Annotated in this window: 219 protein-coding genes and 1 tRNA gene (2 of these 220 cut by a window edge); 102 read left to right on the top strand and 118 right to left on the bottom strand. The window is 70.7% G+C overall.

Annotated elements, in window-relative coordinates:
* Nucleotides 1–1,072, bottom strand: partial view of a helicase-related protein gene (locus V5F49_RS14065; protein ID WP_394117187.1) — the start only. The gene continues 2,195 nt to the left of window position 1, outside the view; the window shows 1,072 of its 3,267 coding nt (coding positions 1–1,072); it begins with the start codon at nt 1,070–1,072; its stop codon lies off the left edge, out of view.
* 369 nt (nt 1,073–1,441) lie between these two features.
* On the opposite strand from V5F49_RS14065, the gene V5F49_RS14060 reads away from it, so the two are divergent.
* Nucleotides 1,442–2,236 (top strand): creatininase family protein, encoded by a 795-nt coding sequence (locus tag V5F49_RS14060; RefSeq protein WP_394117188.1) that lies wholly within the window; start codon nt 1,442–1,444, stop codon nt 2,234–2,236.
* Nucleotides 2,237–2,455: 219 nt separating this feature from the next.
* On the opposite strand, the gene V5F49_RS14055 is transcribed toward V5F49_RS14060, so the two are convergent.
* From V5F49_RS14055 to V5F49_RS14015, 9 genes are all read right to left on the bottom strand, one after another.
* Complete coding sequence (locus tag V5F49_RS14055; RefSeq protein WP_394117189.1) at nt 2,456–3,103, bottom strand: NUDIX domain-containing protein; 648 nt, start codon at nt 3,101–3,103, stop codon at nt 2,456–2,458.
* Nucleotides 3,100–4,731, bottom strand: a complete 1,632-nt coding sequence (locus V5F49_RS14050; RefSeq protein WP_394117190.1) for an ABC transporter ATP-binding protein — start codon at nt 4,729–4,731, stop codon at nt 3,100–3,102. Before V5F49_RS14050 ends, V5F49_RS14055 begins: the two co-directional genes overlap by 4 nt.
* Complete coding sequence (locus V5F49_RS14045; RefSeq protein ID WP_394117191.1) at nt 4,721–5,185, bottom strand: type II toxin-antitoxin system VapC family toxin; 465 nt, start codon at nt 5,183–5,185, stop codon at nt 4,721–4,723. The genes V5F49_RS14050 and V5F49_RS14045 overlap by 11 nt, the downstream gene beginning before the upstream one ends.
* A 7-nt stretch (nt 5,186–5,192) precedes the next feature.
* Nucleotides 5,193–5,417, bottom strand: coding sequence for a hypothetical protein (locus V5F49_RS14040; RefSeq protein ID WP_394117192.1), 225 nt, complete (start codon nt 5,415–5,417; stop codon nt 5,193–5,195).
* Nucleotides 5,418–5,458: 41 nt separating this feature from the next.
* Nucleotides 5,459–6,643 carry an ABC transporter permease gene (locus V5F49_RS14035; RefSeq protein ID WP_394117193.1) on the bottom strand — a complete coding sequence of 395 codons (1,185 nt, stop codon included), beginning with the start codon at nt 6,641–6,643 and terminating at the stop codon, nt 5,459–5,461.
* A gap of 3 nt (nt 6,644–6,646) precedes the next feature.
* Complete coding sequence (locus V5F49_RS14030) at nt 6,647–7,759, bottom strand: microcin C ABC transporter permease YejB (RefSeq protein ID WP_394117194.1); 1,113 nt, start codon at nt 7,757–7,759, stop codon at nt 6,647–6,649.
* 46 nt (nt 7,760–7,805) lie between these two features.
* Nucleotides 7,806–9,716, bottom strand: a complete 1,911-nt coding sequence (locus tag V5F49_RS14025) for an extracellular solute-binding protein (protein ID WP_394117195.1) — start codon at nt 9,714–9,716, stop codon at nt 7,806–7,808.
* On the bottom strand, nt 9,713–11,611 hold the full coding sequence (locus V5F49_RS14020) for an extracellular solute-binding protein (protein WP_394117196.1): 1,899 nt from the start codon (nt 11,609–11,611) through the stop codon (nt 9,713–9,715). Before V5F49_RS14020 ends, V5F49_RS14025 begins: the two co-directional genes overlap by 4 nt.
* A gap of 422 nt (nt 11,612–12,033) precedes the next feature.
* Nucleotides 12,034–12,579, bottom strand: a complete 546-nt coding sequence (locus V5F49_RS14015; protein ID WP_394117197.1) for a c-type cytochrome — start codon at nt 12,577–12,579, stop codon at nt 12,034–12,036.
* 228 nt (nt 12,580–12,807) lie between these two features.
* Here V5F49_RS14015 and V5F49_RS14010 point away from each other — a divergent pair, with 228 nt between their 5' ends.
* Together V5F49_RS14010 and V5F49_RS14005 are read left to right on the top strand one after the other, a co-directional pair.
* A complete protein-coding gene (locus V5F49_RS14010; RefSeq protein ID WP_394117198.1) occupies nt 12,808–13,563 on the top strand; it encodes a 3-deoxy-manno-octulosonate cytidylyltransferase in 756 nt (251 codons plus the stop codon).
* A 42-nt stretch (nt 13,564–13,605) separates the two neighbouring features.
* A complete protein-coding gene (locus V5F49_RS14005) occupies nt 13,606–14,466 on the top strand; it encodes a prephenate dehydratase (protein WP_394117199.1) in 861 nt (286 codons plus the stop codon).
* Nucleotides 14,467–14,511: 45 nt separating this feature from the next.
* On the opposite strand, the gene V5F49_RS14000 is transcribed toward V5F49_RS14005, so the two are convergent.
* The 3 genes from V5F49_RS14000 to V5F49_RS13990 all read right to left on the bottom strand — a co-directional run bounded on the left by V5F49_RS14000 (nt 14,512) and on the right by V5F49_RS13990 (nt 17,976).
* Entirely contained in the window at nt 14,512–16,344 is a 1,833-nt protein-coding gene (locus V5F49_RS14000; RefSeq protein ID WP_394117200.1) for a uracil-xanthine permease family protein, read from the bottom strand.
* A complete protein-coding gene (nudC, locus tag V5F49_RS13995) occupies nt 16,337–17,272 on the bottom strand; it encodes an NAD(+) diphosphatase (RefSeq protein WP_394117201.1) in 936 nt (311 codons plus the stop codon). The genes V5F49_RS14000 and nudC overlap by 8 nt, the downstream gene beginning before the upstream one ends.
* Before the next feature lie 239 nt (nt 17,273–17,511).
* Complete coding sequence (locus V5F49_RS13990; protein WP_394117202.1) at nt 17,512–17,976, bottom strand: HIT domain-containing protein; 465 nt, start codon at nt 17,974–17,976, stop codon at nt 17,512–17,514.
* A gap of 382 nt (nt 17,977–18,358) precedes the next feature.
* Here V5F49_RS13990 and V5F49_RS13985 point away from each other — a divergent pair, with 382 nt between their 5' ends.
* From V5F49_RS13985 to V5F49_RS13965, 5 genes are all read left to right on the top strand, one after another.
* Nucleotides 18,359–19,618, top strand: a complete 1,260-nt coding sequence (locus tag V5F49_RS13985) for an aspartate kinase (RefSeq protein WP_394117203.1) — start codon at nt 18,359–18,361, stop codon at nt 19,616–19,618.
* Between the two features lie 78 nt (nt 19,619–19,696).
* Complete coding sequence (ptsP, locus tag V5F49_RS13980; RefSeq protein ID WP_394117204.1) at nt 19,697–21,964, top strand: phosphoenolpyruvate--protein phosphotransferase; 2,268 nt, start codon at nt 19,697–19,699, stop codon at nt 21,962–21,964.
* Nucleotides 21,965–23,047 carry a peptide chain release factor 1 gene (gene prfA / locus V5F49_RS13975; protein WP_394117205.1) on the top strand — a complete coding sequence of 361 codons (1,083 nt, stop codon included), beginning with the start codon at nt 21,965–21,967 and terminating at the stop codon, nt 23,045–23,047.
* A 35-nt stretch (nt 23,048–23,082) separates the two neighbouring features.
* Nucleotides 23,083–23,943 carry a peptide chain release factor N(5)-glutamine methyltransferase gene (prmC, locus tag V5F49_RS13970; protein WP_394117380.1) on the top strand — a complete coding sequence of 287 codons (861 nt, stop codon included), beginning with the start codon at nt 23,083–23,085 and terminating at the stop codon, nt 23,941–23,943.
* A gap of 525 nt (nt 23,944–24,468) precedes the next feature.
* Nucleotides 24,469–25,449 carry a DUF4167 domain-containing protein gene (locus V5F49_RS13965; protein WP_394117206.1) on the top strand — a complete coding sequence of 327 codons (981 nt, stop codon included), beginning with the start codon at nt 24,469–24,471 and terminating at the stop codon, nt 25,447–25,449.
* Between the two features lie 252 nt (nt 25,450–25,701).
* Here the strand turns inward: V5F49_RS13965 and cynS are convergent, their stop codons facing one another.
* The 9 genes from cynS to V5F49_RS13920 all read right to left on the bottom strand — a co-directional run bounded on the left by cynS (nt 25,702) and on the right by V5F49_RS13920 (nt 34,052).
* Nucleotides 25,702–26,190, bottom strand: a complete 489-nt coding sequence (gene cynS / locus V5F49_RS13960; RefSeq protein WP_138401318.1) for a cyanase — start codon at nt 26,188–26,190, stop codon at nt 25,702–25,704.
* Between the two features lie 103 nt (nt 26,191–26,293).
* A complete protein-coding gene (locus V5F49_RS13955) occupies nt 26,294–27,217 on the bottom strand; it encodes an ABC transporter ATP-binding protein (RefSeq protein WP_394117207.1) in 924 nt (307 codons plus the stop codon).
* Between the two features lie 5 nt (nt 27,218–27,222).
* Entirely contained in the window at nt 27,223–28,062 is an 840-nt protein-coding gene (ntrB, locus tag V5F49_RS13950) for a nitrate ABC transporter permease (RefSeq protein ID WP_394117208.1), read from the bottom strand.
* A 4-nt stretch (nt 28,063–28,066) separates the two neighbouring features.
* Nucleotides 28,067–29,431, bottom strand: a complete 1,365-nt coding sequence (locus V5F49_RS13945; protein WP_394117209.1) for a CmpA/NrtA family ABC transporter substrate-binding protein — start codon at nt 29,429–29,431, stop codon at nt 28,067–28,069.
* A gap of 55 nt (nt 29,432–29,486) precedes the next feature.
* Entirely contained in the window at nt 29,487–30,665 is a 1,179-nt protein-coding gene (locus V5F49_RS13940) for an NAD(P)/FAD-dependent oxidoreductase (protein WP_394117210.1), read from the bottom strand.
* A complete protein-coding gene (locus V5F49_RS13935) occupies nt 30,662–31,273 on the bottom strand; it encodes a 2-hydroxychromene-2-carboxylate isomerase (RefSeq protein WP_394117211.1) in 612 nt (203 codons plus the stop codon). Before V5F49_RS13935 ends, V5F49_RS13940 begins: the two co-directional genes overlap by 4 nt.
* A gap of 21 nt (nt 31,274–31,294) precedes the next feature.
* Nucleotides 31,295–32,158 (bottom strand): sulfurtransferase, encoded by an 864-nt coding sequence (locus V5F49_RS13930; RefSeq protein WP_394117212.1) that lies wholly within the window; start codon nt 32,156–32,158, stop codon nt 31,295–31,297.
* A 103-nt stretch (nt 32,159–32,261) separates the two neighbouring features.
* Nucleotides 32,262–33,380, bottom strand: a complete 1,119-nt coding sequence (locus V5F49_RS13925) for an acyl-CoA dehydrogenase family protein (RefSeq protein WP_394117213.1) — start codon at nt 33,378–33,380, stop codon at nt 32,262–32,264.
* Between the two features lie 105 nt (nt 33,381–33,485).
* Nucleotides 33,486–34,052 carry an OsmC family protein gene (locus tag V5F49_RS13920; RefSeq protein ID WP_394117214.1) on the bottom strand — a complete coding sequence of 189 codons (567 nt, stop codon included), beginning with the start codon at nt 34,050–34,052 and terminating at the stop codon, nt 33,486–33,488.
* A 220-nt stretch (nt 34,053–34,272) separates the two neighbouring features.
* Between V5F49_RS13920 and V5F49_RS13915 the strand changes: the two genes are divergently transcribed.
* The 3 genes from V5F49_RS13915 to V5F49_RS13905 all read left to right on the top strand — a co-directional run bounded on the left by V5F49_RS13915 (nt 34,273) and on the right by V5F49_RS13905 (nt 36,339).
* Nucleotides 34,273–34,932, top strand: coding sequence for a TetR/AcrR family transcriptional regulator (locus V5F49_RS13915; RefSeq protein ID WP_394117215.1), 660 nt, complete (start codon nt 34,273–34,275; stop codon nt 34,930–34,932).
* Nucleotides 34,933–35,014: 82 nt separating this feature from the next.
* A complete protein-coding gene (locus V5F49_RS13910) occupies nt 35,015–36,142 on the top strand; it encodes a zinc-dependent alcohol dehydrogenase family protein (RefSeq protein WP_394117216.1) in 1,128 nt (375 codons plus the stop codon).
* A gap of 71 nt (nt 36,143–36,213) precedes the next feature.
* Complete coding sequence (locus V5F49_RS13905) at nt 36,214–36,339, top strand: hypothetical protein (protein WP_394117217.1); 126 nt, start codon at nt 36,214–36,216, stop codon at nt 36,337–36,339.
* Nucleotides 36,340–36,372: 33 nt separating this feature from the next.
* Here the strand turns inward: V5F49_RS13905 and V5F49_RS13900 are convergent, their stop codons facing one another.
* Complete coding sequence (locus V5F49_RS13900) at nt 36,373–37,437, bottom strand: c-type cytochrome (RefSeq protein WP_394117218.1); 1,065 nt, start codon at nt 37,435–37,437, stop codon at nt 36,373–36,375.
* 174 nt (nt 37,438–37,611) lie between these two features.
* Here V5F49_RS13900 and V5F49_RS13895 point away from each other — a divergent pair, with 174 nt between their 5' ends.
* The 6 genes from V5F49_RS13895 (at nt 37,612) to V5F49_RS13870 (ending at nt 41,639) form a co-directional block, all read left to right on the top strand.
* Nucleotides 37,612–38,220 (top strand): 50S ribosomal protein L25/general stress protein Ctc, encoded by a 609-nt coding sequence (locus V5F49_RS13895; protein ID WP_394117219.1) that lies wholly within the window; start codon nt 37,612–37,614, stop codon nt 38,218–38,220.
* A gap of 57 nt (nt 38,221–38,277) precedes the next feature.
* Entirely contained in the window at nt 38,278–38,886 is a 609-nt protein-coding gene (gene pth, locus V5F49_RS13890; RefSeq protein WP_394117220.1) for an aminoacyl-tRNA hydrolase, read from the top strand.
* Between the two features lie 150 nt (nt 38,887–39,036).
* A complete protein-coding gene (gene ychF, locus V5F49_RS13885; protein ID WP_394117221.1) occupies nt 39,037–40,137 on the top strand; it encodes a redox-regulated ATPase YchF in 1,101 nt (366 codons plus the stop codon).
* Between the two features lie 8 nt (nt 40,138–40,145).
* Nucleotides 40,146–40,649 carry a MaoC/PaaZ C-terminal domain-containing protein gene (locus V5F49_RS13880; protein ID WP_394117222.1) on the top strand — a complete coding sequence of 168 codons (504 nt, stop codon included), beginning with the start codon at nt 40,146–40,148 and terminating at the stop codon, nt 40,647–40,649.
* Nucleotides 40,650–40,701: 52 nt separating this feature from the next.
* A complete protein-coding gene (locus tag V5F49_RS13875) occupies nt 40,702–41,166 on the top strand; it encodes a MaoC family dehydratase (RefSeq protein WP_394117223.1) in 465 nt (154 codons plus the stop codon).
* Nucleotides 41,163–41,639, top strand: a complete 477-nt coding sequence (locus V5F49_RS13870) for a MaoC family dehydratase (RefSeq protein ID WP_394117224.1) — start codon at nt 41,163–41,165, stop codon at nt 41,637–41,639. The genes V5F49_RS13875 and V5F49_RS13870 overlap by 4 nt, the downstream gene beginning before the upstream one ends.
* A 76-nt stretch (nt 41,640–41,715) precedes the next feature.
* Here V5F49_RS13870 and V5F49_RS13865 read toward each other — a convergent pair whose 3' ends face one another.
* The gene (locus V5F49_RS13865; protein ID WP_394117225.1) at nt 41,716–43,551 is read right to left on the bottom strand and encodes an ABC-F family ATP-binding cassette domain-containing protein; all 1,836 of its coding nucleotides are present in this window, start codon (nt 43,549–43,551) and stop codon (nt 41,716–41,718) included.
* A 134-nt stretch (nt 43,552–43,685) separates the two neighbouring features.
* Nucleotides 43,686–43,865 (bottom strand): YdcH family protein, encoded by a 180-nt coding sequence (locus V5F49_RS13860; RefSeq protein ID WP_394117226.1) that lies wholly within the window; start codon nt 43,863–43,865, stop codon nt 43,686–43,688.
* 247 nt (nt 43,866–44,112) lie between these two features.
* Here V5F49_RS13860 and V5F49_RS13855 point away from each other — a divergent pair, with 247 nt between their 5' ends.
* On the top strand, nt 44,113–44,319 hold the full coding sequence (locus V5F49_RS13855; protein ID WP_394117227.1) for a YdcH family protein: 207 nt from the start codon (nt 44,113–44,115) through the stop codon (nt 44,317–44,319).
* A gap of 128 nt (nt 44,320–44,447) precedes the next feature.
* Here V5F49_RS13855 and V5F49_RS13850 read toward each other — a convergent pair whose 3' ends face one another.
* Together V5F49_RS13850 and V5F49_RS13845 are read right to left on the bottom strand one after the other, a co-directional pair.
* The gene (locus V5F49_RS13850) at nt 44,448–44,933 is read right to left on the bottom strand and encodes a peroxiredoxin (RefSeq protein ID WP_394117228.1); all 486 of its coding nucleotides are present in this window, start codon (nt 44,931–44,933) and stop codon (nt 44,448–44,450) included.
* Nucleotides 44,934–45,008: 75 nt separating this feature from the next.
* The gene (locus tag V5F49_RS13845) at nt 45,009–45,851 is read right to left on the bottom strand and encodes a protein-disulfide reductase DsbD domain-containing protein (protein WP_394117229.1); all 843 of its coding nucleotides are present in this window, start codon (nt 45,849–45,851) and stop codon (nt 45,009–45,011) included.
* Between the two features lie 169 nt (nt 45,852–46,020).
* Between V5F49_RS13845 and V5F49_RS13840 the strand changes: the two genes are divergently transcribed.
* A complete protein-coding gene (locus V5F49_RS13840) occupies nt 46,021–46,638 on the top strand; it encodes a YqgE/AlgH family protein (RefSeq protein ID WP_394117230.1) in 618 nt (205 codons plus the stop codon).
* A gap of 248 nt (nt 46,639–46,886) precedes the next feature.
* Here V5F49_RS13840 and V5F49_RS13835 read toward each other — a convergent pair whose 3' ends face one another.
* The 3 genes from V5F49_RS13835 to V5F49_RS13825 form a co-directional block, all read right to left on the bottom strand.
* Entirely contained in the window at nt 46,887–48,287 is a 1,401-nt protein-coding gene (locus V5F49_RS13835; protein ID WP_509210691.1) for a cell wall hydrolase, read from the bottom strand.
* A 115-nt stretch (nt 48,288–48,402) separates the two neighbouring features.
* The gene (gene meaB, locus V5F49_RS13830) at nt 48,403–49,365 is read right to left on the bottom strand and encodes a methylmalonyl Co-A mutase-associated GTPase MeaB (RefSeq protein ID WP_394117232.1); all 963 of its coding nucleotides are present in this window, start codon (nt 49,363–49,365) and stop codon (nt 48,403–48,405) included.
* A gap of 176 nt (nt 49,366–49,541) precedes the next feature.
* Nucleotides 49,542–49,865: a YMGG-like glycine zipper-containing protein gene (locus tag V5F49_RS13825; RefSeq protein ID WP_394117233.1), complete on the bottom strand. Its 324-nt coding sequence runs from the start codon at nt 49,863–49,865 to the stop codon at nt 49,542–49,544.
* A gap of 247 nt (nt 49,866–50,112) precedes the next feature.
* Here V5F49_RS13825 and V5F49_RS13820 point away from each other — a divergent pair, with 247 nt between their 5' ends.
* Entirely contained in the window at nt 50,113–50,454 is a 342-nt protein-coding gene (locus V5F49_RS13820) for a rhodanese-like domain-containing protein (protein WP_394117234.1), read from the top strand.
* Between the two features lie 77 nt (nt 50,455–50,531).
* Here the strand turns inward: V5F49_RS13820 and leuB are convergent, their stop codons facing one another.
* The 7 genes from leuB to V5F49_RS13785 all read right to left on the bottom strand — a co-directional run bounded on the left by leuB (nt 50,532) and on the right by V5F49_RS13785 (nt 56,868).
* On the bottom strand, nt 50,532–51,644 hold the full coding sequence (gene leuB / locus V5F49_RS13815; RefSeq protein ID WP_394117235.1) for a 3-isopropylmalate dehydrogenase: 1,113 nt from the start codon (nt 51,642–51,644) through the stop codon (nt 50,532–50,534).
* Nucleotides 51,645–51,826: 182 nt separating this feature from the next.
* Nucleotides 51,827–52,693, bottom strand: coding sequence for an SDR family NAD(P)-dependent oxidoreductase (locus V5F49_RS13810; RefSeq protein WP_394117236.1), 867 nt, complete (start codon nt 52,691–52,693; stop codon nt 51,827–51,829).
* A 26-nt stretch (nt 52,694–52,719) separates the two neighbouring features.
* The gene (gene yddG / locus V5F49_RS13805; RefSeq protein WP_394117237.1) at nt 52,720–53,574 is read right to left on the bottom strand and encodes an aromatic amino acid exporter YddG; all 855 of its coding nucleotides are present in this window, start codon (nt 53,572–53,574) and stop codon (nt 52,720–52,722) included.
* 16 nt (nt 53,575–53,590) lie between these two features.
* Entirely contained in the window at nt 53,591–54,010 is a 420-nt protein-coding gene (locus V5F49_RS13800; RefSeq protein ID WP_394117238.1) for a (deoxy)nucleoside triphosphate pyrophosphohydrolase, read from the bottom strand.
* Nucleotides 54,007–54,681: an SIMPL domain-containing protein gene (locus V5F49_RS13795; RefSeq protein WP_394117239.1), complete on the bottom strand. Its 675-nt coding sequence runs from the start codon at nt 54,679–54,681 to the stop codon at nt 54,007–54,009. The genes V5F49_RS13800 and V5F49_RS13795 overlap by 4 nt, the downstream gene beginning before the upstream one ends.
* Before the next feature lie 80 nt (nt 54,682–54,761).
* Nucleotides 54,762–56,003, bottom strand: a complete 1,242-nt coding sequence (gene argJ / locus V5F49_RS13790) for a bifunctional glutamate N-acetyltransferase/amino-acid acetyltransferase ArgJ (RefSeq protein WP_394117240.1) — start codon at nt 56,001–56,003, stop codon at nt 54,762–54,764.
* Between the two features lie 280 nt (nt 56,004–56,283).
* The gene (locus V5F49_RS13785; RefSeq protein ID WP_394117241.1) at nt 56,284–56,868 is read right to left on the bottom strand and encodes a TetR/AcrR family transcriptional regulator; all 585 of its coding nucleotides are present in this window, start codon (nt 56,866–56,868) and stop codon (nt 56,284–56,286) included.
* An 87-nt stretch (nt 56,869–56,955) separates the two neighbouring features.
* Here V5F49_RS13785 and V5F49_RS13780 point away from each other — a divergent pair, with 87 nt between their 5' ends.
* On the top strand, nt 56,956–57,825 hold the full coding sequence (locus tag V5F49_RS13780) for a crotonase/enoyl-CoA hydratase family protein (protein ID WP_394117242.1): 870 nt from the start codon (nt 56,956–56,958) through the stop codon (nt 57,823–57,825).
* On the opposite strand, the gene V5F49_RS13775 is transcribed toward V5F49_RS13780, so the two are convergent.
* Nucleotides 57,822–58,250, bottom strand: a complete 429-nt coding sequence (locus V5F49_RS13775) for a GlcG/HbpS family heme-binding protein (RefSeq protein ID WP_394117243.1) — start codon at nt 58,248–58,250, stop codon at nt 57,822–57,824. The genes V5F49_RS13780 and V5F49_RS13775 overlap by 4 nt on opposite strands.
* Nucleotides 58,251–58,268: 18 nt before the next feature.
* Entirely contained in the window at nt 58,269–59,435 is a 1,167-nt protein-coding gene (gene argE / locus V5F49_RS13770; protein WP_394117244.1) for an acetylornithine deacetylase, read from the bottom strand.
* Between the two features lie 43 nt (nt 59,436–59,478).
* Between argE and V5F49_RS13765 the strand changes: the two genes are divergently transcribed.
* Entirely contained in the window at nt 59,479–60,132 is a 654-nt protein-coding gene (locus V5F49_RS13765) for a DUF1028 domain-containing protein (RefSeq protein WP_394117245.1), read from the top strand.
* A gap of 91 nt (nt 60,133–60,223) precedes the next feature.
* On the opposite strand, the gene V5F49_RS13760 is transcribed toward V5F49_RS13765, so the two are convergent.
* The 7 genes from V5F49_RS13760 to V5F49_RS13730 all read right to left on the bottom strand — a co-directional run bounded on the left by V5F49_RS13760 (nt 60,224) and on the right by V5F49_RS13730 (nt 67,009).
* Nucleotides 60,224–61,327, bottom strand: coding sequence for an ABC transporter ATP-binding protein (locus V5F49_RS13760; protein ID WP_394117246.1), 1,104 nt, complete (start codon nt 61,325–61,327; stop codon nt 60,224–60,226).
* Nucleotides 61,328–61,367: 40 nt separating this feature from the next.
* Entirely contained in the window at nt 61,368–62,234 is an 867-nt protein-coding gene (locus V5F49_RS13755; RefSeq protein WP_394117247.1) for an ABC transporter permease, read from the bottom strand.
* Complete coding sequence (locus V5F49_RS13750) at nt 62,234–63,085, bottom strand: ABC transporter permease (RefSeq protein ID WP_394117248.1); 852 nt, start codon at nt 63,083–63,085, stop codon at nt 62,234–62,236. Before V5F49_RS13750 ends, V5F49_RS13755 begins: the two co-directional genes overlap by 1 nt.
* A 261-nt stretch (nt 63,086–63,346) precedes the next feature.
* Nucleotides 63,347–64,378, bottom strand: coding sequence for an ABC transporter substrate-binding protein (locus V5F49_RS13745; protein ID WP_394117249.1), 1,032 nt, complete (start codon nt 64,376–64,378; stop codon nt 63,347–63,349).
* Between the two features lie 249 nt (nt 64,379–64,627).
* Nucleotides 64,628–65,047 carry a RidA family protein gene (locus V5F49_RS13740; RefSeq protein WP_394117250.1) on the bottom strand — a complete coding sequence of 140 codons (420 nt, stop codon included), beginning with the start codon at nt 65,045–65,047 and terminating at the stop codon, nt 64,628–64,630.
* A gap of 10 nt (nt 65,048–65,057) precedes the next feature.
* Nucleotides 65,058–65,558, bottom strand: coding sequence for a flavin reductase family protein (locus V5F49_RS13735; protein ID WP_394117251.1), 501 nt, complete (start codon nt 65,556–65,558; stop codon nt 65,058–65,060).
* Nucleotides 65,555–67,009: a 4-hydroxyphenylacetate 3-hydroxylase family protein gene (locus tag V5F49_RS13730; protein ID WP_394117252.1), complete on the bottom strand. Its 1,455-nt coding sequence runs from the start codon at nt 67,007–67,009 to the stop codon at nt 65,555–65,557. The genes V5F49_RS13735 and V5F49_RS13730 overlap by 4 nt, the downstream gene beginning before the upstream one ends.
* Before the next feature lie 240 nt (nt 67,010–67,249).
* Between V5F49_RS13730 and V5F49_RS13725 the strand changes: the two genes are divergently transcribed.
* Complete coding sequence (locus tag V5F49_RS13725) at nt 67,250–68,188, top strand: LysR family transcriptional regulator (RefSeq protein WP_394117253.1); 939 nt, start codon at nt 67,250–67,252, stop codon at nt 68,186–68,188.
* A gap of 103 nt (nt 68,189–68,291) precedes the next feature.
* Nucleotides 68,292–68,714 (top strand): YciI family protein, encoded by a 423-nt coding sequence (locus tag V5F49_RS13720; protein WP_394117254.1) that lies wholly within the window; start codon nt 68,292–68,294, stop codon nt 68,712–68,714.
* A 317-nt stretch (nt 68,715–69,031) separates the two neighbouring features.
* On the opposite strand, the gene V5F49_RS13715 is transcribed toward V5F49_RS13720, so the two are convergent.
* Both V5F49_RS13715 and V5F49_RS13710 read right to left on the bottom strand, forming a co-directional pair.
* Complete coding sequence (locus tag V5F49_RS13715; protein ID WP_394117381.1) at nt 69,032–70,021, bottom strand: 2-hydroxyacid dehydrogenase; 990 nt, start codon at nt 70,019–70,021, stop codon at nt 69,032–69,034.
* 14 nt (nt 70,022–70,035) lie between these two features.
* Nucleotides 70,036–70,497, bottom strand: a complete 462-nt coding sequence (locus tag V5F49_RS13710; protein ID WP_394117255.1) for a type II 3-dehydroquinate dehydratase — start codon at nt 70,495–70,497, stop codon at nt 70,036–70,038.
* 141 nt (nt 70,498–70,638) lie between these two features.
* Here V5F49_RS13710 and V5F49_RS13705 point away from each other — a divergent pair, with 141 nt between their 5' ends.
* Together V5F49_RS13705 and V5F49_RS13700 are read left to right on the top strand one after the other, a co-directional pair.
* Nucleotides 70,639–71,082 carry a response regulator gene (locus V5F49_RS13705; RefSeq protein WP_394117256.1) on the top strand — a complete coding sequence of 148 codons (444 nt, stop codon included), beginning with the start codon at nt 70,639–70,641 and terminating at the stop codon, nt 71,080–71,082.
* A complete protein-coding gene (locus V5F49_RS13700) occupies nt 71,079–71,486 on the top strand; it encodes a response regulator (protein WP_394117257.1) in 408 nt (135 codons plus the stop codon). The genes V5F49_RS13705 and V5F49_RS13700 overlap by 4 nt, the downstream gene beginning before the upstream one ends.
* 18 nt (nt 71,487–71,504) lie before the next feature.
* Here V5F49_RS13700 and V5F49_RS13695 read toward each other — a convergent pair whose 3' ends face one another.
* Both V5F49_RS13695 and glmM read right to left on the bottom strand, forming a co-directional pair.
* Entirely contained in the window at nt 71,505–72,209 is a 705-nt protein-coding gene (locus tag V5F49_RS13695; protein WP_394117258.1) for an outer membrane protein, read from the bottom strand.
* A gap of 102 nt (nt 72,210–72,311) precedes the next feature.
* Nucleotides 72,312–73,655, bottom strand: a complete 1,344-nt coding sequence (glmM, locus tag V5F49_RS13690; RefSeq protein WP_394117259.1) for a phosphoglucosamine mutase — start codon at nt 73,653–73,655, stop codon at nt 72,312–72,314.
* Nucleotides 73,656–74,022: 367 nt separating this feature from the next.
* Here glmM and V5F49_RS13685 point away from each other — a divergent pair, with 367 nt between their 5' ends.
* Nucleotides 74,023–75,024, top strand: a complete 1,002-nt coding sequence (locus V5F49_RS13685; protein WP_394117260.1) for an adenosine kinase — start codon at nt 74,023–74,025, stop codon at nt 75,022–75,024.
* Nucleotides 75,021–76,322, top strand: a complete 1,302-nt coding sequence (locus V5F49_RS13680; protein ID WP_394117261.1) for an ATP-dependent DNA helicase — start codon at nt 75,021–75,023, stop codon at nt 76,320–76,322. Before V5F49_RS13685 ends, V5F49_RS13680 begins: the two co-directional genes overlap by 4 nt.
* A 38-nt stretch (nt 76,323–76,360) precedes the next feature.
* Here the strand turns inward: V5F49_RS13680 and V5F49_RS13675 are convergent, their stop codons facing one another.
* The gene (locus tag V5F49_RS13675) at nt 76,361–77,131 is read right to left on the bottom strand and encodes a VHL beta domain-containing protein (protein ID WP_394117262.1); all 771 of its coding nucleotides are present in this window, start codon (nt 77,129–77,131) and stop codon (nt 76,361–76,363) included.
* A 170-nt stretch (nt 77,132–77,301) separates the two neighbouring features.
* On the opposite strand from V5F49_RS13675, the gene V5F49_RS13670 reads away from it, so the two are divergent.
* The gene (locus tag V5F49_RS13670; protein ID WP_394117263.1) at nt 77,302–77,658 is read left to right on the top strand and encodes a tRNA-binding protein; all 357 of its coding nucleotides are present in this window, start codon (nt 77,302–77,304) and stop codon (nt 77,656–77,658) included.
* A gap of 8 nt (nt 77,659–77,666) precedes the next feature.
* Here V5F49_RS13670 and V5F49_RS13665 read toward each other — a convergent pair whose 3' ends face one another.
* The 5 genes from V5F49_RS13665 to V5F49_RS13645 form a co-directional block, all read right to left on the bottom strand.
* Nucleotides 77,667–78,524 (bottom strand): tRNA nucleotidyltransferase, encoded by an 858-nt coding sequence (locus V5F49_RS13665; RefSeq protein WP_394117264.1) that lies wholly within the window; start codon nt 78,522–78,524, stop codon nt 77,667–77,669.
* A gap of 55 nt (nt 78,525–78,579) precedes the next feature.
* A complete protein-coding gene (locus tag V5F49_RS13660; RefSeq protein ID WP_394117265.1) occupies nt 78,580–79,323 on the bottom strand; it encodes a trimeric intracellular cation channel family protein in 744 nt (247 codons plus the stop codon).
* Nucleotides 79,324–79,400: 77 nt separating this feature from the next.
* Nucleotides 79,401–80,801 carry an ATP-binding protein gene (locus V5F49_RS13655; RefSeq protein ID WP_394117266.1) on the bottom strand — a complete coding sequence of 467 codons (1,401 nt, stop codon included), beginning with the start codon at nt 80,799–80,801 and terminating at the stop codon, nt 79,401–79,403.
* On the bottom strand, nt 80,798–81,511 hold the full coding sequence (locus tag V5F49_RS13650) for a response regulator (protein ID WP_394117267.1): 714 nt from the start codon (nt 81,509–81,511) through the stop codon (nt 80,798–80,800). The genes V5F49_RS13655 and V5F49_RS13650 overlap by 4 nt, the downstream gene beginning before the upstream one ends.
* 214 nt (nt 81,512–81,725) lie before the next feature.
* The gene (locus V5F49_RS13645; protein WP_394117268.1) at nt 81,726–82,277 is read right to left on the bottom strand and encodes a MarR family winged helix-turn-helix transcriptional regulator; all 552 of its coding nucleotides are present in this window, start codon (nt 82,275–82,277) and stop codon (nt 81,726–81,728) included.
* Nucleotides 82,278–82,487: 210 nt separating this feature from the next.
* Here V5F49_RS13645 and V5F49_RS13640 point away from each other — a divergent pair, with 210 nt between their 5' ends.
* Nucleotides 82,488–83,381: a branched-chain amino acid aminotransferase gene (locus V5F49_RS13640; protein WP_394117269.1), complete on the top strand. Its 894-nt coding sequence runs from the start codon at nt 82,488–82,490 to the stop codon at nt 83,379–83,381.
* A 196-nt stretch (nt 83,382–83,577) separates the two neighbouring features.
* Entirely contained in the window at nt 83,578–84,306 is a 729-nt protein-coding gene (locus V5F49_RS13635) for a phosphatase PAP2 family protein (protein ID WP_394117382.1), read from the top strand.
* Between the two features lie 29 nt (nt 84,307–84,335).
* Here V5F49_RS13635 and V5F49_RS13630 read toward each other — a convergent pair whose 3' ends face one another.
* The 7 genes from V5F49_RS13630 to lgt all read right to left on the bottom strand — a co-directional run bounded on the left by V5F49_RS13630 (nt 84,336) and on the right by lgt (nt 90,383).
* Nucleotides 84,336–85,142, bottom strand: a complete 807-nt coding sequence (locus tag V5F49_RS13630) for a class I SAM-dependent methyltransferase (protein ID WP_394117270.1) — start codon at nt 85,140–85,142, stop codon at nt 84,336–84,338.
* Nucleotides 85,143–85,262: 120 nt separating this feature from the next.
* Entirely contained in the window at nt 85,263–86,216 is a 954-nt protein-coding gene (locus tag V5F49_RS13625) for a ribose-phosphate pyrophosphokinase (protein WP_394117271.1), read from the bottom strand.
* A gap of 113 nt (nt 86,217–86,329) precedes the next feature.
* Entirely contained in the window at nt 86,330–87,001 is a 672-nt protein-coding gene (locus V5F49_RS13620; protein WP_394117272.1) for a hypothetical protein, read from the bottom strand.
* A gap of 112 nt (nt 87,002–87,113) precedes the next feature.
* Nucleotides 87,114–87,665 (bottom strand): RBBP9/YdeN family alpha/beta hydrolase, encoded by a 552-nt coding sequence (locus V5F49_RS13615; protein WP_394117273.1) that lies wholly within the window; start codon nt 87,663–87,665, stop codon nt 87,114–87,116.
* A gap of 15 nt (nt 87,666–87,680) precedes the next feature.
* Nucleotides 87,681–88,448, bottom strand: coding sequence for a peptidoglycan editing factor PgeF (gene pgeF, locus V5F49_RS13610; protein ID WP_394117274.1), 768 nt, complete (start codon nt 88,446–88,448; stop codon nt 87,681–87,683).
* Nucleotides 88,449–88,458: 10 nt separating this feature from the next.
* A complete protein-coding gene (locus V5F49_RS13605) occupies nt 88,459–89,565 on the bottom strand; it encodes a class I SAM-dependent methyltransferase (RefSeq protein ID WP_394117275.1) in 1,107 nt (368 codons plus the stop codon).
* Nucleotides 89,562–90,383 (bottom strand): prolipoprotein diacylglyceryl transferase, encoded by an 822-nt coding sequence (gene lgt / locus V5F49_RS13600; RefSeq protein WP_394117276.1) that lies wholly within the window; start codon nt 90,381–90,383, stop codon nt 89,562–89,564. Before lgt ends, V5F49_RS13605 begins: the two co-directional genes overlap by 4 nt.
* 178 nt (nt 90,384–90,561) lie before the next feature.
* Between lgt and V5F49_RS13595 the strand changes: the two genes are divergently transcribed.
* The 8 genes from V5F49_RS13595 (at nt 90,562) to der (ending at nt 96,641) form a co-directional block, all read left to right on the top strand.
* The gene (locus V5F49_RS13595) at nt 90,562–90,849 is read left to right on the top strand and encodes an accessory factor UbiK family protein (RefSeq protein WP_394117277.1); all 288 of its coding nucleotides are present in this window, start codon (nt 90,562–90,564) and stop codon (nt 90,847–90,849) included.
* A 290-nt stretch (nt 90,850–91,139) separates the two neighbouring features.
* Nucleotides 91,140–91,640 carry a type III secretion system chaperone family protein gene (locus tag V5F49_RS13590; protein WP_394117278.1) on the top strand — a complete coding sequence of 167 codons (501 nt, stop codon included), beginning with the start codon at nt 91,140–91,142 and terminating at the stop codon, nt 91,638–91,640.
* 147 nt (nt 91,641–91,787) lie between these two features.
* The gene (gene proC / locus V5F49_RS13585) at nt 91,788–92,624 is read left to right on the top strand and encodes a pyrroline-5-carboxylate reductase (protein ID WP_394117279.1); all 837 of its coding nucleotides are present in this window, start codon (nt 91,788–91,790) and stop codon (nt 92,622–92,624) included.
* A gap of 39 nt (nt 92,625–92,663) precedes the next feature.
* Entirely contained in the window at nt 92,664–93,329 is a 666-nt protein-coding gene (locus tag V5F49_RS13580; protein WP_394117280.1) for a TetR/AcrR family transcriptional regulator, read from the top strand.
* 235 nt (nt 93,330–93,564) lie between these two features.
* Nucleotides 93,565–94,065: a YaiI/YqxD family protein gene (locus tag V5F49_RS13575; RefSeq protein WP_394117281.1), complete on the top strand. Its 501-nt coding sequence runs from the start codon at nt 93,565–93,567 to the stop codon at nt 94,063–94,065.
* A 121-nt stretch (nt 94,066–94,186) separates the two neighbouring features.
* Complete coding sequence (locus V5F49_RS13570; RefSeq protein ID WP_394117282.1) at nt 94,187–94,888, top strand: tetratricopeptide repeat protein; 702 nt, start codon at nt 94,187–94,189, stop codon at nt 94,886–94,888.
* 10 nt (nt 94,889–94,898) lie between these two features.
* Nucleotides 94,899–95,171: a hypothetical protein gene (locus tag V5F49_RS13565; protein ID WP_394117283.1), complete on the top strand. Its 273-nt coding sequence runs from the start codon at nt 94,899–94,901 to the stop codon at nt 95,169–95,171.
* A gap of 72 nt (nt 95,172–95,243) precedes the next feature.
* On the top strand, nt 95,244–96,641 hold the full coding sequence (gene der / locus V5F49_RS13560; protein WP_394117284.1) for a ribosome biogenesis GTPase Der: 1,398 nt from the start codon (nt 95,244–95,246) through the stop codon (nt 96,639–96,641).
* Nucleotides 96,642–96,695: 54 nt separating this feature from the next.
* On the opposite strand, the gene hemW is transcribed toward der, so the two are convergent.
* Genes hemW through rph form a run of 3 tightly spaced genes read right to left on the bottom strand, consistent with a single transcriptional unit; the run spans nt 96,696 to nt 99,234 of the window.
* Nucleotides 96,696–97,889, bottom strand: a complete 1,194-nt coding sequence (hemW, locus tag V5F49_RS13555) for a radical SAM family heme chaperone HemW (RefSeq protein WP_394117285.1) — start codon at nt 97,887–97,889, stop codon at nt 96,696–96,698.
* On the bottom strand, nt 97,886–98,521 hold the full coding sequence (gene rdgB / locus V5F49_RS13550) for an RdgB/HAM1 family non-canonical purine NTP pyrophosphatase (protein WP_394117286.1): 636 nt from the start codon (nt 98,519–98,521) through the stop codon (nt 97,886–97,888). Before rdgB ends, hemW begins: the two co-directional genes overlap by 4 nt.
* Nucleotides 98,521–99,234, bottom strand: coding sequence for a ribonuclease PH (rph, locus tag V5F49_RS13545; protein WP_394117287.1), 714 nt, complete (start codon nt 99,232–99,234; stop codon nt 98,521–98,523). Before rph ends, rdgB begins: the two co-directional genes overlap by 1 nt.
* 171 nt (nt 99,235–99,405) lie before the next feature.
* On the opposite strand from rph, the gene hrcA reads away from it, so the two are divergent.
* Together hrcA and grpE are read left to right on the top strand one after the other, a co-directional pair.
* Nucleotides 99,406–100,506, top strand: a complete 1,101-nt coding sequence (hrcA, locus tag V5F49_RS13540; RefSeq protein WP_394117288.1) for a heat-inducible transcriptional repressor HrcA — start codon at nt 99,406–99,408, stop codon at nt 100,504–100,506.
* A 114-nt stretch (nt 100,507–100,620) separates the two neighbouring features.
* A complete protein-coding gene (grpE, locus tag V5F49_RS13535; protein ID WP_394117289.1) occupies nt 100,621–101,262 on the top strand; it encodes a nucleotide exchange factor GrpE in 642 nt (213 codons plus the stop codon).
* A 110-nt stretch (nt 101,263–101,372) separates the two neighbouring features.
* Here grpE and V5F49_RS13530 read toward each other — a convergent pair whose 3' ends face one another.
* Complete coding sequence (locus V5F49_RS13530) at nt 101,373–101,780, bottom strand: response regulator (RefSeq protein WP_394117290.1); 408 nt, start codon at nt 101,778–101,780, stop codon at nt 101,373–101,375.
* A gap of 105 nt (nt 101,781–101,885) precedes the next feature.
* A complete protein-coding gene (efp, locus tag V5F49_RS13525; RefSeq protein ID WP_394117291.1) occupies nt 101,886–102,455 on the bottom strand; it encodes an elongation factor P in 570 nt (189 codons plus the stop codon).
* 141 nt (nt 102,456–102,596) lie between these two features.
* On the opposite strand from efp, the gene epmA reads away from it, so the two are divergent.
* On the top strand, nt 102,597–103,676 hold the full coding sequence (epmA, locus tag V5F49_RS13520; protein ID WP_394117292.1) for an EF-P lysine aminoacylase EpmA: 1,080 nt from the start codon (nt 102,597–102,599) through the stop codon (nt 103,674–103,676).
* A gap of 33 nt (nt 103,677–103,709) precedes the next feature.
* Here the strand turns inward: epmA and V5F49_RS13515 are convergent, their stop codons facing one another.
* From V5F49_RS13515 to V5F49_RS13480, 8 genes are all read right to left on the bottom strand, one after another.
* Nucleotides 103,710–104,012: an STAS domain-containing protein gene (locus V5F49_RS13515; protein ID WP_394117293.1), complete on the bottom strand. Its 303-nt coding sequence runs from the start codon at nt 104,010–104,012 to the stop codon at nt 103,710–103,712.
* Nucleotides 103,996–105,645 (bottom strand): Na/Pi symporter, encoded by a 1,650-nt coding sequence (locus V5F49_RS13510; RefSeq protein ID WP_394117294.1) that lies wholly within the window; start codon nt 105,643–105,645, stop codon nt 103,996–103,998. The genes V5F49_RS13515 and V5F49_RS13510 overlap by 17 nt, the downstream gene beginning before the upstream one ends.
* Nucleotides 105,646–105,784: 139 nt before the next feature.
* Nucleotides 105,785–106,228 carry an ATP-binding protein gene (locus V5F49_RS13505; RefSeq protein ID WP_394117295.1) on the bottom strand — a complete coding sequence of 148 codons (444 nt, stop codon included), beginning with the start codon at nt 106,226–106,228 and terminating at the stop codon, nt 105,785–105,787.
* A gap of 13 nt (nt 106,229–106,241) precedes the next feature.
* The gene (locus V5F49_RS13500; protein WP_394117296.1) at nt 106,242–106,592 is read right to left on the bottom strand and encodes an STAS domain-containing protein; all 351 of its coding nucleotides are present in this window, start codon (nt 106,590–106,592) and stop codon (nt 106,242–106,244) included.
* Nucleotides 106,593–106,707: 115 nt separating this feature from the next.
* Nucleotides 106,708–107,382 (bottom strand): GNAT family N-acetyltransferase, encoded by a 675-nt coding sequence (locus V5F49_RS13495; RefSeq protein ID WP_394117297.1) that lies wholly within the window; start codon nt 107,380–107,382, stop codon nt 106,708–106,710.
* Nucleotides 107,382–108,416 carry an ABC transporter substrate-binding protein gene (locus tag V5F49_RS13490; RefSeq protein WP_394117298.1) on the bottom strand — a complete coding sequence of 345 codons (1,035 nt, stop codon included), beginning with the start codon at nt 108,414–108,416 and terminating at the stop codon, nt 107,382–107,384. Before V5F49_RS13490 ends, V5F49_RS13495 begins: the two co-directional genes overlap by 1 nt.
* Nucleotides 108,416–110,398 carry an MFS transporter gene (locus V5F49_RS13485; protein ID WP_394117299.1) on the bottom strand — a complete coding sequence of 661 codons (1,983 nt, stop codon included), beginning with the start codon at nt 110,396–110,398 and terminating at the stop codon, nt 108,416–108,418. Before V5F49_RS13485 ends, V5F49_RS13490 begins: the two co-directional genes overlap by 1 nt.
* Nucleotides 110,395–111,081 (bottom strand): hypothetical protein, encoded by a 687-nt coding sequence (locus tag V5F49_RS13480; RefSeq protein ID WP_394117300.1) that lies wholly within the window; start codon nt 111,079–111,081, stop codon nt 110,395–110,397. The genes V5F49_RS13485 and V5F49_RS13480 overlap by 4 nt, the downstream gene beginning before the upstream one ends.
* 182 nt (nt 111,082–111,263) lie before the next feature.
* Here V5F49_RS13480 and V5F49_RS13475 point away from each other — a divergent pair, with 182 nt between their 5' ends.
* The 4 genes from V5F49_RS13475 (at nt 111,264) to V5F49_RS13460 (ending at nt 116,340) form a co-directional block, all read left to right on the top strand.
* A complete protein-coding gene (locus V5F49_RS13475) occupies nt 111,264–112,016 on the top strand; it encodes a hypothetical protein (RefSeq protein ID WP_394117301.1) in 753 nt (250 codons plus the stop codon).
* Nucleotides 112,006–112,836, top strand: coding sequence for a hypothetical protein (locus tag V5F49_RS13470; protein WP_394117302.1), 831 nt, complete (start codon nt 112,006–112,008; stop codon nt 112,834–112,836). Before V5F49_RS13475 ends, V5F49_RS13470 begins: the two co-directional genes overlap by 11 nt.
* Nucleotides 112,836–114,887 carry a PP2C family protein-serine/threonine phosphatase gene (locus V5F49_RS13465; protein ID WP_394117303.1) on the top strand — a complete coding sequence of 684 codons (2,052 nt, stop codon included), beginning with the start codon at nt 112,836–112,838 and terminating at the stop codon, nt 114,885–114,887. The genes V5F49_RS13470 and V5F49_RS13465 overlap by 1 nt, the downstream gene beginning before the upstream one ends.
* 238 nt (nt 114,888–115,125) lie before the next feature.
* Nucleotides 115,126–116,340, top strand: coding sequence for an MFS transporter (locus tag V5F49_RS13460; protein ID WP_394117304.1), 1,215 nt, complete (start codon nt 115,126–115,128; stop codon nt 116,338–116,340).
* A 4-nt stretch (nt 116,341–116,344) separates the two neighbouring features.
* Here the strand turns inward: V5F49_RS13460 and V5F49_RS13455 are convergent, their stop codons facing one another.
* Entirely contained in the window at nt 116,345–117,796 is a 1,452-nt protein-coding gene (locus V5F49_RS13455) for an FAD-binding oxidoreductase (RefSeq protein WP_394117305.1), read from the bottom strand.
* A 507-nt stretch (nt 117,797–118,303) separates the two neighbouring features.
* On the opposite strand from V5F49_RS13455, the gene rimM reads away from it, so the two are divergent.
* The 3 genes from rimM (at nt 118,304) to rplS (ending at nt 120,335) form a co-directional block, all read left to right on the top strand.
* Nucleotides 118,304–118,894, top strand: a complete 591-nt coding sequence (gene rimM, locus V5F49_RS13450) for a ribosome maturation factor RimM (RefSeq protein WP_394117306.1) — start codon at nt 118,304–118,306, stop codon at nt 118,892–118,894.
* A 169-nt stretch (nt 118,895–119,063) separates the two neighbouring features.
* Nucleotides 119,064–119,825: a tRNA (guanosine(37)-N1)-methyltransferase TrmD gene (trmD, locus tag V5F49_RS13445; RefSeq protein ID WP_394117307.1), complete on the top strand. Its 762-nt coding sequence runs from the start codon at nt 119,064–119,066 to the stop codon at nt 119,823–119,825.
* Between the two features lie 102 nt (nt 119,826–119,927).
* Nucleotides 119,928–120,335 (top strand): 50S ribosomal protein L19, encoded by a 408-nt coding sequence (rplS, locus tag V5F49_RS13440; RefSeq protein WP_394117308.1) that lies wholly within the window; start codon nt 119,928–119,930, stop codon nt 120,333–120,335.
* A gap of 343 nt (nt 120,336–120,678) precedes the next feature.
* Here rplS and V5F49_RS13435 read toward each other — a convergent pair whose 3' ends face one another.
* On the bottom strand, nt 120,679–121,587 hold the full coding sequence (locus tag V5F49_RS13435) for a hypothetical protein (RefSeq protein ID WP_394117309.1): 909 nt from the start codon (nt 121,585–121,587) through the stop codon (nt 120,679–120,681).
* Between the two features lie 5 nt (nt 121,588–121,592).
* Complete coding sequence (locus V5F49_RS13430) at nt 121,593–123,161, bottom strand: hypothetical protein (RefSeq protein ID WP_394117310.1); 1,569 nt, start codon at nt 123,159–123,161, stop codon at nt 121,593–121,595.
* Between the two features lie 181 nt (nt 123,162–123,342).
* Here V5F49_RS13430 and V5F49_RS13425 point away from each other — a divergent pair, with 181 nt between their 5' ends.
* The 10 genes from V5F49_RS13425 (at nt 123,343) to V5F49_RS13380 (ending at nt 136,469) form a co-directional block, all read left to right on the top strand.
* Nucleotides 123,343–123,933 carry an ANTAR domain-containing response regulator gene (locus V5F49_RS13425; RefSeq protein WP_394117311.1) on the top strand — a complete coding sequence of 197 codons (591 nt, stop codon included), beginning with the start codon at nt 123,343–123,345 and terminating at the stop codon, nt 123,931–123,933.
* Nucleotides 123,930–125,063, top strand: a complete 1,134-nt coding sequence (locus V5F49_RS13420; RefSeq protein WP_394117312.1) for a CmpA/NrtA family ABC transporter substrate-binding protein — start codon at nt 123,930–123,932, stop codon at nt 125,061–125,063. The genes V5F49_RS13425 and V5F49_RS13420 overlap by 4 nt, the downstream gene beginning before the upstream one ends.
* A 336-nt stretch (nt 125,064–125,399) precedes the next feature.
* Complete coding sequence (locus tag V5F49_RS13415; protein WP_394117313.1) at nt 125,400–126,758, top strand: CmpA/NrtA family ABC transporter substrate-binding protein; 1,359 nt, start codon at nt 125,400–125,402, stop codon at nt 126,756–126,758.
* A gap of 86 nt (nt 126,759–126,844) precedes the next feature.
* A complete protein-coding gene (gene ntrB / locus V5F49_RS13410; RefSeq protein WP_394117314.1) occupies nt 126,845–127,738 on the top strand; it encodes a nitrate ABC transporter permease in 894 nt (297 codons plus the stop codon).
* A gap of 28 nt (nt 127,739–127,766) precedes the next feature.
* Nucleotides 127,767–128,561: an ABC transporter ATP-binding protein gene (locus tag V5F49_RS13405; protein ID WP_394117315.1), complete on the top strand. Its 795-nt coding sequence runs from the start codon at nt 127,767–127,769 to the stop codon at nt 128,559–128,561.
* A gap of 64 nt (nt 128,562–128,625) precedes the next feature.
* Entirely contained in the window at nt 128,626–129,048 is a 423-nt protein-coding gene (locus V5F49_RS13400; RefSeq protein ID WP_394117316.1) for a globin family protein, read from the top strand.
* 10 nt (nt 129,049–129,058) lie between these two features.
* Nucleotides 129,059–130,273 (top strand): NAD(P)/FAD-dependent oxidoreductase, encoded by a 1,215-nt coding sequence (locus V5F49_RS13395; RefSeq protein ID WP_394117317.1) that lies wholly within the window; start codon nt 129,059–129,061, stop codon nt 130,271–130,273.
* A gap of 10 nt (nt 130,274–130,283) precedes the next feature.
* Nucleotides 130,284–132,041 carry a NirA family protein gene (locus V5F49_RS13390; RefSeq protein ID WP_394117318.1) on the top strand — a complete coding sequence of 586 codons (1,758 nt, stop codon included), beginning with the start codon at nt 130,284–130,286 and terminating at the stop codon, nt 132,039–132,041.
* Between the two features lie 35 nt (nt 132,042–132,076).
* Nucleotides 132,077–133,693, top strand: coding sequence for a sulfite reductase subunit alpha (locus V5F49_RS13385; RefSeq protein WP_394117319.1), 1,617 nt, complete (start codon nt 132,077–132,079; stop codon nt 133,691–133,693).
* Nucleotides 133,694–133,754: 61 nt separating this feature from the next.
* Nucleotides 133,755–136,469 carry a nitrate reductase gene (locus tag V5F49_RS13380; RefSeq protein ID WP_394117320.1) on the top strand — a complete coding sequence of 905 codons (2,715 nt, stop codon included), beginning with the start codon at nt 133,755–133,757 and terminating at the stop codon, nt 136,467–136,469.
* 412 nt (nt 136,470–136,881) lie between these two features.
* Here V5F49_RS13380 and ppa read toward each other — a convergent pair whose 3' ends face one another.
* Nucleotides 136,882–137,424, bottom strand: coding sequence for an inorganic diphosphatase (gene ppa, locus V5F49_RS13375; RefSeq protein ID WP_394117321.1), 543 nt, complete (start codon nt 137,422–137,424; stop codon nt 136,882–136,884).
* Between the two features lie 57 nt (nt 137,425–137,481).
* Entirely contained in the window at nt 137,482–137,991 is a 510-nt protein-coding gene (locus tag V5F49_RS13370) for a GNAT family N-acetyltransferase (protein ID WP_394117322.1), read from the bottom strand.
* A gap of 174 nt (nt 137,992–138,165) precedes the next feature.
* Between V5F49_RS13370 and V5F49_RS13365 the strand changes: the two genes are divergently transcribed.
* The 4 genes from V5F49_RS13365 (at nt 138,166) to folK (ending at nt 140,726) form a co-directional block, all read left to right on the top strand.
* A complete protein-coding gene (locus V5F49_RS13365; protein WP_394117323.1) occupies nt 138,166–138,480 on the top strand; it encodes a hypothetical protein in 315 nt (104 codons plus the stop codon).
* A 140-nt stretch (nt 138,481–138,620) separates the two neighbouring features.
* Complete coding sequence (gene msrA, locus V5F49_RS13360; protein ID WP_394117324.1) at nt 138,621–139,280, top strand: peptide-methionine (S)-S-oxide reductase MsrA; 660 nt, start codon at nt 138,621–138,623, stop codon at nt 139,278–139,280.
* 115 nt (nt 139,281–139,395) lie between these two features.
* Nucleotides 139,396–140,232, top strand: a complete 837-nt coding sequence (folP, locus tag V5F49_RS13355) for a dihydropteroate synthase (RefSeq protein WP_394117325.1) — start codon at nt 139,396–139,398, stop codon at nt 140,230–140,232.
* 71 nt (nt 140,233–140,303) lie between these two features.
* The gene (folK, locus tag V5F49_RS13350) at nt 140,304–140,726 is read left to right on the top strand and encodes a 2-amino-4-hydroxy-6-hydroxymethyldihydropteridine diphosphokinase (protein ID WP_509210787.1); all 423 of its coding nucleotides are present in this window, start codon (nt 140,304–140,306) and stop codon (nt 140,724–140,726) included.
* 63 nt (nt 140,727–140,789) lie between these two features.
* Here folK and V5F49_RS13345 read toward each other — a convergent pair whose 3' ends face one another.
* A complete protein-coding gene (locus tag V5F49_RS13345) occupies nt 140,790–140,996 on the bottom strand; it encodes a CsbD family protein (RefSeq protein ID WP_168457651.1) in 207 nt (68 codons plus the stop codon).
* A 164-nt stretch (nt 140,997–141,160) separates the two neighbouring features.
* Here V5F49_RS13345 and meaB (V5F49_RS13340) point away from each other — a divergent pair, with 164 nt between their 5' ends.
* Entirely contained in the window at nt 141,161–142,147 is a 987-nt protein-coding gene (gene meaB, locus V5F49_RS13340) for a methylmalonyl Co-A mutase-associated GTPase MeaB (RefSeq protein WP_394117327.1), read from the top strand.
* Nucleotides 142,148–142,323: 176 nt separating this feature from the next.
* Nucleotides 142,324–143,064 (top strand): pyroglutamyl-peptidase I family protein, encoded by a 741-nt coding sequence (locus V5F49_RS13335; RefSeq protein WP_394117328.1) that lies wholly within the window; start codon nt 142,324–142,326, stop codon nt 143,062–143,064.
* On the opposite strand, the gene V5F49_RS13330 is transcribed toward V5F49_RS13335, so the two are convergent.
* Nucleotides 143,052–144,413, bottom strand: coding sequence for a sensor domain-containing diguanylate cyclase (locus V5F49_RS13330; RefSeq protein ID WP_394117329.1), 1,362 nt, complete (start codon nt 144,411–144,413; stop codon nt 143,052–143,054). The genes V5F49_RS13335 and V5F49_RS13330 overlap by 13 nt on opposite strands.
* Before the next feature lie 158 nt (nt 144,414–144,571).
* Between V5F49_RS13330 and V5F49_RS13325 the strand changes: the two genes are divergently transcribed.
* From V5F49_RS13325 to V5F49_RS13315, 3 genes are all read left to right on the top strand, one after another.
* Nucleotides 144,572–145,498, top strand: coding sequence for a sulfite exporter TauE/SafE family protein (locus tag V5F49_RS13325; protein WP_394117330.1), 927 nt, complete (start codon nt 144,572–144,574; stop codon nt 145,496–145,498).
* Complete coding sequence (locus V5F49_RS13320; protein WP_394117331.1) at nt 145,495–146,301, top strand: TIGR02186 family protein; 807 nt, start codon at nt 145,495–145,497, stop codon at nt 146,299–146,301. Before V5F49_RS13325 ends, V5F49_RS13320 begins: the two co-directional genes overlap by 4 nt.
* A gap of 501 nt (nt 146,302–146,802) precedes the next feature.
* Entirely contained in the window at nt 146,803–147,585 is a 783-nt protein-coding gene (locus V5F49_RS13315; RefSeq protein WP_394117332.1) for an enoyl-CoA hydratase-related protein, read from the top strand.
* 231 nt (nt 147,586–147,816) lie between these two features.
* On the opposite strand, the gene V5F49_RS13310 is transcribed toward V5F49_RS13315, so the two are convergent.
* Nucleotides 147,817–148,230: a hypothetical protein gene (locus V5F49_RS13310; protein WP_394117333.1), complete on the bottom strand. Its 414-nt coding sequence runs from the start codon at nt 148,228–148,230 to the stop codon at nt 147,817–147,819.
* Between the two features lie 118 nt (nt 148,231–148,348).
* Between V5F49_RS13310 and V5F49_RS13305 the strand changes: the two genes are divergently transcribed.
* Nucleotides 148,349–148,423: transfer RNA gene (locus tag V5F49_RS13305), tRNA-Gln, on the top strand.
* A 352-nt stretch (nt 148,424–148,775) separates the two neighbouring features.
* On the opposite strand, the gene V5F49_RS13300 is transcribed toward V5F49_RS13305, so the two are convergent.
* The 5 genes from V5F49_RS13300 to V5F49_RS13280 all read right to left on the bottom strand — a co-directional run bounded on the left by V5F49_RS13300 (nt 148,776) and on the right by V5F49_RS13280 (nt 155,707).
* Nucleotides 148,776–149,912, bottom strand: coding sequence for an AAA family ATPase (locus tag V5F49_RS13300; protein WP_394117334.1), 1,137 nt, complete (start codon nt 149,910–149,912; stop codon nt 148,776–148,778).
* 224 nt (nt 149,913–150,136) lie between these two features.
* Nucleotides 150,137–150,715, bottom strand: coding sequence for a recombinase family protein (locus V5F49_RS13295; protein ID WP_394117335.1), 579 nt, complete (start codon nt 150,713–150,715; stop codon nt 150,137–150,139).
* A gap of 483 nt (nt 150,716–151,198) precedes the next feature.
* Nucleotides 151,199–153,190 (bottom strand): NACHT domain-containing protein, encoded by a 1,992-nt coding sequence (locus V5F49_RS13290; protein WP_509210690.1) that lies wholly within the window; start codon nt 153,188–153,190, stop codon nt 151,199–151,201.
* Nucleotides 153,191–153,366: 176 nt separating this feature from the next.
* Nucleotides 153,367–153,582, bottom strand: a complete 216-nt coding sequence (locus tag V5F49_RS13285) for a hypothetical protein (protein ID WP_509210689.1) — start codon at nt 153,580–153,582, stop codon at nt 153,367–153,369.
* 682 nt (nt 153,583–154,264) lie between these two features.
* On the bottom strand, nt 154,265–155,707 hold the full coding sequence (locus V5F49_RS13280; protein WP_394117338.1) for a tyrosine-type recombinase/integrase: 1,443 nt from the start codon (nt 155,705–155,707) through the stop codon (nt 154,265–154,267).
* 251 nt (nt 155,708–155,958) lie between these two features.
* Here V5F49_RS13280 and V5F49_RS13275 point away from each other — a divergent pair, with 251 nt between their 5' ends.
* Nucleotides 155,959–156,462: a CYTH domain-containing protein gene (locus tag V5F49_RS13275; RefSeq protein WP_394117339.1), complete on the top strand. Its 504-nt coding sequence runs from the start codon at nt 155,959–155,961 to the stop codon at nt 156,460–156,462.
* A gap of 160 nt (nt 156,463–156,622) precedes the next feature.
* A complete protein-coding gene (locus tag V5F49_RS13270) occupies nt 156,623–157,627 on the top strand; it encodes an MBL fold metallo-hydrolase (RefSeq protein ID WP_394117340.1) in 1,005 nt (334 codons plus the stop codon).
* Nucleotides 157,628–157,643: 16 nt separating this feature from the next.
* Here V5F49_RS13270 and pap read toward each other — a convergent pair whose 3' ends face one another.
* From pap to V5F49_RS13250, 4 genes are all read right to left on the bottom strand, one after another.
* Nucleotides 157,644–159,131, bottom strand: coding sequence for a polyphosphate:AMP phosphotransferase (gene pap, locus V5F49_RS13265; protein WP_394117341.1), 1,488 nt, complete (start codon nt 159,129–159,131; stop codon nt 157,644–157,646).
* 48 nt (nt 159,132–159,179) lie between these two features.
* Complete coding sequence (locus V5F49_RS13260; protein WP_394117342.1) at nt 159,180–159,632, bottom strand: MaoC family dehydratase; 453 nt, start codon at nt 159,630–159,632, stop codon at nt 159,180–159,182.
* 103 nt (nt 159,633–159,735) lie between these two features.
* Nucleotides 159,736–160,698 carry a DnaJ C-terminal domain-containing protein gene (locus tag V5F49_RS13255; protein WP_394117343.1) on the bottom strand — a complete coding sequence of 321 codons (963 nt, stop codon included), beginning with the start codon at nt 160,696–160,698 and terminating at the stop codon, nt 159,736–159,738.
* A 128-nt stretch (nt 160,699–160,826) separates the two neighbouring features.
* Nucleotides 160,827–161,246, bottom strand: a complete 420-nt coding sequence (locus tag V5F49_RS13250) for an RT0821/Lpp0805 family surface protein (RefSeq protein WP_394117344.1) — start codon at nt 161,244–161,246, stop codon at nt 160,827–160,829.
* Nucleotides 161,247–161,346: 100 nt separating this feature from the next.
* On the opposite strand from V5F49_RS13250, the gene pdxH reads away from it, so the two are divergent.
* Both pdxH and V5F49_RS13240 read left to right on the top strand, forming a co-directional pair.
* Nucleotides 161,347–161,988 carry a pyridoxamine 5'-phosphate oxidase gene (gene pdxH, locus V5F49_RS13245; RefSeq protein WP_394117345.1) on the top strand — a complete coding sequence of 214 codons (642 nt, stop codon included), beginning with the start codon at nt 161,347–161,349 and terminating at the stop codon, nt 161,986–161,988.
* A 175-nt stretch (nt 161,989–162,163) separates the two neighbouring features.
* The gene (locus V5F49_RS13240) at nt 162,164–162,880 is read left to right on the top strand and encodes an SDR family NAD(P)-dependent oxidoreductase (RefSeq protein WP_394117383.1); all 717 of its coding nucleotides are present in this window, start codon (nt 162,164–162,166) and stop codon (nt 162,878–162,880) included.
* A gap of 9 nt (nt 162,881–162,889) precedes the next feature.
* On the opposite strand, the gene V5F49_RS13235 is transcribed toward V5F49_RS13240, so the two are convergent.
* The gene (locus tag V5F49_RS13235) at nt 162,890–163,864 is read right to left on the bottom strand and encodes a magnesium transporter CorA family protein (RefSeq protein ID WP_394117346.1); all 975 of its coding nucleotides are present in this window, start codon (nt 163,862–163,864) and stop codon (nt 162,890–162,892) included.
* Nucleotides 163,865–163,972: 108 nt separating this feature from the next.
* Nucleotides 163,973–164,185, bottom strand: coding sequence for a hypothetical protein (locus V5F49_RS13230; protein ID WP_394117347.1), 213 nt, complete (start codon nt 164,183–164,185; stop codon nt 163,973–163,975).
* 318 nt (nt 164,186–164,503) lie between these two features.
* Between V5F49_RS13230 and V5F49_RS13225 the strand changes: the two genes are divergently transcribed.
* Nucleotides 164,504–165,106, top strand: a complete 603-nt coding sequence (locus V5F49_RS13225) for a L,D-transpeptidase (RefSeq protein ID WP_394117348.1) — start codon at nt 164,504–164,506, stop codon at nt 165,104–165,106.
* Between the two features lie 587 nt (nt 165,107–165,693).
* Here V5F49_RS13225 and V5F49_RS13220 read toward each other — a convergent pair.
* Entirely contained in the window at nt 165,694–166,797 is a 1,104-nt protein-coding gene (locus V5F49_RS13220; protein WP_394117349.1) for an extensin-like domain-containing protein, read from the bottom strand.
* Between the two features lie 414 nt (nt 166,798–167,211).
* Here V5F49_RS13220 and V5F49_RS13215 point away from each other — a divergent pair, with 414 nt between their 5' ends.
* Nucleotides 167,212–167,955 carry an HAD family hydrolase gene (locus V5F49_RS13215; protein ID WP_394117350.1) on the top strand — a complete coding sequence of 248 codons (744 nt, stop codon included), beginning with the start codon at nt 167,212–167,214 and terminating at the stop codon, nt 167,953–167,955.
* Between the two features lie 33 nt (nt 167,956–167,988).
* Nucleotides 167,989–168,768, top strand: a complete 780-nt coding sequence (locus V5F49_RS13210; RefSeq protein WP_394117351.1) for a DUF1499 domain-containing protein — start codon at nt 167,989–167,991, stop codon at nt 168,766–168,768.
* A gap of 281 nt (nt 168,769–169,049) precedes the next feature.
* Here the strand turns inward: V5F49_RS13210 and V5F49_RS13205 are convergent, their stop codons facing one another.
* The 3 genes from V5F49_RS13205 to V5F49_RS13195 form a co-directional block, all read right to left on the bottom strand.
* On the bottom strand, nt 169,050–169,787 hold the full coding sequence (locus tag V5F49_RS13205) for an SOS response-associated peptidase (RefSeq protein WP_394117352.1): 738 nt from the start codon (nt 169,785–169,787) through the stop codon (nt 169,050–169,052).
* A gap of 15 nt (nt 169,788–169,802) precedes the next feature.
* Nucleotides 169,803–170,720 carry an MBL fold metallo-hydrolase gene (locus V5F49_RS13200; protein WP_394117353.1) on the bottom strand — a complete coding sequence of 306 codons (918 nt, stop codon included), beginning with the start codon at nt 170,718–170,720 and terminating at the stop codon, nt 169,803–169,805.
* A gap of 354 nt (nt 170,721–171,074) precedes the next feature.
* Complete coding sequence (locus V5F49_RS13195; RefSeq protein WP_394117354.1) at nt 171,075–171,779, bottom strand: outer membrane protein; 705 nt, start codon at nt 171,777–171,779, stop codon at nt 171,075–171,077.
* Between the two features lie 340 nt (nt 171,780–172,119).
* Here V5F49_RS13195 and V5F49_RS13190 point away from each other — a divergent pair, with 340 nt between their 5' ends.
* Both V5F49_RS13190 and V5F49_RS13185 read left to right on the top strand, forming a co-directional pair.
* Nucleotides 172,120–172,449 (top strand): hypothetical protein, encoded by a 330-nt coding sequence (locus V5F49_RS13190; RefSeq protein WP_394117355.1) that lies wholly within the window; start codon nt 172,120–172,122, stop codon nt 172,447–172,449.
* A gap of 36 nt (nt 172,450–172,485) precedes the next feature.
* Nucleotides 172,486–172,788 carry a hypothetical protein gene (locus V5F49_RS13185; RefSeq protein WP_394117356.1) on the top strand — a complete coding sequence of 101 codons (303 nt, stop codon included), beginning with the start codon at nt 172,486–172,488 and terminating at the stop codon, nt 172,786–172,788.
* Nucleotides 172,789–173,022: 234 nt separating this feature from the next.
* On the opposite strand, the gene V5F49_RS13180 is transcribed toward V5F49_RS13185, so the two are convergent.
* Entirely contained in the window at nt 173,023–174,939 is a 1,917-nt protein-coding gene (locus tag V5F49_RS13180; RefSeq protein ID WP_394117357.1) for a propionyl-CoA synthetase, read from the bottom strand.
* A 276-nt stretch (nt 174,940–175,215) separates the two neighbouring features.
* Here V5F49_RS13180 and V5F49_RS13175 point away from each other — a divergent pair, with 276 nt between their 5' ends.
* Nucleotides 175,216–176,844, top strand: coding sequence for an acyl-CoA synthetase (locus V5F49_RS13175; protein ID WP_394117358.1), 1,629 nt, complete (start codon nt 175,216–175,218; stop codon nt 176,842–176,844).
* Nucleotides 176,845–177,057, top strand: coding sequence for an alkylphosphonate utilization protein (locus V5F49_RS13170; protein WP_394117359.1), 213 nt, complete (start codon nt 176,845–176,847; stop codon nt 177,055–177,057).
* 6 nt (nt 177,058–177,063) lie between these two features.
* Here V5F49_RS13170 and V5F49_RS13165 read toward each other — a convergent pair whose 3' ends face one another.
* Nucleotides 177,064–178,062: a GSU2403 family nucleotidyltransferase fold protein gene (locus tag V5F49_RS13165; protein WP_509210688.1), complete on the bottom strand. Its 999-nt coding sequence runs from the start codon at nt 178,060–178,062 to the stop codon at nt 177,064–177,066.
* A 192-nt stretch (nt 178,063–178,254) separates the two neighbouring features.
* Between V5F49_RS13165 and V5F49_RS13160 the strand changes: the two genes are divergently transcribed.
* From V5F49_RS13160 to V5F49_RS13140, 5 genes are all read left to right on the top strand, one after another.
* Nucleotides 178,255–179,997 (top strand): ABC transporter ATP-binding protein/permease, encoded by a 1,743-nt coding sequence (locus V5F49_RS13160; protein ID WP_394117361.1) that lies wholly within the window; start codon nt 178,255–178,257, stop codon nt 179,995–179,997.
* A gap of 349 nt (nt 179,998–180,346) precedes the next feature.
* Nucleotides 180,347–181,729, top strand: a complete 1,383-nt coding sequence (gene clcA, locus V5F49_RS13155; RefSeq protein WP_394117362.1) for a H(+)/Cl(-) exchange transporter ClcA — start codon at nt 180,347–180,349, stop codon at nt 181,727–181,729.
* A gap of 42 nt (nt 181,730–181,771) precedes the next feature.
* The gene (locus V5F49_RS13150; protein WP_394117363.1) at nt 181,772–181,915 is read left to right on the top strand and encodes a hypothetical protein; all 144 of its coding nucleotides are present in this window, start codon (nt 181,772–181,774) and stop codon (nt 181,913–181,915) included.
* Between the two features lie 42 nt (nt 181,916–181,957).
* Nucleotides 181,958–182,101 carry a hypothetical protein gene (locus V5F49_RS13145; RefSeq protein ID WP_394117364.1) on the top strand — a complete coding sequence of 48 codons (144 nt, stop codon included), beginning with the start codon at nt 181,958–181,960 and terminating at the stop codon, nt 182,099–182,101.
* 42 nt (nt 182,102–182,143) lie between these two features.
* Nucleotides 182,144–182,287 (top strand): hypothetical protein, encoded by a 144-nt coding sequence (locus V5F49_RS13140; RefSeq protein ID WP_394117365.1) that lies wholly within the window; start codon nt 182,144–182,146, stop codon nt 182,285–182,287.
* 8 nt (nt 182,288–182,295) lie between these two features.
* Here the strand turns inward: V5F49_RS13140 and V5F49_RS13135 are convergent, their stop codons facing one another.
* The 6 genes from V5F49_RS13135 to V5F49_RS13110 form a co-directional block, all read right to left on the bottom strand.
* Nucleotides 182,296–182,712: an HPP family protein gene (locus V5F49_RS13135; protein WP_394117366.1), complete on the bottom strand. Its 417-nt coding sequence runs from the start codon at nt 182,710–182,712 to the stop codon at nt 182,296–182,298.
* 966 nt (nt 182,713–183,678) lie between these two features.
* On the bottom strand, nt 183,679–185,460 hold the full coding sequence (gene cydC, locus V5F49_RS13130; protein ID WP_394117367.1) for a thiol reductant ABC exporter subunit CydC: 1,782 nt from the start codon (nt 185,458–185,460) through the stop codon (nt 183,679–183,681).
* A 397-nt stretch (nt 185,461–185,857) separates the two neighbouring features.
* Nucleotides 185,858–187,657: a thiol reductant ABC exporter subunit CydD gene (gene cydD / locus V5F49_RS13125; RefSeq protein WP_394117368.1), complete on the bottom strand. Its 1,800-nt coding sequence runs from the start codon at nt 187,655–187,657 to the stop codon at nt 185,858–185,860.
* Between the two features lie 1,477 nt (nt 187,658–189,134).
* Nucleotides 189,135–189,854 carry a 4'-phosphopantetheinyl transferase family protein gene (locus tag V5F49_RS13120; RefSeq protein ID WP_394117369.1) on the bottom strand — a complete coding sequence of 240 codons (720 nt, stop codon included), beginning with the start codon at nt 189,852–189,854 and terminating at the stop codon, nt 189,135–189,137.
* Nucleotides 189,855–189,878: 24 nt separating this feature from the next.
* Nucleotides 189,879–190,589, bottom strand: coding sequence for a thioesterase II family protein (locus tag V5F49_RS13115; RefSeq protein WP_394117370.1), 711 nt, complete (start codon nt 190,587–190,589; stop codon nt 189,879–189,881).
* Nucleotides 190,590–190,810: 221 nt separating this feature from the next.
* Complete coding sequence (locus V5F49_RS13110) at nt 190,811–191,596, bottom strand: bestrophin-like domain (RefSeq protein ID WP_394117371.1); 786 nt, start codon at nt 191,594–191,596, stop codon at nt 190,811–190,813.
* A gap of 216 nt (nt 191,597–191,812) precedes the next feature.
* On the opposite strand from V5F49_RS13110, the gene V5F49_RS13105 reads away from it, so the two are divergent.
* Nucleotides 191,813–192,244: an OsmC family protein gene (locus V5F49_RS13105; protein ID WP_394117372.1), complete on the top strand. Its 432-nt coding sequence runs from the start codon at nt 191,813–191,815 to the stop codon at nt 192,242–192,244.
* A 7-nt stretch (nt 192,245–192,251) separates the two neighbouring features.
* Here V5F49_RS13105 and V5F49_RS13100 read toward each other — a convergent pair whose 3' ends face one another.
* Both V5F49_RS13100 and V5F49_RS13095 read right to left on the bottom strand, forming a co-directional pair.
* Entirely contained in the window at nt 192,252–193,262 is a 1,011-nt protein-coding gene (locus V5F49_RS13100; protein ID WP_394117373.1) for an LLM class flavin-dependent oxidoreductase, read from the bottom strand.
* 552 nt (nt 193,263–193,814) lie between these two features.
* A complete protein-coding gene (locus tag V5F49_RS13095; RefSeq protein ID WP_394117374.1) occupies nt 193,815–194,723 on the bottom strand; it encodes a LysR family transcriptional regulator in 909 nt (302 codons plus the stop codon).
* A gap of 72 nt (nt 194,724–194,795) precedes the next feature.
* Between V5F49_RS13095 and V5F49_RS13090 the strand changes: the two genes are divergently transcribed.
* From V5F49_RS13090 to V5F49_RS13060, 7 genes are all read left to right on the top strand, one after another.
* Nucleotides 194,796–195,584 carry an MBL fold metallo-hydrolase gene (locus V5F49_RS13090; RefSeq protein ID WP_394117375.1) on the top strand — a complete coding sequence of 263 codons (789 nt, stop codon included), beginning with the start codon at nt 194,796–194,798 and terminating at the stop codon, nt 195,582–195,584.
* A gap of 21 nt (nt 195,585–195,605) precedes the next feature.
* The gene (locus V5F49_RS13085) at nt 195,606–196,322 is read left to right on the top strand and encodes a gamma-glutamylcyclotransferase (protein ID WP_509210687.1); all 717 of its coding nucleotides are present in this window, start codon (nt 195,606–195,608) and stop codon (nt 196,320–196,322) included.
* Nucleotides 196,323–196,704: 382 nt separating this feature from the next.
* On the top strand, nt 196,705–197,889 hold the full coding sequence (gene aliB / locus V5F49_RS13080) for a cyclohexanecarboxyl-CoA dehydrogenase (protein WP_394117377.1): 1,185 nt from the start codon (nt 196,705–196,707) through the stop codon (nt 197,887–197,889).
* 53 nt (nt 197,890–197,942) lie between these two features.
* Nucleotides 197,943–199,571 (top strand): AMP-binding protein, encoded by a 1,629-nt coding sequence (locus tag V5F49_RS13075; protein ID WP_394117378.1) that lies wholly within the window; start codon nt 197,943–197,945, stop codon nt 199,569–199,571.
* Nucleotides 199,572–199,609: 38 nt separating this feature from the next.
* Nucleotides 199,610–200,407: a 2-ketocyclohexanecarboxyl-CoA hydrolase gene (gene badI, locus V5F49_RS13070; protein ID WP_394117379.1), complete on the top strand. Its 798-nt coding sequence runs from the start codon at nt 199,610–199,612 to the stop codon at nt 200,405–200,407.
* 132 nt (nt 200,408–200,539) lie between these two features.
* Nucleotides 200,540–201,289 (top strand): electron transfer flavoprotein subunit beta/FixA family protein, encoded by a 750-nt coding sequence (locus tag V5F49_RS13065; protein ID WP_394118571.1) that lies wholly within the window; start codon nt 200,540–200,542, stop codon nt 201,287–201,289.
* The gene (locus V5F49_RS13060; protein ID WP_509210686.1) at nt 201,289–202,233 is read left to right on the top strand and encodes an FAD-binding protein; all 945 of its coding nucleotides are present in this window, start codon (nt 201,289–201,291) and stop codon (nt 202,231–202,233) included. The genes V5F49_RS13065 and V5F49_RS13060 overlap by 1 nt, the downstream gene beginning before the upstream one ends.
* A gap of 41 nt (nt 202,234–202,274) precedes the next feature.
* Here V5F49_RS13060 and V5F49_RS13055 read toward each other — a convergent pair whose 3' ends face one another.
* The gene (locus V5F49_RS13055; protein ID WP_394118549.1) at nt 202,275–202,748 is read right to left on the bottom strand and encodes a MarR family winged helix-turn-helix transcriptional regulator; all 474 of its coding nucleotides are present in this window, start codon (nt 202,746–202,748) and stop codon (nt 202,275–202,277) included.
* A 153-nt stretch (nt 202,749–202,901) separates the two neighbouring features.
* Here V5F49_RS13055 and V5F49_RS13050 point away from each other — a divergent pair, with 153 nt between their 5' ends.
* The 3 genes from V5F49_RS13050 to V5F49_RS13040 all read left to right on the top strand — a co-directional run bounded on the left by V5F49_RS13050 (nt 202,902) and on the right by V5F49_RS13040 (nt 205,577).
* Nucleotides 202,902–203,648 carry an SDR family oxidoreductase gene (locus V5F49_RS13050; protein WP_394118550.1) on the top strand — a complete coding sequence of 249 codons (747 nt, stop codon included), beginning with the start codon at nt 202,902–202,904 and terminating at the stop codon, nt 203,646–203,648.
* A gap of 81 nt (nt 203,649–203,729) precedes the next feature.
* Nucleotides 203,730–204,773 (top strand): zinc-binding dehydrogenase, encoded by a 1,044-nt coding sequence (locus V5F49_RS13045; protein WP_394118551.1) that lies wholly within the window; start codon nt 203,730–203,732, stop codon nt 204,771–204,773.
* Nucleotides 204,774–204,800: 27 nt separating this feature from the next.
* A complete protein-coding gene (locus V5F49_RS13040; protein ID WP_394118552.1) occupies nt 204,801–205,577 on the top strand; it encodes an enoyl-CoA hydratase/isomerase family protein in 777 nt (258 codons plus the stop codon).
* 459 nt (nt 205,578–206,036) lie between these two features.
* Here the strand turns inward: V5F49_RS13040 and V5F49_RS13035 are convergent, their stop codons facing one another.
* Complete coding sequence (locus V5F49_RS13035; protein ID WP_394118553.1) at nt 206,037–207,239, bottom strand: ABC transporter substrate-binding protein; 1,203 nt, start codon at nt 207,237–207,239, stop codon at nt 206,037–206,039.
* Nucleotides 207,240–207,420: 181 nt separating this feature from the next.
* On the opposite strand from V5F49_RS13035, the gene V5F49_RS13030 reads away from it, so the two are divergent.
* Both V5F49_RS13030 and V5F49_RS13025 read left to right on the top strand, forming a co-directional pair.
* Nucleotides 207,421–207,861: a MaoC/PaaZ C-terminal domain-containing protein gene (locus tag V5F49_RS13030; RefSeq protein ID WP_394118554.1), complete on the top strand. Its 441-nt coding sequence runs from the start codon at nt 207,421–207,423 to the stop codon at nt 207,859–207,861.
* A 107-nt stretch (nt 207,862–207,968) separates the two neighbouring features.
* The gene (locus tag V5F49_RS13025) at nt 207,969–208,919 is read left to right on the top strand and encodes a hypothetical protein (protein WP_509210685.1); all 951 of its coding nucleotides are present in this window, start codon (nt 207,969–207,971) and stop codon (nt 208,917–208,919) included.
* A 21-nt stretch (nt 208,920–208,940) separates the two neighbouring features.
* On the opposite strand, the gene V5F49_RS13020 is transcribed toward V5F49_RS13025, so the two are convergent.
* Nucleotides 208,941–210,224, bottom strand: a complete 1,284-nt coding sequence (locus tag V5F49_RS13020) for an NAD(P)/FAD-dependent oxidoreductase (RefSeq protein WP_394118556.1) — start codon at nt 210,222–210,224, stop codon at nt 208,941–208,943.
* Between the two features lie 160 nt (nt 210,225–210,384).
* Here V5F49_RS13020 and V5F49_RS13015 point away from each other — a divergent pair, with 160 nt between their 5' ends.
* On the top strand, nt 210,385–210,963 hold the full coding sequence (locus V5F49_RS13015) for a hypothetical protein (protein WP_394118557.1): 579 nt from the start codon (nt 210,385–210,387) through the stop codon (nt 210,961–210,963).
* A 277-nt stretch (nt 210,964–211,240) separates the two neighbouring features.
* Nucleotides 211,241–214,183: an EAL domain-containing protein gene (locus V5F49_RS13010; RefSeq protein WP_394118558.1), complete on the top strand. Its 2,943-nt coding sequence runs from the start codon at nt 211,241–211,243 to the stop codon at nt 214,181–214,183.
* Nucleotides 214,184–214,372: 189 nt separating this feature from the next.
* On the opposite strand, the gene V5F49_RS13005 is transcribed toward V5F49_RS13010, so the two are convergent.
* From V5F49_RS13005 to V5F49_RS12990, 4 genes are all read right to left on the bottom strand, one after another.
* Nucleotides 214,373–214,840, bottom strand: a complete 468-nt coding sequence (locus V5F49_RS13005) for a YcgN family cysteine cluster protein (RefSeq protein ID WP_394118563.1) — start codon at nt 214,838–214,840, stop codon at nt 214,373–214,375.
* A gap of 175 nt (nt 214,841–215,015) precedes the next feature.
* Entirely contained in the window at nt 215,016–215,639 is a 624-nt protein-coding gene (locus V5F49_RS13000; RefSeq protein ID WP_394118559.1) for a hypothetical protein, read from the bottom strand.
* Nucleotides 215,640–215,680: 41 nt separating this feature from the next.
* Entirely contained in the window at nt 215,681–216,088 is a 408-nt protein-coding gene (locus V5F49_RS12995; RefSeq protein ID WP_509210684.1) for a hypothetical protein, read from the bottom strand.
* A gap of 399 nt (nt 216,089–216,487) precedes the next feature.
* Entirely contained in the window at nt 216,488–216,889 is a 402-nt protein-coding gene (locus V5F49_RS12990) for a hypothetical protein (RefSeq protein WP_394118561.1), read from the bottom strand.
* Between the two features lie 106 nt (nt 216,890–216,995).
* Here V5F49_RS12990 and V5F49_RS12985 point away from each other — a divergent pair, with 106 nt between their 5' ends.
* Entirely contained in the window at nt 216,996–217,910 is a 915-nt protein-coding gene (locus tag V5F49_RS12985) for a diacylglycerol/lipid kinase family protein (protein ID WP_394118562.1), read from the top strand.
* Between the two features lie 85 nt (nt 217,911–217,995).
* Here the strand turns inward: V5F49_RS12985 and V5F49_RS12980 are convergent, their stop codons facing one another.
* The gene (locus V5F49_RS12980; RefSeq protein WP_509210683.1) at nt 217,996–218,418 is read right to left on the bottom strand and encodes a hypothetical protein; all 423 of its coding nucleotides are present in this window, start codon (nt 218,416–218,418) and stop codon (nt 217,996–217,998) included.
* 29 nt (nt 218,419–218,447) lie between these two features.
* A protein-coding gene (locus tag V5F49_RS12975; protein WP_394118573.1) for an IS5 family transposase occupies nt 218,448–219,214 on the bottom strand; the annotation gives its coding sequence in 2 pieces (ribosomal slippage) (nt 218,448–218,905 and nt 218,905–219,214; 768 coding nt in all).
* Between the two features lie 303 nt (nt 219,215–219,517).
* On the opposite strand from V5F49_RS12975, the gene V5F49_RS12970 reads away from it, so the two are divergent.
* A protein-coding gene (locus V5F49_RS12970; RefSeq protein WP_394118546.1) for a replicative DNA helicase crosses the window boundary here: on the top strand, nt 219,518–220,370 show its 5' portion. Its footprint extends 629 nt past the window's final position; the window shows 853 of its 1,482 coding nt (coding positions 1–853); the start codon lies at nt 219,518–219,520; its stop codon lies beyond the right edge, outside the window.

Raw genomic sequence — 220,370 nt, 5'->3', positions numbered from 1 at the left:
TGTCACGGCTCATGATTTCAAGCACCGCAACGTCATCGGCGGTGGGCGCCCGGGTCAGCCCCTCCTCCTTCGGCAGCCGCGAGAGGCTGGCGAGCAGGGCCGCGGGCGACTGGAAATCGGCGACGGCGTTGCGCCACTGCAACACCTTGGCGGTGTCGAACGCATGCTCCTCCAGCCGCGCCACCAGCTCCTCCTCGAACGGGGGACAACGGCCGGTGGTGCCGAAGGTGCCGTCCCGCGTCGCGCGGCCGGCGCGGCCGGCGATCTGCGCCATCTCGGAGGCGTTGAGCTTGCGGTATTGCCAGCCGTCGAACTTGCGGTCCGAGGCGAAGGCCACATGGTCCACGTCGAGGTTGAGGCCCATGCCGATGGCGTCGGTGGCGACGAGATAGTCCACGTCGCCGGACTGGTAGAGCTCCACCTGCGCGTTGCGGGTGCGCGGCGAGAGCGCCCCCATCACCACCGCCGCGCCGCCGCGCTGGCGGCGGATGAACTCGGCGATGGAATAGACCTCCTCCGCCGAGAAGGCGACGATGGCCGAGCGGCGCGGCAGGCGGGAAATCTTGCGCTCGCCGGCAAACGTGAGGGTGGAGAGACGCGGGCGCGCCTGGATGGTGACGCCCGGCAGCAGCTTTTCCACCAGCGGGCGCATGGTGGCCGAGCCGAGCAGCAGCGTTTCGTGCCGGCCGCGCCGGTTGAGCAGGCGGTCGGTGAAGACGTGGCCGCGGTCGAGGTCGGTGGCGAGCTGGATCTCGTCGATGGCCACGAACGCCACGTCGAGATCGCGCGGCATGGCCTCCACGGTGGAGACCCAGTAGCGCGGCGCCTTCGGCTTGATCTTCTCCTCGCCGGTGACGAGGGCGACCTTGTCCGATCCCATCCGTTCGACGATGCGCTGGTAGACCTCGCGCGCCAGCAGCCGCAACGGCAGGCCGATGATCCCGCTCTCGTGGCCGAGCATGCGCTCGATGGCGAGGTGGGTCTTGCCCGTATTGGTGGGGCCGAGGACCGCGCTCACCCCCCGCGCCCTCACGGTGCGCGGCAGCACGGCCCATTGGGTGACGTCGTCCATCAAGCTCTCGGGGCGTCCGCTCTCGTGGGGGATGTGTAGCATATCGGGTCACCCCGGCCATGGCGAAAGGGGCGCACGCGAACATTTTGCGAACGCAAGGGGCCCGAATCGCTGCGGCGCCCGCGCTGCCGCCCGTCCCGTTTCGGCACAGCGCCGGCCGACGCGCGGAACGGCCACGGAACACACCGCGCCCGAATCGCGGCCTGTGGATAACAGCGTTCCGTTCTCCTCCCCGGCCCTGTCGGGCGCGGGTTACCGCCGCAAGCCGCCCGGCGTCACCCCGCCATCCCGGCCAGCCGCTTGACGGCACGGGCTTTTCCAGCCCATGGACAAAGGTCTGGCAGGCAGGCGCGGGTGGAGGAGACGGCGGTGTTTCTCAAGTGGGCAGAACTTTCCTCTCCGGCCCTCGCCGCCCTCGACAAGAACCGCCTCGTCGCCGTGCTGCCGGTGGCGGCGGTGGAGCAGCACGGGCCGCACCTGCCCCTCGGCACCGACCTGTTCATCGCCGAGGGCTATGTGCAGCGCATCGCGCCGCTGGTCCCGCGCGAGGTGGACGCGGTGTTCCTGCCGGCGCAGGCCATCGGCAAGTCGGACGAGCACATCTCGTTCGCCGGCACGCTCACCCTCTCCCCCGCCACCGCCATCGCCGCCTGGGTGGAGATCGGCCACAGCCTGGCGCGGGCCGGCGTGCGGCGGCTCGTCATCCTCAACGCCCACGGCGGCAACGTGCCGGTGATCGATCTCGTGGCCCGCACCCTGCGGGTGGACCACCGGATGCTGGCGGTCACCTGCTCCATGCACCGCTTCGGCTATCCGGTGGGCCTGTTCGACGACCATGAGCGCGCCCACGGCATCCACGGCGGGGAGATCGAGACCTCTCTGATGCTCGCCTTCCGCCCCGAGCTGGTGGACATGACCCATGCCGGCGATTCCACGCCCTACAGCGTGGCCATGGAGAAGGAGTTCGCCCGCCTGCGCGCCAACCATCCGGTGGGCTTCGGCTGGCTCGCCGAGGACCTGAGCGCCGATGGCGCCATGGGCGATGCGCGCGGCGCCACGGCGCTGAAGGGCGAGGCGGCGGCCGAATACGGCGCCCGCGCCTTCGTGGAGCTGCTGAAGGATGTTGCGTCCTTCGACCTGGAGCGCTTCGAGCACCACGTCTGACGCGGGCCGTTGCGGCCTCGGCCGCGCGGGAATGAACGTGCCCCCGTGCGTGGAGGGCGGGGTGGCGCGCGCTCAAGGCCATGCTCGTGCCGGGCACGCTGACCCGAACGATCCGGCTCAGGATCGGCCTCTCATGCCGCCTCGTGACTGGCGCCCGTCCGGAAGCCGGGCCACGCGCGGGTCCGCTCCCGGACGCCGCACCACCCGTCGCGCTTCGGTTCAGACCTCGCCGGCGCTCACCTGCGCCTGCGCCGCCGCGATCAGCTGCGGCAGGTTGGGCCGGTTCAGGGCCAGCCATTGCAGCGCCAGGATCAGGAAGCCGTTGACGCAGCGTCCGGCCGCCACCGCCGCCAGCGCCTCGTCCACCGGCACCGCGAACGGCTCGGTGCGCTCCGCCTCATGCTGCGCACCGGCGCGCTCCGGCAGCGCGGAGGCATCGAGGATGCCGAGATAGATGTGCGCGAACTCGTCGGTCAGCCCCGGCGTCGGCGTGAAGGTGAGCATGGGCAGCACCGCACGGGGCGCGACGCCGGTCTCCTCCACGCATTCGCGCACCGCCGCGGCCACCGGGTCTTCCCCCGGCTCCACCAGCCCGGCGACGATCTCCACCATCAGCCCGCGGTCGCGCACCAGATGGGCGCTGAGGCGGAACTGGCGGATCAGAACCACCGCGTCACGCGCGGGATCATAGCCCAGCACGCCCACCACCCGCCCGCCACGCACGATGTCGCGCACCTGCCGGTCGGTGGTGCCATCCTCATGATGAAGCGCGAGGCGGAAGCGCTCATAGGGACGGAAGCCCTTCGCCAGCAGCTCCGGCCCCTCCACATCCACCCGCGCGGGGCGGTCCTCCATCACATCGCTCATTGCCGCACCACGCCCTGTCCGGCGGTCTCCAGATTGAAGGCGGCGGCGAACAGCGCGCGCGTGTAGGCCTCCTTCGGCTGCTCGAACACGGTGCGCGCCGGCCCCTCCTCCACCATCTTGCCGTCGCGCATGACGAGAATGCGGCTCGCCAGCGCCGAGACCACGCGCAGATCGTGGGAGATGAACATGAAGGTCAGGTCGCGCTTGCGCTGGAGCGCACGCAGCAGGTCGACGATCTGCGCCTGCACGATCATGTCGAGCGCGCTCGTGGGCTCGTCCAGCACCACGAAGGAGGGCTCCAGCGCCATGGCGCGGGCAATGGAGATGCGCTGGCGCTGGCCGCCGGAGAACTCATGCGGGTAGCGGTGCCGGCTCTCCGGGTCGAGCCCCACGTCGCCGAGCGCCGCCACGACCCGTCCGTCCCGCTCCTTCGCCGAGAGGCCGCGCTGGTGCACCAGCAGCCCCTCCCCCACGATCTCCGCCACCGACATGCGCGGGGAGAGGGCGCCATAGGGGTCCTGGAACACGATCTGCATGTCCGAGCGGAGCGGGCGCATGGCCTTGAAGGACAGGCCGTCGATGCGCTGGCCGAGGAAGGTCACCGGCCCCTTCGAGGAGATGAGGCGCAGCAGCGCCAGCCCCAGCGTGGTCTTGCCCGATCCCGATTCGCCCACCACCCCCAGCGTCTCGCCGCGGCGGATGGCGATGGAGACCCCGTCCACCGCCTTCACGTGGCCCACCGTCTTGCGCAGGATGCCGCGCTTGATGGGGAAATGGACCTTGATGTCCTGCGCCTCCACCACCACCGGCGCATCGGGCGCCACCTCGGCCGGGTCGGGCTTCGGCTCGGCCTTCAGCAGCGCCTGGGTGTAGGGGTGGCGCGGATGCCGGAAGGTCTCCTCCGCCCCGCCCTGCTCCACGATCGCGCCCTTCTGCATCACGCACACCCGGTCGGCGATCTTGCGCACGATGTTGAGGTCGTGGGTGATGAACAGCATGGCCATGCCGAGCCGCCCCTGCAGCTCCTTCAGGAGCTTGAGGATCTGCGCCTGCACCGTCACGTCGAGCGCCGTGGTGGGTTCGTCGGCGATCAACAGGTCCGGCTCGTTGGCGAGCGCCATGGCGATCATCACCCGCTGGCGCTGCCCGCCCGAGAGCTGGTGCGGATAGGCGGAAAGCCGCTCCTCCGGCTGGGGAATGCCCACCTCGTGCAGCAGCTCCAGCGTGCGCGCGCGCGCGGCGGCGGCGGAGAGGCCGCGATGCAGGATCAGCATCTCCCCCACCTGCCGCTCGATGGTGTGCAGCGGGTTCAGCGAGCTCATGGGCTCCTGGAACACCATGGTGATCTTGTTGCCGCGCACGGCCCGCAGCTCCCGCTCCGGGAGCGTGAGCAGGTCGCGCCCCTCGAACAGGATCTGGCCGGAGGGGTGGCTCGCCGCAGGATAGGGCAGCAGCTTCAGCACGGAGAGGGCGGTGACCGACTTGCCCGAGCCGCTCTCGCCCACCAGCGCCAGCGTCTCGCCCTTGGCGAGCTCGAACGAGACATTGCGCACCGCCAGCGCCGTCTCGCCCTCGCGGCGGAAGGCGACGGAGAGGTCACGGACGGACAGGAGCGGGTCAGTGGCCATGCGAGGCGACCTTCTGGAGGAGCACGCGGACGTTCTCTTCGGTCGGCTCCAGCCTTTCCAAGCCTTCATGCGACTTGATGCGTTGGTCCGACGATAGAAACACGCTGCATTTCATCCCAAGCGCACTGGCAATATGAATGGCGTCGGGAAGCTTAAGTGTCTTGTCACGGGAGCGGAGGAAGGCAGCATCGTGCAAGACTTGACGGAAGACAGGCACGACCTCGATGTGACGGTTCGAGAGCGTCCAATTATCGTAGATCTGGACGAGATCATCCCGTCGCAGTTCCAGGGGCTTCACCAGCAGCTCACTGTGGGTCAGCTCACTGGTTACGAGCGGTGGCACACCCGATTCCCACCCGGAGAGCAGGAGAGAAACGAGCAGTTCGGACACGGGTCCGCGCCCCTCGAATGCTTTGACAAAAACATTGGTATCCCAATAGATCCGGAAGGCCATTGCAGGCTCAGTCTTCCCACTCGTCCCGCAGCTGCCGAATCCGCTCCACCGGGTCGTCGCCGATCGGCTCGACACTCCTCGCGAGCGCAAGCAGTTCCCGGAGTCTTGCCTCCGAAACCGGTGCCGGCACAGCCTCTACGATAACCCGAAGGCCGTCGCCTTTTTCGCCGACGTCCCGCAAATCCTCAGGCAGCTTTTCCACCGGGTAGTTCTGGCGCACGATCCTGTTCATCTCGGTCAACCTCGCGCAACCACCCTACCACATCCGCAGCCTCATCCGAACGTCTTGCGCGGGTCGAAGGCGTCGCGCACCGCCTCGCCGACGAAGATGAGCAGGCTCAGCATGACGGCCACCGTGAAGAAGCCGGTGAGGCCGAGCCAGGGCGCCTGGATGTTGTTCTTGCCCTGGGAGAGCAGCTCGCCCAGCGAGGGCGATCCGGGGGGCAGGCCGAAGCCGAGGAAGTCCAGCGCCGTCAGCGTCATCACCGAGGAGGAGAGGATGAAGGGCAGCATGGTCAGCGTCGCCACCATGGCGTTCGGCAGCATGTGCCGTGTCATGATGGTGAGGTTGCCCACGCCCAGCGCCCGCGCCGCCTGCACGTACTCGAAATTGCGCGCGCGCAGGAATTCCGCGCGCACCAGCCCCACCAGCGACACCCAGGAGAACAGCAGCAGGATGCCGAGCAGCACCCAGAAGCCGGGCACCAGCACCGAGGAGATGATGAGCAGCAGGTAAAGCGAGGGGATGGCGGTCCAGATCTCGATGAAGCGCTGGAACAGAAGGTCCACCCAACCGCCGAAATAGCCCTGCACCGCGCCGGCGGCGACGCCCACCACCGACGAGACGATGGTGAGCGCGAGGCCGAACAGCACCGAGATGCGGAAGCCGTAGATGAGGCGCGCCACCACGTCGCGGCCCTGGTCGTCGGTGCCGAGCCAGTTCATCTCGAGGCCGGAGCAGCCCGACACGCCCTTCTTCTCCGCCGCCGCCTTGCACTGGGCTTCCGTGAGCATCCAGGTGGGCGGCGATGGCGCGGGGGTCGGCAGATCGAGGTTGTGCGTGGAGTAGGAGAAGCGGATGGGCGGCCAGATCATCCAGCCCCCTTTTTCGGCGATCAGCTTCTGCAGGAAGGGGTCGCGATAGTCCGCGTCGGTCTCGAAGTCGCCGCCGAAGGTGGTTTCCGGATAGGCCTTCACCACCGGGAAGTAATAGCCGCCGTCGTAGGAGACGAGGATCGGCTTGTCGTTGGCGATGAACTCCGCCCCGAGGCTGATGACGAACAGCACCATGAAGACGACGAACGACCAGTAGCCGCGCCGGTTGGCGCGGAAATTGGCGAGCCGCCGCCGGTTGAGCGGCGACAGGCGGCCTTCGGCGGCCACCCGGGCCGGCGGCTTGGGCGTCACGAGGGCGGGGCCGGGCGGCGGAGCGCCGGGCGCGGCGACGGGAGCATCCAAGGTTCAGACCTCCCGCGTCTCGAAGTCGATGCGCGGATCGACCAGCATGTAGGTGAGATCCGAGACGAGGCCGACGATCAGCCCGGCCAGCGAGAAGATGTAGAGGGTGGCGAACACCACCGGATAGTCGCGGTTGAGCACGCTCTCGAAGCCCAGCAGGCCGAGCCCGTCCAGGGAGAAGATGGTCTCGATCAGCAGCGAGCCGGAGAAGAAGGCGGCGATGAAGGCGCTGGGAAAGCCGGCGATGACGATCAGCATGGCATTGCGGAACACATGCCCGTAGAGCACCCGCCGCTCGCTGAGGCCCTTCATGCGGGCGGTGGTCACGTACTGCTTGCGGATCTCCTCCAGGAAGGAATTCTTGGTGAGCAGCGTCATGGTGGCGAAGGCGCCCAGCACCATGGAGGTGAGCGGCAGCACCAGGTGCCAGGCGTAATCGGCGATCCGCTCCGGCCACGTCATCTGCCAGAAATTGTCGGAGGTCAGGCCCCGGAGCGGGAACAGGTCGAGGAACGAGCCGCCCGCGAACAGGATGATGAGCAGGATGGCGAACAGGAACGAGGGAATGGCGTAGCCGACGATGATGACGGCGGAGGTCCACATGTCGAAGCGCGAGCCGTCGCGCATGGCCTTGGCGATGCCGAGCGGGATGGAGATGGCGTAGGTGATGAGCGTCATCCACAGGCCGAGCGAGATGGAGACGGGCATCTTCTCGGCGATCAGCTGCAGCACGGTGATGTCGCGGAAGTAGGAGCGGCCGAAATCGAAGGTCGCATAGTCCGCGATCATCTTCAGGAAGCGCTCGTGGGGCGGCTTGTCGAAGCCGAACTGCTTCTCCAGCTGCTTGATGAAGGCGGGGTCCAGCCCCTGCGCGCCGCGATACTTGGAGGCAGCGTCCGCCGCAGCGCCCGCCTGCGCCGCCGCGCCCGCGCCGGTGAAGTCGCCGCCGCCGCCGGAGACGCGGGAGGTGGCCGACACATCCTCGCCGGTGAGCTGGGCGATGACCCGCTCCACCGGGCCGCCGGGCGCGAACTGGATGACCACGAACGAGACCAGCATGATGCCGAGAATGGTCGGCACCATCAGGGCGATGCGGCGGACGATGTAGGCGAGCATTCTCTCTCCGATCCCGCGAGGACGGTGCCGGCAAGCCGGGGCGGCGTCAACCGCCGCGAGCCGGCTCGCTCCCCGTGCTCCACCACGTGTCCAGCGCGCCCAGCTCGTAGCGCGGCTTCAAGGCGGGGCGGGCGAGCTGGTTCCAGTAGGCGATGCGGTGCTCGCCGGAATACCACTGGGGGATCCAGTAGCGCCCGGCCCGCAGCACCCGGTCGAGCGCGCGGCAGGCGGTGACGAGGGCTGCGGCATCCGGAGCCGCCAGCGCCGCGGTGATGAGCGCGTCCACCGCCGGATCGGCGATGCCCGCCACATTGTAGGAGCCGCGGGTGCGCGCCGCCTCGGTGGAGAAATAGGCGCGCAGCTCGTCGCCGGGATAAGGCGCGAAGGAATAGCGCCGCACCACCATGTCGAAGTCGAAGCTCTGCAGCCGCAGCTGGAACTGCGCCGGATCGACGATGCGGAACGAGGCGTCGATGCCCACCTTCTTCAGATGGCCGATGAAGCGGGCGGTGTGGCGCTCCATGCCGCCGTCGTCGTCGAGGAACTCAATGGTGAAGGCCTCGCCCTTGGGGTCCACCAGCTTGCCCTGCTGCACGGTATAGCCGGCATCCTTCAGGAGATTCAGGGCCTGCCGGCGCAGGTTGCGGTCCTCGCCGGTGCCGTCGGTGGCCGGCGGCACCCAGGGCTCACCGAACACCTCCTCCGGCAGGCGATCGCGGAACGGGTCCAGGAGCTTCAGCTCGGCGGGCGAGGGCAGGCCCTGCGCCATCATGTCGGAATTCTGGAAGAACGAGACCGTGCGCTGGTAGCTGTCGTACATCAGGTTGCGCCGGGTCCAGTCGAAGTCGAACAGGATGGCGATGGCCTCGCGCACGCGGCGGTCGAAGAATTTCTGGCGGCGGGTGTTGAAGAACCAGCCCTGCACGCCGGAGAAGCTCTCGTCCGGGAGTGTCTCGGTCTTCACCCGCCCCTCGCGCACGGCGGGGAAGTCATAGGCGGTGGCCCATTCACGCGCGGTGAACTCCTCGCGGAAGAGATAGGCCTTGGCCTTGAAGCCCTCGAGTCCGGCGATGCGGTCGCGGAAATATTCGTAGCGCACCGTATCGAAGTTGAAGCGGCCCTTCATCACCGGCAGGTCGCGGCCCCAATAGCCGGCCACCCGCTCGTATTCGATGAAGCGCCCCTGCTCCAGCCGCTTGATGCGGTACGGCCCCGAGCCGAGCGGCACCTCCAGCGACGACTGGTTGAACGGGTGCTTCGCCAGGAAGGCGCGGGAGAAGACGGGCAGGCCGGCGGCGGTGAGCGGCACGTCGCGCGCCCGGCCGGGGCGGAAGCGCATGACCACGGTCAGCTCGCCCTCGGCTTCCACGGAGGACAGGTCGCGCAGCGCCATGCGAATGGTCTCGTAGCCGTCCGCCTTCAGCGCCGCGAAGGTCGCCACCACATCCTCGGCGGTGACTTTGGAGCCGTCGTGGAAGCGCGCCTGCGGGCGCAGGGCGAAGCGGTAGGTGAGGCCGTCGTCGGCGATGACGACCGAGCTGGCGAGGCGGCCGTACATGGCGCTCTTCTCGTCGCCGGCGGCGGCCATCAGCGTGTCGTAGATCAGCTCGATGCCCTGCGCGCCGTTGCCCCGCTGGTTGTAGGGGTTCAGCGTGTCGAAGGTGTTGAGCGACTGGTTGTAGAAGGTGGTGCGGCCCATCTGGGAGAAGGGGCCGCCCTTGGGCGCGTCGGGGTTCGCATAGTCGAAGTGGGTGAAGCCGGCGGGATAGCGCAGGTCGCCGAAGAAGGAGATGCCGTGGCGCTCCACCGCCGCGGCGGAGGCGCCGCCCTCGCTCGCCGCCGCCTCGCGGCCGGCATCCGCGGTCTGGGCCCGGCCGGGACCGGCGAGGAGCCCGGGCACGAGGCCCGCGGCAGAGGCCGCCGACAGGCGCAGCAGGGTGCGGCGGGAGAGGCTCATTTGCCCGCCCCCGCCTTGGCCGCGCGGCTTGGATCGAACCACCAGATGTCCGGGAAGGCGAAGGAATAGGCCGGCAGCGTGGGGGGATGGGCGAAGCGGTCCCAGCGCGCGGTGCGGGTGTAGTTCAGCGTCCAGGCCGGGATGACATATTCGTTCCACAGCAGCACCCGGTCGAGCGCATGGGTGGCGGCCAGAAGGTCGGCGCGGTCGGTGGCGTAGATCACCTTGTCGATGAGGGTGTCCACCGCCGGATCATTGATGCCGGCGAGGTTGCGCGAGCCTTCGCGCGCAGCCGCCTCCGAGCCCCAGAACTCGCGCTGCTCGTTGCCCGGCGACAGGGACTGGCCCCAGCCGGAAACGATCACGTCGAAGTCCCGCGCCCGCACGCGGTTGATGTACTGGGAGGAATCCACCAGCCGGATGGTCACCTGGATACCGAGCCGCTCCAGCGCCGGCTTGTAGAACACCGCCACCCGCTCCATAGCCGGGCTGGAGATGAGGAATTCCAGCGTGAACGCCTCGCCCTTCGCGTCCACCAGCTTGCGGTTCTTCACCTCGAAGCCGGCCTCCTTGAACAGGCGGGCGGCCTCGCGCAGGTTGTTGCGCCGCGCCTCCTCGGACCCGCTCTCCGGGTTGGTGTAGGCGGTCGTGAACACCTGCGGCGGCACCTTGTCCTTGACGCCGTTGAGGATCTCCAGCTCGCGGCCCTGCGGCAGGCCGGAAGAGGCGAGCTCCGTGCCGGAGAAATAGGAATTGATGCGCTTGTACTGGCCGAAGAACAGGGTGTGGTTCATGCCCTCGAAGTCGAGCGCGTAATTCAGCGCCCGGCGCACCCGCGGGTCCTTGAACTTGTCGCGGCGCAGGTTCGGCACGAACGCCTGCATGACGCCGGAGGCCCGGTTCTCGAACATCTCCAGCACCACGCGCCCGTCGGCGCGGGCGGGGAAGTCATAGGCGGTTGCCCAGTTCTTGGCGGAGCTTTCCACGCGGAAGTCGTACTGGTCGGCCTTGAAGGCTTCCAGCATCACCGTGTCATCGCGGAAATACTCGTAGCGGATCTCGTCAAAATTATCCTTGCCCACGTTGACGTTGAGATCCTTCGCCCAATAGTCCGGCACCCGCTCGTAGGTGATGGAGCGCCCGGCATTGAAGCTCTTCACGCGATAGGCGCCGGACCCCAGCGGGGTTTCCAGCGAGCCCTGGGTGATGTCGCGGGGCTTGCCGGAGGCATCCTTCCCGGTCCACCAGCGCTTCGGCAGGATGATGAGCTGGCCGACGATCTGCGGCAGCTCGCGGTTGCCGGCCTGGTCGAAGGTGAAGGTCACCTCGCGATCGCCGGTCTTCTGCGCCGATTTCACATGGCTGTAGTAGAAGCGCTGATTGGGGTTGTTCTGGGTCAGCGCCTCGAACGAGAACACCACGTCCTCGGGGGTGATGGGCGTGCCGTCGTGCCAGCGGGCGTCGGCGCGCAGGCGGTAGGTGACGGACGAGAAATCCGCCGGGTGGCTCGCCCCCTCGGCGATCAGGCCATACTCGCTCGCCACCTCGTCGCTGGCCGGGGCCATGAGCGTGTCGTAGATGAGGTTGATGCCCGCCACCGGCGTGCCGCGCGGCACCACGAAGTTGAAGGTGTCGAAGGTGCCGTCCTCGGCGAGCCGCACCAGCCCGCCCTTGGGGGCCTTGGGGTTCACATAGTCGAAATGGGCAAAGCCGGCGGGATATTTCGGCTCGCCCATCAGCGACAGGCCGTGCCGGAACGCGGGCGCCTGCCCCCCGCCTGTCTCCGCACCGCCCGGCGTGCCGGTCCCCTGCGCCAGGGACGGCCCCGCCAGCGCCAGGGCGGACAGGGCCAGCGCCGCGAGGCGGGCCAGGGGGCGAACAACGGACAGGCGCATCTGCGTCTCCAGTCAGAACCGGCGTGCTACCGGCAATAGCCGATTATGGCACTGGCCGCGACGGCAGAAACAAGGCGGCGCCGGCCGCCCGGGCTGAGCCGGCGGGGATTGCCCGCGCAAATCGCCGCGAGCCGGCAGGAGAGTTCTGCGGCGGGCCCACGCAGGCCCCATGACAATGGCGTGAAAGCGCCGGGCAACCTGTCTGCCGGGAGAACAAACGAAAACCCGCCCGGAGGCCGGACGGGTTCGTGTCGTCGTCGATTCGCGGACGAAAGGCTGGCAAGGTCGGCCGGAAGGCTCTTCGCCAAGCCGCTTCACGCACCCTTCGCAGGCGGCCGCACAAGGCGCGCCCGGAAGGCTCAGACGGTGTCAGCCGACGCCGTCACCGCCAGCCTGTCCCACTCCGCTCACTTGGCGGCGATTCACTTGGCGGCGGTGGGCAGGGGCTTGGGGCTGTGCGAGAGCGAGTTGAGGTAGGCGATCAGGTCGGCGCGCTCGGCTTCCTTGGGGATGCCGGCGAAGGCCATGGCGGTGCCGGGCACGGCAGCCTTCGGGCTGGTGAGGAAGGTGTTGAGCGCCTGGGGGGTCCAGTCGCCACCCTTCGCCTTCATGGCGGCGGAGTAGCCGAAGCCCTCGGCCGAGGCCACCGGACGACCGACGATGCCGTAGAGGTCCGGGCCCACCTTGGCGCCGGCGCCTTCCTGGAAATTGTGGCAGGCGGCGCACTTCTTCGCGGCGGCCTGGCCCTTCTCGATGGAGGCGGTGGCGAACAGCTGCTCGATCGGCACCTCGGCGGCCTTGGCCGGCGCGCCGGCCCCGCCGCCGCCCTGCTGGACCACGATGTCGAAGCCCGGCTTGGCGGGCACCTCAGGCGTGAACAGGATGCCCGACACGATGCCGAGGCCGAAGGTCAGCAAAAGGGTGCCGAGAATCGCACCTACGATTTTGTTCAATTCAAAGCTGTCCATCGGCGCTACGCCCCTCGGAAATCTCTATCCCGCCGGCCGCGGCGCGAAAGGCGCGACCTAGCCTGTAAGCATGTCGATGAGTGGCGCGCGAAGGGTTTCGCGCACCGCCGGCGACACTAAGCACTTTGATGTGAGCGAAGCAACCCGTATAAGGCGCGCCCCAATGCCACTCCCCACATCGCCCTTCCTGCCGCCCCGCGGCATCACCCCACGGAACCGAGCCCGGCCATGACCAGCCCCAACGCGCTCGTGCTGATTCCCGCTCGGATGGCGGCCACCCGCCTGCCGGGAAAGCCGCTGGCGGACGTGGGCGGGCGGCCCATGATCGTCGAGGTGGCGCGACGCGCCGCCGCAGCCGGAATTGGGCGGGTGGCGGTCGCCACCGATTCCGGGGAGATCGCCGCAGCGGTGCGCGCGGCGGGCCTCGAGGCGGTGATGACCCGCGCCGACCACCCCTCAGGCTCCGACCGCATCTTCGAGGCGCTGGAGGCGCTCGATCCTGACGGGAAGGTGGAGATCGTGGTGAACGTGCAGGGCGACCTGCCCACCATCGCCCCCGCGACCATCCGCAGCGCGCTGGCCCCCCTGGCCGACCCGACGGTGGACATCGCGACGCTCGCCGCCGAGATCACCCATGCCGAGGAGCGCACCGACCCCAACGTGGTGAAGGTGGTGGGCTCGCCGCTTGCGCCCGGCCGCATGCGCGCGCTCTATTTCACCCGCGCCACCGCGCCTTACGGCGACGGACCGCTTTACCACCACATCGGCCTTTACGCCTATCGCCGCGCCGCCCTCGCCCGCTTCGTGGGCCTTGCCCCCTCCCCGCTGGAGCAGCGGGAGAAGCTGGAGCAGTTGCGGGCGCTGGAGGCGGGCATGCGGATCGATGTCGCGGTGGTGGACGCCGTGCCGCTGGGCGTCGACACGCCGGCGCATCTGGAGCGGGCGCGGGCGCTGCTCGCGCAGGAACCGACTGACCTGAAGTGAAAACCGACGCCGCGTGAAAGACGACGCGAAGTGAGGACGCAGATGAACCGCCGCATCACCTTCCAGGGCGAGCCCGGGGCCAATTCGCACATCGCCTGCCGCGAGGTGTTCCCGGATTTCGAGGCGGTGCCGTGCGCCACGTTCGAGGACGCGTTCGCCGGCGTCGAGAACGGCATGGCCGATTACGCCATGATCCCCATCGAGAATTCGGTGGCCGGCCGGGTGGCGGACATTCACCACCTGATGCCGCAATCCTCGCTCTCCATCGTCGGCGAGCACTTCCTGCCCCTGTCCCACCAGCTGATGGCGGTGAAGGGCGCGACCCTCTCCACCCTGCGCACGGTGCAGAGCCACGTGATGGCGCTGGGCCAATGCCGCAAGGCCATCCGCACGCTCGCCCTCACGGCAGTGATCGGCGCCGACACCGCCGGCTCGGCCCGCGAGATCGCGGAGGCCGGCGACCCCGCCCGCGCCGCCATCGCCTCGCGCCTCGCCGCCGAGATCTACGGCCTCGACATCCTGGCCGAGAACATCGAGGACGAGGCCCACAACACCACGCGCTTCATCATCCTCGCCCGCGGCGGGGAATGGGCGCCGGCTGGCCCCGCCCCGGTGGTCACCACCTTCGTGTTCCGGGTGCGCAACGTGCCGGCGGCGCTCTACAAGGCGCTCGGCGGCTTCGCCACCAACGGGGTGAACATGACCAAGCTGGAATCCTACCAGCTGGACGGCCAGTTCACCGCTACCCAGTTCTATGCCGACGTGGAAGGCCACCCGGACGACCGTCCGGTGCGGCTCGCGCTGGAGGAGCTGGCCTTCTTCTCGCGGGAGATGCGCATCCTCGGCGTCTATCCGGCCCACCCCTACCGGGCGCAGGTGCCGGCCCAGCCGGAAGGCATCTGAGGACAAGGGCCGGCGCCGCCGCAGCCGCGGAACCGGCCGCCGGCCTTAGTGGTCGAACCTCAGAGCGATGCGGGCGCGGCCGCCGCTGCGGCCGAAATGCACGTGGTCGGACAGGCGCTTGAGCATCCACGCGGCGAACGCCGCCTGCTCGCGGGCATCGCCCAGCAGCGCCTCCGGCGAGGGCCGCTCCTTCGGCGCCTCCACCACCTCGCCGTCATAGAGCAGGAACACGTCGAGGTGGGTCTCGTCGAAGCGGGCCCGCAGCTCCACCGGCCCCTCGGCGATGCCGGAATCCATCACCAGCTCCAGCGCCTGCGCCACCGTGGGGATGGCGGCGGCGATCACGTCGCGCCGGGCGCCCCAGTTGTCGCCCTGCTGCTCCAGGAAATCGCGCACGAAGGGGAAGGCGTGCGCGGTGTCGGGCACCTTCTCGGCCGCTTCCTGGGCGATGCCGATGCGGAACAGCAGGTTGAGCGCGATGGCGCAGATGGCGCCGGCCGAGAGCGGCGTCGAGAACAGGGGCTGCAGCGCCGCCGGCAGCTGGCGCGTCAGCGGCAGCAGCGCCACCGAAAGCCCCGCCAGCACCGAGAGCCCCACCACGAACACCCGCCGCTCGCTGAGCCGGCGCGAGGTGACGAGATCCATGCCCGCCACCACCAGATAGGCGGAGGTATAGAGCAGGATGCCGCCGATCACCGGCGAGGGGATGAGGGTCAGCGCCACGATCGCCTTCGGCAGGAACGCGATGGCGAAGATCATCACCCCCGCCAGCACGCCGATGACCCGGGCGGTGGACTGGGTTGCGAAGGCGAGGCCCACCGATGAGGACGAGAGCCCGGCCTGGAAGCCGGTGGTCAGCCCGTTCAGGATGTTGCCGATGCCGCAGCAGGTGACCGCCCGCTGCACCGCCGGCATGTCGGCGCGGCGCCAGTCGGCGTCGTTCATCTTCTCCAGCGAGACGGTGACGGACAGGACGTCCACCAGATTCATCAGCACCAGCAGCGCCATCAGCGGGAACAGCGAGGGCGCGAAGGTGAAGGAGGGCAGGGTCAGCGCCGGCAGGGCCACCAGCGGCGCGGCGGCGATGGCCGCGTCCGCGCCCGGCTGGCCCACGTCGAGGAACAGGGCCAGCGCCCAGCCGAGGCCCGCCCCCGCGAACACCGCGAACAGCTTCAGCCGCCGCGGCGCGAACACGGTGACGGCGACGATGATGCCCACGGTGGCGAGGCTCGCCATGGCGGCGGTCTCCATCACCTGGGGGCCGTGGTCGAGGCCGAGGGCCCGCCGCAGCGCCGGGCTCGCCAGCGACACGCCGAGCATGCTCACCGCCACGCCGCACACCTCGGGCGGCAGCAGCACCCTGAGCGGCCGCACCAGCCGCGCCACGAACAGCTGGCAGATGCCCACCAGCAGGGTGGTCATGGCCATCAGCCCCAGCCCGCCGATGGACAGGGCCTGCACCGCGAGCGGAATGGCGCCCGGCGCCGGGATGTGCACCGCCAGATAGCCGCTGCCGAAGCGCGAGCGCAGGCACTGGATGATGGTGGCGAGCCCGATGCTCATGGCGCAGGCCGAGAGCATGGACGAGACCTGGTCCGCCGGCAGCCGCGCCTCGGTGGCCGCGAGCACGGGGTAGATCAGGAAGGTGACCGCCAGCATGGCGTGCTGCGCCGCGAGCGGCACCAGCGCCGGTGCCGGCACCGCATCGTCGAGGCCGTAGACCAGCGACGGCGGCCGGCGGGAGACGCGGCTGCCGCGGGCATCGGGATCGGGCAGGATGCGGTCGAGCACGGCGCGCAGGCGGCGCAGGCCCCGGCGCCCCCGGTGCCGGGCGTGGGCAGGGGATGCGCCGGCCTCTGGCGATGGCGCCTCAGGCATGGATGCCTTCGACGAAGGCGCGGATGAGATGGTGCGCGATGGCGATGGGCGGCGGCACGAACAGGCCGTCGGGATGGGCGCGCCGGAGCATCAGCGCCGCCTCGTCGCGGTCGAACCAGCGGGCGTCCTCCAGCTCGTTGCGGTCGATGGCGATGTCGAGGCTGGCGGCCTCGGCGAGGCAGCCGATCATCAGCGACATGGGGAAGGGCCAGGGCTGGCAGGCGCGGTAGGTGACGCGGCCGGTGGCGATGCCCGCCTCCTCCAGCGTCTCGCGGCGCACCGCGTCCTCGATGGTCTCCCCCGGCTCCACGAAGCCGGCGAGACAGGACCACATGCCGGGCGCGAAATGCGGCTGGCGGCCCATGAGGCAGCGGTCGCCCGCCGCCGTCAGCATGATGACCACCGGATCGGTGCGCGGGAAGTGCTGCGCCCCGCAGGAGGGGCAATCCCGCCGCCAGCCGCCATCGACGATGCGCGTCGCGCTGCCGCAATTGGCGCAGAAGCCGTGCCGGGCGTGCCAGCCGGCGAGCGCCTTGCCGCAGGCGATGGGCGCGAGGTGCCGCGGCTCCACCAGTCCGGTCACCGCGATGGAGCGCAGATCGGTGACGGCGAAGCCCGCCGCCTCCAGCTCCTCGCGCCGGCCGGGATCGAAGGTGACCGCGAATCGCGGCGCGCCGGCCTCGAGGCCGAGGAACAGCGGCTCGGTGCGGCGGAACGGCTCGACGGCCCCGAGCGGCAGGAGCGGATCGAACACCGGCCCCGTCCCGGCCATGGCCACCAGCTCGCCGCCGAGCGCGTAGAAGCGGGCGGCGGGATCGGCCGCAAGCGCCCCGCCCTGCGCGCGCAGATGGGCGGCGCGGTCAAGCGGGCTGTCCACATAGCCGAGGGCCGGCCAGACGCCGAGTTCGGGACGGGTGATGACAGTCATGGAGGGCGACAATTTCCGGCAGGACCGCCACGGGGCGGGCGCGTCGACCGTGGCATGCGCACGGCCGGGAGGCAAGGCGGCACCGCCTCCCGGTTCTCGGGCGCAGTTGCGGCCTTCCCTTGCGTCGGCCGCAGGCGCACGCCACGCGGCGTGCGACCTCGGCGACCCTCGGGGCACGCGGCAAGACACACCGGCAGGACACACCGTATGCAAAGGACGCGGCCGGGCCGGCCCGCCGCTCACGCCAGGCGCAGATGCCTGCCGAGCGCGGCAAGACGTTCGGCGAGTGGCCCCTCCCCCAGCGGCACGCGGGTGCCGGCGCCGAAGACCGGGCCGGGCCATGCCGCATCCCCGGGGGTGCGTCCCACCACGTGGACATGCAGCTGCGACACCACGTTGCCCAGCGCCGCCACGTTGAGCTTGGCGCAGGCCGAAGCCGCCTTCACGGCGGCGCCGGCGGCGGTGATCTCCTCCATCAGCGCCGACCGGGCGGCGGCATCGAGGTCGAGGATCTCCACCAGCCCGGCCCGGCGCGGCACCAGCACCACCCAGAAGAAGCGCGCATCGTCCACGAGCCGCACATGGCACAGGCCGAGATCGCCGGCCGCCGGTCCATCGGCTTCCAGGCGCGGATCGAGACGGAATGCGGGGTCGGTGGCGACGGTCGCAGGACTGGACACAGGGCGCACGGGTGGGGAGGACATGGATGGGGCGGGCTCCGGCTGGAGCCGGCTAGATGGCGGATGGCGGGCTGCCCGGCAAGCGGCGAGGCGGGCAGGCAAGCGCGGGCTTTACCGTCCCGGCGGGCGACCGGACGGCGATCGCGCGCCGGCGCGGCGACGCGGGCAGTTGCCCCGGCGGCCCGATGCCGCTATGGAGGCGCCCCAATATGCCGCGCGAACTTTTGTGGAACCTGCGCGGAAGGACTTCAGGGATGTTCCGCTCGGTCGCCGCCATTTGCCCCGCCCTGCGCGCGCTGCCGCGCCACGCGATGGCGCGCCGGCGAAAATGACGCAGCTCTGAGCCGGCCCCTCGCGCGGGCCAACAGCGTCTCCCGGTGTTTTCAAGTCAGGAAGGGCACGAGCGATGGCTCGGCTGGTGATGAAGTTCGGCGGCACGTCCGTCGCCAATATCGAACGCATCCGCAACGTGGCGCGCCATGTGAAGCGCGAGGTGGAGGCCGGCTATCAGGTGGCCGTCGTGGTCTCGGCCATGGCCGGCAAGACCAACGAGCTGGTGGCCTGGTGCAAGGACGCCTCGCCGCTCTACGACGCCCGCGAGTATGACGCGGTGGTCGCCTCCGGCGAGCAGGTCACCTCGGGCCTCCTCGCCATCGCCCTGCAGCAGATCGGCATTTCCGCCCGCTCCTGGCAGGGCTGGCAGATCCCCATCGCCACCGACGACGCCCACGGCTCGGCCCGCATCCTCGATATCGACGGCACAAGGCTCGGCGCGGCCATCGACGGCGGCGAGGTGGCGGTGATCGCCGGCTTCCAGGGCATCCACCCGGAAAGCGGGCGGCTGACCACGCTGGGCCGCGGCGGCTCCGACACCTCCGCGGTGGCGGTTGCGGCCGCGCTCAAGGCCGAGCGCTGCGACATCTACACCGACGTGGACGGCGTCTACACCACCGACCCGCGCGTGGTGCCCAAGGCCCGCCGCCTCGACCGCATCGCCTTCGAGGAGATGCTGGAGATGGCGTCGCTGGGCGCCAAGGTGCTGCAGGTGCGCTCGGTGGAGCTCGCCATGGTGCATAATGTGCGCACCTTCGTGCGCTCGAGCCTCACCGACCCCGACGCGCCGGAGATGGCGCAGGTGGAGAAGGCCGGTACGCTCATCTGCGACGAGGAGGAGATCGTGGCAAACCAGATGGAACAGCAGGTGGTCACCGGCATCGCCTTCTCCAAGGACGAGGCGCAGGTCTCCATCCGCCGGGTGGCCGACAAGCCGGGCATCGCCGCCGCCGTGTTCGGCCCGCTGGCCGATGCCCACATCAATGTGGACATGATCGTCCAGAACGTGTCGGCCGACGGCTTCACCGACATTACCTTCACCGTCCCCACCGCCGATTTCGCCCGCGCCAAGGCGGTGATCGAGAAGGCCCGCGACGCCATCGCCTTCCAGGTGGTGGAAGGCGCCGAGGACGTGACCAAGGTGTCGGTGATCGGCATCGGCATGCGCTCGCACGCCGGCGTCGCCGCCAAGGCGTTCGAGGCGCTGGCGGGCAAGGGCATCAACATCCGGGCCATCACCACCTCGGAGATCAAGATCTCCTTCCTGATCGATGCGGCCTATACCGAGCTTGCGGTCCGGACTCTCCATTCGCTATACGGGCTCGATAGCTGAGGCAGGGCTCGCGGGGGCGCGCCGCCCAACGAAGATCCCCGCGGGCTTGAGACCCGCCGACATGTGAGGATGCGGCCGATGCGTGGCGCGCTCGGCGGTCCGCGCGTTCTGCTCCGCCGCCTCCGCGAGGTGATGGCCGAGCCGGTCAGCGCGCAGGATCGCCTCGACAAGATCGTGGTGCTGATCGCCGCCAACATGGTTGCGGAGGTCTGCTCGGTCTACGTCCTGCGCGTGGATCAGACGCTTGAGCTGTATGCCACCGAGGGTCTGAACCGGGACGCGGTTCATCTCACCGTCATGAGCGTCGACGAGGGCCTCGTCGGCCACGTGGCGCGCGAGGCCGAGTCCCTCGCTTTGTCCGACGCCCAGGCCCACCCGGAATTCTCCTACCGCCCGGAGACGGGCGAAGAGGTCTACAACTCCTTCCTCGGCGTGCCGATCCTGCGCGGCGGCAACACGCTGGGCGTGCTGGTGGTGCAGAACCGCGCCCGCCGCACCTACACCGAGGAGGAGATCGAGGCGCTCCAGACCACCGCCATGGTGCTGGCGGAGATGATCGCCTCGGGCGAGCTGACCGCCCTCGCCAAGCCCGGCGCCGAGCCGGCGGTGCGCCGGCCGCTGCACCTGAAGGGCGTCGCCCTCGCCGACGGCCTGGGCCTTGGCCATGTGGTGCTGCACGAGCCGCGCATCCACGTCACCAACGTCATCGCTGACGACGTGGTGAAGGAGACCGCCCGCCTCGACGCCGCCATCGGCAAGCTGCGCCACGCCATCGACCTGATGCTGGAAGACGACGGCCTCGCCAAGGCCGGCGAGCACCGCGACATCCTCGAAGCCTACCGCATGTTCGCCCACGATCGCGGCTGGATGCACAAGATGCGTGAGGCGGTGCTGTCCGGCCTCACCGCCGAGGGCGCAGTGGAGCGGGTGCAGTCGGATACCCGCGCCCGCATGATGCGCGCCTCCGACCCCTACCTGCGCGAGCGCCTGCACGACCTCGACGATCTCGCCAACCGCCTGCTGCGCGAGCTCATCGGCACCAGCCGCGAGGGCGAGCGCGAGGCGCTGCCGGAAAACGCCATCCTGTTCGCCCGCAACATGAGCCCGGCGGCGCTGCTTGATTATGACCGGGCGCGCATCCGCGGCCTCGTGCTGGAAGAAGGCGGCACCACCAGCCATGTCACCATCGTCGCCCGCGCGCTCGGCATCGCCGCGGTGGGCCAGGTGGAGAATGCCGCCGGCGTCGCCGATCCCGGCGACCCGGTGATCGTGGACGGCCAGGCCGGCGAGGTGCACCTGCGCCCACCTGCCGACGTGGAGGAGGCCTATGCGGAGAAGGTGCGCTTCCGCGCCCGCCGCCAGGCCCAGTATGCCGCCCTGCGCACGCGCCCTTGCGTCACCAAGGACGGGGTGCACATCGACCTGAACCTGAACGCCGGCCTGCTGGTGGACCTGCCCCATGTGGCCGAGACCGGCGCGGCGGGCATCGGCCTGTTCCGCACCGAGCTGCAGTTCATGATCGCGTCGGCCTTCCCGCGCATCTCCGAGCAGCTCAAGCTGTACCGCGCGGTGCTCGACGCCGCCGGCGCGCGCCCCGTTACCTTCCGCACGCTGGACATCGGCGGCGACAAGGTGCTGCCCTACATGCGCGCGGTGGAGGAGGAGAACCCCGCCCTCGGCTGGCGCGCCATCCGCCTCGGCCTCGACCGGCCGGGCCTGCTGCGCAGCCAGGTGCGGGCGCTGCTGCGCGCCGGCGCCGGCCGCGAGCTGCGCGTCATGTTCCCCATGGTGGCGGCGGTGGACGAGTTCGACGCCGCCCGCGCGATGGTGGAGCGGGAGCTGACGCACCTGCGCAAGCATGGCCATGCCCTGCCCGAGCGGGTGCATGTGGGCGCCATGGTGGAGGTGCCCTCCCTGCTGTTCCAGCTGGACGAGATCCTGTCGCGCGCCGACTTCCTGTCGGTGGGCTCGAACGATCTCGTGCAGTTCCTCTATGCGGCCGACCGCGCCAACATGCGCGTCGCCGACCGGTTCGATCCCCTGTCCGCGCCCACCCTGCGGGCCTTCCGCATGGTGGCGGAGGCCGGCCTGCGCCACGGCAAGCCGGTGACCCTGTGCGGGGAGCTGGCCTCCCGGCCGCTGGAGGCGGTGGCGCTCGCCGCGCTCGGCTTCCGCTCCCTGTCGGTGTCGCCGGCCGCCATCGGCCCGGTGAAGGCCATGCTGCTGGAGCTGGACGTGGCCGCCGCCCGCAAGGTGGTGCTGCCGCTGCTGGACGACCGCTCGGGCCTTGCCAATCCGCGCGCCGCCCTCAACGCCTTCGCCCGCGGCTGCGGCCTGCCGCTCTAGATGACATCCCTGCCCACCGCCAGGCTCAACCAGCTGGTCGCGCGCCATGCCGAGATCGAGGCCGCCCTCGCCGCCGGGGCGGACGGCGAGGAATACGTGCGCCTCGGGCGCGAGTTTTCCGAGCTTTCGCCGGTGGTGGAGCAGGTGCGCGCCCTGCGCACCGCCGAGCGCGACCTCGACGGCGCCCGCGAGCTGCTCGCCGACAGCCAGTCCGACCCGGAGATGAAGGCCCTCGCCGAGGCGGAGGTGGAGCGGCTGGACGCGCGCATCGCCGAGCTGGCAGTGGCGGTGCGCCTCGCGCTCCTGCCCCGCGACGCCATGGACGAGCGCGGCGTCATCCTGGAGGTGCGCGCCGGCACCGGCGGCGACGAGGCGGCCCTGTTCGCCGGCGACCTGTTCCGCATGTACGGCCGCTACGCCGCCGAGAAGGGCTGGAGCGTGGAGGTGCTCTCCGAGAGCGAGGGCACCATGGGCGGCTACAAGGAGATCATCGCCGCCGTCCACGGCAAGGGCGCCTATGCCCGGCTGAAGTTCGAGAGCGGCGTCCACCGCGTCCAGCGCGTACCCGCCACCGAGGCGAGCGGGCGCATCCACACCTCGGCCGCCACCGTCGCCGTGCTGCCGGAGGCGGAGGACGTGGACATCGACATCAACGAGGCGGACCTGCGCATCGACGTGTTCCGCGCCCAGGGCGCCGGCGGCCAGCACGTGAACAAGACCGAATCGGCGGTGCGCATCACCCATCTGCCCACCAACACGGTGGTGGCGGTGCAGGACGAGCGCTCCCAGCACCGCAACAAGGCCCGCGCCATGGCGCTGCTGCGCGCCCGGCTGCTGGACGAGGAGCGGCAGAAGAAGGAGGCGGGCCGCGCCGCCGAGCGCAAGGGCCAGGTGGGCTCCGGCGACCGCTCCGAGCGCATCCGCACCTACAATTTCCCGCAGGGGCGCGTCACCGAGCATCGCATCAACCTCACCCTCTACAAGCTGGACGAGGTGATCGCCGGCACCGCGCTGGACGAGATCATCGACCCGCTTTTGACCGAGCATCAGGCCGCCCTGCTGGCCGCGGCCGAGGAGGCGTGAGCCATGCCGGCGCGCCCTGCCCCGTCCGTCGCCCCATGTCCGGCGCGCTGACCGTCTCGGCCCTGCGCCGGGAGCTGGTGGAGACCCTCGCGGCAGCGGCCATCGAGGATGCCGACCGCGACGCCCGGCTGCTGCTCGCCGAGGCGCTGGACTGCGCCCCCGGCGAGCTGCTGCTGCGCGCCGACGCTCCGGTCGGGGAGGATGCCGCCGCAACCGCCCGCGCCTTCGCCGCGCGGCGGGCGGCGGGCGAGCCGGTGGCCCGCATCCGCGGCCGGCGCGAGTTCTGGAGCCTCGACTTTCTCCTCTCGCCCGACACGCTGGTGCCGCGGCCGGATACGGAAACGCTGGTGGAGGCGGCCCTTTCCGCCTGTCCGGACCGGGCTGCGCCCCTGCGCATCCTCGATCTCGGCACCGGCACCGGCGCCATCCTCGCCGCCCTGCTGGCGGAACGCCCGCACGCCACCGGCGTCGCGGTGGACCGCTCGGAGGAGGCGGCACGCACCGCGCGGGACAATTTCGCCCGCAATGGCCTCGGCGCGCGGGCGCTGGTGGTGGCGGGCGACTGGGGGACGGCGCTGGCGGAGGAATTCGACCTGGTGGTCTCCAACCCGCCCTACATCACGCGCGCCGAAATGGCCGCGCTGCCGGTGGAGGTGCGCCGCCACGATCCCCGTCTCGCTCTGGAAGCCGGGGAGGATGGCCTTGATGCCTATCGCGCCATCATCGCCGATCTGCCCCGGCTGCTGGCGCCGGGCGGCGTCGCGGTGCTGGAGCTGGGCGCCGGGCAGGAGCCCGCCGTGGCGGCGCTCGTGCACGCCACCGGGCTGCGCCTCGACGGCGCCGCGCGCTGCGACCTTGGTGGAATACCGCGCGCCCTCGTCGCCCGCCGCGCCTGATCCCGGCCGCCCCGCGCCTCGCGTTGCGCAAAAAACGCTTGGAACCTCGCGGCGAAATGGCTAGTGTCTCCCGCAGGAATCGAACCGAGGCGCCGGCCCGAGGGGTGCGACGTCGGCTTCCGAAATCTCAAGCGGATGTTTCGGTCGCTCTGGATGCGGTGGCGTGAGGCGCGCTCCGGTGGCGCCCGTGCCGGCATCCTGCGGTTGGATCGTTTCACGGTGTTGAACGCGCGCGGGCTCGATCGCCCGGCAGCGTCTCGTGCGACGATGGCCGTGCTGGGGGGCACGGAGCGGGGCTCGATGATCGGACGGATCAGGACCTAGCAGGCTATCAAGCTTTCGAACCAGCGCGGCTGCCGGCGCAGGCGGCGGTCGCGGATCTGGCGTCACCTCCTGCGAAGCGGGGACCGCGCGCCGACGGCGCGCCGCCGGAGCCGAGCGCCCGGCGCAGACCATGTTTGACCGGCGCGATGCGACCGGACGCAGACGGCGGCGTGAACGCCGGGCGGGTAGAGAACGATCCACATGAGAAATGGTCAGCAGAAGCGCATGCGCGGCCGCAACAACCGGCGCAGCTCGAACCCTCTGACGCGGGTCTATGAATCGAACGGGCCGGACGTGAAGGTGCGTGGCACGGCCCACCACATCGCCGAGAAGTACCAGCAGCTCGCCCGCGACGCCCAGGCCTCCGGCGACCCGGTGGCGGCGGAGAACTACCTCCAGCACGCCGAGCATTACCTGCGCCTCATCGCCTCCCTGCAGGGGCAGTTCGCGCCGCCGCCCGGCTTCGGCCGGGACGACGAGGACGACGAGGACATGGACGACGTGTCCGGCCTCGATGCGCCCCAGCCCTTCCCCCGCGGCGAGCAGCCCTACCAGCCGCGCGAGGCCCGCGAGGATCGCGGCCAGCGCGAGGGACGGCAGGGCAATTTCCGCCGCAACCGCGACGAGGACAGCGGCGAGGGCTACCAGCCGCGCGAGGCGCGTGCCCCGCGTGAGGATCGCGAGCCCCGGGAAGCGCGCGAGCCGCGCGAGAGCCGGGAGCCGCGGGAAGCGCGTGAGCCCCGTGAGGGGCGTGAACCCCGCGAGGCGCGTGAGCCGCGCGAGTTCCGCCGCCGCAATCGCGACGAGCAGGGCGAAGGCTTCGTGCCCCGCGCCGCGCGTCCCGCCCGCAGCAGCGAAGAGGGTGAAGCCCGTCCCGCCCGCGCCCCGCGCGAGACCCGCGAGGAGCAGGACATCGGCCTTCCGTCCTTCATCACCGGCGCGCCGGTGAAGGAGCGGGCCGAGCCCCGCGCCGAGCCCGCCCCGGTCGAGACCGTCGCTCCTGTATCCGCCCCCGTGGCGGAAGCCCCCGAGGCCGCCGAAGCGGCGGAGGGCACCGAGGCCCGGCGTGGCCGCCGCCGCCGCTTCCGCACCCGCGCGGGTGCCGAGGAGGGCGCCGGCGAGCAGGCTGCGGCGGGCGGCGACGCCCCCGCGCCCGAGCAGCCGGCCCTGTTCAACGACTGATCCCCGCCGGAGTCGGGGCTCAACCGAAACCGGAAACGACAAAGCCCCGCCTTTCGGCGGGGCTTTTGTTTTGGGGGGCACCGGCGCCATGGCGGTGCTGGCTCATTGCCTGCGGGTGGACGACGCAAGGCTCGCGGACAAGGATCGGCCCCCCGCCCACGCGCCGCCCACGCCCTGGACGCCGCCCGGCCGGGCCCGGAAGGCCACGCCCCCGGCACCGCCGGCTGAGCGCCGGCGATGCGCCATCCGGTCTCAGCTTTCCTTGAAGCCGTAGTCGGGGATGCCCTGCTCGTTGCCGTAATACTTGTAGGGCAGGAACTTGCCGGACATGGTGATCTGCACGCGGTCGCCCTTGGGGTTGGGCTCGCGCACCATCTCCATGTTGAAGTCGATGGCGGACATGATGCCGTCGCCGAATTCCTCCTCGATCAGGGCCTTCCACGCCGGGCCGTTCACCATCACCAGCTCGTAGAAGCGGTAGATGAGCGGGTCGGTGGGCGGCATGGGCGTGCCGGCGCCGCGCATGGGCACCTCGTTGAGCATGCGCTCCTCCACCTCGGAGAGGCCGAACAGCTCCGCCGCCTTCTTCGCCAGCGGCTTCACCAGCTTCATCTGGCCCAGCAGCGCCCCCACCACGAGGAACGGCGACATGCCGCCGATCTCCTCGCAGATGTACTTCCAGGTCCAGCCCTTCTCGCGCTTGATGTCGAGGATCTTCTCGGTGAGTTGCTCGCGCTTCATGGTCTTTTGCTCTCCACTCTTGTCTGGTCTGAAGGCCACCGGGACGTTTTGAGTTGACGCATTGTCTTCACCCGAACCGGCATCCACCTCGCTCGAAAATGCTTCAGTCTCGCGCCGCGGCGAGGGCGGGAAAGGGGATGGACCGCGCAGGCGGCGCCGCCGCGCCGAGGTGCACCAGCGGCGGATGGCGGGTGTCGAAGCCGGGCGGGATCGCATCGCGAAAGGTGCGGCTGCGGGTGACGAGGAAATCCACCAGATGGTTGCGGACGGTGTAATAGTCCGCTTCACGGTGGATGCTGTCGCGGGCGCGCTCGGTCGGCAGCGGGTTCTCCACCACCTCGGCGATCATGGCCTCCGGGCCGTTGGTCATCAGCACGATGCGGTCGGCGAGGTAGATGGCCTCGTCCACGTCGTGGGTGATCATCACCACGGTCTGGCCGGTGGACTTGCAGATGCGCCGCACCTCGTCCTGCAGCGTGCCGCGGGTGAGGGCGTCCAGCGCCGAGAACGGCTCGTCCATCAAAAGGATCTTCGGCTCGATGGAAAGCGCGCGGGCGATGCCCACCCTCTGGCGCATGCCGCCGGAGAGCTCCGCGGGGCGCTTCAGCTCGCTGCCCTTGAGGCCCACCAGATCGATGAAGCGGCGGGCGCGCGCCTCCACCTCGGCGCGGGGCGCCTTGCGCCAGCGCGAGGAGACGGCATAGGCCACATTGCCCAGCACGCTCTTCCACGGCAGCAGGGCATGGCCCTGGAAGATCACGGCGCGGTCGAGGCTCGGCCCCTCGATGGCCTGCCCGTCCACCACCACCACCCCCTCGGAGGGGGCCTCCAGCCCGGCGAGGATGTTGAGCACGCTCGTCTTGCCGCAGCCGGAATGGCCGATGATGCAGACGAACTCCCCGCGCGGCACCTGCAGCCACAGATTCTCGAAGATGGTGGTCGCCTCGCCCCCCGGCGCGGGGTAGCGCCGGGCGATGGCCTCGATGGAGATGAAGCGGTCCGCGCCCGCCGGTGTTGCGGTGGCCATGGCGCTCACTCCGGGAAGGTCACGCGCTTCTGCAGGCGCGCGAGGATGAGGTCCAGCATCATGCCCACCACGCCGATGAGCAGGATGCCGACGATCACGTTGGCGATGGAGAGGTTGTTCCACTCGTTCCAGACGAAGTAGCCGATGCCGGTGCCGCCCACGAGCATCTCCGCCGCCACGATGACGAGCCAGGCGATGCCGATGGAGATGCGCATGCCGGTGAGGATGGTGGGCGCCGCCGCCGGCAGGATCACCGTGAAGGCGCGCCGCCACGGGCCCACCTCCAGCGTGCGCGCCACGTTCAGCCATTCCTTGCGCACCGCCCCCACCCCGAAGGCGGTGTTGATCAGCATCGGCCACACCGAGCAGATGAAGATGACGAAGATGGCCGAGAGGGAGGAATCCTTGATGGTGTAGAGCGCGAGCGGCATCCAGGCGAGCGGCGAGATGGGCTTCAGCACCTGGATGAAGGGGTCGAGCGCGCGGTAGGCCAGCGGCGACATGCCGATGAGGAAGCCCACCGGCACCGCCACCAGCACCGCCAGCCCGTAGCCCAGCAGCACCCGGCCGATGGAATAGAGCAGCTGCAGGCCGAGGCCCTTGTCGTTGGGGCCGTTGTCGTAGAACGGGCGCTTCAGGTTGTCCCAGAGCTTTTGCGCCACATCGAGCGGCCCCGGCATGGCGGACTTCGCTCCGGCCGTGGAGATGCCCATCAGCTTGGCATATTCCGGATCGAGCGCCGGCCCCGAGCTCGCGCTCGGGGTGACGGCGACCTGCCAGGCCAGGCAGAAGGCGACGAACAGCAGCACCGAGAGGAGGCCGGCGCGCACGCCGAGGCTCTTCATGGCGTCAGCTCCGCTTGATGGCGAAGGAGCTCACGTATTCCGCCGGCTTCGACGGATCGAACAGCTTGCCCATCACCGAGAACGACTTGGAGGTGGTGGCGGGCGGGGTCAGGCCCATCTCCTTCATCACCTTGGCCGCATCGGTGGCGAGGAAGACCTCTGCGGCGATCTTGGAATAGTCCACCTCGCCCTTGATCTGGCCCCACCGCTTCATCTGGGTGAGCATCCACACGGCGAACGAGTGCCAGGGGAAGGGATCGAAGTCGATGCGCTTGGGATCGTCCTTGATGTTGCCGAGGCCGTCCGCGAACTTGCCCACCAGCACCTGCTCCAGCACCACCGGCGGGGCGTTGAGATAGGCCGCCGGGGCGATGGCCTCGGCGATGGCCTTGCGGTTCTCCGCCTTGGACGCATAGCCGGTGGCATCCACGATGGCCCGCAGCAACGCCGCGTAGGTGTTCGGCATGGTGGCGATGAACTCCTTGCTGGCCGCGAACGAGCAGCAGGGGTGTCCGTCCCACATGGTCTTGGACAGGGAATGGATGAAGCCCACGCCGTCGAACACCGCGCGCTGGGCGATGTTGTCCGGGGCGAGGAAGCCGTCGATGTTCTCGGCCCTCAGGTTGGCCACCATCTCCGGCGGCGGCACCACGCGCAGCTGCACGTCGGTGTCGGGGTCGATGCCGTTCTCCGCCAGCAGGTAGCGCAGCAGGTAGTTGTGCATGGAGAAGTCGTAGGGGATGGCGAACTTCAGCCCCTTCCAGGACTTCACGTCCATCTTGTCCTTGTGCTTGATGCCGAGCGTGAAGGACTGGCCGTTGATGTTCTCGATGGCCGCGGCCGCGAACGGGATCGGGTTGGAGCCCAGCCCCTGGCTGATGGCGAGCGGCATGGGCGCCAGCATGTGGGCGGCGTCGTATTCCTTGTTGATGGTCTTGTCGCGGATCACCGCCCAGCCGGCGGTCTTCACCACCTCCACGTTCAGGCCGTGCCGGGAATAGAAGCCCATGGGGTGCGCCATGATGATGGGGGTGGCGCAGGTGATGGGGATGAAGCCCACCTTCAGGTCGGTCTTCTCCGGCTTGCCGGTCTGGGCGAAGGCCTCGGTGGCGGCATCGAGCGGGAAGAAGGTGGCGACCGCCGCCGCCGCCGTGGACGCGCCCACCGCCTTCAGGAAGGCGCGGCGCTGGAGATCCTGCGGAAACAGCGCCCGCATGAGCCCGGAGGCGACCACCTCCTTGTAGCGCGCCTCGTCCGAGAGGGTGGCCGCCCGCTCCGCCGCCGCATGGGCCTCCGGCGAGGCATGCTGCCCGCACTGGCAGCCGCCGAGCTTCGCCTTGGTGGAGAACGGGTTCGAGAACATCGACATCGGCAACTCTCCGGAGGGTGGGTGACGCAGTGGAAGGGCAATGCCCGTGCCACGCCTAGCCGGGCACCGGCACAGGCGGCGGCTCGGCCAGGGCCCGGCGGGCGAGCATGTGGCTTTTGGGATCGTTGACGGAGCACACGGCGACCAGCCGTCCACCCGCGAAATAGCGCACGCAGAAGCGTCCGGCGGCGATGTCGCCCTCCACCTCGGAACGGTCGTGCCCGTCGAGGAGGCCGGCGATCTGCAGCTTCACATCATGCTGATCGGACCAGAACCAGGGCACCGGATCGTATGCAACTACGCCGCCCATGATCGCTTTTGCGGCAGCCTTGGCCTGATCGATGGCATTCTGCACGGATTCAAGGCGCACGCGCCGGCCGTAGAGGCGGCTGGGGAAGGACGCCACATCGCCGGCGGCATAAATGTCGGGCAGGCTGGTGCGGGTGGCGGCGTCCACGCGGATGCCGTTCTCCAGGGCGATCCCGGCGTCCGACGCCAGCTCCGCATTGGGCACCGCGCCCACGGCGGAGAGGACGAGGTCCGCCGGCAGCACCCGCCCGTCCGCCAGCTCCACCCCGGTCACCCGGTCCGTGCCGGTGATGGCGGCAACGCCCATGCCGGTGAGGACGCTGACGCCATGGCCCTCGTGCAGGTCGCGGGCGAAGCGGGAGATGGTGTCGCACGCCACCCGGGCGAGCAGGCGCGGCTGGCCCTCCACCACGGTCACGTCGAGGCCCAGCTTCTTCGCCTTGGCCGCCACCTCGAGGCCGATATAGCCGCCGCCGATGATGACCAGCCGTGCCCCCGGCCGGGCGGCGGCACGGAAGTGCTTCACGTCGTCGATGGAGCGGATGGAGAAGACGCCGGGCAACTGCGCCCCCGGCACCGGCAGGGCGCGGGCGCGGGTGCCGGTGGCGACCAGCAGCGCGCCGTAGGAAAGCCGCGACCCGTCGTCGAGCTCCACCGCCTTCTCGGCGGGCAGGATGCGGGCGACGCGGGTGGAAGGGCGCACCTCCACCGACTGGTCCGCATAGAACTTAGGCGCCTTCAGCTCCAGCCGGTCCTCGGTCATCTCGTCGCCGAGATAGGCCTTGGAAAGCGGCGGGCGCTGGTACGGCAGGTAAGGCTCGTCGCCAAGGAGCACGATGTCGCCGGCGAAGCCTTCCGCGCGCAGGGAAGCGGCGGCCTGGGCGGCGGCCTGCCCGGCGCCGATGATGACGACCGGGCCGCTCATTGTGCCGCCTCCCCGGAGCAGGAGAGGGCCGCGGCCACGAAATCCAGCCGGTCCTGGCCGAAATACATCTCGCCATCCACGAGATAGGTCGGCGAGCCGAACACGCCGGCGTCGATGGCCTCCTGCGTGTAGCGGGCGATCAGCTCGCTCGCCTCCACGCTCTGCGACAGCTCGGCGAGATAGGCGCCGTCGAGCCCCACCTCGCCGGCGAGGCGGACGAGGTTGGCCTGATCGGAAATCTGGATGTCCCGCGCCCAGACGGCGGCGAGGCAGGCGCCGATGAGGTCGGCGGGGTCGATGCCTTCCATCTGCGCCGCCGCGATCAGGCGGCAGGCCGGCAGGGTGTCGGTGGGCCAGAACTTCGGCTCGGTGTTGATGGGGATGCCGGCGAGCTCAGCCCAGCGCACGATGTCCTTCTTGCGATAGACGTTGCGCTGGGGCGACTGCTTCGCCGGGGCGGTGGAGCCGCCCGCGGCGAAGACCTTCAGGATGTCCACGGGCCGCCACAGGATGACGGCGCCGTGGGCCTTGGCGATGGCGCGCAGGCGCGCGTGCCCCAGATAGGCATAGCCCGATTGCGGGCTGAAATAGCAGGTGATCTCGGGCACGGCTCCGGCTCCTCTCGCAGGTCAGGCGAGGGCCACGGCCGGATGTCCCTCCTCGATGGGCAGGGCCGGGTCGCGCGACCACTCGTTCCAGGAGCCAAAATACATCTTCACGTCCTTCACCCCCGCCTCTTTCAGCGCGAGGAAGGTGTTGGAGGCCCGCGCCCCCTTGAAGCAGTAGAGGTAGACCGGGGTCTCGGCCGAGATGCCGACCGTGGCGCATTCCGCCAGGATCTCCGGCACCGACTTGAAGCGCGGCCCCTCGGCGGTCGGCTTCATCATGCGGTACCACTCGATCCAGCGGGCGCCGGGGATGCGGCCCTTGCGGGGGCAGAAATCCTTGCCGTAGGGCGAGGAGCTCTCGCCGATCCACTCGTCCACGTCGCGCACGTCGAGCTTGGCGACGGCCGGGTCCTCCACCGCAGCCAGCATGGCGGCGGCGTCGATGATGACCTCGCCGGCTCCCTCGTCCACCGGGAAGGTGGCGGGCACGGGGGTGGGCACGTCGGTGGAAACGGGCATCCCCGCCGCCTGCCAGGCCGAGAAGCCGCCGTGCAGCACCTTGATCTTCGGGTAGCCGAGGAAGGTGAGCAGGAAATAGCCCCGGCAGGACTGGCCGAAGCCGGTGTTCATGGACTGCTCGTAGATCACCGCCGTCTCCTTGCCGGAGAGGCCGGCCTTGCCGAACGCCTCGGCGAACTTGCCGCGCAGCTCGGCGTAGCCCTCGGGGGTGGAGGTGGCGAGGAAGGTGAAGATCTCGTGCAGGTTCACGGCGCCCGGCACGTGGCCGGCGGCGTAGCGCGCGGGGTCGCGCGTGTCGATGACGACGGTCGGCTCCGACAGGATCAGGGTGGACAGATCGGACGGCGAAATCAGGATTGCGCTCATGGAGATCCCCTCTCGCGGGACAGGAGGACACGTCTTCGGAAGGTACCGGGGGCTTTGCGCCCCTCATGTTTTGAAATCCGGTGCGAAACCGTGAGGACGGCGCTCAGGCCCCCATCTGGTCCAGCATCAGCTTGAGCTGCTTGGTGGCCGGCGTGACGATGGCGACGAAATAGGCCTCGCGCAGGCGGCGCTGGCAGCGGTGGGCGCGCACGTAGCCCCGCGCGCCGCAGTGGAGCATGGCGTTGTGCGCCGCCTCGACGCTCTTCTCCCCGGCGACGAGGCGGGCGGCGACGACCCGGCGCCAGTATTCGGGGCTGGCGTCGTCCGGGGTGGCGGCGAGGGCGTTCACCTCGGCCTCGATGCCGGCGAGGGTCTCCGCCATCGCGTCCGGCTGGGTCTCAAGGTAGCGGTTGACGTGGCCGAGCGGGCCTTCCACCTCGCGCATCATGGCGATGGCGTCGCGCATCAGCCCCACCGCCATGCCCGCCTGCAGCAGGATGAAGCCGGCGCGCATCTTCTTCACGAACGGCATGGCCTCGTGCGCCAGCACCATCTCGTCGGGCACGAACAGGTCGCGGACCTGCACCGCGTAGGTGCCGGTGCCGTCCATGCCGAGGAACGGCTCGCAGGGCTTCAGGGTCACGGCCGGATCGGCGCAGTCGATGAGCGCCATGACCGGCTCGCCCTCGCGGCCCTCCAGCGCGAAGATGGCGCCGAAGAAATGGTCCGGGCCGAGGTTCGACACCCACGGCAGGATGCCCTTGACCCGGTAGCCGCCCTCCACCCGCGTGCCCTTCAGCTTCAGCGTCTCGATGCCGAAGAAGGACTTCATGGGATTGGACAGCGCGGTGCCGCCCAGCACGTGGCCGGTAGCGGCGGCGGCGAGGTACTTCGCCTTGGCGGCGGCGTTGTCGGAACTGATGAGGTACCAGACCAGCGTGTTCTGGCACCAGGCCATGAAGGCGGTGGCGGTGCACACCTCGGAGATGCGCGACATGCCCTCGATCGCCGCGCCGAGGCCGGGACCGCCCGGCAGGTGCAGGCGGAAGGCGCCGGCATCGGCGAAGCGGTGCAGCAGCGTCGCCGGATAGGTGCCCTCGTCGATGGCGCGGGCCCAGGCGGAGAGGTCGGTTACCGCGATCTTGCCGATCTGCGCCAGGACGCTTCCGGCATCGGTTTCGGAGACGGACGGATCGTGCGGGGACAGGGCGGTCACGGGCATTGCGGTCCTCTGGTCCTGTGGCGGGGCGGGCGGCGGCAGGGGGTACCCCCGGCGCGCGGGAGCGGCGGCACGCCCGGACCGGCCGGGCGCGCCGAAGGCGCGGGCTCAGCCCAGCGCGACCTCGAGATTGACGGGACGCACGAAGGTGTTGGCCACCGGCGACCACTTGGTGACGTGGGCGATGAGGGCGTCGATCTCCTCCTTCGGCACGCCGTCGCACTCCATCTCCACCTTCACGCGCACGTCGGTGAAGCCGACCGGCTTCTCGCTGACGTCGCCGGTGCCCCAGACGGCGGTGATGTTCAGGTCGCCTTCCAGCTGCAGCTCCAGCTTGCGCACGGTCCAGCCGCGATGCACCGCATTGGCATGCAGGCCGACGGCGAGGCAGGAGCCGAGCGCGGCGAGCGAGGCCTCGGAGGGGTTCGGGGCGGTGTCGTCGCCGAGCAGGCCCGGGGGCTCGTCCACGATGTAGGGGGCGAGGTTGCGGATGTAGTTGGCGTGCCGGAACCGGCCCTCGGCCACGGTCTTGCACTTGAGGGTCTTGATGACCTTGGGGTCCGCCTTGCCGGCGGCGATGAGCTTCTCGAGGCCATCCTTGTCGATGGGGGCGAGGCAGCCCGTGGTCGCCTCGGGCATCAGGCAGCCGGTCAGAGCGGTTTGGGGCGCGGACATCGGGATCTCCTTGGGTCCAGATAGACAGACCGGTCTGTCTTATGCACGCGCCGTGCCAGATGCCCGTCCGCCGCACTGCTGCGGGCGCGAAGGTGCGTTGCCCCATGAGATGGAACGATTCTCCCGCTTCCAAAGGCAGGATTGCGCGGCATGATTCCTGCCTGTATTTAACAGACAGGTCTGTCTTGATGCCCACATTTGCGGCAGATGGTGAGAAGCGATGCAGCAGGCGAAGACCATGCGGGCACGGCCCGCATCCCGCCCCGGCCCCTCGGCCCCTCTTCCGTCCCCCGCCGTCCCGGCCGAGGCGGAGCCGAAGGCGCGCGAGCGCATCCTATCCGCCGCGACCCGCCTGTTCTGTCAGCATGGCATCAATGCTGTGGGCGTGGATGCGGTGGTCGCCGAGGCCGCCACCGCCAAGGCGACCCTCTACAAGACCTTCGGCTCCAAGGAGCGGCTGGTGGAGGCGGTGCTGGAGCGCGAGGGCGCGCAGTGGCGCGACTGGTTCCTCGGCGAGCTGCTCAAGGGCGAGGCGACGCCGCTCACCCGGCTGCGCCGCATCTTCCCGGTGCTGCGGGAATGGTTCGGCGACGCCCATTTCTTCGGCTGCCCCTTCATCAATGCGGTGGCCGAGCATGACAAGCGCGACGACCGGCTGCGCCAGATCGCCCTCGCCCATAAGAAAGTGGTGCTGGAGACCATCGCCCGGCTCGCGGCAGAGGCCGGCGCCCGCGATCCGGACGGCACCGCCCACCAGCTCGGTGTGCTCATCGACGGCGCCATCGTCGCCGCCATGATCACCGAGGACGCGAACGTCGCCCTGCTCGCCGGCCAGACCGCCGACCTGCTGCTCTCGGGCCTCGCCGCCGAGGCCGCCTGAGCCGCCCTGCTCCTCCCCATCGTCACGCTTGACGCTGCGCGCCCGCCTGCCCGATAGCTGCGCAAACATCGGGAGGAAGAAGATGCGTATCCGCGCCGCCGTGCTCCGCACGTCCCCCATCGACAAGCCCTATGCGCAGACGCGCCCGCTCTCGATCGAGACGATGGAGCTCGCCCCGCCCGAGGCCGGCGAGGTGCTCATCAAGGTGGCGGCGGCGGGCCTGTGCCATTCCGACCTCTCGGTCATCAACGGCGACCGGCCGCGCCAGACCCCCATGGTGCTGGGTCACGAAGCCTCGGGCGTGGTGGTGGAGACGGGCGCGGGCGTCACCGATCTCGCCCCCGGCGACCATGTGGTGATGAGCTTCGTGCCCACCTGCGGCACCTGCCCCTCCTGCATGGAGGGCCGGGCCCAGCTGTGCGGTCCCGGCCAGGCGGCCAACGGCGCCGGCACGCTGCTCGGCGGCGGGCGGCGGCTGCGCTGCGACGACGGCACCGACGCCTACCACCTGTGCGGCATCTCCGGCTTCGGCGAATATGCGGTGGTCTCGCGCCGCTCCATCATCAAGATCGACAAGGAGATGTCGCTCATCGACGCCGCCTTGTTCGGCTGCGCGGTGATGACCGGTGTCGGCACGGTGGTGAACACCTGCGGCGTCCGACCGGGCCAGAGCGTGGCGGTGGTTGGCCTCGGCGGCGTCGGCCTCTCGGCGGTGATGGGAGCGGTCGCCGCCGGCGCCGACCAGATCGTCGCCCTCGACCTGTCCCCGGCCAAGCTCGATCTCGCCCGCTCGCTCGGCGCCACCGACACCTTCCTCGCCAGCGACGCCGACGTGGTGGACGCGGTGAAGGAAGCCACCCGCGGCGGCGTGGACCATGCCGTGGAGATGGCCGGCTCCGCGCCCGCGTTCGAGCTCGCCTACAAGATCACCCGGCGCGGCGGCACCACCACCACCGGCGGCCTCGCCAATCCGAACGCGCGCGTGTCCCTGCCGCCGGTGCATCTCGTGGCCGAGGAGCGCACCATCAAGGGCAGCTACATGGGCAGCTGCGTGCCGCCGCGCGACATCCCGCGCTTCATGGCGCTCTACCAGCGCGGCAAGCTGCCGGTGAACCGGCTGCTCTCCTCCACCGGGCCGCTCGAGGGAATCAACGAGGGCTTCGACCGCCTCGACCGGGGCGAGGTGGTGCGGCACGTCATCGTCTACTGACCCGCGCGGTGAACCGGCGCTTTCCTTCCACGCCGGTTCGCCGTAAGTCCGTGGGTGGAAGAGGAGAAGCCATGCGCGCCGTTATCCGTCTTGCCGCCGTCGCGGTGCTCGCCCTCGGCCTTTCGGGCTGCGACAAGTGCGGCAACTGGTTCGGCCAGGGCCGCCCCGGCGCCTGCCAGAGCGCGACGCCGCGCTAGCGCACGCGCCGGCCGGATCGCGCTCCGGGGCCGCTATCTGGCGTCCGGATTGGGCACGCGGCCCTTCGTCTCCTTCAGCCGGGCGAGCTCCGCGCGAATGGGGGCGAACGGGCCATACTTGTGCTGGCTGGCGGGAAAGCCATCCGCAAAGGGGCCGTAGGGCGTGTCCACCGGCTTGTCGAGAAGGTTCGGGAAGTCGGCGGCGAAGCCGGCCCGCGACGGGCGGGGCTGGCTCACCACATAGGCCGCCACGTCCCAGGCATCCTCGGCCGACAGCACGGGCATCTGCCAGTCGGTGCCGTTGGGCATGTTGTCGTGCACGAAATTGGCGATGGTGATGAGACGGTTCATGCCGGCGCCGTCGTTGAAGCTGTCCGGCCCCCACAGGGGCGGCACCCCGTAGCCGAAGCTCGCATCCACCGGATTGCGGCGCAGGCCCTCCCCGCCCGAGCGATGGCAGAAGACGCAGTTCTGCGCATAGACGCGGGCGCCGCGCTGCGGATCTGCGGCCCGGTCGAGCTCGGGCATGGCGCCCGCCCCGGCACCCTCGATGCGCGCATCCTTCGGCAGGGCGGAGGAGAGCACGCGCAGATAGGCCACCAGCGCCTGCATGGGCGCGGCATCCCGCGGCATGGGGCGCCCGTTCATGGAGCGCATCATGCAGTTGTCGAGGCGGTCCTCGAGGCTTGCCATCTCGCCGGTGCGCGCGGAATAGGCCGGGTAGTCGGCCGCCGCGGCCACCAGCGGCAGGCCGAACTTTTTTTGCCCGGCATCGAGGTGACAGCTGGCGCAGGCGAGATTGTTGCCGGCGAACCGCATGGCCGGGTCCGGCGCATCGGGGCCGATATGGCGCGCCGTCGCTTCCAGGATGGAGCGGCCGAAGCGCACCAGCCGCCCGTGGGCATCGTCGGGCAGGAGGTCCACGTCGGGGATGTCCCACACGGCGATCTTCGCGTTGGCGGCGGCAGGCGTAGCCGCCTCGCTGCCGGCCGGCCCCGTCGCCGGCTGGGCCGAGGCCGCGCCGGCGGCAAGCGCCACCACCGCGACGGCGCAAACCCGCCCCATCCATCCCGCCATCCCTGCGGCCCGCACCCTCATGATCCGCCTCCCATCGGGCTGAAACGCCCGCCATTGTTGCGCTGGCGGCGTGTCGCCGCTATAAGCGCGCCTTCGCTCGCGGCATGCGCCCCCCTGGAGGCGTGCTGGCGCGCGAAGGCGCATGTCCGCTTCCCGGCGGCCACGCCCCTCCATCTCTAACTCAGGACGAGTGCCATGACTGCCATCAAGGAACTGAAGGCTGTGGCGCGCCCGCGGGCCGGCAAGGGGGCCGCCCGTGCCGAGCGCCGCGCCGGGCGCGTGCCCGCCGTGATCTACGGCGAGAAGCAGGAGCCCGTTACGATCTCCCTGAACTTCATCGAGATCAACAAGATCATCTACGCCGGCCACTTTCTCACCACGCTGTTCGAGATCGACGTGGACGGCCAGAAGCACCGGGTGATCCCGCGCGACTACCAGCTGGACCCGGTGAAGGATTTCCCCCTCCACGTGGACTTCCTGCGCGTCTCCAAGGGCGCCACCGTGACCGTCGAGGTGCCGGTGCACTTCGTGAAGCAGGAGGCCTCCCCGGCGCTCAAGGCCGGCGGCACCCTGAACGTGGTGGCCCACTCCGTCGAGCTGGAGTGCCCGGCCGAGTCCATCCCCGAGGCGGTCGAGGTCGACCTGACCGGCGCCGGCTACGGTGACAGCTTCCACCTCTCCGCCATCCAGCTGCCCGCGGGCGTGACCTGGGCCGGCCATGGCGATGACACGCTGGCCACCATCGTCGCCCCGGTGGGCGCCGAGGAGCCGGCCGAGGCCGCCGCGGAGGAGCCGAAGGCCTGAGCCTTCGCGCCCCGCGCTTCCTGACACGCATCGGTTTCGGGCCGGAGATAACGCCACATGTTCCTGTTCGCAGGGCTCGGCAATCCCGGCCCGAAATACGCCGGCAACCGCCACAACGTCGGCTTCATGGCGCTCGACGCCATCTGTCGCCGCCACCGCCTCGGCCCGCTGCGCCGCAGGTTCCAGTCCATGGCGGCTGAAGGCGAGATCGCCGGCCAGAAGGTGATCGCCCTCTTCCCCGAGACCTACATGAACGAGAGCGGGCGCGCCGTCGCCGAGGCGCAGCGCTTCTACAAGATCCCGCTCGACCATGTGTTCGTCTTCCATGACGAGCTCGACCTGCCCCCCGCCAAGATCCGCCTGAAGAAGGGCGGCGGCAATGCCGGCCACAACGGGCTCAGGTCCATCACCGCCCAGTGCGGCAACGATTACTGGCGGGTCCGCCTCGGCATCGGCCATCCCGGCGACAAGGCGCTGGTGCACGCCTACGTGCTCAACGATTTCGCCAAGTCCGAGAAGGGCTGGGTGGATGCCGTGTGCGACGCCTGCGCCGATTATGCCGAGCTGATCGCCCAGGGCCGCCCCGAGGAATTCCAGAACCGCGCCCACCTCTTCCTCGACGCCCAGGGCTTCGGCGAGCAGAAGCGCGTCGGCGAGAAGGGCTGAGGCCCCGAAGGCGCGACCGCCGCGTCCGCGCGGGTTGCGCAGTCCTCCCGTCAGGGGATATGCGAGGGGCCGAGCGGTCTTCCTGCGACCTCCCCCTTTTCCTCCACCCACCCGCCGTCCCGGCCGGCGGGTGAAACACCTGAGCGTTCCATGGGCTTCAAATGCGGCATCGTCGGGCTTCCCAACGTGGGCAAGTCCACCCTCTTCAACGCGCTCACCCAGACCGCGGCGGCGCAGGCGGCGAACTACCCGTTCTGCACCATCGAGCCCAATGTGGGTGACGTGGCGGTGCCGGACCCGCGCCTCGACACGCTGGCCGAGATCGCCGGCTCGGGCCAGATCATCCCCACCCGCCTCACCTTCGTGGACATCGCCGGCCTGGTCCGCGGCGCCTCCAAGGGCGAGGGGCTCGGCAACCAGTTCCTCGCCAACATCCGCGAGTGCGACGCCATCGCCCATGTGGTGCGCTGCTTCGAGGACGGCGACGTGACCCACGTGGAAGGCAAGATCGCCCCGGTCAACGACATCGAGACCATCGAGACCGAGCTGATGCTCGCCGACCTCGAGAGCCTGGAAAAGCGCGTGACGGCGCTGGAGAAGAAGGCCAAGGGCGGCACCGACAAGGAGGCCAAGGAGACCCTCGACCTCGTCATGCGCGCCCTCGTCCTGCTGCGCGAGGGCAAGCCCGCCCGCCTCGCCGAGGTGAAGAGCGAGGAGCGCAAGCTGTTCAACCAGCTGGGCCTGCTCTCGGCGAAGCCCGTGCTCTATGTGTGCAACGTGGAGGAAGGCTCCGCCAAGGAGGGCAACTCCCTCTCGGCGGAAGTGTTCAGGCGCGCCGCCGAGGAAGGCGCCAAGGCGGTCGTCGTCTCCGCCAAGATCGAGAGCGAGATCGCCGTGCTGCCGCCCGAGGAGCAGACGGAATATCTGGAGGCCATCGACCTCGACGAGCCGGGCCTCAACCGCGTCATCCGCGCCGGCTACGACCTGCTCCATCTCCTCACCTACTTCACCGTGGGCCCGAAGGAGGCCCGCGCCTGGACCATCACCGCCGGCACCAAGGCGCCCGCCGCCGCCGGGGTGATCCACACCGATTTCGAGAAGGGCTTCATCCGCGCCGAGACGGTGGCCTATGACGACTATGTGAAGTTCCGCGGCGAGGCCGGAGCCCGCGAGGGCGGCCGCTTCCGGCTGGAAGGCAAGGACTACGTGGTCGCCGACGGCGACGTGCTGCACTTCCGATTCGCCAACTGAGGCCCGCCATGGCGGAAGGCGGCGCACGCGAGATCGGCCGGATCACCTTCACCCCGGAGGAAATCCGGCGCTTCGCCGCGCTGTATGATCCCCAGCCCTTCCATCTCGACGAGGCCGCCGGGCAGGCGACCCATTTCGGCGGGCTGGTCGCCTCGGGCTGGCACACCGCCTGCGCCTGGATGGGCCTGTTCGTGCGCGCCTTCGCCGAGGGCACGGGCGACCTGCCGCGCGACCATGCGGCGGTGATCGCGCCGGTGGGCGTGGGCTTCGGCATGACCGACCTGAAATGGCTCGCCCCGGTGCGGGCAGGCGACACCGTGATCTTCTTCGACGAGATCCTCGACGCCCGCGCCAGCGGCAGCCGGCCGGGCTGGAGCGTCTACCACCGCGCCGCCAGCGCCCGGCGGGAGGATGGGACGCAGGTGATCCGGTTCGAACTCAGGCACCTGGCGCCCGACATCCCGGACCGCGACCGGCCTCAAGGTGCGGGAGAGCCGTCCGGCCCGGCTTGACGTTTGCGTCATCCTCGCCTTCCATCGCACCTCAACGACAGGGAGGCCCGCCTTGCCCGACATCTTCTTCGAAGATTTCATCATCGGTGAGGTGAAGACGTTCGGCTCGCACAAGGTGACGCGGGAGGAAGTGATCTCCTTCGCGTCGCAGTTCGATCCCCAGCCCATGCATCTCGACGAGGCGGCGGGCAAGGCCTCGCTGCTGGGCGGCCTCGCGGCCTCCGGCTGGCACACCTGCGCGATCCTGATGCGGCTGATCTGCGACGGCTTCCTGCTGCGCACCGACGGCCTCGGCTCGCCCGGCATCACCGAGAACAAGTGGCTGGCGCCGGTCTACCCCGGCGACGTGCTCACCCTGCGGCGCACGGTGATGGAGAGCCGCACCTCCAAGAGCAAGCCGGACATGGGGCTCGTCACCTTCCGCTTCGAGCTGCTGAAGCCGGACAAGAGCGTCGCGCTCGATCAGGTCTGCGTCATCATGATCGGCCGCCGCAATCCGGGAGCGCGCCTCGCATGAAATATTTCGAGGAACTGGAAGTGGGGGCCAGCCAGGTGCTGGGCCACCACACCTTCACCGAGGCGGAGATCATCGCCTTCGCGCGGCTGTACGACCCGCAGCCGTTCCACGTGGACCCCGAGGCCGCCCGCCGCAGCCCGTTCGGCGCGCTGGTGGCCTCCGGCTGGCACACCGCCTCCATGTGGATGCACTTCCTCGTCGCCTTCAACAAGCGCGAGGCCGAGGCCCAGATGGCCAAGACCGGCACCACCGTGCGCATCGGCCCCTCGCCCGGCTTCAGCAACCTGCGCTGGCTGAAGCCGGTCTATGCCGGCGACACCATCACCTACGCCACCGAGGTGCGGGAGAAGTCCGCCAGCAAGACCAAGCCCCAGTGGGGCGTGGTGAAGGGCTATGCCTCGGGCACCAACCAGCATGGCGACCCGGTGATCGACTTCGAGACCGTGGTGCTGGTGGGCCGCAAGGGAGCCTGAAGCAGGCGCGCGAGGCGAGGGGCATCAGGCCCCGCGCCTGATCGCAAGCCGGCAGGGCCCGCGTCGCGGACGCTCATCAGCCCTCCAGCTCCTCGCGCAGGATCTCCAGCCGGAGCCATTCCTCTTCCGCCGCGTCCAGGGCGCCCTGCGCCTCGGCAATGGCGGTCGACGCCTTCTGGAAGGCGGCGGGATCGCGGGTGTAGAGGGTCGGATCGGCGATCCCTGCGGCGAGCTTCTCCACCTTCGCGCGCAGGCCCTCGATGGTCTTGGGCAGGCTCTTGAGCGCGTGCTGCTCGTGGAACGACAGCCGCCGCTTCGATGCCGTGGCGCTCTTGCCGCCATCCGGCTCCGCGGTCTCGTTCTCCGCGGCCTTCCCGTCCCTGCCCTTCTGCGCCGGCGCGCCCTTGTCGCGCGCCTCCACGCCACGGCCGCGCTGGGTGACCATGTCGGAATAGCCGCCGGCATATTCGCGGAACACGCCGTCGCCCTCCGCCACGATCACGCTCGACACGGTGCGGTCGAGGAAGTCGCGGTCATGGCTGACCAGAATCACCGTGCCGGGATAGTCGGCCACCATCTCCTGCAAGAGGTCGAGGGTTTCGAGATCGAGGTCGTTGGTGGGCTCGTCCAGCACCAGCATGTTGGAGGGCAGCGCCAGCGCGCGGGCCAGCATCAGCCGCCCCCGCTCGCCGCCCGACAGCACGGAGAGAGGGGCGTTGGCCTGGTCGGGGGTGAACAGGAAGTCCTTGAGATAGCCGATCACATGCTTGGGCTGGCCTCCCACCATCACGGTATCGGAGCCGCCGCCGGTCATGGCGTCCTTCAGCGTGGTGCCGGGATCGAGCGCGGCGCGCTTCTGGTCGAGGCTGCCGATCTCGAGGTTGGTGCCGAGCTTCACGCTGCCGGCGTCGGGAGCGAGCTCGCCGGTGAGCAGCTTGATCAGCGTGGTCTTGCCGGCGCCGTTGGGACCGATGATGCCGATGCGGTCGCCGCGCAGGATGCGGGTGGAGAAATCGCGCACCACGACGCGGTCGTCATAGGCCTTGGCGATGTGCTTCGCCTCGATCACCAGCTTGCCGGAGGTCTCGGCCTCGGTCACCGTGATCTTCACGTTGCCCTGGGCGCGGCGCTCCTCCCGGCGATCCTTGCGCATGGAATGCAGCAGTCCGAGGCGGCGCACGTTGCGCTTGCGCCTTGCGGTGACGCCGTAGCGCAGCCAGTCCAGCTCGGCGACGATCTTGCGGTCGAGCTTGTGACGCTCGGTCTCCTCCTGCTCCAGCACGCCATCGCGCCAGGCCTCGAAGCCGGAAAAGCCCTGCTCCAGCCGGCGCGTCTGCCCGCGATCGAGCCAGACGGTGGCGCGCGAGAGGGTTTCGAGGAAGCGCCGGTCGTGGCTGATGAGGACGATGGCGGACTTCAGCCCGCGCAGCTCCTTTTCCAGCCATTCGATGGCGGGCAGGTCCAGATGGTTGGTCGGCTCGTCCAGGAGGAGGACGTCCGGCTCCGGCGCGATCACGCGCGCGAGCGCCGCCCGGCGGGCTTCGCCGCCGGACAGGGTGGACGGGTCCTCGTGACCCGTCAGGCCCAGCTCTTCGAGAAGATACTGGGCGCGATAGGCGTCATCTCCCGGCCCGAGCCCCGCCTCCACATAGGAGAGGGTCGTGGCGTGGCCGGCGAAATCCGGCTCCTGCGGCAGGTAGCGCACGGTGGCGCCCGGCTGGAAGAAGCGCGTTCCGGAATCCGGCGCGACCAGTCCGGCCGCGACCTTCAGCAGCGTGGACTTGCCGGAGCCATTGCGCCCGACAAGGCACACGCGCTCCCCGGCGGACACGGAAAGCTCCGCGCCGTCGAGCAGTGGCGTCGCGCCGTAGCGCAGATGGATGTCCTGGAGGAGAACGAGGGGAGGAGCCATGCCGCCGGATTAAAGCCCCCCGCGCCGGAACGCAAAGGGGACATGGCCGGCACGGCACCCGCCGCGCGTTTCCCGTCAGGGACACGACCGCCCGCGCCGGACGCAGGAGCGCCCGCTCGGGTGGTCTCGCAATGTCAGTGGACTGTGGTGGATCCGTCGAACCGGGACATCTGGTCCTTGAGAACCAGCTTCTTGCGCTTCAGCTCGGCTACACGCAAAGGATCCGAAGCGGGACTGGAGAGCTCTCGGCTGAGCTCCTGCTCGATGGCTGCATGGCGCCGCTTCAGCTCCTGAAGGTGCGACTGGATGGACATTCTGAGCCACTCCCTGTCTGCAACACTTCATCATCCTGTCATGGGCCCGGCTAAGAGTCGACCGCCTTTCTTGCGTCTCCGGCAACGTCCTATCTTGCAGCGCGGCAAGCCCGTGCCATAGTCATCGGGAATGCGGGGGCGGCGGGCGGCGCGCGACCCACGGTGCGGATGCGGGCTTCGGCCGGCGCGCGCGCCTTGCGCCGCCGGGCCGCACGGGCGGGTGACGCCGCCGGTGACGGAAGTGGGCATGACGAGCGACGACGAACGCGATCTGAGGCTGCTCCTGGAGCGCCTGAAGCAGGAACACCGGGATCTCGACAGCGCCATCGACGCGCTGACCGCGGTTTCAGGGTCGGACGTGCTGCAGATCCAGCGGCTGAAGAAGCGCAAGCTGCAGCTGAAGGACCGCATCAGCCAGGTCGAGGACCAGCTGTTTCCCGACATCATCGCCTGAGGCCCCATCCCGGACACGGTCGGGACGGCCCATTCGCGCCCGCCGCAAGGGTGGCGCGGCGGGACGCGGTGCGACGCATCGGCATGGCTGGGGGCCAGGGCCGGAAAGGCGTCAGGCCCCCACGGGCATCACAGCTGCGACAGCATCGCCTTGGCGCCGGACACCTCGGCCGTGCCGGGCGTCTCCTCGATGTTGAGGCTTTTGACCACGCCGTCCTCGACGACCATGGAATAGCGCTTGGAGCGCACGCCGAGGCCGGCGGCGGAAGCGTCGATGGTCAGGTCCAGCGCCTTGGCGAAGGACGCGTCCGGATCGGACAGGAACACGATCTTGCCGTCGGCGCCGGAGGCCTTCTCCCACGCGCCCATGACGAACGGATCGTTCACCGACACCACCGCGATGGCGTCCACGCCCTTGGCCTTGATGGCATCCGCCTCGTGGACATAGCCCGGCAGGTGGTTGCGGTGGCAGGTGGGGGTGAAGGCGCCGGGAACGGCGAAAAGCACCACCTTCTTGCCGGCGAAGACCTCATCCGTGGTCTTCGGCACCGGGCCGTCCTCGGTGGTCACGCGAAAGGTGGCGTTGGGCAGTTTGTCGCCAACCGAAATGGGCATCGCTTTCTCCGCTGTCTGGGCCGTTGCCGGCCGGCGCCGACAATAGGCGGTTTTCGCGCGGCGAACAGCGCCTGCTCAGCGCGCCGGCACCGTCACCTGCGTCGCCACCGCCTTCGGGCCGTCCACCAGCGTGAGGGTGATCACGGCGCCCGTGGGGTCCACCCCCGCCGGCACGCCGTCCAGCGGCACCACGAAGCGCGCCATGCCGTCCGGCAGCGCCGTCTTCTGCGGCAAAGGCAGCGCCCAGCGCGCGTCCGGCCCCTCGGCGAACAGGTCCGCCTTCGGGCTCATGGCGCGCGCCTCGATGACAAGGCGAGGCGGCGTCGCGGACGTATCAAGGCTCACCGCGCGCACCCCCGGCGTCTCGGCCGCGCCCGGCGGCTGCGGGGCGGGGACCAGCGCCCGCGCGGTGACGATGCGGGCGGCATCGGGCCCGTCGGCGGCGGGCAGGTCGAGCGCGAGATCGGCGCGGGCCGGCATGCACAGCGCCTCGCACACCGCGAAATCGAAGGCGAGGCTGAGCCGGGCGGGCTTTCCGGACTCGGCGAGGCGCACCTTCAGGGGAAACAGCACGGCGCCCTTGTAGCCGATGGCATAGCCGCCGCCGCCGTCGGGAAAGCGGCGCGGCGCCGGCCATTCCATCTCCACGCCGGCGACGTTGGTGGAGCCCGCGAAGGAGACCGAAGGCGGCACGCCGCTGTCGCCGGGATAGCGCCAGTAGGTCTTCCAGCCGGGCGAGAGACGCACCTCGATGCCCGCGTCCACCTCGTTTGCGGCGACGGCGCCGGCCAGCAGCTCCACCTCGGCGCCGGGCACCTTCACCAGCGGCTCCGCGGCGGCGGGCACGGCCCACAGGAACAGTGCGCCGGCGAGGCCCGGCACGACGCGGGCGACGCAGCGGTCACGAAACATCTGCATGCGGTTCATGCCCAAAGCGGGTAACCGCTCCCGGCCCGCGCGCAAAGCCCCCCGCATGCACAAGGCCGTGACATGCCTCCCTGCGCGGGCGGGCGCGGACGCGCCCGGACAAGCGGGGGGACCCGCAAATCACGTTTCCAAACGCCCGGAGGCGCGGTACCCTTTCCATATGACTGCAAGCCAGAAACCCAGCGTTCCGGGTGAGGGGTCGAGCTTCCTCGACGGGCAGATGCTCATCGCCATGCCGACCATGCGCGACGAACAGTTCGCACGCACGCTCGTCTACCTGTGCGCCCACTCGGCCGAAGGTGCCATGGGCATCGTGGTGAACCAGCCGGCGAGCCACATCGACTTCTCCGACCTCCTGGTCCAGCTCGATGTGATTCCCGCCTCCGAGCGCATCCTCCTGCCCAAGAGCGCGGGCGCGGTGAAGGTGCTGCGCGGCGGGCCGGTGGAGACGGGACGCGGCTTCGTGCTGCATTCGGCGGACTATTTCGTCGAGAACTCCACCCTGCCCATCGACAACGGCATCTGCCTCACCGCGACGCTCGATATCCTGAAAGCGATCGCCGGCGGGCGCGGACCGCGCAGCGCGGTGCTGGCGCTGGGCTATGCAGGCTGGGCGCCGGGCCAGCTGGAGACCGAGATCCAGGCCAACGGCTGGCTCAACTGCCCGGCCGACGCGGACCTCATCTTCGGCGAGGGCGTGGACCAGAAATACGATCTCGCCCTGCGCAAGCTGGGCATCCCGCCGGGCATGCTCTCCAGCGACGCCGGCCACGCCTGAGGCGAGCCCGGCTGCCGCGCGGCACGCTCAGCCCGACCGATGGAAGAGGGCATGCGCCGCCACGGGCGGCCGGTCCGAGCCCCCCACGCGAGGCTTCGGGACGCCGCAGGCGCGAGGCGCAGGGATGGCGCGGGGGTGGAGGGCCCCCACCGTCGGGAGGCACAAGGCAAGCCAGCCCGCGGGTGCGAAGCGCACAGTCTCCGCCGGCCCCTGCCCGACCCATTCCTGCCTGAGGGGCCGCGCCGCGATCAGCCCTCGCCCCAGCGGCGCGGGCGGTAGAAGGTGTGCACGCCGATGCGGTCGAGCTTGCGCATCTCCCGCACCCAGCTCGGATGCACCCAATAGGCGTGGTAGTGCGTGGCGCGGCCGACGCTGGTCAGCCACAGCTTGCCGTCCAGCATATCGGCGGCGATTTCCTTGGCCTGCACCCACATGTCGGGCTCGCGCACCACATCGCGCACATCGTCGCAGGCGAAGGTGAACTGGCAGGCCAGATGGCGGTGGGCGTTCTGGTAGACCGCGCCGCACACGTCGGCCGGGTAATAACCGGAGAAGACCCGGTTCACGATCACCTGCGCCACCGCGATCTGGCCGCGCTTAGGCTCGCCACGGCTCTCGAAATAGATGGCTTCCGCGAGGCACTTCTGCGCCCGCGCCAGCTTCTCGCCCCCAAGGCTCAGGCGCTGCGCCGGCGAGGGCCAGATGCCGTCGGGAGCCTGCTCCTCGGCGGCCTCGACCGCCTCGGCGCCGGCGCTGGTGGCGATCTCCTGCGTCACCGCCGGGCGCGCCGCCGGCAGCGGCACGAAGCCCTTGTCGGCCAGCGCGTGATACTCGAAGGCGAGCGCCGGGAAGAGGTTGGGGTCGCGGCCGAACACGGCCACCGGATCATGGTGCAGCGCCGGCTCCACCTCGGCGCCGGCGATGGCCGCGGCGCGCACGGCGGCCGACAGCTGGGCCTCGCCCTCGGCGGCATCGGAGACCGCGGGGGGCGGCGCCTCGCGCAGGGCGGTGCGGTCGGGACCATAGGCCGCGTCCTCCGCGATCGGGCCGGAATTGTCCTGGATCAGCGGCAGCTCGAGCAAAAGGTCGAGGGCGAGCTCCAGATGCGGCTGGCCGGCCTCGGCGCGGGGCGCGGAGGGCGCATCGGATTCGGTCATCACCAGCGGCGGAGGGAAGGCAAAATCAGCGTCGTCGGAGGCGGCGGCATCCTGGGCGACCACCGGCACCGGATCCTCGGCGAGGGGCGCGCCGGCGATGGCGGCGGCGGCGAGCGCCTCGGGCGGTGCGGAGGCGCCGGGCGCATGGCCCGGGAAGGCCTTCGCGGGCATGTCCGCGGTGAGCGAGGCGGTGACGATGGCCGCGCCCTGGATGATGCGGGTCGGCGCGGGCTGCGCTGGCAGTGTTTCGCGCCCGGACACGGGCTGCTGCGGCAGGCCGGTGCCGATGGGCTGGGGCAGGTCCAGCGTCGCCACCTTGAGCGCCCGCGCGGGGCCTCCGAGCACGCCGATCCCGCCCGGTGCGGGCGGCTGGCGGGTGGACGCGCCGTCCGCGCCCGCTCCGGCGGTCGACGCGGCGACGAAAGCGGCGGCGATCAGCAGCGGCGCCGCAACGCGTGCCGCCCGAAGCCCTCGGTCTCGACGAATTCCCATGGCCGGTGCCCTTGACGCCCGTTCATGTCGCCAATAGGGCGCTCCGGCGGCGGAACCACGCTCCCCGCGCGACGCCCGCCGTTGCCCGGCGGCGACACGCAAGAGCATTGTCCGATCAATCTTGCCCGGAGGTTAACCGCGCCGCGAGCTCGGCCTCGCGGGCGAAGGGGGTCGTCGCCGCGAGCGTGATCTGGCGCGCGCGGGCAAGTCCGTGGGTGCCGAAGCGCACGCGGATGGCCTCCTCCACCCATTTCCTCTCCTGCGCGGCGCGGTGATCCTCGCGCCGGCCCGCCTCCTCCAGGAAGGCACGGTGGCCGGACACCGCCGCCTCGAAGGCGTCGAGCCCCTCCCCCGTGGCGGCGGACAGGCGCACCACCGGCACCGACCAGCCGGCCGCCCCAGCCCCCGAAAGCGACAGCGCTCCGGCGACCTCCGAGGCCGCACGGCGGGCGACCTCGGTCATGTCGGCCTTGGTGACGACGATGATGTCCGGCAATTCCATCACGCCGGCCTTCATGAACTGCAAGCTGTCGCCGGAGGCCGGCTGGATGCACAGCACCACCGTATCCGCCACCAGCGAGATGTCCGCCTCCGACTGGCCGACGCCCACCGTCTCCACGATCACGAGATCGTAGATGGCCCGCAGCAGCACCACCGCCGCCACCGAATCATCCGAAAGCCCGCCCAGCCGGTCGCGGGCCGCCATGGAGCGCACGAACACGCCGCGGTCCTGCGGATCGGTCTTCATGCGGGCGCGGTCGCCCAGCAGCGCGCCGCCGGTGCGGCGGGAGGACGGGTCCACCGCCAGCACCGCCACCGTGCGGCCGGCGGCACGGGCGCGCTGCACCAGCGTGTTGGTCAGGGTGGACTTGCCGACGCCGGGCGGGCCCGTCAGCCCCAGCACATGGGCCTTGCCGGCCTTCGCCGCCGCATCGAGCAGCGCCACCAGCGCCGGCTGGCCGCGCGCGGTCTCCACCAGCGCGAGCGCCTGCGCCACCGCGCGCTTGCCGCCGGAGCGGAGCGTCTCGATGGCGGGAACGAGGGGAGCGGCGGCGGATGCGGCGGTGGCAGGCGTCATGAGGCGAAGTCTAGAGCGTTCGCCGCGCCGCGAAAACCGTGAATGCGGCGCACCTTCGACGGCGGCCACAGGGTGCCGCCCGAACGGAAAAAGGCGCCGGCAAAAGCCGGCGCCTTTCCCACTGATCGGATCCGTGCGGGGGAACGGAACCGATCAACAGCTGAATTGGGCGGTCGTCAGGAGCAGTTGGCGCGGGACACGCGCACCACCGCGCCATTGCTCTGGCGCAGGTAGCAGCGGCCGTTGTTGCCCCAGAAGTAATAGGCGCGGCGGCGCTGGTCCTGCTGGTTGCCGATGATGGCGCCGGTGGTGCCGCCGATGATGGCGCCGGCGGCAACGCCGCCCGCGTTCCCGGTGACCGCGCCGCCGATGAGCGCACCGGCAGTGCCGCCGATGAGCGCGCCGCCGACCGTGTTGTTCTGCGCGGCGGCGGTGCCGGCGGTGCCGGCGATGGCGAGGCCGGCGATAGCGAGGGCGGCGAGGCCCGAACGGAAGGTCATCCTCAATCCTTTCCGCACCCCCCGGCCGAAGCCAGGAGCGTGCTGCGATGGGTGCTGATCTAGCAAAGCCAACATGAACGCCAGATGAGCGCGACGTTCGGCCGTCATGCAGCTTCCGCCCCGTTCTGCATCCGCCCGGCGCCAGCGTAAAGGCCTGCCTGCGCACGCCCTGCGGCGGGAGGGCCCTTGCATCGCACGCCGGCTTCGGTGCAGGCTCCCGGCCACCTTCCTTTCAGGATCATCATTCATGAGCGAACGGAACCCCTTTGGCGGGGCCATCACCCATCTTTCCCCGGCCGAGGTCCGACAGGGCCTCGCCGACGGCACCATCCTGCTCGTGGACGTCCGCGAGCCGAACGAGATCCAGGCCGAGCGGATTCCCGGCGCGGTGAACGCGCCCCTCAGCACCTTCAACCCCGCCGCCCTGCCCGACCCGGCCGGCAAGCGCCTCGTCTTCTCCTGCCGCTCGGGCCAGCGCTCGCAGCAGGCCGCGGCCGCCGCCCAGAAGGCGGGCCTTGCCTATGAGGAGCACATGAAGGGCGGCATCATCGGCTGGCGCGAGGCCGGCTTCGAGGTGGAGCGGGGCTGAGGCCCAAACGCCTGCCCGGACACAAAAAAGCGCGCCGCCCGGCTGGCCCGGCGGCGCGCTTTTGTTTGCGGGAGGCCTCAGGCGCTGGCGGCGTCGAGCTCGGCGACGATAGCCTTGCCCATCGCCTCGGTGCCGATGGTCTCCATGCCCGGGGCGGCGATGTCGCCGGTCCGCTTGCCGGAGGCCAGCACGCCGGCGATGGCCTGCTCGATGCGGTCGGCCACATCGCCCTGGTTGAACGAGTAGCGCAGCGCCATGGCGAGCGACCCGATCATGGCGATGGGGTTGGCGATGCCCTTGCCGGCGATGTCGGGGGCCGAGCCGTGCACCGGCTCGTACATGGCGGCGCGCTTGCCGGTGACGGGATCGGCCGCGCCCAGCGAGGCCGACGGCAGCATGCCGAGCGAGCCGGTGGCCATGGCGGCGAGATCGGAGAGGATGTCGCCGAACAGGTTGTCGGTGACGATCACGTCATACTGCTTGGGCCAGCGCACCAGCTGCATGGCGAGCGAATCGGCCAGCTGGTGCTCCAGCTCCACGTCCTTGTAGGCGCGGGCGTGCAGGTCGGTGACGACCTCCTTCCAGAGCACGCCGGAGCGCATCACGTTGTGCTTCTCGGCGGAGGTCACCTTGTTGCGGCGCGTGCGCGCCAGCTCGAACGCCACGGCGGCGATGCGCTCGATCTCGTAGGTCTCGTACACCTGCGTATCGATGGCGCGCTTCTGGCCGTTGCCGAGGTCGGTGATGGTCTTGGGCTCGCCGAAATAGACGCCGCCGGTCAGCTCGCGCACGATGAGAAGGTCCAGGCCCTCCACCACGTCGCGCTTCAGCGAGGACGCCTCGGCGAGCGCCGGGTAGCAGATGGCCGGGCGCAGGTTGGCGAACAGCTCGAGATCCTTGCGCAGGCGCAGCAGGCCCGCCTCGGGGCGCACCTCATAGGGCACGGACGCCCACTTGGGGCCGCCCACCGCGCCGAGCAGGATGGCATCGGCCGCCTTGGCGCGCGCCATGGCCTCCTCGGAGATGGCGGCGCCGTGGGCGTCATACGCGCAACCGCCCACCAGATCCTCCTCGATGGCGAAGGAGGCAAGGCCGGCCTGCTCCAGCCAGGCGGCGACCCGCTTCACTTCGCCCATCACTTCGGGGCCGATGCCGTCGCCGGCGAGGAGGAGGAGCTTGTGGGTGGCCATCTGTCGGATCCTTGGGTCTTGGTCGTGTCTGCGGCGTCGTTGGGGGCGCCTTCCCTGGGGCCGCCCTGAGGGCGACGGCTCGGCGCGGAGTGCTAGGGCCTCGCTCCGCCGATGGCAAGGAAGAACACGCCCCGGCGATATGCCTGAACGCATTCCGCCGGGCGAGCGGGGCCTTTCAGTCCCTACTCCCCTTTCACGAAGGCGGCGAACGCCTCCGCATAATCCGCATGCCAGCGCGAGAGCGGCGGACGGTTCTCGATGATGTCGCCCGCCGCCCAGGCGATGCGCTTCTCGTCGAGGGCGCGCGGCACGTCATTGTCCGGGCACAGGATGTAGAAATCCCCGGCCTCCAGCCGCGCGAGCAGGAAGTCCACCGTCTCGTCCGCCGTCCAGGCCCCCGCCGGCTTCTGCGTGCGCCCGCCGGCGGCCAGGGGCGTGAAGACGAAGCCGGGGATGAACAGGTGGGCGGTGACGGCGCAGCCCGGCAGGTTGCGCAGCTCGTGCTGGAGCTGCTCGGTGAACACCTTCACCCCGGCCTTGGACACGTTGTAGGCGGGGTCCCCCGGCGGGGTGGTGATGCCCTGCTTCGAGCCGGTGTTGACGATGAGGGCCGGCCGGCCCTGCGCGATCATGCCCGGCGCGAACGCCCGGCAGCCATGGATCACGCCCCACAGGTTCACCCCCAGCACCCGCTCCCAGTTGGCGATTGGGCCGAACAGGGCGCTGCCGGGCTGGATGCCGGCGTTGTTCATGACGAGATCGGCGCCGCCGAACCGCTCCGCCACCTCCGCCGCGAGCCGTTCCAGCGCCTCCGGGCGGCTGACGTCGGTGGCGCGGGCGATCACGTCCGCCGCGCCGCCGGGAGCGAGGGCGGTCACCTCGGCGGCCGCCGCATCGAGCTTCTCGCCGCCGAGATCGGCGAGGACGATCTTGAGCCCGCGCGCGGCAAGGCGACGGGCGGCGGCAAGGCCGATGCCGGAGGCGGCGCCGGTGATGACGGCGACTGCGCCGGAGGACAGGGCGGGATGGGGGCTTGCGGGATCGGACATGGCAGGCTCCGTGTTCAGGCGCGGGATCAACGCCGCGTGGCGACGAAGGCGCCGCCGACGATGAGCAGGCAGGCCGCCGCCAGGGTCCATGTGGGGGCGGCAAATCCCGTCGCCACCAGCAGCAGGGTGGAGAGCACCGGCGCGGCATAGGAGGCGACGCCGAGGAAGCGCACGTCGCCGCGCTTCATGCCGATGTCCCAGGCGTAGAAGGCGAGCCCCACCGGGCCGAGGCCGAGCAGCACCACCGCCGCCCATTCCCCCGCGCCGGCGGGCCAGATGGTCTCTTCCCACGCCACGTGGCACAGGCCGGCGAGCGCGGCGGTGGCGAGGCAGAAGCCGGCCACCGCATGGGTGGGCACGCTGGCGAAGTAGCGCGACGCCACCGAATAGGACGACCAGATGAAGGCGCAGGCGAAGGCCGCGAGATAGCCCGGCGCGTAGCGCGCCTCGATGCCGCCGAACCCGCCCTTGCCCAGCAGCAGCAGCACGGTGCCGGCAAATCCCAGGAGCGCGCCGATGACATGGGCGCGCTTCAGCCCGCCGCCGGGCAGCAGGGCCGAGAGCAGCACGATCAGCAGCGGCCAGAGGTAGTTGATGAGGCCGGCCTCGGCCGGCGGCGCCCATTTCAGCGCGGCGAAATAGAGGAAATGATAGCCGAACAGCCCGCCGACCCCGTGCAGCCACGCCAGCGGTCGCTGCCGCAGCACGGAGAGCCCCGGCCCCGCCGCCGCGGCCGCGAGCCCCACCGCCCCGCCGATGGCGAAGGTGAGCGCGGTGAGGAGGAAGGGCGGCACCTTCCCGGTCGCGGCGGTGAGCACCGCCAGCGTGGACCAGAGCAGGATGGCGAGAAGGCCGATGCGCGTGGCGCTGGCGGGGGCCATGGAGCGTTTCCCCGGCTCAGGGCCCGAGCAGGTCGATGAGGGCGGGGATCAGCGGCTCGTCGGCAGGCGGCATGGGGATGTCGCGCAGGCGCGCCGGCCGCAGCCATTGCAGCGCCTGGTGCTCCTTCCTCACGATGGCGCCCTCCCAGCGGCGGCAGATCCATAGCGGCATCAGCAGGTGGAAGGTCTCATAGGGATAGCTGGCGAAGGTGAGGGGGGCGAGGCACGCCTCCTTCACCGTGATGCCGAGCTCCTCGTGAAGCTCGCGGATCAGCGTCTCCTCCGGCCGCTCGCCCGGCTCCATCTTGCCGCCGGGAAACTCCCACAGCCCCGCCAGCGCCTTGCCCTCCGGCCGCTGGGCGACCAGCACGCGGTTGTCGGCGTCGATGAGCGCGCAGGCGACGACGAGGGTGATCTTGAGGGGGGGCGTGGTCATTGCGCGGTCCAGGTGACATCGAGGGAGGCACGCACCTCGACCGGCTTGACGCCCGCCGGAACATCACTGCGGATGCGGACGACATCATCGGCCTGCGGGCCATTCGCCGATGCATTCGTCCCGGCGACAAGCGCAAGCAGGTCGCGGCTGGGAATGGAGATGCGGACGATGGGCCCGAGCTTCAGGCCCGCCATGGCCGCGATCGCCTCCGCCTTTCGCCGCGCGGCATCGAAGGCGGCCCGCCGCGCCGTGTCCGCACCCTCCGCCGGATCGATGACGGTGTAGCGGGCGGGCTGGAGGGCGCTCGCGCCGTTGTCGCGCGCCTGCTCGACAAACTGCGCCGCCTTGGCGAGATCGGCGAAGCGGGCCTCGACACGAGCGGTGGCCAGGAATCCCGGGGCCGCAGGCGAAGCCTTGCCGTCTTCAGGCCCGCCTTCGCCCGGGAGCGGGTAGTTGGTCGGCCGGCTCCGCGGCATGACACGGACCGGCTCGGCCTGGATATCCGTTTCAGCCACGCCGAGCCCCTTCAGGAACGCGACCAGGCGCGCCACGTCACGCCCGGTGCGCTCGGTCGCCGCGGCGGAGGTTTGCTCCGTGCTGGAGACCGTGGCCGCGACCGTCGCCTCATCCGGCACGACCGAAACGATGGCCGCGCCGTTCACCTCGATCACCACCGGCTCCCGCGCCGCAGGCTGCGCCATGGCGCCTGCGGCACCGAGCGCCGCAAGACCCACGGCGAGAGCGACCGCCCTCACGAGCGGTAATCCCCGTTGATCGCCACGTATTCCTTGGTGAGATCGCAGGTGAGCACCCGGTCGGAGCCGCGGCCGAGGCCGAGGTCCACGGTCAGGTCGATCACGTCGTTCTTCATGTATTCGGAGACCGCGGCCTCGTCGTAGGACGGGTCGCGGGCGCCTTCGTGGGCGACGCGGATATCACCGAACGAGATGGTGAGGAGGTCGCGGTCGGCCGGCTCGCCGGCCTTGCCCACGGCCATCACCACGCGGCCCCAGTTGGCATCCTCGCCGGCCACCGCCGTCTTCACCAGCGGCGAGTTGGCGATGGACATGGCGATGCGCCGCGCCGACTTCTTGGAGACCGCGCCGTTGACATGGATGCGCACCAGCTTGCGCGCGCCTTCGCCGTCGCGGGCCACCTGCTCGGCGAGGTCCGCCAGCAGCGCCTCGAGGGCATTGCGGAACGCCTTGAGGGCGGGGTCATCGAGGCTCTTGACCGGCTTCGCGCCGCGCGCCTTGGCGGCGCCGGTGGCGAACAGCAGCAGCGTGTCGGAGGTGGAGGTGTCGCCGTCGATGGTCACGGCGTTGAAGGTGGTCTTCACCGCCTTGGACAGCAGCTGTTGCAGCACGTCGGCGGCGATGGGGGCGTCGGTGAAGACGAAGGACAGCATGGTCGCCATGTCGGGGGCGATCATGCCCGCGCCCTTGGCGATGCCGTTGATGGTCACCGGCACGTCGCCGAGGAGCACCTCCGCCTTCGCCAGCTTGGGGAAGGTGTCGGTGGTCATGATGGCGCGCGCCGCATCCATCCACGGCCAGTCCACGAGGCGGGCGGCCGCCGCCTCCAGCGCGCCCTCGAACTTGGTGGCGTCCAGCGGCTCGCCGATGACGCCGGTGGAGGCGAGGAACACCTCGGCGGGCTTGCAGCCCAGCACCCGGGCGGCGAGATCGGCGGTGAGCTTCGTCGCCTCGCGGCCCTTCATGCCGGTGAAGGCGTTGGCGTTGCCGGAATTGACCACCAGCGCCCGCGCCTTGCCCTTCTTCAGCGCCTCGCGGCACCACTCCACCGGCGCCGAGGGGCACAGGGAGCGGGTGGTGACGCCGGCCACCGTGGTGCCGGGCACGAACGACATGACCAGCACGTCGGTGCGCCCCTTGTAGCGGATGCCGGCCTCGGCGGTGGTGAAGGTCACGCCGGGCACCGGCGTCAGCTCGGGCACGGACTTGGGCGCGAGGGGGGAAATGGCAGACGACATGGCGGCACCCCTGTTATGGCGCGCATCCTGTGCCGCAGCTTCAGGCAAGAGGCAAGGGCAATGGCGGCACCGCGGCCGCCCGTCGCCGGGAGGATCGCCGCGGAACCGCCATGCGGCAGCCCGAACCCGCGTGGCGCGCCGGGCCGGAATGACGCAGACGCGTGGCTCCCCTTCCCGATGCGCACCGCCCTGCGGATGTTCCCCGTCATCCTGCCGATGCGGGCGCCACGGGTTGCGGCCAGAACGCACGGCACATGAAGGGGAGGAGACAGGGGCGCGATCAGTCGCGCCGATGCTGCGTGCGCAGCGCCACCAGGCCCGCGGCGGCGCGCCCGGCCGCCTCGAAATAGGTCGGGTCGCGATGCACCAGCGAGGCGGAGAAGGCGCCGTCCAGCAGCAGCAGGATTTCCCGCGCCAGCCCCGCGGCGTCGGCAACGCCGGCGGCGGCGATCTCTCCCGACAGCCAGCTCTCGAACCCGGCCTTGTGCCGCGCCCCGATCTTCACCGCCGGATGACCCGGCAGGGCCGCCAGCTCCGCCGTGGTGCGCAGGAAGCCGCAGCCCTTCCATTTGGGATGCCGCGCCACGCGGGCGAGCGCATCGAAGATGGCAGCGATCTTCTCGCCCAGCCCGCCCTCGGCGGCGGCGAACCAGCCGGCCATCTGCTTCAGGTTGGGCTGGTCGCGGGCATCGAGATAGGCGGCGATCAGGTCGTCCTTGCTCTGGAAATGGTAATAGAGGGTGCGCTTGGTGACACCCGCCTTCTCGGCCACCGCGTCCACGCTGACCCGGCCAATTCCTTCCGCGTAGAACAGCCGCGAGGCTGCCGCGACGATCTTCTCCCGCGTGTCCGTGCGCTTCGCCATGGCGGCAATGTATACCGTACAGTGAGTATACTCAAACGCCCCCTCTCCCCATCCTCCCGCCATCACCGCCGCACATGGGAGATGGCAATGGCGCACGAGGTTCTGCTTCAGGTCGAGGGCGCGATCGCGACCCTCACGCTCAACCGCCCGGACAAGCTGAACGCCCTGAACTACACGACGCTGGATATGCTCGTGACGCTCCTCGACGCCATCGAGGACGACCCCCGCGTGCGCGGCGTCATCCTCACCGGCGCCGGGGAGCGCGCCTTCTCGGCGGGCGGCGACATTGCGGAATTCTCCCGCTCGGTGGCGGCGGGGCCGGATACGGCGGTGCGGGATTTCGTGGTGCGGGGGCAGCGGGCGACGGCGCGCATCGAGGCCTATCGCAAGCCGATCGTGGTGGCGGTGAACGGCCTCGCCTTCGGCGGCGGATGCGAGATCACGGAGGCCGCGCCGCTGGCCGTCGCCAGCGACCGGGCGGTGTTCGCCAAGCCCGAGATCCGCCTCGGCATGCCGCCCACCTTCGGCGGCACGCAGCGCCTGCCCCGCCTCGCCGGCCGCAAGCGGGCCATGGAGCTGCTGCTGACCGGCGAGACCTTCTCGCCGCAGCGGGCGCTGGAGCTCGGCCTCGTCAACGCGGTGGTGCCGCACGCCCAGTTGCTGCCGGCGGCGCGGGCGCTGCTGGGACGCATCCTCACCCACTCGCCGCTCGCGGTGGCGAGCATCCTCACCGCCGTCACGCGGGGCATCAACCTGCCCATCGCCGAGGGGCTGCTGACGGAGCAGGAGCAGTTCGCGCGCATGGCCCCCACCGCCGACCTGCGCGCCGGCCTCGACGCCTGGCTGGCGCGGCGCGAGCCGGCCTATCCGGCCGACTGGTTCACCACGCCCACGCAGGATCGGGACGCGCCCGCGCCGAGCCGGCGCGCCCGACTGACGGGCAGCGTGAGGGCCTAGACCTCCGCCCCCAGCGCGGCGAGGGCGGCCTGCGCCACCGCAACGTCCTCGCTGCCCTTGCCGGAGCCGACGCCGATGCCGCCCACGCACACCCCGCCGATGATGATGGGCAGGCCGCCTTCCAGATTGGTGAGGCGGCCGCCCGCGGCGATGGCGAGCTTCAGCTCCAGCGCCGGGTCGAGCCGGCTGGTGGGCTGGCGGTGGGAGGCGGCGCTGATCGCCTTGGAGAGCGAGGTCTCGCGCGACAGAAGCTTCGCCCCGTCCATGCGCACGAAGGCGAGGAGGTTGCCGCCCTCGTCCACGATGGAGATGTTCTGCGGCACGCCCATTTCCTCCGCCTTGCGCACCGCCGCCGCGAGGGCGACGAGCGCGCCGGCGTGGGTGAGCCGGACGGCGGGGCGGGTGAGCGGGGTATCGTCGGCCATGGCGGGTCCTTTCCCGGGTCAGATCCAGTCGCGCGGCGGGCGGCGGGCATACTCCACGAGGCGCGCCAGCATGGCGTCGCATTGGGCGAGCTCGTCGCGGCCGATCCATTCGTCGGCCTTGTGGGCGCGGGCGATGTCGCCGGGCCCGCACACCAGCGTCGGAATGCCCGCCTCCGCATAGAGGCCGGCCTCGGTGCCGAAAGCGATCGTTCCCGGCGCGCCATTGTCGCCGCACAGACGCGCCACCACGGCCGCCTCGGGCGCGTCCGGCGCGGTGGCGAGGGCGGGATAGGCGGAGAGCGCCTCCACCACGAGGTCGGCTTCCTCCGCCTGCGCCTTCAGCGCGGCGCGGGCTGTGGCCATGAGCCCCTCGATGCGGGCGAGAATGGCGGGCGTGTCGCTCTCCGGCATGGAGCGCAGCTCGAATTCCAGCACCGCCCGGTCCGGCACCACGTTCAGCGCTCCGCCGCCGTGCAGGGAGCCGATGTGCAGGCTCGCCCACGGCGGATCGAACGCGGGATCGCGCGGGCCGGCGGCGAGATCCTGCGCCAGCGCGTCGAGGCCGGCGGCGAGGCAGGCGAGCGCCGTCACCGCATTGGCGGCGCGGTGCGGCAGGGCGGAATGGCCGGTGCGCCCCAGCGCCGTCACCCGCCACGCGCGCTTGCCCTTGTGGGCGCGCTTCACCTGCATGCCCGTGGGCTCGCCGACGATGCACAAGAGCGGGCGCGCCGGCAGCGCCGCCACCGCCGCGACGACGCCTGCCGCGCCCTTGCAGCCGATCTCCTCGTCATACGAAAGCGCCACGTGGATGGGCGTCTCCAGCGGCGCGGCGGCCATCGCTGGCAGGGCCGCGAGCACGCAGGCCACGAACCCCTTCATGTCGGAGCTGCCGCGCCCGTAGAGCCGGCCGTCGCGCTCGGTGAGGCGGAAGGGATCGGAGGTCCAGGGCTGGCCCTCCACCGCCACCACGTCGGTATGGGCGGAGAGCACGATGCCCGGCTGCTCCTGCGGTCCCACGGAAAGCAGCAGCGCGGCGCGGTCGCCGCGCGGGTCCGGCAGGCGGGTGACGCGCGCGTACGGCGCGGCGATCTCGACAATGCGCGCCACGATCTCTTCATTCGCCGTATCCGTGATCGACGGAACGGCGAGGAGTGATGCAAGTATTTCTTCTGACGAATATTGCATTTTACTTTTTCAACCGGTAACAAGACAGAAAAGGGAGACGGGAATGACCTATTCCATCGCCGCACGCTGTCCGGAGACCGGCGCCTTCGGCATTGCCATCACCTCGTCCAGCATCTGCGTCGCCAGCCGCTGCGCCTGGGTGAGCCCGCTCGGGCTCGTGACCACGCAGAACGTGACCGATCCCGCGCTCGGCCCCGCCGGGCTCGCCTTGCTGCGGCAGGGCATCGGCGCGGGCGGCGTGCTCGCGACCCTCCTCGCCGGCACGCCGGAGCCGACCTATCGGCAGGCGAGCGTCATCGACCGCTACGGGCAGGTGGCCTGGCATTCTGGCGCCGAGGCCCTGCCCATCGCCGCGGCGGCGGAAGGGCCCGGCTGCATCGCTCTGGGCAATCTCCTGACCCACGACAAGGTGCCGGAAGCCATGCGCGATGCCTTCCTTGCCTCGGCCGGCCTGCCGCTCGCGGAGCGGCTGATGCGCGGCCTGGAGGCGGGCCTTGATGCAGGCGGCGAGACCGGAGACGAGCACGCCGCCGGATTGCACGTGGCGCGCACCTACGACTGGCCGGTGGTGGACCTGCGGGTGGACTGGGACGAGGCGCCCATCGCCGCCCTGCGCGCTTTGTGGGACCGCTACGGCCCCGAGCAGGCCGCCTTCGAAAGCCGCGCCCGCGCCCCGGCCTCCGCGCCCGCCTTCTGACCCCGGTCCGCCGGTGGCGCCAGCGGCGCGCCGGCGGCCACTTCCGGGTCCCTGCCCGCCCGGATTCCGGCCGGTTCCGAAAGCGCGCGCCTCAGGGCGCATCGCAGGCGAACGCCACCGCATCGCCGGCGGCGAAATCCAGCGCCACACGGCTGCCGGCGGGCCAGCGGATGGGCGCATCGTGGCCCGGCACGCGCACCGTGACCCGCCCGCCCCGCGCACCGGCCACATCCACCAGCACATCCACATGCGAGCCCTGATAGACATGGGTCGCGACCGTGCCGGCGAGGATGCCCTCGCCCTCGGCCATGCGCATGGCATCCGGCCGCACATAGAGGTCCAGCGCCGCGCCCGGCGCCACGCCGTCCAGCGTGCGCGCGCTCACCTGCAGCCGCCCCTCGGCCACCGCCACAGTGGCGCCCTCCCCCAGCCGGCGCTCGAGGCGGGCCGGGAGCACGTTCACATCGCCCACGAAGGAGGCGACGAACGGGTCCGCCGGATGGCGATAGATGGCGTCCGGCGTGCCCACCTGGCGGATGCGCCCCTGCGACATGACGGCGATGCGGTCCGACATGGACAGCGCCTCGCTCTGGTCGTGGGTGACGAAGATGGTGGTGACGCCGAGCTTGCGCTGGATCTCCTTCAATTCCACCTGCATCGCCCCGCGCAAGTTCTTGTCGAGGGCGGAGAACGGCTCGTCGAGCAGCAGCACGCGCGGGCGGATCACCAGCGCGCGGGCGAGCGCCACGCGCTGCTGCTGGCCGCCGGAGAGCTGGCGCGGCTTCCTGTCTCCGAAATCGGCGAGCTTCACCAGCGCCAGCGCTTCTTTCACCCGCGCGTCGATCTCGCGCCGGGGCACGCCGCGCATCCTGAGGCCATAGCCGACGTTCTTCGCCACGCTCATGTGCGGGAACAGGGCGTAGTTCTGGAACACCACGCCGATCTCGCGATCATAGGGCGGGGTCTCGGTCATCAGCCGGCCGGAGACGAATATCTCCCCGCCGTCGGCCTCCAGGAAGCCGGCGATGAGGTTGAGGAGCGTGGTCTTGCCGCAGCCCGAGGGGCCGAGCAGCGTCATGAACTCCCCGTCCTCGATCTTCAGCCACGCCTCGTGCAGGGCGACGGCATCGCCGAAGCGCTTGGTGACGCCGTCGATCTGCACCCCCACGGGGCCGGCGGGCGAGGAAGCGGCCACGACGGGCGTCTCCGGTTGGGTCTGCGGCGGATCGCGGCGTTCAGCGGGCATGCTCAACGTTCAACACCTTTCCGAGGCCGAGGAATGCATTGGCGAGGGTGAGGACGCCGGCCGTCACGACGATGTAGACGACCGACAGGGCCGCGAGCGTGGGGTCGGCATATTCGCGGACGTAATTGTACATGGCCACCGGCAGCGTCTGGGTCGACTGGGCGGTGACGAACAGCGAGGCGGTGAACTCGTTGAACGAGAGGATGGCGGCGAACAGCCAGCCGGAGAACAGGCCCGGCACCAGCAGCGGCAGCGTCACCGTCCACAGCGCCATGCCGGGCTTCGCCCCGAGGCTCGCCGCCGCCAGCTCCAGCCGTCCGTCGAGGTTGCGCAGCGAGACGTAGACCGAGCGCATGACGAACGGCAGCACCAGCACCACATGGCACAGGATCACCAGCCAGTAGGTGCGGGTCGCGTGGATCTGCGCGGCGAGGATGAGGAAGCCGAGGCCGATGGTGAAATGGGGGATCACCAGAGGCGAGGTCAGGATCGCCTCCAGCGTCGCCTTGCCGGTGAAGCGGTAGCGGTCGAGGGCGAAGGCGAAGCCCGCCCCCACCGCCAGCGCGATCGTGGAGGCGAAGGCGGTGATGATCAGCCCGTTGCGGAAGCCGATGGCAAAATCCCGATAGGAGAAGGCCCGCTGGAACCAGCGCGTGGACCAGGCCTGCGGCGGGAAGGAGAGGATGGCGCGATCGTTGAACGCGGAGATGCCGACCACCACCGCCGGCAGGATGATGAAGCCGACGATGAGGGCCACCAGCGTCCAGCCGCCCACCTTCAGCAGGCGCTCGCCGGCGCGGGCGGGGATCAGGCGCCGAGAGGCGGGCGAGGGGCGAGAGGGCGAGGTGCCGGGCATCAGTGGGCTCCGATCCGCTCGAGGGGACGCACCGCCTGCTTGGCCATGGCCAGCACCGCGAAGGTGAGCGCGAGGCCGGTGACGCTGAGCGCCGCCGCGAACGGAAAATTGAAGGAGGCAAATCCCAGCTGGTAGACCAGCGTCGAGATCATGCTGACCCGCCCGCCGCCGATCATCTGCGGGGTGGCGAAGGCCGAGAAGGTCCAGGCGAAGGCGGTGGAGACCCCCGCCACCACGCCCGGCATGGAGAGCGGCAGCGTCACGGTGAGGAACGCCCGCACCGGCCCGGCGCCGAGCGAGATGGCGGCCTTCTCATAGTCGGCATCGATGTGGGAGAGCGCCGCGGCCAGCATGATGACCATCACCGGCAGCGTCACATGCACCAGCGCCACCACCACGCCGAAGGTGGTGAACATCATCTGGATCGGCCGCTCGATGAGGCCCAGCGCCATCATCACCGAGTTCAGGAAGCCGGTGTTGCCGAGCACGATGATCCACGAATAGGTGCGCACCACCTCGCCGAGGAACAAAGGCGTCACCGCGGTGATGAGCAGGAACGACTTCAGCGCCACGTTGCGCGCGCGCACCAGGGCGAAAGCAAGCGGATAGGCGACGATGAGAGTGATCAGCGCGGTGAGGAGGCAGATCCACACCGTCTGGACGAACACCTGGGCGTAGAGCGGGCGCAGCAGCGCCTCGAAATTGGCGAGGGTGAAGCCGCCGGGGTCGAGCGAGCCGGGCACATAGGCGCGGAAGGCGTATTGCAGGATCGCCGCCAGCGCCGCGGTGCAGGCGAGGGCCGCCAGCGTCGCGGGGGCAACGAAGAGCGCAAGGAAAGGCCGCCTGGTCATGATGCTCCGCTCCCGACCCTGGCCGGTGAACATGGACGAAGGCCGCGTCGCCGCGCGCCGTCATCCGCCTTTTATCCCCGGCCGGGCCGGGGACGGAGGGGAGAGTGGGCAGGGGGTCCCTCTCTCCCCGGCCGCCGTGATGCGGTGCCCCTCCCGGGTCAGGGCAGTGATCAGGAGAGGCGCCGCCTCACCCCGGGAGACGCCCCGGGGCTGCGTCGGGATCGGGCGGCCGGACGGACCTCCGGTCGCCCCGGGGCCGGCTCACCGCGCGATCATGTTCTCCGAGAACCACTTGCGCCACTCGGCGGTCTTCTCCGCGCGGAGCTTGTGGTCGATGATGATGGTCTCCTTGTCCCACTGCTCGGCGGTGGTGAACACACCCGGCAGCTTCGCCGTCTCGGGGCTCACCTTGGCGCCGAGCACGGTGGGCGAGCCCTTCTTCAGCTCGGCGATCTTGCCCTGCACCTCGGGATCGAGCGCGGTGTTGATGAACTTCTGCGCCAGCTCCTGGTTCTTGGAGCCCTTCATGATGGCCATGGTGTCGATGCCCAGCACGCCACCTTCCTTGGGGATGACGAGCTTGATCGGCACGCCCTGGGCAATCATGTAGTAGGCGTTCATGGAGAGCATGATCTGCACCGGGGTCTCGCCGGTGGCGATCAGCTGCTGGGAGTTGGCGTCGTTGGTGTAGAAGGCCTTGAAGTTCGGCTTCAGCGCCAGAAGCTTCTGCTCGCCCTTCTGCCAGTCCGCCGGCGAGCCGCCGGCCAGCAGCGCCGACACCGCGATGATGTGGCTCGGGTCGAAATCGGGGGCCGCGATCATGCCCTTCAGCTCCGGGCTCCACAGGTCGGCCCAGGAGGAGAAGGTGATGTTCTTCGGGGTCAGGTCCGGGCGATAGCCGATGGTGTAGACATAGGCCCAGGCGCCGATGTGATAGGGGCTCACCTTCGCCTGCGGCACCAGCTTCGCCGCATTGGGGATCTTGGCGAGATCCAGCGGCTCGAACAGGTCGTCGTTGGCGTAGAGCCAGCCCACATGGGCGGTGGTGAATGTGATGTCGCTCTCCGGCGCGCCCTTGGCGAGCTTGGCCTTGTTCAGCCGGTCGATGGTGCCGCCGGTGATGTATTCCACCTCGACGCCGGTGTCCTTGGTGAACTTCGAGGCGATGGCCTCGGCGATGAGATCGCGGAAGCTGCCGCCCCACGTGCTCACCACCAGCTTCTCCGCCGCGCTCGCCGGCCCGGCCGCAAGGGCCGCCAGCGCGAGGCCGAGGGCAATGAGTTTGCCTTTCATTCTCTTCTCCTCTGGATCCGCCTTTGCGACGGTTGATCTTGAAGGTCCGGGCCGCGCACAGACACAGCACACCGGATCAACTCTACGTAACAGTACGTATATGCCGGTCGATTTCAAACAAAAAGAGCGGCCGTCGTCGTACTTTTTACTTCTAAAAACAATGATTTACATATCAAATACCTTCGCCCCGCGCCCAGGACGGGAGCGGGGGAAGAGGCCGGGCGGCAAGCCGCCCGCGCACGCCGGCGATCAGGCGCGATCGGCGGGGATCTCGGCGATGATGTCGATTTCCATCAGGTATTCGGGCTTGGCGAGGCCCTGCACGATGAGGCCGGTGGAGACCGGATAGACCCCCTTCAGCCACGCGCCGACCACCCGATACACCGGCTCGCGATAGGCCCGGTCGGTGATGTAGATGACGATCTTCACCACGTCCTCGAGCCTTGCCCCGGCCTCCTCCAGCAGCACCTTGGCGCAGGCCATGGCGTTCTCGGTCTGCGCCGCGGCATCGCCGATGCCGACGATGTTGCCGTCGAGGTCCATGGCGGTCTGGCCGCGCAGGTACACGGTGTTGCCGGCGCGGACCGCCATGCACACGTCGTTGTCGAGCTTCTGCTCGGGATAGGCGTCCTTGGTGTTGAACGGACGGATGCGGGTGTGGGTGGGCACGATCAAACCCTTATGCAGCAGACAGGCGCCGGTAGGCGCGGTTGGCGTAGAGCAGCGGCTCGGCCTCGGCGGCGGCGCCGTGGATGGCGCGCACCTCCCCCACCACGATGCGGTGGGTGCCATAGGCATGGTGGGTGGCGAGGCGGCAGTCGAAGCTCATAAGCGCGCCCGCCAGCACCGGCGCGCCACTGGCGGACAGCACCCACTCGGCCGCGGCGAACTTGTCGTCGCGGAACTGCGGCACCTGCCCGGCGAAGGCATCGGCCACCACCGACTGGTGATGGGCGAGCACGTTGGCGACGAACAGGCCGTTGGCCTCGATGGCCGGCAGCGCCGCGCTCTTCTCGTGGATGCACAGGAGGACCGAGGGCGGCTCCATGCACAGCGAGGCGAGGGAGGAGACGGTGAGCCCCGCCCGCCCGGCCGGCCCGTCGGTGGTGATGACCGCCACCCCGGAGGCCATGCGCCGCATGGCCTCGCGGAACAGGTCCGCCTCCACCGGGGCGCTCATTTCAGCGAGCCCGTGACATTGTCGGAAAGGCCCGCCGTCTTGCGCACGAAATCGAGCGGGCCGGAGAAATCGAAGCTCTTGTAGACCGCCGCCAGATGATTGAAGTGCGGCGCCTGCGCGAACTGCACGAAGGCGAGGCGGTGGCCGGCATAGTCGGACGAGACCAGGTCGCGCGCGAAGGCGAGCAGCTTGCGCCGGTCCTCGGACGCCCAGTTGTCGTTGAGGGTGTAGAACTTCTTCAGCCACTCGCCCGTGCCCTCGGCCTCGAAGGCGGCGACGTTCGGCGTCACGCAGATCTGGCCGCCGATCAGCTCGCGGGTGGCGTGCATCATGGCGGGCAGCTGCGAGCAGGCGAGCACGCGGCCGGCGTAGAGGATGGACTGGTTGGGCATCAGCAGGCCCGCCGGGCTCTTCTCGGCCAGCGCGATGGAGGCGGTGAGGTGGGCGTTGATGCCCTCGCGATAGACCGCGAGGTCCGCCAGCTTCTCCTGCACCGACTGGAGCTTGTCGAGGCCGGTCTGCTTGGCGTTCCACAGCGCCGCGCCGATCATCATGTCGGCCACGTAGAGCAGGCGCAGCACGTAAGGATAGGCCGAGTAGCGGTGCAGCGTGCCGCGCACGAACTGGGCCGCCTTGGTGTAGCGGTAGAAGAACACGTCCTCCCAGGGGATCAGCACGTCATCGAAGATCACCAGCGTATCCACCTCGTCATAGCGGTTGGCGAGGGGATAGTCCTTTGGGTCGGTGCGGCCGGCGAAGGAGGAGCGGCAGATGTGCTTCACCCCCGGCGCGCCCATCTTGACGATGCAGCCGAGCGCGTAGTCGCTCTCCTTCTCGTCGGTCCAGGCGCCCACGGTGGGCTTCAGATAGGCCTGGTCGGCATAGGCGGCGGCGGTCTCGTACTTGGCGCCGCGGATGATGATGCCGGCATCCGTCTCCCGGGTGACGTGCACCATCATGTCCGGGTCGCGCTCGGAGATGTGGCGGGAGCGGTCGCCCTTGGGATCGGTGTTGGCGGAGACGTGGAAGGGGTCTTCCTCAACCACCCGGCGGATGTGGTTGTCGATGTTGGCGGCGAAGCGCGGGTCGATGGCAGCCAGCATGTCGCGGCCGTCCTGCAGCGACCACATCTCGCCGATGGTCTCGTCGCCGACGCGGGTGACCACGCCGCCCACGTCCTTCAGGAGGATGTCCACGCCGTTGCGCTTGGCATCCCAGTGGGCGGTGGTGGTGGGCGGCTGGTGGAAGATGGAATGCACCGCATTGTCTTCCACATAGGTCAGCGCCGGAGCGGTGGCCTCCTCGTGGTGGAGGTCGTACATGCGGGCCTTGATATCGACGATCGGCTTGAAGGCGGGATGCGTGGTGACATCCTTCACACGCTCGCCGTCGATCCAGATCTCGCGCCCGTCCCGCAGGCCGTCCTTGTAGGCCGCACCGGTCCTGATCATCTCGCACCTGCTCCCGAATTGGTCATGCCCAGGATTGGTGCAGAGAGTGGAGCGGCCTGTCGGATTGATAAAATATTTTATCTCTGGCGAAAAGATCGGCTTTTCTGATCCAGATCAATGCGCCAGACTGAAGGGCATCACCGGAGCCCCGAACGTGCCTGCCACTGCCCCGTCATCTGCCCTGTCCTCTGCCCCTCCATCCGCGTCCCGCGCCACCGCCCCGAACCGGCGCGCAGCGGCATGAACTTTTCCCTGCGCGCCCTGCGCTACGTGGTGGCGGCGGCCGAGTGCGGGAACGTGACCGAGGCGGCCCGGCAGCTGAACGTGTCCCAGCCGTCCATTTCCGCCGCCATCGCCCAGACCGAGGCCGACCTCGGCATTCCCCTGTTCATCCGCCACCATGCGCGCGGGGTCACCCCCACCCCCGCCGGCCAGCGCTATGTGAACGAGGCGCGGCACCTGCTCGCCCATGCGCGCGACTTCGCCCAGACTGCCGAGGCGCTGGGCGACAGCCTGAGGGGGGAAATCTCGCTCGGCTGCTTCCTCACCATCGCCCCCCGCTTCATGCCGGCGCTGCTGGCGCGCTTCGCCGGGGAGCAGCCCGGCATCACCGTGCGGCTGGAGGAAGGTGACCAGCGCGAGATCATCGACGGCGTGCTCTCAGGCCGGCTCGAGCTTGCGGTCTCCTATGGCTATGCGGTGCCCGAGGAGCTCGCGGGCGAAATCCTCATCGACCTGCCGCCCCTGCTGGTCCTGGCCGCCGACCATCCGCTGGCGAGCCGGCCCGTGGTCTCCCTGCAGGACGTGGCCGACGAGCCGTTCCTGCTCTACGATCTACCCCACACTCGCGACTACTTCTTCTCCCTGTTCGATGCCTGCGGCATCACCCCGCGCATCGCCTATCGCTCGCGCTCCTACGAGCTGATCCGCGGCCTCGTGGGGCAGAAGCGGGGCTACACGCTGCACAATGCCTCGCCCCGCACCACCATGGCCTATGACGGCAGCCGGGTGGCGGTGCGGCCGCTGAAGGAGCGCCTGCCGCCGGTGCGGGTCATGCGCCTGTCGCTGCGCCGCCAGCCCATGCGGCCGGCGGTGGAGGTGTTCGCCCGCTTCCTGTCCGGCGCCTTCTCGCCGGGCGGCATGTTCGCCCCCGGCTCCATCGCGCCGGACATGGACTAGGCGCAAAAAATCCGCGCCGGACATGTCGGCCTGCGTCCGGCGGCGCGTCCTTGGGGAAGGATGCCGGGGGATGCCCCGCCCGGATCGCACGAGGAGACCCGTGATGCGCGTGATGGTGATCGTGAAGGCGACGGCCGACAGCGAGGCGGGCACCCTGCCCTCCACCGAGCTGCTGGAGGCCATGGGCCGTTTCAACGAGGAGCTGGTGAATGCCGGCATCATGCTGTCCGGCGACGGGCTGAAGCCTTCCTCCGCCGGCAAGCGGGTGGCGTTCGACGGTGCGAGCCGCATCGTCATGGATGGCCCCTTCGCCGAGACCAAGGAGCTCATCGCCGGCTTCTGGATGTGGCAGGTGAAGGACATGGAGGAGGCGGTGGCGTGGGTGAAGCGCTGCCCCAACCCCATGCCCGGACCGAGCGAGATCGAGATCCGCCCGCTCTACGAGATGGAGGATTTCGGCGACGCCATCACGCCCGAGGTCGCGGCGCAGGAGGAGCGCCTGCGCGAGAAGCTGACCGGGCGCTGAGGCCGGACCGTCCGGCGGGCGGCCGCGGGCTGCGAACCTGCCACGCGCGACGGGCGCATGCGGGCGGTCCGGCTATGGCCTTGCTTCGGCAGACATTGCCGGCGCCATCCGTGCGCGGAAGCGCCGCGACCCAATGCCGGAACGCGCCCGTCCCGAACGGCGGCGCCCATCGCCTTGCCTCGTCGCGGCCGCAGCCCCGCCGCGCCAGCGCAGCAGGATCGCCGTCCCGGAAGCCCGGCAGGAATGGCGCTCCCGCCAGGCTGGGTCCACGTCAGCGCGGCTCCTGAGGGGTAGATGGACGCCCCTCCTTCCACCCCTCAGTAGCCGCGCAGCGGGTCCACCCGGTTCTCGACCGCCTCGCCCGCATCCACCCGCGCGATGTTGCCGGCGATCTGGGCGGCGGCGGTGCGGGGGATGGCGATGGAGGCGAGGTGCGGGGTGATGAGCACGTTGTCCATGCCCCACAGCGGGCTCTCGGCCGGCAGCGGCTCCACCTCAAACACGTCGAGGGTGGCCTCTCCGATCTGGCCGGAGCGCAGCGCCTCCACCAGCGCCGCCTCCACCACCACCGGCCCGCGCGAGACATTGATGAAGCGCGCCCCGCGCGGCAGCCGGGCGAGCCGCTCGGCATTCATCAGCCCGCGCGTGTCGGGCGTCAGCGGCAGCAGCACCACCACGATCTCGCAGCCGCCGAGGAAGTCGTCCAGCGCCTCGAGCCCGTGGACGCAGCGCACGCCCGCGAGCGTCTTCGGGGTGCGCGACCAGCCGCTGACCTGAAAGCCCTGCCGCGCCAGCTCCAGCGCCGCCGTGGCCCCGAGCTCGCCGAGGCCGAGCACGCCCACGCGGATCTCCTCCGCCGGGCGGGGATGCACATAATGCCAGCGCCGCTCCCGCTGGGCCCGCTCGAAGGTGGGGATCTCGCGGGCGTGGCGCAGCACGCAGAACAGCACGAACGAGGCCATCATCCGCGCCATGTTGGGATCGGACACGCGGGTGACGGGCACGTCCGGCAGGTCGTCCCGCGTCACCAGCGCGTCCACCCCGGCGCCGAGGTTGATGATGAGCTTCAGGTTGGGAAAGCGGGCGAAGAAGCCCTGCGGCGGCTTCCACACCAGCGTGTAGCGCACCCTGGCCGGGTCACCCGGCAGGCTGGCGTCAACCGGGTCGGCGACCCAGACCTCGAGCGCGGGGCAGGCGGCCTGAAGCGCGTCCTTCCACTCCTGCCCCACGTCCACCGCGCTGTAGAAGACGAGGACGCCGGCCGGTGTCGCCTGAAGGGGCGCGGCCTCCTGCGTGCCGTGCTGGATGCTGTGCTGCCCGCTCACTTCGCCCTGCCCTCCGCGCGCTCGGCGGCGAGCCGCGCCGCCGCGCCGATGGCCAGTTCGTAGCCCAGCGCGCCCAGCCCCGCCACCACGCCGGTGGCCGCGCGGGAAACGTAGGAATGGTGGCGGAAGGGCTCGCGCTTCCAGATGTTGCTCATGTGGGTCTCGATGATCGGCCCGTCGAAGGCGAGCAGGGCGTCGAGGATGGCGATGGACGTGTAGGTGAGGCCCGCCGCATTGATGACGATGGCATCCGCCTTGAGCCGCGCCTCCTGGATCCAGTCGACGATCTCGCCCTCGTGGTTGGACTGGCGGAAATCCAGCGTCACGCCGAGGCCGGCGGCGCAGGCGAGGCAGCGCTCGCGGATGGCCGGAAAGCTCTCCCGCCCGTAAGTGCCGGAGGGGTCGAGGCCGTAGAGATTGGCGTTGGGTCCGTTGAGGAAATAGATGGTCAGGCTCACGGGCGGGCTTTCCCTAGACTGGAGGTGATGCCGACTTTCGACGCCGGACGCCGTCGCAGCCAATCGAAAGTTGGGATCGCCCGCATCGGTTTTTCCGATCTTGGCACCGGACCTTGCACGCGGGCGGAACAAGCTCGACCGATGAGCGTTTCTGCAGACGAAACCGCCGGAACCGCCCCCCTCATGTCACTCCAGGGACTTTCGCTCACCCCCGCACCGACGACGCGCACCGTCTTGCTGGTGGAGGACGACGTGCTCGTCCGCATGGTGACGGCGGGCGAGCTGCGCGCGGCCGGCCTCACCGTCATCGAGGCGGCCTCGGCGCAGGAGGCCTATGACGCGCTGGCCGCCGGGCTGGTGGTGGACATCGTGTTCTCCGACGTGCGAACCGGCGGCAATCTGGATGGATACGAGCTCGCGCGCCGGCTCGGCGCCGAGCGGCCCGGTCTGCCGGTTATCCTCACCTCCGGCCATTTCGAGCAGGCGGTGGCGGCGCGGGTGGCGCCCTTCCTCGCCAAGCCGTACCGGATGGAAAGCGTGCTCCAGCTCATCGACGCCCAGCTGCGCCCGGAGAGCGCGGGATGACGCAGGCCGAGGGCGCCGGCGAGACCTCCACTCTCCTGGTGGTGGATGCCGACGTGGTGGTGCGCCACGTGATCGCCGATTATCTGCGCGGCTGCGGCTATGTGGTGCTGGAAGCGGCAAGCGGCGCCGAGGCCGCCGCCCTGCTCGACGCCGGGGGCACGCCGATCGACGTGGTGCTGGCCGATGCGGCGGCGACCGGCGATCGGGAAGGCTTCGCCCTCGCCCAATGGATGCGCGCGGCCCATCCGGATGTGGACATCATCCTCGCCGGGTCCCCCGAGAAGGCGGCAGCGGAGGCGGCGCAGCTGTGCGATGACGGCCCCGCCGTGGCCAAGCCCTACCAGCCGCAGCAGGTGGTGGACCGCATCAAGTGGCTGCTCGCCCGGCGCGCCCGCGCGAAGTGACGGGCCACGGGGCGGCGCTCACCGCAGGGTGTAGCGCACGCCGAGCCGCACCTGCTGGGCGCTGGTGCCGCCCATGGCGGGCCCGCCCGACCAGGACGGCGCGCCGAGATCGAGATAGCGATAGCTCAGGTCGAGGCTGAGATCCGGGCTGAAGGCGTAGGACACGCCGCCCGAGACGGACCACGCGAACCGCCAGTCGTTGCCCGACGGCCCCAGCGCCAGCGGCGCATCCAGCGTCGTGATGGCGAAGCCGGCGCCGGCGCCCACATAGGGCGTGAAGCCGGCGATGGTGGCGATGTCCCAGTACAGGTTGGCCTGCGCGACGGTGGACGCGGCATCGAACTGCCACAGGCCGAGCCGGGTCGAGCCGAGGGAGAGATAATCCAGCGTCGCGTCGGCGCGCAGCGAGGGCAGGAAGCGATAGCCGATGCCGCCGCCGGCGGACCAGCCCGCGCCCGAGACATCGAGCCCCAGCGGCAGGCCGCCGACCGAGAGGCCGGCACCGGAAGCTGCCGAATAGCCGGCATCCGCCCGCACGTACCAGCCGGAAGGGGCGTCCTCCGAGACTTCGGGCGGGGCGAGGGAGAAATCGCCGGGCCGGCCGAGCTTGGCGAGCATCTCCGCCGCCTCCGGATCGGCCGCGCGCGCGCCGCCGCCGAGGGAGGAAAGAAGCCCGACCGCGCCGGCAAGCACCACGCCCCGCGCCACCCAGAACCGCGCCATCGCCAAAACCCGTGCCAGAATCCGTTGCGTGGACCCTGGCACGGGAAGCTTTAAGGCCGGATTAACCCTGACGAACGGTTAAGCCTCCCGGTCGCCGCGCCCTCAGGCGGCGACCTTCTGCAGCACGTCGATCACGTCGTCGACCACGTTCTCCACCAGGTCGCGGTCGTCGCCCTCGCCCATCACGCGGATCACCGGCTCGGTGCCGGAGGGGCGGATCAGCAGGCGGCCGTGGTTGGCGAGGCGGCGCTCGGCGTCGGCGATGACGCTCTTGACGGCCTCGTCCTCCAGCGGCCGGCCGCTGCGGTAACGCACGTTCTTGAGGATCTGCGGCAAGGGATCGAACCGGTGGCAGACCTCGGACACCGGCCGGCCCTGCCGGGCCACCACCGCCAGCACCTGAAGGGCCGCCACGAGGCCGTCGCCGGTGGTGGAATAGTCGGACAGGATGATGTGGCCGGACTGCTCGCCGCCCACGTTGTAGCCGTCCGCGCGCATGCGCTCGAGCACGTAGCGGTCGCCCACCGCGGTGCGGGCGAGGCTGATGCCCTCCCCGGCGAGATAACGCTCCAGACCGAGGTTGGACATGACGGTGGCGACAAGGCCGCTGCGGGCGAGGCGGCCGTCCTCCTTGAAGCTCTCGGCCACCACGGCCATGAGCTGGTCGCCGTCCACCGTGTGACCCTTCTCGTCCACGATGATGACGCGGTCCGCGTCGCCGTCGAGGGCGATGCCGATGTCGGCGCGCACTTCCCGCACCTTGGCGGAAAGCGCGGCCGGCGAGGTGGAGCCCACATCGCGGTTGATGTTCATGCCATCCGGCTCGACACCGATGGCCACCACTTCCGCGCCAAGCTCCCACAGCGCCTCGGGCGCCACCTTGTAGCCGGCGCCGTTGGCGCAATCGACCACCACCCGGATGCCCTCGAACGACTGGTTCCGCGGCAGGGTGCGCTTGGCATATTCGATGTAGCGGGCGTGCACGCCCTCCAGCCGGCGGGCGCGGCCGATCTCGGCGGGCTTGGCGAGGCGCTTGGCGAGGTCCTCCTCGATCAGCGCCTCGATCTCGCGCTCCACGTCATCGGAGAGCTTGAAGCCGTCCGGGCCGAACAGCTTGATGCCGTTGTCGTCGAACGGATTGTGCGAGGCGGAGATCATGACGCCGAGGTCGGCGCGCATGGATCGGGTCAGCATGCCCACCGCCGGGGTCGGCACCGGGCCGAGCAGCAGCACGTCCATGCCCACCGAGGTGAAGCCCGCCACCAGCGCGTTCTCGATCATGTAGCCCGAGAGACGGGTGTCCTTGCCGATCACCACCCGGTGACGGTATTCGCCGCGCCGGAACACGAGGCCTGCCGCCATGCCGACCCGCAGCGCCAGATCGGCGGTGAGCGTCGCGTTGGCGCGCCCGCGCACGCCATCGGTCCCGAAGTATTTGCGCGACATGTTCCCTCTCGCCCAGTTCCCGCGCGCCCGGCACCGCGCGCGATGATTCCACAATCGTTCGTCGGCCTTTACCATTCCCCGGCCCGGCCCGCCGATCACATCTCGTGACGCTCCGACACGAAGCGCACGGCTGACAGGCCGGATTGACGGCGCACGAACGATCCCCGCCGTCGAAATTGGCAAAAACAATGCCTTCGCGGCAAGAGGGTGGCGCAGGAACGGGTCCGCGCGCCGCCAACGCGGTTAAAATGCGCCCGCGCGACACCACAAGATACCTCCGGACCCCTTGCGCGAGGCTTGCGCGGCGATTGCACCGGCCAGCCTGCCAGTGCTACGGCAACGCCGTTCCCTCCGGAGACCGCCGCCCGTGACCGCAAGCGCCCTCGACGTCCTCGCCATCGGCAACGCCATCGTCGATGTCCTCTCCCGCGCGGAGGAGGACTTCCTCGCCGCCCATGGCATGGCCAAGGGCAGCATGGCGCTCATCGACGAGGTCGAGGCGGAGCGGCTCTACGGCGCCATGGGCCCCGGCACGGAAGCCTCCGGCGGCTCGGCCGCCAACACCGCCGCCGGCATCGCCTCCCTCGGCGGCAAGACCGGCTTCATCGGCCGGGTGGCCGCCGACGGGCTCGGCACCGTGTTCGGCCACGACATCCGCGCCGCCGGCGTCGCCTTCGCCACCCCTGCGGCCGAGAACGGCCCGTCCACCGCGCGCTGCCTCATCCTGGTGACCCCGGACGGCGAGCGCACCATGAACACCTATCTCGGCGCCGCCCAGAACCTCACCACCGCCGACATCAGCCAGGTGGACGTGGAGAGCGCCGCCGTCACCTATCTGGAAGGCTATCTGTGGGATCCGCCGCCGGCCAAGCAGGCGTTCCTCGCCGCCGCGCAGATCGCCCATGCCGCCGGCCGCAAGGTGGCGCTCTCCCTCTCCGACGCCTTCTGCGTGGACCGCTACCGCGGTGAGTTCCTGGACCTGATCCGGGGCGGCACGGTGGACCTCGTGTTCTGCAACGAAGGCGAGCTGAAGTCGCTCTACGAGACCGCCGATTTCGACGCCGCCGTGGTGGCCCTGCGCCGCGACGCCAAGGAGGCGGTGGTGACGCGCTCGGAGAAGGGCGCCTCCTTCGTCACCTCCGGCGCGGTGGTGAGCGTGCCGGCCCATCCGGTGGAGCGGGTGGTGGACACCACCGGCGCGGGCGACCTGTTCGCCGCCGGCTTCCTCGCCGCCTACACCCGCGGGCGCGATCCCGCCACGGCGCTGCGCCTCGGCGCGCTGGCGGCGGGCGAGATCATCGGCCAGATGGGCGCCCGGCCGCAGCGCCCGCTCATCGACCTCGCGCGCGAGGCCGGCCTCCTGCCGTGAGCGGCGGGGAGATCACGCCCGCCGAGGCCGGCGACGACAGCGCCGCCCGGGCGCTTGCCGCCATCGACGCCCGAGCGCCGCTGCTGATGGTTCTCGGCGGCGCCGGCACCGGCAAGACCACCTTCCTCCATGCCCTGCGCAAGACCCCGCGCGGGCGTCAGGTGTTCCTCGCGCCCACCGGTGTCGCCGCCCTGCAGGTGGGCGGGCAGACCATCCATTCCTTCTTCGGCATCCCGCCGCGCCTGCTCAACCCGGACGAGGTGAAGCCGCGCGTGCAGGTGCGGCGCCTCTTGAAGAAGCTCGACCGGGTGGTGATCGACGAGATTTCCATGGTGCGGGCCGACCTGCTCGACGCCATCGACATCTCGCTGCGCATCGCCCGCGACAGCTCCGAACCGTTCGGCGGCGTGCAGATGGTGCTGGTGGGGGATTTCCTCCAGCTCCCCCCCGTGGTGCCCTTCGCCGAGCAGGAGATGCTGGGCCGGATGGGATACGAGGGGCCGTTCGCCTTCAACGCCAAGGCGCTGGACGGGCGGGAGGTGACCGCCGTCCCCTTCACCCACGTCCACCGCCAGACCGACCGCGCCTTCATCGCCATGCTGGACGCCCTGCGCCGGGGCCGCGGCGCGCGGGAGGCGGCGGAGGCGCTGAACGCGGCCTGCGTGCGGCCGCATCGCGAGGGCGCGCTGCCCGTGCTCCTCACCCCCACCAACGCCCGTGCCGATGCCTACAACGCCCGTGGTCTCGCCGCCCTTTCCGACGAGGGGCGCGCCTTCGACGGGCTGCTCAAGGGCGAGTTCGGCCTGGAGGGCGACCGCCTGCCGGTGGCGGAGAAGCTGGTGCTGAAGCGCGGCGCGCGGGTGATGGCGCTGCGCAACGATCCGGCGCGGCGCTGGGTCAACGGCTCGGTGGGCACGGTGGTGGGCCTCGGCGCCCATTCCGCCGTGGTGAAGCTGGATGCCGGCCCCACCGTGGAGATCGAGGCCTTCACCTGGGAGCGCATCCGCTACGGCTGGGACGAGCCGGGCGGACGGCTGGAGGCGCAGGTGGTGGGCACCTACACCCAGCTGCCGCTGGCCCCCGCCTGGGCCCTGACCATGCACAAGGCGCAGGGCCTGACCCTCGACGACGTCCGCATCGACTTCGCCGACGGCGCCTTCGCGCCGGGCCAGGCCTATGTGGCGCTGTCACGGGCGCGGACGCTGGAGGGGCTGTCGCTGGTGCGGGCCATTACCGGCCGCGACGTGCGGGTGGACCGGCGGGTGGCGGAGTTCGTGGAGCGCTTCGAGCGGGGGTGAGCCCCCGCTCGTTCCGCCGGGGACGCGACGAAGGCGCCTCACTCCCAGATCTGGAACATGTTGTCGCCCTCGTCCTTCGACTTCGGATTGCCGTACATCACCCCGCCGTGGCAGTTGCCGCGGGCGTCCACGGCGATCCAGGGGTGCGTGCCGAAGGTCTGCTGGATCTTGTGGGAGTCGGGCGCCAGCGTGTGATACTTCTTCCACTGGCCGTTGAAGTCGATCCACATGATGTTCAGCGGGATCTTGGAGAGATTCACGAAATTGACCGTCACCGGCGCGTTGCTGTTCTGGGAGCGGACGCTACCCGGCGCCGGGCAGTTCTTGCCTCCGGCCGCGCTCTGCTGCTGCGGCGGCGGGGAGGGCTTGTTGCCTCGATTGCGGGCGCACTCCAGCGCCTTGCCCATGGCCACGGCGGCTCCGTTGAGCTTCCACGTCTGCTCGCCGCGATCGAGGTTGATGGAGAATTCCGGCAGGGTGCGGAAGGCGTTCAGCTGGTCGGCGGTGATCGGCATGGAGGCCCAGCCGTCGCCCTCCGCGCGGAAGTTGCCCACCTCGGCGGCGGCGCCGAAGCCGTAATAGCCCTCCACCCGCTTCTTGTTGCCGTAGTAGGGCACGCCGATCTGCCACGAGCGCCCGTCCGTACCGATGCGGAACTGCACGTTGCCATTGTCCACGTCGGCCGCGCAGTAGCCGAACTGGGAGCCCGCGAACACGGCGGTGATGGACCAGCGGCCCACCCGGTCATAAGCCGTTTCCTGCGCCGCCGAGGAGGCCGCCGCGCCGAGGGCGCAGACAGCCGCGATCATTCCCGCGAGACCCGAAATCCTGCTCGACACGGCGCCACCCCCGGCTTTTATAGTTAATAATTGCTGAATACTTGCCCCCCTGACGTACTGTCAAGCTCGCGCTCGCCTGCCCGGGGCCTCGGCTTTTTCGGCCCGTGGCCTATAAGGGGAAGACCATCGGAAGGCCCCCCATGTCCGGCGACAGCGCACCTGCCCTCATCACCTTCGACGACTTCCTCAAGGTCGACATCCGCGTCGGCACCATCCTCGCGGCGGAGCCGTTTCCGCAGGCGCGGAAGCCGGCGTTCAAGCTCACCATCGATTTCGGGGAGGAGATCGGGGTGAAGTGCTCGTCGGCGCAGATCACCGTGCATTACACGCCGGAGGAGCTGGTGGGGCGGCAGGTGGCGGCGGTGGTGAATTTTCCGCCGCGGCAGATCGGCCCCTTCATGTCGCAGGTGCTCACGCTGGGCTTTCCGGACGCGGACGGGGCGGTGGTGCTCGTCTCCCCGAGCAAGCCCGTGCCCAATGGCGGGCGGCTGTTCTAGCCAAAGCCTCAGGCGCCGCTCTCCGCCCAGCGCTCGGAACGGAAGGCCGATGCGATGGCCTGGGCACGGGCGAAGGCGAGCGCATCGGCATCCTCGCCCGTGACGCCGGCGCACGCGGCGCGGGCGATCGCCAGCAGGTCCACCTTGGGATGCGCCTCCCCCGCCCGTCCGCCATGGCCGAAATAATCGCAGGTGGCCACCAGCATCAGCCGGGCGAACAGCTCGGGATCGCGGAAGGCGCCGGTGCGCTCCAGCATGGCCGCCACCGGCCCCGCGCGCACGGGCGAGACGCGATGCACCCGCTCGCACTCGTTCAGGGCCAGCAGGGCAAGCTCCCGGCACTCCGGCGCCACCGCAAAGCGGGCGCAGATGTCCTCGATGCGCGGGGCGGCGCGCTCCATGTGGCGGTAATGCACCGGCAGATGCTCGCGCGGGCTGTCGGACTTGCCGGCGTGCATCACCAGCAGGGCGAACCGCACCTCCAGCGGCGCAGCGCGGCGGGCGGCCTCGTCGAGCGATGCGAGGAGCAGCGCGCCGAGGTCCACCTCGTCGGCGCCGTCAGACAATTGGGGCACGCCGAAGATGGCATCGATCTCCGGCAGGATGACGTCCAGCACCCCACCCTCGCGCAGCGCCCGCACCATGGCGGAGGGTACCGCGCCCATCAGGCCGCGCGCCAGCTCCGGCCACATGTCGGCGGGATCGAGCCCGTCGAGCGCGCCGGCCTCCATGCGCTCGAACAGGAGGTCGAGGGTGTCCTCGTCCGCCGCGCCGCCTTCGGCGAGGAGCGCGGCGAGGCGCAGAAGGGCGAGGCCCGGATGGGTCTGCACCAGCGCGTCGAGGAAGAATGGCGTCGGCTCGTCCATCCCTGCAGGGGACCATCACCCCGCCGCGCATGACAAGCCCATGATGTGGGCAAGCCTAGAATTTGGGCGCTTCTAGCCGGAAGTGGACCACCAGCAGCCGTGTCGCCAGCACGCCGGCGAAGGTCGCGACCATGGCCTCGGTCATCACCGCGGCGGCGGCGACCTCGGGCAGGAGGAGCAGGACGGCGGTGAGGACGAACGCCCAGAGAAACGCGATCTCGGCATAGAAGGCCCGCTTCAGCATGGGATTGCCGGCGCCCGGCCGCAGCATGTCGCGCAGGATGCCGCCGCCCGCCCCCGTCAGCGCCGCGAGCAGGGGCGCCCACAGCAGGATCGGGTCCGGCGCGAAGCTGAAGGCGACGCCCGCGCCGGTCAGGGTGAAGGCCGCAAGCCCCACCGCATCCGCCATCTCCAGCGCCATGCGTGGCGAAACCCGGCCCCGCACCCGGACGTACAAATGCACCAGATCGAAGAACAGCAGCGACTGTCCGGCCAACCGGTCCACCAGCCGCAGGAACAGGTAGCTCGCCGCCACCACGCCCATCACGGTCAGGAGCGGCACGGGGCTCGCCACCGAGGCCGGCAGCGGGCGGTTCACCAGGAAGTCGCGCACCATGCCGCCCCCCACCGCCGGCAGCGCCGCCAGCACGAAGGCGCCGAACAGGGAGTAGCGCTCGGTGCGGGCGATGATGACGCCCGAGACCGAGAAGGCGACGATGCCGATGGCGCCGGTGACGGCAAACCAGGGATGCTGGAGCACGGTGTCGAAGGCGAGGGCGAGGTCGGTGGTGTTCCGCATGAAGGGTCCGCGCCGCTGGCGGTAGCCGGAAGTGGGGCGCCCAGCCTCGCGCGGGCGCCGCAGATTCGCCAGCCCCCTCAGACCGGAATGCGCACGCTCGCCCTGAGCCCCCCCAGCGGGCTGTCGGAGAGGATGACGTCGCCGCCATGGGCGCGGGCGATGTCGCGGGCGATGGACAGGCCGAGGCCGGAGCCGCCGTCATCCTGGTTGCGGGCATCGTCGAGCCGCAGGAACGGGCGGAACACCTCCTCGCGCTTTTCCTCGGGAATGCCGGGGCCGTCGTCGTCCACGTGCACGATGAGCCAGCGCGCGTCGCGGGTGCCGGCGATGGCGACGCGGTTGGCGTGGCGCACGGCATTGTTCACGAGGTTGCCGATGCAGCGCTTGAGCTGGTCGCCCTTCACCTCCACCAGCGGCGGACCCATGAAGCTCGCCTCGGCGGTCGCGCCGTCGCGCTCGGCGTTGAGGCGCAGGTCCTCCACCAGCTGGTCCATGTCGGTGAGCGCGACCTGCTCGCCGGGATCGCCGCGGGCGAAGGCGAGATAGGCTTCCAGCATGCCCTGCAGCTCGTCCACGTCCTTCTTCAGCGCGTCGGTGTCGGCGCCCTCGGGCAGGAAGGCGAGCTCCAGCTTGAAGCGGGTGAGGATGGTGCGCATGTCGTGGGAGACACCGGCGAGCATGGTGGTGCGCTGCTCGATCTGCCGCTCGATGCGCCGCTTCATCTCCAGGAAGGCCACCGCAGCGCGCCGCACCTCGCGGGCGCCGCGGGGGCGGAAATTCTCCACGTCCCGGCCCTTGCCGAACGCCTCGGCCGCGTCGGCGAGGTTCTCGATGGGGCGGATCTGGTTGCGCAGGAACAGGATGGCGACGGTCAGCAGGACCAGCGATGTCCCCACCATCCACAGGATGAAGATGTGCGAGTTGGAGGCATAGGCGGCGTTGCGCTGGGCGAGGATGCGCAGCACCGCGTCGTCCATCCTGATGCGGATCTCGATGAGGTTGGAGCGGCCCACCGTGTCGATCCAGAACGGGCGCTTCACCCGCCGGTCGATCTCGCGCGACAGGGCGCTGTCGAGCACCGAGAAGAAGGGCTTGGGCCCCGGCGCCGGCAGCGGCGTCATCGGCAGCACGGAGACGTTGAGCTGCAGGTGGCGCGAGGCGAAGGTGCGCAGCGCCAGATAGTCCTTGTCCTTCGGCAGCACGTCGTAGAGCGCCACCACCGCCGAGATGTCCTGGCTGACGGCGGCCGAGAGCCGGCGCGTCACCGTGTTGTAGTGGCGCTCCATGAAGACGAAGGCCACCACCGACTGCAGGATCACCATGGGCGTGACGATGATGAGCAGCGAGCGCGGATAGAGCCCCTTCGGCGTCACCCGGTTGAACCAGGCGGCGAAGCGGGAATTGGCCTCCTTCAGCCAGGCGCCCACATGGCGCGCCGCATGGCGCAGGCCGGAGGGGCCGCTGTCCGCCACGCTCAAGGCGTCACCACCAGCCGGTAGCCGATGCCGCGCACGGTCTGCAGGTGCACCGGATTGGCGGGGTCGCGCTCCAGCTTGCGGCGCAGGCGGTTCACCTGCACGTCCACCGCCCGCTCGCTGGCGGCCCCGCCGCCGGCGAGGGCGAGCCGGGGCACGGTCTCGCCCGGCTCCTCGGCGAGGGTGCGCAGCATGTCGCGCTCGCGCTCGGTGATGCGGACGATCTCGCCGCTGCGGGTGAGCTCGCCGCGTTCCAGGTGGAAGGCGAACTCGCCGAAGCGGACGCTCTCGATGGCCTTCTGCGGCGGCGGCAACGCCCGCTTGAGGATGGAGCCGATGCGCAGCAGCAGCTCGCGCGGCTCGAACGGCTTCGCCACATAGTCATCCACCCCCGCCTCGAGCCCGGTGATGCGGTCGGCGGTCTCCGAGCGGGCGGTGAGCATGAGGATGGGCACGGCGGAGCCGCGCCTGAGGTCGCGGGCGAGGTCGAGGCCGCTCTCGCCCGGCATCATCACGTCGAGCACCAGAAGGTCGAAGGCGAGCCCCTCCAGCCGGCTGCGCGCCTCCGCCGCCGACGCGGCGGTGGTGACGCGATAGCCGTTCTCGGTCAGGAAGCGCGACAGCAGGGTGCGGATGCGGCTGTCGTCGTCCACCACCAGCAGGTGGGGCGCGTCGTCGGCGAGGGCGACGGGGGCGGCGGCGACGTCAGACATGGCGCACCTTGCGCGCAGGCGCCCACGGGGCGGGGCCGGATGCGGGAAGGGCGGCGGAAGCGAAGGCGGTCTCGAATAGGGTCATGGCCTGGAGACTATGCGCAAAGGCGCGGGATTGGGACAGGCCCGCCCGCATGGCGGAACCGTCGTGCCGGCCGGCATCGGCGTCATCCGGCCGATGCGCCCGCGGCGGGCCCGGTGGCGCCGCCGCGGCTCAGTCCGGACGGGCGCGCGCGGCCCGGTCGGCCCGCTCGATCAGCCGCTCCACCGAGCCGCGATCCTCCTTGTCGATCATGGCAAGAAGAAAGCGGCGCACCGCCTCCCGCCCGGCCGGCCCGCTGGCCTCCAGCGCCCCGGCGATGCGGCGGCTCTGCAGCCCGACGAACTGGCGCGCCAGCATCTCGCCCTTGGCGGTCGGGAACAACAGCCGCTGCCGCCGGTCGGCGGCGCCGGCGCGGCTCTCCACGAAGCCCTCGTCCACCAGCTCGCGCAGCACGCGGCCGAGGCTCTGCTTGGTGATGCGCAGGATGTCGAGCAGATCGGTGACCCGCATGCCGGGGTGCCGGTTCACGAAATGGACAACGCGATGGTGCGCCCGGCCGAAGCCGATGGGCGCCAGGATCTCGTCCGGATCGGCGACGAAATCCCTGTACGCAAAGAAGAAAAGCTCGATGAAGTCGACCAGCGGCAAATCCGCCGCCGCATCCTCGCGAGGGGGGGACACGGGCGCCGGAGCGGGTTCGACGAGAGAATTTATGTCAGCCATGTTGACTTTTTTCGTTTTGATCGTTACCCAAAGAGCCAGTTCAGCGAAATGATCGGTCGCGCACTCCCTGGACACGGTTCGATCATTTCGTGGCTTTGCCGGCTTGATGAGCAGGCGTAAAGATATCCCCATGCGGCACTGCTGGAAAGCGGCGGTTGCGTCGGGGGGAAGCCGCGCGCACGACGCGGTTGAAACAAGGAGTTTAAGATCATGAGCGCTCAGGGTGTCCCCTTCGATCAACGCGACGGCTGGATCTGGTACGACGGCGTGTTCGTGCCGTGGGCCGACGCCAAGCTGCACGTGCTGTCCCACGGCCTGCACTACGGCAGCACCGTGTTCGAGGGCGAGCGCGCCTACGGCGGCCGGATCTTCAAGAGCGCCGAGCACTCCGAGCGGCTGCGCCTGTCGGCGGAGATGCTGGACTTCACCATCCCCTACACCATCCCCGAGATCGACGCGGCCAAGAAGGCCACGCTCGAGAAGAACAATCTCGTGGACGCCTATGTCCGCCCGGTCGCCTGGCGCGGCAGCGAGATGATGGGCGTCGCCGCCCAGAAGAACTCCATCCACCTCGCCATCGGCGTGTGGGAATGGCCGAGCTACTTCGATCCCGAGCAGCGCCTGAAGGGCCTGCGCCTCGACCTCGCGGAGTGGCGCCGTCCCGATCCGGCCACCATCCCCTGCCGGGCCAAGGCCGCCGGCCTGTACATGATCTGCACCATCTCCAAGCACCGCGCCGAGCGGCGCGGCTTCGCCGACGCGATGATGCTGGACTATCGCGGCTACGTGGCCGAGTGCACCGGCGCCAACATCTTCTTCGTGAAGGACGGCGTGATCCACACGCCCAAGCCCGACTGCTTCCTCGACGGCATCACCCGCCGCACCGTGATCGACATCGCCCGTCGCCACGGCATCGAGGTGATCGAGCGCCACATCCTGCCCGAGGAGCTGGCCGGCTTCTCCGAGTGCTTCATCACCGGCACCGCCGCCGAGGTGACCCCGGTCGGCTCCATCGCCGACTGGACCTTCAAGCCCTCCGGCATCACCCACCAGCTGATGGATTCCTACACCGCCGAGGTGCAGCCCAAGCAGCAGGCGGCCTGAGCCGGCCCGGCTGAGCCAGAAAGCGGGCGTCGTCCACCGGACGGCGCCCTTTTTTGTTGCCGCGCAGCGCGTTGGCGTCGCACCGGAAACCACACGAGTTGACGGGGCCGGCAACGCGCGGCACATCTTCCGCGTGAGCACTCCCGCCCCCACCCTGCTCGACCGCCTCCAGCGCCGGGTCGAGACCCTGCCCCTGATGGGGCCCATGCTCGCCGGCGTCAGCCGGATGGAGCGGGCGACCCTCGCCGTCCTCGGCTTCACCGCCCTCGCCTTCTACGCCTTCGTGAAGGTCGCCGACGAGGTGATGGAGGGCGCCCCCGGCCGCCTCGACCGCGACATCCTGCTCGCCCTGCGCAACCCCGCCGATCCCACCGACCCGCTGGGGCCGCCGTGGCTGGAAGAGAGCATGCGCGACTTCACCGCGCTGGGCGGCACCGGCGTGCTGACGCTGCTCACCATCCTGGCCGCGCTGTTCCTGCTGATGACGCGCAAGCGCCACGCGGCGCTGCTCGTGGTGTTCTCGGTGGCCGGCGGCACCGCCTTGTCGCAGCTGCTGAAATGGGGCTTCGACCGGCCGCGGCCGGACCTCGTGCCGCACGGCATGGCGGTCTACAGCCAGAGCTTTCCCTCCGGCCACGCCATGCTGTCGGCCGTGGTCTACCTGACCCTCGGCGCGCTGCTCGCGCGCACGCAGGCGCGCACCCGGGTGAAGGTGTTCCTGCTCGGCGCGGCTGCGGCCCTGACGGTGATCGTCGGCATCAGCCGCATCTATCTCGGGGTCCACTGGCCCACCGACGTGCTCGGCGGCTGGGCGCTGGGCGCGGCATGGGCCGCGTTCTGCTGGCTCGTCATGCTCTGGCTGCAGCGCAAGGGCGACGTCGAGAGCGAGAACAACGGCCGCACGCAGACGCCGCCCGCCGTCTGAGCCGGCGCAGGCCGGCTCCGCTTCGGCCGTCAGGCCCGCAGCAGCAGGCTGTGATCGAACCCGGCGGTAAGGCGCTGCGTCGGCAGCACCTCGATGTCCGCATAGAAGGCATCGAGCCCCGCCTCGTCGCTCGGCAGGGCCGCGAACTCCTCCACGATCCGGCAATAGTCGCGCTGGAGCGTGTCGTTGGACGGGTCGAGATTGGAAATGAAGACGAGCCCCGTGGGCGGCGCGTCCACGCACACGACCTTCAGGTCCGGCCGATACTTGCGCAGGATGGGGATCACCTTCCACACGTCGCCGGTCCACCAGTCCTCGTAGGGCGTGCCACGGGTGATGCGCCGCGCCTCCTCCTTCGATCGCACAGTCATCTGCTCCGCAAGCGGCAGGCAATCATGCAGGGCGATGAGGCCGCGCGGGTTGGCGACGCGCTCGGTGTTGGCGATGTCGCGCAGCAGGTATTCGAACTGGTGCATGCCGTCGAGAAAGGCGAAATCCACCGGCCCGCCGAAAGCCCCGACGACGTCCACCTCGGCGAAGAAAAGATCGCTCGGCATCTGGAACAGGCGGACGTCGGTCTTCCCCGCCGCGATGTTGTGGGAGATCCGAAAGCTGGGATCGACCCCGATCGCCCGCTCCGCCGGAATCTGCGCGAAGCAGGAACCGGTGAACACGCCCACCTCCAGATAGCGCTTCACGCTCCGGACCTTCGCCAGGTGCTGCAGCACCGAAACGTAAGGCTCGCCGCCATGCTTCCGGGACACCGGCGCCACAGCGGGCAAAGGTGCTGACACCGGCACGGTATCGTGCTGGCGGAGCGCGGTTTCATCCTGCATGGCGGGCCTTGCTGATACCGGAATGGCCGGGGCGCGACGACAGATTGCCACGCCACACCATCGCAACCGGACTCGTTGGGAGGGAGCCTAGCCCGCGCGCGGAAGCCGCCGCAAGCGGCCTCAGTCAAACAGGCTGGAGACCGATTCCTCGTGCGCCGTGCGGGCGATGGCCTCGCCGATCAGGGTGGCGATGGACACCACGCGGATATTGCGCGCCACCCGCACCGCCTCGGTGGGCTGGATCGAATCCGTGATCACCAGCTCCTTGAGCTTGGACGCCGTCACCCGCGCCACCGCGCCGCCCGAGAGCACGCCGTGGGTGATGTAGGCGGTGACCTCCTTGGCGCCGCGGGCCAGCAGGGCTTCCGCCGCATTCACCAGGGTGCCGCCTGAATCGACGATGTCATCCACCAGGATGCAGGAGCGGCCTTCCACGTTGCCGATGACGTTCATCACCTCGCTCTCGCCGGGGCGCTCGCGGCGCTTGTCGACGATGGCGAGCTGGGCATCGATGCGCTTGGCCAGCGCGCGCGCGCGCACCACGCCGCCCACGTCGGGCGAGACCACCATGAGGTTGGAGGGGTCGAACCGCTCCTTGATGTCCCGCACCATCACCGGCGCGGAATAGAGATTGTCGGTGGGAATGTCGAAGAAGCCCTGGATCTGCCCGGCGTGCAGGTCCAGCGTCATCACGCGGTCGGCGCCGGCGTGGGTGATGAGGTTGGCCACCAGCTTGGCGGAGATGGGCGTGCGCGGGCCGGGCTTGCGGTCCTGCCGGGCGTAGCCGAAATAGGGCAGCACCGCCGTGATGCGCTTGGCCGAGGCACGGCGCAGCGCATCGATGATGATGAGCAGCTCCATCAGGTGATCGTTGGCGGGGAACGAGGTGGACTGCACCACGAACACGTCCTGACCGCGCACGTTCTCCTGGATCTCGACGAAGATTTCCATGTCCGCGAAACGCCGCACGACCGCCTTGGTGAGCGGGGTGGCGAGATAGGCGGCGATGGCTTCAGCGAGCGCGCGGTTGGAATTCCCCGCGACGACCTTCATGGGACCGTTCTCCGCTGACATGTGAGGGCTCCGCCCCGAGGGTGCCGGGGGCTGGTGGAAAGCGTGAGTGGATCTGATAGGCGGCCCGTCACAAACTTGTAAAGGCCTTGCCGGGCATCCGGCGCCCGCGCACCTCAGTTGTTCGCGTATGCCAGGGCTGCGGAAGGCGCAGAGAGCGCCGCCACCGGCACGCCCGCGGGCTCGGCGCGGGGCGCGGGCTCGGCGGTGGCGACGGCCGGAGCATCGGCCGCCGGGGCAGCGGGCGCGGCCGCCGGGGCCGAGCCGGTGACGCCCAGCGTCTCGGCGAGGCTCGCCATGGAGCTGTTGGCCACGCGCGCCAGCACCGCGTCGTCGCAGGCGGCCCAGCCATTGGCCACGCCGCCCTTCAGCGTCCCGGCCGGTTCCTCGCCGGCGACGCGGGCGATACGGTTCTGGTTCTGGTCGTACACGTCCCAGGCATAGGCCACCGAGGCCTTGTTCTTCTGCACGTGCAAAGCGAGGTAGCCCTTCACCCGGTAGGCGGCATTGCCGCTGCGGGAAACCACCGCCACGCGGCGCTGCTCGGCCTCGCTGGAGAGCTGGCCCACCAGCTTGTCGAAGGTGGCGGGGGGCGGGCCGTCGATGGTGTCGAAGGCGAGGGTGCGGCCGCCCGCGTTGGCCATGCCGGAGCCGTCGGTCTGGCAGGCGCCGAGGGCGAGGCACAGGACCATTCCGGCGAGAGACGCCAGCCTGCGTCCGTTGCGCACGGAGACGGACTCGGGAGCCGCCTTGCGTTCCGGCGCGTGCTCGGCCTCAGATCCCCGCATGGTCGCTCCCGGCGTTACCTCTTCGGGAAGAGGCGTAGCGGGAAACGGGAGCCGGGTCCAGAAAAACGGTTAAGACGCGGTTAACGCGGGCAGGGTCCCCGTCCTGCACCCGTCATCCGAGCGCCTGCAGGAAGCCGAGCAGGCGCATGGAGCCCTCCGGCCAGGGGCCGAAACCGGCCTCGGCATTGATGTGCCCGGCCTCCCCCGCATCCACGAAGGCCGCGCCCCAGTCGAGCGCGAAGCCCTCGGCCCGGGCATAGCTGCAATAGGGATCGGTCCGGCTCGCCACCAGAACCGAGGGGAAGGGCAAGGGGGCGGAGGGCATGGGGCCGAAGGCGGCCAGATCCGCCGGAAGGCCCGGCACGTCGAGGTCCGGCGGAGCGACGAGGAAGCCGCCCAGCACCTTGCCCGCCGGCAGCAGCGGCACCGCGTGCAGCAGGGTCGGCACGCCCAGGGAGTGCGCCACCACCACCACCGGCTTCTCCGCCGCCGCCACCGCCTCCGCGAGGCGACGCGGCCAGTCCTGCCGGTCGGGACGGTCGAAATCCGCCTGCTCCACCCGCCGGGCGGTGGAGAGCTTGCGCTCCCACCGGCTCTGCCAGTGGTCCGGGCCGGAGCCCTGCCAGCCGGGCACGATCAGGAGGGAGACGTCGGAAGAGCGCATGGAAAGGTCCGGAAATCAGGCGAGGGCGATGGCCGCGATCAGGCGGCCGTAGTCGGCTTCCTTGCGGTGGGTGGCGCGGCGGAAGGAATAGAAGCGGGCCTCGTCCGGATAGGTGTCGAGGCCGAGATCCTCCACGTGGCGGATGCCGGCCTGCGTCAACCGCAGCCGGATGAAGCCGGGCAGGTCGAACAGGGCATGGTGCGGCCGGTCGGCCGGGGCGAAGAAGCGGGCGAAGGCCTTGTCCTCGGCGAGGAAGCGGGCGACGAAATCCTCGCCCACCTCGTAGCTCGCCTGCCGGATCAGCGGGCCGATGACCGCGCGCACATTCTCCCGCCGCGCGCCCTGCTTCTCCATCAGGTCGATGGTCGCGGCCAGCACGCCACCGATGGCGCCCTTCCAGCCGGCATGGGCGGCGGCCACCACGCGCGCGTCGGGATCGGCGAACAGCACCGGGCCGCAATCGGCGATGGAGACGGCGGCGCCGATGCTCGGAGTGGCAGTGACGATGGCGTCGGCCTTGGGGGCATCCTCGCGGGTCCAGGGATCGGTCCCGAGCACGGCATCGGCCGAATGCACCTGCCAGCAGGCGAGCAGCCGGTCCGGCGCGACGCCGATCTCGGACGCCATGCGCGCCCGGTTCTGCGCCACGGCGGCGGGATCGTCGTTGGAGCCCATGCCGCCGTTGAGGCTGGCGTAGAGGCCCGTGGAGACCCCGCCCTGCCGGGTGAAGAAGGCGTGGCGGATGCCGGGCAAAGCGGCCAGCGACGGCGCCAAGATCTTCATGGCACGTTCTTCATGAACGGAACTCCTCGGAGGGGTCGAACGCGGGTGGGGCCCCAAGGGCAGGATGGGCGAGGACGAGCACCTTGAACAGGGCGCCCATCTCCCCCACCCCGATGCCGGCGAGGCGGCGGGCGGCGGCGGCGATGGCGTCCCGCGTGGCAGGCTCTTGCTCGCGCATCAGCCGTTCGGCGCGATGGGCAAGGCCCAGCCGGTCGAGAAACACGCCCTGCCCGAAGGGCCCGAACGCCGCCAACCCCGCCGCCCGGCCGAGATGGGCCAGGGCTGCGAAATCCACATGGGCGGTGAGGTCGGCCGCGCCGGGATCGGCGAGCGGGTCGGCGAAACGGTGCTTCGCCACCGCCTGCAGCGTATCCCCATAACCGCCGGCATGGCCGTAATCCACCACCAGCGTCAGGCCGCCCTGAGCCGCCAGCCGCGCCGCCAGCGCGCGGGCGGGGCCGCTTTCCATATGTTCCAGCACATCGCCGTCCTGCGGCGGGGGCAGGTGGGCGGCGAAGGCCTCCGCCACCCGCGCCGGCGCGGGATCAAGGCCGAACGCCAGCGCCCCGCCCGGCCCCAGCCCCACCCGGCGCTCGTGCCAGCGGCCGCCCTGCCGCACATATTGATCCACCGGCAGGGCATCGAAGAATTCATTGGCGAGGACGATGGCCGGCCCTTCCGGCACCTCCTCCACCCGATCGTGCCAGGCGAGGCGGGGCGCGAGGGGGGCGACGGTGCGCGCCTGCACCGTCCTCAGCGCCGGGCTGGTCTCCACCAGATGCACGGACGCGGCAGCCCCGAACGCCGGCACGAGCCGGGCGGCGCGCAGGGCGTCGGCCATCAGCGTGCCGCGGCCGGGGCCGAGCTCCACCAGCCGGAAGTCTCCCGGCGCGCCCATCTGCTGCCATGCCGCCACCGCCCACAGGCCGATGAGCTCGCCGAACATCTGGCTGATCTCGGGGGCGGTGGTGAAGTCGCCGGCGGCGCCCAGCGGATCGCGGGTGATGTAATAGCCGTGGCGGGGATGGCCGAGCGCGAGCGCCATGTAGCGGCTGACGGGGATCGGCCCCTCGGCGGCGATGAGGGCGCGGATCTCCTCGGCGAGCGGGCCCGTCACGGCTGGGCGGGGGTACGCTTCAGGGCGTAGGCGAGCAGTCCCGCGCCGGCCAGCACCAGCGGCACCGACAGCCACATGCCCATGGTGGTGCCGAAGGCGAGATAGCCGAGCTGCACGTCCGGCTCGCGGAAGAACTCGCCGACGATACGGCCGAGGCCATAACCGATGCCGAAGATGCCGGCGGCGACGCCGGGCCGCTTCAGCCCGCCCATGCGCACCACCACGAGCATCACGATAAACAGCACCACCCCTTCCAGCGCCGCCTCGTACAGCTGGCTCGGATGGCGCGGCAGCGGCCCGCCGTGGGGGAAGACGATGGCCCACGGCACGTCGGCCGGCCGGCCCCACAGCTCCCCGTTGATGAAATTGGCGAGCCGGCCGAAGAACAGGCCGAGCGGCGCCACCACGCCCGACACGTCGAGCAGCGACAGCACTTTGATGCCGCGCGAGCGCGCGAACAGCACCAGCGCCACCAGCGTGCCGGCGAGACCGCCGTGGAACGACATGCCGCCCTTCCACACCGCGATGATGTCGGCCGGATTGGCGAGGAAATAGGTAGGATTGTAGAACAGCACGTAGCCGAGGCGCCCGCCGAGGATGACGCCCAGCGTCGCCCAGAACAGGGCGTCGTCGAGGTCCTGCGGCTTCATGGGCGAGACCCCGCCCCACAGCGCCGGCCGCGCCACCAGGGTGCGCGCCAGCAGCCAGCCGAGCACGAGGCCGGCGATGTAGGCCAGCGCATACCAGCGGATGGCGAGGGGGCCGAGCTGCACCAGAACGGGATCGATGGCCGGAAACGGCAGGGCGAAGGTGGTCATCGGATCCCCGGAAGGTGGCGCCTCGGGCGAGCGCCGTCATGTGCCGCGCCGGGGCCGCCTCCGTCAAGCCGCACCCTGCCGGATGGCCTCGCGGCGGGGTGCGGCGCAGCACACTTGCGCGCGCGGGCGCACCTCGCCATGTTCAGGGCCCGGGCAGGGCGCCCGCGAGGAGGCTTTCATGACCCAGACCACCGGCCGCATTTTCGACGAGATGGCGCGTCTCGTGAACGACGCCGCCGGCGTGGCCCAGGGCGTCCGCCGCGAGGCCGAGACCGTCATGAAGTCCCAGATGGAGCGCTTCCTGCGCGACATGGACCTCGTGAAGCGCGAGGAATTCGAGGCGGTGAAGGACATGGCCGCCGAGGCGCGCGCCGAGAACGAGCGCCTCTCCGCCCGTATCGCCGCCCTCGAGGAGCGCCTCAGCGCCCCGTCCGGCACGGTCGATTCGACGGTTAGCGGGGCCTGATTGCGGCCTGCGACTCCGTGACCGCTCGGCGGGCGCTTGGGGAGCAGCCACAATCTGTCGTAGCGGGGAAATATTTACCCGCGATATACTGATTTTCGTGGCGATTCGGAGCCGGTTCGTCGCAGCGTGTCGACTGCGACGGGGCGCAGCCTCGCCAGGATGTCCACCTTCGGGCGGGCGTCCGCCCGGCACGCCGCGTGCATGCCAAGAGGCCTCAACGCCGAATGGCCCGACGCGCGGGATGCTGCGTTCGACCCTCTCCGCGTTCCTCCCACCGCGAGGTCGAGGCCATGTCACTCATCGACATCGAAGCCGAAGCGCCGGCGAACCCAGTTGATCTCGTGGAGCAGCTCGCTGCCCTCAACGACTGGTCGTTCGAGCGCTCCGACGAGGACGAGATCACCCTCTCCCTCTCCAGCCGCTGGACCGACTGCCACGTCTCCTTCCAGTGGATGGACGAGCTGGAGTCGCTGCATCTCGCCTGCGCGTTCGACTTCAAGGTGCCCGAGGGGCGCCGGCCGGAGGTGCTGAAGCTGCTGGCGCTCATCAACGAGCAGATGTGGCTCGGCCATTTCGACATGTGGTCGCAGGAAGGCGTCATCATGTTCCGCTACGCGCTGGCGCTGGCGGGCGGGGCCACTGCCTCCGACCGGCAGTGCGCGGCCATCCTCGACGCCGCGCTCGATGCGGTGGAGCGGTATTATCCGGCGTTCCAGTTCGTGGTCTGGGCCGGCAAGACCGCCCGCGAGGCCATGGACACGGCCCTGTTCGACACCGTCGGCGAGGCCTGAAGCCATTGCCGTGCGCCGGGCTCCGGGGGTGATGCCCCCGGTCGTTCCCGCGCGGCGCGGGTGGGTGGGTCCGGCGTTCCCACCGCCCGATTCCTCCGTTATGGGAGGGGCGAGGCGCCGCTGGCGCGAGCTTCCCGCGAGGCGGAGATGAGTGAGAGCGTTCTGAAGACCCTGTCCGGACCCGTGGTGCTGGTGGGCGCCGGAAAGATGGGCGGCGCCATGCTGGAAGGCTGGCTGCGCCTCGGCCTTCCGGCCGACAAGGCCGTCATCCTCGATCCGCATCTGCCGGCGGACGCCGGTGCCGCCCTGGCGGCGCGGGGCGTCAGCGTCAACCCCGCCCATGCGGCGATTCCCACACCGTCGGTGCTGCTGCTCGCCGTCAAGCCGCAGGTGGCGCCCGAGGCGCTGCCGCCGCTGGCGCCCATCGCCGGGCCGCAGACCCTCGTGGTCTCCATCATGGCCGGGCGGACGCTCTCCTTCATGGCCGACATCTTCGGCGCCGCCACCCCGCTGGTGCGCTCCATCCCCAATACGCCCGCCGCCATCGGCCGGGGCGTCAGCGTCGCCGTGGCCGCCCCCTCGGTGTCGCAGGCCCAGCGCGACCTCACCGCCGCTTTGCTGGGCGCCATCGGCATCGTGGAATGGGTGGAGGACGAGGACCTGATGGATGCGGCCACCGCCGTTTCCGGCTCCGGCCCTGCCTATGCCTTCCTGCTGGCGGAAGCCATGGCCGAGGCCGGCGCCGCCGCCGGCCTGCCCGCCGACCTCGCCGCGCGCATCGCCCGCGCCACCGTGGCGGGCGCCGGCGCGCTCATGGACCAGTCGGACCTGCCGGCCGCCACGCTCCGGCAGAACGTCACCTCGCCGGGCGGCACCACCGCCGCCGCCCTGGCGGTGCTGATGCGCCCCGACACCGGCTTCGGCCCGCTGCTGACCGAGGCCATTGCGGCCGCCACCAAACGGGGCAAGGAATTGGCCGGCTGAAGCCTGCCCCTGCGGCAGGCGCGCCCGGAAGGAGACGCCATGACCTCCGAGACCACCCGCGACGCCTGCCTGCGCGCCTTCCTGGACCTCATCGCCGAGCGGCCGCCCGCCCGCGTCTCGCTGGCCGAGGTGGCCGCGCATTGCGGCGTCTCCCTGTCCGAGATGCGCGCCGCCTTCGCCACCTCCGATGACCTGCTGGCCGCCTTCTTCCGTGCCACCGACCGCCACGTGCTGGCGGAAGGCGGGCCGGACACGGCGGATTTCGCCGGCGAGGAGCCGAAGGAGCGCCTGTTCGAGGTGCTCATGCGCCGGCTCGATGCGCTGGCGCCGCACCGGGAGGCGGTGCGCGCCCTGCGCAATGCCGCGCGCCGCGATCCGCGCCTTGCCTGCACCCTGCTGCGGCTGTCGGAGACCTCCCAGCGCTGGATGCTGGCCGCCGCCGGCATCGATTGCGCCGGCCTCGCCGGCAGCGTGCGGGCGAAGGGGCTGGCGCTGCTGTTCACCCGCGTGCTCGACGTGTGGCTGACGGACGAGGACCCGGGCCTTTCCGCCACCATGGCCGCGCTCGACCGGGAGCTGGACACGGGCGCCAAGCTGCTCGGGATGCTGGACGATCTCGCCTCCATCGCGCTTCCCTGGCGGCGTCGCCGGCGCGGTGCCGGCGGCGGTGAAGGGGAAGCGGACGCGGCAGCCCCGGCGGCGTGATCCGCTCCGCCGCCACCGCCGGACGGACCGGAACCCGTTGGGCGCGGTAGCTGCCCGGCGCGTTCCGCCGAAGGGCAGAGCAGGTCAGCGGCCGTTCCCTCCCCGCCTGTGGCCCTCTCCCGGCAGGCGCGCGACCAGCGGCCGCTTCCCGACCGCGGGCTTCACTCCACCGCGCCCCGGCGGGCAGGGCGGACACGTCCGCCGCCCACCCCGACCTTTCTCCCTGAAAGCCGCCATGAACGCACGCGACCTCCCCATCGCCCTTTATGTCGACGCCGACGCCTGTCCGGTGAAGGAGGAGGCGTACAAGGTGGCGCTGCGCCATGGCGTGGCGGTCTATGTGGTGGCCAATGCGCCGATCGCGGTGCCGCGCCATGAGCTCATCATCCGCTGCGTCGTGGCGGCGGGCCCGGATGTCGCCGACGATTTCATCGCCGGCCGCGCCGTGCGGGGCGACGTGGTGGTGACGGCCGACGTGCCGCTCGCCGCCCGCTGCGTCGCCTCCGGGGCCGACGTGATCGCCCCCAACGGCCGCCCCTTCACCGGCGATTCCATCGGCATGGCCCTCGCCACCCGCAATCTGATGGAGGACCTGCGCTCGGCCGGCGCGGTCACCGGTGGCCCGAAACCGTTCGGCCCGCGTGACCGCTCAGCCTTCCTCTCCGCCCTCGACCTGGCGCTGGTGCGGCTGAAGCGGGCGGGATTTTCGGCCGGGCCGCCGCCTGCGGAGACGTGAAAACGCGGCGCGCGGCGGATCAGCGCCATCGAAACGCCGCGTTTGCCACGATGAAGCCGCATGGATACTTTACGCGCCCTTTGCCGGCGCGCCGGCCCCCATCCCCCGAAGTCGCGGACCCATGACCGATATTTTTCACGAGATCGAGGAAGACCTCCGGCGCGACCGCCTGCGCAAGCTGTGGGACCGCTTCGGCGGGCTCATCATCGCGGCTGCCGTGCTGGCCATCGTCGCCGCGGCCGGGTGGAGCGGGTACAAGTACTGGCGCCATCAGCAGGCGGTTGCCGCCAGCGCCGCGTTCCAGAGCGCCATCACCCTTTATGACGCCGGCAAGTTCCAGGAGGCGGAGGCCGCCTTCGGCGCCATCGCCAAGGACGGGCCGGCCGGCTATCGCACCCTCGCCCTGTTCCGAGGCGCGGCCGCGGCCTCCGCGCGTGACAAGGCGGCCGGCATCGCCGCCTTCGACGCCATCGGCGCCGATGGCCGCCTGCCCCAGCTGGTCCGCGAGCTGGCGCTGCTGCGCGCCGCGCTGATTCTGGCCGATACCGCCGGCCTTGCCGAGGTGCAGCAGCGCGTCGGCGCCATCGCCAGCGGCACCGGCCCCCTGCGCCATTCCGCGCGCGAGGCGCTGGCCATGGCGCAGCTGAGGGCCGGTGACCTCGCCGCCGCCAACAAGACCGCCACGGACATGGCCTCTGACGGCGAGACCCCGCCCGGCGTGCGTTCCCGGGCCGAGCTGATCCGCCGCCTGACCGCCGGGGCCGCCCCCGCTCCCGAGGCGCCGCCCGCCGCGCCGGCCGCGCCCGGCACCGCCACACAGTGAGGATGAGCCGATGACGAAGACGCGCCGCGTTTCCACGTCCGTCAAGCTGGCGCTGGGCCTCGCCCTCGCGCTCGCGGCCGCGGGCTGCGACACGCTCGACAAGCTCAACCCGTTCGACCAGCCCAAGAAGCCGCTGGCCGGCACCCGCAGCCCGGTGTTCCCGCAGGGCGTGCCGGGCGTGGACTACGGCACCCCGCTGTCGCAGCCGAGCAACGCCAACGTCCCGCTGGACCAGCTGCCCCAGCAGCAGCAGGGCGCCAAGCCCCAGCAGCAGCAGCGCTGATCCCTCCGCCGCCCGCTCGCGGGCGGCGCTTCCGACGGCCCCCGACCCTCCCGGCGCAAGAGCCCCTTCCCCATGACCTTTTCTCTCGCCATCGTCGGGCGTCCGAACGTCGGAAAGTCCACCCTGTTCAACCGGCTGGTGGGCAAGAAGCTCGCGTTGGTGGACGACCGCCCCGGCGTCACCCGCGATCGCCGCGAGGGCGACGGCCGCCTCGGCGACCTTTCGTTCCGCATCGTCGACACGGCCGGGCTCGAGGAGGCGGACGCCGCGACCCTCGAGGGCCGCATGCGCGCCCAGACCGAAGCCGCCATCGGCAACGCCGACGCCATCCTGTTCATGATCGACGCGCGGGTGGGCCTCACCCCCACCGACCGCGCCTTCGCCGATCTGGTCCGCCGCTCCGGCAAGCCGGTGATCCTGCTCGCCAACAAGAGCGAGGGACGCGGCGGCGAGGCGGGTGCGATCGAATCCTTCGCCCTCGGCCTCGGCGATCCGGTGGCCCTCTCGGCCGAGCACGGCGAGGGCCTGTCCGACCTCTACGACGCCATCTGCGCCGCCCTGCCCGAGCAGACCCGCCTGCCCGAGGAGGACGAGGACGACGAGGAGGAGGCCTATGCGCCTCCCGCCGACGCGGACGCGGAAGAGGTGCCCGACGAGAAGCCGCGCCGCCCCATCAAGGTGGCGGTGCTGGGCCGGCCGAACGCGGGCAAGTCCACCCTCATCAACCGCCTGCTGGGCGAGGACCGGCTCCTCACCGGGCCGGAGGCGGGCATCACCCGCGATTCCATCTCGGTGGCGGTGACCTATGCCGGCGTCAAGCTGGAGGTGTTCGACACCGCCGGCCTGCGCAAGCGCTCGCGCATCGACGACAAGCTGGAGAAGCTCTCCGCCGCCGACGCCCTGCGCGCCATGAAGTTCGCCGAGGTGGTGGTGCTGCTGGTGGATGCCACCCGCCCGTTCGAGGAGCAGGACCTGCGCATCGCCGATCTGGTGGCGCGGGAGGGACGCGCCCTCGTCATCGGCTACAACAAGTCGGATCTCGTGGCCCGCGGCGGCCTCGCCACCCGCCTGCGCGAGGAGGCGGACCATCTGCTGCCGCAGGTGAAGGGCCTGCCCATCGTGCCGGTGTCCGGCCTCATGGGGCACGGGCTCGACAAGCTGGTGGCCGCCATCGCCCAGACCCACAAGGTGTGGAACAAGCGCATCGCCACCAATCCGCTGAACCGCTTCCTGCAGCAGGTCACCGACAGCCACCCGCCGCCGGCGGTGTCCGGCCGTCGGGTGAAGCTGCGCTACATGACCCAGCCCAAGGCGCGCCCGCCGTCCTTCGTGCTGTTCTGCTCGCGCGCCGATGCCGTGCCGGAGAGCTATATCCGCTATCTGGTGAACGGCCTGCGCGAGACCTTCGATTTGCCCGGCGTGCCGATCCGCCTGACTCTGCGCCAGAAGGACAATCCCTACGCCGATTGACGGCTGCGGGGCCGTCCGCGCCTCCGCCCGGGCCGGCGTCTGCCGCTGCCGGCCTCACCCCGCCAGCGCGGCGATCACCGCGTTGAGCACCGGGAAGCCGCCCTCCGTCACCCTGATGCGGAAGCCATCGCGAGCGACCAGCCCCTGTGCCACCAGATCGGCGATGCGGGCGGGGTCCATTTGTCCGCCCAGCGCCGCGTGGCGGGCAAGGTCCACGCCTTCCTTCAGGCGCAGCCCCATCAGCAGCATCTCGTCGGCCTGCTCGGCGCGCGACAGCGGCTCGTCGGAGACGATGCCGTGGCCGTCGGCCTCCACACGGGCGAGCCAGTCCTCGGGCGAGCGCTCGGTGAAGGTGGCGCGGCGCGCCCCGCCCTCCCCCGAAAGCCGGCCATGGGCCCCGGCGCCGATGCCGGCATAGGTGCCGTAGCGCCAGTACACCAGATTGTGCCGCGCCTCCGCGCCCGGACGGGCATGGTTGGAGACCTCGTAGGCCGGCAGGCCCGCTTCTGCCGTCACCTGCTGGGTCACGTCCCACAGGGCGCGGGACACATCGTCGTCCGGCAGGACGAGCTTGCCGGCGCCATAGAGCCGCTCGAACGGCGTGCCGGGCTCGATGGTCAGCTGGTAGAGGGAGAGATGCTCGCAGCCCTCGGCGAGGGCGCGGGAAAGCTCATCCGCCCAGGCCTCGGGCGTCTGGCCGGGCCGGGCGTAGATCAGGTCGAACGAAACGCGGTCGAAGGCGCGCCGCGCCACCGCCACCGCCGCCAGCGCCTCGGCCACCGAATGCATGCGGCCGAGGCCCTTCAGGGCGGCATCGTCGAGCGCCTGCACCCCCAGCGACACCCGGTTGACCCCGGCGGCGCGATAGCCGGCGAAGCGGTCCGCCTCCACCGAGGTGGGATTGGCCTCCAGCGTCACTTCCGCATCGGCGGTCAGTGGCCAAGCGGCGTCGATCGCCTCCAGGATGGCCGCGACCGTCGCCGGAGCCATGAGGGAGGGCGTGCCGCCGCCGAAGAACACCGTGCCGGCCCGCTTCGGCCCCGACAGCGCGCGCATGTGCGCGATCTCGCGACGGAACGCGGCGATGAAGCGCGCCTCGTCGGGCGGGGCGAAGCGCACGTGGCTGTTGAAGTCGCAATAGGGGCACTTGGCCTTGCAGAACGGCCAGTGGACATAGACCCCGAACCCGCCGTCCTCCGCGCCGGGCGCGGCGTGCGACAGCGGGGGCTGTGTCGCGAGCCCCCTCATGCGTCGAGGCACGCCCGCGAGAGCTTCAGGAACGCCCGCGCCCGGTGCGACAGGCCGAAGCCCTTGGGCGGCATGGCGTGCTTCTCGTCGGCGGTCATCTCGGCGAAGGTCTTCTCGTGGCCCTCGGGGAGGAACATGGGGTCGTAGCCGAAGCCCTTGGCCCCGCGCGGCGGCCACACCAGAGTGCCGTCCACGGTGCCTTCGAACTCCTCGAGGTGCCCGTCCGGCCAGGCGATGCACAGGGCCGAGACGAAGCGGGCGTGGCGCTGCTCCGGCGCCGTGGCGCCAGCCTTGAGCAACTCGGCCTGCACCTTCTCCATGGCCATCTCGAAATCGCGCTCCGGCCCCGCCCAGCGGGCGGTGTGGATGCCGGGCGCGCCGCCGAGGGCATCGATCACGAGGCCCGAATCATCCGCGAAGGCCGGGAGCTGCGCGGCGGTGGCCGCCGCCACCGCCTTCAGGCGCGCATTGCCCGAGAAGGTGGTCTCCGTCTCCTCCGGCTCGGGCAGGTTCAGCTCGCCGGCGGAGACCGCCTCCACCCCGTGGGGCGCAAGCAGCATCCGCATCTCGATGAGCTTGCCCGGATTGTGGGTGGCCACCACCAGGCGGCCCCGCAGGAGACGGTGCGCCATCAGCCCACCGCCTGCTTCTGCAGCGCCACCAGATGGTCCACGCCCGAACGGGCGAGGCCGAGCAGGGAGAGCAGCTCCTCCTGGGAGAAGGGGGTCTTCTCCGCCGTGCCCTGGATCTCGACGATGCCGCCGGTGCCGGTCATGACGAAATTGGCGTCGGTCTCGGCCACCGAATCCTCGGCATAATCGAGGTCGAGCACCGGGGTGCCCTCATAGATGCCGCAGGAGACGGCGGCGAGGTGCTGCTTCAGCGGCATCTCGCGGACCATGGAGCGCGAGCGCATCCAGGAGAGGCAGTCGTGCAGCGCCACCCAGGCGCCGGTGATGGAGGCGGTGCGGGTGCCGCCGTCGGCCTGCAGCACGTCGCAGTCGATGGTGATCTGCTTCTCGCCCAGGGCCACGAGGTCGGTCACCGAACGCAGCGAGCGGCCGATCAGGCGCTGGATCTCCTGGGTGCGGCCGGACTGCTTGCCGGTGGTGGATTCGCGCCGCGTGCGGTCGTGGGTGGCGCGGGGCAGCATGGCATATTCCGCCGTCACCCAGCCACGGCCCTGGCCCTTCAGCCACGGCGGCAGGCGCTCCTCCAGCGTCGCGGAGACGAGCACGTGCGTCTCGCCGAACTTCACGAGGCAGGAGCCTTCCGCGTGGCGCATGACGCCCCGTTCAAAGGAAACGGCGCGCATCTCGTCGGCGGCGCGCTTGCTGGGGCGCATGGGCAGGGTCCTCTCGTCAGATCGTCGGGCGCTCCTTTTAGAGCGCGCGGGCGGCGGAGGGAAGCAACCCGCATTCCGCCGGCAAAAGACGCCGGGCGGCTTGAACCGGAGCCCCTTCGCGGACACATAATGCCGTGTTGGACCTCTCGTCCCGAAGGATGGCGTGACGCCGTGGCGCTTGATCCGTTTCTGCCCCTCACCTCCGGCGGCCTCGCCCAGATCGACGAGCGGGCCCGGGAGATCTTCCGCCAGATCGTCGAGAGCTATCTCGCGACGGGCGAGCCGGTGGGCTCGCGCAACATCTCGCGCCTCATTCCCATGACGCTCTCGCCCGCCTCCGTGCGCAACGTGATGGCGGACCTGGAAGCCGCGGGGCTCATCTTCGCCCCCCACACCAGCGCCGGGCGCCTGCCCACCGAGCGGGGGCTGCGCTTCTTCGTGGATGCGCTGCTGGAGATCGGCGACATCAACGAGCGCGACCGCACCAACATCGAGACGCAGGTGATGGCCGCGGCCCGCTCCACCACGGTGGAAGGGGTGCTGCAGGAGGCCTCCGCCATGCTCTCGGGCCTCGCCCGCGGCGCCGGCGTGGTGACCGCCACCAAGACCGACCCGCGCCTGCGCCACGTGGAATTCGTGCCGCTGGAGCCGGGGCGCGCGCTGGTCATCCTCGTGTCCGAGGACGGGCAGGTGGAGAACCGCGCGCTGGCCATGCCGGCGGGGCTGCCGGTGTCGGCGCTCACCGAGGCCACCAATTTCCTCAATGCCCGCATCCGCGGCCGCACCCTCGCCGAGGCGCGGGCCGAGATGGAGAGCCTTCTCGCCGAGCTGCGCCGCGACCTCGACGCCCTTACCGCCCGCGTGGTGGAAGAGGGCCTCGCCTCCTGGTCCGGCGACGAGCCGAACGAGCGCAAGCTGATCGTGCGCGGGCAGGCGAAGCTCCTGGAGGACCTCAAGGCGTTCGAGGACCTGGAGCGCATCCGCCTGCTGTTCGACGACCTGGAGACCAAGCGCGAGGTGGTGGACCTGCTCGGACGGGCGGAGGAGGCGCAGTCCCTGCGCATCTTCATCGGCTCGGAGAACCGGCTGTTCTCGCTTTCCGGCTCCTCCACCATCGTCGCGCCCTACCGCGACGGACAGGGCCGGGTGGTGGGGGTGCTGGGCGTCATCGGCCCGACCCGGCTGAACTACGGGCGCATCGTGCCCATGGTGGATTTCACCGCCCGCCTCGTCAGCCGCGTGCTGGGCGCGCCAGGGAGCGATGCCGCCTGAACGCAACGGACTGCCCGGTGCCGGCTTGATTTTTCGCGCCATGGCCCCGATATGCGCGGGGAATGTTGGCCTTTGCCCCACGGGGCAGAAACTCAAGGCAGGGGAAGAAACCGGATGAGCGAGCAGAAGCGCGCGCCCGAGACCGGCGGCGACGCAAGCGAAAACGGTGCGAGCAAGGGCATCGGCGAGGCGACCGCGGAAGCCGAGGCGCTCGCCACCGCCGACGCCGAGATCGGCAGCGACGCGGGCGAGAAGCAGCGCCTGGAAGCCGAGATCGCGAGCCTGAAGGACAAGTTCCTGCGCGCCTTCGCGGAAGCGGAGAACGTGCGCCGTCGCGCCGAGCGCGAGGTTGCCGATGCCAAGACCTATGGCATCTCCTCCTTCGCGCGGGACATGCTGACGGTGGCCGACAACCTCTCGCGGGCCCTCGGCTCCGTCGACGAGGCGGCCCGCGCCTCCGCCGATGGCGCCTTCAAGTCGTTGCTGGAAGGGCTGGAGCTGACCGAGCGTGGCCTCTCCACCGCGCTGGAGAAGCACGGCATCCGCCGCATCGAGCCGAAGGGCGAGAAGTTCGATCCCAACCTGCATCAGGCCATGTTCGAGGTGCCGGACCCGAGTGTCCCCTCGGGCACGGTGGTGCAGGTGGTTCAGTCGGGCTACGTCATCGGCGAGCGCGTGCTGCGTCCCGCCATGGTGGGCATTGCCCGCGGCGGCCCCAAGGCGGAAGCCGCCGGCAAGGAAGCCGGCGCGGCCTGAGCCGCGAACACGCGAACGGCTGAAGACGACGACGGCGGGGCGATCCTGATCGCGCCCGCCGTTTCATTTTGCGCAGCAACGTGCGCAGCCTGCCGCCCGCGGACAGCGCTTCAGCGTGAGATCGAGGCGTCCCGGAAGGCGCGTCCCTTGGCCGGGCCGCCGGACAGCAGCTCCTCCAACGCGTCGGCGATCACCCGGCTGGTGTAGGGCTTGGCGACACGGGGCGCGCCGGCGAACTCCGGCGGCATGCGCACGCTGCCGGTGTAGCCCGAGCAGAAGATGAAGGGGATGCCGCGCTCCGCCAGGATGGCGGCGGCGGGGTAGACCGTCTCGCCGGCGAGGTTCACGTCGAGAATGGCGGCGTCCACCTGCTCATGGGCCGCAGCGGCCACGGCGCCGGAAAGATTACCCACGGGCCCCACGACGACGCAGCCGAGGGACCGCAGGTTGTCTTCCAGCCCCATCGCGACCAGGAACTCGTCGTCGACGACGAGGACCCGCTTGCCCGAGAAAATCATGACGGACGCCCTGACTGACACATCTCCGACCCTTAACGGGCTGGCAGCGCAAAAGGTTCCATCGGAATGTTGCACTGCCAACCCGCCTTTGGGCGAATGCCGCGATCAGTCCTTCGCACGCTCCACGTAGGAGGCGTCGGCGGTCATGATGACCACGCGGGTGCCGGCGGAGATGTGCGGCGGCACCATGGTGCGCACGCCGTTGGAGAGCACGGCCGGCTTGTAGGAGGAGGAGGCGGTCTGCCCCTTCACGGTGGGCTCGGTGTCCACGATCTCCAGCACCACGCGGGCCGGCAGCTCGATGGCGATGGGATTGCCGTTGTGGGTGGAAAGCATGCACTCCATGCCTTCCTGCAGGTAGACGGACTGGTCGCCCATCACGTCCTTCGTCACGGTCACCTGGTCGTAGGTTTCCGGGTTCATGAAGGTGTAGCCGTCGGAATCCTCGTAGAGGAAGGTGTGCGGGCGGTCTTCCACGAAGGCGCGCTCCACCTGCTCGGTGGTGCGGTAGCGCTCGGAGATCTTCACGCCGTCGGAGATGCGGCGCATGTCGAGCTGGGTCACCGGCGTGCCCTTGCCGGGGTGGATGTTCTCGGCGGTGAGCACCACGTACAGCTTGTCGTCGATGTCGACCACGTTGCCCTTGCGCAGAGTGCTGGCGATAACCTTGACCACGTCGCGTCTTCCTTGAACTTTGTGCGGCGGCGAGCCGCGCCTGATCCGTCGGCGCGCACCATAGCGATCTTCGCGCGCAACGCCAGCCCGGCGCTGCATTCTGCGCGACCGCGCCTATGCGCAACAGGGATGCTCCAGCCTATGGCGGTATCAAATTCCGGCTCAAGCTCCGGCCCCGCGCCAAGCCCATGGTGGAGCCCGGCCGTCCACGCCGACCGCCGGCCGTTCCTGATGGCGCGGGCACGGGCACGCGCCGCCATCCGGACGTGGCTGGAGGCCGAGGGCTTCACCGAGGTCGAGACGCCGGTGCTGCAGGTATCTCCCGGCAACGAGGCTCACCTCCACGCCTTCGCCACCCGGCTCACGGCGCCGGACGGCACCGCGTCGCCGCTCTATCTTCGGACCTCGCCGGAATTTGCCGCCAAGAAGCTGCTCGCCGCTGGAGAGGAGCGAATCTTCGAGTTCGCCCGGGTGTTCCGCAACCGTGAGCGCGGCATGGCGCACCATCCCGAATTCACCATGCTGGAATGGTACCGGACCGGCGCGCCCTACACCCGGCTGATGGACGACTGCGCCGCCCTGCTCGCCGCCGCTGGAGAGGCGGGAGGGACGCGGCTCTTCTCCTGGCGGGGGCGCAGCTGCGATCCGTTCGCCGCGCCCGAGCGGCTGACCCTGGTCGCCGCCTTCGAGCGGCACGCCGGGATGGATCTGGAAGCTCTCCTCCCGGCCCCCGGCGCCGCGCCAGATGCGGCGGCGTTCGCGGCGGCGGCCGCGGACAGGGGCATCCGCACCGCCCCGGACGACAGCTGGGCGGACATCTTCTCCCGCGTGCTGGTGGAAAAGATCGAGCCGCGGCTCGGCGAGGGGCGCGCCACCATCCTCACCGACTATCCCGTGAGCGAGGCGGCCCTCGCCCGGCCGAAGCCGGAGGACCCGCGCCTTGCCGAGCGGTTCGAGCTCTACGCCTGCGGGCTGGAGCTCGCCAACGCCTTCGGCGAGCTCACCGACCCGGACGAGCAGCGCCGCCGGTTCGAGGCGGACATGGCGCTGAAGGCGCGGCTCTACGGCGAGCGCTATCCCATCGATGCGGATTTCCTCGCCGCCCTCGCGGTGATGCCGCAGGCATCGGGCTGCGCGCTCGGCTTCGACCGGCTCGCCATGCTGGCGAGCGGCGCGCGGCGCATCGAGGATGTGCTGTGGGCGCCCGTGGCGAGTGGCTGAGGGGCCGGCGCGCGAGCGCGGCCGGCCGCGCGGTCAGCTGATCTCGAACAGGGTCGAGAAACCAGAGATGTCGAACACCTCGCGGATCTGCGGCTGCAGCGAGGACAGGGCCAGCTTGCGCTTGGCCGAGCGCATGGCCTTGCCGGCCACCAGCAGCGCGCGCAGGCCCGAGGAGGACACATAGTCCACGCCGGCGAGGTTCACGACGATGCCGCCGTCGGTGGTGGAGACCACTTCCATCAGGCTGGCCTCGAACGGCTTCGCATTGGGCGTATCGAGGCGCCCCGCGACTTTCAGCACCACGTCGGACCCGAGCTGCTCACGTTCGATGTGCATCGGCCTCTACTCGCTTGAGCGCCGCACCCTCCGGCGCGGCGCCCTCCCGATTAGCCTCATTCTCCTGCGCGCGCAACGCCACGGCGGTGCGGCGTACCAGCCAGACGCCGCGCTCGAACAGGCTGGTGGCGAGCAGCAGCTGGCGCGCGTCCGTGCCCGTGCCGAGCGCCGAGGCGCCGAGCTGGCGGCGGATGCGGCTGAGCAGCTCGCTGCGGTCCCCGGCCAGGGTGACGATGAGGTCGAGGTCGGTCGCGTCGCCCTCGGTGGCGTCGGCCAGCGAGAGGATGATGGTGCGCAGCGATTCGGACAGGTTGAAGCCGAGCGGCGGCAGGTCCTCGAAGCCCTCCACCACCTCGGTGAAGCCGTGCAGCGTGTCCTGCAGGGTCCGCACCGTCTCCACCAGCGCCTGGAGGTGGAGCGCGATCTGGAGGCTCTGCCGGGGCATGCCGCGGCTGATCAGGTCGGCGAGGAACTGGTCGATGGCCACCACGATGGCGGTGGCGCCGCGCCACAGGGCTAGCCGCTCGGCCGGGCCGCTGGCGTCCTGCTGGTCGAGGTCGGGCAGGAGGTTCGGCATCAGCTTGACGAGCCGCATGGTCTCCTGCTCGGCGAGGTCGAGGCCGGTGGCGGAATCCTCGAGCGCCCGATGGTGGATGAAGCGCGGGCGGGAGGCGCTGTCCTCCACGGTCGGCGGGCTGAAGCGGGCGGCGATGCCTTCGGTGAGGCTGCGCGCGAACGACACCGGCACCGCGCCGGCGAGCTGGAGCGCCAGGAACAGGATGGAGAGGGAGGCGGAGGCCTGGTGTCCGCCCAGCTGGTCCAGCGCGTCGAGCGGATCGAGGCCGGCCAGATAGGCGCCTCCCAGCAGCGCGCCGACCAGCACGCAGCCCACGCCTTTCACCAGCACATGCACATAACAAAGCTGGCGCCCGGTGCCCTCCAGCCCGCCCGCCGCCGCCAGCGCCGACACGCCGGAGCCCAGATTGGCGCCCATCACCACGAACACCGCGTCGCCGAGGCCCAGCACCTGCGCGTGCATCAGTGCCACCACCAGGATGGTGGGGGTGGACGACGACTGGCTGATGGCCGCGGCGATGAAGCCGAGGGTGAAGCCGAGCCACACCGGCAGCCCGTCCCCCAGCACCGCCGCGAGGGTGGAGACGTCGAGCGCGCGCGGCCCGTGCTTGATGAGGTCGAGCCCCAGCAGCGCCAGCGCGAGGCCCAGCGCCACGCCCATCCATTCCTTCATGGCCGGGCGGCGATCCAGCCGGAACTGGAAGCCGAAGCCCACCAGCGCCACCAGGTAGAGCACCAGCAGGCGGAAATCGATGGCGGCCACGAACACCAGCGCCGCCGTGCCCACATTGCCGCCGGCGACGATGGGGATGGCGTCGCGGGTGGTGAGCACGCCGCCGCGCACGAGGTTGCCGCTGACGATGGCCACCGCGTTGGAGGACTGGGTGGCCGCGCCCGCGAGCGTGCCGCACAGCAGCCCCACCAGCGGGGAGCGCGTGGCGGTGCGCAGCAGGTTCCGCACCCGCCGGCCGGTGGCCTGCTGCAGGTGCGTGGACATCAGCTTGAGGCCGACGAACAGCAGTCCGAGCCCGGCGAGGATTTCCGCAATGATGGCCATGGCAGCGCTGCTGCGTCCTCCGCCGGCAATGTTCAGGGATTGCCGCAGACTAGCGCCCGATTATTGCAGTTCGACGACAGTTACCTCCGCCGCCGTCTCCCGCCCCCTCCCCTGACACCGCCAGCCCCTGAGGCCGCCCCTACTCCGGCCGGGCGACCACCAGCGTCAGCTGGTTCTCGTCGCCGACGCGGTCGTAGGCCAGCGTTTCGAGGAAATGGCGCATGAGCTGGACGCCATGGCCGCCGATGCGCGCGTCCTCGATGGAATCGGGCACCTCGGGCTCGGCGATGGAGGTGGGGTCGAACGGCACGCCGTTGTCCACCAGCCGCACGGCGATGCGGCCCTCCGGCAGGCGGTAGCATTCGATGCGGATGCGCGGCGTCGCGACGTTGCCGGCGAAGCCGTAGGAGACCACGTTGGTCAGCGCCTCCTCAAGGCTCAGCTCGAGGGCGAAGCGGGTGGCCTCGGGCCAGCCCTCCTCTTCCGCGAGGGTGCCGAGCCAGCCGGTGGCGTTGGTGATGTCGTCGATGCGCGCATCGACGTCGAGGGTGGAGATGAGCGTCCCGCCCGGAGGTAGCGCCATGAGCGGTCCGCCGTCAGGTGCCGCTCGCCACGCCCGCGGCCGCGAAGGCCTGGTCGCGCGTGGCGTCGATGGCGACGAGCTGGTCCACCCCGGTGGCCGTGAGCACCTTGCCCACCTGCGGATCGCACCCGAACAGGCGCATGGCGCCGCCCTTGCGCTTCAGCCCCTTGGCCCCGGCCAGAAGGAGGCGGATGCCGATGGAGGCCATGAACGGGGTGTGCGAGAGATCCACCAGCAGCACCTGCGCCGCCTCGCACGCCGCCTTGAACTGCGGTTCCACCTGGGCGGCGCCGGCAATGTCGAGCCGCCCGTCGAGGCTGACCAGGACGACGCCCGGGCCGAGCGCCTTGCTGTCGATCTTCATGCGCGATGCCTCTTGCGAAACGGACGGTGCTCGGCCTCGGGGCGGTCGCCCGTGTCAGGGTGACCCTCGGGTCGCGACATCTTAGTGAAGTCCGCGCCGGGCGGAAATCGCTCGCTCAGGCCGCCCGCGGCGGGGCGTAGAGGACGCCGGCGGCGCCGCTCTCCAGCCGCCCGCGCGCAAAGCCGCGCAACCCCTGCGCGAACAGCTCGCGCTGGCGGTCGGTGTCGAGCGGGTCCACGAGGATGGCCGTCTCCGGATCGTAGTGCGTGCCGTCGCGCACCATCACGTAGCGGGCGTAGCCGCCGAAAAAGAGCTGGATGTCGCGGATGGGGAAGCCCTCGATCAGGAGGCTGGCCCAGCTCGGCGTGTTCACCGGCGCGGCAGTGGAGAACAGCACCATGCCCGCGGGCGCCGCCTGCACCCGCGCGGAGATGAGCACCCGCTGCAGCCCCTGCCCCCGATAGGCCGGATGCACCGAGGCCCCGGCGAGCCGGCCCACCGGCTGCTGCGGATCGAGCCCCAGCATGCGGTGGGGGCCGTCCTTGGGGGTGTGGTCATGCTGCAGGATGCCGTAGGCGATCAGCGCGCCGGCATCGAACAGGCCGGCGGTCCAGCCGCGCCCGCCCAGGATGCCCTCGAAATAGGAGCGGTGCTCCGGCTTCACCACCTCGGGCCGGGCCCGCGGGCCGATGGCGAGGTGATGCAGCCGGTCGACCGCGTCGAGGTCGTCCAGGCCCAGCTCGCGGATGGACAGCGGCGACGCCAGGGCGAGCTCGCGGAGGGCGTTCATCAGGTGATCACTTCCGCATAGTTGAGCATCGCGATGGGCGGATAGACGCCCAGCTTCTTGGCGATGTTCATGTTGATGATGAGCGCGAACCGGCGCAGCGTCTCGATGGGAATATCCTTCGGCGGCACCTTCTGCACCAGGATTTCCACCGCCTTGGAGGCGGCGAGCTGGCCCACCGAGTAGTAGCGGCTCACCAGCCCGACGAGGCCGAGCCCCTCGCGCAGGAAGAATTCGGTGGCGCCGAACGTGGGCAGGCCGGCGGCCAGCGCCGCCGGGCCCACGCGATCGAAGATGGTGGCGAGGAAGGTGTCAGCCGGCAGGTAGAGCCAGTCGGCGCCCTGCGCCTTCAGGTTGCGCACGAAATCCTCCACCCCGTCGCCGGTGGGCCGGTTGCCCACCATGGTGAGCGGCTGGGCGAGGACGCTGGCGTCGATGCCGGCGCAGAAGGACTTCATCTCGTCGATGATGGCGAGCGAGTTGCGCTCGTTGGGCGAGTAGATCACGCCCACCTTGCGGAACGCCTTGTAGCTCTGCATGGCGCGCATCTGCACGTCGGTGGGCACCACATGGACCGCGCCCGTGACGTTGCGGCCGGACGAGGCCAGGGAGGGCGCGATCTTCACCTGCACCGGCGCAGCCACCAGCGCGAACACCACCGGGATGTCGTGCACGTAGGGCGCGTTGGGCGGCGCGTCGTAGGGACCGGCCACCGCCAGGGTGTTGGGCGTGCCGTAGGTATAGATCAGGTCCGGCTTGAAGGAGGGCAGCACCTCTTCCAGGATCGGCTTCACCCGGCTGGCGTCGCGCTCCACGTCGCGGGTGAGGAACTCCACCTTGATCTCGTTGGCGGCGAAATAGTCGCGGAAGCCGCGCTCGACGTCGGTGTCGCCGCGGAAGGTGAGCATCAGCACGCGGAACGGCCCGGAAGGCTGGGCGCCCGGGGCCGGGGTTTCGGCATGGGCCGAGGGAAGCCGGCCGGCGAGCCCCGCGGCACCGGCTCCAAGGCCGAGGGCAAGGAGTGAGCGGCGATCCATCAGGCGGAGCTTCCTTCGGATGCGGCCGCGGACGAGGCGCGGCTCGGATGACGGGTGGTATTGCGACCGGATAGCGCAAACAGCACCGCCCCGGCTACTGCCACGGCGCCCAGCAGCGCGGTGGCCGGGGCAAAACCGATGGCGGCGAGCAGGAAGCCCGCGGTCGCCGGGCCGGCGGCGTTGCCCGAGCGTTCCACCAGCCGGAACAGGCCGAGCGCGCCGGCCGCCTGCCCGCCGCCCAGACCTGCCGCGGTATCGGCCACCAGGGCGGACTGGGAGGCGATGGACAGCGCCTGCCCGAGGCCGAGCGCCACCAGCGCCACGATGATGAGGCCGATGGAGGGATGGAGCGGCACCGCCACCGCCCCGAGCCCCGCCACCAGCCCGCCGGCGATGACGAAGCCGGCGCGCGCGTCCAGCCGGTCGGCCAGCGCGGCGAAGAACGGCACCGCCAGCACCATGATGACCGGGTAGATCATCTGGAAGCGGCCGATGGCGGCGGACGAATAGCCCTCGCGCTGGAGCTCCAGCGGTACCAGCAGGAAGCACAGCGCGGCGAACAGGAACTTGGCCGGGAAGGCGCAGCCGAACAGCAGCGGCAGCAGGCCGGGCGCGCGCGCTGCGCCCTTGAGGTCGGCAAGGCCGATGCCGGCGCCGGCGCGGGCCGCCCGCGGCATCGCCGGCAGGGTCAGGAAGGCGACGGCCAGCGCCACCAGCGCAAGTCCGGCCGAGGCGGTGAATGCGGTCGAGGCGCCGAGGCGGTCGGCGATCACGCCGCCGATGGGCGGGCCGCACAGGCTCGCCACCATGATGGCGCGCACGAACACCGCCAGGGCGGCGCTCCGGGCGGGGCCGGCGGAATGGTCCACAACATGGCCCTGGGCGGAGACGAAGACGAGGGCATAGCCCACCGCCGTGCCGACGCGGGCGAACAGGAACACGCCATAGTGCGGGCTGGCGGCGGAGAGCGCATAGCCGAGCGCCGCCAGCAGCGCGCCGATGAGGAAGCCCGGCCGCCGCCCGAGCCGCTCGGACAGGCCGGCGAACGGCACCTGGCACAGGGCCACCACGGCCATGAAGGCGACGATGGGCAGGCTCGCGGCAAGATCCGGCGAGAGGCCGCCGCCCGGCGCCAGCGACTGGGCGAAGCGCGGCAGGAACGGCCGGGTCAGTTCCTCGGCGAGCATGAACAGGAACAGGGCGGGCCGCACCGCGACGGCGGCGGCGCTTTCCGCCTCCTGCAGGCGGCCCAGGCCGGTGCGCGCCTCCAGCTCGGCGAGGCGGGCCAGCGCGGCGGCGTCGCCTTCGCGCTCGGCGGTCGCGCGGGCGGCGGCATGGCGCTCCGCCAGCGCATCCATGTGGCGGTCGATGGGCCCCACCAGCCGCTCGGCGCCGGCCCCGCCCTCGTGGCGGGCGAGCACCCCCCGGCCGAGGGCGCGCAGGCGCCGCTCCACCGCCATCAGCGTGCCGATGCCGCGCGTGCCGACCACCAGCGCCACCAGCTCCAGCGCCACCAGCAGCGACACCATGCCGATGAACGCCACGTCCACCAGCACCGCGCCGACCTGGGCCGAAACCGCGGTGGGGTCCACCACGATCACCACCTCGCCCACCGGCTTGCCGCCGGGATCGCGGACGGCGACGCGCGCCTGCGGCGGCGCGGTGAAGGCCGAGGCATCGCCGGCGCGGGCCAGCTCCGCGCCCGAGGAGGCGAGGAGGCTGATCTGCGCGAACTCCGGATTGGCCGCGCGCAGGCCGTCGAAATAGACCGGGACGCCCACGAGGTGCTCGAACGGCACCCCCACCGCGCCGGCGCGCTCCACGAGCTCGGCCGCCGAACGGCCCACCGAGTTGGCCTTGGCGAGGATCTCGGGGGCGATGGTGCGCTGCGCCGCGCGCTCGGCGCCCCAGCCGATGAAGGCGAGCGCGGTGCACAGGATGAGGATGATGGCGGCCGAGATGCCGCCGCGCAGGCCGATCACGATGCCCTCCGCGCGCCCGACGCGGTGGCGGAGGGGACTGGAGCGGCCGCTGGCAGGCTGCCGCCGTGGATCGCCTCGGCGGAGGCGAGGGCGGCCCGCGCCGCCTGGGGCCACAGGCCCGGTTCGGCCGCGCGCCGCACCGCCCGGTGCAGGGTCGCGGCCAGCAGCAGGCCGATGAAGATGGTGGCGGCGGCCGCGCCCGCCAGCGCCGGCCAGGCGATGGTGCGCAGGTCGTCGCCCAGCGCCGCGGCGCCGGCGGCGAGCACATTCGGGTCGTAGCGCACCACCACGCGGCCGATAGCCTCGTTCAGGTCGTTGCGGACCGGGCGGGAGAGGCCGCGCGCCGCGCTCTTCTCCTCGGCGGCGCCGACCCGCGCGGCATCGCTGGAAAACAGGATGACGCCGTGCTCGTCGGCGATGTCCATGGAGAGGATGCCCGGCTCCACCCCGGCCTCGCGGTCCAGGAGGCCAGGCAGCGTCACCTGCGCCGGCAAGGCGATACCGAGGGAGGCCGCCTGCTCGGCCACGTCGGCCACCCGCTCGGCGGCGATGCCGAATCGCGCCTCGATGACGCTGCGGTGGGCGTTGAGCAGGGTGACGTACGAGAAATAGGCCCCGAAGGCGACGCAGGCGGCCGCGATGAGCGCGAACACAGCGATCAGCCCGAGCGTGATGCGCGCCATGTGCTTGGTCCGCGTTGCGCCCCTTCCGTCCAGGCCCCTCCGGCCCGGCCCTCCCGCTCCCTTCATGCCACGAAAAGCGGACTGAGATTGAAGGTTTTTTTGAGCCTCCCGGAGTTTTTTGTCTGGTTTGGCCGCGAGCGCGCGGTTAACGTCCGGCCGATCCTTCCACCGAAGTTTTCCGCATGACTTTCGTAAGCCGGCTCATTCTGGTTGCCGTCATCTCCGTGACCGCCGCGGTGGTCGCGGTGGCGGTGATCGCCTTCTCGGCGAGCGACAAGGTGGGCGAGGAGATCGAGCGGGCGCGCGTCGCCAATCTGCTCGGCACCCTGCGCGCCTCCACCGAGGCGAACCTCTCCATCGGCCTGCTTCTGGATCAGATCTCCCTGCTCCAGCCGCGCATCGAGCGCGAGAAGACCAACGATCCCTCCATTCTCGCCATCGACGTGTTCAACCCCGGCGGCCGCGCGGTCTATTCCACCGACCGCAGCGCCATCGGCGAGGAGGTCAGCCAGGACTGGATCCGCCGGCTCGGCACCGACCTCGCCTGGACCGAGGCGGAGCGCGGCGACACGGTGTTCGGCACCCGATTCGAGAACGACCTCGGCGTCGCCGGCGGCATCGCCGTGACGGTCTCCGACGAGGCGCGCAGCGCCCGTTCCGGCCGGCTGGGCCTCGATCTCGCCAGCCGCACCCTGGTCCTGGTGGTGGCGACCTCGCTGGCCGCGGCGCTCGCCGCCCTCGCCTTCACCTACGTGCTGACGCGCCCGTTCGAGCGCATCGCCCGCATCCTGCGCGGCGACGGCGGCAGCGGCGCCGGCGGCGACGACAACGGCCTGACCCAGCTCGCCGAGAGCACCGTCCGCGGCTGGCGGGACGCCGAGGCGCGGGTTGATCGCGGGCTCGGGCAGCTGGGAGCGCTCGACGATGCGGCATGAGCTTCCCGAGGGCGGGCGCGCGCGGCTGCTGACCGGCCTGTTCGCGCTGCTGGTGACCTTCATCCTCGGCGGCATCGCGGCCGCCGTGCTCATCAACGGCTTCCGCGCCCGGGTCGAGGACAGCGCCCGGCGCGACGCGCAGGTGATCGGCTCGTCGGTGGCGCGCACCCTCGCCCAGCAGTTCGAGAAGGCGGCCCGCTTCGGCATCCCGCTGAAGCTCCTGCCGGGCGTGGAGACCCATCTCTCCGAGACCCTCACGCGCACCCCCGGCCTGACCCAGATCGTGCTGCGCGGCGCCGACGGCCGCGAGATCCGCAGCGCCATCGGCGAGCATCCGGGCACCGACGCGGTGTCCGCGCCCGTCATGGTGGACGGCAACACCGTCGCCTCCGTCGAGGTCACCACCAGCCCCGCCGCGCTCGCCTCCTCCTTCGCCGACATCGGCGTGAAGGCGGCCGTGGTGGTGGCGGTCTGCGCCGCGCTGGCGGCCCTCGCCGCCGGCCTGCTGGTGGGCGGCGCCTTCGAGCGCGGACGCTCGCTTCTGGCCGAAGGCATGCAGCGCGCCGCCTCCGGCGATTTCGGCCCGGCCGAGGACGCCCACGACCGGCCGGGACGGCGCATCCGCGGCGCAGTGGGCCGGGCCTTCCGCGCCCTTGACCGCGGCAACCGGCGCGTGGCCGACCGCCGCGCGGTGTTCGAGGCCTATGCGGAGGAGCTGCTGGCGGTGGATTTCGACGGCGGCCTCAGGCCCGACGTGGAGCGTGTGCGGCGCGAGGTGATGGCGCCGCCCGGCCAGGCCGACAAGGGGCGGGGAATGTGATGCTGCTGCGCACCCGCATCACTCTCATCGTCGCCACCGGTTTCGCGGTCCTCATGCTCGGCATCTGGGGCGCCACCCTGCTGCGCGACCGGGTGGCCGAGGCCCGCGAGGGCGAGCTCGCGATCGAAGGGCAGACCGTGCTCTGGCGCGAGATCGTCGCCTTCCAGACAGCCAACCTCGCGCGCATCCTGGAACGGGTGGACACCTCCTCCTCGTTCCGCATCGCCCTCGGCTTCTCCGACCGGCAGGGCGTCGCGGCGGCGCTGCAGGAAACCGGCGTCAACATCGCCGACGACGCCACCTATTTCGAAGTGGTCACCTCGGACCGCGAGGTGCTGTTCTCCGATGGCGGCACCGCCAACCGGGACATCCTCGACGCCGGCAGCCTCGACCGGGCGCTGAAGGGCGAGGTGCTCTCCGGCATGAAGCAGATCAGCGCCACCCAGGTGATCGTGCTCACCACCCGCACGGTGGAGCTGCCCGGCCGCGGCGCCGCCGTGCTGGTGCTGGGCCGCGACGCGGCGCTGGGCATGGAGCGGTTCGCGCGCGGCATCAGCGCCGCCACCACCCTCGTCACCCTGCGCGGGCGGGTGGTCGCCTCCACCGACTTCCGGCTGTGGGAGCGGGCGAAGCTCGCCATCACGCCGCGGCGGCCGCTGGCCGAGCGCATCGTGCTCGACGGGCGGAACTACAACGTCACCAGCATCCCCATCGCCGACATCAGCGGCGGCACGGTGGGCGCCCTCGTCAGCCTCGAGGACACCACCGAGACGGTGCAGGCCACCGCCCTGATCCGCCATGCCGCCGTTGCCGGCGCCATCGGCCTGGTGCTGCTGGGCGTCATCGGCCTCAACGTCTTCCTCTGGTACAGCTTCCGGCCGCTGGAATCGGCCATCGACGTGCTGCAGGCGCTCTCGCGCGGCGACACCTCGGTGACGGTGGGCCACGTCGGCAACGACGAGATCGGCCGCATCGCCTCGGCAGTGCTGGCGCTGCGCGGCAACGTGCAGGCCCTGGCCGAATCCCGCCGCCAGCGCGAGCGGGTGCGCCGCCGGCAGGAAGCCGTCATCTCCACCGAGCTGCAGGCGCTGGCCGACGCCATCGATCCCACCGACCGCGAGGAAGTGCTCGCGCTTCTCGCCAGGGGCGCGGAGGCGGAGCAGGAAGACGAGCTCAAGCGCGTCGCCCGGGTTCTGCACGACCTCTCCCGCCGCATCGTCGAGCAGCACACCCGCCTGTCGTCCATGGTGGTGGAGCTGCGCGAGGCCCTCATCACCAAGACCAAGCTCGCCGGCCTGCAGCAGGAGCTGGAGATTGCCCGCCAGGTCCAGCTCGCCATCCTGCCGAAGGAATTCCCGCCGGACGCCCGGGTGGCCATCCACGGCCAGATGACGCCGGCGCGCGAGGTGGGCGGCGATTTCTACGACTACTTCATGATCGACGACACCACGCTCGGCTTCGTGGTGGCGGACGTGTCCGGCAAGGGCGTGCCGGCGGCGCTGTTCATGGCCATCTCGCGCACGCTGCTGCGCTCCACCGCCTTGTTCGAGCGGTCCCCGGCGGGCTGCATCCGCCGCCTGAACGATCTTCTGGCGGTGGAGAACGAGCAGATGCTGTTCGTCACCGTGCTCTATGGCGTCATCGACCTGTCGTCCGGCCGCGTGACCTATGTGAACGCCGGCCACAACCTGCCCTACCGCGTCACCCGCGCCGGCGAGGTCTCCGCGGTGCCCAGCACCGGCGGCATGGCGGTGGCGGTGCTGGAGGGCTTCGTCTACGTGGAGCACGAGCTGCACCTCGCCCCCGGCGACACGCTGTTCCTCTACACCGACGGCGTGACCGAGGCGTTCGACGTGGACGAGAGCCCCTATGGCGAGGAGCGGCTCGAGGACCTGCTCCGGTCCGGCGCCTCCGAATGGTCGGTGCCCGAGCTGTCCGAGCGGGTGCTCGCCTCGGTCCATGTGTTCGAGCGCGGCGCGCCGCAGGCCGACGACATCACCTGCCTGACGCTGCGCTACTTCGGCGGGCAGGGGCCGCGCCGCACCCGCTGACCCGGCCCCGGACGGGGCGGCGCGCGCGTCGCCAGGAACGGACGCACCTTCAACGGCCGCCCACCCGCGGCCGATGCCGCCGGAGCCACCAAGGCGGCCCCGGCATCCACGGACGGCCCCGCAGGCCGATCCGATCCAGGCGGGACCAACCCGCCGGCAGACCTTCACGAGGGGAGAAACGGCTCCGGCGGATGCCGGAGGGGTCGTCGCGCGCGGCCGTGGCAGGGAGAGGCGAGCAGTGTCAGTGAACGCACGCGTGGCCGGATGGCCGTCGACAGAGGTTTCCACCATCGGCGCCGTGGGCGTCGCCCACTTCTGCAGCCACCTGCTCCAGCTCGCCCTCGCCCCGCTGTTCCTGCTGATGCGGGACGATCTCGGCGTCTCCTTCCTCGCCCTCGGCACGCTGCTGTCGGCCTTCTACCTGTGCTCGGGCCTCGGCCAGGTGGCCGCCGGCGTGCTGGTGGACCGGTTCGGGGCGGACCGCCTGCTGCTCGGCGGCATCGCCCTGCAGGGTGCCGCAACCGCCGCCATGGGGTTCGCGCCGGGCTACTGGGCGCTCGTGCCGCTGGCCGCGCTGGCCGGCCTCGGCAATGCGGTCTACCACCCGGCGGACCTCTCAATCCTCAGCCATCGGGTGGCGCCGGCGCGGCTCGGTCGGGCGTTCGCGGCCCATGTGATCGCCGGCAGCATCGGCTTTGCCCTGTCGCCGCTGGTGTCGGCGGCGATCGCCGCGGCGCACGGCTGGCGCGCGGCGCTGACCACCATGGGCGGAGCGGTGCTGGTGTTCGGCTTCGGCCTGCTGTTCGCCCGCGGGGCGCTGCAGGCGGAAGGGACCTCCGGCAGCGGCGCGGCCCATGCGGCACGCGGTCCGGCGCCATCCTTCCTCGATGTGCTGGCCATGCCGGTGGTGCTGATGGCCTTCCTCTATTTCGTGCTCACGTCGATCTCGCTCACCGGCATCCAGAGCTTCTCCATCGCCGCGCTGCAGGAAGGCTTCGGCGCCAGCGTCGCGCTGGCCACGCTGGCGGTGACGCTCTACCAGGTGGGCAACACGCTGGGCGTGACCCTGGGCGGGGCGGTGGCCGACCGCTCGGCGCAGCCCCATCGCATCGCCATGTCCGGCCTCGCCGCCGGCTGCGTGCTGGCGCTGATGGCCGCGCTGCTGCACGTGCCGCCCGCCGTGACGGTGGGGCTGGTGGCGCTGGTGGGCTTCGCCATGGGCCTCACCACCCCCTCGCGTGACGTGCTGGTGCGCGGCGCCGCGCCGGCCGGGGCGACGGGCAAGGTGTTCGGCATCGTCTATTCCGGCTACGACATCGGCGCGCTGGCGGGACCGCTGCTGTTCGGCCTGCTGCTGGACCACCACCTGCCGCGTCTCGTGTTCATCGGCGCGGCGGTGCCGCTCGGCCTTGCCATTGCCACCGCCTTCGCGGTGCGCCGGCGGCCGGCATGAGGGCTCACCGCCCCGGCAGCACCTTGCCCGGATTGGCGATGCCGCGCGGATCGATGGCGGCCTTCAGCGCCGCCATCAGGTCGAGCGCCACCGGGTCCTTGTAGAGCGCCAGCTCCTCGCGCTTGAGCACGCCGATGCCGTGCTCCGCCGAGATGGAGCCGCCGAGGCTGGCCACGAGATCGTGCACCACCCGGTTGAACATCTCCCACGCGCCGAGGAAAGCGGCCTTGTCCATGCCCACGGGCTGGCTGAGGTTGTAGTGGATGTTGCCGTCGCCCATGTGGCCGAAGGCGCAGACGCGCAGGCCCGGCATCAGGTCCTCGCACAGGCGGTTGGCCTCGGCGAGGAAGGCGGGCACCTTCGACACCGGCACCGACACGTCGTGCTTGATGGAGCCGCCCTCGAACTTCTGCGCGTCCGACAGGGATTCGCGCAGCTTCCACAGGGCGTCCGCCTGGGCGGCGCTCGAGGCGATCACCGCATCCTCGATCTCGCCGGCCTCGTAGGCCTCGGCCAGCACATCCACCACCAGAGCGGAGAGGTCGTCGCCGCGGCGGGTGGAGGTGAGCTCCGCCAGCACGTACCAGGCGTGATCCCCGGTCAGCGGGCGGGTGGTGCCGGGGGTGTGCCGCAGCACCGTCTCCAGCCCGAAGCGGGGCAGGATCTCGAAGCCGGTCAGGGCATCGCCGCCCACGTCGCGCAGGCGGCGGAACAGGGCGAGCGCGGCGTCCGGGGCCGGCAGGCCCACCATGGCCGTCGCCCGCGCGCGCGGCGCCGGATACAGTCGCAGGGCGGCGGCGGTGATGATGCCGAGGGTGCCCTCCGCGCCGATGAACAGGTCCTTGAGGTCGTAGCCCGTGTTGTCCTTGCGCAGGCGGGACAGGCCGTTCCAGATCCGCCCATCGGGCAGCACCACCTCCAGCCCGAAGGTGAGCTCGCGCATGTTGCCATAGCGCAGCACCGCCGTGCCGCCGGCATTGGTCGAGAGGTTGCCGCCGATCTGGCAGCTGCCTTCCGAGGCGATGGAGAGCGGGAACAGGCAGCCCGCATCGGCCGCCGCCGCCTGCACCTGGTGCAGGGTGCATCCGGCCTCGGCCACGACGGTCAGGTCCACCGGATCGAGGTCGCGAATGCGGTTCAGCCGGCGCAGGGAGAGGAGCAGCGCGCCGAACGGCACCTGCCCGCCCACGAGGCCGGTATTGCCGCCCTGCGGTACCACCGGCACGCCGGCCTCGGCGCAGGCGGCAAGGATGAAGGCCACCTCGGCCGTGTCCGCCGGAACCACCATGGCCGGCGTGACGCCCCGGTAGAGGCCCCGCCCCTCCACCAGATGGGGCGCGAGGTCGGCCGCGTCGGTCACCACATATGTGGAGCCGATGCGCGCGGCGATGCGCTCCAGCAGCCCGCCAAGGCGGGCGGCATCAAAGAGCAGGGGTTGCGGCGCGACGCTGGACATGGGGGGAAGGTGCCGCAGCCCCCGCCGGCGCGCAAGCCGCCGGGCGTGTCGCGCCGCAGCGCTCCCGGCTTGCGGTTCCCCGAGTTTGCGGGATGCGGCCACGGCCTGCCACCGGACTTGCCGCCGGACTTGCCGGCCGTGCCGCCCCTGCCTGGAGTCGTTCGCGGAGGAATGGCACCGGCGCGGTGCAACCTGAAAGTCTTCGCCGTGGTGGCATCGCGGCCGGGGGCGGAGCGCCGGTCGCAAGTGCAAGGACAGAGGCGGGGCGCTCCGGACGCGCAGGACGGCCGCGCCCATCCCCGGCCGGCGGCGGCATGCCGAGCGCTGCGCTCGCGCCCTGCACGCCGCGCGGGGGGAAACCGGCACGCAAGCGCCGGCGACCACGGCAGGACCCGGGTGTCGCGCAGGCCGCCGCAAGGCAGACAACGGCGAGGCCGGGCCTTGGCAAGGCCGGGCACCTGGGCTAGAGGCCCCTTTTCCGAAGACCCAAGCCCGGAGGGAGCGCCCATGGCCGAACGCATTCTCGTCGCCCGCATCGGCGCGCCCCACGGCGTGAAGGGCGAGGTCCGCCTGTTCGTCTTCACCGAGGACCCGGGCGCGATCCTCGACTACGACCCCCTCACCGACGCCACCGGCCGCCGCGCGTTCCGCATCGCCGCCCTGCGCGCCGGCAAGGACCATTTCGTCGCCCGGCTGGAGGGCATCACCGACCGCACGGCGGCCGAGGCGCTGACCAACGTGGACCTCTTCGTCGCCCGCGATGCCCTGCCCCCGCCCGAGGACGAGGACACCTTCTACCACGCCGACCTCATCGGCCTTCAGGTGGTGGACGAAGCGGGCGCGGTCATCGGCACGGTCACGGCGCTGCATGATTTCGGTGCCGGCGACATCCTCGAGTACGCCCCCGCCGTCCCCGAGGCGAAGGCGCGCACGCTGATGGTGCCCTTCACCCGCGATGCGGTGCCGGTGATCGACGTGCCGGGACGACGGGTGGTGATCGCCGAGGCTTTCATCGACCGCGGCGGCGGCGAGGAAGAGGCTGGCGAGGGCCCGGACCCAGCGGGAAACACGCCCCCGGCCGCGGGCGAGCGCGACTGACCAGACGCCGCGGCGGCGGGAAACCGGCCGTGGCCTCCGGATGGGATGGCGCCCCTGCCCCCGGCGGAGCGGGCCGAGCGCTCCGCCCGTATGCCCTTTCCTCAGTCGCGCACGCGCCGGCCGAGCCACGCCATTTGACACGCCCGGCGCGCTCGCCCATCACCCGCCCATGACCATTCGCGCCGAGACCATTCGCGCCGAGACCTTTCGCGCCAGCGTGCTCACGCTCTATCCGGAGATGTTCCCCGGCCCGCTCGGCCATGCGCTGGCGGGACGGGCGCTGGCGGGCGGGCTGTGGGGGCTCGATGCGGTGCAGATCCGCGACTTCGCCCTCGACAAGCATCGCTCGGTGGACGACACCCCCGCCGGCGGCGGCCCCGGCATGGTGATGCGCGCCGACGTGCTGGCCCGCGCCATCGATGCCGTCTCCCCGCCGGACGATCCCCGCCCGCGCCTGCTGATGACCCCGCGCGGCGCGCCCCTGACCCAGGCGCGGGTGCGCGAGCTGGCGGCCGGGCCGGGCGCGGTGATCCTGTGCGGGCGGTTCGAGGGGGTGGACGAGCGCATCGTCGCCGCGCGCGGCCTGGAAGAGGTGTGCGTGGGCGACGTGGTGCTCTCCGGCGGCGAGGCGGCGGCGCTGCTTTTGCTGGACGCCTGTGTCCGGCTCATCCCCGGCGTCATGGGCAAGGCGGAGAGCGGGGTGGAGGAGAGCTTCTCCTCGGGCCTGCTGGAATATCCCCAGTACACCCGCCCCCAGCTGTTCGAGGGCGCGCCCATTCCCGACGTGCTCACCTGCGGCGACCATGCCCGCATCGCCCGCTGGCGGCACGAGCAGGCGCTGGCGGTGACGCGGGAACGGCGGCCCGATCTTCTCGCCGCCCACGAACGTGACAGGGCGATGAAGGAAAGGGCGATGAAGGAAAGGGAATGACACGGCCGGTTTTCTGCTGTATGGAGCCGCGTCCCTTAACTTAAAACGACACGATGTGGCGCCGGGGCGTTGAGCCAGCGGTGACCGCTAAAGGTTGGCGACATGAACATCATCCAGACGCTCGAAGCCGAGCAGGCTACCAAGCTCGCCGAGAAGCGGGCCATCCCCGAGTTCCAGCCCGGCGATACCGTGACCGTGAACGTGAAGGTGGTCGAAGGCGACCGTACCCGCGTGCAGGCCTATGAAGGCGTGGTGATCGCCCGTTCCGGCGGTGGCCTGAACGAGAGCTTCACCGTCCGCAAGATTTCCTACGGCGAGGGCGTGGAGCGCGTGTTCCCGGTCTACTCGCCGCTGATCGACAGCATCAAGGTGGTGCGCCGGGGCAAGGTGCGTCGCGCCAAGCTCTATTACCTGCGCGACCGTCGCGGCAAGTCCGCCCGTATCGCCGAGCGGCAGGACCGCTCCGACGCGAAGGGCAAGGGCAAGAAGGCTCCCGCCGCCGCCGAGTGAGGCCGGCCGGGACTTCTCCCAGCAGATTTTGGGCGCCGTCGGCTGGTCCGGCGGCGCCTTTTTCATGCCTGCGCGGCCATGCCTGCGCGGTCATGGCGGCCGTGTCATCGCAGTCGTTTCTTGGCAGCAGCGTCTTGGCGCAGTGTCTTGGCAGCCGTGTCTTGGCAGCCGTGTCTCGGCACCGGCTGTGCGACCCGCGCGCCGAGCCGAGGACGCGCAGGTCGCCGCGGCGCACGGTCCAGTTTGAGGCGGCTCAAGCTCGGGCGAACGGGAACTGGGCACAGCCGGCGCGAGCGACGGCCGGGGCACGTTCGGCGCACGGACCGTCCCCTGCCCAGAGCCCCTACTCGGGTGGCCGGCTCGCCCGCAAGCGCGGGCCCAAGCCGTCCGGATCCGCGTCATAGGCCTGCCGCACCCGCGCCAGCGCCCCGGGCCCACCGCCGCGATGGCCGGCACCGCCCACGTGCAGCCAGCCGTCTGCCAGCAGGAAATGCTCGCTCTCGCCTGTCTCCGGATCGGTGAGAAACACGCGCTGGCGCGTGGCCTGCCGCATCCGGTGCAGATCAAGGCGGCGGTAGAGCACGCTCCAGTTCTGCCCGCCGGTGTCCAATGTCAGCGGCGTGTCGGTACCGAAGTCCATCGGCAGGTCCTTCACTGCCGCATGATCGAACACGCTGTAGCCGGGCCACAGATACCACGCGCCGTTACCCTCGCCCTCGCGCACCATGCCGTAGCAGGGCTGGCCGGCGAGGCGGGCGGCGAGGTCCACCGGCTCCAGCGGGATCAGGTCGTGATCGATCAACGCCACCGCGCGCGGCGCGGCAGGGCGCACGAGGTTGGCCCAGATCCAGTTGAGCGCCACCGCATGGGAGCGCGAGCCGTTGCGGCCGCCGCGATAGGGCGAGGGCGGCAGCGCGCAATAGGCGATGCCGCGCGCGGCGCAGATCTGCGCGATCTCGGCGCGCGCCTGCGGCTCCGTGGAATTGTCGCACACCACCAGCGGCATGCCGGGGGTGAAGCGGGCCATGGCATCGGCGAGGAAGGTGATGGCCTGCGGCATGTTGAAGGCGACGGTGAAGGCGAGCACCGGCGCGCGCTCGCCCTTCAGGCGCTCAACCAGCGCGTCCTGCCCCTCCGCCCGCCGGCCGCGATAGATCAGGTCCACCGCCCGGTTGCGCAGGCGCCGCAGCCGGTGGGCCAGCGGCGCGGCTGCGAGCCACTCGGCGAGGGAATAGTCGGAGAGCGCGCGCATGGCCGTCAGCCCCCCGGCCGATGCGCGAGGGCCCGGATGGCCTCGGTCGGGTCCTGCGGGGCCGTGGGCGGGGGACGCACGGCATAAAGACCCACCTCTCCCTGCCCGTCGGCGCGGGGAAAGGTGCCGATCAGGGCGAACCGCTCAGGGGTCGCGGCCAGCGCCGCGAGGGCGGACGCCGAAGTCGGCGACGGATTGGCGCCGGGGCGGGTCTCCACCACCAGCGCGGTGGCGCCGGTCTGGTCCAGCAGGGCGGCGAAGGCGGCGGCATCGCGCGTGCCGGCGGGCACAACGAAGCTGCGCGCGGCGCGGTCGCGCTGGGCCACGGCGGCGGCGAAGGCGGCATCCCCGGGCGGCGCGGCCGCCACCACCGCCACCGGCGGCGCGGCATCGCGGGCGAGGAAGGCCTCGGCCGCCCCGTCCATGCCGATGGCGCGCTTGCGCACCGGTTCCAGCAGGGACGGCATGGCCGCCAGCAGGAACACGAAGGCGACGGCGAGGCCGCCGATCAGCGTCCAGCCGGAAGCGATAAGGCCGATCAGGCGCAGGGCGCCGAAGGCGGAGAGCATCAGCGCCGGGGCCAGCAGCACCAGCGCATCCAGGGGCTCGCCCCGCCCAGCGCCCAGCGCCAGCGCGCAGCAGGCGGCGGGCAGGAGCGCCGCCACCGGCACCATGGCGCGGCCTTCCGGCTCGCCGCGCCAACCGGACCAGATGGCGAACAGGAACCCGGCGCCGGCACACACCGCCAGCAGCAGGCCGAGGCTTGAGCGCAGCGTCTGCCCTGCGGCGATCAGGCCGGGCACATTGGGCTCGGGCCGCGCGCCGGCCATGCCGTTCACGGCCAGGGCGAGGGCGCCCAGCACCGCGAGCGCCGCCAGCATGGGGCGGCGCACAGGGAGCGCCCGCCCCCCCATCAGGGCGGCGAGGGGCGGCAGCAGCAGCAGCGCCGCGCCGGCCGGGGCGGTGAGTATGGCCGCGCCGGCCGGCAACGCGAAGGCCACTACGCCCCTGTTCCGCCGCAGGATGCGGGCAAGGCCCAGCGCGGCGAGAAGCCCCAGCAGGGCCAGCGGCAGCTCCAGTCCCACCACGAACGCCGCTTCGCGCAGCAGCGGCAGCGCCGAGAGCACCGCGCCCACCGCCACCGCGGGCAGCGGCCCCGTGGCCGGGAGCGTGCCCCAGCCGGCACAGACGGCCAGCAGCGCCACCAGCACGGCGGGAAGAAGCAGCACGGCCGGGGTCGCCGGCGTCAGCGCCAGCATCCAGCCGCCGGACACCACATGGAACAGGGACAGGCGGGCCGGTTCGGGCGCCGTCGGCACATGCAGGCGGTATTGCTCGGCGAAGGGGCCGGGGGGCGGCAGCCCGGCGCGCGCATGGTCGGCCACCATCAGGCCGGCGACGAAATGGCGCGCCTCGTCGGGATCGGCGGCGGAGAATTCGGCGAGATAGGCACCCGAGCCGCGCTGCTGGGAGACGATGACGGCAGTGGCGAGCAGCACGAGGATGAGGAACACCAGCCCCCGCAGGGCCGTGGCGCTCCGGCGCCGGGGCTGGGCCTGCTCGCTCACGCTCATCCTGCCTCGTCCCCCGCGCGGCGGCGCGCCGCATCCGCCCGCCTTCTAGAAGGAGATTGCGGCAACGTCCACGGCGCTCGCGCAAGGCAAGGCGCGCGGCAAGGCTTGACCCCGGCCGCCCCGGCGGGTGAGGTGAGGCGTGTCGGCGCGCGTGCCGGCCCCGTACCTGCCCCGGACACGCATGACCAGCGACCTCCTCCTGCGGATCGTGATCGTGGATGAAAGCCCCGTGCGCGCGGCCATCCTCGAGGAGGGGCTGCGGGAGTCCGGCTTCGAGAACGTGCTGCGCATCGAGGGCCGCAACAACCTTCTGGAGCGCATCTACGCCATCGATCCGGACGTGATCCTGATCGACCTCGAGGACCCCTCGCGCGACACCATCGAGCAGATGTTCCAGGTGAGCCGCGAGGTGAAGCGGCCGGTCGCCATGTTCGTCGACCAGACCGACTCGAAGACCATCGAGGATGCCATCGAGGCGGGCGTCGCCTCCTATGTGGTGGACGGGCTCAGGAAGGACCGGGTGAAGCCCATCCTGGAGACCACCATCTCCCGCTTCCGCGCCTTCGCCCGGCTGAAGGCGGAGCTGGAGGAGGCCAAGACCCAGCTGGAGGAGCGCAAGGTCATCGACCGCGCCAAGATGATCCTGATGAAGATGAAGGGCATCGACGAGGAGGCGGCCTACGGCCTCCTGCGCCGCACCGCCATGAACGAGAAGAAGCGCATCGTCGACATCGCCCAGTCCATCATCACCGCCGCGGAGCTCCTGCGATGAGACGGCTTGCCATCGGCTTCATCCCGCTCACCGACGCCGCCGTGCTGATCGCCGCCGCCGAGCGCGGCTTCGCCATGGCCGAGGGCATCGAGATCGAGCTGCACAAGGAAGTCTCCTGGGCCAACATCCGCGACAAGGTGAACATCGGCCTGCTCGACGGCGCGCACATGCTGGGGCCGCTCGCCATCGCCTCCTCGCTCGGGCTCGGCCATGTGCGGGTGCCGCTGGTCGTGCCGTTCGCGCTCAATCTCAACGGCAGCGCCATCACCATCGACAAGCACGTCTATGCCGCCATGGGCGAGGTCGGGGAGGACCTGTCGAGCGCTCCCGCCGCCGCCCGCGCTCTGGGCAAGGTGGTGCGGCAGAGGAAGGCGGAAGGGCGCGAGCCGCTGGTGTTCGCGGCGGTCTATTCCTTCTCCACCCACACCTATCTCATCCGCCATTTCCTTGCCGCCGGCGGCGTGGACCCGGACCGCGACGTGCGGCTCGTGGTGGTGCCGCCGCCGTTCATGGCGGAAAGCCTGCGCGGCGGGCTCATCCACGGCTTTTCTGTCGGCTCGCCCTGGAACTCGGTGGCGGTGGACGCGGACGTGGGCCGAATCGCCGTGCTGGGGGCGGAAGTGTTCGGCTGGGTGCCGGAGAAGGTGCTGGGCGTGCACGCCCGTTTCGCCAATGCCGAGCCGGAGGTGCTGCATCGCCTGGTGCGCGCGCTCCATGCCGCGGCGCGCTGGTGCGAGGACGAGGCCAACCATGCCGATCTCGCCCGGCTGCTCGGCGAGCCGCGCCACCTGAACCTGCCGGCGGACGTGCTGCGCCGGACCCTCGACGGGCGGCTCCACTCGGCGCCCGGCGGGCGCCTGCGCGCGCACCCCGACTATCTCATCCTCAACCGCGACGGCGCCAACCGCCCCGCGCCCGATCATGCCCTGTGGATGTATGCCCAGATCGTGGCGGCGGGCCAGGGCGAGTTCGCGCCCGACGCGGCGCGCGAGGCCATGGGCGTCTACCGGCCGGACATCTTCGACGCGGCGGTGGGGCCGGTGCCGGTGCGTCATCCGGGGCCGGACTGCGTCGCCACCCAGTTCGGCGAGGCGTTCGACGCCGCCGCCTTCCTTGCCCGCGGGCAGTGAAAGCCATCGGCGGCGCCACCGCAGCGCACAATTTGAAAGCAGGCTGCCGCACGCAAATGCACGCCCTTTTGGCAGCCGACTCCCGCGCCTAAATTTGCGCCAGACACTTAAATGTTCTAATTCAATGACATAGTCGATCCACCCCAATTGGCCCGCCGCTTGCATTTGAGAATGCGAGCGCGGTCAACGACGATCGCGTCACCCCATAAAAATTCGTCCCAAAGACGGGACCCGCAGCAAAGCCGCTGACACCGAGGCCTCAAGGCCTTCGCGATGTCGTGCGGCTTTTTTTGTTTCGGGTCCCGTCGCTGCTTTGCCGATCCAGAGGGAAAGAGAATGAGCGACGTTCAGAAGACCAAGCCGGGCCAGTCCGCCGAACCGACCACCGCTCCCGCCGGCGGGGTATCCCGCCGCTCGCTGCTGAAGGGCACCGCGGCGGCATTGGGCACGGCCGCGCTGTTCGACGCCGTGCGCATGGCGTTCCCCGGCGGCGTTCCCTCCGCCTATGCGGCGGCGCCGGAGACCACCAAGGCGACGCTCGGCTACATCGCGCTGATGGATGCCTCCCCCCTGGTGATCGCCAAGGAGAAGGGCCTGTTCGCCAAGCACGGCGTGCCCGACGTGGAGGTGGTGAAGCAGGCCTCCTGGGGCGCCACCCGTGACAACCTCGTGCTCGGCGGCGAGAAGAACGGCATCGACGGCGCCCACATCCTCACCCCGATGCCCTACCTCATCTCCACGGGCAAGGTGACGCAGAACAACGTGCCGACGCCTATGTACATCCTGGCGCGCCTGAACCTCGACGCGCAGGCCATCTCGGTCTCCAACGAATACAAGGACCTCGGCGTCACCTCCGACGCCAAGGCGCTGAAGGAGGCGTTCGCCGCCAAGCGCGCCGCCGGCAAGGAAGTGAAGGTCGCCATGACCTTCCCGGGCGGCACCCACGACCTGTGGATCCGCTACTGGCTGGCCTCGGCCGGCATCGATCCGGACAAGGACGTCTCCACCATCGTGGTGCCGCCGCCGCAGATGGTGGCGAACATGAAGGTGGGCAACATGGACGCCTTCTGCGTGGGCGAGCCGTGGAACGAGCAGCTGGTGAACCAGGGCATCGGCTTCACCGCCTGCACCACCGGCGAGATCTGGAGGCACCACCCGGAGAAGGCGCTCGGCATGCGCGCCGACTACGTGGAGAAGAACCCCAACGCCACCCGGGCCATCCTGATGGCGGTGCTGGAAGCCCAGCAGTGGTGCGACAAGATGGAGAACAAGCAGGAGCTGGCCGAGATCGTCGGCAAGCGCCAGTGGTTCAACGTCCCCGTCGCCGACATCATCGGCCGCCTGAAGGGCGACATCAATTACGGCAACGGCCGGGTGGTGAAGAACTCCGATCAGTACATGAAGTTCTGGATGGATCACGCCTCCTATCCGTTCAAGAGCCATGATGCCTGGTTCATCACCGAGGACATCCGCTGGGGCAAGTTCGAGCCTGCGACGGACATCAACGCCCTCGTCAACAAGGTGAACCGCGAGGACATCTGGCGCGAGGCCGCCAAGACGCTGGGCGTCGCCGCCGCCGACATTCCTGCCACCTCCTCGCGCGGCAAGGAAACCTTCTTCGACGGCAAGGTCTTTGATCCCGCCGATCCGCAGGCCTACCTGAAGAGCCTCGGCATCAAGCGCATCGACGCCTGACACGTCATTGCGGGGCCCAGCGCCCCCCGGCCCCTCCCGCCTCAGGGAGGGGCGCTTCCCGAACCCGCGAACCGGAGCGCCTGCCCATGTCCGTCACCGCCCTGAAGGAGCCGCCGCGCGAGGCCCGCCGCTCCGGCACCGCAGAAGTTCTCATGCTGAAAACCACCGCCGCTCCCCGTCCCTCCCGCTGGCCGGGCTATGCCCGCAGCATCGCCGCCACCGTCATCCCGCCGCTGGTGATGGTGCTGCTGCTCGGGCTCCTGTGGGAGCTACTGTGCTCCGGTCCCGGCGCCACCCTGCCGCCGCCGAGCCGCATCTGGGCGGACTCCAAGGACCTCATCCTCGACCCGTTCTTCGTCGCCGGCCCGCAGGACATCGGCCTCGGCTGGCGCGTGCTGGTCTCGCTCCAGCGCGTGGCGGTGGGCTTCGGCCTCGCGGCGGTGGCGGGCATCGTGCTCGGCGCCGTCGTCGGGCAGTCGGTGTGGGCCATGCGAGGGCTCGATCCGATCTTCCAGGTGCTGCGCACCGTGCCGCCGCTGGCCTGGCTGCCGATCGCGCTCGCCGCCTTCCGCGACAGCAATCCCTCGGCGATCTTCGTCATCTTCATCACCGCCATCTGGCCGATCATCATCAACACGGCGGTCGGCATCCGCAACATCCCGCAGGATTACCGCAACGTGGCGCAGGTGCTGCGGCTGAACCCGATCGAATTCTTCTGGAAGATCATGCTGCCGTCGGCGGCGCCCTACATCTTCACCGGCCTTCGCATCGGTATCGGCCTCTCCTGGCTCGCGATCGTTGCCGCGGAGATGCTCACCGGCGGCGTCGGCATCGGCTTCTTCATCTGGGATGCGTGGAACTCCTCCCGCCTGCCCGACATCATCGTGGCCCTCATCTACATCGGCCTCGTGGGCTTCGTGCTGGACCGGCTGGTCGCCGGCGTCGGCGCCTTCGTCACCCGCGGCACCCAGGCCGCCTGATCCCCGCACATCCTTTCGGAGGCAAGCCATGCCCGCCTATCTCGAGCTCAGCCAGATCGGAAAGAGCTTCACCCGCGGCGCCGCCACCACCGAGGTGCTGCGCGACGTCTCCCTCGACATCGCCAAGGGCGAATACATCTCCATCATCGGCCATTCCGGCTGCGGCAAGTCCACGCTGCTGAACATCGTCGCCGGCCTCACCCCGGTCACCACCGGCGGGGTGATCCTCGACGGGCGGGAGGTGAACGCTCCCGGCCCGGACCGCGCGGTCGTGTTCCAGAACCACTCGCTGCTGCCGTGGCTCACCGTCTACGACAACGTGCGCCTCGCCGTGGACAAGGTGTTCTCCGGCACCCGCTCCCGCGCAGAGCGCGACGCCTGGACCATGCACAACCTCGACCTCGTGCAGATGGCCCACGCCAAGGACAAGCGCCCCTCGGAAATCTCCGGCGGCATGAAGCAGCGCGTGGGCATCGCCCGGGCGCTCGCCATGGAGCCGAAGGTGCTGCTGCTGGACGAGCCGTTCGGCGCGCTGGACGCGCTCACCCGCGCCCACCTGCAGGACAGCGTGATGCAGATCCACGCCAGCCTCGGCAACACCATCCTCATGATCACCCACGACGTGGACGAGGCGGTGCTCCTCTCCGACCGCATCGTGATGATGACCAACGGCCCCTCCGCCCGCATCGGCGAGGTGCTGGAGGTGAAGCTGGGCCGCCCGCGCAAGCGGCTCGAGCTGGTGGCCGACCCCACCTACATCAAGGCCCGCGAGGCGGTGCTGAAGTTCCTCCACGAGCGCCACCGCTTCGTCGAGGCCGCCTGACCCTGCGGACGGGCGGCCGCCGCGCCGCCCGTCCTGCCCTCATTTCAGAGCCAGGGAGACGCATATGACCCCGAACCAGATTGATCTCATCCAGGATTCGTTCCGCAAGGTCGTTCCCATCGCCGACACCGCCGCCGGCCTGTTCTACGGCCGGCTGTTCGAGATCGCGCCCGAAGTGAAGCCCATGTTCAGGGGCGACATGAAGGAGCAGGGCAAGAAGCTGATGGCGACGCTCGGCATCGTCGTCGCCGGCCTGCGCGACCTGCCCTCCATCGTCCCCGCCGCCGAGAACCTCGCCCGCAAGCATGTCGGCTACGGCGTGAAGGATGAGCATTACGCCCCCGTGGGGGCCGCCCTGCTGTGGACGCTGGAGCAGGGCCTCGGGCCGGACTTCACCCCCGAGACCAAGGCCGCCTGGGCGGACGCCTACGGCCTCCTGTCCTCCGTCATGATCCGCGCCGCCGCGGATCAGGTCCCGGCCGAGTGAGGAGGCGGGCGTGAGCGAGCCCCTCCTCGTCATCGGCAACGGCATGGCCGCGGCGAAGCTCTGCGAGGAGCTGACCCAGCGCGCCCTCGGCCGCCATGCGGTCGCCGTGATCGGGGCGGAGCCGCATCTCGCCTATAACCGCGTGCTGCTCTCCGAGGTGCTCGCCGGCCACATGCGCGCCGAGGAAGCCCGGATGAAGCCCGCCGCCTGGTGGCGCGACCGGGGGGTGACGCTCCAGTACGGCACCCCCGCCGTCGCCATCGACCGGGACCGCCGCGAGGTGGCGCTTTCCGACGGCCGGCGCCTTGCCTATTCCCGCCTCGTGCTGGCCACCGGCTCCCACCCCATCCGCCTGCCGCTGAAGGGCATGGAATTGCCGGGCGTCCACACCTTCCGCGACCTGAAGGACGTGGAGGCGCTGCTCGCCGCCGCCGCCGTGCCGGGCACCCGCGCCGTGGTCATCGGCGGCGGCCTGCTGGGGCTGGAGGCGGCGGTCGGCCTCGCCGGCGCCGGCGTGCGCACCACCCTCGTCCATCTCATGGACCGGCTGATGGAGCGCCAGCTCGATGCCGAGGCCGCCGGCTTCCTCCGGCGCGCCGTCGAGGCGCGTGGGGTGGAGGTGCTGCTCGGCGCCCATTCCGACGCCATCACCGGCGAGGGGCACGCCACCGGCCTTGCCCTCAAGGACGGGCGCGTCATCCCCGCCGATCTGGTGGTGGTGGCCTGCGGCGTCACCCCCAATGCCGACCTCGCCCGCGCCGCCGGGCTGGAGGTGAAGCGCGGCATCGTGGTGGACGATCAGCTCGCCACGTCCGATCCCCTGATCAGCGCCATCGGCGAATGCGCGGAACATCGCGGCCTCGCCTATGGCCTCGTGGCACCGGCCTATGAGCAGGCCCGCGTGCTCGCCCGCCGTCTGGCGGGGGAGGATGCGCGCTACACGGGCTCGGTGGTCGCCACCAATCTGAAGGTCTCCGGCGTGCCGGTCCTCTCCGCCGGAGACGTGACCGGCGGCGCGGGCAGCGAAAGCATCGTCCTCACCGACCGTGGCCTCGGCCTCTACCGGCGGCTCATCGTGAAGGACGGCCTGCTCATCGGCGCCGTGCTGTTCGGCGACACCGCCGACGGCCTCTTCTACCTCGATCTCATCACCAACCGCACCCCCATCACCGCCATGCGCTCGGACCTCGTCTTCGGGCGGGACGCGATCGCGGCGGCGGCCTGAGGAGGACATCATGGGCGGCGATTTTTCCATCGACCAGAAGCGCTATCTGGAAGGCTTCGTCTCCGGCGCGAAGGCCGTGCAGGTCACCCGCGGCGCCGTGCCCCCCGCCGCGCCGGCCACAGCCGAGCCCACCGGCCCCGACGCCGCCAGCCTCAAGGCCATGGCCCGGTTCGAGGCCGAGGGCCGCAAGCTCTCCCCCGAGGAGAAGGGCAAGCGCGAGGAGCTGGGGCTCGATTCCTACGACCGCATGCGCGCGGCCGCCGGCGCCGGCGCCTTCCCCAAGGGCCCGGACGTGTTCCGCTGGAAATTCCACGGCCTGTTCCATGTCGCCCCGGCGCAGGACAGCTTCATGTGCCGCCTGCGCATTCCGGGCGGCATCCTCACCCACTGGCAGTTCCGCGGCGTCGCCGACATCGCCGAGGCGCACGGCGGCGGCTACAGCGACGTGACCACCCGCGCCAACCTGCAGATCCGCGAGATCCCGGCCACGGACGGCATCGCCGTGCTGGAGAAGCTGGTGGATCTGGGCCTGACCGCCAAGGGCTCGGGCGCAGACAACATCCGCAACGTCACCGGCACCCCCACCGCCGGCATCGACCCGCGCGAGCTCCTCGACACCCGACCGCTGGCGAAGGCCTGGCACCACTACATCCTCAACTCCCGCGACATGTACGGCCTGCCGCGCAAGTTCAACGTGGCGTTCGACGGCGCCGGCGTCATCGGCGCGCTGGAGGACACCAACGACATCGGCTTCCAGGCGGTCGAGATCGTGGACGGCTACGGCGTCGCACCCGGCGTGTGGCTGCGCCTCGCGCTCGGCGGCATCACCGGGCACAAGGATTTCGCCCGCGACACCGGCGTCATCGTCGGCCCCGACGAGGCGACGGCGGTGGCGGCGGCCATCGTGCGGGTGTTCATCGACACCGGCGACCGCACCGACCGCAAGAAGGCGCGGCTGAAATACGTGCTCGATTCCATGGGCTTCGACGGCTTCCTCGCGCTGGTCGAAAAGAAGCTCGGCCGGGCGCTCACCCGTGTGCCGGCGGAAGCCGCCCTCCCCCGCGCCGAGCCCGACCGCCTCGCCCATCTCGGCGTGCATCCGCAGAAGCAGGCAGGGCTGAACTATATCGGCGTCGGCCTGCCGGTGGGCCGCATGAGCGTCGCCCACATGCGCGGCCTCGCCGACATCGCAGCCCGCCTCGGCGACGGGGATATCCGCCTCACCGTGTGGCAGAACCTGCTGGTCTCCGGCATCCCGGATGCGCACGTGGAGGAAGCCCGCGCCGCCATCGTCGCCCTCGGCCTCTCCTGCGAGGCGACGCCGCTCCAGGCCGGGATCGTCGCCTGCACCGGCTCGCGCGGCTGCCGCTTCGCCGGCGCCGACACCAAGGGCACCGCACGCGCCATCCTCGAGCATTGCGCCGGACGGGTGGAGCCCGACGGCCCGGTGAACATCCATGTCACCGGCTGCCACAATTCCTGCGCCCAGCATTACATCGGCGATATCGGCCTCATCGGCGCGCGGGTGGCCATCAATGACGATGGCGACACGGTGGACGGCTATCACCTCCTCGTGGGCGGCGGCTTCGGCGCCGAGGCGGCCATCGCCCGCGAGCTCTATCGCGACGTGAAGGCCGAGGACGCCCCGGCGCTGGTGGAGCGCCTCATGAAGACGTGGCTTTCCCACCGCGCCCCCGGCGAGGGCTTCGCCGCCTTCACCCGCCGCATCGAACCGGACGCGCTGAAGGCGCTCGCCGACGCCGCCTGACCCCGCGCCCCCGGACATCCGACACAGAGCCCGCCATGAGCCTCCAGACCCGCATCCCCCTCGTCCCCGTGCTGCCGGACAGCGCGCCCTTCACCTCCGAGCAGCGCGCATGGCTGAACGGCTTCTTCGCCGCCATCCTCTCGGCCGACCAGGCGGCGCCCACCGCCCTCTCCGCCGGGGATGCCGCCGCGCTGCTGCCGGAACTGCCCGCCACCCCCGCCGCCGAGGCGGACGACGGCGCGCCCTGGCACGATCCCGCCATGCCGCTCGCCGAGCGCATGGCGCTGGCGGAGGGCCGCCCCCTCGCCCGGCGCATGATGGCGGCCATGGCGCAGCAGGATTGCGGCCAGTGCGGCTATGTGTGCGAGACCTATGCCAAGGCGCTCGCCTCCGGCGGCGAGACCAAGCTGAACCTGTGCGCCCCCGGCGGCAAGGAGACGCTGCGCATGCTCAAGCAGCTCTCCGGCGAGGGCGCGGCGCCGGCCGCGGAAGCCCCCGCCCCGGCCGCGCCCGTGGCGGCCCCGGCCCCGGTCGAGGCGGGGCGCGGCACCCGCGAGAACCCCGGCGAGGTCACCTTCCTCGGCCGCTCCCGCCTGAACAGGGACGGCTCGGAGAAGGAGACCTGGCACATCGAGTTCGATCTCGAAGGCTCGGGCATAGACTATGTGGCCGGCGACAGCTTCGGCGTGTTCCCGGTGAATGATCCCGATCTCGTGGCGTCGGTGCTCGCCGCGCTCCACGCGCCGGCCGACTTCCCCATCGCCGACAAGACGCTGGCGGAGGTGCTGGCGCGCGAGGTGTGCCTCAAATCCGCGCCCGACGCCCTGTTCACCCTCATCTCCTATCTGGTGGGCGGCGAGCGCAAGGCCAAGGCCCGGGCGCTGGCCGCCGGCGAGGACCCGGATGGAGATGCCGGAACCCTCGACGTGCTGGCGGCGCTGGAGAAATTCCCCGGTATCCGGCCCGATCCCGAGGCGCTGGTGGAATGCCTGGAGCCGCTCCAGCCCCGGCTCTATTCCATCTCCTCCAGTCCCGTCGCCACCCCCGGCAGGCTCACCCTGACGGTGGATGCGGTGCGCTATGACCAGTCGGGCCGCACAAGGCTCGGCGTCGCCTCAACCTTCCTCGGCGGACGCATCGCGCCCGGCACGCGGATGAAGGCCTATATCCAGAAGGCGCACGGCTTCGCCTTGCCGGCCGACCTGTCGAAGGACGTCATCATGGTCGGCCCCGGCACCGGCATCGCCCCGTTCCGCTCCTTCCTGCACGAACGTCGCGCCACCGCCGCCCCGGGCCGCAACTGGCTGTTCTTCGGCCACCAGCGGCGCGACACGGACTTCTTCTACGAGGAGGAGCTGGCGGAGCTTTCCACCTGCGGCACCCTCACCCGGCTCGACACCGCCTGGTCGCGCGACGGCGCCAGCAAGGTCTATGTGCAGGACAGGATCCGCGAGGCCGGCCCGGAGCTGTGGGCGTGGCTCTCCGGCGGCGCGCATTTCTACATCTGCGGCGATGCCAAGCGCATGGCCAAGGACGTGGAAGCCGCCCTTACCGCGGTGGCGGCCGAGCACGGCGGACTTTCGGCCGAGGCGGCGGCGCGCTTCATCGCCGAGCTGAAAGCCGCCGGCCGCTATCAGGCCGACGTATATTGAGCCGGCACCGCGCCGTGCCCTTCACGCTCCCGCACCACGCCTCAGGCAGGACCGGCCGCCCATGAACGCTCCGCTCGCCTCGCCCCCGTCGGTGAAGTCCACCTGCCCGTATTGCGGGGTCGGCTGCGGCGTCCGCGCGACGCCCGACGGCACGGGCGGCGCCCTCATCGCCGGCGATGGCGAACATCCGGCCAATCTCGGCCGCCTGTGCTCCAAGGGCGCGGCGCTGGGGGAGACCATCGGCCTTTCCACCCGCCTGCTGCACCCCATGGTGCGCGGAATGGATGGCGCGCTCGTGCGCACTGGCTGGGACGACGCCCTCGACCGGGTGGCGGACGGCCTGCGCGCGGTGATGGCGCAGCACGGGCCGCAGGCGGTGGCCTTCTATCTCTCCGGCCAGCTGCTGACCGAGGATTATTACGCCGCCAACAAGCTGGCCAAGGGCTTCCTCGGCACCGCCAACGTGGACACCAATTCGCGCCTGTGCATGTCCTCCTCGGTGGCGGGACACAAGCGGGGTTTCGGCTCCGATACGGTCCCCGGCGCCTATGAGGACCTGGAACAGGCCGACCTCATCGTGCTCACCGGCTCCAACGCCGCCTGGTGCCATCCGGTGCTGTTCCGCCGCATGGAGGCGGCGCGCAAGGCGCGGGGCACGAAGATCGTCGTCATCGACCCGCGCCGCACCGAGACCGCGGCGGAAGCCGACCTGCACCTGCCCCTCGCCCACGGCACCGACGCCGCCCTGTTCGGCGGGCTGCTGGTGCATCTGGCGCAAAGCCCGGCCTTCGACGCCGCCTATGTGCGCGACCACACCACGGGTTTCGACGCGGCCCTCGCCGCCGCCCGCGCCGCCACGCCGGACGCCGCCGCCACCGCCCGCGTCTGCGGGCTCGATGCGGCGGACGTGGCGCGCTTCTTCGACCTGTTCACGGCCACCGGGCGCGTGGTCACCTGCTATTCCCAAGGGGTGAACCAGGCGGCGGCGGGCACCGACAAGGTCAATGCCATCCTCAACTGCCATCTCGCCACCGGCCGCATCGGCCGGGAGGGGATGGGCCCCTTCTCCCTCACCGGCCAGCCCAATGCCATGGGCGGGCGCGAGGTGGGCGGGCTGGCCAACCAGCTCGCCGCCCACATGGGCTTCGCGCCGGAGGAGGTGGACCGTGTCCGCCGCTTCTGGGATGCGCCGCAGATGGCCGAGCGCGAGGGGCTCAAAGCGGTGGACATGTTCGCCGCCATCGCCCGCGGCGAGATCAAGGCGCTGTGGGTGATGGGCACCAACCCGGCCGTGAGCCTGCCCGATGCGGACGGCGTGCGGGCGGCGCTGGAACGGCTCGACCTGTTCGTCCTATCCGAGAACGTGCGCGAGAACGATACCGCCGCCTGCCGCCCCCATGTGCTCCTGCCCGCCGCGGCCTGGGGCGAGAAGGACGGCACCGTCACCAATTCCGAGCGGCGCATCTCGCGCCAGCGCCCGTTCCTCGCCCGCGCGGGGGAGGCCATGCCCGACTGGTGGGCGCTCGCCCGCGTGGCGGAGCGGCTGGGGCATGGCGGAGCGTTCGCCTGGCGCGGGCCGGCGGACATCTTCCGCGAGCATGCCGCCCTCTCCGGCTTCGAGAACGGCGGCACCCGCGATTTCGACATTTCCGGCCTCGCCGGCCTCGATGACGCGGCTTACGAGACTCTGGCGCCGGTGCAATGGCCGGTGCCGGCCGGCGCCGCGCCCGCCGGCACCGCGCGCCTGTTCGCCCGGGGCGGCTTCTTCACGCCGGACCGCAAGGCGCGGTTCGTGGCGCCGGCGCCTGTCGCCGCCGCCCGCGCCGAGGCGCCGTTCCCCTTCCTGCTGAACACCGGCCGCATCCGCGACCAGTGGCACACCATGACCCGCACCGGCCTTGCCCCGCGCCTCGGCGCGCATGTGCCCGCGCCGTTCGTGGCGGTGCACCCCGATGATGCGGCGGTGTCCGGCCTCGCGGACGGCGCGCTGGCGCAGGTGTCCACCGCCCTCGGCACGGCGGTGCTGGAGGTGCGGCACGACGCCGGCCAGCCGCGCGGCACCCTGTTCGCCCCCATCCACTGGAGCGCGGGCACCTCATCCCACGGCCGCGTCGGCGCGCTGGTGCACAAGGTGACGGACCCGTTCTCCGGCCAGCCGGACGCCAAGGCGACGCCGGCCGCCATCGCGCCCTTCGCGGCGCCGCTGGCCGGCTTCGTGCTGTCACGCCGGCGGCGGATGCTGCCGAAGGGGGCATGGTGGGCGCGGGTGGCGCTGGAGGGCGGTTTCGGCTGGCGGGTCGCGGGCACGGCGGGGCCGGCCGCATGGGCCGAATGGGCGCGGTCGGCGCGCGCCGGAGATGGCGCGCAGGCCGAGGGCGCGGCGGACACGGACCTGGCGGAGCTGGTGGACGAGGCCGGCGGCGTCTATCGCGCGGCGGCGTTCGACGCGGCGGGGCGGCTGGAGTTTGCCGTGTTCGTGGGGCCGGCGCAAAGCCGTCCGGCCTGGGACGGCCTTGCAGCCCTGCTGGCGGAGGAGACGGTTTCGGACGCGGACCGGCGGCAGCTGCTGTCCGGACGGCGGGCGGGGGCGGGCGCCGCCTGCGGGCCGCTGGTGTGCGCCTGCTTCGGCGTGCCGCGCGACGACATCCTCGGCGCCATCGCGTCCGGCGCGCTGGATGCGGCGGCCGTGGGCGAGAAGCTCAAGGCGGGGACGAATTGCGGGTCTTGCCTGCCGGAGATCCGCCGCCTGATCGCGGCCGCGACGGTGGCGGCCTGAGGCGGGCGGCAGCCTCACGCTTCCGGCGACCGCGACAGCCGGCGACCCGAGCGGGGAAGGCCTCAGCCGGGAAAGCCTGCCGCGACAAAGCCGGAACCCGGAAACGCGCCCGTTCGCGGCGCATGGAAGACGCCTTTGGGAGGTCTTTTGGGAGCGCGGCGGCTCTTGCGGCGTCGCCTTGCGGCCTACCTCGGGGGCGTCGCCAGAACATCCCTGCGGACGGAATATCCCGGACGCCGCAAGACAGGAAACCGCCGCAGGACAGGAAACGGCACGGCCGGCCGAGCCCCGCCATGATCCTCGCGAGGCGGCGACCGCCGCGCGCGGAAATGCCCGAGCCCGTCGAACACATCTCCGCACGCCCCCGGGCCCGCTTAAGCCCGCTGCGTGCGGAGATGCCTTGGGGGCTGGATCAGCCCTCCTTGCCCTCGGCCTTGGCGCGCTCGATGCCTTCGAGGATGAGCTTCTGGGCCTCGGCGGCATCGCGCCAGCCGACGATCTTCACCCACTTGTTGGGCTCAAGGTCCTTGTAGTGCTCGAAGAAGTGCTCGATCTGCTGGAGCGTGATCTCCGGCAGGTCGTTGTAGTTCTGCACCTTGTCGTAGCGCTTGGTCAGCTTGGAGGAGGGCACGGCGATGATCTTCTCGTCCATGCCGGCCTCGTCCTCCATCAGGAGCACGCCCACCGGGCGCACCGAGATGACCGCACCCGCCACGATGGCGCGGGTGTTGGCCACCAGCACGTCGCACGGGTCGCCATCGCCCGAGAGGGTGTGGGGAATGAAGCCGTAGTTTCCAGGATACCGCATGGCGGTATAAAGGAAGCGATCGACAAACAGCGTACCGGCAGCCTTGTCGAGCTCGTACTTGATCGGCTCACCCCCGATGGGAACCTCGATCAACACGTTCACATCGTGGGGCGGGTTCTTGCCGATCGGGATCGCATCGATGCGCATGTCACACTCGCTGGAAAGCTAAGCTTCGTTCCACGCGGACGAATGCCCGCGCGGGCGCTACCGCTGCCAAGCGAACGCGGTCTTGTCCAGCGTTTTCGAGCCGAACTGCTCCGTTGAGGATGCGACCGGTTGCCCCCCTAGCGATTGGTAGAATGCCACGGCGTTCTCGTTTTCGGCGAGCGCCCAGACCACGAGCCCCTCCAGCCGGGCGATGGCGAGGTCGCGCCGGGCCACGGAAAACAGCCGCTGGCCGAAGCCAAGCCCTTGATAGAGCGGGTGAAGGTAGATCTCGTAGATCTCCCCGCCATAAGGCAGGGCCTTGGCGCGGTTGCCGCCGTAATTGACATAGCCGGCGAGGTCGTCCCCCACCAGCAGCACCGACAGGCGGCTGCCGCGCCGGATGGCGGCATCCCACCAGCGCGGGCCGCGCCGCTCCACCATGCGCTCCAGCTCGAGGCCCGGAATCAGCCCGCGATAGGCCGAGCGCCAGGCGGCGTCGTGCACCGCCGCGATCGCCTTTGCGTCAGCTGGCTTGGCCCTGCGTATCTCGATAAGGCCCGTGCTCATAGGACGATGGAAGCATCCTGCGCGCCGCGCATCAAGGGGGCATGGCCGCAGGCCCGCTTTTTCCCGGAACACCCGCCCGCCGCCGGCCGGCCGCGCACGGGCGGGGTGCATTCCGCGCCGATCCCGCCTAAAGAGGGGAGCTGTCACAGCCGCGAAGGAGCCGCGTGCCGCCCCATGATCCGCTTCCTGTTCCGCTTCATCGGATTCTGGCTTCTCGCCGGCGGCTTCGTCGCCCTCATCGTGGACGGGACGCGCTCCATCGCGGCCTCCGCGCTCCTGTTCACCTCGGCCGGGGATGCCTGGTTCGCCATCTCGCCCGGCACGCTGGAGCGGATCGAGGCCTCGGGGCGGGCGAGCCTGCCGACGGTATGGAACGTCGCCATCCTGCCCCTGCTCTCGCTGCCGGCCTTCCTGCTGCTGGTGGTGGTGGGGCTGGCGCTGCTCGGCCTCGGCCGGGTGCGCGAGCGTTCGCGATTCGAGGTGAGCTGAGGCGTTCCCTCTCGCGGAACGGGCAGGAACACCCCATATCCGGTGTCCGGCCCGGCCCCTGAGCCGGCGCCTCCCTCTTGAACCGCGACACAGCCGGCCCGGGTCCGATGCCCGCGGCCGCCCGCGCGAGGAGCCCCGCCATGTTCTGGCTGAAGAAGTCCCTCGACCTGCCCACCGCCGAAGAGGCCCTGCCCGGCCGCGCCGCGCCGGTGCCCACGGCCGAGGTCCATTACGTCAACGGCCACGCCCTGAAGGGACCCTACCCGCAGGGATTCCGCACGGCGGTGTTCGCCCTCGGCTGCTTCTGGGGCGCGGAGCGCAAGTTCTGGCAGACCAAGGGCGTGTGGGCCACCGCGGTTGGCTATGTGGCCGGCCACACGCCCAATCCCACCTATGAGGAGGTGTGCTCGGGCCGCACCGGGCATACCGAGGCGGTGCTGGTGGTCTATGACCCCGCGGTCGTCTCCTACGAGGCGCTGCTGAAGATCTTCTTCGAGGCACATGACCCGACCCAGGGCATGCGCCAGGGCAATGACGTGGGCACCCAGTACCGCTCGGGCATCTACGCGGCGGACGACGCGCAGCTGAAGGCGGCGGAGGAAGCGAAGGCCACCTATGAGGCGGCGCTGAAGGGGAAGGGCTTCGGCTCCATCACCACCGAGATCGCGCCGCTCGGCCCGTTCTACTTCGCCGAGGGCTACCACCAGCAGTATCTGGCGAAGAACCCCAACGGCTATTGCGGCCTCGGCGGCACCGGCGTCTCCTGCCCCATCGGCACGGGCGTGGCCGCCACTGCCTGAACCGGCGCGGGCGGGGGCCCTGTCCTCCGCCCGGCCCTGTTTCCGCTGCCTTCCTCCTGTTGCAAAGGCCGCCCGGGCGCGGTTCATTGGGGCCCGCGTTCAACCGGCCCGGATCATGCCCGCAGCACCCTCCCGCACCCTTCTCGCCCGTGGCCACGACGTCCCGCTCGGGCCGCGCACCCTCGTCATGGGCATCCTCAACGTGACGCCGGATTCCTTCTCGGACGGCGGCCGCAGCGCCGCGCCGGAGGATGCGCTCGCCAATGCGCGGCGGCTGGTGGCCGAAGGGGCGGACATCCTCGACATCGGCGGCGAATCGACCCGTCCGGGCCACACCCCGGTGCCGGCGGAAGACGAATGGGCACGCATCGCCCCGGTGGTCGGCCCGCTGGCGGCGGAGGCGGGGGTGCCCATCTCCGTCGACACCTACAAGGCCGAGGTGGCACGCCGCGCGCTGGCGGCCGGGGCAGCCATCGTCAACGACGTGTGGGGCTTCGCCCGCGATCCCGACATGGCGCGGGTGGTGGCCGATCACGACGCCGCCGCCGTGGTGATGCACAATCGCGAGAGCGTGGACGAGAGCCTCGACATCATCGCCGACATGCTCGGCTTCTTCGAGCGGGCGCTGGACGCCGCCGACCGCGCCGGCCTGCCGCGGGACCGCATCGTGCTCGACCCCGGCATCGGCTTCGGCAAGACCTTTCCGCAGAACCTTGCCGCCGTGCGCCGGCTGGACGAGCTGCGCGTGCTGGGCCTGCCGCTGCTGCTGGGCACATCGCGCAAGTCGCTGATCGGCAAGGTGATCGACACCACCCCGGCCGAGCGCCTGCCGGGGACCATCGCCTCCAACGTCATCGGCATCATGGCGGGGGTGGAGATCATCCGCGTGCATGACGTCGCGGCCCATGTGCAGGCCGCCCGCGTGGCCGAAGCCATCCGGGACGCATCGTGAGCCAGCCCGACGCCGCGAAGGTCACGGCCTATCTGTGCCTCGGCTCCAACGTGGGCGAGCGGGCGGCGACCATGGACAAGGCGCTGGACCTGATGGCCGGGGCCGGCATCACCGTGATGGCGCGATCCGCCTTCTACGAGACCCCGCCCTGGGGCCCCGTTCCGCAGGGGCCCTACCTCAACCAGGTGGTGGAAGTGGAGACGGCGCTTCCCGCCCGCGCGCTGCTCGCCCTCGCCCTCGATACCGAGCGGCAGCTCGGCCGGGACCGGCCCCACGAGGTGCGTTTCGGCCCGCGGCGCATCGACATCGACATTCTGCTGTTCGGCACCGAGAAGGTGGCGGACCCGGACCTGGAAATTCCCCATCCGCGCCTGCTGGAGCGGGCGTTCGCGCTGGTGCCGCTGACGGAGATCGCTCCCGACATCACCGTCGGCGGGGTGCGGGCTGCGGACGCTCTCGCGCGCCTCGATCGCAGCGGCATCGTGCGGCTCTGACGCGCTCCGGACGCGCGAATGCGCCCCACGCGGCGGACGTGGGGCGCATTCATGAGGAAAGCGTCACATGGTCCTGATGTTGGTCGACCAGGTATCCACCTGGCGCTTCACCTCATCCTTGGCGTAACCGTAGCGCTCCTGCAGCTTGCCTTCGAGAACCTCGCGGTTTCCGTTGATCTCCGTGAGATCATCGTCGGTGAGCTTGCCCCACTGCGCCTTCAGATTGCCGGTGAACTGCTTCCAGTTGCCTTCGATGCGATCCCAGTTCATTGGCTCATCCTCTGCTGTATTTGACAGATGCAGTCAAAACGCCGAGCCGCGATCCCGGTTCCGCACGCGGCGCAGCTGTCCGGGCGGCGCTTTGTCCCCCGCAAGGCATATTCATTTCCTCCGCAAACGCTCTAGAAGCAGACAGGAGCGGAGGGTTCCGGACGATGACGCAGCGGCATGAGGACGACGAGAAGCTGGCGCAGGGCGTCGCCAATGGCGAGCGCGCGGCACTGGCGCGGGCCATCACGCTCGTCGAATCACGCCGCACCGATCACCGCCGCCGGGCGCAGGCGCTGCTGCAATCCCTGCTGCCGCGCACCGGGGGCGCATTCCGCATCGGCATCACCGGCGTGCCGGGGGTGGGCAAGTCCACCACCATCGATGCGCTCGGCACCTTTCTGACCGGTCAGGGCCACAGGGTGGCGGTGCTGGCGGTGGACCCCTCCTCCACCCGCACCGGCGGCTCCATCCTCGGCGACAAGACCCGCATGGCGCGTCTCTCGGTGGACCCGAAGGCCTTCATCCGCCCCTCGCCTTCCGGCGGCACGCTGGGCGGCATCGCCGCCAAGACGCGCGAGACCATGCTCCTGTGCGAGGCTGCCGGGTTCGACGTGGTGCTGGTGGAGACGGTGGGCGTGGGCCAGTCCGAGACCGCCGTCGCCGACCTCACCGATACTTTTCTGGTGCTGATGCTGCCCGGCGCGGGCGACGAACTGCAGGGCATCAAGAAGGGCGTGCTGGAGCTCGCCGACATCGTCGCCGTGAACAAGGCGGACGGCGACAACATCCCCCGTGCCCGCGCCGCCGCCGGTGAATATCGCGCCGCGCTGCACCTGCTCGGCGCCCGCCTGCCCCACTGGTCGCCGCCGGTGCTCACCTATTCCGCGCTGACCGGCGACGGCATCGCCGATGTGTGGGAGCAGGTGGTGCTGCACCGGCAGAAGTGCGAGGCCGCCGGCACCTTCGCCTCCACCCGGCAGGCCCAGCAGGTGCGCTGGATGTGGACCCTCCTCAACGAGCGCCTCGCCGAGCGCGTCACCCACGATCCGGCGGTGAAGGCCCGCCTGCCGGCGCTGGAGCGCGACGTCGCGGCGGGCACCCTCGCGCCGGCGCTGGCGGCGGCGGAAATCGCCGGCCTGATCGGGCTGTGACGCGGCAGGCCTGACGGGACAAGCGCCGCCTGTCCGCCGGGCGGGGCGTTGCGGACCTGTCTCACCCGGGGACCGTCTGGGCCCGCCGGGGCGCATGGCGTGGCGACGGCCCATTGGCGCGTAGGACGGTGCAGGTCGGGAAACCCGGGAAGAGGCGCAGACTGGGAGGCAACGACATGGCTGCTGGCCCGCACGACGCCCGGCCCGAGGGCCATCTGCGCGACGATGCCCCCCTCAGTGGCAGCGCTTTCGCCACGCCCGCGCCGCCAGCTGGCGGCAGGCCGCTGCGGCTCCTCGTCTGCGCGTTCGGTCCGTTTCCGGGGGTTCCGGTGAACCCGTCCGCAACCGTGGCACGCGACCTCGTGCGGCTGAGCCGGCCGGCGCTGGCGGATGCCGAGCTCCATCTGGTGATTCTCCCCACGCGCTGGGACGCGCTCGGGCAGCTCGACGCGCTGCTCGCGAAGCTGCGGCCCGATGGCGTGCTGCTGTTCGGGGTGGCCGCGCGCCGGCGGCGGGTGTGCGTCGAGATGCTGGCGGTCAATGCCGCCCGCCCGGTGCCGGATGCCGCGCACCGCCATCCCGCCTGTCGCCGGCTCGATGCGGCGGGCCCCTCCGTCCTGCGCTCCACGGTGGGGGCCACGGCGCGGGTGGCGGCGCTGACGCGGCGGCGCATTGCCGCCGCGGCGTCGCGGGACGCGGGGAGATATCTCTGCAATGCCAGCTACTTCCATGCCCTGGCCGCGACCAGCGGCCCTGCCGGGGCGGCGCCTCCGGTGCTGTTCGTCCACCTACCGGGGCGGTCGGGACGTCCGGCCGGCGTGAGCCGGCAGGCGCTGGCGCGGGGCGTCTCGGAGCTGCTGGTGGCGCTGGCGGCGGAGGCGCGACGGGCCCACCGGCGCAGGGCTCAGGCGCGCTGAATCTCGATTCGGTCGCGCCCGGCATGCTTGGCGCGGTAGAGCGCGTCATCGGCGAGCCGCACCGCCTCCTCGCTGGTGAGGGCGGAGACCGACCGCACGGCGCACATGCCCATGCTCACGGTCAACGCCTTCAGGCCCGGATCGACCTGCGACCACGGCTCCATGCGCATGGAGCGCCGGATGCTCTGGCCCACGGCCAGCGCCTCCTCCTCCGTCGCGTTGGGCAGGACAATGACGAACTCCTCCCCGCCGAGGCGCGCGGCGAGGTCGCCGGGACGGGTGACGGCGCTGCGGGTGGCCGCGGCGGCGCGCCGGAGGCACTCGTCGCCGGCGGCATGGCCGAACCGGTCGTTGACCGACTTGAAGCGATCGAGATCCACGATGATCACCGCGAGCGGCGCGCCGGAGGCGGCGCAATCCAGCCAGGCGGCGGCGATGGCCTCGTCGAAGCCGCGACGGTTGGCGAGGCCGGTAAGCCCGTCGGTGGCGGCAAGGGCGGAGAGATCGGCGAGCGCGCGCTCCAGCTCGGCGTGCTGGCGCGTCAGCTCCGCCTGCTGGCGCTTCAGCACCGTGATGTCGGAGTGGGTGAAATAACCGATGCCGGACGCCGTGCGCCGGGCGATCACGCGGCGCCAGCGCCCGCCGGGCAGTTCCACCTCGAACGGCGCGCCGGCAAACCGCAGGTTGTCCTGCACGAACCCGTCGCGCCCGTGCGCCGGCTCGCCCGCCCGCGCCCACGCATCGCGCACGACCTGCTGCAGGGTGGAGCCGATGATGGATTGCCCTTCGGGGATGTCATAGAGCACCCGGAACTCGTCGTTGGTGGCGATGATCCGGTCGTGCTGGTCCAGCACCATGGCGCCGTCGGCGATATGGTCCAGAAGGTCGATGGGGAAGGCATCCCACGGCTGGACGGCCGGCTCGCCGCCCGCCTGCGTCTCCGAGCCGTCCAGCCGCTGCCACAGACGCAGGCGCCCGCCCTCCGGCGTCGGCAGGGAGGCGACCCGCAGCCGCCGGCCGCGATGGGTGAAGACGAACGGCCGCGACTGCGCCCGGTGGCGGGCAATGCCCTCCTCCACGTAGCGGTCGAGATGGCGGCGCTCATCCGGTCCGAGGCGGGAATCGTAGAACCGCCGCAGGTTCTCGCGGTAGGGCTCGCCCGCGCTGACCTGCCCGGCGTGTTCGGGGAAGAACCGCAGGAAGCAGTCGTTCCACGCCAGCGTGCGGTCTTCGCCGTCGAACAGGCAAAGCGCGATGTCGAGGGCATCCAGCAGGGTGCCGATAAAACCGTAGGTGGGCAAGGCCGCGGACAGCTGCATCTCGAGATTGCACGCTGGAATTGCAACCATGGAGTCATCCCAGTTTCAAGAACGACCTTTGGTTAAGCGTACCAGCGGTCCCGTCGCAATGGTAGCAGGGAGCCGGTACGGCGCGGCTTCGCCTTTCATCGGCGCCGTGCCAGCCTTATACGCACCCGCAAGGCCTCGCGTTCAGCGAAAGTTCGTCCGTGACCATCTACCTGCCCATCGCCGAGCTTCCCGTCGCCATCTTCTCCATCTTCGCCATGGGGCTGGCGGTGGGCTTCATCTCGGGCATGTTCGGGGTGGGCGGCGGGTTCCTGATGACGCCGCTGCTCATCTTCACCGGGGTGCCCCCGGCGGTGGCGGTGGCGAGCGTGTCGCCCTACATGGCCGCCTCGTCCTTCTCCGGCGCCCTGTCCTACTGGCGCAAGGGCATGGTGGACCTGCCGCTGGCGGGAGTGCTGCTGGCCGGCGGCCTCACCGGCACGGTGGCCGGCGTCCTGCTGTTCCTCTGGCTGCGGGTGATCGGCCAGGTCGACCTGTTCATCCGCATTTCCTATGCGCTGCTGCTCGGCACCGTGGGCAGCCTGATGCTGGTGGAGAGCCTGCGGGCGCTCGCCCGCACCCGGCGCGGACAGCCCCCCATCGTGCGACGGCCGGGCACCCGCGCCTGGTTCATGCGGCTGCCGCTGAAGATCCGCTTCCGCCGCTCGCGCATCTATGTCTCGGCGCTGCCGGTGGTGGTCATCGGCTTCACCATCGGCCTGCTGGGAGCGGTGCTGGGCGTCGGCGGCGGATTCATCCTGGTCCCGGCGCTGATCTATCTGCTGCGCGTGCCGACCCAGACCTCGGTGGGCACCTCGCTCGTCCTGACGCTGGTGACCATGGCCGCAGCCACGGTGCTGCACGCCGAGGCCAACGGCACCGTGGATGCCGTGCTGGCGCTGGTGATGATGATCGGCGGCACCATGGGCGCCCAGTTCGGCGCCCGCACCGGGCAGATCCTGAAGGCGGAGCAGCTGCGCCTGCTGCTGGGCATCCTCGTGCTCTCGGTGGCGGCACGGGTGGGCGTGGACCTCGTGAGCCGCCCTGCCGACACCTTCGCCGTCACCATGCAGGAGACGCCGCGATGAGCCCGCGCCGCATCCGCGCGGCGGCGCCCCCTCGGGCATGCCGCCTTGCCGCCGGGATGCTGCTGGCCGGCATGGCGGCGCTGCCGGGCGCCAGGCCGGCCGGGGCGGAGCGCCTGGTGCTTTCGGTCTCGCAGCCGCAGGTGCGCATCACCTCGTCCTTCACCGGCGCCGACCTGGTGGTGTTCGGCGTCGCTGAGGGCGCGGACGATCGGCCGGTGGATGTGGTGGTGACGGTGCGCGGGCCGGCGGAGACCTTCACCACCTGGCGCAAGTCGCGGGTGCTCGGCCTGTGGGTCAACACCGACAGCCGCACCTTCATGGAGGTCCCCGCCTTCCTGGCCGTGCTGACGAGCCGGCCCGCGGAGGCCATGGCCAGCCCCGAGACGCTGCGCCTCGAGCAGATCGGCCTCAGCCGGAACATCCTGCTGCAGCGGGTGGGACCCGATTTCGCCGACGTGGTGCCCTCCGACCCGTTTCGCGCCGCCTTCGTGCGGATCCAGGGGCAGCAGGGGCTTTATCGCGAGGACCCGGCCGGCGTCACCTTCCTGGCGCCGCGGGTGTTCCGCGCCGAGGTGAGCATTCCCGGCATCGCACCGCTCGGACGCTACACAGTTTCAGCCAAGGTGCTGCAGGACGGGGTACTGGTTGCGTCCCAGTTGTCGGCGTTCGACGTGCAGAAGACAGGATTCGAGCAGAAGATCGCAGAATTATCCCAGCGTGATGGGTTGCTGTACGGTCTCGTGGTTGCACTCGGCAGTCTCGTGGTCGGCTTTTTTGGCAACCTCCTGTTCCGGAGGGAATGAAAAGCGAAGAGGAGCGCGTGAGCCGGCAAGGCCACACAACCTTGGCTGGCCGCAACTTACGCGGACGCGGTTACCAATCCGCGGGGATTTTCGCATTAATGCGCCACTTTTTTCTTGAAACTGCTTTGTTCCGGGATCAGACAGGAGCGGAGGCCAATCATTCACGTCTGGGTGAAGCGCTGTTCACGCAGTCGCGCGACCACGGCAGAAGCTCAGCTTCGGGTGCCAAGCCCTGACCGGCGCCCGTAGGGACCGGGGTGGCGCGCCTAGCGCCGCCCCGGAACCCTGCACGGTGACCACGCCCCTGCCCGCCCATCGCCACACCCTGCCGGCTTCGGGCCCCGCGCGCAGGGCCGCGCTTTGCCGAAGCGGCCGGCGCTCCGCCCAAAGTCGGCCCGCTTTCCCTCCCGCTCCCGCACGCGGCGGCTTCCCTCCACGGCAGGTTCCGCCTACAGACGACGGAAGGGGGCGGCGATGGCGCCGCAGAGCTCGGAGGCAAGCGTGGCCGGCAGCATCGCCATTTCCGTCGAGGGCGGGATCGCCCGTCTCGTTCTGACCAATCCGGAACGGCGCAACGCCATCTCCAGCGCCATGTGGCGCGCCCTGAGCGCGTTCGCGCACGACGCGGCCAAGCGCGGCGATATCCGCGTCGCGGTGCTGCGGGGCGAGGGCGATCTTGCCTTCTCCGGCGGCGCCGACATCTCCGATTTCGACACCGCCCGCTCCGATGCCTCCGGCGCCCAGAGCTATGACGATCTGGTGGAGAGCGCCTGCTCCGCCATCGAGGGCCTCGCCTTCCCAACCATCGCGCTGATCCGGGGCGCCTGCGTGGGCGCGGGCGCGGCGCTGGCGACAAGCTGCGACATGCGGATCGCAGCGGACGACGCCTTCTTCGCCATCCCCGCCGCGCGCCTCGGCCTCGGCTATGATCCGCGCGGCATGGGCCGGGTGCTGCGGGTGTTCGGCAGCCAGGGCGCGCGCCACCTGTTCTTCACCGCCGAGCGGCTCACCGCCGAACGGGCCTTCGCCATCGGCGCGGTGGACAGCCTCGTGCCAGCCGCCGAAGCCGAAGCCGCGGCCGAGCGCACGCTGGCCCGCATCGCCGAGAATGCGCCGCTCACCCTGAAGGCGGCGAAGCTCGCCATCCGCGCCGCCGAGGGCGGGGCCCAGGCGCTGCTCGCCGACGCCCGCCGCGCCACCACCCTGGCCAACGGCAGCGCGGACTATCGCGAGGGCCGTCTCGCCTTCGCCGAGAAGCGCGCGCCCCGCTTCACCGGCAGCTGAGCACCCGACGACGCCCCGGGGGTTTTCGCCCGAAAGTCCCGCAGTCGCACCCGCCGCGCGACGCGGCGGCGGCGCGGTCCTGGGCGGGAGCGGCGGCCCCGCAGCCGTGCCTGGGCGCAGCTCCAGCCCGCCCATCGCCCGCCCGGAGCCGGACGGGATCGCCACGACCGACCCCTCCGGCGGCATTCGTTCGGTGAAGCCGCACGCCCACTGCTCGCCGGCGGCAGCCGGCTATTTCCCCTGGGCCTTGAGACGCTTGTTGCAGGCGCTCCAGAACTTGGGCCAGGTCTGGCCGGCCGGCACCTTCCCGGCCTCCTTGGCGGCGCGCCATTCGGCGCCGCAGGCCGTCTGCCGCGCGTGCAGCGCGGTCTCCGCCGCCGTGGGCTTCTTCGCATTCGAGGGCGCCGCCGCACCCGGCGTCGGGGCGCCCCGCGCCGAAGTGGACGATGTCGGCGCGGCAGCTGGCGCGCCGGTGGCAGGCGCCGCTGTCGCGGGGGCGGTGCTGGCAGGCGCGGCGGCGCCGGGTTTGGCGGGCGCGGTGCTCTGGGCGAGGGCCGGAGCCCCCGGGATCAGACCAGCGAGCGCAATGCAGAAAGCAGCATGTCGCAAGGTCATCGAACGGCTCTCCCCAAAAAGGCCGAGCATGGCGCGGCTTGCCGGAGAGAGTGCCAGAGCGTCCGGTCCGAGTTCAACCCGTCACCAAACGGCACTCTGCGCCTGGTTGGACAGAAGCCCGGCGCGCCGCTATATGGACCGCCGCCGTTGGGGCGTAGCCAAGTGGTAAGGCAGGGGATTTTGATTCCCCCATTCCCTGGTTCGAATCCAGGCGCCCCAGCCACTTTCCAGTTTTCCTTATAAATCAATGACTTATAATGGACTCCGCCCCTCGTTCTAGTACATCATTCTAGTACAATTCACGTAAATTTACGGGCAATAGGCGAGGGCGTCTTGCGACTCTGAGCGCACGCGCGTCTGCCATTCAGTCGGAGCCATCGTGCGCGCGACTATCAATCGGACCAAAAAACAGGGGCGCGGATCGCCCCGCCCAGCGCAAACGCGCCACGCGAGGGGTCCACGCCCCGGTTTCGAGTTTCGTTTCACCTAGACGAGGAAACAGGGAAACGGAGGCGCGCCCCCCAAATTCCCCTGCTGAAGGGAGCTACGCTCTCCCTCGGCACCCCAATGGCCCCTCAATAGTCGTCGGTGCTGGCCTGCTCCTCCTCGATCGTATCCAGATCGTCCCCGACGCCCTCCTCCCTGAGACGCCGCGCCTTGGCAAAGCAGTCCTTCAGATCCTCGCGGCTGATGAGCTTCCGCTCCACGGCGGTGGCGAGATGCTTGCTCACGGTGCCCTTCGCCAATCCGAGATGCACGGCGACCTCCGACTGACTGACGAACCGCAGCGACCTCACGCAGTGCAGGGCCGCGTTGTCGGCATCCAGATCGACCTCTTCGTCGATCTCCCAGCCGGCCTCCGTCAGCGACCACAGACGAGGAAGCAGCTGCTCATCCTTCTTCTGCCTGAACTTCCCGAAGTGCGGGGAGAAGCAGGCAGCGCCCATCCGCTCGATCTTCGGCTTCCGCAACTCCAGCACGACCTCGAAGGTGACTTCGATGGAGGCGCTACCACGCAGAGCGTTCCCATCCTTCCGCGCGTGGTGGATGAGGATGGTGGTGAGCCCCGCCTGCTTCGTCTGCAACAGGAACCGCTGGATCTTCTTGAACGCGTGCGCAGCGTTCTCATCCTCCAACTGCTCGCTGAGCGTGGTGAAGTTGTCGAGGATCAACACCTCGGCGCCAAGCGTATCGCAAGCACGAAGGATGCTGTCGCGGCCCTCCTCGGTCGTGAGGTCGAAAAAGACCGCATCGCGTGGCTGAGCCTGACGGCTGAAGAAGACGAGGTTGGTGTCCAACAGGTCCGGTGCACCAAGGGTCACGGCGCCGGTGGTTTTCAGCATGTCGACTCGGTCGCGGACATCCTGAAGGTGCATCTCGCCATCGATATAGACCACCTTGCTCGGCTTCTCGGCCCTCCATCCGCCGACACTGCCGCCCGTCGCCATGGCCATCGCCATGCTCAGGCTCAACATGGTCTTGCCGACACCGGAAGCTGCCCAGATCAGGGCCGTCTCTCCTTCCCGAAGCCAAGGATCGACAACGAACCGACGCGGCGGGAACGACTTGAGCAGAAGGGCGCCTGCCGTGATTGCCTCTAGACCGGCAATCTTTCGCAAGTGCAAGGGCGGCGGCGGGGACGGCGGACACCAAGGTACGAGAGCAGTGCAAGAGACGTTGACAGGGATTGCAGCAGGTTCGTTATCGAGCATGGGGGTTCACCTGCGCACGGCGTCGGGCTGCCCATGTGCTGGCAAATCCGCAACGTGCGCCGTTTGGGTTGACGGGGGCCGCGAGCGGTCGCGCGCGCGATGCTGGGCAGTAGGGTCGACAAAATCTCCGATTGCGCCCAACCAACAGCACACGCGACACGCACGTCTGGCAGTAGGAGGCAAAAAACCCCTCCGCCGCCCGCGCAGCCCGCCAATGCCGTCGCTCAACCCATGGCGGCGCCCTGTCCCTGAACGATCCGGTAGACACTCCCCCGGCCGATCCCGACAGCCGCAGCGATCTCCGTGGGCGTCTTCCCTTCTCGGTGGAGCCGCAGCACCTCTTCCGACTTCGCCCGCGCGGTGGGCTTGCGACCGAGGTATTTCCCCTCTGCCTTCGCCTTGGCGATACCCTCCCTCTGCCGCTCCAGCATCATCTCACGCTCGAACTGCGCGAAACCTGCAAAGATGGTGAGGATCAAGCGTCCGGTCGCGCTCTTGGTGTCCACCACCTCGCCACCGAGGTTCAGCACCCGGAGACCCACGCCCTTCCCGTCGAGGTCGCGGACGATCTCCCACAGGTGGATGGTGGAACGCGCAAGCCTGTCAATCTTGGTGATGACGAGGGTGTCGCCTTCCCGCACGAACTCCAGGGCCTGCTTCAGCCTGTCCCTCTCGCCGACCGAGGACACATGCTCCGCAAACACCTTGCCGCAGCCCGCCGCATCAAGGTCGCGGCGCTGGGCTTCAAGCCCGGCCTCCTGTTCGGTGGTGGAGGTCCGTGCGTAACCGACCAACATCCCCATGTGCTCTGTCTCCCGACCTTCGGTGTCCAAAAGGTCTAGAGATGAGAGTCGGGACTGTCCAAAATGTCAAGCCCTATCCTATTGGACACAATCGCGAGCGTCACCGGACGCGTCCGCATGGGCGGGGTCTATTGGACCATGGGATTTGGCTCAAGGACGCCCCCGTGAGGCGTAGATCGAAACTACCGCCTTCCCATACTGAGGGGGCGAAGGGGGGCTGCTGATTGCGGCGCGGGGGGACCAGTGTCGCCGCAAATCAGACTGAATTTTTGAACCCAGCAAGGCCGCCGGAGAGCACCATCGAGCATCGTGGCTCAAGGTCATCACGCCATCAAATGACTTGGAAAAGCCAATATTTGGCCCCCTGAAGTTAATCGATCCAAATATCACACAACTAAACGCCCAGGCTAGATGATAAAACCATGGATACCAGACACGTCCCACTCCTTGGTCGATTGATACAGGCAACAAACTTGTCAACGACTAAGTCGTTAATATGCGATATAGATCTGCATTTTTCAACAGCTCCTCGTTCTGGCGGAAGTGCACAAAGACGGATGGCGCCCCGGAAGCAGGACGGGACTGAACGGATATTAGACCTAGCTCAAACAAGGCATTATATACTGAAGCCCAATCGGGGTGTGTGATAATCCGTCTTCCAGGCGGATCCGCTTCATCAATGTTAGCGCGCAGCCAAAATGTTCTGTACCTCTCAATTCGGCCCAGGAGATCAGCAAGGCCCTCCGGCCAATCAAATTCTCCTGGCTTCTGTTGGTCCCCGTCTGGCGAAAGGATCTCTCTGATGTGACTTTTATTTGCCGTCGTCCCTCTAGGATGGACGAGTATCTGCGGTAATGGCATAAATTCGGGAAGCAGCGTTTGCCGATCAATTTCGAGCGTGTTGATATGAACTCCATCCTCAAATATTACTCGACTAAGGTCCGCGCTCGCAGCGTGTAAGATGCTGATAGTCGTATCTCGAATGGCAATTCCGTTGGGCGCCGCAAATGGGAAATGCATCTCGTTGATCCCGATACCCTGTATCCGCAGATCCGCATTCTCAGGCGCAGTCGCACAAGCAGCCGCAACGCCAAGTACCGCAAGATTTGTATTGGTACGGTCACGCGAGGGCTTGGCTAGGTTCACCCGAACTGCCGACAGAAAGCGCCCAGCCTCTTCCTCTCGCCCCATTGCCACATTGGCAAAGACTTCCAGGGCTTCGCGGCCAAAAAGGTTACGTCGCACATACCGGGGGATCTCACCATCGCCCACCGACCGCAGGGCTTCGCGCGCGAGAAAGTGCTGCAGCAATTGTTCGTGGGCAAAACGAACATGACCTGCACGAAGGTCATTGGCTAGAAATACCACAGTCCGAGCGCGCTGAACGACAGCTGCCACCTGATCGTCAGGCAACAGGCCGTACGCAGCGACCGCCGCAAGTAGGTCAAGAGCGTCCTCAGAAATTGCCTCGGATTGATTTTCAGCCAAATCGCGGGCCAGCTCTTCCAAATAACGCCCGACGTAGATTTGGTATTTGCTGGCTGCCTCGCTCCCGTTCGGGGGATCGAGAACTTCAACAAATTTCTGAGCCTCCCTCTCCGTCATAATATCAACTAGATAGCTCAATAGGTCGGGAGCGGGCAGGGCTTTGCTCGACAGCGCATCGGGCTCTCGCGCGATCACATCAAGGAAGAAAGGACGGAGGGCATAGGAGCCTTCGTCGAAGATTGGCTCAACAAACTCCCCACTCAGCAGTTCACGGCTCCAGCCTTTCTGACGGAGCAGCCAATCCCGCGCCGCGCTCGGGTCCGGGTCGCCAATGGAAAGGGCCGCGAGCCTGTCGCGAGTGCCATCGAAGGACTTCAGCTGCCGCTGTATTAAGTCCGTCGACACGAACGTTTCTCGTCCGGCAAGGATAAATGCCGCCCGACCACGAACACCACCTATGATATTATTCAGTCCGCTCCAAGCCGTTTCGAAACCATTCGGATCGGAAAGCTCATCAAATCCATCAATAGCTAGAATAATCATCCCATGGCGCATCAGAGATAGCAATTGATTTATAGTCAGATTTGACCTGACATCTTGCAAGGCAAATGCAATTAAGTCTGAAATGTTTTGGAGGACGCGCCCGCGGCTCGCAATCTGAAGGATTAAAGGAACCGATCCGTCGTATCTCTCGGCACGCAGGAGAGCTGCCTCACGGACGATAGTCGTTTTTCCGACGCCCGCAGGGCCATCGATTAGAAGAAGGTCCGTTCCATCTGGACTCTGAGATTGCTGTTGTTTACTTAACCACAGACTAAGCTCGGTCCACGGATCTTCATCCGTTGAAAAAATAGAACAGCTTCCAACGATAGACTGTATTTGACTTTTGACAGGGACGGGACGCCCCTCAATACGTTCAGGAGAGAGCAGAACCGTCTGATTTTTTGCAATCCTTCGAAGGTCAGCAAACTCGGCGTCCGAGAGCACGGCACTGGCATTGGCGTAGCACTGGATGTCACCGTCCGAGGTCGTAACGGCGTAACCAGAACCCTGCCTCTCGATCTGAATTCGACTACCGTTCCGTGTCAAAAGGAAGCGATCGCCATCTATCGCGATCGATGTCCCTAGGTCTGCGAATGGTGCGAGGTCCTCGTGAGAAAGGCTTAGCGACGACATATTAATTCCGTCATCATCGGGTTGCTATTGTTAATACCACCACGAGCAAGGAAAATCACACGGCGATTTGTGCCATGCAGCAGCCCTTCCGCGGTGAGAACGCCCGGGACAAGATCTGCATCTTGGCCCACGACAACAAGCCAGCTGCCATCATCCTCGAAAGCAAGATAGAGCAGATCAGAAACCAAAGCCGTATCCACCATTTTCTCCCCAAGGACTCCGGCTGGATTTTTTTGAAAAGTGCTAGGCAGGTGATGATCCCGACGCACCCCACAGAGCCTAACATCCCTCGCGCCCAAAAGTCGATCTCCGAACTCCAACTCCCTCAATACTTGAGATGGACGCGGAGAATACTCGCTAAGCCCGCGGTCCTCAGGGTTGTCCGGATTATAAACTCTTGCAGCCTCCAACGCCATTCGTCGCCCTGTCGGTTGAAAGCCCTTGCGCCAACCGTGGTAGACTCGCAAAAATAGGAAAAATGCCTCGTCTTTTGCCTCGCCATGAAGCCACTTGCCGACACGACGGCAGATTATCTTAAGCGCTCGGCGGGCAACCTCAGCTCCTTCGCCGCCACCAGCACGCGACAATGCTCGAAGCTCGCTATTCCAATCAATGAGAACGTGGACGGGCCTAGGTCGCAAAGCCATTCTACCTACTTGCCCCCCGACTCACGAGCACAGGCCACCCACACGCCAAGCAATTGAGGCGGCCTTCACTTTATAGAACACGCGACGCTTGCCGCAAGCAGGACGCCACCCTAAAATCAAGATGTCACACTTTGCATGGAGAAGCCGACACGGCTCTCTCCAAGCATGGTCGCCCATCAGTCCGCTAGCTTCCGGGCGCGCAAACTTAAAATATTCGGATCGGTCGGAAATTCCTCGCTCAAGGCCCGCTGGGCAACCTCAGCAACTCCACCAGCCCCTGCTTCTGCTCGATCCTGAGCCCGTTCGGCGAATACACTCCGTAGGTCATGCCGGGCTTCTTGTGGCCGATGATCTGAGCCGCCTCCGTCTCGGCGATGCGGTGGCGTTCGAATGCCTGGGCGACGTTCTTGCGGAAGCCGTGGAAGGTGGAGCGCTGCTCGGCCGTGAGTGAACCGGCCTTGACCGCTGCGAGCGTGACCCGCCCGAACTTCTTGCCGATGTTCCACCCGCGCTTCTTATCGGGGCCACCCGGCACTAGATTGGGGAACAGGAAGCCGGACCGGGGGCACAGGTCGAGGAAGGGGGCCAAGGCGCTATGGACTGGCACGACGCGAACGCTGCTTTCCGTCTTGCCCTCGGGAATGTCGAAATAGGTCACGCCCTCCGCCGTTTGCACGTCCGCCCATTCCAGCGAGCAAATCTCGTTCAGGCGCATTCCTGACAGCAGGGCGATGCGGGGGAGCCAATACAGAGGGTTTGGCTTGCCCTCGCTCCCAGGGTTCGACTGCAAGCTCAGCACCACCTTCAGCGCCTCGTCTGTCCACGGGGCGTGGGCGTTTCTCCGGGTTTTCACCTTGGTCCAGTGGCCGGAGAAGGGGTTCTTGCCCGACACCTCCCCCCTGCTGTCCGCCCACTCCCACAACCCGTTCAACGAAGAGACGTAGCGGTTCAGGGTCCGGCTGCTGAGCACCTTGCCGCCCGCCTTCGCATAGGAGGCGAGCAACTGATCGAGGGTCCGCCCTTTCGTGTCCGGCGACCGGCCCCAGTTAGGGTCAAGCCGCTTCACCTTGTCGAAGAAGGCGGCGACCACCTTGCCCTTCACTGTGGCGAGGGGCTTGTTGTCGATGTGGTCCCGAAACAGGCGAAAGACGGCTTCCATCTGGGAGATGGTTTGCATGGTCCGACGGTTCGCCGTGTCCCGCTGAATGTCGGCGATGTAGCGTGCGGAAAGATCAGAGAACGGCGCGCGAAACTCGGCAGACGCCTCCACCTCGCCCGCCCGCGCCGCTTTGATCGCTTCCAGCGCAGCCGCCACCTCCGGATGGACCTCCTCCGGATCGGTCTCGCTCAGTTCGCCCACGCCGAGACGGCGCGCCTCGGGATCGGCATAGCCATCCCAGAGGAGGTCCAGTTGTTCGTCCAGATCGGCGGGATCGCGGAACTTCTGCTTGAGCCAGCTGATGCGCTGGACCACCTCCTCAAAGACGACATGGGGAGGCTGTGTCTCCACCTCCGACGCCCGGAGCAGGTCGAACTGCCGCTTCCAATGAGCCGCCCTTTCAAGCGCCAGATGCTGAGCCAGACGCCTGTCGGCCGTCTTCAGGTTCTCGGCAACCATCTTCTTCCCGACAGCGGGCTGCACCGCCACGGGGACCGCGATCTGAAACCACCAGACGTTCACCCTACGCTTCAGCCAACCCGCCCTTGGCGCCATTTCGTACCACCACAGCCCTTCGTTCTAGTACATCATTCTAGTACATCGGTGGGTCATAACCAACTGATCTTATTGATCTGAAACGACAAGGGAGCGCGACGGCTGGGGATCCAGGCGCCCCAGCCATCGCTTTCCACATCAGGCTCTTGACCCGCGGCGCAGACCGCGCTCCCTTCCGCGGCGTCGCGGCAGCTGTCGTGCGGCGCGGGACGGATCGGATGGGTCTGGAGATCGAGCGCAAGTTCAAGGTCGTCAGCGACGCCTGGCGGCCGCAGGTGACGCGCAGCGAGCGGCTGCGTGACGGCCTCATCGCGCGGCGGGACGGCACCAAGATCCGCGTGCGCATCGGCGAGCAGCGCGCCACCCTGGCGGTGAAATCCAAGCGCGTCGGCCGGGTGCGGGCCGAGTACGAGTATGAGATCCCGCGCGCGGATGCCGAGCGGATGATGGACCATTACTGCGACCACGTGCTCGAGAAGACGCGCTTCTTCGTGCCGCACGCCGGCTTCATCTGGGAGGTGGACGTCTATGACGGCCTGCTGGAGGGGGTGATCCTGGCCGAGGTGGAGATCGAGCGCTACGACGTCAACGTGCCCCTGCCGGACTGGGTCGGCGAGGAGGTGACGTACGAAGCCGAGTTCCACAAGGGCGTCATGGTCGCGACCCGCCTCGCCGATGCGGAAACGACCCCGGCGGAAGGACCGTCGGTCGAACGCGCGTGACGACGGGCGACGGCGCGTGCAGGCCACCGCCCGGCCGGCCCTGGCCGGAGCCAAGCCGGGGCAGCGCCACGTTCCCGCCGTGTCCGCGCGGCAGGAAGGCGCAAGGGCCCGGCCCCGCCCGCCGACCGCCGGCCGCCTGCCGCCCGACCACAGGACCCGAATGCCCCGCCTCCTCGCGCCCCGCCCCTATCACCTCGGCCCGCCGACCGACCATTTCGACGGCCGCCGCTTCTTCAATCCGGACCATCCCTCCACCGACAAGACCGCCGCCGACCTGATGCGCTGGCGCCGGAGCAAGGTGCAGCGCGGCGTCTGGCCGTCCGATCCGCCGATGCACGCGCGCGTCGACACGCCCCCCGCGCATGTCGGCGAGGGCATCCGCGCCACCATGGTCGGGCACGCCAGCGTGCTGATCCAGGTGGCGGGGCTCAACATCCTGACCGACCCGGTATGGTCGGAACGGGCGAGCCCGCTGCCGTTCGCCGGCCCCAAGCGCTTCACGCCGCCGGGCATCGCCTTCGAGGACCTGCCGCCGATCCACTGGGTGCTGCTCTCGCACAATCACTACGACCACCTCGACCTGCCGACCCTGCGCCGGCTCGGCCGCACCCACGCGCCACGGGTGCTGACGCCGCTCGGCAACGAGGTGGTGCTGCGCGGCGCCGGGCCGGGGCTCCAGGTGACCACGGGCGACTGGGGCGAGGGCTTCGACCTCGGCGCCGGAGTGGAGGCAATCATCCATCCCGCCAACCACTGGTCGGCGCGGGGCGTGCGCGATCGCCGCTTCGCCCTGTGGGGCGGCTTTCTTCTGCGCACGCCGGCAGGACTGATCTATTTCGCCGGAGATACCGGCTATGGCACCGGCGCCATCTTCCGCGCGGTGCGGCGCGACTTCGGCCCGCCGCGCCTCGCCTTCATCCCCATCGGCGCCTATGAGCCGCGCTGGTTCATGGCGCCCCAGCACACCAATCCGGAGGAGGCGGTGCGCATCCTGGAGGACACCGGCGCGGAGCAGGCGCTCGGCATCCACTGGGGCACCTTCCGCCTCACCGACGAGGCGCAGGATGCCCCGCCCCGCGCGCTGGCGCAGGCGCTCGCCTCGGCCGGCATCGCGGCGACGCGCTTCCGCGCGTTCCATCCCGGCGAGGTGTGGGGGGCGGAGTGAACGCGGGGGGACGGGCTCACCCCAGCGCCGCCTCCAGCCGGTCGGCGATGGTGGTGAGCACCTTCACCCGGGCGAAGTGCTTGTCCTCCGCCTCCACCAGCGTCCACGGCGCCTCGCGGGTGGAGGTGCGGTCCACCATCTCGGTCACCGCGGCCTCGTAGAGCGGCCATTTCTCGCGGTTGCGCCAGTCCTCCGGCGTCAGCTTGAAGCGCTTGTAGGCGATGGTCTCGCGCTCCTCGAAGCGGCGGGCCTGCTCGGCCTCGCTGATGGCCAGCCAGAATTTCACCACCACATAGCCCGCGCGCGAGAGCTGGGCCTCGAAATCGTTGATCTCGCCGTAGGCGCGGCCCCAGTCGTCCGGACCGCACAGGCCCTCCACCCGCTCCACCAGCACCCGGCCGTACCACGAGCGGTCAAAGATGACCGTGCGCCCATGGGCGGGGATGTGCCGCCAGAAGCGCCACAGATAGGGCCGCGCGCGCTCCTCGTCGGTGGGGGCGGCGATGGGATGCACGCGGAAGCGCCGCGGGTCCAGCGCGCGGCGCAGGCGCATGATGGTGGAGCTCTTGCCGGCCGCGTCCGAGCCCTCGAACGCCACCACCAGCCCGGCGCGGCGGAAGGCATCCGAATTGGTGAGGCGGGTGATGCGGCTCTGCGCCTCGGCAAGGCGCGTGTCGTACTCCTCCTCCGGCAGGCTCTTCGTCAGGTCGAGGGTGGAGAGGATGGAGAAGGGCGGCAAAGGGCCGGGCACTCGGGTCGGGTTGGGCGCGAGCGGCTGGGAGGCCGGCTCCGGCTCCTGCCCCATGGCGCGCAGCTTCTCCAGCAGCAAGCTGCCGGCCATGGCGTCGCGATACTCGCCGTCGGCGGCCGGCACCACGTGCCAGGGCGCGATCTCCGTGGAGGTGGCGCGGGCCGCGTCCTCGCTGGCGAGCGCGAGGCGCTTGCGCGCGCCGTTGCCCTCGAGCTCGGCCCATTCGCGCACCACCGGGCGCTCGGCCTCGCCCTTGCTCAGGCCCTTGAGGCGGGCGCGCGCCTCGTCCGCATCGAGATAAAGCCAGATCTTGAGGAGGCTCACGCCTTCCGCGTGGAGCATGGCCTCGAACCGCTGGATCTCCTGAAGGGCGGCGAGGAACTGCCCCCGTCCGATCTCCCCCAGCGCGCGGCGGCAGAGGGGCGCGTGGTACCACGAGCCGAGCATGATGCCGATCTGCCCGAACGGGGGCAGCTCGCGCCAGTACTTCCAGTAGGGCGGGCGGTCCTCCTCGGCGCAGGGCATGTCGAAGGTCAGCGTCTGCAGCTTGCGCACGTCGAGCCAGCCGTACAGACGGTTGAGGACGGCGCCCTTGCCGGCGCCGTCGGGGCCGTGGATCAGCACGATGAGGCTGCGGCGCTTCTGGTCGATCAGCTGGAACTGGGCGTTCAGCAGATCCTCGCGCAGGCTGGGCTCCAGGGCCTTGAAGGCGGCCTTGTCCAGCCGGTGCTCAAACTGGGCCGATTCGAACATGCCGCGCTCCTCCCGCCGGATGTGCCGGCGGGCAGCGTGGCCGAGCCGTCAGACCGGTGCAACCTTGGCGGTGGCGGAAGACGGCACCTTCACCCAGGCCTCGCCGTCGAGCACCACCTCGCCCTTCACGGTGCAGAAGCAGGACAGGCGGGCGCGGAACCGCTCGGGCACCAGCTCCACCACGCGCACCTCCACCTCCACCGTGTCGTCAATGCGCACGGGGGCACGGAAGTTCAGGGTCTGGGAGATATAGACGGCGCCGGGGCCGGGCAGGCGGGTGCCGAGCACGGCGGAGATCAGGCTGGCGGTGTAGAGGCCGTGGGCGATGCGGCCGCCGAACGGGGTCTTGGCGGCGAAATGCTGGGACAGGTGGATGGGGTTGCGGTCCCCCGTCAGCTCGGCGAACCCCACGATGTCCGAGGACGACACCGTCTTGGACATGCGCTCGGTGCGGCCAACGGTGAGGTCTTCGAAAAAGAGGTTCTGCAGTTCCAGAAACATCGGCGCTTCCCCGGTTGTTGTGCGGCGCGGACTTTAGTGTGCGCTGCGGCGGGAGGAAACCCGACCAATCGGGGACACGGCGCCGCGCCGGCGGGCGGGCGGCTCAGGCCGCCTGCTCGCGCAGCTGCTTCATGAGGTTTTCCAGGTTCTCGTCCTTCGACTTCGGCAGCACGATGTTGGTGCGCACCAGAAGATCGCCGTGCCCGCCGGTGGCGTTGGGCAGGCCCTTGCCCCGCAGTCGGAAGGTGCGCCCGCCGGAGGTCCAGGCCGGGATCGCCAGCTCCACCGCCCCGCCGAGCGTGGGCACCCGCACCTTGGCGCCGAGCACGGCGTCGGGCAGGGGCACGTCCACCGTGTGGCGCAGGTCGTCGCCGTCGCGCTCGAACAGGGCATGGGGCGCGTAGGAGATGGTGACGTAGGCGTCACCGGCGGGCCCGCCCATGGGGCTCGCCTCGCCCTGCCCCTTCAGCCGCATCCGGTGCCCCTCGCGGGTGCCGGGCGCGATCTTGATGTCGATCTGCTTGCCGTTGGGCAGGCCGACGCGCTTGGAGGCCCCCTCGGTCGCCTCCTCGAAGGAGACGGGAAGGGTGATCTCCATGTCGGCGCCGGGCTGCGGCTTGAAGCCGCCGCCGGCCGAGCGCCGCTGCCGGCCGAAGCCGAAGATGTCGCCGATATCCTCGAAGCCACCGCCACCGCCGGCCGCCCCGCGCCCGCCGGAACGACGCGCGCCCTCGGGGCCGAAGGAGAAGCTCTCGAAGATGGTGTCGCCGTCGAAGCCGGAGAAGCCGCCCGGCCCGCGCCGTCCGCCGCCCCCGCCGAACCCGGTGAATTCCGGCGCGCGGGGCTTGCCCTCGGCGTCGATCTCGCCGCGGTCGAACTGGCCGCGCTTCTCCTTGTCGGACAGGATCTCGTGGGCCGTGTTCAGTTCCGCGAAGCGGTCCTGGGCCTTGGGGTCGGACGCATTGGCGTCCGGGTGCAGCTTTTTCGCCAGCCGCCGGTAGGCGCGCTTGATCTCGGCCTCGTCGGCGGTCCTGGAAACGCCGAGGACGTCGTAAGGATCACGCATTCAAATCACCTCGCCGGCCGGCGCTCAGCGGCCGGCCGCACCTTAAGATGTGGTTCGCGCCCGGAAAAATGCAACGGCTCCGCTGGCGCGGATCTTGCGCCGCGCGCGATGCCGGTCGCGGCGGCCGATCAGGCCCGTCCGAGCACCCGCACCTGCGAGAGCACGGTGCCGCTCTTGGCCTTGCAGGCTTCACCCTGGACCCACCGATCGGCGGACTTGCCGTCCACCAGCGAGATCATGAAATCGCGGCACCCGCCGGCCCGTGCGGCACCCACCGGGGTGGCGGTGCCGCGGGCGCCGGTCTCCGGATTGTCCCACGGCACGGAGACGTCCTGGCTGCGGGCGGCCAGCGCCTGGTCGAGCGCCAGCTTGGCCTGGGTCCAGTCGCCGGCGGTGATGCCCTTGGGCGCTTCGCCGGCCGGCTCCTTCAGGGACGCCGGGGTGGCGCGGATTGAGCCGGTGATGACGGGCTCGTCCTCGATGGCGCCCACCGAGGCGCAGCCGGCGAGCAGCGTCGCGGCCGCGACCACAAGCCCCGCGCCGACCATGCGTCGAAGGCCTTCGCGCCCGCGGGCCGCGCTTCTATATAAGGACTGGCAGCTACCCGCAGAGGCGGCGCGCGAACGGCGAGGCACGAGGGGCTCCCACATGACGACGAGCACGAGCATGGAAGCCCAGAACACCTTAACAAGCAGTGATTTCACGCAGGCCGGCGAGCCTTTCCGGCTGTTTTCCGAGTGGCTGGCCGACGCCGAGAAGAGCGAGCCCAACGACCCCAACGCCATGACGCTCGCCACCGTGGACGAGGACGGCCTGCCGGACGCCCGCATGGTGCTGCTGAAGGGGCTGGACGCGCGCGGCTTCGTCTTCTTCACCAACACCGGCAGCGCCAAGGGCCGCGAGCTCGCGGCCACCCCCAAGGCGGCGCTGGTGTTCCACTGGAAGTCGCTGCGCCGGCAGGTGCGCGTGCGGGGCCCGGTGGAGCAGGTGAGCGACGCGGAGGCCGACGCCTATTTCGCCACCCGCCCCCGCCTGTCGCAGATCGGCGCCTGGGCCAGCACCCAGTCCCGCCCGCTGGAGGGCCGGTTCGCGCTGGAGGCGGCGGTGGCCTCCGCGACCGCGCGCTATGGGCTCGGCGAGGTGCCGCGCCCGCCCCACTGGACCGGCTTCCGCATCGTGCCCGTGGCCGTCGAGTTCTGGCATGATCGCCCCTTCCGCCTGCATGACCGGGTGGTGTTCCGCCGCGGCGGGGAAGGCGACGCCTGGACCCGCACGCGGCTTTATCCCTGAGCCGGCTCCGACCGGGTATCGTCTGCCGGGCATCGTCTGCCGGGTATCGTCGAAGAGGCTTGCCTTGACCTTGCGCCCGCGCGGTGGTGCAAGGCAGGCCCATGCCCTTTCCGCCGGAAGGTGACCTCCCATGACCGCCGAGACATCAACCGGGACAGATGCGCCGCCCCGCATCATGCTGCTCACCGGCGCCTCGCGCGGCATCGGGCACGCCACCGTCAAGCGCTTCTCGGCCGCCGGATGGCGCGTCATCTCCTGCTCGCGCCACCCGTTCCCGGAGCAGTGCCCGTGGGGCGCGGGGCCGGAGGACCACCTTCAGGTGGACCTCTCCAGCCCCGCCAGCACCAAGGCCGCCATCGCCGAGGTGAAGCGGCGCCTGCCGGACGGCATGCTGCACGCCCTCGTCAACAATGCCGCCATCTCCCCCAAGGGCGAGGGCGGCGCGCGGCTCGGCACCCTCGACACCGACCTGGAGACATGGGTGGACGTGTTCCAGGTGAATTTCTTCGCCCCCATCATCTTGGCGCGGGGGCTCTCGGCGGAGCTGGAGAAGGCGCAGGGCTCGGTGGTGAACGTCACCTCCATCGCCGGCTCGCGGGTGCATCCCTTCGCCGGGGCGGCCTACGCCACCTCCAAGGCGGCGCTGGCGGGGCTGACGCGGGAGATGGCCTCCGATTTCGGCCGGCGGGGCATCCGCGTGAACGCCATCGCGCCGGGGGAGATCGACACCGCCATCCTCTCCCCGGGCACCGAGAAGATCGTGGCGCAGATCCCCATGCAGCGGCTCGGCACCCCCGACGAGGTGGCAAAGATCATCTACGTGCTGTGCACCGAGACCTCCTCCTACCTCAACGGGGCGGAGATCCACATCAACGGCGGCCAGCACGTGTGAGGCGCAGCGTCAGAGCCAGCCGCGCCACTTGAAGAAGACGTAGGGCAGGATGCCGGAGATCACCATGGCCACCAGCGCGGTGGGATAGGCATAGGTCCATCCCAGCTCCGGCATGTTCTGGAAGTTCATGCCGTAGATGGAGGCGATCAGCGTCGGCGGCATCAGCACCACCGAGAGCACCGCGAAGATCTTGATGATGTTGTTCTGCTCCAGGCTCACCATGCCGATGGTGGCGTCCAGCAGGAACTGCAGCTTGTCGCCGATGAAGGCCGCATAGTCGGAGAGGCCGGACACGTCGCGGCTCATGGACTTGATGGAGGCGCGCGCGTCCTTGCCCACGTCCGCGCCGTCGGTGGCGGTGCCGAGGAAGGACAGCAGGCGCTGCAGCGAGGCGAGGCTCTCGCGGGCGGAGGAGACCAGCCCTTCCTTGCGGCCGATGTGGGAGAGGATGGCGCGGTAGCGCTGGTTGGCGTTCTCGCCGGTCTGGCCGCGCTCGAAGATGCGGCGGGAGATGCGCTCCACGTCGACGCCGATCTGCTCCAGCACGTCGGCGGCGCGGTCCACCACCGCTTCCAGCAGGGCGACGAGGATGGCCTCGCCGGTGATGCCGCCCGGACAAATCTTGCCGAGCCGCCCGGCCACCGCCGGGAAGGCGCGCGGCTCGTTGTAGCGCACCGTGATGAGCCGCCCGCGGGTGAGGATGAAGGTGACCGCCATCATGACGGGCACCTCGGTGTCGGCCCCGCACAGCAGCGAGGCCGTCATGTAACGCGCGCCATCCTCCAGATAGAGGCGGCTGGACTGCTCGATGGCGCCCATCTCCTCGCGCGTCGGCACGGAGATGCCGGCGAAGGCTTCGGCGCGCGCGTCGTCCGCGTCCACGGGCGAGATCAGGTCGACCCAGACCGCCTCGGCCGGAATGGGGCCCTCGGCCACCGGAATGGCCCTGAGGGCTCCGTCGCTGAAGACGTAGGCAACGATCATCCGCTTATCCCCCGCGTGGCCGGCGCGGCTCTTCTAGCCCAGCACCGGCGCGAGGGGAACGCACCACCCGGCCGGCCCCGCGCCGGGACCGGGAGGCTGCGGCGGCGATCAGGCCGCGAGGAAGTCGATGTCCTTGAGGGTCACGACCCGGTTCTCGCCATTGGCGCCCTTCGCCTCGGCAGTGCGCTTCTCGCTCGCCTGCTGGGCCGCAGCCGCGACGGCGGAGATGCCGATCTCCCGCCACTGCTTGCTCTGGGCCTGACGCTGCAGATCCGATTCCGCCCGGGCGCTGAGCTCCTTCGTGGGCTGTTCGGTAGACATGTCCTACTCCTGTACGGTGCACTTAGCGACGTTGCGGCACCTTCGCGTGACGCTTAAAGAAGTGGCGTTCAACTGCGTCAAAACTGTGCAGCCGATGCGACTTCTCCAAGGTCATAGGAGGAGTAGGCGCCCAAATGCTTGAGAAACTCCAAAGCACCTGACGAAACGGCACGCGGTGCGGCATTTCTGCAACGCTTTCGCACAAGCAACCGGGTCGATGGCGCTGGTCTCTTCAAGCATGGCGGACATTGGGTTAATTCAGAACCAGCGGGATCGATTCCTCCTTGTCTGACAAGGGCACAGTAAAAGAGGCTGGATATGATGTGGCGGGCTGTTGGAGCTCTGCTTGCGGGTCTCATGCTGAGCGGCTGCATGTCTGAAACCTATGCGCCGACGTCGGATTCGGCGTTGAAGCCCAAGGACAAGCAGCTCCTCGCGCAAGCTCCCTATCCTAATGTGAAGCCGTCGGGACAGTTCGCCCGGCATATCGTCGAGTATCCGACGGGCAAGAAGCCCGGCACCATCGTCGTGGATACGCCCAACAAGTTCCTCTACTACGTGGAGGCCAACGGCAAGGCGATCCGTTACGGCGTGACGGTGGGCGAGGAAAGCCTCGCCTTCCGCGGTCAGGCCAAGGTCGGCCGCAAGGCCGAATGGCCGAGCTGGACCCCCACCGCCGAGATCCACCAGCGCATCGCCGGCCTGCCGTCCTACGTGGCGCCCGGCCCGCACAACCCCATGGGGGCCCGCGCGCTGTATCTCTACCAGGGCAGCCAGGACACGCTGTTCCGCATCCACGGCACCAACCAGCCGGAATATATCGGCCAGGCCATCTCCTCCGGCTGCATCCGCATGCTGAACGAGGATGTGATCGACCTCTACAATCGCGTCCCGGTGGGCGCCGAGGTGGTGGTGCTCTGAGCCCTTTTCCGGCTTGGACCTGATGTTCAAAAGGCGCGGCTCCGGCCGCGCCTTTTTGCATTCCGGCGAGCCTGCGGCGCGCCACCGTGCCGCTCGCCCCGCCGCCCTCGTGGGCGATGCCAATGCGCAGGACCCGGCGCGGTCCGCGCGCCGGGGCCGGGCGCCGGAGCCGGGCACGCGGCAGGCCGAGGGGCCCGGGTGCCGGCTCCGCTGCTGCGCCGCCGGCGGATTCGGTGGGCGGCGTTCGGGTGCCGCACTTTGCCGGCTCACGGAACGTGCTGATCGGCCCGGTCCCGCCCGCTCTGAATGGCAGGGCGGCGACGCCCGCGGTGCGCGTCGTAGCTTAGGTGACCCCGCGTGCGGGGCATCGACACCGAGCGCGACCGAGTGAGGCCAAGCGCGCGAAGCATTCCATTTGCCGGCTTATTGTCACGACTTGGGACTTGCTCGTGCCGCGTTTGAAGCGGACCGGCGACACGGCGCGCGCGCCGCCTCCGGCCTGTCGCGTGCCATCTTCGCCCGTGGCCTTCCGAAGGGGCACTTGCCCGCAGCGGACCGGCCATGCCGCGCACACCGCCCGTTCCGCGTCAGGGCTTGGCGCTGCCGGAGCCGCCGGCCGGCTCGGAGGCCGCTTCGGTGGGCGCCGTTTCCGTCTCCGGCGGGTGAGCGGAGGTGGGGGCGCCATCGGGCTTGCCGGGCGCGGGCTTGTCCTTGCGCGCGGCAACGGGGGCTCCCGCATCCAGGTTCCAGCGGCAGAGCCGGATGTCGAGCCGACGCTGGGCGAGGTCCACATGGATGTGGTCCTCGTGGTAGCCGTCCGACCCCGGCCCCAGCACGGTGGTGAACCGGCGGCAGGCGCTGTCCTTCATCACCGCGCGCAGGCGCGGCGGCAGCCCGCCTTTCTCCACCCGCAGCACCCGCCCGTCGGCGAGCTCGATGCCGCCCACGTCGATGGCGTTGCCGAGCCCGTGCTCGCTCATGCGTGCGCCGGGAATGCGATTGCGCGGCCGGCAGTCGTAGGAGGCGGCCACCCGCACCGCCGTAACGGCGGCGCCGAGCGTGGCTGCGGCCGGCGCCACCTCCTCGCGCACCCAGGCAGCCATCTGCGCGGCGACCGCGCAATTGGTGATGGAGGCCGGCTTCAACGGCACCATGGAGCCATCCGCCAGCCGCACGCCGGAGAGACGCACCGGCTCGGCAAGGCCGCAGCTGCCCTTGCGGGGAATGCTCTTGTCCAGATCGGCAAGGATGGCCCCCTCCTCCACCAGCGCCGCGCAGACCGCCGGCAGGCCGGCGGGCTCCGCCGCGGGCGCCGCGGTGTCGGGCGCGGGCTCGGCGGCCGGCGGTGGCGCGAACGGGGCGAACGCGGGGGCCGGCGCGGGCTCGGGGGCGGTCGTGCGGGCGGCGAGGCGAACACCGGAGGGCTGCTGCGCCTGCTGCTCTGCTTCCTGTGCTTCGGCCTCCCGCGCCTCCTCGATCTCGGCGGGGCGCGCCGGCGGCAGCGGCATGGCCCGGCCGGGCGGGCGACGGGCAGGCAGCGGGGGCGTGTCGGTCCGGGCGGCGAGACGCATCGCCGGCGCGGCGCGCGGTGGCTCTTCCGCCTGCTGCGCCTGCTGCTCCTGCTCCTCTTCCTGCGCCTCTGCCTCGCGCGCCTCCTCGATCTCGGCCGGACGGGCCGGAGGCAAGGGCATGGCCTTACCGGCGGGGCCCCGGGCCGGCGGCAACGGAGCGGCGGCGGCCGCCGGCGGCTTGCGCTGCGGCAGAGGCGCCTCCTGCGGCGCGGCCAGCGCCGGCGACACCAGCAGGCCGAGCCCGAGGGACGCCGCAAGGCAGGCCGCCGGCGAGGCGGTCAGCGATGCGCCCCGGGACGAGCCCAGGGACGAGCCCAGCGATGGGCGCAGGTATGGACGAAGGGGCGCGCCCGGCGAGACGCCAGAGGACACCGGCGCGCGGCGGCGCCCGGCGGAAACGGTCTCCGGCAAACAGCCGGACGGAGAAGGTCGTCGCGCACGCATGGAGCGTGATAGTAGAGAAGCAGGGCTGCCCGGTCGATGGCCGGCGCCTTCTCCCTTCCGGCGGGCCGCGCCCGCTCCACCGGGCCGACCATGCACGCACTTTCCGCCCTGCTCTTCGACAAGGACGGCACCCTCGTCCATTTCGACCGCACATGGGGGCCGGCGGCGGGCGCTGTCATGCGCACCCTGGCGGCGGGCGACGCCCGCGCCCTCGCGCGGCTGGAGGCGGTGAGCCACTATCTGCCGGACGAGGAGCGCTTCCTGTTCACCTCGCCGCTGGTCTCCGGCTCCTCCGCCCATTACGGCCCGCTCTGGGCGCACGCCATCGGCCGGCCGGCGACGCCGGAGTTCTTCGCCCTCATCGATGCGCTGTTCGCGCAGGAGGGGCTCGCGAGCCTCACTCCCATCGGCAATCCGCGCGCCACCCTCGCGCGCCTTCACACGGATGGCTTCCGGCTCGGCATCGTCACCAACGACGGGGAGGACGGCGCCCGCCGCCAGGCCGAGGCGCTGGGCCTGCTGCCGCTGCTCGATGCCATCCACGGCTATGATTCCGGCTTCGGCTCCAAGCCCGGACCCGGCATGGTCTCCGCCTTCGCCGAGCGCTTCGGTCATCCGCCCGCGAGCATGGCGGTGATCGGCGACAGCCCGCACGATCTGTCCGCCGCGCGGGGCGCCGGGGCGCGCTTCATCCTGGTGCGCAGCGGGCCGGCGCCGGTGGACGAGCTGATCGCAGATGCAGATCTCGTGGTGGACAGCATCGACGACCTGCCCCACGCCCTCGCCCCGTTCCGCGCCGATCCCTCTTCCCCGGCGCGCGAAAACGCGGTCTAACCCACAAGGCACGCCCGCGCGCGGACGGATGGAATGATCAGACGCCGGCTCTATACCGAGGAGCGCTTCTCCCCCCTGGCGCGGTGGAGCTTTCGCCTCGCCCTGTTTTCGCTGCCGGTGGTCGCGCTGGCGGCGCTGCTCTATCGCACGGGCTTCCTGGAGTTCCAGCTCGCCATCGTCACGCTCGGCACCGGGCTGGCGCTGGCGCTGATCGCCGGCATTCTCGGCACCGTCGCCTTCTTCATCACCTGGGAGACGGGGTGGCTCGGCATCGGCCGGGCCATGGCGGCGGTCGCCATCGCCGCGCTGGTGCTGGCCGGGCCGGCGGCGGTGCTGGCGCGCGGCATGATGCTGCCGCGCCTCACCGACATCGTCACCGATCCCGCCGACCCGCCGCGCTTCCGCGCGCTCGCGCTCGCCATCCCGCGCGAGGCCAACGCCCTGCGCTACGCCGGCACGGACGCGGCGGCGCAGCAGCGCATGGCCTATCCCGGCATCAAGCCGGTGGACCTCACCGCCACGCCGGAAGAGGCGTTCAACACCGTGCTGGCGCTGGTGCAGAAGCGGCACTGGCAGATCCTCGACGCCGTGCCTCCGCGCGGCACCCGGCGCGACGGCCAGATCGAGGCGGTTGCGGTCTCGCCCATCATGGGCTTCCGCTCCAACGTCTCCATCCGCATCCGCCCGACGCCCAAGGGCGCGCGGGTGGATGTGCGATCGGCCGCCCGCTACGGCATTCACGATCTCGGCACCAACGCGCAGCGGATCGAATCGCTGATGGCCGACCTCGCCGCCGAACGCCGCCGCCGCTGAGGTCCAGCCCGTCGGGGGCGGCCGCCGGCCGGTCCCCTCGGGGAAGAATCGGTGCGATGACCCCGGCCGGCGCCATCCCTCGGGTCCCGCGCCGGTGCCGGGCGTCGCCGCGGATGGGCCAAGGCCGCGCACCGCAAGGCCGCGCACCGCAAGGCCGCGCACTGCAAGTGCCGGACACACGTAAGGCCGGGCGAGAAGCGTTACAACACACCGCATTCGCACCACGGCAGATGGCTGCGCCCTCGCCGGCCGGGGGGCACCGCGCACCGCCGGCCCGGACCCTATCCGCCCGCTGCTCCGGCCGGGTGCGCAGGGTCGAGAAGCAGCCGCGCGGCGGCTGCCTCCGGGGGCGGCAACGGCTCGATCAGGCCGGCGTCGTCATCGCGCACGCCGTTCACGCGCGGCGAGACCGGCCACAGCTGCAACTCCGCATCCGGCAACGCGCGCAGCAACCCGCGCGGGTCGGCATCCTCGAGGAATGCCGTAACGTCCTGCTCCTGCAGGATCACCGGCATGCGCTCGTGGAGCGGACGCAGCCGCGGCGCGGCGGGACAGGTGAGGATGGTGAAGGTGCGCAGCCACGCGCCGGTGGCCGGGTCCTTCCACCCCTCCCAGAGCCCGGCCATGGCCAGCGGCCGGGTATCGGCACGGGCGATCAAGAACGGCTGTCGCCCGTGCGGACCGCGCGCCCATTCATAGAAGCCATCCGCCGGCACGATGCAGCGGCGGGTCCGCCAGGCGGCGCGGAAGGATGGCTTTTCGGCAACAGTCTCGGCCCGCGCGTTGATGAGTCGCGCGCCCCCCGATGCGTCCTTGGCGAACGAGGGCACGAGGCCCCAGCGCAGCAGCGAGAGGTGGCGCACGGCCGTCTCCGGATGGCGGCGCAGCACCATCAGGTCTTGCGTGGGCGCCGCATTGTAGCGCGGCGGCGCGTTGGGCAGGGCGGCGAGCGCCGGGTCGACACCGAACTCGGCGGCATAGAAGGCGGGCGGCTGGTGCTGGACGAAGCGGCCGCACATGCCCGGGCCTCCGGATCAGGCGGCGCGGCGGAAGCGGCCGGACATGGCGGCCATCTCGCTGTCGGTCACCACCCGCCCGCTCGCCACCAGATGCTCCAGATGCGCGAGCACCGTGAGGGAGGCGGCGCCGACGAGGCGCGGATCGAGGCCGATATAGATGCCGCGCACCAGATCGGGGATGGTCTCCACGTCGCGGTCGAGGGCGCGCAGGATGGCGGCCTCGCGGGCGCGGCGATGATCGAGATAGTCGCGCACGAAGGCCGGCGCGTCGGTGACCGGACCGCCGTGGCCCGGCAGGTACAGCCTCTCGGTGCGGGTCGCGAGCTTTTCGAGCGAGCGGATGTAGTCGCCCATGGCGCCGTCCGGCGGGGCGACGATGGAGGTCGCCCAGGCCATCACATGGTCGCCCGAGAAGACGAGGTCGTCCTCGGCGAGGGCGAAGGCCATGTGGTTGGCGCAATGGCCGGGGGTGGCGATGCCCGTCAGCGACCAGCCGCGGCCGGCGAGGGTTTCGCCGTCGGGGATCACGAGATCGGGACGGAATGCCATGTCGGCGCTGGCGTCGAGCGGGTTGACCTCGCCGATGGCCAGCGGCCGGGCGGCGCGGTGCGGCCCCTCGCCCACCGTGCGGGCGCCGGTGGCGGCCTGGATGGCGGCGGCGGCAGGGGAATGATCGCGATGGGTGTGGGTGACGACGATGTCGGTCACCTCCTCGCCACGCACGGCATCGAGCAGCGCCGCCACATGGGCCGGATCATCCGGACCGGGATCGAGAATTGCCACCTGGCCGCGGCCGATGATGTAGGAGCACGTTCCCGTGAAGGTGAAGGGCGACGGATTCGGCGCCACCACGCGGCGCACCAGCGGGGAGACCTGATCCACCCGGCCGGCGGGCACGTCGAAGCTGCGGTTGAAGGCGATGTCTTCACTCATCTTCTGGCTCTCGACGGGCAAAGGGAGGGGCCGGCATGGCGCGAGGCTAGCGCGCGGCGGCAGGCGGCGGTAGCCCCGGCGGGCTTCGAGCCGGCACGGGTGAGACGCCACGAGCCCGGACCAAGGCGCCCGCCGGCATGGCGGCGTGATGGACGCGGGCCCGACGGCGGCAACGATGCCGGGCGGACACTGCCGAATGGGGTCGACGCGGGCCCTTAGGCGGTGTGTGCGCGGTCTGGAGCGGCAGCCCGCGACCCGGCGCGAGGCGCGACTGCCGCCACGGGTGGACGCTCCGAACGCAACAAAAAAGCCCGCTGCCGAAGCAGCGGGCTTTCCCGACGAAGCGAGCTTCGATCAGAACTTGTAGTTCACACCAGCCTTGAAGGTGTGGAACTTGTTGTCCTGGTTGACGGTGAGGCCGGCGATCGGCGCCACGGTCAGGTCGGACGTGCCGAGGTCGACGTACAGGTACTCGGCCTTGAACGTCCAGTTGTTGGTGATGGCGAACTCGCCGCCGGCGCCGATGGTCCAACCCCAGTTGGTGGAGGAGTCGGAGAACAGCGGGAAGCCGAGCACGGACACGTCGGTCGAGGACTTGCCGTACGCCACACCACCGGTGATGTAGGGCAGGAACCGGTCGATCGCGTAGCCGAGGCGGGCGCGGATCGTGCCGAAGTAGTCGATCGAAGAGCCGGCCGACAGGACGTTCGGGAGACCGATCACGCCGACGTCGATGTTGCCGGAGATGTCCGACCACTGCAGGTCGGTCTCGATGCCGAGCACGACGTTGTTGGCGAACTGGTAGTTGTAGCCGATCTGGCCGCCGACGAAGAAGCCGGAAGAGGTCAGGCCGAGGTTGGCGACCGGGATACCGGCGAAGTTCACGTCGTAGTTGAAGGAGTCACCGCCGTAACCGACGTTGGCACCGATGTAGAAACCGGTCCAGGAGAACACCGGAACGGCGACCGCCTTGACGGGATACTTCGTCGCCAGGTCAGCAGCCGCGGCCGGAGCCGAGAGCGCCGCCAGCGCGACAGTGGCGAGAAGGAACCGCTTCATGACTAACCCCCTTGCTTGGGTAAATACGCGATTGGGCGAATTCGTTGGGTACGCAGAACGCAGACACGAGTCGTTTCGTCCAGTGCGTCTTATCTAGCAGGGGTCTCGCCCGAATGCCGTTACATTCTTGCCACACCGGCCTCAAATCAACACAACCCGGGGCCGAATTCCTAGCCGGTTACCGCCCCTAACGGCACAAGCCGTCTTGCACCCGGGCAACACCTGCGTCGCCGCCCGCCAAAGGTAAAAGGATAGTAAAAATATGGCCTTCAGGACACGTTCATGGGCCGCGTCGGACACTCGATTCCCGGTTCCCGACAGCCATCAAGGGAGGCGTGCGATGCAACTTTACCGATTCCCCTCGCCGATCGGCGCAATCGTGGCGACGCTCGTCACGGTCACCGCCCTCACCGCCGGCCCCGCCACCGCCCAGGCGCGGCCGGACAGCCTCTCCATGACCTGCGCGGAGGCGGCGAACCTCGTCACCACGCAGGGGGCCGTGGTGATCGGCACCGGGCCGAACCTGTTCGACCGCTACGTGCGCGAGGTGCGATTCTGCTCCGGCGCCGAGCAGCTCAAGCCGGAATGGATCAAGACACGGGACAATCCGCAGTGCTTCGTGGGCTACGTCTGCTACGTGCCGTCCCGCGACAACAACAACAGCCGCTGACGCGACCGCGCCCGCGCGCCCGATGAAAGGCCGCACATGAAGACCGTTTCCATGCTCGCCGCCGTGCTCCTCGGCGGCCTCGCCTGCGCCGGCCCCGCCGCCGCGCAGACGCCCAGCATCAGCTTCACCTGCGCGGAGGCCGCCCAGCTCATCCAGAAGCGCGGGCAGGCGGTGCTCGCCACCTCGCGCACGCTCTACGATCGCTACGTGCGCGACCGCAGCTTCTGCCTCTACGACCAGGAGACCCGCCCGGAATGGGTGCCGACGAAGGACAATCCGCAGTGCTTCATCGGCTACACCTGCTTCGAACCGATCCGCGGCGGCGGGCGCTCCCCATAGGCACCGAGAGGGCGGAACCGGCGCCGCCCGGGTCGCGCGCGCCGCGCCACCGGGGCGCCGTGCCGCAGGCGGCCGGGATGCCGATCCGGGCAGGAGACCTCCGGCGCGCGTGAGAATTGCCCGGGCGCCAGGCCGGGCTGCGAAAGCCGGAGCGGAACCACAAACGAAAGAGGCCGCGCCTTGCCGGGCGCGGCCTCTTCGATTCCTGCGCCCGGCGCTGCCGGACGGTCGCCGTCAGGCGATGCCGCGCTCCTTCAGCACGCCCTCGATCTCCTCGAGCACGCCGGCATCGTCGATGGTGGCCGGCACCGACCATTCGTCATGGTCGGCGATCTTCTTCATGGTGCCGCGCAGGATCTTGCCCGAGCGGGTCTTGGGCAGGCGGTTCACCGTCACCGCCAGCTTGAAGGCCGCCACCGGGCCGATGCGGTCGCGCACCAGGCCCACCAGCTCCTTCTCGATCACGTCCGGGGCGCGGCGCTCGCCGGCCTTGAGCACCACGAAGCCGCAGGGCACCTCGCCCTTCAGCTCGTCCTTGACGCCGATGACCGCGCATTCGGCCACGTCGGGATGGGAGGCGAGCACCTCCTCCATGCCGCCGGTGGAGAGGCGATGGCCGGCGACGTTGATGATGTCGTCGGTGCGGCCCATCACGAAGACATAGCCGTCCTCGTCCATGAAGCCGGCGTCGGACGTCTTGTAGAAGCCGGGGTATTCGGCGAGGTAGCTCTCGGCGAAGCGGTCGTCCTGCTGCCACAGGGTGGGCAGGCAGCCGGGAGGCAGCGGCAGCTTCACCACGATGGAGCCCATGGTGCTGGGCGGAACGGGCTTCGCCGCCTCGTCCACGATCTGCACGTCATAGCCGGGCATGGGCACGGTGGGCGATCCCACCTTCACCGGCAGGAGGCCGAGCCCCACCGGATTGGCGGCGATGGCCCAGCCGGTCTCGGTCTGCCACCAGTGGTCCACCACCGGCACGTTCAGCTGCTGCTGCGCCCAGATCACGGTGTCGGGATCGGCCCGCTCGCCGGCGAGGAACAGGGTGCGGAAGGCGGACATGTCGCGCCCGGCCTTCAGGGTGCAGTCCGGGTCTTCCTTCTTGATGGCGCGCAGGGCGGTGGGGGCGGTGAACAGCGCCACCACCTTGTGCTCCTCGATCACCCGCCAGAAGGCGCCGGCGTCGGGCGTGCCCACCGGCTTGCCCTCGTACACCAGCGTCGTGGCGCCGAGGATGAGCGGGCCGTAGACGATGTAGGAATGGCCCACCACCCAGCCGATGTCGGAGGCGGTCCAGAACACCTCGCCGGGCTTGATGCCGTAGAGGTTCTTCATGCTCCAGTCGAGCGCCACCATGTAGCCGCCGGTGTCGCGCACGACGCCCTTGGGCTTCCCGGTCGTGCCGGAGGTGTAGAGGATGTAGAGCGGGTCGGTGGCGGCCACCTCGACGCAGGCGGAGGACTTGCCGGCGGCCTTGGCGGCTGCGGAGGCCTGCGCCCAGTCGTGGTCGCGGCCCTCCACCAGAGTGCCCGGCCCCTCGGCGCGCTGCAGCACCACGCAGGCCTCGGGCTTCACCGCCGACATGGTGATGGCGAGGTCGAGCAGCGGCTTGTAGGGCACCACGCGGTTCGGCTCGATGCCGCAGGAGGCGGCGAGGATCACCTTCGGCTCGGCGTCCTCGATGCGGGTCGCGAGCTCTTTCGCCGCGAAGCCGCCGAACACCACCGAGTGGATGGCGCCGATGCGGGCGCAGGCGAGCATGGCGCCGATCGCCTCGGGCACCATGGGCATGTAGATGAGCACCCGGTCGCCCTTGCCGACGCCGAGATCCTGGAGCACGGCGCCGAGCGTGCTCACCTGGTCGAGCATCTCGGCATAGGAAAGGGTGCGCTTGGTGCCGGTGATCGGGCTGTCATAGATCAGCGCCGCCTGGTCGCCGCGGCCGGCAGCCACGTGGCGGTCGAGGGCATTGTGGCAGATGTTGCAGGCGGCGTCGGGGAACCAGCGGCCGTAGACGCCCGCCTCCGCATCGAACACCTGCGCGGGCGCGCGCGACCATTCCAGCGCCTTGGCTGCCTCACCCCAGAAGGCGGCAGGGTCCGCCCGCCAGCTGGCATAGGTTTCCGCGTACCGGCTCGCTCCGACCTCGGACATGGACGCCTCCCGTGACTTGTTCTCGGCTGGTTACTGCAAACGCGCGCGAACGGCGCAAGTCCGCACATCTGCGTAAGACCTTCGTCGCGCGGGGCACCCCCGTCCGGCGCCCCGTGCGAGGCCGCTCCGGCTGCCCACAGGAATGCGCCGCGTTGCACCTTTGGTCGCGTATCGCACCGATTGCGCCGGCTCTGCCGCCTCGGCTAGTTTTCGCGACCCGCATACGACCCCAATCCGGTCGCCGCGGCAAGGCTCGCTCCGAAGGGGGAAATGCAGATGGCCGGCAGCATCTACGACCTGCACCTGGACCGCAATCCAGCCAACTACCAGCCCCTGACGCCGCTGGGCTTCCTGGAGCGCGCGGCCGCCGTGTTCCCGGACCATACGGCCATGCTGCACGGCAAGCTGACCCGCAACTACCGCGACTTCTACGCCCGCAGCCGCCGCCTCGCCTCGGCGCTCGCCAAGGCCGGCGTCGGCAAGGGCGACACGGTGGCGGTGATGCTCACCAACACCCCGGCCATGCTGGAGGCGCACTACGGCGTGCCGATGGTCGGCGCGGTGCTGAACTCGCTGAACACCCGGCTCGATGCCGCCATCCTCGCCTTCACCCTCGACCACGGCGAGGCGAAGGTGCTCATCACCGACCGCGAGTTCTCGCCGGTGATGAAGGCCGCGCTCGCCATGGCCACCCACAAGCCGCTGGTGATCGACTATGACGATCCCGAGTTCACCGGCGCGGGCGATCGCATCGGCACCATGGAATACGAGGACTTCCTCGCCTCCGGCGATCCGGAATTCGCCTGGAAGGGCCCGGACGACGAGTGGGACGCCATCGCCCTCAACTACACCTCCGGCACCACCGGCGACCCCAAGGGCGTGGTCTACCACCACCGCGGCGCGCACCTGCTCGCGGTGGGCAACGTGGTCACCTGCAATCTCGGCAAGCATCCGGTCTATCTGTGGACGCTGCCCATGTTCCACTGCAACGGCTGGTGCTTCCCCTGGTCCGTGACGCTGGCGGCCGGCACCCACGTGTGCCTGCGGCAGGTGCGCGCCAAGCCCATCTTCGAGGCCATCGCCGAGCATAAGGTGACGCACATGTGCGGCGCCCCCATCGTCATGTCGACGCTGCTCGGCGCGCCCGAGGCGGACAAGCGCCCCCTGCCGGGGAAGGTGGAGTTCATCACCGCCGCCGCCCCGCCGCCCGAGGCGGTGCTCGCCGCCATGCAGGAAGCCGGCTTCAACGTGGTGCATGTCTACGGCCTCACCGAGGTCTACGGCCCCTCGGTGGTGAACGACTGGCACGACGAGTGGGACACGCTGCCCGCGGCCGAGCGCGCCATCAAGAAGGCCCGCCAGGGCGTGCGCTACGCCGCGCTCGAAGCCCTCGACGTGATGAACCCGGAGACCATGGAGCCGGTGCCCGCCGACGGCGAGACCATGGGCGAGGTGATGTTCCGCGGCAACACGGTGATGAAGGGCTACCTGAAGAACCCCACCGCCACCGACAAGGCGTTCTTCGGCGGCTGGTTCCACTCGGGCGACCTCGGCGTGAAGCACCCCGACGGCTACGTCCAGCTCAAGGACCGCTCCAAGGACATCATCATCTCCGGCGGCGAGAACATCTCCTCCATCGAGGTGGAGGACGCCCTCTACAAGCATCCGGCCGTGAGCGCCGCCGCCGTGGTGGCCAGGCCCGACGAGAAGTGGGGCGAGACGCCGGTGGCCTTCGTGGAGCTGCGCGACGGCATGACCGCCACCGCCGAGGAGCTGATCGCCCACTGCCGGGCGCACCTCGCCGCCTACAAGTGCCCGCGCCACATCCTGTTCGACGAGATCCCCAAGACCTCCACGGGCAAGATCCAGAAGTTCCGCCTGCGCGAGATGGCGAAGGAGGCCTGAATGGAGGTCCGCGACGCCAACGGCGCCCTTTTGAAGGACGGGGACAACGTGACCCTGATCAAGGACCTCAAGGTCAAGGGCACCTCCGTCACCCTGAAGCGCGGCACGCTGGTGAAGGGCATCCGCCTCACCGGCGACCCGGAGGAGATCGACTGCAAGGTCGAGAAGGTGAAGGGCCTCGTGCTGCGCACGGAGTTCGTGAAGAAGGCCTGAGACGGCTCAGACGAGCTCGGCCGGCGTGCGGCCGAGCTCGTGCAGGGAGCGTTCGATGGGGCGCTGCCAGCCGGTCGCGCCCTGCGCGCAGGCATCCTCCAGCGCGTCGGACAGGGCGAACGGGTCGGATGCCTTCAGGGCTGCGATCAACGCATCGGCCTGCTTCAGGTCCTTGGCGCGCTTGCTGGTGTCGCCGCCGCGCTTCTGCGCCACGATGAGCTTGTGCACGGCAAACCGCGCCGGCTGCGGCACGCGCACGGCGATGCCGGCGCGATAAAGCACCGCCGCGTCCATGGGCGCCTCGATCAGCCAGGCGAGGTGCTGGAGCGGCGTGGCGCCGGCCGCCAGGGCCGGCAACGGCATGGGATTGGGGTCGCTCCGCCTCAGCTGCGGGGTCAAAAGATCCACCATGAACCCCGCATCGGACCGGAAGTGCGACGGCGGCGCCGCACGGTCGAGGCCCGGCAACGGCCGGAAGGTGGGATCGGCCCGCTTCAGCACGGTTTCCAGCGTCTCGCCCGCATCGACGGAGCTGATGGCGAGGCTGGCGGTGGCAAGGTCTGCATCCTGCGTCATCATGGCGGCGGAGGGCAGCGCGTGGCCCACGGGGGCCGAATAGCATTGATAGGCCGCCGTCCCCACCAGCACTGTCTGGCGCAGGAGCCCGGCCTCCTCACACGCATCCAGTACCTGTGAAAGAACTTGCGTCAGCGACGGGATGCCGGCACGGCGCAAGGTGGAGACGAGGCTGATGCGCGCCTTCGCGGCACCGTTCTCCTGCTCGATCAGTGTCGTCCGCTCGAGCGCCTGGGGATCGTCCGCCCGGCCGATGAACAGGTCGCGCCGGATCCTGCCGACGGACCGCTTGGCGTAGATGTAGCTGACGCCGCCGGTCTCCCGTCGATAGAGGGACGCCGACCGTTCCACCACGGCATGGACCTGCTGAACCAGCTCCGCATAGAGCGTCTGGAGCGAAAGCGGGATCGGCTTCATCTTTACAGACACTTTTGTCACCTCTGTCTGTACGAGATACCTTTTACAGACAGGTCCCGCAATCCTGTCTGTAACCCCGGCCCCTCCCTTCCCCTCGCCCCCCTCACTCAACGGCACCTTTCCAATCCTTCATGCGCCGGCCATGGTTCGGTCATGCGCGCCGGCTCAAAGCACGGCGTGGACCCTTCAGCCGGAGCCGTGCCCTTGCGCGCCCTTCTCACCCTGCTCGGCGACATCCGCCGGCTTGCCCTGCCCTATTTCCGCAGCGAGGAGCGCTGGAGCGCCATCGGCCTGCTCGCCGCCGTCATCGCGCTGGAGCTGGCGTGGGTGTTCGCCACCGTCCTGCTCAACGAGTGGAACGTCGCCTTCTACAATGCGATCCAGGACAAGGACTTCCCGGCGTTCCAGCACCAGCTGCTGGTGTTCTGCGGGCTGGCCGCCGGCGCCATCGTGGTGGCGGTCTATCAGGTCTATCTGAAGCAGTGGCTGGAGATCCGCTGGCGGCGCTGGCTCACCAAGCGCTATCTCGATGCCTGGCTCTCCGACAATGTGCACTACCGCCTGCGCCTCTCGGGCGACGCCGCCGACAACCCGGACCAGCGCATCGCCGAGGACGTGCAGCTGTTCGTCAGCCGCACCATCGGGGTGGGCGTCGGGCTGCTCGGCACGGTGGTGTCGCTGTTCTCCTTCAGCATCATCCTGTGGAACCTCTCCGGCCCGCTGCCGCTCACCCTGTTCGGCCATGAGCTGAACGTGCCCGGCTACCTGTTCTGGGCGGCGCTGATCTATGCCGCGTTCGGCACCCTCATCGCCCATCTCATCGGCCGGCCGCTGGTGAAGCTCAATTTCGACCAGCAGCGCTACGAGGCCGACTTCCGCGTCGACCTGGTGCGGGTGCGCGAGAATGGCGAGCAGATCGCCCTGCTCGACGGCGCCGGCGCCGAGGACCGCAAGCTCGACGGGCGCTTCCGGCGCATCTTCGGCAATTTCGTCGATCTCATGAAGGCGCAGAAGCGGCTGACCTGGTTCACCGCAGGCTATGGCCAGATCTCCACCATCTTCCCTTATGTGGTGGTCTCGCCGGCCTATTTCGCCGGCCAGATCCAGCTCGGCCAGCTGATGCAGACGGCGAGCGCCTTCTCCTCGGTGCAGAGCTCCTTCTCCTTCTTCATCTCCAGCTATGTGACGCTGGCGGAGTGGACCTCGGTGGTGCACCGGCTCACCGGCTTCGAGGCCGCCATCGCCCGCGTGCAGTCCGACGGGCGGGCGGCCTTCGCCACCGCCCCCGCGGCCGAGGGCATCGCCCTCACCGACATGGACGTGCGCCTGCCCGGCGGCGCGCCGCTGCTGGCGCTGGACGCGATCCGCATCGATCCCGGCGCGCGCGTGCTCATCACCGGCCCCTCGGGCACGGGCAAGACCACGCTGCTGCGCGCCATCGCCGGCATCTGGCCCTATGGCTCGGGCACCGTCGCCCGCAACGGCGACCACCGGCTGATGGTGCTGCCGCAGAAGCCGTACGTGCCGGTGGGCCGGCTCGATGTCGCCCTCGCCTACCCCCGCCCGCCCGAGGATTTCCCGCGCGAGCGGCTCGCCGAGGTGCTGGAGGCGGTGGGCCTCGGCGACCTCGCCGGCCGGCTCGATGCGGAAGGCCTGTGGCCGCACGAGCTTTCCCTCGGCGAGCAGCAGCGGCTGGGCATCGCCCGCGCCCTGCTGGAGACACCGCAGGTGCTGCTGCTGGACGAATCCACCTCCGCCCTCGACGAGGCGAGCGAGGAGCGGCTCTACCGCCTACTGCACGCCCGCCTGCCGCAGAGCACCTTCATCTCCATCGGCCATCGCAGCACGCTCACGGACCTGCACGACCGCATCCTCGCCCTGCACGGCGAGAGCGCGCCCCGCACCCTGCGCCCCGCCGGCCCGCCGCAGATCCTCCGCCCGGCCTGACCGGGCCGGAGCCTCCAGCCGCACGCCGCCTCGACAGCGGCGTGCGCGCAGCCATCGGACGGGACCGGCCGGCGGCGGACCAGCTGCCGCAAGTCGCGAAGACACCGCGCCCGGCAGGCCGATGCGTCGCCACCGCGCCCCAACGCGGACCTTTCCGCCCGCGGCTTCGCCCGTGACCTGCGGACCTCGGCGCGGGCGCGGCCCCTGCCGTCCAGCCGCCACCTCGTCCCTGGCCGACGCCGCGGCGTGCGCCCTGCCACCGGGCCGGCCGCCGCTTGCCGGGGGCGGGCCGGCTCCGGTAATCCTTGCCGGCGCGCTGTTGCGCTCTCTCCTGACGTCCGAGGTCCGCGTGAAGCCCGACACGCCCGCCGCCACCCCGACCCGCAGCGATGCCGCCTATTACGCGCTCGCGGCCGGCGTCGGCCTCGCGTCCGGGCTGGTGGGCGCGGTGTTCCATGCGGCGGTGGATGCGGTGTCGGCCTGGCCGCATCTCGTCGCCGCGCGGCTGGAGGGTCCGGCGCTCTACCTTGTCCTGTCCGTGGTCGCCGCGGCGATGGTCGCGGGAGCGGTGGCGCTGGTGCGCGCGTTCGCGCCCGAGGCGGCCGGCTCCGGCGTGCAGGAGATCGAGGGCGCGCTCGAAGGGCTGCGCCCGATACGCTGGCGGCGCATCCTGCCGGTGAAGTTCGCCGGCGGCCTGATGGCGCTCGGCTCCGGCCTCGTGGCCGGCCGCGAGGGACCTACCATCCACATGGGCGCGGCCATCGCCAAGGCGGTGTGGGAACGCACCGGCCTCGGCACCCGCGACGGGCGCGGCCTGCTGGCTGCCGGCGCCGCGGCCGGGCTCGCCGCCGCCTTCAACGCGCCGCTGGCCGCCATCCTGTTCGTGATCGAGGAAACGCGCCGCCAGTTCCCCTACGGCCTGCGCACCTACAGCGCCGTCATCATCGCCTCGGTGGCGAGCGCGGTGATGGCCGAGGGCATCGGCGGCACCGGGCCGGACATGCGGATGAGCGTGCCGCAGATGCCGCTGCTGCTCCTGCCGGCCTTCATCGCGCTCGGCGCCGTGCTGGGCGGCCTGGGCGTGCTGTTCAACCGGGCGCTGGTGGCCTCGCTCGACGCGGCGCGGGCGCTCGCCCTGTCGGTCTCGCCCTATCTGCTGCCGGTGCTGGTGGGCATGGCGGTGGGCCCGCTGCTGGTGCTGCGGCCGGAGGCGACCTTCGGCGGCGAGCTGCTTGCAGTGTCCCTGCCCGGCCTCGGCCTGCCGGCGCTGACGCTGGCGGGCATCGTCGCCATCCGCTTCGTCATGACCATGGCGAGCTATTCCACCGGCATTCCCGGCGGCATCTTCGCCCCCATTCTCGCCCTCGCCACAGCGGTGGGCGTGCTGTTCGCCACCCTGCTCGGCGCGGCGCTGCCGGCGAGCCTGCTTCCGGAAGGCGCGGTGGCGGCATTCGGCGTCGCGGCCATGGGCGGACTGTTCTCGGCCACGGTGCGGGCGCCTCTGGTGGGCATGGTGCTGGTGGCCGAGCTGACCGGCGCCTACGACCTGCTGGTGCCGGTCATCCTCACCTGCGTCACCGCCAATCTGATGGCCGACCGGCTCGGCGGCGCGCCCATCTACGAGGTGTTGCTCGACCGCACCCTGCGCCTCGCCGGCACCCCGCGCGCCACGCCGGCGGCCGAGGAGCAGATCGGCGGCTGGGACGAGCGCGAGCGCCGCACCGGGGTCTGAGGCGGGGGCTCACCACCAGCGCGAAGGCCAGCCGCCAATCTGGTGGCCGACCGGCTCGGCGGCGCGCCCATCTACGAGGTGCTGCTCGACCGAACCCTGCGCCTCGCCGGCACCCCGCGCGCCACGCCGGCGGCCGAGGAGCAGATCGGAGGCTGGGACGAGCGCGAGCGCCGCACCGGGGTCTGAGGCGGGGGCTCACCACCAGCGCGAAGGCCAGCCGCCAATCTGGTGGCCCACCGGCTCGGCGGCACACCCATCTACGAGGTACTGCTCGACCGCACCCTGCGCCTCGCCGGCACCCCGCGCGCCACGCGGGCGGCCGAGGAGCAGATCGGCGGCTGGGACGAGCGCGAGCGCCGCACCGGGGCCTGAGGCGGGGGCTCACCACCAGCGCGAAGGCCAGCCGCCAATCTGGTGGCCCACCGGCTCGGCGGCGCACCCATCTACGAGGTACTGCTCGACCGCACCCTGCGCCTCGCCGGCACCCCGCGCGCCACGCCGGCGGCCGAGGAGCAGATCGGAGGCTGGGACGAGCGCGAGCGCCGCACCGGGGCCTGAGGCGGGGCTCACCACCAGCGCGAAGGCCAGCTGCGCGGCCGGGCGAGATTGTGCCAGGCCCAGGCATAGCCCGCGAGCATCAGCGCCCCCACCAGCACCGGCGCCAGCAGGAAGCCGGGCTTCATGGCCTCCATGACCACGATGATGGGGTTGATCGCAGCCGGCGGATGCACGGTGCGGGTGGTGCGCATGGCCACCATGGCGAGCCCCACCGCCGCCGCGGCCGCCGGCTCGGAGCGGCCGAACAGCGCCAGCATGGCGAGGCCGACTGCGGCCGAGATCACATGCCCGCCCACCAGCGCGCGCGGCTGCGCCGCCTCGGTCTCCGGCAGGCCGAGCACCAGCACGATGGAGGTGGCGAAGGGGATGAGCGCGAGCGGCGTCTCTCCCAGATGCGCCGCCACCTCCATGCCGGCGACCGCCATCGCCCCGCCCAACCCCTGCCACCCCCACAGCGCCAGCCGCCGCCAGCCGAAGCCGGAGTGCGCCGGCGGGGCGGCCGGGCGACCCGGGTTGGAGGAATGCCGGGACGGCGTGCCGGGGTCGGGGCCCTCGGACCCGGCTCGGGATGGGGCGGGCTCCGGCATGCCGGCGGACGCTCCAGTCTGTCTCCCGGCACCGCCGACCGCCGGTGCGGGGGCCGCAGGAGGCCCCACCCGTTCGGGAGTGGAAGCATGCGCAGACGCCGCTCGGGGGCCATCATCCGCCGCCCCTGCGCGGAATTGGCGAAGCTCCGGCATGCCGGCGGAGGCCGCAATCTGTCTCCCGGCACCGTCGACCGCCGGTGCGGGGGCCGCAGGAGGACCCGCCCGTTCGGGAGTGGAAGCATGCGCAGACGCCGCTCGGGGGCCATCATCCGCCGCCCCGGCGCGAAATTGGCGCGGCTCCGGCATGCCGGCGGAGGCCGCAGTCTGCGCCGCGCCACCGTCGCCGGCGGGTGCGGTGGTCGCAGGAGCCGCCCGTTCCGGGGTGGAGGAATGCCCGGATGCCGCCCACAGGCCGGCATCCGCCATCCCCATGCGGGATGGGCCGGGTTCCAGCATCTCGGCGGAGGCCGCGGTCTGCGCCGCGGCACCGTTGGCGGCCGGTGCGGGTCCGGCGTGCGCGGAGGAAGGGAATCCTGCGCGAGGCGTCGTCACGGAGGCAACAGGAGCAACCGGACCTGCCGCGGGCACGACCTGAGGCGGGACCACCGATTGCGCCGATTCTGTCGCGCCCGCCGAGACCGCCGAAGCAGCGGCGGGGCCCCTCCCGGGCGACTCCGCATGGCGGGCGGGCGGCGCGATGGCGGGCGCGCTGTCTGCCGGCGGCACGGCGAAGGGCGGCTCGGTGGCGGCAGGCACTGCGGGCGAACGCTGCGACGGGGGCAGTGGCGCAGGTTTGTTCATGCCTTAATTTGCATCACCCCCGCCGCGTGCCGCAAGTGGAGGCGTCACTTGAGCGGGCATCCCCTGAGCGCGCATTCCTTGCGTGGCCATCACTTGCGCGGCCATCACTTCGGCGGGAGCGCCGCGCGCTGTCACCCGTCCGTCCTCCAGCAGCACGATCTCGTCCATCCGCTCCAGCCCCACCGGGCTGTGCGAGATGAGCAGCAGCGCCCGGTCGCCGGTCGCGTCCAGCACCGCATCCATCACCGCGCGGGCGGTGTGGGCGTCCAGCCCCTCCAGCGGCTCGTCGAGGATGAGCACCGGCGCATCCTTCAGGAGCGCGCGGGCGAGGCCGAGCCGTCGCGCCTCGCCGCCCGAGACCTGCGCGCCGTGGGCGCCCACGAACGTGCCCAGCCCCTCCGGCAGGCCAGCGACGAAGGGCAGGACGCCGGCCGTGGCGCACGCCGCCTCGCAGCGCGCGGGGGCGGCTTCCGCATCGGCGATGCGCAGATTGTCGAGGATTGGCGCCGCGAACAGGTGATCCTTTTGCAGCAGCACCGCGAGGCGGCGGCGCAGCGCCTCGGGGTCCGCCTCCGCCACGGGCACGCCGCCGAAGGCGATGACGCCGCGGTCCGGATCACGGAAGCGCAGGGCCAGCGCGGCGAGGCTCGACTTGCCGGACCCGCTCGGCCCCACCACCGCGACCCGCCGGCCGGGCGCCAGCTCCAGATCGATGTCCGCCAGCGCCGGGCGCGCCGCGCCGGGATAGGTGAGGCCCACGCCGCGGAAGGCGAGCGTCCCGTGCGCGGGCAGGGAGCGCCCGCCCCCCGCCTCGGCCACCGCCGGCGGCCGGTCCACCAGCGCGAAGATGCGGCGCGCGCTCTCCAGCGTCAGCGGCAGCGCCTGCATGGCCGCCGGCAGCGGCACCAGCGCGTCGAACAGGGCGAGGGAGAGCAGCGCCAAAAGCGGCCAGTCGGCCGGGGCGAGGCTGCCCGCCAGCACCGCCGGCGCGCCCAGCAGCAGCACCGCCACCAATGCCGCCTGGGCGGCCAGCCCCACCGCCGCGCCGGACGCGGCCGCGAGCGCGGCGAGCCGCCCCTCGTCGGCGAGCAGAGCATCGCTCGCCGCATCCACGCGCCGGCGATGGCGGCCGCCGGCATCATACACCGCAAGCTCCGCACGCCCTTCCAGATGGTCCACCAGCGCCGCCTCCAGCGTGCCGGTGCCGCCCGACAGCCGCCGCGCCGGCGCGGCGGAAAGCGCATGCACCGCGATCGGCACGCCGACGCCCGCCAGCAGCGCCAGCCCGGCGAGGGCCAGGGCGATGCGCCCGTCGTAGGCGGCGGCCACGGCCAGAGCCGCGGCCACGGTCAGCGCGCCCGCCAGCAGCGGCGAGAGGATGCGCAGGAAGGCGAATTCCAGCCGGTCGATGTCGCCCCGCAGCCGCGCCAGCAGGTCGCCGGAGCGCTCGGCCTCCAGCGCGGCGGGGGCGAGCGGCACCAGCCGGGCGAAGAACCAGGGCCTCAGGCTCGCGACGAAGCGCAGCGTCGCGTCATGCCCCACCAGCCGCTCGCCATAGCGCGCCACCGTGCGGCCGAGCGCGAACGCGCGAATGGCAGCGGAGGCGGTGAAGAGGTTCATGGTGGTGCCGGCCGCCCCGGCCAGCGCGGCGGCGGTGATGAACCAGCCGGACGCCGCCATCAGGCCGACCTGGCCGAGGCTCGCCGTCGCCGAGAGCAGCACCGCGAGCGCCATCCAGCCGGCCTGCCCGCGCATCAGGCCGAACAGCCGCAGCAGCACCTTCATTGATGCGCCTCCCGGCATGGGGCCACGCCTCGGGAGGGGGGATACGGATCTGTCCTCGGGCAAGACGCGCTCGGGGCCGTGCCGGCATGGCAGAGATTCAGCGACAGGCCGTGAACGGTGGGAGACCACATCCCCCCGGCCCCCGCCACGGCATCGGCCGGCTGATCTCCGCTGGGCACGTATGGCATGAGCGTCCGGCGCCGGGAGCTGGCCCGTCCCCGCACCGTGCCGGCGCATGACAGGATCCATCGCGATGCGTCTCGGGCCGACGGTCGGCACACCCCGCTGGAGGCGTCCCCACCGGACGCGGGCCCGGCGCGGACCCGGCCGGGAGGGAGCGGCGCTTCCGCCCGGGCAACGACCCGGTTGATCGGCAAGGCGGCGGGCGATTGCATCCTCATGGCAGCACCTCGACGGCCGCAGATGCCTCAGCGCGGGCGGCGGCGCGCAGGCGGGCATAGGCGCCGCCGGCGCGCAGGAGCACGTCGGGCGGGCCGAACTCCACCAGCCGGCCGGCATCGAGCACCGCCACGAGATCCGCCCCGTCCGCCTGCGCCAGGCGATGGACGGCGAACAGCGCGGTGCGCCCCGCTATCAGGCGCTGCAGCGCCGCCTGCACCTCCCGCTCAGTGGTGGCATCGAGATGGGCGGTCGGCTCATCCAGAAGCACCAGCGGCGCGGCGCGATAGAAGGCCCGCGCCAGGGCGAGGCGGTGGGCCTCCCCGCCGGACAGGCCGGCGCCGCCCTCGCCGATCGGCATGGCGAGCCCGGCGGCGATGACGCCCGCGGCATCGGTGGCGGCGTCCCCGGCCCCATCCGCGCGCCCGCCGGCGAGCCGCGCCACCACCCCGCCGAGCCCGGCCGCAGCGACGGCGCCGGCGAGGCGATCCGCATCCGGCGCATCCTCCCCCGGCGCGATATTGTCGGCGAGCGTGCCGGCGAACAGGCGCGGCCGCTGGCCGGCGAAGGCGATGCGCGCGCGCCAGCCGGCCATCTCCAGCTCGCCGAGCGGCACGCCATTGGCGAGAACCCGCCCCGCCGAAGGCCGGGCGAAGCCGAGCGCGAGGTGGAGCAGGGAGGATTTCCCCGCCCCCGAGGCACCCACCAGCGCCACCCGCGCCCCGGCCGGCACGTGCAGCGTCACCCCGTCGAGCGCGCGGCGGCCATCGGCGAAATCGAGCCGCACGTTCTCGAAGGTGAGGGCGATCCGCTCCGGCTCGGGCAGCGTCCGGGTGCCGCCCGGCTCGGCGGGCGAGGGCGTCTCGGCGAGGGCGATGAGCCGCTCGGCCGCCCCCATCGCCTCCATGCGGGCATGGTAGGCGGCGCCCATGGCCCTGAGCGGCTGATAGAATTCCGGCGCCAGCAGCAGCACGAACAGGCCGTGAAAGAAGGACATTTCCCCCCACAGCAGGCGGAAGCCGATGAAGATGGCGGCCATGGCGATGGAGACGGTGGCGAAGAATTCCAGCACCAGCGAGGAGAGAAACGCCACCCGCAGCACGCCCATGGTGTCGCGCCGGTAGGCGTCGGCCACGCTGGCCACCTCCGCGGTCATGCGGCCGGCGGCGTTGAAGGCCTTCAGCGTGGCGAGGCCCTGCACCGCGTCCAGCAGATGGCCGGACATGCGGGTGAGCGCGCGCCACTGCCGCTGGTTCAGCGCCTCCGCCCCCTTGCCGATGAGGATCATGAACAGCGGGATCAGCGGCGCGGTGACGAGGAAGATCAGGCCCGACACCCAGTCGAGCGGGAACACCACGGCGAGGATCGCCAGCGGCAGCAGCACCGAGGTGACGGAGGCCGGCAGGTAGCGCGTGTAATAAGGCTCCACCGCGCGCACACCGGCCGACAGCGCCGCCACCGTCTCCCCCACCCGCAGGCCGGCGAGGCCGACGGGGCCGAGACGCTCCGCATGGTCGAGCAGCTCGGCGCGCAGGCCGCGCATGACGCGCACCGCCGCCGCAAATCCCGCCCGCTCGGCGCCGAAGCCGGCGAGCGCGCGCGCCGCCACCACGGCGACGACGGCGATAATCTCCGGTGTCGCCGTGTCCAGCGGCTGATGGGCGAACAGCACCCGGTCGATCAGCCGGGCCGCCAGCGCCGCCTGGACGATCACCAGCAGGCCGGAGGCGATGGCGCAGACATAGGCGAGGGTGAGCGGGCCGCGCGCGCCGGCGCGCCGGCCGGCGAGGAAGGACATCAGGCGCCTGCGGTCTTCGGCGGCGATGGCGGATACTCCGGTGACGACCCCCGCCCGCCAGATAGCACACCCCGCCCCCGCCTCCCATGCGGCGCAGAGGTCCGGCACCGGCGGCAGTCCCCATCCCGAATGTGCGAGGGACGCGGCGCCGGCGTTGCGCCACCGGGGCGGCCGCCGGGGCAAGACGGGAGGGGGCTCGGCCACTGTTTGGAGCCGACAGAGCCCGGCACGCCGGGCGGGGCGACCCGGAGCCGGCCGGCGATGCTTGGACGCGGACCATCCGTCGGCGTCGGAAGCCCGCGTGCCGTCGCGCGAGGACACGTGCGCTCTGCCTCACCCGCGGGTGTCCCGCGCGGGGGTATCGGCTTTCCACTTTCGTGGACTTGCGGAGGGGCGAGCCGCGCAGCCTCACGCGCAGGGCGCCGGCTCCGCTCTGGGCTCCGGGGACGAGGGGGCCGGCCGGCTTCCGGCGTGCCTCAAATCGGGCGAGGCAGCGTCCTGCGAGCAACGCCAGACGCCCGCTCCGCACGTCACCGACATGCCGCGTCTACTCACCCGCAAGGGCCGCGGCTCTCGGCCCGGGAGGGGAGTGGGCGGGCCCGGCCTTCCTCGGGCAGCAGCGCGCCGGAGGTCCACCGCCCGGCCCCATTCGAACCGCACCCCTCTCGGCGGCTGTGCTCTCAGGGCGGGCGGGGAAGAGGGTCCAGCCTTCCTCGGGCAGCAGCGTCCTGAACCCGGCGACAGCGGACGGGAGACACGGCGACCGGGCCTGCCCGCCACAGCCGCGCCCTGCCGCCGTGGCGGGCGGTCGCGGCCTTCGCTGATCACGGGCTGCTCAAGGCTCTATCTCTCTACCCGGCGACCCGCAACGGGCAGCAGCGCGCCAGGAGTCCACCGCCCGGCCCCATGCCACCCGTGAACCGCACCCCTTTCGGCGGCGGCGCTCTCAGGTCGGGCGGGCGGGGGAGAGGGTCCAGCCTTCCTCGGGCAGCAGCGTCCTGAACCCGGCGACAGCGGACGGGAGACACGGCGACCGGGCCTGCCCGCCACAGCCGCTCCCTGCCGCCGTGGCGGGCGGCACGGCCTTCGCTGATCACGGGCTGCTCGAGGCGCCATCTCTCTGCCCGGCGCCCCGCAAGGGGGCAGCGGCGCGCCGGAGGTGCACCGCTCGGTCCTACGCCACCCGTGAACCGCACCCCTTTCGGCGGCGGCGCTCTCAGGTCGGGCGGGGGAGAGGGTCCAGCCTTCCTCGGGCAGCAGCGCCCTGACCCCGGCGACAGCGGACGGGAGACACGACGACCGGGCCTGCCCGCCACAGCCGCGCCCTGACGCCGTGGCGGGCGGTCGCGGCCTTCGCTGATCAGACGGGCTGCTCGAGGCGCCATCTCTCTGCCCGGCGACCCGCAACGGGCAGCAGCGCGCCGGAGGTCCTCCGCCCGGCACCATTCGAACCGCCCCCCTCTCGGCGGCGGCGCTCTCAGGTCGGGCGGGCGGGGGAGAGGGTCCAGCCTTCCTCGGGCAGCAGCGTCATCAGGCGGGGGAGCTGGACGCCGGAGACGGCCACGGCGAGGCCGGCGTCCGGCGCCAGCATGGGGGCGTGGAGCGCGGCCACCGTATAACGGGCACCGGCGCGGGACAGGGTGGTGGCGCCCGTCTCCAGCGGCAGCAGCAGCTTGCGCGGGTCGAGCACCAGCCCCTCCCCAGTCGCCTTCACCAGCGCTTCCTTCCGGCACCAGACCGACAGCGCCGCGGACACCTGCGCCGCCGGCGGCAGGCGCGCCCAGGCGGCGGCCGAGGACGCATCGAGAAAGCCCGGCACGAGGCTGCGCCAGTCGGTCAGGGTGCGCTGGCGCTCCACGTCCACGCCGATGCGCGCGGCGCGGGCGAGGCCCACCGCCACCCAGGCGCCGGAATGGCTGACGTTGAAGTCGATGTCGCCGCCATGCTCCACATGCGGGCGGCCGCGCCCGTCGCGGATGATGGCGATCTCACGCGGACCGCGCTCCAGCGCCGCCCCCAGCAGCGTGCGGGCGAGCCGCCACGCCGCGCGCCGGCTGTCCCTGTCCTCCGCCTTCAGGAAGCGGGCGATGCGCGCCTCGTCGGCATCCGGCAGGGCGAAGCGGCAACCCGGCGCGGCGGCGAGGTCGTCCACCCGCGCCACCGCCACGAGGCTCGCGCCCGGGGCAAGGGCCGGCACCGGAGGGCCGCTTCCCCCCACGGCTCAGGCGCCCGCCGTCCGGCCGGCGCGCCAGGCGGGCAGCACGCGGCGGAGCAGGTCGATGAGGCGCGGCTCCTGCTCGCGCACGAAGAAGTGGCCGCCGGGCCAGAACTCCACCGCCAGCGGCCCGCTCACCAGCTCGGACCAGGCATGAAGGCTCGCCGGCGGGGTGGCGGGGTCCTCGGTGCCGCCGAGGATGATGGCCGGCACCGGCAGCGCCGGGCCGGGCGAGAAGGCGTAGGTGTCCACCATGCGGAAGTCGGCGCGGATCACCGGCAGGGTGGCGGCCAGAACGTCGGGCCGGGCGAGCACCGCGTCGGACGTGCCGCCGATGCGCTGCAGCTCGGAGGCCAGCGCCGCGTCGCTCAGGGTGTGGCGGGCGAGCGGCGGCCCGTCGAGGTGCGGCGCGGCGCGGCCGGACAGCACCAGCCCGGTCACCAGCACCCCATGGCGGGCGAGGGCTCGCGCCGTCTCGAACGCCAGCAGCGCGCCCATGGAATGGCCGTACAGCACCACCGGCCCGGTGCGGTGGGACAAGGTGGAGGCGATGTCCTCCGCCAGCTCGGTGATCCGCTGCGGGAACGGCGCGCCGAACCGCGCGCCGCGTCCGGGCAGCTCGGGGCTGTCCACGGTGGCGATGCCGGAGAGCGCGAGCTTCCACGGCCGGAACAGGGCAGAGGACGCCCCCGCATGGGGCAGGCAGACGAGCCGCACGGCCTCACCCCGCCCCGCCGGCGGACGAAGCCGGCACCCGCAGGGGCCGTGGCCCGGTGGAGATGGTCCGCTGGATGTGCTGCATGGCGCGCCCCTCCCGCTGCGAGATAAGCGCGAAAGCCGCGGGGGCTCAAGCCGGGTTGCGGCATCGCAGCAAAAAAGCCGGCGCAGGCCGCCCGGAGCGTTACCGCGCTGCCTCCCCCGGCGGATCCCGGCGCGGGTCAGGCCGGCGCGTGCGGCGGGCGCGTGGTGGTGATCTTGAGCTCGCGCACCACCTGATAGAGCGGGTCGGCCGAGGGCCGGATCAGCCCCTGCGAGGGCGAGCCCAGCTCCAGGATGATGAACACGCAGCCGGCGATGGCGGAAGCGCCCAGCAGCAGGAAGGAGAGCACGGTGGCGTTGCGCGGCGCGAACAGGCCGAAGCTGGCGAACAGCAGCGACAGCCACGCCACCAGCAGCACGAAGAACGGCGCCGGCATCACCATCTTGGATTTCTCCACCAGCGACCAGCGCGCATCCACCATGTTTTCCAGCAGGCTGAGGGCGCGCGCCTGGATATGGCGCTCGCGGTCGGTCTTCGGCTCGAGGCGCAGCACCTGCTCGTTGATGGCCTCCACCTCGTGCAGGGTGGTCAGGCCCACCTCGTCGGTGTCGGGGGCGGGGCGGGAGAGCTCGTCCGCCTTGTTGCGGGCGTAGACCGCCAGCGCCTCGCGGATCTCCGCGGTGTCGGCGCCATAGGAGAGCAGCACCCGGTTGAGCTTGATGATGTCCGCCGCCAGCGCCTCGATGGCGGTGGTGCGGGCGCTGAAGGAGGCGCTGGCCGAGTTCACCATCAGCCCCAGCACCAGCGCCGCCAGCGTGCCGACCACCGCCATGGACACCGACACCGCCGTCCCGGTCTCGCCGGTCAGGTGATGCTCCGGCAGGCGCGGCGCCAGCCACAGCCCGAGCATGGCTCCGCCGCAGATGGCGATGAGGGAAAGCAGGCCGGCCAGGATGGAGCTCATGTCCTCGAAATCCGAAAATGGGGTCCGCGGGCGCGCGGCTCGCGCCTTATAGAGGCGTGCCGGCGCGGCGCGAAGCGTCCGGCGGCGTGAAAATGATGCCGTGCGCGCCACGAAATGCCGGAAGCAGGCGAACCGTCCGACGCCCTGCGGCGTTGACGGCGGGGCCGCGCGCTGGCGCCGGCCGCACGCGGGGGCGAGCCCCGCAGGAGACGGGTCATGGCCATCATCCGCACCGGCTCGGCCGAATGGAGCGGCGGCATCCGCGACGGCAGGGGCAAGATCTCCACCGAGAGCGGCGCCCTCGCCGCCTACCCCTATGGCTTTTCCAGCCGGTTCGAGGGGCAGCGCGGCTCCAATCCGGAAGAACTGCTCGGCGCCGCCCATGCCGCCTGCTTCACCATGGCCCTCTCGCTGGTGCTGGGCGAGGCGGGGCTGACCGCCACCCGCCTCTCGACCTCCGCCAAGGTGTCGCTGGACAAGACCGACGCGGGCTACACCATCACCCGCGTCGATCTGGTGCTGGAGGGCGAGGTGCCGGGCGCGACGCCGGAGCAGTTCGCGGAGCTTGCGGGCAAGGCCAAGGCCAATTGCCCGCTCTCCCGCGTGCTGCGGGCCGAGATCACCCTCGACGCCGCGCTCGCCGCGTGAGCCGGCCTCAGGCGGCGCTGGTCTGCCAGTCGGCCGCGTGGGGCAGCGCCTCGGAGATGAGCCGGTAGGACTTCAGGCGCAGGTCGTGGTCGAACACGTCGGACACCACCATCACCTCGTCCACGCCGGTTTCCGCCACGAACGCCTCCAGCCCGGCCCGCACCGTCTGCGGGCCGCCGACGACGCTGCGCGCCAGCATGCGCCCGGCCTGCGCCTTCTCCATGGGGCTCCAGTAGGTCTCGATATCGTCGATCGGCGGCTTGCTGAGGCCCCGCGCGCCCCGGAAGATGTCGGCGAACGACATCTGCTGGGTGGTGGCGAGGCGGCGCGCCTCGGCATCGCTGTCGGCTGCGATCACGTTGATGCCGGCCATGGCATAGGGCTTGTCCAGCACCGCGGAGGGCTGGAAGCGGTGGCGGTAGACGTCGAGGGCCTCGAGCAGGTCGGCCGGCGCGAAGTGCGAGGCGAACGCATACGGCAGCCCCAGCGCCGCCGCCAGCTGCGCGCCATAGGTGCTCGACCCGAGGATCCACAGCGGCACGCGGGTGCCGGTGGCCGGCACCGCGAACAGCGTCTGGCCCGGCTGCGCGTCGGCCAGATAGGCCTGCAGCTCCAGCACGTCGCGGGGGAAATTGTCGGAATTGTCGAGCGAGCGGCGCAGCGCGCGCATGGTGGCCTGATCGGTGCCGGGCGCGCGGCCGAGGCCGAGGTCGATGCGGCCGGGAAACAGGTGGGCCAGCGTGCCGAACTGCTCGGCGATCACCATGGGCGCGTGGTTGGGCAGCATGATGCCGCCGGCGCCGACCCGGATATGGCGCGTGCCCGCCGCGATATGGGCGATCACCACCGAAGTCGCGGCGCTGGCGATGCCCTGCATGTTGTGATGCTCGGCCACCCAGAAGCGCCGGTAGCCCCAGCCTTCCGCGTGGGCCGCGAGATCGCGCGCGTTGTCGAGGGACTGCCGCGCGTCGGAGCCCTGCCGGACGCGCACGAGATCGAGAATGGAGAGATGGACCATGAACCCCGCCTGCTGCTGCGCCCCGCCTTCAGATAGGCGCGCGGGGCGCCGGCTCAAGTCGGCGGGTCGGATCCCGCCCCCGGAACCGGCCTTGTGGATCCCCTGCCCCTCGCGCGCCCGCGCCGACACCCGCCCGTCCGATCGCGGTCGACGGGCGGAAAAACGGGCAGCGCACGCACGGTACCGGATCGATGCCCGCCTCGCGCGGCCACTGCGCATGGAAGCCGGCGCATTCCCCCCCGGCGCATCCGCGCTCGGAAGGCGCCCAGCACAGGCGGAGGAAAGCCGTACGCGGTAAGGGCTCTTTGGCGCGGACATGCCGGGCAGCCAACCGACCAGCCGCCCAGCCACCTGCCCGCGCCACTACGCGATGGCGCCCCCGCAGACAACGGCCGCAGCACGCTCGGATCGACCGCCGCCGCGCAGCAGGGGCTGGTGCAGGCCGCGGACCGAGCCCGAGCGTCGGGCCGCCGCGCGACCCTGCGGGCGAGCTGTCCCGTCCCATCCGGTCCACGCGCCGTCTGCGTCGGTATCAGCCGGGTGGCTCCCGGATCACTCCGGCGCTTCGAACAGCCGCGCTTCCGTCGCGAACAGCCCGGTCAGCGCGTCACGCACCGCCGCGACGGCGCGGTCATCGGTGGCGAGGCGGTTGGTGACGAGGCAGAGATCGCGGGCCGGCGGCGCGGGCCCGAGCGCCAGTTGCACGAGGCCGCCCGCCTGCCGGGCCACGAAATGGGGAACCAGCGCCACCACCGCTCCGGCGCGGGCCGCAAGCGCCTGCGTCAGCTGGGTGTTGGCGCGCAGGCGCAGCCGCGCGCCCGGATAGTGGCGGGCGAGCCATGCCGCCTCGGGCAGATGGGCGTTGGCCTCGTCGAACCCCGCGAATGCCGGAACCTCCCCGGCCGCGAGGCGCGCGGGCCAGTCCGGCGCGCCGTAGAAGCCGAAGCCCACCGACACCAGCCGCCGCGCCAGCACGTCACCGTCGCGCGGCGGGCCGAGGCGCAGGGCGATGTCGGTCTCCCGCCGGGCGAGGCTGGCGAGCCGGCGGTCGGAGAGGATCTCCAGGTCGATGCCCGGATGGCGCGCCGCCAGCGCGCCGAGCCGCGGCACCAGGAAGGCATCGGCGAGGCTGGGAATGACGCTCACCCGCACCAGCCCCTCCAGCGGCCGCGCGCTGCCGCCGCGGGCGAGCCGCCGGGCCGCCTTCTCCATGGCGTCGGCCGCATCGAGCACCGCGGCGCCGGCGGGGGTGAGGGCATAGCCGTCGGCCCGGCGCTCGAACAGGCGCTCGCCCAGCGTACGTTCGAGCGCGGCGATGCGGCGGGCCACCGTGGCGTGGTTCACCCCCAGCGCCCGCGCGGTGGCGGACAGGCTGGCATGCCGCGCCAGCGCGACGAAGAAGCGGGCGTCCTCCCAGTCGATCCCGCCTCCGTGCGCCCCTGTGCGATTTCGATCAGCCATGGCGCGAGAATAGGGAATTTTCGCGCAGCGGCGAAGTCCTATCCTGCGCGCTACGAACCTCACGGAGCGCCCATGACCGCTGCATCCTCCGGCGAAAGCCACGTCACCCTGACCCTCATCGGCGGCCCGACCGTGCTGATCGAGGTGGCGGGCCTGCGCCTCCTCACCGATCCCACCTTCGATCCGCCCGGTCTCTACCAGGAGACGCCGGTGCGCTTCGAGAAGACGCAGGGGCCGGCGCTCTCGGCCGAGGCGGTGCTGCCGCTCGACGCGGTGCTGCTCACCCACGACCAGCATCTGGACAATCTCGACCGCGCCGGTCGCGCGCTGCTGCCGCAGGCCGGCAGCGTCTTCACCACCCGTGCCGGCGCCGCCCGGCTGGGCGGGAATGCCGAGGGGCTGGACCCGTTCGAGACCCGCACGCTGACCCGGCCGGACGGTGGACGCCTGTTCATCACCGCCGTACCCGCGCGGCACGGACCGCCCGGCATCGAGCCCATCTCGGGTGACGTCGTCGGCCTGCTGATCGGCACCGATGCGCCGGGCGACACGCTCTATGTCACCGGCGACACCGTCTGGTACGAGGGCGTCGCCGAGGTGGCGCGCCGCTTCTCGCCGCGCATCGTCGTGGTGTTCGCCGGCTCGGCCGAGCCGCGCGGCCGCTTCCATATGACCATGGATAGCAACGACGTGCTGGAGACCGCCCGCGCCTTCCCGCAGGCGACGCTGGTGGCCGCCCACACCGACGGCTGGTTCCACTTCAAGGAAAGCGCCGCCGAGCTTGCGGCCTCCTTCGCCGCGCTCGGCCTCGCCCACCGGCTCGTCACGCCCGAGCCGGGGCGGCCGCTGCGCCTCGGCTGAATAAAAGGCCGAAACGGTGCCGTGGAATTGGCGCGGTTCGTGCTTATATGGCTCGACGCCATGAAGACCCACGAGCTGACCCGCGAACTCATCCAGTCCGGAGGCATCGACGCGATTGTCGCGCGCGATGCGCCCACGCTGCGCATCCTCACCCCGGCGGAGCGCGAGGCCTCGCTGCGCGCCACGCTGGCGGCGCGGCCGGACGGTCCGGTCTGGCTGTTCGCCTACGGCTCGCTCATCTGGAACCCCACCGTGCATACGGTGGAGAGCCGGGTGGCGCGGATCGAGGGATGGCACCGCGCCTTCTGCCTCACCACCATGATCGGGCGCGGCACTCCGGCCAATCCCGGCCTCACCCTCGCGCTCGACGCGGGCGGCGCGTGCGAGGGGCTGGCCCTGCGCATCGAGGAGGACATCCTCGAGCGCGAGCTGGCCCTGCTGTGGCGGCGGGAAATGCTGGCCGGCGCCTATGTTCCGCGCTGGCTGGACGTTTTGGATGCAGATGGGCAGCGGTTCGGCAGCGCCATCGCCTTCACCATCGATCCCGCCAGCCGCGAGTATGCCGGCGGGCTGGAGCGCGCCGAGGTGGTGCGCCGCATCGCCACCGCCTCGGGCGCCATCGGCACGGCGGCGGACTATCTGTTCGAGACCTGCGCCGGGCTGCGCTCCCACGGCATCCCCGATCCGACGCTGGAGGCGCTGGCGGCCGAGGTCACGGCCCTGCGCGCCGAGGACTAGGCAGGCCCCTCGGCGGCGGCGGATGGGCCGGCTCGGCGTTCGCCGGCATGGCGGCCCGGATGCCGGACCGCCTGCGCACGTCAACTCGCAACCCGTTTTCCGGCCGCGGCGGCGCGGCAGTCCCTGGCCATCCTGCCCTCACCTTCACACCGGTCCCCTCGGCCCCGGCGCCGGGGCACGCACTTTTGTCGAAGGCGGAATTTATAGCAATGCCTTGACATGAAATTTTGCTGCTCATATGGTGCCGCCTCGTTATAACAATATATTTATATAAGTTCGGAGGCGACGCCCGGAAAACCCTCCGCCCCAGCGGAGGGCCGGGATGCGGCTGGCACCGGCGTGCCGTGCCGCGGCGCATCCGGGCCGACCGAGGGCAGCGAGCATGACCGAGACCGCCTCTTCCACCGCCGATGCCGGAACGCCGTTCGGCCTCACCGCCGAGCAGGCGAGCTTCGCCGAGACCACCCGGCGCTTCGCCGCCGACGTGCTCGCCCCGGGCTACAAGGCCCGCGAGCGCGAAGGCCGCGTCTCGCTGGAGCTGCGCCGCCAGATGGGCGCGCTCGGCCTGATCGGCACCGAGTTCCCGGCCGAATACGGCGGCCTCGGAACCGATCACGTCACCTCCGGCGTGGTGCTGGAGGCCATTTCCGAAGGCGATTTCAACGTCGGCTACATCCAGCTGCTCGGCTCCCTGTGCGGCGCCATCGTCGCCCGTCATGCCGCGCCCGACATCGCCGCCGAGATCCTGCCGAAGGTGGTCTCCGGCGACGCCATCATCGCCCTCGCCCTCACCGAGCCGCGCGGCGGATCGGACGCCGCCAACCTGGTGCTGAAGGCGACCCGCGACGGCGACCACTATGTGCTCGACGGCGAGAAGACCTCCATCTCCATGGCCGACCAGGCCGAGTATGCGGTGGTGTTCGCCCGCACCGGCACGGTGGAGGAGAAGGCGCGCGGTGTCTCCGCCTTCCTCGTGGACCTGACCGCACCCGGCATCAGCCGCACCCGCTTCAGCGATCTCGGCGAGCACGCCATCGGCCGCGGCTCCATCTTCTTCGACCAGGTGCGCGTGCCCGCCACCCACCGCCTCGGCGCCGAGGGCTCCGGCTTCGTGCAGGTGATGCAGGGGTTCGATTTCTCCCGCGCGCTCATCGGCCTGCAGTGCCTCGCGGTGGCGCGCGTGTCGCTGGCCGAGACCTGGGCCTACGTGAAGGACCGCAAGGCGTTCGGCCGGCCGCTGGCGGACAACCAGGGCGTCACCTTCCCCCTCGCCGAGGCCGAGACCATGGTGGAGGCGGCCCGGCTGCTCTGCTACCGCACCCTCGCCGCCAAGGACGCCGGCGCGCCCCACACCAAGGAGGCCGCCATGTGCAAGTGGTGGGCCCCCAAGCTCGCCTTCGAGGTGGTGCAGACCTGCCTGCTGCTGCACGGCCACGCCGGCTATTCCAACGAGCTGCCGTTCGAGCAGCGCCTGCGCGACGTCTTCGGCCTGCAGATCGGCGACGGCACCGCCCAGATCATGAAGCTCATCATCGCCCGCGAGGCCCTCAAGGGCGCCAACGCCTGACCCCGCGCCGGCGCAAGAACCACACGGCGTAAACGCCAGGGAGGACAGATCTCATGAGTTTCGACCTGATGCCCCTCGCGCGGCGCGAGACCATGGTCGCCGCCGGGCTGTGGCGCGACGAGACATTGCTCGACCATTTCCGGCGCAACGTGTCCGCGCGTCCGGACAAGACCGCGCTGATCGCGACCCGCACCGAGCAGGGCGACGCGGTGCGCCTTACCTTCGCCGACCTCGACACCCTCTCCGACCGCCTCGCGGTGGGCCTGATGCGGCGCGACGTGGCGCCGGGCGACGTGGTTTCCTTCCAGCTGCCCAACTGGTGGCAGTTCACGGTGCTGCACCTCGCCGCCCTGAAGGTCGGCGCCATCTCCAACCCGCTGATGGCGATCTTCCGCGAGCGCGAGCTCACCTTCATGCTGGGCCTCGCGGAATCCAAGGTGTTCGTGGTGCCCTCGCGGTTCCGCAACGTGGATCACCGCGCCATCGCCAAGGCGGTGCAGGCCGCCGTGCCCACGCTCACCCATGTGGCGGTGGTGGACGGCGAGGGCGACGAGAACTTCGACCTGCTGCTCGCCGACGACATCACCGCTGGGGAGCGCGCCACCCTCGCCTCCCGCCGCCTGTCGCCGGATGCGGTCATCGAGCTGCTGTACACCTCCGGCACCACCGGCGAGCCGAAGGGGGTGAGCCACACCTCCAACACCATGCTCGCCAACCTCGTGCCGTTCGCCGAGCGCCTGCACCTGGGCGTCGACGATGTGGTGCACATGCCCTCGCCCATGGCCCACCAGCTGGGCTTCATGTACGGGCTGGTGCTGCCGGCCATGCTGGGCGCGACCGCGGTGCTGCAGGACATCTTCGTCGCCGAGACCATGGCGCGGCAGATCACGCAGGAAGGCGCCACCTTCACCATGGGCGCGACGCCGTTCCTGAACGACCTCTCCGACTACTGCCTCAACACCGGCACCCGCACCCCCACCCTGCGCACCTTCGTCTCGGCCGGCGCGCCCATTCCCCGCGCGCTGGTGGTGAAGGCGCGCGAGGCGCTCGACGCAGCCATCATCTCGGCCTGGGGCATGTCGGAGAACGGGGCGGTCACCACCACCCGGCCCGACGACCCGGAGGAGAAGGTGACCGGCACCGACGGCTGCCCCCTGCCCGGCATGGAGGTGCGGGTGGTGGACATCAACGGCGCCCTGCTCGCCCCCGGCGAGGAGGGCATCCTGCAGGTGCGCGGCTGCTCCAACTTCGTCGGCTATCTCAAGCGGCCCGGCCTCGCCCAGGTGGACCGCGAGGGCTGGTTCGACACCGGCGACATCGCCCGCATGGACGAGGATGGCTACATCCGCATCGCCGGTCGCTCGAAGGACATCATCATCCGTGGCGGCGAGAACATCCCGGTGGTGGAGGTGGAGAACATCCTCTTCAAGCACCCCGCCGTCGCCGCGGTGGCCATCGTCGGCTACCCGGACCAGCGCCTCGGCGAGCGCGCCTGCGCCTTCGTCATCCCGCGCGCGGGCATGAGCCTCACCTTCGAGGAGATGGTCGACTACCTGAAGGCCCAGAAGATGGCCATGCAGTACATCCCCGAGCGCCTGCGCGTGGTGGATCAGCTGCCCTCCACCCCCTCCGGCAAGATCCAGAAATTCCGCCTGCGCGAGATCGCCCGCGACGAGGCCTGAGCCCGCGCGCTCCCCCCCTTTCCTTCGGAGAAGACACGATGAGCTACGAGGACATCCTCTACGAGGTGCGGCCGGCCGGCGTCGCCCGCATCACCATCAACCGCCCGGACAAGTACAACGCCTTCCGCGGCCAGACCGTGGAAGAGCTGATCCATGCCTTCCAGACCGCCGGCTGGGACCGCTCCATCGGCGTGATCGTGCTCACCGGCGCGGGCGACAAGGCGTTCTGCACCGGCGGCGACCAGAGCGCCCACGACGGCCAGTATGACGGCCGCGGCACCATCGGCCTGCCCATCGACGAGCTGCAGAGCCTGATCCGCGACGTGCCGAAGCCGGTGATCGCCCGGGTCAACGGCTTCGCCATCGGCGGCGGCAACGTGCTCGCCACCATCTGCGACCTCACCATCGCCTCCGACAAGGCCCAGCTGGGTCAGGTGGGACCCAAGGTGGGATCGGTGGACCCCGGCTTCGGCACCGCCTATCTCGCCCGCATCGTCGGCGAGAAGAAGGCCCGCGAGATCTGGTACCTGTGCAAGCGCTACAGCGCCCAGGAAGCCCTCGCCATGGGCCTCGTGAACGCCGTGGTGCCTCACGACGAGCTCGACGCCGAGGTGGACCGCTGGTGCGGCGAGCTGATGGAGCGCAGCCCCACCGCCATCGCGCTGGCGAAGCGCTCGTTCAATGCCGACACGGAGACCATCCGCGGCATCTCCTCGCTCGGCATGGCGGCGCTCAGCCTCTATTACGACACCGACGAATCCAAGGAGGGCGGCGTCGCCTTCCGCGAGAAGCGCAAGCCCGACTTCATGCGCCACGCGGCGAAGAAGAAGGACTGAAGAAACGGACCGGGCGCAAGCTCATCTCAGGCAAATCGAAAGAAGAGCCGCACACCCGCCGGCGCGGCACGGCCGACCCTCCCCGGGGCGGCCGTGCCCCCGGCCCTGCGGAGCGGCCGGGAGACAAGCTCTATGAAGATCCTGGTGCCCGTTAAGCGGGTGGTGGATTACAACGTTAAGGTGCGGGTCAAGTCGGACGGTTCGGGCGTTGAGCTTGCGAACGTGAAGATGTCGATGAACCCGTTCGACGAGATCGCGGTGGAAGAGGCGCTGCGGCTGAAGGAAGCGGGCAAGGCGACCGAGGTGGTGGCGGTGTCCGTCGGCCCGGCGCAGGCCTCCGAGACGCTGCGCACCGCGCTGGCCATGGGCGCCGACCGCGGCATCCTGGTGAAGACCGACGCGGTGGTGGAGCCGCTGGCGGTGGCCAAGATCCTGAAGGGCGTGATCGCCGAGGAGGCCCCCGGCCTCGTCATCCTCGGCAAGCAGGCGATCGACGACGACTGCAACCAGACCGGCCAGATGCTCGCCGCCCTCCTGGGCTGGCCGCAGGGCACGTTCGCCTCGAAGGTGGAGGTGGCCGACGGCGGCTTCGCCATCACCCGCGAGATCGACGGCGGCCTGCAGACGGTGGCGCTCAAGGGCCCGGCGGTGGTCACCACCGACCTGCGCCTCAACGAGCCGCGCTACGCCTCGCTGCCCAACATCATGAAGGCCAAGAAGAAGCCCATCGCCGAGAAGACGCCCGACGACTACGGCGTCGATGTCGCCCCGCGCCTCGCCGTGCTGAAGACGGCGGAGCCGGCGGGCCGCAAGGCGGGCGTGAAGGTGGGCTCGGTTTCCGAGCTGGTGGCCAGGCTCAAGGATGAGGCGGGGGTGATCTGATGGCGACTTTGCTTCTCGCCGAACACGACAATGCGGCGCTCAACGGCGTCACCGCCAAGGCGCTGACCGCTGCCGCCGCCCTCGGCGGCCCGGTGCACATCCTCGTCGCCGGCCAGGGCGCCGGCGCGGTGGCCGAGGCCGCGGCCAAGCTCTCGGGCGTGGAGAAGGTGCTCCTCGCCGACGACGCGCTCTATGCGCATCGCCTCGCCGAGCCGCTGGCGGCGCTGATCGTGGCGCTGGCCCCCGGCTACGACGCCATCGTCGGCCCCTCCACCGCCAGCGCCAAGAACGTGCTGCCGCGCGTGGCCGCCCTGCTCGACGTGATGCAGGTGTCCGACATCATCAAGGTGGCGGCGCCCGACACGTTCGAGCGGCCCATCTATGCGGGCAACGCCATCCAGACGGTGAAGTCCTCCGACCCGAAGAAGGTCATCACGGTGCGCACGGCGTCCTTCGCCGCGACGCCTGAGGGCGGCTCCGCCCCGGTGGAGGCGGTCGCGGCCGCGGCCGATCCCGGCGTGTCGACCTTCGTGGAGGAGGCCATCGCCGCCTCCGACCGTCCCGAGCTGACCGCGGCCAAGATCATCGTGTCGGGCGGCCGCGCGGTGGGCTCGCGGGAGAAGTTCGCCGAGGTGATCGAGCCGCTCGCCGATGCGCTCGGCGCGGCGGTGGGCGCCTCGCGCGCGGCGGTGGACGCCGGCTACGCCCCCAACGACTGGCAGGTCGGCCAGACCGGCAAGGTGGTGGCCCCCGAGCTCTACATCGCGCTCGGCATCTCCGGTGCCATCCAGCACCTCGCCGGCATGAAGGACTCCAAGGTCATCGTCGCCGTCAACAAGGACGAGGAAGCCCCCATCTTCCAGGTCGCCGACTACGGCCTCGTCGCAGACATCTTCCAGGCCGTCCCCGAACTCAAGGCCGAAGTCGCCAAGATCAAGGGATGATCCAAACACGTCGCCGGCGGAAATCCGCCGGCGACGGCCGGTCAGACCTCGTTCAGGCCGTCGCGCAGGCGGTCGAGCAGCTGGTAGAGCTGGACCTGCTCCTGGGCGTCCAGCGGGGTCAGGGCGCGCGCATAGAAGGCCTCGATCTGCGTCTGCATGGCATCCCAGGTGCGGCTGCCCTCGGGGGTCATGCGGATGAGGCGGCTGCGCCCGTCCTCCGGGTCCTTCACGCGCTCCACCCAGCCGCGCGCCTCCAGCCGGTCGAGCACCGCCGTGAGGTTCTGCCGCGAGAGCATGAGGAAGGAGATGAGATCCTTCACGCTCATGCCCTTCTCGCGCACCAGCGGGCGCTCCAGCGCGCCCAGCACCGCCCATTGCTGCGTGGTGGCGCCGAAGTCGCCCATGTAGCGGGTGCCGTTCTTGTGCATCAGATTCGAGCACTGATACAGGCGGAAGAACAGGCGGTTCGCGATCTCGAAGCGACCCGGTTCGAGCGACGTGTTGCGGCGAGACATGGATGCGGCCCTTTCGTCATCGCCGGTTAGGAGAAGGGCACCGCCGACGCAACACAATTTTATATCAATGAATTGACATATCAAATCGTGATCGCATAATGCCGCTCGTTTCATCATGAGCGAGCATGAGCCGTGAAAGAATTCGATAATCGAGTGATCGTAATCACCGGCGGCGGTGGCGGCATCGGCGGAGCAACGGCCCGTCGTTTCGCTGCCAAGGGGGGACGCGTCGCGGTGCTCGACCGCGATCTGGAGGCCGCCGCGCGCACCGTCGCGCAGATCGAGGCCGAGGGCGGCGCCGCCCGCGCCTATGCCTGCGACATCACCGACCGGCCCGGCGTGGACGCCGTGGTGGCGGCGGTGGAGGCCGATCTCGGCCCCATCGACGTGCTGGTGAACAACGCCGGCTGGGACGTGTTCCGCCCCTTCCTCGCCACCTCTCCGGAGGATTGGCAGCGCCTCATCGCCATCAACCTCACCGGCGCGCTGCACATGCACCACGCGGTGCTGCCGGGCATGGCCGCGCGCAAGTCCGGCCGGGTGATCAACATCGCCTCCGACGCCGCCCGCGTCGGCTCCAGCGGCGAGGCGGTCTACGCCGCCTGCAAGGCCGGCCTCGTCGCCTTCTCCAAGACGCTGGCCCGCGAGCATGCGCGCGACGGCATCACCTTCAACGTGGTGTGCCCCGGCCCCACCCAGACCGCCCTGTTCGAGGACTACAAGAAGGGCGCCGGCAACGCCGACAAGCTGGCGGAGGCGTTCCGCCGCTCCATCCCGCTCGGCCGCATCGGCGATCCCGAGGACCTGCCCGGCGCCATCACCTTCTTCGCCTCCGACGCGGCAAGCTACATCACCGGCCAGGTGCTGTCGGTATCCGGCGGCCTGAGCATGGTAGGCTGAACTCTCGACCAACGGCGCGCGGGACCACCCGCGCGCCGGCGAGATCCGCGCCAAGCGGACGCAACCCACGGGAGGATGTACATGACGATGATGCGCGCGGCGTTCCTGACCGGCCACGGCGGCAACGAGGTGGTGGAGATCGGCGAACGCCCCGTCCCGGCCCGCGCCGCGGGCGAGGCGCTGGTGCGGGTGCGCGGCGCGGGGCTCAACCGCGTCGACCTCTACATGCGCGACAGCGGTGCCGGCATCACCCACCGCCTGCCGCAGATCATGGGCCTCGATGGTGCCGGCGAGGTGGTGGAGGTGGACGCCGGCGAGCGCCGGCTGAAGCCGGGGCAGAAGGTCGTCATCCATCCCGCCCTCGGCTGCGGACGCTGCGAATTCTGCCAGCGCGGCGAACATATTCTGTGCACCTCGGCGCAATACATCGGTGAACACCGCGACGGCACGCTGTGCGAATACGTGTCCGTTCCGGTCATCAACCTGTTCCCCATGCCCGCGGGCTACGATTTCGTGGAGGCGGCCGCCCTGTCCGCCGCGCCCATCACCGCCTGGCGGATGGTGTTCACCAAGGCGCAGGTGAAGCCGCAGGACACCGTGCTCATCTTCGGCATCGGCGGCGGCGTGTCGCTGTCCGCGCTCGCATTCGTGAAGATGATCGGCGCCCGCGCCTTCGTCACCTCGCGCGATCCGGACAAGCGCGCGCGGGCGCTCGCCCTCGGCGCCGACGCCGCCCTCGACAGCACCGGCGCGGACACCGCCTCCCAGGTGCTGGAGCTGACGGGCGGACGTGGGGCCGACGTGGTGATCGAGAACGTGGGCGAGGCGGTATGGCCCATCGCCCTGCGCGCGCTGGTGCGCGGCGGCCGCATCGTCACCTGCGGCGCGACCTCGGGCGACCAGCCGTCCGCCGATCTCAGGCGCATGTTCATCCGCCAGCTGCAGGTGCTGGGCTCCACCCACGGCACATTCGGCGAGTTCCGCGACATGCTGGAGGTGTGCGCGCGCGGCCTGTTCCGGCCGCAGATCGACACGCGCTTCCCCCTCGCCGACCTGCATGCCGCGCTCGACCGCCTCTCGGCGTCGACCCAGTTCGGCAAGATCGGCATCGACCTGCCGGCCTGAGCCGCCCGTTCCCAAAGGACCTGCCCGATGACCAGCCCCGCCGCCGACGCCCGTCTCACCTTCGCCGTGGACGGCGCCGTCGCCACCATCACACTCTGCCGCCCGCCGGTGAACGCCATCGACGATGCCATGCTCGACGCCCTCGACGGCGCGCTCGCGCAGGTGGAGGCGCGCCCGGACGTGGCGGTGGTGCGGATCCGCAGCGCAGCCAAGGCGTTCTGCGCCGGCGCCGACCTCGAGATGGTCTCCCGCCGCGTCGGTCACGCCGAGGGCGCGGCGGAGATGGTGGAGACGGTGCGGCGGTTTCATGCGGTCTTCGACCGGCTGGCGTCGCTCCCCGCGGTGACGCTGGCCGAGATCGGGGGCCCCGCGCTGGGCGGAGGCCTCGAACTTGCGCTCGCCTGCGATCTCAGGATCGCCGCCCATGAGGCGCGCCTCGGCCTGCCCGAGGCGAAGGTGGGCCTCCTGCCCGGCGCCGGCGGCACGCAGCGCCTCACCGGCCTGTGCGGACCGGGCGTGGCGGCGCGGCTCATCCTCACCGGCGAGCTCATCGACGGGCAGGAAGCCGCGCGCCTCGGCCTTGCCCAGTGGGCCGTTCCCGCGGGCGAGCTGGAGGCGGCGGCCACCTCCGTCGCCGCCCGCGCCGCCGGGCTCTCGCCCGAGGCGGTGCGCGCCGCGAAGGGCTGCATCGCCGTGGCGGCGGCGGTGGCGCCGGAAGGCGTCCGCGCCGAGGTGGACGGCATCGGCGCGCTGATGCGCGAGGACGGCACCCGCCGCCGCGTCGCCGCCTTCCTCGCCCGCTGAGCCGGACGGCGCTCCTTTCCCCCGCCCGCGCGCCTGCCTCGCACCTGCCGCGCGCACCTGCCGCGCGGGACCACGGGCGCGGATCGGCGCCCTGACGAACCACGCCTGCATCGCCCCGGTGCATCCGCATTGCGAGGGACGGCGACCGGACGGCATCGCCGGAACGGTCGCGGACGACAGGCGATGCAGCACCCAGCTCGCCCCATCGTCGCTGTCCCGAGCACGGCGGGCGCCCGGGCCGTCCGCTTATCCTCCGACCGCTTCGCGCCGGCCCTTCCGGTGACCCGCCCCGTCGTCGATTGTTGCCCCCATCCCCCCGGTGCGCCTGAGCTCCCTTGCCAACCCATCGCGAACGCCGCGGCACCTCTGCGGCCAGATCCGCGCCCGTGCCCCGACACAAAGAAGGCCGGACCCTGAGGGCCCGGCCTTCCTCCGTACAGCCGCGTCAGCCGCGCCGGATCACTTCACCAGCGGGCATCCGCCTTCGTTGAGCGGGCGGAACGCCTGCGCCGCCGGGATGGTGGCGAGGGTCTCGTAGACATCCCACTCGCCCTTGGACTGGGCCGGGGTCTTCACCCGGAACAGGAACATGTCGTGCACCGCGCGGCCGTCGATGCGCACCTCGCCCTTGCCGAACAGGGGATCGTCGATGGGCATCTGCCGCATCTTGGCGAGCACGGTGTTGGTGTCCTTGGTGCCGGCGGCCTCCACGGCCTTCAGATAGTGCATGATGGAGGAATAGACGCCGGCGTGGACCTGGGTCGGCATCTTGCCGTTGTGGAGCGCGGCGAAGCGCTTGGCGAAGGCGCGGCTGGCATCGTCGCGGTCCCAGTAGAACGCTTCCGTCAGCACCAGCCCCTGCGCCAGCTTGAGGCCGAGGGCGTGGATGTCGGTGATGAAGGTGAACAGGCCGGCGATGGACTGGCCACCCTGCACGATGCCGAATTCCGACGCCTGCTTGATGGCGTTGATCATGTCCTCGCCGCCGCTGGCGAGGCCCACCACCTTCGCGCCGGAGGCCTGGGCCCGCAGCAGGAAGGAGGAGAAGTCGCTGGTGCCGAGCGGATGCTTGACCGAGCCGAGCACCTGCCCGCCGGACGCCTTCACCACCGCCACCGTGTCGCGCTCCATGGCGTGGCCGGAAGCCTGGTCCACGGCGATGAAGAACCAGCTGCTTCCGCCCTGGCGCACCATGGCGCCGCCGGTGCCGTTGGCGTTGGCCCAGGTGTCGTAGGTCCAGTGGATGGTGTTGGGCGAGCACTTGGAGCCGGTGAGATCGGCGGTGGCCGCTCCGGCGTTCAGCTGGATCCTGTCCTTGTCCTTCACGATCTGGCTCACCGCGAGGGCGACCGGCGAGCCGGTGACGTCGCCGATCACGTCCACGCCCTCCTGATCGATCCAGGAGCGGGCGACGACCGAGCCGATATCGGCCTTGTTCTGGTGGTTGCCCGAGACGATCTCGACGTTGATGCCCTTGCTCGCCCCCTTGAAGTCCTCGACCGCGAGCTTGGCGGCGGCCACGGAGCCGGGGCCGGCGAGGTCGGAATACGGCCCGCTCATGTCGCTGAGGATGCCGATCTTGATCTTGGTGTCGGCCGCGACCGGGCCCGCCCACAGGGCGATGCCGGCCAGAAGCCCGTAAACGCACGCGCGACGGCGCATGGTGTCCTCCCTGGAAATGACGATGGTTGTTTTGGTTGGCGCCGATTTATATCAAGCACATGCCATATATTATGTCTAGCTATTGATATTTATGGCAGTGACGCTACGGTGCGTCCCCCGCGTCGCCCGACCCCGAGGCCGGCCGGGCAAGAGGCGAGCGGGCAAGAGGCGAGGAAGCGACATGCAGGACTTCCACGTGAAGCCGGGCGACAGCGCCGTCTTCACCAAGACGGTGGGCGAGAGCGACGTCTATCTGTTCGCCGGCATAACCGGCGATTTCGCGCCCAACCACGTCAACCGCGCCTTCATGGAGCGCACCCGCTTCGGCCGGCTGCAGGCCCACGGGGCGCTGCTGGTGGGCTTCATGTCCACCGTGGCGGGCCTGATCGCCATCCGCACCCCGCCGGAGGCCAACGAAGTGGCGGTGGCGCTCGGCTATGACCGCGTGCGCTTCCTCGCCCCCGTGTTCCTCGGCGACACCGTCACCACGCACTATCGCGTCACGACGGTGGACCCGGAGCGGCGGCGCGCCACCGCCGAGGTGGAGGCCCGCAACCAGGACGGCACGCTGGTGGCGGTGGCCTCGCACATCCTTGCCTGGGTGCAGAACCCGCCGGCGTGACCCGGCGCCCGGTGCACGCGCCTCCTCCCGGCTCGAACCGCGCAATCTGCCGCAGCGACAGGCAGCGACGGCACTTCCCCGCGCGCGCCATGGCGTGAAGTGGCACCTTGACCACCATCATCCCAGGCGCCACGAAGCTGCCGACCATGGACAGGGGCGGGGTGAGGCAGATGGTGTCAGGCAAGGGCGCGTCCGAGGGCGCGATCGTTTCGGCGACCACGGCGCGTCGGGGCACGCCGGCTGGCGCGGGTCTGGCGGCGCGCCTGCTGGGCCCCGTGCTCGGCGTCGCGCTCCTGACCGGACAGGCGGTCGCCGCCGACCCGCCGCCCGCCGCCCCGGCCACGGCGCCCGCGCCCGTCTCCGACCCCTGGCAGTTCCAGCTCACCTTCTATGGCTGGGCCACCGGCATCGACGGCAACGTCGGCATCCGCAGCCTGCCCACCGTGCCGGTGAACGCCTCGTTCGTGGACCTCGTGTCGAACCTGCAGGGCATCCTTCCGGTCAGCTTCGTGGCCAAGAAGGACAACTGGACCATCCTGTTCGACTTCTTCTGGACCGACCTCGGCGTGGAGAACAACCTGCCCGGGCCGCTGCTCGGCAAGGTGAACGCCGACCTGCGCCAGACGCTGGCCTCCATCGCCTTCGGCTATCGCCTGCCGGTGGGCGACCCGAATTTCGACCTGAGCGCCACGGCCGGCTTCCGCTACCAGCGCCTGTCGCTCGACACCAGCCTCTATTCCCTCGCGATCCCGTTCGCGGCGTCCGAGTCCGACGTGAAGGACTGGCTCGATCCGGTGTTCGGCCTGTCGCTGCAATATCGCATCAACGACAAGTGGTTCGTGAACGCGCTGGGCGACATCGGCGGGTTCGGGCTGGGCTCGAAGCTGACCTGGCAGGCATTTGGCGCGGTCGGCTACAACTGGACGCAGAACTGGTCCACTGCGGTGGGCTACCGCGCGCTCTATACGGACTATCAGTCCGTCACCGGCCTGTTCTCCAATTTCCGGTACGAAACTACCATCCACGGCCCGTTCATGAGCCTCGCCTACCACTTCTGAGGCGGGCGCCGCGCGGCCGCGTCACAGGCGGCGGGCGGCGAGATGGGCAAGGCTGGAGCCGAGCCGGTAGAAGGCCTCGCGCGCGGGGCGCCAGCGGGCCGGCACGATCGTCCGCTCGGGCAGCGGCACGTCCTGCGGGCGCGCCCGGCCCAGCGCCAGCTCCGCCAGCAGCGCGCCGAACACCGTTCCCGGCCCGATGCCGCGCCCGTTGTAGCCGCTGATGGCGAACCCACCCCGTCCCCATTGCCGGAAGCGCGGCAGCGCATCCGGCGTCATGCCGATGGTGCCGTGCCACGCCGCCTCGAACGGGATGTCTCCCAGCGCCGGATAAAGCTGCCGCAGGGCCCGCCGCGAATAGGCGCGGTGGATCGCGGCTTCCGCCCCAGCCAGCGCGCCGATGCTGCCGAAGATGAGCCGGCCGGCGTCATCCAGCCGGAACGAGGTGAGGATCTGCCGGGTGTCCCACGCCCCGTGCCGGCCGGGCAGCACGCCGGCGCGCAGATCCGGCGGCAGGGGCACGGTGGCGCAGTTGAAATAGGGCAGCCGTACCTGCTCCGCCTCCAGCGGCGCGAACGGCCCGGTGGAATAGGCATCGGTCGCCACCACCAGCCGGTCGGCGGCAACGCGCCCGCCGGGCGTGGCAAGGCTCCAGCCGGCCGGACCTTCGACAGCCTCCATGACCGGACTCGATGTATGGATCGCCGCGCCCGCCGCCAGGGCCGCCCGGGCCAGGCCGCGCGCATAGGCAAGGGGCTGGATGGTGCCGGCGCGCAGGTCCAGCAGCGCGCCGGAAAAATCCCCGCCGCCCACTGCCGTACGTGCGGCGTCCGCATCCAGCAGCCGCACCGGCGCCCCGCGCGCCTGCCATTGCGCAGCCCGCTCGGCGATCTCGGCCGCGCCGGCGGTCCCCACGGCGCAATGCAGCGTGCCCACCGGCTGCGCCTCGCAGGGGATGGCGTGGCGCGCCACCAGATCGAACACCCGCTCCGGCGCGCCGCCCAGCAGCACCAGCAGCGCCTCGCCCCGCTCCGGCCCAAGGGTGGACACGATCTCGTCCGGCATCACCCACAGGCCGGCATTGACGAGGCCCACGTTGCGCCCGGCGCCGCCGAACCCCACCTCGGACGCCTCCAGAACCACCACCCGCGCCCCCGCCTCGGCCAGATGCAGCGCGGCGGACAGGCCGGTGTAGCCGGCACCCGCCACCGCCACGTCGCATCGCAGCTCCTGCGCGAGGGGCGCGGTGGGCGGCGCGGGCGGCGCCGTCAGGTCCCACAGGCCATGGGACGCCGGTTCGATGGGCATGGGGGCTCTCCGGAGAGCGGAACCCGTCCGCGCGGGGCGAACGGCGGTTCAGAGTGACGAAGATTTAAGCCTTGGCTGCGCAACTTCGCAGCAGGCTTTTGTAATTCCCGGTCCTTTTTGATATGAGGGACCCCCAGTTGTGGTTTTTCGGAGCTGCGTGATGGCAAGTCCGCGCGTCTATGTTTACCAGTTCGCCGCCGGCGCCCAGTGGGCTGCGGGCGACAGCGTGGAGTCCTATCTCCGCCGGCTTCTCGACGTCGATTTCACCCAGTCCCTGCGGGCGGACCGGCTCGCCGCCGTCACCGCCTTCCTCGACGAGGCGTTCCAGCTCGCCCACACCATCGGCTGGAGCGGCACGGCGCGCGAGCTGCCCCAGATGTTCTCCCTGCCGGGCATGCCGGCCGACGAGGCGGTCCACATGATCGCCTGGGAGCAGGAAGACGGCGTGGCCTACATCGCCTCGCCCTATCCGCTGCCGTGGCTCGACGCCAAGGCTTCGCGGACCACGGATTCCGACCGCGCCGTGCCGGTGGAGGATGTCCGCCCGGCGCCCGCGCCCGCCCCCCGCGCCGCGGCCCCGCAGCCGCTCGAGACCATCTCGGCCCGCGCCGAGGAGGCCGTCGAGGAGGCGCTCGACCCGTTCGCCGAATATGTGCGCCGCGAGGATGCCGCCCGCCTCACCCGCGAGCCGGCGCCCCTGGCCACCGACGATCGCGACGCCGCCCGCCGCTTCTTCTGAGCGGCCCGCGCCAGACCAGCCGATGCGCGCCCACCGGGCGCGCATTTGCATTTTCGGAACCTGAAGCGGCCGATCCCGCCGCCCGCCGCTGCGGAAGCGGCGCCGGATGCCTTGCTCCGGCCGCGCGGCACGGCTAATTGATTCGGGTGGCGCCCGGCATGAGGCCGGCGCGCGCCTGCCTGCCGGGCCGGACGGCGCCGTTTCGCGCTGCCGCCCCGGCGAGCCTGTCCCAACCGAAGCTCGGCCCGGCGGACACGCCGGCCGCGGAGAGCGGAATTTGCGGTCGTTCCTCGCCGGCGTCCCCGCCCTGGTCGTGGCGCTCCTCCTGGCGGTCCTGCTCGGAGGCTTCCTGGCGGTTGCCCTGCCCGGCGGCCCTGCCCTCGCCATCGAGGCGGTGGCGCTGCGCCTCGACGCCAAGGTGGTGGACCTCCTGCCCGCCGTGCAGCGCGAAACCACGGACGACGGCCGCTACCAGATCTCCACCGCGCCGGACTCCGAGGGCGTGGTCCGCCGCATCGAGGTGCCGACCTCAGACGGGCGCAGCCATGCGGACTGGATCGCCTTCGCCCTCACCAACAACACCGACGAGCAGGTGGACCGCCTGATCGTGGCGCCGCACTACCGCATGTCCGGCTCCGGCCTGTTCTGGCCCGATCTCGGCAACCGGCGCATCATCTCGCTGACGCCGAGCCAGGGCTTCAAGCCGGAGCGCCAGACCGCGCCGGACGCCGACGTCTTCCTCATCACCCTCGATCCCGGCTCCACCGTCACCTTCGTGGCCGAGCTCGGCAGCCCCACCCTGCCGCAGCTCTATCTGTGGGAGCCGGATGCCTACAAGGACCGGGTGAACGCCTTCACCCTGTACCACGGCATCGTCATCGGCATCGCCGGGCTGCTCGCCCTGTTCCTCACCATCCTGTTCGTGGTGAAGGGCTCGGTGATGTTCCCGGCGGCGGCGGCGCTGGCCTGGGCGGTGCTGGGCTACATCGGCCTCGACTTCGCCTTCTGGTCGAAGGTGTTCGGCCTCTCCCCCATCGCCGAGCAGTTCTGGCGCGCGGCGGGCGAGGCCATCCTCACCGCCACGCTGCTGGTGTTCCTGTTCGCCTATCTCAACCTCAACCGCTGGCACGTGCGCTATGTGCACGTGGCGGCTGGCTGGCTCGTGTTCCTCGCCGCCCTCGTGGCGGTGGCGCTGCTGGACGCGCCCATCGCCGCCGGCATCGCCCGCCTGTCGCTGCTGGCGGTGGCCATCGCCGGGCTCGGCGTGGTGATCTGGCTGTCGCAGCACGGCTACGACCGCGCCGTGCTCATCATCCCCACATGGTCGCTGCTGGTGGTGTGGGTGCTGATGGCGGGCCTCACCGTGGCCGGTCTGGTCACCAACGACCTCGCCGCGCCGGCCCTCTCCGGTGGCCTGGTGCTGATCGTGATGCTTATCGGCTTCACGGTGATGCAGCACGCCTTCGCCGGCATCGGCGGCATCCAGGGGTCCACCTCCGAGCTGGAGCGCCGGGCGCTGGCGCTGGCGGGCTCCGGCCTGATCGTGTGGGACTGGGATGTGGACACCGACCGCATCTACACCTCCCCCGAGGCCGAGGAGGCGCTGGGCCTGCGCCGCCACTCGCTGGAGACCGAGGCCGCCGGCTGGCTGGAGGTGCTGCACCCCGCCGATCGCGACCGCTTCCGCGCCACCCTCGACGGCATCATCGACCAGCGCCGCGGCCGCATCGACCAGGACTTCCGCCTGCGCGCCATCGACGGCCACTATCTCACCTTCAACCTGAAGGCACGGCCCGTCGTGGGCGCGGATGGCGAGGTGGTGCGCTGCATCGGCACGCTGACCGACGTCACCGGCGAGCGCATCGCCGCCGAGCGCCTGCTGCACGACGCGGTGCGCGACAACCTCACCGGCCTGCCGAACCGCGAATTGTTCCTCGACCGGCTGGGGCAGGCCCTCACCATGGCGCGCCTCGACGACAAGGTGAAGCCGACGGTGATGGTCATCGACCTCGACCGCTTCAAGCAGCTCAACGTGCAGGTGGGCATGGCGGTGGCCGATTCCATCCTGCTCACCGTGGCCCGCCGCCTGATGCGGCTGCTGAAGCCGCAGGACACGCTGGCGCGCATCTCCGGCGACCAGTTCGGCATGATCCTCATGTCGGAGCGCGACCCCGAGCGCATCACCACCTTCGCCGACACCCTGCGCCGCTCGCTGCGCGCGCCCATCGCCTTCGCCGACCGGGAGGTGTTCGTCACCGCCTCCATCGGCCTCATCCTGTCCGCGCCGGACATGACCAAGCGCGATGAGGTACTCAAGGACGCCGAGCTCGCCATGTTCTACGCCAAGCGCATCGGCGGCGACCGCATCGAGGTGTTCCGCCCCGCCATGCGCCAGCAGAAGATCGACCGCGTGGTGCTGGAGCAGGAGCTGCGCGAGGCGCTGGACAAGGACCAGATCTCGGTGCGCTACCAGCCCATCGTGCGGCTCGGCGACCGCGCCATCGGCGGGTTCGAGGCCTACATGCGCTGGAACCACCCGCGCCTCGGCGAGCTGGCCGCCTCCGAATTCATCCTGCTGGCCGAGGAGACCGGCCTCATCCTCGACCTCGGGCTCTACGTGCTGGACCGCGCCGCGCGCCAGCTGGGCCAGTGGCAGAAGATGCTGCGGGTGGACCCGCCCCTGTTCATGCATGTGAACGTGTCGTCGCGGCAGCTATTGCGCCACGACCTGATCCAGGACCTGAAATCCGTCCTCGCCCGCAACACGGTGGCTCCCGGCTCGCTGAAGCTGGAAGTCACCGAGAGCCTGGTGATGGAGAACCCGGAATATGCCGCCGTGGTGCTCGGCCGCATGCGCGAGCTGGGCGCCGGCCTCTGCCTCGACGATTTCGGCACCGGCTATTCCTCCCTCGCCTACCTCCAGCGCTTCCCGTTCGATTCGGTGAAGATCGATCCTCGCTTCGTGCGCGACACCGCCAAGGGCCCGGCCCGCGCGGCGCGCCCGGTGATCGTGGGCGCGCTGATCGACCTTGCCCACGACCTCGGCATGGATGTGATGGCCGAGGGGCTGGAGAAGGAGACCGAGGCTTCCGAGATGGCGCGCTTCGGCTGCGAATACGGGCAGGGCGTGGTGTTCGGCGAGCCGCTGACCGCCGAGGAATGCCGCGCCCTCATCGAGCCGGCACCGGTGGAGACCCGCAAGAAGCGCTCGGCCGGATAGCGGCGTTTCCGGCGGAGAGAGGCTGGATCGGGCGCGAATGGGCAAGGCTCCGCCGCACCGGCTTAGCTCCCCCGCAGCGCCGTCGGCGGTGACCGGCCGCTGTTCCGTCCCGCTGTTCCGTCCCTGCGGGCGCGTCCATGCCCCCGGCCTTGCCACGCGCTCCTTGCGGCACGCTCCGGAGGGCGGGCGTCAGCCCCGCTTCGGTGCCGGTCGCCGGCGGCGGACGGGCGTGCCGCGCGCGCCCTTGGGCCAGCGCACCGGCCACGACACGATGTGGTCCACCAGCTCGAACAGGCCGAAATCAGTCTCCGAACCGGCGACGCGCCCCGCCACCGCGATGCCGGCCGCAGCGACGCTCGCCGGATCGCCCGACACCAGCGGGTGCCAGGCCGGCAGGTCCTGCCCCTCCGCCACCAGCCGGTAGGCGCAGGTGGGCGGCAGCCAGGTGAGGCCGGACACCGCCTCCGGCGTCAGGCGCACGCAATCCGTCACCTTCGCCGAGCGGTTCTCGTAGTCCGAGCAGCGGCAGGTGGCGGCATCGAGCAGGCGGCAGGCCACATCCGTGTAGGCGATGGCGCCGGTGTCCTCGTCCTCCAGCTTGACGAGGCAGCAGCGGCCGCAGCCGTCGCACAGGCTCTCCCACTCGGCCGGGCTCATGGCGGCAAGCGATTTTGTCCGCCAGAACGGCGCGGCGCTGCCCGCGGGCGCGGGGCCGGGAAGCGGGAGGGGGCCGTCTGCGGCGGGCGCGGGCGCGGCCGCGACATCCGCAACCTTGGGCGTGTGGGAGGCGGGCATGATGCCCCCCTGTAGCATATGGCGGGAGGAGCGTCGCTCACTCGTACATCAGCAGCATCTGGTAGACGACGGCACCGGCCGCGCGCAGGTCGCCCTGGTCGGAGAGGAGCCTGCGCTCCCCATCGAGGTCGGGGCTGTAGGGGAGGCGCGGGTCGAACCGGAGGAGCAGGCTGCAGCCGGTGCGGGCGAGGCGGCCGCCCTCCCAATCGATCACCGTCCCGGCATAGTCCCAGCCGAAGCCGTAGAGCGGGAAGGGCTTGCCGTTCGCCGCCTCGACCTCGGCGAGCGGCGTGTCGATGCCGATGCCCTCCGGCGTGCGCCACGGGCCGGGATCATACACCAGCACCTCCGCCGGCCGCCGCCGCTTCTTCTCGTCGAACCAGACGATCTCCACCCGGCGCGCGCGGTCCTTGGGAAACAGGATGGTCTTGCGCACCATCTCGCCCTCGGCGGCGGGAACGGTGCGGAACGTCACGTTGCCGCGGCCGAACCGGCGGATCAGCGCGGCTTCGCTCGCATCGGCGGCGAACGGGCCGGCGCAGGCGAACAGCGGCAGGTCGGCCGTCTCGCCGGCCCACGCCGCGCCCGGCGCACGCAGCACGAGGGCACTGAGAAGCGCGAGCCACGGCAGGGCAAGGCTCGGCGCAAATGGGCCCGGCACCGCAGGGCCCCGCGCGCCGCGTCGGAGCGCCAGGCGCCCGCTCATCCGGCCGAGCATGCGGCCCGGCCCGTGTAGGTGCGCTCCAGATCGCGCCCGCCGTTCTGGCCGGCCACGAACACCTTCAGCCGATAGCGTCCGGTGAAGCCGGTGTCGTCCCCGCCGGGGCCGCGCGTCTCCAGCACCAGCTCCAGCGAGCCGAACGGCGCCTCGGACCGCTCGTGATAGAGGTGCAGCCTGAGGTCGCGCCCGTTGAGCCAGTGGTGGACCAGCGCCGCGCCGTCCATCTCGACCTTGCGGAATTCGGGCGGCGCATCCTTGGCCTTCAGCTCCAGCGTGGCGCGGAAATTGTTGAAGGAGGCGCCCATGCCATGGGAAAAGGCCGCCTGCGCGTCGAAGCCGACGCGGGCATCGTCGATGGTGCAGTCGAAGCTGCCGGTGGCAAAGGCCATCCCGCCCCCGCCAAGCCACACCCCCGCCGCCAGCGCGAGCGCGCAAGACGCGCGCCGGCTGCGTCCCGGCCCTGATCCCTCCTGCATGGTGCCCCTCCCTTGCGGAAACAGGCACAATCTAGAGCAGCACCGGCGCGGGGAAAATCGTCCTGCACGGGCTCGTGCCCGCATCAGGCCGGAAATGTCGCGTCAGGATTTGCGGCCCGCCTTGGTATAGGCGTCCACTGCCGCCAGCAGCACGGCGAATCCACCGAAGGCGAGGACGATGCCGGTGACGACGATGGCAGTCTGCGTGGACATGGCGAAACCTCCCGGAATGTGTTTTCCGGAAGGCTATTGAGGCCCCGCGCGCGGGACTTTGATCTTGATCAAGACCTCCGCCGCCAGCCCGCGCCGCGCCTAGCGGCGGTAGGCCCAGCGGCGCAGCTCGTCCTTGATGCGGCGGAAATCATGGAAGGCGAAGCCGAGGAGCGCGGTCGCCACCACCGCGAGGAACAGGGACAGGTTCGCCGACCATCCCAGCGCCGAGGTGGAGAAGTCGTAGACGAGATAGGCCAGCAGCACGGTGATGGCCACCGCCGCGCCGTAGTAGATGCGCTGGTCGAGCCGCGCCAGCAGCATGCCGACGCCGATCCAGATCAGCACCGCCAGCAGGATGGCCCAGCCGATGCCCAGCCCGAACTGCCGGGCCACGAAATTGCCCCCCGCGCCGCACAGGAGCACCGAGCTGACAAGCAGCAGCAGCCCCGCGCGCAGGCGCAGGATGGAGGGCCGGGTGGGTCCGCTCGGCGCATTCGCCATGGTCGCAAGTCCTCGAAAGATGATCCGGCGCGCCCCGCCCCCGCGTCGGGAACCCGATGGCCGCGCCGGAGTTTGAGCCGGTCTGGAGGATGCCACGATGCGGCGAATGCTGGTCGTACTCAACGCCAAAGCCGGAACGGTCCACGATATGGGGCCGGAACGGGTGCGCGCCATGGTGGACGAAGCGCTGACCCGCCCCGGGCTCGACGTGGAGGTGGTGGCGCTCCAGGGCGAGGATCTGGCCCGCGCCATCGCCGACGCGCCGCGGCAAGGCTTCGACACCGTGGTGGTCGGCGCGGGCGACGGCACCGTCTCCTACGCGGCCTCGGTGTTCGCCCACACGCAGACCACGCTCGGCGTGCTGCCGCTCGGCACCATGAACATGCTGGCCTACGACATCGGGATGCCGCGTGATCTCGCCGGCGCGCTGGCCGCCCTCCACGACGCCCGGCCCATGCAGGTGGACGTGGGCACGGTGAACGGCCGCCCGTTCCATGGCGTCTCGGGCGTGGGCTTCTTCAGCCAGATGGCGCTGGCGCGCGAGCAGCTGCGCGACCAGCGCGGGCGGGCGCTGGGCTGGTTCCTCGCCCTCGGCCGGGCGGTGATGCGCTCCGGGCGCATGTCGCTGGAGGTGGAGCTGCCGGGCGAGCGCGCGGCCATCGAGGCCTATGCCGCGCTCGTCACCGTCAACCCGTTCGATGCCCCCGGCTGGCACCGCTCGCGGCTCGACGGCGGCCAGCTGGAAGTGCTGGTGGCGGAGGACCGGGGCACGCTGGCGCGCCTGAAGACCGGCGCCGAGGTGCTGGCCGGCGCATGGCGCGACAAGCCGGGCATCCACAGCTTCACCGCCCGGCGGGTGACCATCCATGCCCGCCGCCGTCGCGCCTGGGTGGCGACCGACGGCGAGGTCAGCCGCGAGACCCTGCCCCTGCGCTATGCTCTGGCGCCGGGCGCGCTGAGGCTGCTGGTGCCGTCGACGGCGCTCCAGTGGCGGGCGCACGAAGAGCAGGATGTGACCTGAGGCGCGGCCCCGGTGGGCCGCAGACGGGACCGACGGCGCCGCGCGGTTCCGGATCCCGGCGCCGGGCAGCCCGGCGCGGGGCGCCTCAGTTGCCGCCGTCGTTGTTGGCCGCGCCGCAGGTATAGCCGACGAAGCAGCGCGGATTGTCCGCGGTCGGCCGCCACGCCGGCTTGGTCACCTGATCGCCGGCGCAATAGCGCTCGTCCAGCACGTAGCGCTGCGCGTTGCCGCCGCCGGTGGGGATGAGGATGTAGCCCTGGCTGCGCACCACGGCGCGGATGCCGCCGCAATCGGCGGGCGGCACCGGAATGGCCATCATGCCCTCGGGCGGGGGCGTACCCTGGCCGTAGATGGCGGTGCCATCGACAGGCACCGGCACGCCGCCGGCGCCGAGATCGGGCGGCGGGGTCAGGGGGTCGGCGCCCTGCGCCAGCGCCGGGCCGGCGAGGGCCACGGAGACGAAAGCCGCCAGCGCAAGACGACGGGATGGCGTGCGCGAGGACCGCATGGATACCCTCTCGTTTGGACCCCACCGGCTTAGGGCGTGGACTCATAAGCTCTGAGCCATATGCGGGTTGAGGCGATGAGGACGGCTGCGAGGAAGTTTCGCGCGAGCTTGTCGAAGCGCGTGGCGATGCGTCGGAAGTGTTTGAGCTTGCAGAAGAAGCGCTCGATCTGGTTGCGCTGGCGGTAGATCGCCGGGTCGACGGAGCGCTGGACCTTGCGGTCCTTCTGGGTCGGGATGTGGGCGCACCCGCCGTGGTCGGCGACCAGGTCGACGATGGCTTTGGCGTCATAGCCGCGGTCGGCGACGAGCGCCGGGGCCGGCGGAACACCTTCCAGCAGCGCGGCGACCGCCGCCTTGTCGGAGGCCTGGCCGGCGGAGAGCACGATCCTCAGCGGCAGGCCGTCCTGGTTCACCAGGGCGTTGATCTTGGTGCTCAGTCCTCCACGAGACCGGCCGATGGCGTGATCCGGGCCCCCTTTTTTCCGCCGGCAGCGTGCTGGTGGGCGCGGATGATGGAGCTGTCGATCAGGTGCAGGGATTGGGGCGAGGCGGCCGCCAGCGCCTCGAAGACCTTCAGCCACACGCCCGCCTTCGCCCAACGGTTGTAGCGGTTGTAGACCGTGGTGTGCGGGCCGTAGCGCGCGGGCAGGTCGCGCCAGGGCGAGCCGGTCCGCAGCACGTAGAAGATCCCGTTGATCACCCGTCGATCGTCCACGCGGGCGACCCCGCGCGGCTTGTTCGGCAACAGCGGCGCGACCAACCGCCATTCCCCTTCGCTCAAATCGTAACGCGCCATCCAAAGGCTCCTCCCGGGAACCTTGAATCAGCGACGCCAGCATTCCGCAACCTTTATGGGTTCAGAACCTAGCCCAGCCCGCGGCCGGCGCAAAGGGCCGGCGCTCCCCGGCACGTCACGCAGGCGCAGCGCGGGACGACGGGGCGGGACGACGGGGCGGGGAGCGGGAACGGCGGTCTGCAGGCGGGTTGTGCCCGCAATCCACCGGGCCACGAGACGGGGTACCTGCCGGCATCGCAGCAGGGGTCCCCCGGCGCCCGCGATCTGCTAAACCGGTTGCCCACCCCAGCGCAGCGCGGACCCATGCTCGACCTGTCACCCAAGGGCGATCTCGATCCCACCTATCGGCAGGCCCCGCACAATCTGGAGGCGGAGCAGGCGCTGCTGGGCGCCGTCCTCGTCAACAACGAGGCGTTCTACCGCGTCTCCGACTTCCTCGACGCGCGGCATTTCTTCGAGCCCATCCACGCCCGGGTGTTCGAGCTCGCCTCGGCGCTGATCCGCGCCGGCAAGGTGGCGACCCCGGTCACGCTCAAGACCTTCCTGCCGGCCGACCTCGACGTGGCCGGCCTGACCGGGCCGCAATACCTCGCCCGGCTGGCGGCCGAGGCCACCACCATCATCAATGCCGAGGACTACGGCCGCACCATCTACGACCTGTCGGTGCGGCGCGACCTGATCCGCATCGGCGAGGAGATCGTCAACGAGGCCTATGACGCCCCGGTGGACGCCACCCCGCAGGACCAGATCGAGGAGGCGGAGAAGCGGCTCTACGAGATCGCCGAGACCGGGCGCTACGACGGCGGCTTCGTGCGCTTCGGCGAGGCGCTGCGCGAATCGGTGGACATGGCGTCCAAGGCATTCCAGCGCGACGGCCACCTTTCCGGCATCGCCACCGCCCTCGACGACCTCGACCACCAGATGGGCGGCCTGCAGCCCTCCGACCTCGTGATTCTCGCCGGCCGCCCGGCCATGGGCAAGACCGCGCTCGCCACCAACATCGCCTTCAACATCGCCGCCGCCTATCGCGGCGAGACGCGGCCCGACGGCGTGACCGAGACCGTCTCCGGTGGCGTGGTGGGCTTCTTCTCGCTGGAAATGTCGGCCGAGCAGCTCGCCACCCGTATCCTCGCCGAGCAGGCGGAGATCCCCTCCT

Origin of the sequence: Xanthobacter lutulentifluminis (assembly GCF_043194675.2) — a bacterium.
Classification (GTDB): domain Bacteria; phylum Pseudomonadota; class Alphaproteobacteria; order Rhizobiales; family Xanthobacteraceae; genus Xanthobacter.
The sequence above is the reverse complement of the archived record's forward strand: the minus strand, read 5'-3'. Positions and strand labels throughout refer to the sequence as shown.

Excerpts from the sequence above, each read along its gene's own strand:
- prfA (WP_394117205.1), top strand. The coding sequence starts at position 21,965 with ATGACATCCCTGCCCACCGCCAGGCTCAACCAGCTGGTCGCGCGCCAT.
- V5F49_RS13420 (WP_394117312.1), top strand. The coding sequence starts at position 123,930 with ATGAGACGGCTTGCCATCGGCTTCATCCCGCTCACCGACGCCGCCGTG.
- V5F49_RS14030 (WP_394117194.1), bottom strand. The coding sequence starts at position 7,759 with ATGCTCGCCTACATCGTCCGCCGCATCGCCCTGATGGTGCCGACCATT.
- V5F49_RS14010 (WP_394117198.1), top strand. The coding sequence starts at position 12,808 with ATGACCAGCCCCAACGCGCTCGTGCTGATTCCCGCTCGGATGGCGGCC.
- V5F49_RS13455 (WP_394117305.1), bottom strand. The coding sequence starts at position 117,796 with ATGTCCAGCGTCGCGCCGCAACCCCTGCTCTTTGATGCCGCCCGCCTT.
- V5F49_RS13020 (WP_394118556.1), bottom strand. The coding sequence starts at position 210,224 with ATGCCCATCGAACCGGCGTCCCATGGCCTGTGGGACCTGACGGCGCCG.
- V5F49_RS14015 (WP_394117197.1), bottom strand. The coding sequence starts at position 12,579 with ATGGACAGCTTTGAATTGAACAAAATCGTAGGTGCGATTCTCGGCACC.
- meaB (WP_394117232.1), bottom strand. The coding sequence starts at position 49,365 with ATGACGCCTGCCACCGCCGCATCCGCCGCCGCTCCCCTCGTTCCCGCC.
- V5F49_RS13035 (WP_394118553.1), bottom strand. The coding sequence starts at position 207,239 with ATGCGCCGTCGCGCGTGCGTTTACGGGCTTCTGGCCGGCATCGCCCTG.
- V5F49_RS13030 (WP_394118554.1), top strand. The coding sequence starts at position 207,421 with ATGCAGGACTTCCACGTGAAGCCGGGCGACAGCGCCGTCTTCACCAAG.
- V5F49_RS13425 (WP_394117311.1), top strand. The coding sequence starts at position 123,343 with ATGACCAGCGACCTCCTCCTGCGGATCGTGATCGTGGATGAAAGCCCC.
- V5F49_RS13565 (WP_394117283.1), top strand. The coding sequence starts at position 94,899 with ATGACGAAGACGCGCCGCGTTTCCACGTCCGTCAAGCTGGCGCTGGGC.
- V5F49_RS14005 (WP_394117199.1), top strand. The coding sequence starts at position 13,606 with ATGAACCGCCGCATCACCTTCCAGGGCGAGCCCGGGGCCAATTCGCAC.
- V5F49_RS13570 (WP_394117282.1), top strand. The coding sequence starts at position 94,187 with ATGACCGATATTTTTCACGAGATCGAGGAAGACCTCCGGCGCGACCGC.
- V5F49_RS13275 (WP_394117339.1), top strand. The coding sequence starts at position 155,959 with ATGGGTCTGGAGATCGAGCGCAAGTTCAAGGTCGTCAGCGACGCCTGG.
- V5F49_RS13775 (WP_394117243.1), bottom strand. The coding sequence starts at position 58,250 with ATGGCCGACGATACCCCGCTCACCCGCCCCGCCGTCCGGCTCACCCAC.
- folP (WP_394117325.1), top strand. The coding sequence starts at position 139,396 with ATGCCCGCAGCACCCTCCCGCACCCTTCTCGCCCGTGGCCACGACGTC.
- V5F49_RS13765 (WP_394117245.1), top strand. The coding sequence starts at position 59,479 with ATGACCTATTCCATCGCCGCACGCTGTCCGGAGACCGGCGCCTTCGGC.
- V5F49_RS13185 (WP_394117356.1), top strand. The coding sequence starts at position 172,486 with ATGAAGACCGTTTCCATGCTCGCCGCCGTGCTCCTCGGCGGCCTCGCC.
- V5F49_RS13045 (WP_394118551.1), top strand. The coding sequence starts at position 203,730 with ATGACGATGATGCGCGCGGCGTTCCTGACCGGCCACGGCGGCAACGAG.
- ppa (WP_394117321.1), bottom strand. The coding sequence starts at position 137,424 with ATGCGCATCGATGCGATCCCGATCGGCAAGAACCCGCCCCACGATGTG.
- trmD (WP_394117307.1), top strand. The coding sequence starts at position 119,064 with ATGACCATTCGCGCCGAGACCATTCGCGCCGAGACCTTTCGCGCCAGC.
- V5F49_RS13230 (WP_394117347.1), bottom strand. The coding sequence starts at position 164,185 with ATGTCTACCGAACAGCCCACGAAGGAGCTCAGCGCCCGGGCGGAATCG.
- V5F49_RS13195 (WP_394117354.1), bottom strand. The coding sequence starts at position 171,779 with ATGAAGCGGTTCCTTCTCGCCACTGTCGCGCTGGCGGCGCTCTCGGCT.
- V5F49_RS13930 (WP_394117212.1), bottom strand. The coding sequence starts at position 32,158 with ATGAGCGCAATCCTGATTTCGCCGTCCGATCTGTCCACCCTGATCCTG.
- V5F49_RS13310 (WP_394117333.1), bottom strand. The coding sequence starts at position 148,230 with ATGCTCGGCCTTTTTGGGGAGAGCCGTTCGATGACCTTGCGACATGCT.
- V5F49_RS13820 (WP_394117234.1), top strand. The coding sequence starts at position 50,113 with ATGAGCGAACGGAACCCCTTTGGCGGGGCCATCACCCATCTTTCCCCG.
- prmC (WP_394117380.1), top strand. The coding sequence starts at position 23,083 with ATGTCCGGCGCGCTGACCGTCTCGGCCCTGCGCCGGGAGCTGGTGGAG.
- pdxH (WP_394117345.1), top strand. The coding sequence starts at position 161,347 with ATGACGACGAGCACGAGCATGGAAGCCCAGAACACCTTAACAAGCAGT.
- V5F49_RS13595 (WP_394117277.1), top strand. The coding sequence starts at position 90,562 with ATGACCCAGACCACCGGCCGCATTTTCGACGAGATGGCGCGTCTCGTG.
- V5F49_RS13695 (WP_394117258.1), bottom strand. The coding sequence starts at position 72,209 with ATGGCGCGGTTCTGGGTGGCGCGGGGCGTGGTGCTTGCCGGCGCGGTC.
- V5F49_RS13860 (WP_394117226.1), bottom strand. The coding sequence starts at position 43,865 with ATGTCCATCCAGTCGCACCTTCAGGAGCTGAAGCGGCGCCATGCAGCC.
- pgeF (WP_394117274.1), bottom strand. The coding sequence starts at position 88,448 with ATGAAGATCTTGGCGCCGTCGCTGGCCGCTTTGCCCGGCATCCGCCAC.
- glmM (WP_394117259.1), bottom strand. The coding sequence starts at position 73,655 with ATGTCGCGCAAATACTTCGGGACCGATGGCGTGCGCGGGCGCGCCAAC.
- V5F49_RS14040 (WP_394117192.1), bottom strand. The coding sequence starts at position 5,417 with ATGAACAGGATCGTGCGCCAGAACTACCCGGTGGAAAAGCTGCCTGAG.
- V5F49_RS13390 (WP_394117318.1), top strand. The coding sequence starts at position 130,284 with ATGGGCGGCGATTTTTCCATCGACCAGAAGCGCTATCTGGAAGGCTTC.
- rplS (WP_394117308.1), top strand. The coding sequence starts at position 119,928 with ATGAACATCATCCAGACGCTCGAAGCCGAGCAGGCTACCAAGCTCGCC.
- V5F49_RS13590 (WP_394117278.1), top strand. The coding sequence starts at position 91,140 with ATGTCACTCATCGACATCGAAGCCGAAGCGCCGGCGAACCCAGTTGAT.
- V5F49_RS13335 (WP_394117328.1), top strand. The coding sequence starts at position 142,324 with ATGGCTGCTGGCCCGCACGACGCCCGGCCCGAGGGCCATCTGCGCGAC.
- V5F49_RS13380 (WP_394117320.1), top strand. The coding sequence starts at position 133,755 with ATGAACGCTCCGCTCGCCTCGCCCCCGTCGGTGAAGTCCACCTGCCCG.
- grpE (WP_394117289.1), top strand. The coding sequence starts at position 100,621 with ATGAGCGAGCAGAAGCGCGCGCCCGAGACCGGCGGCGACGCAAGCGAA.
- V5F49_RS13095 (WP_394117374.1), bottom strand. The coding sequence starts at position 194,723 with ATGGCTGATCGAAATCGCACAGGGGCGCACGGAGGCGGGATCGACTGG.
- V5F49_RS13745 (WP_394117249.1), bottom strand. The coding sequence starts at position 64,378 with ATGAAAGGCAAACTCATTGCCCTCGGCCTCGCGCTGGCGGCCCTTGCG.
- cydD (WP_394117368.1), bottom strand. The coding sequence starts at position 187,657 with ATGTCCTTCCTCGCCGGCCGGCGCGCCGGCGCGCGCGGCCCGCTCACC.
- aliB (WP_394117377.1), top strand. The coding sequence starts at position 196,705 with ATGACCGAGACCGCCTCTTCCACCGCCGATGCCGGAACGCCGTTCGGC.
- V5F49_RS12980 (WP_509210683.1), bottom strand. The coding sequence starts at position 218,418 with ATGCGGTCCTCGCGCACGCCATCCCGTCGTCTTGCGCTGGCGGCTTTC.
- V5F49_RS13700 (WP_394117257.1), top strand. The coding sequence starts at position 71,079 with ATGACGCAGGCCGAGGGCGCCGGCGAGACCTCCACTCTCCTGGTGGTG.
- V5F49_RS13910 (WP_394117216.1), top strand. The coding sequence starts at position 35,015 with ATGCGTATCCGCGCCGCCGTGCTCCGCACGTCCCCCATCGACAAGCCC.
- V5F49_RS14045 (WP_394117191.1), bottom strand. The coding sequence starts at position 5,185 with ATGGCCTTCCGGATCTATTGGGATACCAATGTTTTTGTCAAAGCATTC.
- V5F49_RS13620 (WP_394117272.1), bottom strand. The coding sequence starts at position 87,001 with ATGCGGGGATCTGAGGCCGAGCACGCGCCGGAACGCAAGGCGGCTCCC.
- V5F49_RS13735 (WP_394117251.1), bottom strand. The coding sequence starts at position 65,558 with ATGAGCGCCCCGGTGGAGGCGGACCTGTTCCGCGAGGCCATGCGGCGC.
- V5F49_RS13210 (WP_394117351.1), top strand. The coding sequence starts at position 167,989 with ATGATCAGACGCCGGCTCTATACCGAGGAGCGCTTCTCCCCCCTGGCG.
- cydC (WP_394117367.1), bottom strand. The coding sequence starts at position 185,460 with ATGAAGGTGCTGCTGCGGCTGTTCGGCCTGATGCGCGGGCAGGCCGGC.
- V5F49_RS13220 (WP_394117349.1), bottom strand. The coding sequence starts at position 166,797 with ATGCCCTTGCCTCCGGCCCGTCCGGCCGAGATCGAGGAGGCGCGCGAG.
- V5F49_RS13175 (WP_394117358.1), top strand. The coding sequence starts at position 175,216 with ATGGCCGGCAGCATCTACGACCTGCACCTGGACCGCAATCCAGCCAAC.
- V5F49_RS13090 (WP_394117375.1), top strand. The coding sequence starts at position 194,796 with ATGACCGCTGCATCCTCCGGCGAAAGCCACGTCACCCTGACCCTCATC.
- V5F49_RS13055 (WP_394118549.1), bottom strand. The coding sequence starts at position 202,748 with ATGTCTCGCCGCAACACGTCGCTCGAACCGGGTCGCTTCGAGATCGCG.
- V5F49_RS13645 (WP_394117268.1), bottom strand. The coding sequence starts at position 82,277 with ATGGCTGACATAAATTCTCTCGTCGAACCCGCTCCGGCGCCCGTGTCC.
- rdgB (WP_394117286.1), bottom strand. The coding sequence starts at position 98,521 with ATGGCGCACCGTCTCCTGCGGGGCCGCCTGGTGGTGGCCACCCACAAT.
- folK (WP_509210787.1), top strand. The coding sequence starts at position 140,304 with ATGGACAAGGCGCTGGACCTGATGGCCGGGGCCGGCATCACCGTGATG.
- V5F49_RS13330 (WP_394117329.1), bottom strand. The coding sequence starts at position 144,413 with ATGGTTGCAATTCCAGCGTGCAATCTCGAGATGCAGCTGTCCGCGGCC.
- V5F49_RS13880 (WP_394117222.1), top strand. The coding sequence starts at position 40,146 with ATGGCGGAAGGCGGCGCACGCGAGATCGGCCGGATCACCTTCACCCCG.
- V5F49_RS13180 (WP_394117357.1), bottom strand. The coding sequence starts at position 174,939 with ATGTCCGAGGTCGGAGCGAGCCGGTACGCGGAAACCTATGCCAGCTGG.
- V5F49_RS13580 (WP_394117280.1), top strand. The coding sequence starts at position 92,664 with ATGACCTCCGAGACCACCCGCGACGCCTGCCTGCGCGCCTTCCTGGAC.
- V5F49_RS13060 (WP_509210686.1), top strand. The coding sequence starts at position 201,289 with ATGGCGACTTTGCTTCTCGCCGAACACGACAATGCGGCGCTCAACGGC.
- rimM (WP_394117306.1), top strand. The coding sequence starts at position 118,304 with ATGGCCGAACGCATTCTCGTCGCCCGCATCGGCGCGCCCCACGGCGTG.
- V5F49_RS13075 (WP_394117378.1), top strand. The coding sequence starts at position 197,943 with ATGAGTTTCGACCTGATGCCCCTCGCGCGGCGCGAGACCATGGTCGCC.
- V5F49_RS13625 (WP_394117271.1), bottom strand. The coding sequence starts at position 86,216 with ATGTCAGCGGAGAACGGTCCCATGAAGGTCGTCGCGGGGAATTCCAAC.
- V5F49_RS13500 (WP_394117296.1), bottom strand. The coding sequence starts at position 106,592 with ATGAAGATCGACAGCAAGGCGCTCGGCCCGGGCGTCGTCCTGGTCAGC.
- V5F49_RS12995 (WP_509210684.1), bottom strand. The coding sequence starts at position 216,088 with ATGGCCTTTGCCACCGGCAGCTTCGACTGCACCATCGACGATGCCCGC.
- V5F49_RS13005 (WP_394118563.1), bottom strand. The coding sequence starts at position 214,840 with ATGAGCCCGGCCGAGTGGGAGAGCCTGTGCGACGGCTGCGGCCGCTGC.
- V5F49_RS13040 (WP_394118552.1), top strand. The coding sequence starts at position 204,801 with ATGACCAGCCCCGCCGCCGACGCCCGTCTCACCTTCGCCGTGGACGGC.
- rph (WP_394117287.1), bottom strand. The coding sequence starts at position 99,234 with ATGCGCCCCAGCAAGCGCGCCGCCGACGAGATGCGCGCCGTTTCCTTT.
- V5F49_RS13905 (WP_394117217.1), top strand. The coding sequence starts at position 36,214 with ATGCGCGCCGTTATCCGTCTTGCCGCCGTCGCGGTGCTCGCCCTCGGC.
- V5F49_RS13475 (WP_394117301.1), top strand. The coding sequence starts at position 111,264 with ATGACTTTCGTAAGCCGGCTCATTCTGGTTGCCGTCATCTCCGTGACC.
- V5F49_RS13660 (WP_394117265.1), bottom strand. The coding sequence starts at position 79,323 with ATGCGGAACACCACCGACCTCGCCCTCGCCTTCGACACCGTGCTCCAG.
- leuB (WP_394117235.1), bottom strand. The coding sequence starts at position 51,644 with ATGGCCACCCACAAGCTCCTCCTCCTCGCCGGCGACGGCATCGGCCCC.
- V5F49_RS13465 (WP_394117303.1), top strand. The coding sequence starts at position 112,836 with ATGCTGCTGCGCACCCGCATCACTCTCATCGTCGCCACCGGTTTCGCG.
- V5F49_RS13845 (WP_394117229.1), bottom strand. The coding sequence starts at position 45,851 with ATGCAGATGTTTCGTGACCGCTGCGTCGCCCGCGTCGTGCCGGGCCTC.
- V5F49_RS12985 (WP_394118562.1), top strand. The coding sequence starts at position 216,996 with ATGCTGGTCGTACTCAACGCCAAAGCCGGAACGGTCCACGATATGGGG.
- V5F49_RS13065 (WP_394118571.1), top strand. The coding sequence starts at position 200,540 with ATGAAGATCCTGGTGCCCGTTAAGCGGGTGGTGGATTACAACGTTAAG.
- V5F49_RS13470 (WP_394117302.1), top strand. The coding sequence starts at position 112,006 with ATGCGGCATGAGCTTCCCGAGGGCGGGCGCGCGCGGCTGCTGACCGGC.
- V5F49_RS13955 (WP_394117207.1), bottom strand. The coding sequence starts at position 27,217 with ATGGCCACCGCAACACCGGCGGGCGCGGACCGCTTCATCTCCATCGAG.
- nudC (WP_394117201.1), bottom strand. The coding sequence starts at position 17,272 with ATGACTGTCATCACCCGTCCCGAACTCGGCGTCTGGCCGGCCCTCGGC.
- V5F49_RS13895 (WP_394117219.1), top strand. The coding sequence starts at position 37,612 with ATGACTGCCATCAAGGAACTGAAGGCTGTGGCGCGCCCGCGGGCCGGC.
- V5F49_RS13675 (WP_394117262.1), bottom strand. The coding sequence starts at position 77,131 with ATGATCGCGGCTGTCTGCGCCCTCGGCGCGGCGGCCTCCTCGGCGGCG.
- V5F49_RS13575 (WP_394117281.1), top strand. The coding sequence starts at position 93,565 with ATGAACGCACGCGACCTCCCCATCGCCCTTTATGTCGACGCCGACGCC.
- V5F49_RS13255 (WP_394117343.1), bottom strand. The coding sequence starts at position 160,698 with ATGCGTGATCCTTACGACGTCCTCGGCGTTTCCAGGACCGCCGACGAG.
- V5F49_RS13190 (WP_394117355.1), top strand. The coding sequence starts at position 172,120 with ATGCAACTTTACCGATTCCCCTCGCCGATCGGCGCAATCGTGGCGACG.
- hemW (WP_394117285.1), bottom strand. The coding sequence starts at position 97,889 with ATGAGGGGGCTCGCGACACAGCCCCCGCTGTCGCACGCCGCGCCCGGC.
- meaB (WP_394117327.1), top strand. The coding sequence starts at position 141,161 with ATGACGCAGCGGCATGAGGACGACGAGAAGCTGGCGCAGGGCGTCGCC.
- V5F49_RS13430 (WP_394117310.1), bottom strand. The coding sequence starts at position 123,161 with ATGAGCGTGAGCGAGCAGGCCCAGCCCCGGCGCCGGAGCGCCACGGCC.
- ptsP (WP_394117204.1), top strand. The coding sequence starts at position 19,697 with ATGCGTGGCGCGCTCGGCGGTCCGCGCGTTCTGCTCCGCCGCCTCCGC.
- V5F49_RS13650 (WP_394117267.1), bottom strand. The coding sequence starts at position 81,511 with ATGTCTGACGTCGCCGCCGCCCCCGTCGCCCTCGCCGACGACGCGCCC.
- V5F49_RS13750 (WP_394117248.1), bottom strand. The coding sequence starts at position 63,085 with ATGACCAGGCGGCCTTTCCTTGCGCTCTTCGTTGCCCCCGCGACGCTG.
- V5F49_RS13865 (WP_394117225.1), bottom strand. The coding sequence starts at position 43,551 with ATGGCTCCTCCCCTCGTTCTCCTCCAGGACATCCATCTGCGCTACGGC.
- V5F49_RS13490 (WP_394117298.1), bottom strand. The coding sequence starts at position 108,416 with ATGGATCGCCGCTCACTCCTTGCCCTCGGCCTTGGAGCCGGTGCCGCG.
- V5F49_RS13385 (WP_394117319.1), top strand. The coding sequence starts at position 132,077 with ATGAGCCTCCAGACCCGCATCCCCCTCGTCCCCGTGCTGCCGGACAGC.
- V5F49_RS13225 (WP_394117348.1), top strand. The coding sequence starts at position 164,504 with ATGATGTGGCGGGCTGTTGGAGCTCTGCTTGCGGGTCTCATGCTGAGC.
- V5F49_RS13835 (WP_509210691.1), bottom strand. The coding sequence starts at position 48,287 with ATGGGAATTCGTCGAGACCGAGGGCTTCGGGCGGCACGCGTTGCGGCG.
- V5F49_RS13940 (WP_394117210.1), bottom strand. The coding sequence starts at position 30,665 with ATGAGCGGCCCGGTCGTCATCATCGGCGCCGGGCAGGCCGCCGCCCAG.
- V5F49_RS13800 (WP_394117238.1), bottom strand. The coding sequence starts at position 54,010 with ATGACCACGCCCCCCCTCAAGATCACCCTCGTCGTCGCCTGCGCGCTC.
- V5F49_RS13515 (WP_394117293.1), bottom strand. The coding sequence starts at position 104,012 with ATGCACATCGAACGTGAGCAGCTCGGGTCCGACGTGGTGCTGAAAGTC.
- V5F49_RS14020 (WP_394117196.1), bottom strand. The coding sequence starts at position 11,611 with ATGCGCCTGTCCGTTGTTCGCCCCCTGGCCCGCCTCGCGGCGCTGGCC.
- V5F49_RS13240 (WP_394117383.1), top strand. The coding sequence starts at position 162,164 with ATGCTGCTCACCGGCGCCTCGCGCGGCATCGGGCACGCCACCGTCAAG.
- V5F49_RS12990 (WP_394118561.1), bottom strand. The coding sequence starts at position 216,889 with ATGGCGAATGCGCCGAGCGGACCCACCCGGCCCTCCATCCTGCGCCTG.
- V5F49_RS13135 (WP_394117366.1), bottom strand. The coding sequence starts at position 182,712 with ATGGCGGTCGCCGGCATGGAGGTGGCGGCGCATCTGGGAGAGACGCCG.
- V5F49_RS13415 (WP_394117313.1), top strand. The coding sequence starts at position 125,400 with ATGAGCGACGTTCAGAAGACCAAGCCGGGCCAGTCCGCCGAACCGACC.
- V5F49_RS13985 (WP_394117203.1), top strand. The coding sequence starts at position 18,359 with ATGGCTCGGCTGGTGATGAAGTTCGGCGGCACGTCCGTCGCCAATATC.
- V5F49_RS13725 (WP_394117253.1), top strand. The coding sequence starts at position 67,250 with ATGAACTTTTCCCTGCGCGCCCTGCGCTACGTGGTGGCGGCGGCCGAG.
- epmA (WP_394117292.1), top strand. The coding sequence starts at position 102,597 with ATGGCGGTATCAAATTCCGGCTCAAGCTCCGGCCCCGCGCCAAGCCCA.
- V5F49_RS13320 (WP_394117331.1), top strand. The coding sequence starts at position 145,495 with ATGAGCCCGCGCCGCATCCGCGCGGCGGCGCCCCCTCGGGCATGCCGC.
- pap (WP_394117341.1), bottom strand. The coding sequence starts at position 159,131 with ATGTTCGAATCGGCCCAGTTTGAGCACCGGCTGGACAAGGCCGCCTTC.
- V5F49_RS13405 (WP_394117315.1), top strand. The coding sequence starts at position 127,767 with ATGCCCGCCTATCTCGAGCTCAGCCAGATCGGAAAGAGCTTCACCCGC.
- V5F49_RS13635 (WP_394117382.1), top strand. The coding sequence starts at position 83,578 with ATGGGGCCCATGCTCGCCGGCGTCAGCCGGATGGAGCGGGCGACCCTC.
- msrA (WP_394117324.1), top strand. The coding sequence starts at position 138,621 with ATGTTCTGGCTGAAGAAGTCCCTCGACCTGCCCACCGCCGAAGAGGCC.
- pth (WP_394117220.1), top strand. The coding sequence starts at position 38,278 with ATGTTCCTGTTCGCAGGGCTCGGCAATCCCGGCCCGAAATACGCCGGC.
- V5F49_RS13965 (WP_394117206.1), top strand. The coding sequence starts at position 24,469 with ATGAGAAATGGTCAGCAGAAGCGCATGCGCGGCCGCAACAACCGGCGC.
- V5F49_RS13925 (WP_394117213.1), bottom strand. The coding sequence starts at position 33,380 with ATGCCCGTGACCGCCCTGTCCCCGCACGATCCGTCCGTCTCCGAAACC.
- ntrB (WP_394117314.1), top strand. The coding sequence starts at position 126,845 with ATGTCCGTCACCGCCCTGAAGGAGCCGCCGCGCGAGGCCCGCCGCTCC.
- V5F49_RS13780 (WP_394117242.1), top strand. The coding sequence starts at position 56,956 with ATGGCGCACGAGGTTCTGCTTCAGGTCGAGGGCGCGATCGCGACCCTC.
- V5F49_RS13505 (WP_394117295.1), bottom strand. The coding sequence starts at position 106,228 with ATGGCGCTACCTCCGGGCGGGACGCTCATCTCCACCCTCGACGTCGAT.
- V5F49_RS13345 (WP_168457651.1), bottom strand. The coding sequence starts at position 140,996 with ATGAACTGGGATCGCATCGAAGGCAACTGGAAGCAGTTCACCGGCAAT.
- V5F49_RS13100 (WP_394117373.1), bottom strand. The coding sequence starts at position 193,262 with ATGGTCCATCTCTCCATTCTCGATCTCGTGCGCGTCCGGCAGGGCTCC.
- V5F49_RS13295 (WP_394117335.1), bottom strand. The coding sequence starts at position 150,715 with ATGGGGATGTTGGTCGGTTACGCACGGACCTCCACCACCGAACAGGAG.
- badI (WP_394117379.1), top strand. The coding sequence starts at position 199,610 with ATGAGCTACGAGGACATCCTCTACGAGGTGCGGCCGGCCGGCGTCGCC.
- V5F49_RS13170 (WP_394117359.1), top strand. The coding sequence starts at position 176,845 with ATGGAGGTCCGCGACGCCAACGGCGCCCTTTTGAAGGACGGGGACAAC.
- V5F49_RS13105 (WP_394117372.1), top strand. The coding sequence starts at position 191,813 with ATGGCCATCATCCGCACCGGCTCGGCCGAATGGAGCGGCGGCATCCGC.
- V5F49_RS13260 (WP_394117342.1), bottom strand. The coding sequence starts at position 159,632 with ATGTTTCTGGAACTGCAGAACCTCTTTTTCGAAGACCTCACCGTTGGC.
- lgt (WP_394117276.1), bottom strand. The coding sequence starts at position 90,383 with ATGACCACCTTCGCCCTGCCGTTTCCGGCCATCGATCCCGTTCTGGTG.
- V5F49_RS13285 (WP_509210689.1), bottom strand. The coding sequence starts at position 153,582 with ATGGTGGATACGGCTTTGGTTTCTGATCTGCTCTATCTTGCTTTCGAG.
- V5F49_RS13630 (WP_394117270.1), bottom strand. The coding sequence starts at position 85,142 with ATGCAGGATGAAACCGCGCTCCGCCAGCACGATACCGTGCCGGTGTCA.
- V5F49_RS13810 (WP_394117236.1), bottom strand. The coding sequence starts at position 52,693 with ATGTCCGATCCCGCAAGCCCCCATCCCGCCCTGTCCTCCGGCGCAGTC.
- V5F49_RS13510 (WP_394117294.1), bottom strand. The coding sequence starts at position 105,645 with ATGGCCATCATTGCGGAAATCCTCGCCGGGCTCGGACTGCTGTTCGTC.
- yddG (WP_394117237.1), bottom strand. The coding sequence starts at position 53,574 with ATGGCCCCCGCCAGCGCCACGCGCATCGGCCTTCTCGCCATCCTGCTC.
- V5F49_RS13235 (WP_394117346.1), bottom strand. The coding sequence starts at position 163,864 with ATGATCGTTGCCTACGTCTTCAGCGACGGAGCCCTCAGGGCCATTCCG.
- V5F49_RS13665 (WP_394117264.1), bottom strand. The coding sequence starts at position 78,524 with ATGGACGAGCCGACGCCATTCTTCCTCGACGCGCTGGTGCAGACCCAT.
- V5F49_RS13840 (WP_394117230.1), top strand. The coding sequence starts at position 46,021 with ATGACTGCAAGCCAGAAACCCAGCGTTCCGGGTGAGGGGTCGAGCTTC.
- V5F49_RS13370 (WP_394117322.1), bottom strand. The coding sequence starts at position 137,991 with ATGAGCACGGGCCTTATCGAGATACGCAGGGCCAAGCCAGCTGACGCA.
- V5F49_RS13480 (WP_394117300.1), bottom strand. The coding sequence starts at position 111,081 with ATGGCGCGCATCACGCTCGGGCTGATCGCTGTGTTCGCGCTCATCGCG.
- V5F49_RS13785 (WP_394117241.1), bottom strand. The coding sequence starts at position 56,868 with ATGGCGAAGCGCACGGACACGCGGGAGAAGATCGTCGCGGCAGCCTCG.
- V5F49_RS13900 (WP_394117218.1), bottom strand. The coding sequence starts at position 37,437 with ATGAGGGTGCGGGCCGCAGGGATGGCGGGATGGATGGGGCGGGTTTGC.
- V5F49_RS13530 (WP_394117290.1), bottom strand. The coding sequence starts at position 101,780 with ATGATTTTCTCGGGCAAGCGGGTCCTCGTCGTCGACGACGAGTTCCTG.
- V5F49_RS13495 (WP_394117297.1), bottom strand. The coding sequence starts at position 107,382 with ATGAACGCCCTCCGCGAGCTCGCCCTGGCGTCGCCGCTGTCCATCCGC.
- V5F49_RS13640 (WP_394117269.1), top strand. The coding sequence starts at position 82,488 with ATGAGCGCTCAGGGTGTCCCCTTCGATCAACGCGACGGCTGGATCTGG.
- V5F49_RS13870 (WP_394117224.1), top strand. The coding sequence starts at position 41,163 with ATGAAATATTTCGAGGAACTGGAAGTGGGGGCCAGCCAGGTGCTGGGC.
- V5F49_RS14055 (WP_394117189.1), bottom strand. The coding sequence starts at position 3,103 with ATGAGCGATGTGATGGAGGACCGCCCCGCGCGGGTGGATGTGGAGGGG.
- V5F49_RS14025 (WP_394117195.1), bottom strand. The coding sequence starts at position 9,716 with ATGAGCCTCTCCCGCCGCACCCTGCTGCGCCTGTCGGCGGCCTCTGCC.
- V5F49_RS13990 (WP_394117202.1), bottom strand. The coding sequence starts at position 17,976 with ATGTCCTCCCCACCCGTGCGCCCTGTGTCCAGTCCTGCGACCGTCGCC.
- V5F49_RS13825 (WP_394117233.1), bottom strand. The coding sequence starts at position 49,865 with ATGACCTTCCGTTCGGGCCTCGCCGCCCTCGCTATCGCCGGCCTCGCC.
- V5F49_RS13670 (WP_394117263.1), top strand. The coding sequence starts at position 77,302 with ATGTCCGGCGACAGCGCACCTGCCCTCATCACCTTCGACGACTTCCTC.
- V5F49_RS13945 (WP_394117209.1), bottom strand. The coding sequence starts at position 29,431 with ATGTCGATGTTCTCGAACCCGTTCTCCACCAAGGCGAAGCTCGGCGGC.
- V5F49_RS13110 (WP_394117371.1), bottom strand. The coding sequence starts at position 191,596 with ATGAGCTCCATCCTGGCCGGCCTGCTTTCCCTCATCGCCATCTGCGGC.
- V5F49_RS13730 (WP_394117252.1), bottom strand. The coding sequence starts at position 67,009 with ATGATCAGGACCGGTGCGGCCTACAAGGACGGCCTGCGGGACGGGCGC.
- ychF (WP_394117221.1), top strand. The coding sequence starts at position 39,037 with ATGGGCTTCAAATGCGGCATCGTCGGGCTTCCCAACGTGGGCAAGTCC.
- V5F49_RS13205 (WP_394117352.1), bottom strand. The coding sequence starts at position 169,787 with ATGTGCGGCCGCTTCGTCCAGCACCAGCCGCCCGCCTTCTATGCCGCC.
- V5F49_RS14050 (WP_394117190.1), bottom strand. The coding sequence starts at position 4,731 with ATGGCCACTGACCCGCTCCTGTCCGTCCGTGACCTCTCCGTCGCCTTC.
- V5F49_RS13270 (WP_394117340.1), top strand. The coding sequence starts at position 156,623 with ATGCCCCGCCTCCTCGCGCCCCGCCCCTATCACCTCGGCCCGCCGACC.
- ntrB (WP_394117208.1), bottom strand. The coding sequence starts at position 28,062 with ATGAAGAGCCTCGGCGTGCGCGCCGGCCTCCTCTCGGTGCTGCTGTTC.
- proC (WP_394117279.1), top strand. The coding sequence starts at position 91,788 with ATGAGTGAGAGCGTTCTGAAGACCCTGTCCGGACCCGTGGTGCTGGTG.
- V5F49_RS13400 (WP_394117316.1), top strand. The coding sequence starts at position 128,626 with ATGACCCCGAACCAGATTGATCTCATCCAGGATTCGTTCCGCAAGGTC.
- cynS (WP_138401318.1), bottom strand. The coding sequence starts at position 26,190 with ATGAAGCGCGAGCAACTCACCGAGAAGATCCTCGACATCAAGCGCGAG.
- V5F49_RS13200 (WP_394117353.1), bottom strand. The coding sequence starts at position 170,720 with ATGAGTGAAGACATCGCCTTCAACCGCAGCTTCGACGTGCCCGCCGGC.
- V5F49_RS13755 (WP_394117247.1), bottom strand. The coding sequence starts at position 62,234 with ATGCCCGGCACCTCGCCCTCTCGCCCCTCGCCCGCCTCTCGGCGCCTG.
- argJ (WP_394117240.1), bottom strand. The coding sequence starts at position 56,003 with ATGTCGTCTGCCATTTCCCCCCTCGCGCCCAAGTCCGTGCCCGAGCTG.
- argE (WP_394117244.1), bottom strand. The coding sequence starts at position 59,435 with ATGCAATATTCGTCAGAAGAAATACTTGCATCACTCCTCGCCGTTCCG.
- V5F49_RS13850 (WP_394117228.1), bottom strand. The coding sequence starts at position 44,933 with ATGCCCATTTCGGTTGGCGACAAACTGCCCAACGCCACCTTTCGCGTG.
- V5F49_RS13920 (WP_394117214.1), bottom strand. The coding sequence starts at position 34,052 with ATGTCCGCGCCCCAAACCGCTCTGACCGGCTGCCTGATGCCCGAGGCG.
- V5F49_RS13435 (WP_394117309.1), bottom strand. The coding sequence starts at position 121,587 with ATGCGCGCGCTCTCCGACTATTCCCTCGCCGAGTGGCTCGCAGCCGCG.
- V5F49_RS13615 (WP_394117273.1), bottom strand. The coding sequence starts at position 87,665 with ATGCGCTCTTCCGACGTCTCCCTCCTGATCGTGCCCGGCTGGCAGGGC.
- V5F49_RS13300 (WP_394117334.1), bottom strand. The coding sequence starts at position 149,912 with ATGCTCGATAACGAACCTGCTGCAATCCCTGTCAACGTCTCTTGCACT.
- der (WP_394117284.1), top strand. The coding sequence starts at position 95,244 with ATGACCTTTTCTCTCGCCATCGTCGGGCGTCCGAACGTCGGAAAGTCC.
- V5F49_RS13015 (WP_394118557.1), top strand. The coding sequence starts at position 210,385 with ATGGCAAGTCCGCGCGTCTATGTTTACCAGTTCGCCGCCGGCGCCCAG.
- V5F49_RS13705 (WP_394117256.1), top strand. The coding sequence starts at position 70,639 with ATGAGCGTTTCTGCAGACGAAACCGCCGGAACCGCCCCCCTCATGTCA.
- V5F49_RS13215 (WP_394117350.1), top strand. The coding sequence starts at position 167,212 with ATGCACGCACTTTCCGCCCTGCTCTTCGACAAGGACGGCACCCTCGTC.
- V5F49_RS13250 (WP_394117344.1), bottom strand. The coding sequence starts at position 161,246 with ATGGTCGGCGCGGGGCTTGTGGTCGCGGCCGCGACGCTGCTCGCCGGC.
- V5F49_RS14000 (WP_394117200.1), bottom strand. The coding sequence starts at position 16,344 with ATGCCTGAGGCGCCATCGCCAGAGGCCGGCGCATCCCCTGCCCACGCC.
- V5F49_RS13915 (WP_394117215.1), top strand. The coding sequence starts at position 34,273 with ATGCAGCAGGCGAAGACCATGCGGGCACGGCCCGCATCCCGCCCCGGC.
- V5F49_RS13365 (WP_394117323.1), top strand. The coding sequence starts at position 138,166 with ATGATCCGCTTCCTGTTCCGCTTCATCGGATTCTGGCTTCTCGCCGGC.
- V5F49_RS13855 (WP_394117227.1), top strand. The coding sequence starts at position 44,113 with ATGACGAGCGACGACGAACGCGATCTGAGGCTGCTCCTGGAGCGCCTG.
- V5F49_RS13720 (WP_394117254.1), top strand. The coding sequence starts at position 68,292 with ATGCGCGTGATGGTGATCGTGAAGGCGACGGCCGACAGCGAGGCGGGC.